200 protein-coding genes, 3 pseudogenes and 2 riboswitches (2 of these 205 only partly in view) are annotated in these 230,686 nt (G+C 35.9%); of the genes and pseudogenes, 154 read left to right on the top strand and 49 right to left on the bottom strand.

From position 1 onward, the window contains the following. The 3 genes from C1724_RS07800 to C1724_RS07790 form a co-directional block, all read right to left on the bottom strand. Positions 1-237, bottom strand: the 5' portion of a protein-coding gene (locus C1724_RS07800) for a DUF1398 family protein (RefSeq protein WP_180994170.1). The gene continues 147 nt to the left of window position 1, outside the view; 237 of the gene's 384 nt are visible here — the first part of the coding sequence; the start codon lies at positions 235-237; its stop codon lies beyond the left edge, outside the window. A gap of 289 nt (positions 238-526) precedes the next feature. Next, entirely contained in the window at positions 527-1,843 is a 1,317-nt protein-coding gene (locus tag C1724_RS07795; protein WP_102346123.1) for a hypothetical protein, read from the bottom strand. A 13-nt stretch (positions 1,844-1,856) separates the two neighbouring features. Continuing rightward, positions 1,857-2,360, bottom strand: a complete 504-nt coding sequence (locus tag C1724_RS07790) for a hypothetical protein (protein WP_102346122.1) — start codon at positions 2,358-2,360, stop codon at positions 1,857-1,859. A 390-nt stretch (positions 2,361-2,750) separates the two neighbouring features. Between C1724_RS07790 and C1724_RS07785 the strand changes: the two genes are divergently transcribed. From C1724_RS07785 to C1724_RS07740, 9 genes are all read left to right on the top strand, one after another. Continuing rightward, on the top strand, positions 2,751-3,308 hold the full coding sequence (locus C1724_RS07785; protein WP_102346770.1) for a YdcF family protein: 558 nt from the start codon (positions 2,751-2,753) through the stop codon (positions 3,306-3,308). Between the two features lie 262 nt (positions 3,309-3,570). Further along, the gene (locus C1724_RS07780; RefSeq protein ID WP_102346121.1) at positions 3,571-3,891 is read left to right on the top strand and encodes a hypothetical protein; all 321 of its coding nucleotides are present in this window, start codon (positions 3,571-3,573) and stop codon (positions 3,889-3,891) included. 612 nt (positions 3,892-4,503) lie between these two features. Next, the gene (locus tag C1724_RS07775) at positions 4,504-5,100 is read left to right on the top strand and encodes a class I SAM-dependent methyltransferase (RefSeq protein WP_102346120.1); all 597 of its coding nucleotides are present in this window, start codon (positions 4,504-4,506) and stop codon (positions 5,098-5,100) included. Between the two features lie 280 nt (positions 5,101-5,380). Further along, on the top strand, positions 5,381-5,953 hold the full coding sequence (locus C1724_RS07770; RefSeq protein ID WP_102346119.1) for a manganese efflux pump MntP: 573 nt from the start codon (positions 5,381-5,383) through the stop codon (positions 5,951-5,953). Between the two features lie 710 nt (positions 5,954-6,663). Continuing rightward, a complete protein-coding gene (locus C1724_RS07765) occupies positions 6,664-7,302 on the top strand; it encodes a GAF domain-containing protein (RefSeq protein WP_102346118.1) in 639 nt (212 codons plus the stop codon). 146 nt (positions 7,303-7,448) lie between these two features. After that, positions 7,449-7,811 carry a helix-turn-helix domain-containing protein gene (locus tag C1724_RS07760; RefSeq protein WP_102346117.1) on the top strand — a complete coding sequence of 121 codons (363 nt, stop codon included), beginning with the start codon at positions 7,449-7,451 and terminating at the stop codon, positions 7,809-7,811. Positions 7,812-8,109: 298 nt separating this feature from the next. Next, entirely contained in the window at positions 8,110-9,498 is a 1,389-nt protein-coding gene (locus C1724_RS07750; RefSeq protein ID WP_142386529.1) for an aminotransferase-like domain-containing protein, read from the top strand. Positions 9,499-9,609: 111 nt separating this feature from the next. Next, on the top strand, positions 9,610-10,917 hold the full coding sequence (locus tag C1724_RS07745) for an MFS transporter (RefSeq protein WP_258000303.1): 1,308 nt from the start codon (positions 9,610-9,612) through the stop codon (positions 10,915-10,917). Between the two features lie 518 nt (positions 10,918-11,435). After that, positions 11,436-11,882, top strand: a complete 447-nt coding sequence (locus C1724_RS07740) for a peroxiredoxin-like family protein (protein ID WP_102346114.1) — start codon at positions 11,436-11,438, stop codon at positions 11,880-11,882. Between the two features lie 84 nt (positions 11,883-11,966). Here the strand turns inward: C1724_RS07740 and C1724_RS07735 are convergent, their stop codons facing one another. Continuing rightward, the gene (locus C1724_RS07735; protein WP_102346113.1) at positions 11,967-12,914 is read right to left on the bottom strand and encodes an L-lactate dehydrogenase; all 948 of its coding nucleotides are present in this window, start codon (positions 12,912-12,914) and stop codon (positions 11,967-11,969) included. A gap of 683 nt (positions 12,915-13,597) precedes the next feature. Here C1724_RS07735 and C1724_RS07730 point away from each other — a divergent pair. Then, entirely contained in the window at positions 13,598-13,984 is a 387-nt protein-coding gene (locus C1724_RS07730) for a hypothetical protein (protein ID WP_102346112.1), read from the top strand. Positions 13,985-14,120: 136 nt separating this feature from the next. Then, complete coding sequence (locus C1724_RS07725) at positions 14,121-14,387, top strand: hypothetical protein (protein ID WP_102346111.1); 267 nt, start codon at positions 14,121-14,123, stop codon at positions 14,385-14,387. A 90-nt stretch (positions 14,388-14,477) separates the two neighbouring features. Here the strand turns inward: C1724_RS07725 and C1724_RS07720 are convergent, their stop codons facing one another. Next, positions 14,478-14,912 (bottom strand): Rrf2 family transcriptional regulator, encoded by a 435-nt coding sequence (locus tag C1724_RS07720; RefSeq protein ID WP_102346110.1) that lies wholly within the window; start codon positions 14,910-14,912, stop codon positions 14,478-14,480. Positions 14,913-15,111: 199 nt separating this feature from the next. On the opposite strand from C1724_RS07720, the gene C1724_RS07715 reads away from it, so the two are divergent. The 3 genes from C1724_RS07715 to C1724_RS07705 all read left to right on the top strand — a co-directional run bounded on the left by C1724_RS07715 (position 15,112) and on the right by C1724_RS07705 (position 17,603). Then, positions 15,112-15,984, top strand: coding sequence for an SDR family oxidoreductase (locus tag C1724_RS07715; protein ID WP_102346109.1), 873 nt, complete (start codon positions 15,112-15,114; stop codon positions 15,982-15,984). A 282-nt stretch (positions 15,985-16,266) separates the two neighbouring features. Beyond that, entirely contained in the window at positions 16,267-16,929 is a 663-nt protein-coding gene (locus tag C1724_RS07710; protein WP_102346108.1) for an HAD family hydrolase, read from the top strand. 311 nt (positions 16,930-17,240) lie between these two features. Beyond that, positions 17,241-17,603, top strand: a complete 363-nt coding sequence (locus tag C1724_RS07705) for a hypothetical protein (RefSeq protein WP_102346107.1) — start codon at positions 17,241-17,243, stop codon at positions 17,601-17,603. Positions 17,604-17,917: 314 nt separating this feature from the next. Here C1724_RS07705 and C1724_RS07700 read toward each other — a convergent pair whose 3' ends face one another. Further along, positions 17,918-19,327, bottom strand: coding sequence for an IS110 family transposase (locus C1724_RS07700; protein ID WP_102344753.1), 1,410 nt, complete (start codon positions 19,325-19,327; stop codon positions 17,918-17,920). Between the two features lie 761 nt (positions 19,328-20,088). After that, positions 20,089-20,577, bottom strand: coding sequence for a pyridoxamine 5'-phosphate oxidase family protein (locus C1724_RS07695; RefSeq protein WP_102346106.1), 489 nt, complete (start codon positions 20,575-20,577; stop codon positions 20,089-20,091). A gap of 435 nt (positions 20,578-21,012) precedes the next feature. Here C1724_RS07695 and C1724_RS26270 point away from each other — a divergent pair. Continuing rightward, positions 21,013-21,151 (top strand): annotated as a pseudogene (locus C1724_RS26270) (hypothetical protein). A gap of 34 nt (positions 21,152-21,185) precedes the next feature. Then, positions 21,186-22,427 (top strand): DUF4153 domain-containing protein, encoded by a 1,242-nt coding sequence (locus C1724_RS07690; RefSeq protein ID WP_102346105.1) that lies wholly within the window; start codon positions 21,186-21,188, stop codon positions 22,425-22,427. 74 nt (positions 22,428-22,501) lie between these two features. Here C1724_RS07690 and C1724_RS07685 read toward each other — a convergent pair whose 3' ends face one another. Then, positions 22,502-23,452 (bottom strand): hypothetical protein, encoded by a 951-nt coding sequence (locus C1724_RS07685; RefSeq protein ID WP_102346104.1) that lies wholly within the window; start codon positions 23,450-23,452, stop codon positions 22,502-22,504. A 623-nt stretch (positions 23,453-24,075) separates the two neighbouring features. Here C1724_RS07685 and C1724_RS07680 point away from each other — a divergent pair. After that, positions 24,076-25,407 (top strand): alpha/beta hydrolase, encoded by a 1,332-nt coding sequence (locus C1724_RS07680; RefSeq protein WP_102346103.1) that lies wholly within the window; start codon positions 24,076-24,078, stop codon positions 25,405-25,407. Positions 25,408-25,809: 402 nt separating this feature from the next. Here the strand turns inward: C1724_RS07680 and C1724_RS26040 are convergent, their stop codons facing one another. Together C1724_RS26040 and C1724_RS26035 are read right to left on the bottom strand one after the other, a co-directional pair. Next, positions 25,810-26,355, bottom strand: a complete 546-nt coding sequence (locus tag C1724_RS26040; protein WP_258000302.1) for a DUF3231 family protein — start codon at positions 26,353-26,355, stop codon at positions 25,810-25,812. Between the two features lie 91 nt (positions 26,356-26,446). Next, positions 26,447-26,818, bottom strand: coding sequence for a DUF3231 family protein (locus C1724_RS26035; protein ID WP_258000301.1), 372 nt, complete (start codon positions 26,816-26,818; stop codon positions 26,447-26,449). Between the two features lie 495 nt (positions 26,819-27,313). Here C1724_RS26035 and C1724_RS07670 point away from each other — a divergent pair, with 495 nt between their 5' ends. From C1724_RS07670 to C1724_RS07650, 5 genes are all read left to right on the top strand, one after another. After that, positions 27,314-27,796 carry a DUF2975 domain-containing protein gene (locus C1724_RS07670; RefSeq protein ID WP_102346102.1) on the top strand — a complete coding sequence of 161 codons (483 nt, stop codon included), beginning with the start codon at positions 27,314-27,316 and terminating at the stop codon, positions 27,794-27,796. Positions 27,797-27,806: 10 nt separating this feature from the next. Continuing rightward, positions 27,807-28,028, top strand: coding sequence for a helix-turn-helix domain-containing protein (locus C1724_RS07665; protein ID WP_102346101.1), 222 nt, complete (start codon positions 27,807-27,809; stop codon positions 28,026-28,028). Positions 28,029-28,152: 124 nt separating this feature from the next. Further along, the gene (locus tag C1724_RS07660) at positions 28,153-28,917 is read left to right on the top strand and encodes a DUF817 domain-containing protein (protein WP_102346768.1); all 765 of its coding nucleotides are present in this window, start codon (positions 28,153-28,155) and stop codon (positions 28,915-28,917) included. 226 nt (positions 28,918-29,143) lie between these two features. Continuing rightward, positions 29,144-29,905: an isoprenyl transferase gene (locus C1724_RS07655; protein WP_102346100.1), complete on the top strand. Its 762-nt coding sequence runs from the start codon at positions 29,144-29,146 to the stop codon at positions 29,903-29,905. A 488-nt stretch (positions 29,906-30,393) separates the two neighbouring features. Next, positions 30,394-31,443 (top strand): DUF3231 family protein, encoded by a 1,050-nt coding sequence (locus C1724_RS07650; RefSeq protein WP_258000300.1) that lies wholly within the window; start codon positions 30,394-30,396, stop codon positions 31,441-31,443. Between the two features lie 208 nt (positions 31,444-31,651). Here C1724_RS07650 and C1724_RS25525 read toward each other — a convergent pair whose 3' ends face one another. After that, a complete protein-coding gene (locus C1724_RS25525; protein WP_180994168.1) occupies positions 31,652-31,810 on the bottom strand; it encodes a hypothetical protein in 159 nt (52 codons plus the stop codon). Between the two features lie 617 nt (positions 31,811-32,427). On the opposite strand from C1724_RS25525, the gene C1724_RS07645 reads away from it, so the two are divergent. The 3 genes from C1724_RS07645 to C1724_RS07635 all read left to right on the top strand — a co-directional run bounded on the left by C1724_RS07645 (position 32,428) and on the right by C1724_RS07635 (position 35,242). Beyond that, a complete protein-coding gene (locus tag C1724_RS07645; protein WP_258000299.1) occupies positions 32,428-32,697 on the top strand; it encodes a spore coat protein in 270 nt (89 codons plus the stop codon). A 321-nt stretch (positions 32,698-33,018) separates the two neighbouring features. Next, the gene (locus C1724_RS07640) at positions 33,019-34,350 is read left to right on the top strand and encodes a DUF5050 domain-containing protein (protein ID WP_180994167.1); all 1,332 of its coding nucleotides are present in this window, start codon (positions 33,019-33,021) and stop codon (positions 34,348-34,350) included. Positions 34,351-34,642: 292 nt separating this feature from the next. Continuing rightward, positions 34,643-35,242: a short chain dehydrogenase gene (locus tag C1724_RS07635; RefSeq protein WP_102346098.1), complete on the top strand. Its 600-nt coding sequence runs from the start codon at positions 34,643-34,645 to the stop codon at positions 35,240-35,242. Positions 35,243-35,437: 195 nt separating this feature from the next. Here the strand turns inward: C1724_RS07635 and C1724_RS07630 are convergent, their stop codons facing one another. Both C1724_RS07630 and trmL read right to left on the bottom strand, forming a co-directional pair. Next, on the bottom strand, positions 35,438-35,986 hold the full coding sequence (locus C1724_RS07630) for a CBO0543 family protein (protein ID WP_102346097.1): 549 nt from the start codon (positions 35,984-35,986) through the stop codon (positions 35,438-35,440). Positions 35,987-36,445: 459 nt separating this feature from the next. Next, the gene (trmL, locus tag C1724_RS07625; protein ID WP_102346096.1) at positions 36,446-36,916 is read right to left on the bottom strand and encodes a tRNA (uridine(34)/cytosine(34)/5-carboxymethylaminomethyluridine(34)-2'-O)-methyltransferase TrmL; all 471 of its coding nucleotides are present in this window, start codon (positions 36,914-36,916) and stop codon (positions 36,446-36,448) included. 398 nt (positions 36,917-37,314) lie between these two features. Between trmL and proC the strand changes: the two genes are divergently transcribed. Then, positions 37,315-38,094, top strand: a complete 780-nt coding sequence (gene proC, locus C1724_RS07620; protein WP_102346095.1) for a pyrroline-5-carboxylate reductase — start codon at positions 37,315-37,317, stop codon at positions 38,092-38,094. Positions 38,095-38,507: 413 nt separating this feature from the next. Then, positions 38,508-39,089, top strand: a complete 582-nt coding sequence (locus C1724_RS07615) for a DUF4256 domain-containing protein (RefSeq protein ID WP_102346094.1) — start codon at positions 38,508-38,510, stop codon at positions 39,087-39,089. A 143-nt stretch (positions 39,090-39,232) separates the two neighbouring features. On the opposite strand, the gene C1724_RS07610 is transcribed toward C1724_RS07615, so the two are convergent. Beyond that, positions 39,233-39,994 (bottom strand): MBL fold metallo-hydrolase, encoded by a 762-nt coding sequence (locus C1724_RS07610; protein WP_102346093.1) that lies wholly within the window; start codon positions 39,992-39,994, stop codon positions 39,233-39,235. Between the two features lie 129 nt (positions 39,995-40,123). Here C1724_RS07610 and C1724_RS07605 point away from each other — a divergent pair, with 129 nt between their 5' ends. The 7 genes from C1724_RS07605 to C1724_RS07575 all read left to right on the top strand — a co-directional run bounded on the left by C1724_RS07605 (position 40,124) and on the right by C1724_RS07575 (position 46,364). Beyond that, positions 40,124-40,534, top strand: a complete 411-nt coding sequence (locus C1724_RS07605) for an Lrp/AsnC family transcriptional regulator (RefSeq protein WP_102346092.1) — start codon at positions 40,124-40,126, stop codon at positions 40,532-40,534. Between the two features lie 357 nt (positions 40,535-40,891). Further along, positions 40,892-41,080 carry a hypothetical protein gene (locus C1724_RS07600; RefSeq protein ID WP_102346091.1) on the top strand — a complete coding sequence of 63 codons (189 nt, stop codon included), beginning with the start codon at positions 40,892-40,894 and terminating at the stop codon, positions 41,078-41,080. Continuing rightward, positions 41,073-41,615: an endolytic transglycosylase MltG gene (locus C1724_RS07595; RefSeq protein WP_102346090.1), complete on the top strand. Its 543-nt coding sequence runs from the start codon at positions 41,073-41,075 to the stop codon at positions 41,613-41,615. The genes C1724_RS07600 and C1724_RS07595 overlap by 8 nt, the downstream gene beginning before the upstream one ends. A gap of 1,470 nt (positions 41,616-43,085) precedes the next feature. Next, the gene (locus C1724_RS07590) at positions 43,086-44,468 is read left to right on the top strand and encodes a CmpA/NrtA family ABC transporter substrate-binding protein (protein WP_102346089.1); all 1,383 of its coding nucleotides are present in this window, start codon (positions 43,086-43,088) and stop codon (positions 44,466-44,468) included. Between the two features lie 24 nt (positions 44,469-44,492). Beyond that, a complete protein-coding gene (gene ntrB / locus C1724_RS07585) occupies positions 44,493-45,353 on the top strand; it encodes a nitrate ABC transporter permease (RefSeq protein ID WP_102346088.1) in 861 nt (286 codons plus the stop codon). Then, positions 45,343-46,128 (top strand): ABC transporter ATP-binding protein, encoded by a 786-nt coding sequence (locus C1724_RS07580; RefSeq protein WP_102346087.1) that lies wholly within the window; start codon positions 45,343-45,345, stop codon positions 46,126-46,128. The genes ntrB and C1724_RS07580 overlap by 11 nt, the downstream gene beginning before the upstream one ends. A 29-nt stretch (positions 46,129-46,157) precedes the next feature. Next, positions 46,158-46,364 carry a twin-arginine translocase TatA/TatE family subunit gene (locus C1724_RS07575; RefSeq protein WP_102346086.1) on the top strand — a complete coding sequence of 69 codons (207 nt, stop codon included), beginning with the start codon at positions 46,158-46,160 and terminating at the stop codon, positions 46,362-46,364. An 820-nt stretch (positions 46,365-47,184) separates the two neighbouring features. Here the strand turns inward: C1724_RS07575 and cynS are convergent. Continuing rightward, positions 47,185-47,652, bottom strand: coding sequence for a cyanase (gene cynS, locus C1724_RS07570; RefSeq protein WP_258000298.1), 468 nt, complete (start codon positions 47,650-47,652; stop codon positions 47,185-47,187). A 340-nt stretch (positions 47,653-47,992) separates the two neighbouring features. On the opposite strand from cynS, the gene C1724_RS07565 reads away from it, so the two are divergent. Beyond that, positions 47,993-49,258: a PD40 domain-containing protein gene (locus C1724_RS07565; RefSeq protein ID WP_102346085.1), complete on the top strand. Its 1,266-nt coding sequence runs from the start codon at positions 47,993-47,995 to the stop codon at positions 49,256-49,258. Positions 49,259-49,329: 71 nt separating this feature from the next. Here the strand turns inward: C1724_RS07565 and C1724_RS07560 are convergent, their stop codons facing one another. Next, positions 49,330-49,974, bottom strand: coding sequence for a YczE/YyaS/YitT family protein (locus C1724_RS07560; RefSeq protein WP_102346084.1), 645 nt, complete (start codon positions 49,972-49,974; stop codon positions 49,330-49,332). 116 nt (positions 49,975-50,090) lie between these two features. On the opposite strand from C1724_RS07560, the gene C1724_RS07555 reads away from it, so the two are divergent. The 3 genes from C1724_RS07555 to C1724_RS07545 are packed head-to-tail and all read left to right on the top strand — an operon-like array spanning position 50,091 to position 51,731. Continuing rightward, positions 50,091-50,543 carry a MarR family winged helix-turn-helix transcriptional regulator gene (locus C1724_RS07555; protein ID WP_102346083.1) on the top strand — a complete coding sequence of 151 codons (453 nt, stop codon included), beginning with the start codon at positions 50,091-50,093 and terminating at the stop codon, positions 50,541-50,543. Positions 50,544-50,567: 24 nt separating this feature from the next. After that, positions 50,568-51,086 (top strand): GNAT family N-acetyltransferase, encoded by a 519-nt coding sequence (locus C1724_RS07550; RefSeq protein WP_102346082.1) that lies wholly within the window; start codon positions 50,568-50,570, stop codon positions 51,084-51,086. A 21-nt stretch (positions 51,087-51,107) separates the two neighbouring features. Then, positions 51,108-51,731, top strand: a complete 624-nt coding sequence (locus tag C1724_RS07545; RefSeq protein WP_102346081.1) for an FMN-binding negative transcriptional regulator — start codon at positions 51,108-51,110, stop codon at positions 51,729-51,731. Between the two features lie 22 nt (positions 51,732-51,753). Here the strand turns inward: C1724_RS07545 and C1724_RS07540 are convergent, their stop codons facing one another. Further along, entirely contained in the window at positions 51,754-52,680 is a 927-nt protein-coding gene (locus tag C1724_RS07540; protein WP_142386528.1) for an IS3 family transposase, read from the bottom strand. Continuing rightward, positions 52,581-53,126 carry a helix-turn-helix domain-containing protein gene (locus C1724_RS07535; RefSeq protein WP_102344757.1) on the bottom strand — a complete coding sequence of 182 codons (546 nt, stop codon included), beginning with the start codon at positions 53,124-53,126 and terminating at the stop codon, positions 52,581-52,583. The genes C1724_RS07540 and C1724_RS07535 overlap by 100 nt, the downstream gene beginning before the upstream one ends. Positions 53,127-53,294: 168 nt before the next feature. On the opposite strand from C1724_RS07535, the gene C1724_RS07530 reads away from it, so the two are divergent. After that, on the top strand, positions 53,295-54,419 hold the full coding sequence (locus C1724_RS07530) for a GerAB/ArcD/ProY family transporter (protein WP_102346079.1): 1,125 nt from the start codon (positions 53,295-53,297) through the stop codon (positions 54,417-54,419). Positions 54,420-54,620: 201 nt separating this feature from the next. Here the strand turns inward: C1724_RS07530 and C1724_RS07525 are convergent, their stop codons facing one another. Beyond that, the gene (locus C1724_RS07525; protein WP_180994166.1) at positions 54,621-55,112 is read right to left on the bottom strand and encodes a CBO0543 family protein; all 492 of its coding nucleotides are present in this window, start codon (positions 55,110-55,112) and stop codon (positions 54,621-54,623) included. Between the two features lie 282 nt (positions 55,113-55,394). Here C1724_RS07525 and C1724_RS07520 point away from each other — a divergent pair, with 282 nt between their 5' ends. The 10 genes from C1724_RS07520 to C1724_RS07485 all read left to right on the top strand — a co-directional run bounded on the left by C1724_RS07520 (position 55,395) and on the right by C1724_RS07485 (position 63,716). After that, the gene (locus tag C1724_RS07520) at positions 55,395-57,011 is read left to right on the top strand and encodes a PAS domain S-box protein (protein ID WP_102346078.1); all 1,617 of its coding nucleotides are present in this window, start codon (positions 55,395-55,397) and stop codon (positions 57,009-57,011) included. Between the two features lie 163 nt (positions 57,012-57,174). Next, complete coding sequence (locus C1724_RS07515) at positions 57,175-57,702, top strand: GNAT family N-acetyltransferase (protein WP_258000297.1); 528 nt, start codon at positions 57,175-57,177, stop codon at positions 57,700-57,702. Further along, positions 57,653-57,802: an HD domain-containing phosphohydrolase gene (locus C1724_RS26360; RefSeq protein ID WP_374703426.1), complete on the top strand. Its 150-nt coding sequence runs from the start codon at positions 57,653-57,655 to the stop codon at positions 57,800-57,802. The genes C1724_RS07515 and C1724_RS26360 overlap by 50 nt, the downstream gene beginning before the upstream one ends. Positions 57,803-58,106: 304 nt before the next feature. Then, positions 58,107-58,286, top strand: coding sequence for a hypothetical protein (locus C1724_RS07505; RefSeq protein ID WP_102346076.1), 180 nt, complete (start codon positions 58,107-58,109; stop codon positions 58,284-58,286). A 116-nt stretch (positions 58,287-58,402) separates the two neighbouring features. Continuing rightward, positions 58,403-58,573 carry an SF0329 family protein gene (locus C1724_RS26505; RefSeq protein WP_441296780.1) on the top strand — a complete coding sequence of 57 codons (171 nt, stop codon included), beginning with the start codon at positions 58,403-58,405 and terminating at the stop codon, positions 58,571-58,573. Beyond that, a complete protein-coding gene (locus tag C1724_RS07500) occupies positions 58,512-58,985 on the top strand; it encodes an SF0329 family protein (protein ID WP_441296779.1) in 474 nt (157 codons plus the stop codon). The genes C1724_RS26505 and C1724_RS07500 overlap by 62 nt, the downstream gene beginning before the upstream one ends. 192 nt (positions 58,986-59,177) lie before the next feature. Further along, a riboswitch (cyclic di-GMP riboswitch) is annotated at positions 59,178-59,263 on the top strand. Positions 59,264-59,348: 85 nt separating this feature from the next. Further along, complete coding sequence (locus C1724_RS25290; RefSeq protein ID WP_142386527.1) at positions 59,349-60,758, top strand: DUF5667 domain-containing protein; 1,410 nt, start codon at positions 59,349-59,351, stop codon at positions 60,756-60,758. A gap of 258 nt (positions 60,759-61,016) precedes the next feature. After that, complete coding sequence (locus tag C1724_RS07495) at positions 61,017-62,051, top strand: DUF3231 family protein (RefSeq protein ID WP_102346075.1); 1,035 nt, start codon at positions 61,017-61,019, stop codon at positions 62,049-62,051. Positions 62,052-62,303: 252 nt separating this feature from the next. Then, the gene (locus tag C1724_RS07490; protein ID WP_102346074.1) at positions 62,304-62,687 is read left to right on the top strand and encodes a VOC family protein; all 384 of its coding nucleotides are present in this window, start codon (positions 62,304-62,306) and stop codon (positions 62,685-62,687) included. Positions 62,688-62,861: 174 nt separating this feature from the next. Next, the gene (locus C1724_RS07485) at positions 62,862-63,716 is read left to right on the top strand and encodes an SPL family radical SAM protein (protein WP_102346073.1); all 855 of its coding nucleotides are present in this window, start codon (positions 62,862-62,864) and stop codon (positions 63,714-63,716) included. 367 nt (positions 63,717-64,083) lie between these two features. On the opposite strand, the gene helD is transcribed toward C1724_RS07485, so the two are convergent. Beyond that, positions 64,084-66,420: an RNA polymerase recycling motor HelD gene (gene helD, locus C1724_RS07480; RefSeq protein ID WP_102346072.1), complete on the bottom strand. Its 2,337-nt coding sequence runs from the start codon at positions 66,418-66,420 to the stop codon at positions 64,084-64,086. A 522-nt stretch (positions 66,421-66,942) separates the two neighbouring features. Between helD and rsgA the strand changes: the two genes are divergently transcribed. The 3 genes from rsgA (at position 66,943) to C1724_RS07465 (ending at position 70,780) form a co-directional block, all read left to right on the top strand. Next, positions 66,943-68,028 carry a ribosome small subunit-dependent GTPase A gene (rsgA, locus tag C1724_RS07475; protein ID WP_102346071.1) on the top strand — a complete coding sequence of 362 codons (1,086 nt, stop codon included), beginning with the start codon at positions 66,943-66,945 and terminating at the stop codon, positions 68,026-68,028. A gap of 299 nt (positions 68,029-68,327) precedes the next feature. Then, positions 68,328-68,711, top strand: a complete 384-nt coding sequence (locus C1724_RS07470) for a VOC family protein (RefSeq protein WP_102346070.1) — start codon at positions 68,328-68,330, stop codon at positions 68,709-68,711. 530 nt (positions 68,712-69,241) lie between these two features. Then, positions 69,242-70,780 (top strand): glycine betaine uptake BCCT transporter, encoded by a 1,539-nt coding sequence (locus tag C1724_RS07465; RefSeq protein ID WP_102346069.1) that lies wholly within the window; start codon positions 69,242-69,244, stop codon positions 70,778-70,780. A gap of 79 nt (positions 70,781-70,859) precedes the next feature. Here C1724_RS07465 and C1724_RS07460 read toward each other — a convergent pair whose 3' ends face one another. Beyond that, entirely contained in the window at positions 70,860-73,652 is a 2,793-nt protein-coding gene (locus C1724_RS07460; protein ID WP_180994165.1) for a bifunctional diguanylate cyclase/phosphodiesterase, read from the bottom strand. Between the two features lie 285 nt (positions 73,653-73,937). On the opposite strand from C1724_RS07460, the gene C1724_RS07455 reads away from it, so the two are divergent. The 4 genes from C1724_RS07455 (at position 73,938) to C1724_RS07440 (ending at position 79,461) form a co-directional block, all read left to right on the top strand. Further along, positions 73,938-74,933 (top strand): zinc-dependent alcohol dehydrogenase family protein, encoded by a 996-nt coding sequence (locus C1724_RS07455; protein ID WP_102346067.1) that lies wholly within the window; start codon positions 73,938-73,940, stop codon positions 74,931-74,933. A 107-nt stretch (positions 74,934-75,040) separates the two neighbouring features. Further along, positions 75,041-75,826 carry a carbon-nitrogen family hydrolase gene (locus tag C1724_RS07450; protein ID WP_102346066.1) on the top strand — a complete coding sequence of 262 codons (786 nt, stop codon included), beginning with the start codon at positions 75,041-75,043 and terminating at the stop codon, positions 75,824-75,826. 687 nt (positions 75,827-76,513) lie between these two features. After that, the gene (locus C1724_RS07445) at positions 76,514-77,971 is read left to right on the top strand and encodes an aldehyde dehydrogenase family protein (protein ID WP_258000367.1); all 1,458 of its coding nucleotides are present in this window, start codon (positions 76,514-76,516) and stop codon (positions 77,969-77,971) included. A 146-nt stretch (positions 77,972-78,117) separates the two neighbouring features. Then, positions 78,118-79,461, top strand: coding sequence for an aspartate aminotransferase family protein (locus tag C1724_RS07440; protein WP_102346064.1), 1,344 nt, complete (start codon positions 78,118-78,120; stop codon positions 79,459-79,461). Positions 79,462-79,668: 207 nt separating this feature from the next. Here the strand turns inward: C1724_RS07440 and C1724_RS07435 are convergent, their stop codons facing one another. After that, positions 79,669-80,460, bottom strand: coding sequence for a helix-turn-helix domain-containing protein (locus tag C1724_RS07435; protein WP_102346063.1), 792 nt, complete (start codon positions 80,458-80,460; stop codon positions 79,669-79,671). Between the two features lie 612 nt (positions 80,461-81,072). Here C1724_RS07435 and C1724_RS07430 point away from each other — a divergent pair. The 7 genes from C1724_RS07430 to C1724_RS07400 all read left to right on the top strand — a co-directional run bounded on the left by C1724_RS07430 (position 81,073) and on the right by C1724_RS07400 (position 89,858). Continuing rightward, positions 81,073-82,503: an amidase gene (locus C1724_RS07430; protein ID WP_102346062.1), complete on the top strand. Its 1,431-nt coding sequence runs from the start codon at positions 81,073-81,075 to the stop codon at positions 82,501-82,503. Between the two features lie 23 nt (positions 82,504-82,526). Continuing rightward, the gene (locus tag C1724_RS07425; protein WP_180994164.1) at positions 82,527-83,714 is read left to right on the top strand and encodes a substrate-binding protein; all 1,188 of its coding nucleotides are present in this window, start codon (positions 82,527-82,529) and stop codon (positions 83,712-83,714) included. 19 nt (positions 83,715-83,733) lie between these two features. Next, entirely contained in the window at positions 83,734-84,846 is a 1,113-nt protein-coding gene (locus tag C1724_RS07420; RefSeq protein WP_102346060.1) for a class II histone deacetylase, read from the top strand. Next, a complete protein-coding gene (locus C1724_RS07415) occupies positions 84,847-85,689 on the top strand; it encodes a branched-chain amino acid ABC transporter permease (protein ID WP_102346059.1) in 843 nt (280 codons plus the stop codon). Between the two features lie 19 nt (positions 85,690-85,708). Next, entirely contained in the window at positions 85,709-87,445 is a 1,737-nt protein-coding gene (locus C1724_RS07410; protein WP_180994163.1) for a branched-chain amino acid ABC transporter ATP-binding protein/permease, read from the top strand. Further along, positions 87,442-88,140 (top strand): branched-chain amino acid ABC transporter ATP-binding protein, encoded by a 699-nt coding sequence (locus C1724_RS07405; RefSeq protein WP_102346057.1) that lies wholly within the window; start codon positions 87,442-87,444, stop codon positions 88,138-88,140. Before C1724_RS07410 ends, C1724_RS07405 begins: the two co-directional genes overlap by 4 nt. Before the next feature lie 326 nt (positions 88,141-88,466). Continuing rightward, positions 88,467-89,858, top strand: coding sequence for an APC family permease (locus tag C1724_RS07400; protein ID WP_102346056.1), 1,392 nt, complete (start codon positions 88,467-88,469; stop codon positions 89,856-89,858). Between the two features lie 321 nt (positions 89,859-90,179). Here the strand turns inward: C1724_RS07400 and C1724_RS07395 are convergent, their stop codons facing one another. Next, on the bottom strand, positions 90,180-91,031 hold the full coding sequence (locus tag C1724_RS07395; protein WP_102346055.1) for a MurR/RpiR family transcriptional regulator: 852 nt from the start codon (positions 91,029-91,031) through the stop codon (positions 90,180-90,182). A gap of 1,228 nt (positions 91,032-92,259) precedes the next feature. Here C1724_RS07395 and C1724_RS07390 point away from each other — a divergent pair. From C1724_RS07390 to C1724_RS07355, 8 genes are all read left to right on the top strand, one after another. Then, complete coding sequence (locus C1724_RS07390; RefSeq protein WP_180994162.1) at positions 92,260-93,354, top strand: TAXI family TRAP transporter solute-binding subunit; 1,095 nt, start codon at positions 92,260-92,262, stop codon at positions 93,352-93,354. A 43-nt stretch (positions 93,355-93,397) separates the two neighbouring features. Further along, entirely contained in the window at positions 93,398-95,338 is a 1,941-nt protein-coding gene (locus tag C1724_RS07385; RefSeq protein ID WP_102346053.1) for a TRAP transporter permease, read from the top strand. 324 nt (positions 95,339-95,662) lie between these two features. Then, entirely contained in the window at positions 95,663-97,114 is a 1,452-nt protein-coding gene (locus tag C1724_RS07380; protein WP_180994161.1) for an aldehyde dehydrogenase family protein, read from the top strand. Positions 97,115-97,279: 165 nt separating this feature from the next. After that, on the top strand, positions 97,280-98,623 hold the full coding sequence (locus C1724_RS07375) for a TRAP transporter large permease subunit (RefSeq protein WP_142386526.1): 1,344 nt from the start codon (positions 97,280-97,282) through the stop codon (positions 98,621-98,623). 158 nt (positions 98,624-98,781) lie between these two features. Then, a complete protein-coding gene (locus tag C1724_RS07370) occupies positions 98,782-99,297 on the top strand; it encodes a helix-turn-helix domain-containing protein (RefSeq protein ID WP_102346050.1) in 516 nt (171 codons plus the stop codon). 58 nt (positions 99,298-99,355) lie between these two features. Then, complete coding sequence (locus tag C1724_RS07365; RefSeq protein WP_102346049.1) at positions 99,356-99,586, top strand: hypothetical protein; 231 nt, start codon at positions 99,356-99,358, stop codon at positions 99,584-99,586. 15 nt (positions 99,587-99,601) lie between these two features. Then, a complete protein-coding gene (locus tag C1724_RS07360) occupies positions 99,602-99,907 on the top strand; it encodes a hypothetical protein (RefSeq protein WP_102346048.1) in 306 nt (101 codons plus the stop codon). Positions 99,908-99,962: 55 nt separating this feature from the next. Then, positions 99,963-100,292 (top strand): hypothetical protein, encoded by a 330-nt coding sequence (locus tag C1724_RS07355; RefSeq protein ID WP_102346047.1) that lies wholly within the window; start codon positions 99,963-99,965, stop codon positions 100,290-100,292. A 95-nt stretch (positions 100,293-100,387) separates the two neighbouring features. Here C1724_RS07355 and C1724_RS07350 read toward each other — a convergent pair whose 3' ends face one another. Together C1724_RS07350 and C1724_RS07345 are read right to left on the bottom strand one after the other, a co-directional pair. Then, on the bottom strand, positions 100,388-101,179 hold the full coding sequence (locus tag C1724_RS07350) for a FixH family protein (RefSeq protein ID WP_102346046.1): 792 nt from the start codon (positions 101,177-101,179) through the stop codon (positions 100,388-100,390). Between the two features lie 68 nt (positions 101,180-101,247). Further along, positions 101,248-101,835, bottom strand: coding sequence for a DeoR family transcriptional regulator (locus tag C1724_RS07345; protein ID WP_102346045.1), 588 nt, complete (start codon positions 101,833-101,835; stop codon positions 101,248-101,250). A gap of 222 nt (positions 101,836-102,057) precedes the next feature. Between C1724_RS07345 and C1724_RS07340 the strand changes: the two genes are divergently transcribed. Next, positions 102,058-102,888, top strand: coding sequence for a cytochrome c oxidase assembly protein (locus C1724_RS07340; RefSeq protein WP_102346044.1), 831 nt, complete (start codon positions 102,058-102,060; stop codon positions 102,886-102,888). Between the two features lie 137 nt (positions 102,889-103,025). Continuing rightward, a complete protein-coding gene (locus C1724_RS07335) occupies positions 103,026-105,236 on the top strand; it encodes a heavy metal translocating P-type ATPase (RefSeq protein WP_102346043.1) in 2,211 nt (736 codons plus the stop codon). Between the two features lie 166 nt (positions 105,237-105,402). Here C1724_RS07335 and C1724_RS07330 read toward each other — a convergent pair whose 3' ends face one another. Next, on the bottom strand, positions 105,403-106,110 hold the full coding sequence (locus tag C1724_RS07330; protein WP_102346042.1) for an SDR family NAD(P)-dependent oxidoreductase: 708 nt from the start codon (positions 106,108-106,110) through the stop codon (positions 105,403-105,405). Positions 106,111-106,368: 258 nt separating this feature from the next. After that, positions 106,369-106,743 carry a MerR family transcriptional regulator gene (locus tag C1724_RS07325; RefSeq protein ID WP_102346041.1) on the bottom strand — a complete coding sequence of 125 codons (375 nt, stop codon included), beginning with the start codon at positions 106,741-106,743 and terminating at the stop codon, positions 106,369-106,371. Between the two features lie 327 nt (positions 106,744-107,070). Between C1724_RS07325 and C1724_RS07320 the strand changes: the two genes are divergently transcribed. Then, positions 107,071-108,111, top strand: coding sequence for an NAD(P)-dependent alcohol dehydrogenase (locus C1724_RS07320; protein ID WP_102346040.1), 1,041 nt, complete (start codon positions 107,071-107,073; stop codon positions 108,109-108,111). 253 nt (positions 108,112-108,364) lie between these two features. On the opposite strand, the gene C1724_RS07315 is transcribed toward C1724_RS07320, so the two are convergent. Then, a complete protein-coding gene (locus C1724_RS07315; RefSeq protein ID WP_102346039.1) occupies positions 108,365-109,525 on the bottom strand; it encodes an MFS transporter in 1,161 nt (386 codons plus the stop codon). Positions 109,526-110,311: 786 nt separating this feature from the next. On the opposite strand from C1724_RS07315, the gene C1724_RS07310 reads away from it, so the two are divergent. From C1724_RS07310 to C1724_RS07250, 11 genes are all read left to right on the top strand, one after another. Continuing rightward, positions 110,312-110,674: a Rieske (2Fe-2S) protein gene (locus C1724_RS07310; protein WP_102346038.1), complete on the top strand. Its 363-nt coding sequence runs from the start codon at positions 110,312-110,314 to the stop codon at positions 110,672-110,674. A 49-nt stretch (positions 110,675-110,723) separates the two neighbouring features. Then, positions 110,724-111,053 (top strand): hypothetical protein, encoded by a 330-nt coding sequence (locus C1724_RS07305; protein WP_102346037.1) that lies wholly within the window; start codon positions 110,724-110,726, stop codon positions 111,051-111,053. Between the two features lie 24 nt (positions 111,054-111,077). Continuing rightward, on the top strand, positions 111,078-112,262 hold the full coding sequence (locus C1724_RS07300) for an amidohydrolase family protein (RefSeq protein ID WP_102346036.1): 1,185 nt from the start codon (positions 111,078-111,080) through the stop codon (positions 112,260-112,262). 56 nt (positions 112,263-112,318) lie between these two features. Continuing rightward, positions 112,319-113,770: an aldehyde dehydrogenase family protein gene (locus C1724_RS07295; protein WP_102346035.1), complete on the top strand. Its 1,452-nt coding sequence runs from the start codon at positions 112,319-112,321 to the stop codon at positions 113,768-113,770. A 168-nt stretch (positions 113,771-113,938) separates the two neighbouring features. Further along, entirely contained in the window at positions 113,939-115,681 is a 1,743-nt protein-coding gene (locus C1724_RS07290) for a thiamine pyrophosphate-requiring protein (protein ID WP_102346034.1), read from the top strand. Between the two features lie 313 nt (positions 115,682-115,994). Then, entirely contained in the window at positions 115,995-117,134 is a 1,140-nt protein-coding gene (locus tag C1724_RS07280) for a TAXI family TRAP transporter solute-binding subunit (protein WP_102346032.1), read from the top strand. 35 nt (positions 117,135-117,169) lie between these two features. Then, on the top strand, positions 117,170-119,125 hold the full coding sequence (locus tag C1724_RS07275; protein WP_102346031.1) for a TRAP transporter permease: 1,956 nt from the start codon (positions 117,170-117,172) through the stop codon (positions 119,123-119,125). After that, complete coding sequence (locus C1724_RS07270; protein WP_180994160.1) at positions 119,109-120,521, top strand: UbiD family decarboxylase; 1,413 nt, start codon at positions 119,109-119,111, stop codon at positions 120,519-120,521. The genes C1724_RS07275 and C1724_RS07270 overlap by 17 nt, the downstream gene beginning before the upstream one ends. A gap of 496 nt (positions 120,522-121,017) precedes the next feature. Further along, positions 121,018-121,992, top strand: a complete 975-nt coding sequence (locus C1724_RS07265) for a malate dehydrogenase (RefSeq protein ID WP_102346029.1) — start codon at positions 121,018-121,020, stop codon at positions 121,990-121,992. 267 nt (positions 121,993-122,259) lie between these two features. Beyond that, positions 122,260-123,354, top strand: a complete 1,095-nt coding sequence (locus tag C1724_RS07260) for a DUF418 domain-containing protein (protein ID WP_102346763.1) — start codon at positions 122,260-122,262, stop codon at positions 123,352-123,354. 780 nt (positions 123,355-124,134) lie between these two features. Beyond that, positions 124,135-124,323, top strand: a complete 189-nt coding sequence (locus C1724_RS07250) for a hypothetical protein (protein ID WP_102346028.1) — start codon at positions 124,135-124,137, stop codon at positions 124,321-124,323. Between the two features lie 70 nt (positions 124,324-124,393). Here C1724_RS07250 and C1724_RS25520 read toward each other — a convergent pair whose 3' ends face one another. Next, positions 124,394-124,540 carry a hypothetical protein gene (locus tag C1724_RS25520; protein WP_180994159.1) on the bottom strand — a complete coding sequence of 49 codons (147 nt, stop codon included), beginning with the start codon at positions 124,538-124,540 and terminating at the stop codon, positions 124,394-124,396. Positions 124,541-125,059: 519 nt separating this feature from the next. On the opposite strand from C1724_RS25520, the gene C1724_RS07245 reads away from it, so the two are divergent. From C1724_RS07245 to fdhD, 14 genes are all read left to right on the top strand, one after another. Continuing rightward, a complete protein-coding gene (locus C1724_RS07245; protein WP_102346762.1) occupies positions 125,060-125,914 on the top strand; it encodes an oxidoreductase in 855 nt (284 codons plus the stop codon). Positions 125,915-126,144: 230 nt separating this feature from the next. Next, a complete protein-coding gene (locus C1724_RS07240) occupies positions 126,145-127,065 on the top strand; it encodes a LysR family transcriptional regulator (RefSeq protein WP_102346027.1) in 921 nt (306 codons plus the stop codon). A 324-nt stretch (positions 127,066-127,389) separates the two neighbouring features. Continuing rightward, positions 127,390-129,147 carry a CocE/NonD family hydrolase gene (locus C1724_RS07235; protein WP_219723255.1) on the top strand — a complete coding sequence of 586 codons (1,758 nt, stop codon included), beginning with the start codon at positions 127,390-127,392 and terminating at the stop codon, positions 129,145-129,147. A 131-nt stretch (positions 129,148-129,278) separates the two neighbouring features. Then, the gene (locus C1724_RS07230) at positions 129,279-130,307 is read left to right on the top strand and encodes a catechol 2,3-dioxygenase (protein WP_308410489.1); all 1,029 of its coding nucleotides are present in this window, start codon (positions 129,279-129,281) and stop codon (positions 130,305-130,307) included. 26 nt (positions 130,308-130,333) lie between these two features. Then, positions 130,334-131,680, top strand: coding sequence for a sulfatase family protein (locus C1724_RS07225; protein WP_102346026.1), 1,347 nt, complete (start codon positions 130,334-130,336; stop codon positions 131,678-131,680). 466 nt (positions 131,681-132,146) lie between these two features. Further along, positions 132,147-133,223, top strand: coding sequence for a TAXI family TRAP transporter solute-binding subunit (locus C1724_RS07220; RefSeq protein ID WP_102346025.1), 1,077 nt, complete (start codon positions 132,147-132,149; stop codon positions 133,221-133,223). Between the two features lie 121 nt (positions 133,224-133,344). Continuing rightward, positions 133,345-135,306: a TRAP transporter permease gene (locus C1724_RS07215; RefSeq protein WP_102346024.1), complete on the top strand. Its 1,962-nt coding sequence runs from the start codon at positions 133,345-133,347 to the stop codon at positions 135,304-135,306. Between the two features lie 219 nt (positions 135,307-135,525). After that, complete coding sequence (locus C1724_RS07210) at positions 135,526-139,281, top strand: AAA domain-containing protein (RefSeq protein WP_102346023.1); 3,756 nt, start codon at positions 135,526-135,528, stop codon at positions 139,279-139,281. Positions 139,282-139,424: 143 nt separating this feature from the next. After that, the gene (locus C1724_RS26030; RefSeq protein WP_258000295.1) at positions 139,425-139,574 is read left to right on the top strand and encodes a hypothetical protein; all 150 of its coding nucleotides are present in this window, start codon (positions 139,425-139,427) and stop codon (positions 139,572-139,574) included. A 660-nt stretch (positions 139,575-140,234) separates the two neighbouring features. Next, complete coding sequence (locus C1724_RS26025; RefSeq protein ID WP_258000294.1) at positions 140,235-140,360, top strand: hypothetical protein; 126 nt, start codon at positions 140,235-140,237, stop codon at positions 140,358-140,360. Positions 140,361-140,609: 249 nt separating this feature from the next. Then, entirely contained in the window at positions 140,610-143,582 is a 2,973-nt protein-coding gene (fdhF, locus tag C1724_RS07200) for a formate dehydrogenase subunit alpha (RefSeq protein ID WP_374703425.1), read from the top strand. Further along, the gene (locus C1724_RS07195; protein WP_102346021.1) at positions 143,582-144,061 is read left to right on the top strand and encodes a DUF1641 domain-containing protein; all 480 of its coding nucleotides are present in this window, start codon (positions 143,582-143,584) and stop codon (positions 144,059-144,061) included. Before fdhF ends, C1724_RS07195 begins: the two co-directional genes overlap by 1 nt. A gap of 189 nt (positions 144,062-144,250) precedes the next feature. Further along, positions 144,251-144,613, top strand: a complete 363-nt coding sequence (locus C1724_RS07190; RefSeq protein WP_102346020.1) for a DUF2294 domain-containing protein — start codon at positions 144,251-144,253, stop codon at positions 144,611-144,613. 13 nt (positions 144,614-144,626) lie between these two features. Continuing rightward, positions 144,627-145,436, top strand: a complete 810-nt coding sequence (gene fdhD, locus C1724_RS07185; RefSeq protein ID WP_102346019.1) for a formate dehydrogenase accessory sulfurtransferase FdhD — start codon at positions 144,627-144,629, stop codon at positions 145,434-145,436. A 161-nt stretch (positions 145,437-145,597) separates the two neighbouring features. Here the strand turns inward: fdhD and C1724_RS07180 are convergent, their stop codons facing one another. After that, entirely contained in the window at positions 145,598-146,362 is a 765-nt protein-coding gene (locus C1724_RS07180) for a divergent polysaccharide deacetylase family protein (protein ID WP_102346018.1), read from the bottom strand. 493 nt (positions 146,363-146,855) lie between these two features. Here C1724_RS07180 and C1724_RS07175 point away from each other — a divergent pair, with 493 nt between their 5' ends. Beyond that, positions 146,856-147,038: a hypothetical protein gene (locus C1724_RS07175; protein WP_102346017.1), complete on the top strand. Its 183-nt coding sequence runs from the start codon at positions 146,856-146,858 to the stop codon at positions 147,036-147,038. Between the two features lie 46 nt (positions 147,039-147,084). After that, positions 147,085-147,224: riboswitch (cyclic di-AMP (ydaO/yuaA leader) on the top strand. 72 nt (positions 147,225-147,296) lie between these two features. Here the strand turns inward: C1724_RS07175 and C1724_RS07170 are convergent. Beyond that, a complete protein-coding gene (locus C1724_RS07170) occupies positions 147,297-147,668 on the bottom strand; it encodes a hypothetical protein (protein ID WP_102346016.1) in 372 nt (123 codons plus the stop codon). A gap of 403 nt (positions 147,669-148,071) precedes the next feature. Between C1724_RS07170 and C1724_RS07165 the strand changes: the two genes are divergently transcribed. Both C1724_RS07165 and C1724_RS07160 read left to right on the top strand, forming a co-directional pair. After that, entirely contained in the window at positions 148,072-150,948 is a 2,877-nt protein-coding gene (locus C1724_RS07165; RefSeq protein WP_102346015.1) for a stalk domain-containing protein, read from the top strand. A gap of 181 nt (positions 150,949-151,129) precedes the next feature. Further along, positions 151,130-153,193, top strand: coding sequence for an S-layer homology domain-containing protein (locus tag C1724_RS07160; RefSeq protein ID WP_102346014.1), 2,064 nt, complete (start codon positions 151,130-151,132; stop codon positions 153,191-153,193). Positions 153,194-154,113: 920 nt separating this feature from the next. On the opposite strand, the gene C1724_RS26355 is transcribed toward C1724_RS07160, so the two are convergent. Next, positions 154,114-154,476, bottom strand: coding sequence for a CBO0543 family protein (locus tag C1724_RS26355; RefSeq protein WP_374703445.1), 363 nt, complete (start codon positions 154,474-154,476; stop codon positions 154,114-154,116). Between the two features lie 306 nt (positions 154,477-154,782). Beyond that, complete coding sequence (locus tag C1724_RS07150; RefSeq protein WP_102346012.1) at positions 154,783-155,241, bottom strand: CBO0543 family protein; 459 nt, start codon at positions 155,239-155,241, stop codon at positions 154,783-154,785. 644 nt (positions 155,242-155,885) lie between these two features. Here C1724_RS07150 and C1724_RS07145 point away from each other — a divergent pair. Both C1724_RS07145 and C1724_RS07140 read left to right on the top strand, forming a co-directional pair. Continuing rightward, a complete protein-coding gene (locus C1724_RS07145) occupies positions 155,886-156,401 on the top strand; it encodes a hypothetical protein (protein ID WP_102346011.1) in 516 nt (171 codons plus the stop codon). A 378-nt stretch (positions 156,402-156,779) separates the two neighbouring features. Then, on the top strand, positions 156,780-157,733 hold the full coding sequence (locus C1724_RS07140) for a YVTN family beta-propeller repeat-containing protein (RefSeq protein WP_102346010.1): 954 nt from the start codon (positions 156,780-156,782) through the stop codon (positions 157,731-157,733). Between the two features lie 217 nt (positions 157,734-157,950). Here the strand turns inward: C1724_RS07140 and C1724_RS07135 are convergent, their stop codons facing one another. From C1724_RS07135 to C1724_RS07110, 5 genes and pseudogenes are all read right to left on the bottom strand, one after another. After that, positions 157,951-158,490, bottom strand: coding sequence for a hypothetical protein (locus tag C1724_RS07135; protein ID WP_102346009.1), 540 nt, complete (start codon positions 158,488-158,490; stop codon positions 157,951-157,953). A gap of 387 nt (positions 158,491-158,877) precedes the next feature. Next, positions 158,878-159,342, bottom strand: a complete 465-nt coding sequence (locus tag C1724_RS07130) for a hypothetical protein (protein WP_102346008.1) — start codon at positions 159,340-159,342, stop codon at positions 158,878-158,880. A gap of 43 nt (positions 159,343-159,385) precedes the next feature. Continuing rightward, entirely contained in the window at positions 159,386-160,396 is a 1,011-nt protein-coding gene (locus C1724_RS07125) for a DUF3231 family protein (protein ID WP_102346007.1), read from the bottom strand. Positions 160,397-161,998: 1,602 nt separating this feature from the next. Then, a pseudogene (locus C1724_RS26350) lies at positions 161,999-162,244 on the bottom strand (OsmC family protein); the annotation flags it as partial. 21 nt (positions 162,245-162,265) lie between these two features. Further along, a complete protein-coding gene (locus C1724_RS07110) occupies positions 162,266-162,466 on the bottom strand; it encodes a hypothetical protein (RefSeq protein ID WP_102346004.1) in 201 nt (66 codons plus the stop codon). A gap of 193 nt (positions 162,467-162,659) precedes the next feature. Here C1724_RS07110 and C1724_RS07105 point away from each other — a divergent pair, with 193 nt between their 5' ends. From C1724_RS07105 to C1724_RS06945, 32 genes are all read left to right on the top strand, one after another. Next, on the top strand, positions 162,660-163,262 hold the full coding sequence (locus tag C1724_RS07105; protein ID WP_102346003.1) for a DsbA family oxidoreductase: 603 nt from the start codon (positions 162,660-162,662) through the stop codon (positions 163,260-163,262). A 254-nt stretch (positions 163,263-163,516) separates the two neighbouring features. Next, the gene (locus C1724_RS07100; RefSeq protein ID WP_102346002.1) at positions 163,517-163,933 is read left to right on the top strand and encodes a hypothetical protein; all 417 of its coding nucleotides are present in this window, start codon (positions 163,517-163,519) and stop codon (positions 163,931-163,933) included. A 194-nt stretch (positions 163,934-164,127) separates the two neighbouring features. After that, entirely contained in the window at positions 164,128-164,394 is a 267-nt protein-coding gene (locus C1724_RS07095; RefSeq protein ID WP_102346001.1) for a hypothetical protein, read from the top strand. Next, positions 164,394-164,624 carry a hypothetical protein gene (locus tag C1724_RS07090; RefSeq protein WP_102346000.1) on the top strand — a complete coding sequence of 77 codons (231 nt, stop codon included), beginning with the start codon at positions 164,394-164,396 and terminating at the stop codon, positions 164,622-164,624. Before C1724_RS07095 ends, C1724_RS07090 begins: the two co-directional genes overlap by 1 nt. 998 nt (positions 164,625-165,622) lie before the next feature. After that, entirely contained in the window at positions 165,623-165,889 is a 267-nt protein-coding gene (locus C1724_RS07085; protein WP_180994158.1) for an HIT family protein, read from the top strand. A 749-nt stretch (positions 165,890-166,638) separates the two neighbouring features. Then, complete coding sequence (locus C1724_RS07080; RefSeq protein ID WP_180994157.1) at positions 166,639-167,610, top strand: sugar-binding transcriptional regulator; 972 nt, start codon at positions 166,639-166,641, stop codon at positions 167,608-167,610. 608 nt (positions 167,611-168,218) lie between these two features. Next, entirely contained in the window at positions 168,219-168,998 is a 780-nt protein-coding gene (locus C1724_RS07070; protein WP_102345998.1) for an SDR family NAD(P)-dependent oxidoreductase, read from the top strand. 86 nt (positions 168,999-169,084) lie between these two features. Continuing rightward, complete coding sequence (locus C1724_RS07065; protein WP_102345997.1) at positions 169,085-169,762, top strand: nuclear transport factor 2 family protein; 678 nt, start codon at positions 169,085-169,087, stop codon at positions 169,760-169,762. Positions 169,763-169,795: 33 nt separating this feature from the next. Next, positions 169,796-170,464, top strand: a complete 669-nt coding sequence (locus C1724_RS07060; protein WP_102345996.1) for a nuclear transport factor 2 family protein — start codon at positions 169,796-169,798, stop codon at positions 170,462-170,464. A 544-nt stretch (positions 170,465-171,008) separates the two neighbouring features. After that, positions 171,009-171,788, top strand: a complete 780-nt coding sequence (locus C1724_RS07055) for an SDR family NAD(P)-dependent oxidoreductase (RefSeq protein ID WP_102345995.1) — start codon at positions 171,009-171,011, stop codon at positions 171,786-171,788. Between the two features lie 776 nt (positions 171,789-172,564). Continuing rightward, positions 172,565-173,509 (top strand): ABC transporter permease, encoded by a 945-nt coding sequence (locus C1724_RS07050; protein WP_102345994.1) that lies wholly within the window; start codon positions 172,565-172,567, stop codon positions 173,507-173,509. Between the two features lie 14 nt (positions 173,510-173,523). Further along, positions 173,524-174,429 carry an ABC transporter permease gene (locus tag C1724_RS07045; RefSeq protein ID WP_102345993.1) on the top strand — a complete coding sequence of 302 codons (906 nt, stop codon included), beginning with the start codon at positions 173,524-173,526 and terminating at the stop codon, positions 174,427-174,429. Between the two features lie 53 nt (positions 174,430-174,482). Then, the gene (locus C1724_RS26265; RefSeq protein WP_102345992.1) at positions 174,483-176,531 is read left to right on the top strand and encodes an ABC transporter ATP-binding protein; all 2,049 of its coding nucleotides are present in this window, start codon (positions 174,483-174,485) and stop codon (positions 176,529-176,531) included. A 65-nt stretch (positions 176,532-176,596) separates the two neighbouring features. Next, positions 176,597-177,832 carry a lactonase family protein gene (locus C1724_RS07035; protein ID WP_258000364.1) on the top strand — a complete coding sequence of 412 codons (1,236 nt, stop codon included), beginning with the start codon at positions 176,597-176,599 and terminating at the stop codon, positions 177,830-177,832. A 71-nt stretch (positions 177,833-177,903) separates the two neighbouring features. After that, complete coding sequence (locus C1724_RS07030; protein WP_180994155.1) at positions 177,904-179,517, top strand: ABC transporter substrate-binding protein; 1,614 nt, start codon at positions 177,904-177,906, stop codon at positions 179,515-179,517. Positions 179,518-179,665: 148 nt separating this feature from the next. Beyond that, complete coding sequence (locus C1724_RS07025) at positions 179,666-181,297, top strand: ABC transporter substrate-binding protein (protein ID WP_102345989.1); 1,632 nt, start codon at positions 179,666-179,668, stop codon at positions 181,295-181,297. Positions 181,298-181,619: 322 nt separating this feature from the next. Beyond that, entirely contained in the window at positions 181,620-182,717 is a 1,098-nt protein-coding gene (locus tag C1724_RS07020) for an ABC transporter ATP-binding protein (RefSeq protein ID WP_102345988.1), read from the top strand. A 773-nt stretch (positions 182,718-183,490) separates the two neighbouring features. After that, complete coding sequence (locus tag C1724_RS07015; protein ID WP_102345987.1) at positions 183,491-183,871, top strand: DUF1499 domain-containing protein; 381 nt, start codon at positions 183,491-183,493, stop codon at positions 183,869-183,871. 268 nt (positions 183,872-184,139) lie between these two features. Further along, on the top strand, positions 184,140-185,747 hold the full coding sequence (locus C1724_RS07010) for a response regulator (protein WP_102345986.1): 1,608 nt from the start codon (positions 184,140-184,142) through the stop codon (positions 185,745-185,747). Next, positions 185,725-187,518 carry a cache domain-containing sensor histidine kinase gene (locus C1724_RS07005; RefSeq protein WP_102345985.1) on the top strand — a complete coding sequence of 598 codons (1,794 nt, stop codon included), beginning with the start codon at positions 185,725-185,727 and terminating at the stop codon, positions 187,516-187,518. The genes C1724_RS07010 and C1724_RS07005 overlap by 23 nt, the downstream gene beginning before the upstream one ends. Positions 187,519-187,606: 88 nt before the next feature. Continuing rightward, positions 187,607-188,950 (top strand): ABC transporter substrate-binding protein, encoded by a 1,344-nt coding sequence (locus C1724_RS07000; protein ID WP_102345984.1) that lies wholly within the window; start codon positions 187,607-187,609, stop codon positions 188,948-188,950. 64 nt (positions 188,951-189,014) lie between these two features. Continuing rightward, positions 189,015-189,890: a carbohydrate ABC transporter permease gene (locus tag C1724_RS06995; RefSeq protein WP_102345983.1), complete on the top strand. Its 876-nt coding sequence runs from the start codon at positions 189,015-189,017 to the stop codon at positions 189,888-189,890. Beyond that, the gene (locus C1724_RS06990; protein WP_102345982.1) at positions 189,883-190,695 is read left to right on the top strand and encodes a carbohydrate ABC transporter permease; all 813 of its coding nucleotides are present in this window, start codon (positions 189,883-189,885) and stop codon (positions 190,693-190,695) included. The genes C1724_RS06995 and C1724_RS06990 overlap by 8 nt, the downstream gene beginning before the upstream one ends. 130 nt (positions 190,696-190,825) lie before the next feature. Further along, the gene (locus C1724_RS06985) at positions 190,826-191,524 is read left to right on the top strand and encodes an MBL fold metallo-hydrolase (RefSeq protein ID WP_102345981.1); all 699 of its coding nucleotides are present in this window, start codon (positions 190,826-190,828) and stop codon (positions 191,522-191,524) included. A gap of 253 nt (positions 191,525-191,777) precedes the next feature. Further along, complete coding sequence (locus tag C1724_RS06980; RefSeq protein WP_102345980.1) at positions 191,778-193,019, top strand: lactonase family protein; 1,242 nt, start codon at positions 191,778-191,780, stop codon at positions 193,017-193,019. Positions 193,020-193,365: 346 nt separating this feature from the next. Further along, positions 193,366-194,430: an L-ascorbate 6-phosphate lactonase gene (gene ulaG, locus C1724_RS06975; RefSeq protein WP_102345979.1), complete on the top strand. Its 1,065-nt coding sequence runs from the start codon at positions 193,366-193,368 to the stop codon at positions 194,428-194,430. Between the two features lie 211 nt (positions 194,431-194,641). Further along, positions 194,642-195,283 carry a 3-keto-L-gulonate-6-phosphate decarboxylase UlaD gene (locus C1724_RS06970; RefSeq protein WP_102345978.1) on the top strand — a complete coding sequence of 214 codons (642 nt, stop codon included), beginning with the start codon at positions 194,642-194,644 and terminating at the stop codon, positions 195,281-195,283. Between the two features lie 2 nt (positions 195,284-195,285). Continuing rightward, entirely contained in the window at positions 195,286-196,155 is an 870-nt protein-coding gene (locus C1724_RS06965) for an L-ribulose-5-phosphate 3-epimerase (protein ID WP_102345977.1), read from the top strand. Then, complete coding sequence (locus tag C1724_RS06960) at positions 196,136-196,861, top strand: L-ribulose-5-phosphate 4-epimerase (protein ID WP_102345976.1); 726 nt, start codon at positions 196,136-196,138, stop codon at positions 196,859-196,861. Before C1724_RS06965 ends, C1724_RS06960 begins: the two co-directional genes overlap by 20 nt. A 199-nt stretch (positions 196,862-197,060) precedes the next feature. Then, entirely contained in the window at positions 197,061-199,163 is a 2,103-nt protein-coding gene (locus C1724_RS06955; RefSeq protein ID WP_102345975.1) for a BglG family transcription antiterminator, read from the top strand. Between the two features lie 313 nt (positions 199,164-199,476). Continuing rightward, positions 199,477-200,988, top strand: coding sequence for an FGGY-family carbohydrate kinase (locus C1724_RS06950; RefSeq protein ID WP_102345974.1), 1,512 nt, complete (start codon positions 199,477-199,479; stop codon positions 200,986-200,988). Between the two features lie 14 nt (positions 200,989-201,002). Continuing rightward, positions 201,003-201,956 carry an aldolase catalytic domain-containing protein gene (locus C1724_RS06945; RefSeq protein WP_102345973.1) on the top strand — a complete coding sequence of 318 codons (954 nt, stop codon included), beginning with the start codon at positions 201,003-201,005 and terminating at the stop codon, positions 201,954-201,956. A gap of 581 nt (positions 201,957-202,537) precedes the next feature. On the opposite strand, the gene C1724_RS06940 is transcribed toward C1724_RS06945, so the two are convergent. The 3 genes from C1724_RS06940 to C1724_RS25515 all read right to left on the bottom strand — a co-directional run bounded on the left by C1724_RS06940 (position 202,538) and on the right by C1724_RS25515 (position 203,795). Continuing rightward, complete coding sequence (locus tag C1724_RS06940; RefSeq protein ID WP_102345972.1) at positions 202,538-203,005, bottom strand: CBO0543 family protein; 468 nt, start codon at positions 203,003-203,005, stop codon at positions 202,538-202,540. Beyond that, positions 203,005-203,499 (bottom strand): CBO0543 family protein, encoded by a 495-nt coding sequence (locus C1724_RS06935; RefSeq protein ID WP_102345971.1) that lies wholly within the window; start codon positions 203,497-203,499, stop codon positions 203,005-203,007. Before C1724_RS06935 ends, C1724_RS06940 begins: the two co-directional genes overlap by 1 nt. A gap of 158 nt (positions 203,500-203,657) precedes the next feature. Beyond that, positions 203,658-203,795, bottom strand: a complete 138-nt coding sequence (locus tag C1724_RS25515; protein ID WP_180994154.1) for a hypothetical protein — start codon at positions 203,793-203,795, stop codon at positions 203,658-203,660. A gap of 365 nt (positions 203,796-204,160) precedes the next feature. Here C1724_RS25515 and C1724_RS06930 point away from each other — a divergent pair, with 365 nt between their 5' ends. From C1724_RS06930 to C1724_RS06915, 4 genes and pseudogenes are all read left to right on the top strand, one after another. Further along, positions 204,161-205,777 carry a PAS domain S-box protein gene (locus C1724_RS06930; protein ID WP_102345970.1) on the top strand — a complete coding sequence of 539 codons (1,617 nt, stop codon included), beginning with the start codon at positions 204,161-204,163 and terminating at the stop codon, positions 205,775-205,777. A 98-nt stretch (positions 205,778-205,875) separates the two neighbouring features. After that, a complete protein-coding gene (locus C1724_RS06925; protein ID WP_102345969.1) occupies positions 205,876-206,466 on the top strand; it encodes a CBO0543 family protein in 591 nt (196 codons plus the stop codon). 68 nt (positions 206,467-206,534) lie between these two features. Continuing rightward, positions 206,535-206,753 (top strand): hypothetical protein, encoded by a 219-nt coding sequence (locus tag C1724_RS06920; RefSeq protein ID WP_102345968.1) that lies wholly within the window; start codon positions 206,535-206,537, stop codon positions 206,751-206,753. 223 nt (positions 206,754-206,976) lie between these two features. Beyond that, a pseudogene (locus C1724_RS06915) lies at positions 206,977-207,300 on the top strand (sensor histidine kinase); the annotation flags it as partial. A 127-nt stretch (positions 207,301-207,427) separates the two neighbouring features. Here C1724_RS06915 and C1724_RS06910 read toward each other — a convergent pair. Then, positions 207,428-207,958 (bottom strand): GNAT family N-acetyltransferase, encoded by a 531-nt coding sequence (locus C1724_RS06910; RefSeq protein ID WP_102345966.1) that lies wholly within the window; start codon positions 207,956-207,958, stop codon positions 207,428-207,430. Positions 207,959-208,781: 823 nt separating this feature from the next. Between C1724_RS06910 and C1724_RS06900 the strand changes: the two genes are divergently transcribed. The 3 genes from C1724_RS06900 (at position 208,782) to C1724_RS06890 (ending at position 211,266) form a co-directional block, all read left to right on the top strand. Beyond that, positions 208,782-209,414 carry a nitrite reductase gene (locus tag C1724_RS06900; RefSeq protein WP_102345965.1) on the top strand — a complete coding sequence of 211 codons (633 nt, stop codon included), beginning with the start codon at positions 208,782-208,784 and terminating at the stop codon, positions 209,412-209,414. Between the two features lie 91 nt (positions 209,415-209,505). Next, on the top strand, positions 209,506-210,942 hold the full coding sequence (locus C1724_RS06895) for an MFS transporter (protein WP_102345964.1): 1,437 nt from the start codon (positions 209,506-209,508) through the stop codon (positions 210,940-210,942). A 141-nt stretch (positions 210,943-211,083) separates the two neighbouring features. Continuing rightward, positions 211,084-211,266, top strand: coding sequence for a DoxX family protein (locus C1724_RS06890; protein ID WP_102345963.1), 183 nt, complete (start codon positions 211,084-211,086; stop codon positions 211,264-211,266). 968 nt (positions 211,267-212,234) lie between these two features. On the opposite strand, the gene C1724_RS06885 is transcribed toward C1724_RS06890, so the two are convergent. Then, on the bottom strand, positions 212,235-213,662 hold the full coding sequence (locus C1724_RS06885; RefSeq protein WP_102345947.1) for an IS110 family transposase: 1,428 nt from the start codon (positions 213,660-213,662) through the stop codon (positions 212,235-212,237). 1,896 nt (positions 213,663-215,558) lie between these two features. Here C1724_RS06885 and C1724_RS06880 point away from each other — a divergent pair. The 3 genes from C1724_RS06880 (at position 215,559) to C1724_RS06870 (ending at position 218,265) form a co-directional block, all read left to right on the top strand. After that, the gene (locus C1724_RS06880; protein ID WP_102345962.1) at positions 215,559-216,515 is read left to right on the top strand and encodes a DnaD domain-containing protein; all 957 of its coding nucleotides are present in this window, start codon (positions 215,559-215,561) and stop codon (positions 216,513-216,515) included. Continuing rightward, the gene (locus C1724_RS06875; RefSeq protein ID WP_102345961.1) at positions 216,512-217,774 is read left to right on the top strand and encodes a DnaB-like helicase C-terminal domain-containing protein; all 1,263 of its coding nucleotides are present in this window, start codon (positions 216,512-216,514) and stop codon (positions 217,772-217,774) included. The genes C1724_RS06880 and C1724_RS06875 overlap by 4 nt, the downstream gene beginning before the upstream one ends. Before the next feature lie 68 nt (positions 217,775-217,842). Beyond that, the gene (locus C1724_RS06870; protein ID WP_102345960.1) at positions 217,843-218,265 is read left to right on the top strand and encodes a hypothetical protein; all 423 of its coding nucleotides are present in this window, start codon (positions 217,843-217,845) and stop codon (positions 218,263-218,265) included. Between the two features lie 253 nt (positions 218,266-218,518). Here the strand turns inward: C1724_RS06870 and C1724_RS06865 are convergent, their stop codons facing one another. Beyond that, positions 218,519-219,010 carry a hypothetical protein gene (locus C1724_RS06865; RefSeq protein WP_102346758.1) on the bottom strand — a complete coding sequence of 164 codons (492 nt, stop codon included), beginning with the start codon at positions 219,008-219,010 and terminating at the stop codon, positions 218,519-218,521. Positions 219,011-219,373: 363 nt separating this feature from the next. Between C1724_RS06865 and C1724_RS06860 the strand changes: the two genes are divergently transcribed. Then, a complete protein-coding gene (locus tag C1724_RS06860) occupies positions 219,374-219,790 on the top strand; it encodes a hypothetical protein (protein WP_102345959.1) in 417 nt (138 codons plus the stop codon). Positions 219,791-220,241: 451 nt separating this feature from the next. Next, positions 220,242-221,666: a serine hydrolase domain-containing protein gene (locus C1724_RS06855; protein ID WP_102345958.1), complete on the top strand. Its 1,425-nt coding sequence runs from the start codon at positions 220,242-220,244 to the stop codon at positions 221,664-221,666. Positions 221,667-221,819: 153 nt separating this feature from the next. Here C1724_RS06855 and C1724_RS06850 read toward each other — a convergent pair whose 3' ends face one another. Continuing rightward, positions 221,820-222,824: a DUF3231 family protein gene (locus C1724_RS06850; protein ID WP_102345957.1), complete on the bottom strand. Its 1,005-nt coding sequence runs from the start codon at positions 222,822-222,824 to the stop codon at positions 221,820-221,822. 650 nt (positions 222,825-223,474) lie between these two features. Here C1724_RS06850 and C1724_RS25280 point away from each other — a divergent pair. Together C1724_RS25280 and C1724_RS06845 are read left to right on the top strand one after the other, a co-directional pair. Further along, positions 223,475-223,984, top strand: coding sequence for a CBO0543 family protein (locus tag C1724_RS25280; RefSeq protein WP_142386524.1), 510 nt, complete (start codon positions 223,475-223,477; stop codon positions 223,982-223,984). A 366-nt stretch (positions 223,985-224,350) separates the two neighbouring features. Further along, a complete protein-coding gene (locus C1724_RS06845; protein WP_102345956.1) occupies positions 224,351-225,325 on the top strand; it encodes an HD-GYP domain-containing protein in 975 nt (324 codons plus the stop codon). A gap of 108 nt (positions 225,326-225,433) precedes the next feature. On the opposite strand, the gene C1724_RS06840 is transcribed toward C1724_RS06845, so the two are convergent. After that, a complete protein-coding gene (locus C1724_RS06840; protein ID WP_102345955.1) occupies positions 225,434-225,598 on the bottom strand; it encodes an aspartyl-phosphate phosphatase Spo0E family protein in 165 nt (54 codons plus the stop codon). A 284-nt stretch (positions 225,599-225,882) separates the two neighbouring features. Here C1724_RS06840 and C1724_RS06835 point away from each other — a divergent pair, with 284 nt between their 5' ends. From C1724_RS06835 to C1724_RS26005, 3 genes are all read left to right on the top strand, one after another. Further along, positions 225,883-226,407, top strand: a complete 525-nt coding sequence (locus C1724_RS06835; RefSeq protein WP_102345954.1) for a GGDEF domain-containing protein — start codon at positions 225,883-225,885, stop codon at positions 226,405-226,407. Between the two features lie 362 nt (positions 226,408-226,769). After that, positions 226,770-226,892 (top strand): hypothetical protein, encoded by a 123-nt coding sequence (locus C1724_RS26010; RefSeq protein WP_258000293.1) that lies wholly within the window; start codon positions 226,770-226,772, stop codon positions 226,890-226,892. A 38-nt stretch (positions 226,893-226,930) separates the two neighbouring features. Further along, positions 226,931-227,227, top strand: a complete 297-nt coding sequence (locus C1724_RS26005; protein WP_258000292.1) for a GyrI-like domain-containing protein — start codon at positions 226,931-226,933, stop codon at positions 227,225-227,227. Positions 227,228-227,835: 608 nt separating this feature from the next. Here the strand turns inward: C1724_RS26005 and C1724_RS06825 are convergent. From C1724_RS06825 to C1724_RS06815, 3 genes are all read right to left on the bottom strand, one after another. After that, positions 227,836-228,234 (bottom strand): type II toxin-antitoxin system death-on-curing family toxin, encoded by a 399-nt coding sequence (locus C1724_RS06825; protein ID WP_102345953.1) that lies wholly within the window; start codon positions 228,232-228,234, stop codon positions 227,836-227,838. Beyond that, positions 228,234-228,485 carry an AbrB/MazE/SpoVT family DNA-binding domain-containing protein gene (locus C1724_RS06820; protein WP_102345952.1) on the bottom strand — a complete coding sequence of 84 codons (252 nt, stop codon included), beginning with the start codon at positions 228,483-228,485 and terminating at the stop codon, positions 228,234-228,236. Before C1724_RS06820 ends, C1724_RS06825 begins: the two co-directional genes overlap by 1 nt. Positions 228,486-229,286: 801 nt before the next feature. Beyond that, a complete protein-coding gene (locus C1724_RS06815; RefSeq protein ID WP_102345951.1) occupies positions 229,287-230,015 on the bottom strand; it encodes a MerR family transcriptional regulator in 729 nt (242 codons plus the stop codon). Between the two features lie 278 nt (positions 230,016-230,293). On the opposite strand from C1724_RS06815, the gene C1724_RS06810 reads away from it, so the two are divergent. Further along, on the top strand, positions 230,294-230,686 hold the 5' portion of the coding sequence (locus C1724_RS06810; protein ID WP_102345950.1) for an SRPBCC family protein. It continues 108 nt past the right edge of the window; 393 of the gene's 501 nt are visible here — the first part of the coding sequence; it begins with the start codon at positions 230,294-230,296; its stop codon lies off the right edge, out of view.

Here is a 230,686-nt window from a genome sequence, read left to right as displayed (position 1 = left end):
TGCCCTAAGAACCTTCTCTCTATTAAATTTATTTGAAATAACCAAACTTACTTGGGAATCTGTTTTAAATTCCGAATGAACTCCTTTATATGTGGCCTGACCGGTAGCGACTTCTATTTCGTATTCATTTATGCCACTTTGGGACAATTCTGTTAAGAATTGGGAAAAGCTTATCTCACCGCTACTCCTTCTACGGATAATCTCTTGAAACTCACTTTCTGTTAATTTGTCATTCAAATAAATACCTCCAATTGAAATCAATTCTTAAATATCCTTTCTACATAATTCTAACCTCGGAGGTAATTCTTATTCTTATAAAAGTGGGACATTAATCGTTTATACAACTAATTATCATTATTTACACAGTCCAGGGGGAGGGGCCATGGGCTTAAACAGAAAATTATCTAACATGGAGTCGTTGGAACTGTCCGTAAACGAAAAAAAACCAAGGACACCTTGGATTTTTTCGATTATTGAATTCTTACTTAGAACACTTCTTTATTCACGTTGGTTCCTAGTCATGAAACTACCAGCCAATTTTCTTCTTTAAGCTTTCAGCTGCTTTTCCCACATCGCCTCCTATTTTGATATCGCCAGTTGCTGATTTTAATTTTTCCCATTGCCTGCTCACCGTTCCGGCTGGATCTTTAAAGAAATTCGTAATACCTTGTTCATCTACACCAAGTTTTTTTCCTAGGTCAGCAAACGAGTCGACCCCTGGAAGGAAAATAAGACCTGTATAATAGAGATACATCAGTTCAAGCATTCTCAGTACTTCTTGCCCGTTTAAAGTTGACCAATCCTCATTGCTATGCTGTTCATGGAACACGTTGTATTTAATGTATTTCATGACGGTTTTTGCATTTGCTTTTGACTTGAGACACTTAATAAATGCTTCTTTTCCGGCAACAAGAGCTGATTCTAATAAATTTGGAAGTACAACTGGGCTAGAGTACGGAGCTGCTTCAATCACAGCAATTTCTGCAGCCACAACTGCAGCAGCTGCAGCAACGGCGACTTTGAAACAATCTTCAATTTCTTTTCTTATTGCTTCAGATGCATCCTTTGGAAAAATGACTCTAAATATAATACGCAAGGTTGAATTACGTGAAAGAATACAGTTATCCACATTCGTGCAAGCTCCTACTTTGAATTCTGGAAACTCATCCTCTTCCCAAAGTAATCGATCCATAACATCCTCATTTGGCCCAGGCTCTAGTTTTCCAGGTAGACCAGTCTCCTCAATCAGTTTGCACTGGTAGACCCATTGACATTGATAACGTCTGCCATTTTGAACAATCTCTGTTAACTCTTTATTCATTGGCGGTTGAGTTTTAGGGTATATGACATCATCAGTAGATGGTTGCCCTGGTACTTTTTTTGTCGGTACAGCAACACCTTCTGTTACTCCTTCAAACGGTGGCTCATAAATGGGTTGGGTTGGTAATTGTTGGATAGGAGGTTCATAACTAGGCTCAAATGGAGGAGTAATTTGAATTGGTGGTTCGTAGATTGGTTGATTTGATTGTATTGGTGGTTCATAGATTGGTTGATTTGTTTGTATTGGTGGTTCATAGATTGGTAGTGGTTGTGTAGTAATGGGAATAGGCTGTTGCGGCATAGTTGGTGGTTGTATTGGGATCGTTGATGGTGCATCAATTTGAATAGGTGGTTGTGTTGTAGTGGTTGGTGGCAAACTCGCAGCATCAGTAGCTCCTTCAAAGCATTGACCTGTTACCGGATCACACCATACTCCTGTATTCTGACGATAAGATACTAGATAGTGTGGACGATAGGCGTATGGGAACCATCTATAAGGTGGAACGAATTGATAATAAAACATGTAATTTTTCCTCCTAACAGGTGAAACATTTAAAATACTCTATTTGTTGCATTTGTAAGTTTAATTGAGTCCATTGGTAACCGTTCCAGTAATATCCTGATAAGGAACCTGGTTGAACTTGACTAATCCAGGTCCAGAATGCAGAGCCATTTTTAAGCCATACAAACGTGCATTTCCTTAAACAAGCGTTTAGAGTATTAACATCAACAATCGCTTCCGTTCCGGGAGCTAAGTATGGCTTGGTTGGTGTCGTAGCAGGAGGGCGTGCAGGCAATCCTCCCTGACCTATTCCTTGTAAAGGCGGACTGATGGGTTGGCTTGTAGGTTGAGTGTAAATGGGTTGGTACGGCAAAGGTTGCATACTTGGTGTCGGAGGCGTATAGGGTGGGTAGACTTGCCCTGGTAATTGGTTTAATGCTTGACCTAGAATCCCTTGAAGTAATGATTGGTTAATCGGATTAGGAATTGGTAGCTGTGAATAACGAGGTCCAATTCTTCCTATTTCTCTATAAAACAAATTCTTTCCCCTCTTTCTAAACTCAGTAATTACCTTATTAAAATATGTAGATATATACCTAGTTGTTATTTATTGATTGCCTATTTTGGAGGGGAATTTGATCTACAGAGACAGGTTCCCCGTGGCCTAATTAATATAATTAACAGCATTAAAATAAATTGATTTTGAAAAATTTTCCGGAATTGTTGAAATGGACGAGACTTATTTTTATACTCTGATATGGGGAATTGTAAAGTGGAGAATGAAAACCTCGTAAACGTGATGGAGCATCAAAAGACCGAGTTATTAGGAAGGAGCATGTCTGTTTGATGACGAGTTCACACCCGCGATATTGTAAAGGATTGATTTAAATTGAACAAACAATCAGGGTTAAGATTAGCTTTTGCCATAATGGTTATTTTCTTTATTTTTATTAGCTATTCAGCCATTAGTATTTGGTCTTTTAGTGACGAAGTTCATTTAGAAAAAACAGATGTCGCTGTTGTACTTGGTGCTGCAGCTTGGGATAATGAACCATCTCCTGTTTTACGCGAGAGGATAAATCATTCTATCTGGCTTTATAAGAATGATTATGTAGATAAAATTATTTTTACTGGCGGCAAGGGAAAATTAGATAAATATGCAGAGTCTGAGGTTGCAAGGGATTACGCGATTGAAAACAATGTGAATGCTGAAGATATTTTGATTGAAACTAAATCACAAATCACAGAAGAGAACCTAAAATACGCTTATGAAATTGCTGTTGAAAAAAACTTCAACACATTTACAATTGTTAGCGACCCATTGCATATGAAAAGAGCAATCTTAATGGCAAAAAACATAGGTATGGAAGCATATTCATCGCCTACGCAAAGTTCTGTATATAAGACATTAAAAAGTAAAGTTCCGTTTTTCTTACGTGAGTTGTTTTTCTATATCGGTTATATTTTCAGTTTACCATTTAGGTAATGGCAGTCCATGGTCCCCAGAGGTGGTCCAGAGGGACAGGTTCATTGATCGTCATTAAAGAGCAATACCGGTAATCCAGTTTGCTGCTGGATCATCGTTTATCTAAGTCAATGGACCTGTCCCCTTGTCCTGTCCCCTTGTCCCGTCAAGCTGGTTAAACATCGAAGGTAAAACCTGTCAACGTCTCCAAATTATTTTCTTATATAATAATTTTCACGTTTGTTGGGAAAATAATCACAGTATACAATGGAGGAGGGTGTACATGAAGACTTTCGAATTGAAATCGGGAACCAATGTGATCATTGATGAGAATAAGATTGTCATTGACCGAACTGGCGGGAAAAGTGCAGTCAAGGGATTATTTGCAGGAAGAACAATGGGTCTGATGACGCTCAAAACATCAGCAATTACAGGATTAATTTTTAATGCTGATTATTTGGTGATTTGTGCATCTGGACTACCTACTCCAAATGATTTTAAAATAACTAGTGTCAACGATGTTAAACAATATCCGAATTGTATTGTGGCAAAAGAGAAAGAATTAGAGGAATTATATCAATATCTCAGCGGATTTATTAAATAGTATGAATGGGCTGGCGCAGTGTTATGCACTTTCTTTCCACAGTGGGGAATAAAGAGGGTAGTAGGTTATATCTTTTGGTAAAAATAAAAATCCCCTCTGTTTAGTTTCACTTTATTAAGATTTTATAGTTTTAGGTTAACTCTGTCTTAGGGCAGGGTTAACTTTTTAATAATTAAATAACCTTCTACCCTCCACAAAATGAAATATTTGAGGAAAATTTAAAATGGAAGTATACCCCAATAGTCATTCAGCGATATATAGAAGGTTGTTCTGTTTAATAAGACAAAAATCAAGAACGTCTACACTATACCTTTTGAATAGGAAGATATTTTTATTGTATATGTATGTACTAAGCTTAATATATGACCTTGACAGACAAAATTTTAGAATGGAAAAAAGCTTAGTATCTTTTTATTGTTTAGCTTCTCCATTGCTAATAAGCAGAAGTGGGCCATCCAACATTAGTTTTGATAAGAAGGAATATACGAGATGGTAATATGTATCTTTCCACGCCCATCAGGGGCTATAATAAAGGGGGAGACTGAGGGAATCGTGCCTTTTTTGTTATAATGACCACTATAACTTTAATTTTAAATAAATAGGGGAGTGACTATGGAAAATAACGTATTTGAAGAGATGGCCCAAAGATATGATACAGAAGAAAGAATTGAATTAGCTAAAGTTATTGTTAAGGAAGTAAGATCAGAATTAAAAAATAGTAAATCAAAATCTTTGATCGACTATGGGAGTGGTACAGGTCTAGTTAGTCTCGAATTATCAGATTTAGTAGATTCTATTTTATTGGTAGATTCATCAAAACAAATGTTGGAGGTTGCGAAAGCTAAAATTTCTCACAAAGGAATTACGAACGCTAAAGTACTTTATTCAGATTTTACTCAAGAAACGCCTGAACTTGCGGCAGACATAGTTCTAATGTCACTAGTCCTTCTTCATATTCCAGATACTAAAAAAATTTTACAAGAATTGTTTAGCATTTTAAATAATGGCGGCAAGCTAATTATTATTGATTTTGACAAAAACGATCAAATAAATCATCCGAAAGTTCATAACGGTTTTTCGCATGACGAACTGAAAGAAAGATTATCCGAAGTTGGATTTAAATCAATTGAAATGAAGACATTCTATCATGGGCATAGAATTTTTATGAATCAGGATGCCTCCATGTTTATATCGAGTAGTGTAAAGTGAAACTCAATTACTAAATAGAACCATTCATATCAATGTTTTAGTCTTTCATATGGTAAATATCATAGCTCTAGTTAATTCATGTTGATCCTAACTGGTTCTTTGTACATTATGGGTTAGTTAAACTTTCTGTTATTGAACGTTTCTTGGTGTTATTTAAATCCTTTTTTGGAAGAATGATTTTGTGTTTTGCCCTAATGCAACAAGATTTCCGTAGACCCACTCCATCAGCAGATGTTAATCTAATTAAGAAATAAAATTTGACTATGTGGGGACGGAAATAATGAATTTAAGTGGAATTCTAATGATCTCTTTTGGAATTGCAATGGATGCATTTGCAGTTTCGATTACTAGTGGTACGGTTTTAAAGGAAAAATTTCGTGTAAATAATATCTTAAAGATTGGTCTTTTTCTGACTTTGTTTCAAGCATTAATGCCTTTAGTTGGATGGGGCTTTGGTAGTCAGTTTACTTTTTATATAAAAAACATTGATCATTGGATCGCATTCTTTCTGTTAGGAATAATTGGGGTAAAAATGGTTTATGATTCCATTAAAAATGAAGAAAATGATTCTTATATTAATCCACTAAATAATAAAGTATTACTTTACCTTTCTTTAGCAACAAGCATAGATGCTTTAGCGGTTGGTGTTAGTTTTGCGTTTTTAAATGTATCTATTTTGTTTTCAATAATTTGTATAGGCGTTACTACGTTCGTATTGTCAATAATAGGTATTTTTATTGGAAAGCTAAGTGGAGAAAGATTAAAAAAGAAAGCAGGCCTTTTTGGTGGTTTTGTTCTTATATTAATAGGGATTAAAATACTAGTTGAACACTTGGGAATAATCTTTAACTAACATATGCAAGAATTAAAGATTAACATGGATCGTCAGTTCTTTTCCTTAATTGTGTAAAGGTCAAGGTTAATATTATAAGATCAGAATAATAGGGTACAAGATTAGGATGGTTTTTGGATATAACCTGCTGAATAACTAGTCTTAGAAAGATAATTCCTTAAAGGGCCCCTAGTCACATATTATTTATCTTTAGAAATAAAGAGTTAAGTTGCCGAAGAATATCATTTCATCGCTGTCAGCTATTTGAAACAGCATCATAGTGAAAACCTAACGTTTTTTCCAGTTGCAGGGACATTTGGAAAATGGAATACCTGTATGTTTACCTACAAGTATAAAATAAACTGCTACTTGACCGCATAGTAACATTAAAAAGATCCACGCCATTAGGAATCAGCTCCTTCCTGAGCCATATCCTCACTAACTAATTTCAAGCCAAAGAACCAAAGAAGAACCAAAGAACCAAAGGGACAGGTACGGTGGTCCTCAACAAGTAAATAGTAAAAACGGGCCAGTGTACCTGTCCCTCTGGCTTGCCTCTGGTTGTATTAATAGGTAAATAGTATATCTTATCTTTACATTTACAGTATTATCTTGCCTGTTTTTATAATATTTGGTACGCTTAAAGCGTACAAAATATAATCGTAATATTCGTCCTTATTGTACAAATTTGGTAAAAGTACCTTGTTGAGATTATAAAATGGAGGAAATTAATGAAGGATAAGAATATAGTAGTCTTTATGAAAGATTTTGCCACTAACAAAAAAATAAAAGATTTGCTAACAAAAATTAATCCCTATCTTGCCAAAAAAGAGAGTAATCTTCGAATCCATCTAGAGTCTTTAATTAATAATGGAATTACCGATGAACAATTTATGGTAATAGATGCAAAAATGAAGTTAGGGAAACTATGTATTGATTTAGAAGAATTAATACCTAATAGTTTTGCTACTATTCTTTTTTATGTGAAAGAGGAAAATCGTATCTATCATGGAGCTGCGCCGAATATTCCTCTACACTTTTTTGATTTTTTTAATGAGATAAATGATAAGCAACTGTTTCATGAAATGGTCTGTGGAAGAGCTATTGCTTCGAAAGAAATTGTATACTCTGATATTTTATCAGATCCACAATGTATTCATGAGAGACATTTCTCTGAAGAAAGAGGTTTTCAATCAGTTTTGTCAATTCCTTTTTTTAAACATGATTCAATAATGGGCACATTTGCACTTTTTCAAACTATAAGAAAGAAGCCGAATAACATTCAAATTGAGCAAATAAAACAATTGGTTTTGGATTATGAAGATGAAATATATAGATTATCTAATAACTTAATCTCCACAGAGACATAGCTTATCTTCTGAATTTTTTACTATAATCGGGAAACCTTATCATAAACTTTGCTATTTGTGTTTTAAATTAGTATACATATACTCTTTTTGTAGAATTCTGTATATAAAATCAGTTTTAAAATGCAGATGAAAGTAGTGGGCGAAATATGTATGGTAAGCGATTAAAAGAACTTAGAATAGAGCATCGGTATACGTTAGAAGATGTTGGCAAAATTATTGGAATAAAAAAATCCAGCTATGCATCCTACGAAACAAAATACCGGCAACCACCATTAGATAAGTTAAAAAGTTTGGCCAAATTATATGGTGTATCGGTTGATTATATATTAGGACTTACAGATGAGAGAAATATTGAGGTGTCCATTCAAAATAGACTTAAAGAAGAGTGTAGTAAGAGAGGACTTCATTGGGATGGAATTGAAATGCCAGAAGAAGTTATTCACCTTATAGAAAAAGTGTTAGAAGAAGTCACAAAAGTTCATCAGAAAAACCAAAATGCTTGTAAGTAAGAGTAGCCGCTACGGTTTCTCTTTTTTTAATGGTAAAAAGCTTGAAAACTTTTGAACTAAGACTGTATCCGATCTTTGTGCACGCAAATCTGATACAGCATCAAAAATATATGAACTTTCCAATGGATAATAGAAGGGAAATTCCTCTAATGCTGTAAGGAGCACTGCTATCAATCCGCTGAAGGGCATTAGAGAAATAATGTCCTAATACTAACCTGCCCTAGTGCAATTAAGGGACAAGGGGTTATAATAAAGGATGCTGAATTATTAAAAAATTGTATAAAAAAGGATGCATATCATGCCGATTAATTCTTTTGAAAATTATCCGATGAGCTGGAAACCATCGATTGATAAAACTGAAAAGCCAATTTATCAAGCACTCGCAGGGCAATTGGAACAGGATATTTTAGACGGAGTTTTATTACCTGGTACAAAACTTCCTCCACAGCGAGAACTGGCAGATTATTTAGATTTAAATTTGAGTACCATTTCAAAAGCGGTTAAAATGTGTGAGTTAAAGGGCTTGTTAAGTGCCACTGTTGGAAGTGGCACATTTGTATCGTATGATGCGTTATCGAATTCGTATTTACTTGAAGATAAAAAGCCGAGACATTTAATTGAAATGGGAGCGACACTACCAGATAATGCTTCATACGAGCCACTACTACTCCAATTGAAAAACATGCTACAAGAAACCGATTATGAAAAATGGTTTAGTTATGGTCGTGCAGGCGAAAGCCTTTGGCAAAAGGATGCAGCTATAAAGTTAATCCGAAGAGGTGGGTTTGAAACAACAGTTGATCACATTTTATTTGCAAATGGGGGTCAAAATGCGATTGCTGCCACACTGGCTAGTCTTTGCAAGCCTGGAGATCGCATTGGAGTTGATTATCATACTTACCCTGGTTTAAAAACTGTTGCAGCGATGCTTAGTGTGCAATTAGTACCGATAAAATCAGTGAACTATGAAATGAGTCCCACTGCCTTGGAATATGCGTGCAAAAATGACAATATTAAAGGCGTTTATTTGATTCCAGATTATCATAATCCGACAGCTTGCTTTATGTCTGTCGAGAATCGAAAAGAGATTGCAGCAATTGCCAAAAAGCATAATCAGTTCATTATTGAAGATGCGTCGTATCATCTCCTCAACAAAGAACCACTTCCAGCAGTTGCATCTTTTGCACCAGAACAGGTCATCTACATTGCGAGCTTATCGAAATCAATAGCGCCGGGGTTACGACTCGCCTATGTAGCAGTTCCGAGTCAATTTAAGGAGCCAATTTCAAAGGCACTTTATAATTTAAATGTATCAGTTTCCCCGTTACTAGCAGAACTGGGTGCACGTACTATTGTATCGAACCAATTTGAAGTCTTAATTGAGGAGCATCAAAAACAAACTATTCGCAGAAACCAAGTCGTAAATCGATATTTGGCAGACTATACGTGTTTAGGTGTTGATACAGGCATCTTCCGTTGGTTGTTATTACCTGGAAAAATTACAGGTGCTGAATTTGAAAAGTTAGCTGCACAGCAGGGGGTACAAGTGTATGCAGCTGAACGTTTTGTAGTTGGAAATAGTTGTCCAGAGAGGGCTGTAAGGGTTGCTGTCTGTGCACCGGAAACGATTGGAGAGCTTGAGCGAGGATTAATTATCCTTAAACGTTTACTAAGCGGTCTTAGCTAATATATTGTTCGCCATACAATTATAGCATTGTATGGTTTTTTTGTGCGTGTTACGATGATTCATATCTATTTGGAGCTAAATAAGTAATAGATTAGAAAGGTGGGATAGGTTGTGTTACCTAAAGAATATGAAAAAGTGTTTGACGTTCATTCATCTAAGTTAAAAAGCTACATAAATTCTTCAGATAAACAACAACAATTATATAAAAGAACGTTAATTGTTGTTGTTATATCCCAAATTTTTGGTGGAGCAGGACTTGCAGCAGGAATAACAGTGGGGGCACTTCTAGCTCAAGATATGTTTGGTACAGAAAGTATAACAGGAATTCCAACGGCGTTATTTACTTTGGGGTCAGCAGGGGCTGCACTCCTTGTGGGACGATTTTCTCAGCGATTTGGTCGTCGTACTGGACTTACCGTAGGATTTTTGGCTGGAGGTATCGGGGCCATAGGAGTAGTTATTTCTGCATTAATGAATAGCATTCTACTTTTATTTATTTCATTGCTTATCTACGGGGCTGGAACGGCTACAAACTTACAAGCACGCTACGCAGGAACTGACTTGGCAAACTCAACACAAAGAGCAAAGGCTATTAGCATGGGCATGGTTTCCACCACATTCGGTGCTATTGCAGGGCCAAATCTTGCGGATATAATGGGTGAGTTTGCGTCATCCATAGGAATTCCTACCTTAGCTGGTCCGTTTATATTAGCTGCTGCAGCGTATATACTTGCTGGTTTAGTTTTATTCTTTTTACTTCGTCCTGATCCCTTTATTGTTGCAAAAGCAATATCAGATGCTCAAACAACAAGCGGTAATTTACCTTTAGGGGAACAGTCTAATTCGTCATCGATCAACAGGCGAGGGATTTTTACAGGGGCTGCAGTAATGGTTCTAACTCAATTGGTGATGATGGCAATTATGACAATGACACCCATTCATATGGGACACCATGGACATGGTTTGGATGAAGTAGGACTTGTTATTGGATTTCATATAGGTGCTATGTTTTTGCCGTCGTTAGTAACTGGTTTTCTTGTAGATAAAATTGGCCGTTCTGTTATGGCAATTGCTTCTGCCATTACGCTACTTGTTTCTGGCATTTTAGCTGCTATAGGACCTGCGGATTCAATGGGTGTACTCATAACAGCACTTGCTTTACTTGGGCTTGGCTGGAATTTTGGTTTAATTAGTGGGACAGCAATTCTTGTAGATTCAACTCCACCTTCTACAAGAGCTAAGACGCAGGGCTCTGTAGATGTTTGTATTGCTTTGTCGGGAACTTTAGGAGGAGGCTTATCAGGAATGGTTGTAGCACATTCTAGTTATGCAACTCTTTCAATTGTTTGTACTGTGCTTTCATTACTGCTTATTCCCATTGTTATTTGGGCAGCTAGCCAATCTACTAAATTTGAATAAATGTTAAGGGGGAAAGAATTCATAAATTCCACTTCTGAAAAACTATAGATCGAAATGATGGTTCATTCTAAAGTTTTAAGTAGGGAAGATAAAGTAGAAATATATAGGATAGTGAACAGAACATTGGAACCATTACTTCGCTAACATGTGTTTTTGCTAAATATTAATTAGCTGAAAATATGTAAGCTTTTTACACTACAGGAATGGTTTCCGTTTCTTAACTCTTAAAAAGAATTCTGTGAAATGCAATAACTACTGGGGGCGATGGTTTAATTAAACCGATCGCTTAATATACAATCGAGGTAATAAATAATAAAAAAGCAATACTAAATTCTGAACCTTTTGTAATAAAATATATAAGATTGTGATACTATTAATCAGGTTTATTCTCAAGTTTGAGGAGTGTTGAGATGAATTACAGGTTTGTTACTGAAGAACAAAATGTGCAAGTTCTATTGTCTGATTTGATTAAGGAAAAACCTATTCTTTTAGTATTATTAAGGCATATAGGTTGACCGATTTGTCGGAATTTCCTCGCGCAGTTGCGTGAGCAGGTAGATACTATTCAAAATAAAGGAGTATCGATTATCGCTGTTGTTCCAGCAGACTCAGATCAAATAAAACAGTTTTTAAAAGTCTATGGTCCTTATCCTTATAAAATCTTAGGTGATCCAAACCTCAATGCATATAAAGAACTTCCACTAAAGCGAGTTTCTATTGTAAAATCAGTAAAAATAATGAGCCAGTATCTTTTTGCTGGGAGAATACGAGAAATTTTCCCGAAAGATCCTGAACAAATGAAAATCGTGAAAAACGCCATGTTTCGACAGGATGTATATCAACTAGGAGGAACGTGGCTAATTGATACCTCAGGAGAGATTCTTTGGCAACATATTGACTTAGAACCTGCCGACCATGCCACAATCCCAACCATTTTACATGTAATAGATGAATTCATTCGATAATAACGAGGGAGAACCAGAGGGACAGGTACGGTGGTCCTAAGCAAGTAAAAACGGGCCAGTGGACCTGTCCCTCTGGTTCTGTAATTAATCGAGTATAGGTTCCATTGTTTTCTTTAATACTTGTACCGAATGGTCGAACTTCTTTTTCTCTTCCTCATCTAAATCAATTTCAACTACTTCTCGAATACCTGACCGATTTACGATTGCAGGAACACCAATAAATATATCCTTATGACCGTATTCTCCATCCAAATAAGTCGAAACAGTCAATACTGAATTTTGGTTTTCCAAAATGGCTTTTGTGAGTCTGACTAACCCCATTGCAATTCCGTAATACGTGGCTCCTTTGCGTTTGATAATGTGGTAAGCTGCATCTCTCACATTAATAAACAATTCCTCTAAATCGCTTTGGTTGAAGTTCTTTTTCATCCGATTCCAATCTGCAATCGTTTTTCCTGCGATAACTGCGTGACTCCAAACTGGCAATTCTGTATCGCCATGCTCGCCGATAATATAGGCATGAACATTTCGTGTATCCACATTAAAATAATCCCCCAACAAGAAACGAAAGCGAGCTGTATCTAAAATAGTTCCTGAACCAATTACTCGTTCTTTTGGAAAACCTGAATGTTTCCAAACCACATAAGTTAATATATCAACTGGGTTCGTTGCTACTAGAAAAATTCCATTAAAGTCATTTATCATAATTTCATCAACAATATTTTTGAATATTTTGGTGTTTTTTTCTACTAAATCGAGACGAGTTTCTCCAGGTTTTTGATTCAAACCTGCACACAGAACAACAAGATCTGCATCTCTACAATCTTTATAATCTCCAAACCATATCTTTGTTGGTGCGGGGGCAAAAGGTAGTCCGTGATTTAAATCCATGGCATCTCCTTCTGATTTTTCCTTGTTTAAATCGATTAATACTAGCTCTTCTGTTACGCCCTGATTCAACATAGCAAAGGCATAACTAGAACCCACAAATCCTGTTCCGACCAAGACAACTCTGTTTACGCTTCCTTTCATATGAACCTCCCTTGAACATTTTTTCTTTTTTATTCTCCCCTTGATCTTTACTATCATGAGAACCTTGGATATTTTTGTTATCTGAAATGACTTTTTACGCGATATTTAATTAATCAAGTTTAGTTTGAAGTTATTATTAACGGTTGGTCACTTTCAAAACAAATTATATCGCAAGAAGTGTACTAGCTAGCATGTTCATAGGTTTTGGCGTCATTATAAATAACCTCATTCCTGTTACGATTGGAAATTTGATTGGCGGAGAATTCATGATGGGTATCATGTATTACCTTCATCGAAGAAGAAGCATAACATACAATCTAAGAATCTAAACAACAGATTTCTCTATTAATTTTGTTGTTTTTCTATGTTGGTTTTTTTCTATAGCGATTTAACAAAGTAATAGATATTTTCCCCACGTATTCATAGGTGTGTATGGTTTTGATTGGCAGATTTTTAAGAGAAAGGATTATAGCAGTTGGTTTATTATTAATTTTATGATTGTACTTGGGATGTAACCAGAGGGACAGGTAGGGTGGCCTTCAACAAATAGAACGGGCCAGTGGACCTGTCCCTCTGGTTCTCGCGGGATAAGTAGCTGTTGTTGTGGTAAAGGGTAGAATAATGGATTGGTTGAATTGTAACTCTTTTAAAGTTAAGTCGTCTGTTATTCTAGGAGGTTCGTAATGAATTTTGCAAAAATCTTACCACTACTTTGTTTCTTGAATATCTTTTTTGCTGGTTGTAATAGTGACTACTCACGCTTAAGTGGCCCATCTACCGGCAACCCAAGACCAATAGATTATCTAAAGTACGAAAATGCTGATATTTTTGTACTTGATGGGTATGTTTTTTCAAATGCACAAGATGTGGAGTGGGTAACAGAATTGGAATATGAATTAGGTGAGGAAGTTGGTGTAATTACGAAACAAGCAGATAGGACATCCCAATTTAAAGATGGGGCAGCGAACAAATTACCAATGGGAACAAAGATATTCGAAACAGATACACCAGCATACATAGCAATAGTTAAAGGAGAAGAGATACCATATTTAAAAATGGTAGAAGGTTAATATGTTTATTGAATATTATCGACGTTGTTAATGCAGAACAAGCTAAAATTGCTGAGGCAGCGAGGGCGTTTAGTAAAGCAGGAACGGTAATTTTATTTTTGATTGTTTTAAAATGTAAAATTGTTGGGGGGTATATATGGGTAAAAAATACTTACTACTCTTGACTTTCGTTTTTTTATTAAGTAGTTGTGGAAATAAAATCGAATTAGAACAAGCTAAGGAGATTGCATTAAAGTATGTTCAAGAGGGAAATACGGATACTTGGTATATAAGTAAAACAGAACGCAAAAATGGAAATTGGATCATTCATACTAAAATCCTGGGTAATGATTGTATTGAGAAATTCATTTATATTAATAAAAGGGACGGCTCAACATCTAATCGAGGTGGGAGTGTTTGTTAAGCTAAGGGGGAGTATTCTTCAATAATGAGAATGGCTTTTTCTTATTGATGTTGAATATCAATGAAAAAAGACATTCGATCGGAATGCCTTTTAACAGAAATTTTCTTTAGTAGCAATATCCTTCACAACATCATCTAAAGTAACATTTCTTAGAACCTTCTCCATTGCCAATTGTGCTGCTGTGAATATTGGTTCAATTGTATTCTGGATGTTCCTACCTACGGGACATTCAGGATTTGGATTTTCATGTAAGCTAAACAATTCTTTCTCCTGTACAACATTCACTGCCTTATAAACGTCGAACAGTGTAATATCTGATAATTCCTTTGCGAGTTTGGCTCCTGCAATACCTGGATGTACCTCTATCAAGCCAGCTTTTTTTAACATCCCCATTAGTTTTCTGATCACGGCGGGGTTCGTGTTAACACTTGAAGCTAAAAATTCAGAAGATGCTACTCTTTCTTTATTTAATTCAATTAGAGTCAATATATGAACTCCAACAGCGAATCGGCTGCTGATGGACATGTTCAGTCACCATCCCTATTAACTATTCCTTTTTAAATTAATTTCATTATCATGTAATTAGTTTGATTACAAGTATAGTATACCAGTTTACAAAAAAATTATATACTATACTACCTGTTGACAAATTGAATACAGGTAACTAAAATAAATACATGTAATCAATGTTGTTACAGGTAAAATTGAATGGGAGGAATTTAAAATGAAAATATTAGTTACAGGAGCTACAGGTAAATTGGGTTCAAAGGTTGTAGAATCATTATTGAAATCTCTTCCTGCAAGTGAGCTGGCAGTAAGTGTTCGAAATCCAGAGAAAGCAGAAGGACTTCGTGCTCGTGGTGTGGAAGTTCGTCATGGAGATTTTGACCGTCCAGAAACTTTAGAACATGCTTTTTCAGGGATTGACCGCTTATTAATTATTTCTGCCGATGGCGACAATGAAACAAGAATTCATCAACATACTAATGCTGTTCGTGCAGCTGAGCGTGCAGAGGTAAAATTTATTGTTTACACAAGCTTAGCAAATGCAACAGAAAGCAAAAATTTAATGGCTCCTCCTCATAAAGCGACAGAAGCAGCAATTATAAAGACGGGTATCCCATATTCTTTCTTGCGTAACAATTGGTATTTGGAAAACGAAATCGGCAGCATTCAAGGTGTTATGGCAGGTGCTCCATGGGTAACGTCTGCTGGAGAGGGTAAAGTAGGCTGGGCACTACAACAAGATTACGCAGATGCAGCAGCAGCGGTTCTTGTTGGAAAGGGTCACGAAAATACAGTGTATGAACTATCTGGTCCTCTTTTAACTCAAGAAGAATTAGTTTCTTCTCTAGGAAATGTATTGGGTAAAGAAATACCTGTCCAACAAGTAAGCGACGAAAAGTATGAAGAGATCATGAAAGGCTTAGGTTTACCTGATTTTCTGATTCCAATTGTAGTAGGAATTCAAGAAAGCATTCGGAACGGTACACTAGAAGTTGAAAGCAATGATTTTGAGAAAGTTCTTGGTCGCCCAGTTACGCCAATCAGCGAAGCACTGATACAACTAGTTCATTCAATTTCACAAACAAAATAAAGGCTGCTGCGAGTTTTGAAGTTAACGGTAACAGATTTATAAAGTATTTATATCCTTTTATTGTAAATTCTAGATTTAATAACGAATAAAAGCTCAATTTCTCTATTTTTAGAAAGAGAAATTGAGCTTTTTTATTGAAATTACCTTAGTGTTGTATTTGAATTCTTGGCGCGACACACTATAAAATGTTTAGAAATATTTTAGTAGTTTAATATTGCAAGGATTAAACGAAAATATACTCTTTGTGGTAAAATTTAGTTAACTACTAGAAAGGAGTATTACATGGATAAGTATAAAGTAATTTTATTTGATTTAGATGGAACTCTTTCTGATCCAAAAGTAGGAATAACTAAATCAGTTCAATATGCGTTACAAAAAATGGACATTGTTGAATCTGATCTTGATAAACTAGAATGTTTTATTGGACCACCATTACATGTGTCATTTGCTGAATATTATAACTTTGATGAGGTTCAGATACCTAAAGCAATTGATTTTTATAGGGAGAGGTTTAAGGAAAAGGGAATGTATGAGAATGAGTTATATTCGAAGATACCTTTACTTTTAAAGTCATTAAAAGAACAAGGGTTTACCTTAGTTGTAGCAACTTCAAAGCCAACTGTTTTTGCTGAGAAGATTCTTGAGCATTTTAATATTGATCAATATTTTGAGATGATAGTAGGGAGTTATCTTGATGGAACAAGAGCTTCAAAAACTGAAATTATACAATACATACTAGGTAAATATAATGAACATAAACTTGGTGACTTCATTATGATAGGTGACAGGAAACACGATATTATTGGTGCTTCTAATACTGGAATTGATTCTATTGGAGTTACTTATGGATATGGATCATTTGAAGAGTTATGCCACTCAAAGCCTACACATATTGTGAATAGCGTTGCTGAGTTAAAAGGTGTTTTGCTGGAAACAAAAGTTTAATAAATTACATTTCTGTGAATGAGTTATTTATTTTAGATTAAGAGTATGAATATATATTAAGTTAAACGGGTTGTAAAATAGAAAAGAGCAACAATGGAGCCGAAAACGGGGTGTGCCTAGTTGATTGAATACCTATATTATTAGTAGTGTTGACTTTCGTTCTTCGAAGGAAACAAAAAACATGAAGTTAACGGATCTAATTCAGGTTAGCCAGTTTTAATAGTTGAAAAAAGAAAAAATGGCAGCGGTTACCCTAAATTCCTTCACTACACGTATTATTGAGACAGTTTATTGTAAAGGAGTGTATATTGATGCCAATGGAGCAAGAAGTATATCCAATGTTAGTTTGGGGATTTTCATTTTTTATGGTAGTTTCATTAATCACTGTAATTACATTGAGGATAAGAAATAAAAGTTATAAAAGTGCATATAACCTAATTATTGCACATTTTGTTATTTTTTCTTTTGCAGGAATTGCACTTTTAAATGCTATGAAAGTGAATTCAAATACGCATCAATCAATGGCTTCAGAGGTCGCTTCTATGCGTCTAGGTTCAGCAGGAATTTTGTGGGCAATTAGTATGATGTGTTTATTGGCTGGATTAACAAAGTTTAATTCCGGGTCGGAGGGACAGCGTATAATGGTAAATAAGTCAAGGGACATTTTTATTTAAAAAAGGCCGACCTTAAGTAAAACCTACAAATTCCATTTTTCGTAAAGTTCAACTATCACAGAAAAGTATATATAGAGCTCCTCTAGAACGTGAAAGGATCTTGCTTTTTTCATCCTACAGAGATACTGCCTAGCGATATAAACTTTGATTTTCACGTATTATTCGTACTTATAGGACAAGATCCATAACGCTGTCCCACGAGGTCATTAGCCTCAGGTTCGATGACAATGTGATCTAACGTCCTAGAGGAGCTCCATTTTTCTAGTAAAACAAGTGTTAGTAAAGTAATTTTTTTATGACAACTAATCTTTTAACTATGCTGATAGGCCACTTGATAACGAGACGTGCTTTTCATAAAACTTTTTTACATTTTTAGTTCGTAGCTTTTTGCTTAATTCTTTTAATAACACATAGTTTTCTTGTCTTGTTTGGTATAAAGTTTGATTACGAATCATTGAAAAGGCTAGACGAATCATTCGATTTCCAATGGCAATATAGGCTTGACCGGTTAATTTACCTCTATCTTTTAAAGCTAGATATTTCTCCTTCATTTCAGGATTGTTGGTAGACAAGGATTTTCCCACTTGATATACAATATTCCTAAAAGGTCTCCTCCCTTGTTTAGAAATACCATAATACGTCGGTTTTCTACCGCCGGATTGTTTGACAATCGGATTCGTCCCTGCCATCTTTATAAGTTGCCCCGCGTGAGTGAAATCGGAGATTTCCCCCATTTCTGCAAACAATTCAGCCCCGGTCACAACCCCAATACCTGGTACACTAAGAATCATTGCACCTTCTGTTTCTACGAACAAATCTTCAATCTTTTCCTCTAAGACCTTGATCTGTTCCTTTAATAAATCCAATCGATCAAGTTTTTGGGTCAGAAGAAATAGTTCCACTTCCACATGGTCTTTTGATTGAGAAATGGATTCTTTCGCAAACTCTACTAAGGTCTTTATACAATCGTCTCTTAATTTAAGGTTTTCACGAATAGATAGTTTGCGTAAGCCTGCCTCTCCAAGGGCTAGTATATCGCTTGGATGCGGGTAGTTTCTCATCATGAAGAGGGAGGCTTTACCAAATAGATCAGAAAAGGGTTTTATATGTTCACGCTTTCCCTTAATCCATATACTTTTTCCTTGGTACTCCCTAAAAATATGGTCCATGTGCATTCTTATAAGATTCTGCGTCATGGTTTGTTCGTTTACCAATTCACGACGAGCACGTGTTAACTTTTGTAAAGTGTAAACTTTACCAGAAGATAGTTCACTAGACGTCCCTCGACCATGAAGGATAGATTGTACAATAGCCATAAGATCTAAATTATCTGTTTTCGCCCAATTTAAGAGCGCTTGTCGTTCTTGTGCGGTTGTGGCTGCATTTATGATGCGTACATGATAACCTACAGTATGACATCTCCGTACCAGGTCCTCGTAATAGTGCCCCGTTGTTTCAATACCGACAATCACTTTTTCTTTCCCATGTTTCTCTTTTTCAATTTCAATGATTCTTTTAATAGCGTCAAATCCCGTCATGGATGCATCAAACTCAAAAGGTTTAACAAGTATATCCCCATAAAAGTTACAAACCATTGCCTTATGAGTAAATTTAGCTGCATCTATTGCCACGACTAATAAGTTCTCAGTTCCAATGTCTCGCAAAAATTGTGCCCATCGACTTCCTTTTTTTCCTTGAATATGATTCAATGATGTATATACCATCGTTTTCATCTCCTTTGGTCGGGATAGTAATTGGAAGTTCTGTGATAGGTACTTCTATTTTACAATGAAAACGGTGGTCTTTTTATTGTTTTTGAACTATTTACTATACTAGGTACCTTGACCCATTAGATTTAAGGGCAAGTGATTGTCTCGATGTGAAGTTAATTGGTCAACAATAGGGCTCTTATTCAGTGCGAGATAAACTGAATAAGAGCCTATTTTAATGTAAAAAATCCGCCTACTAAATGCGACCAAAGAAAACAGATTCCCAAACGGTTGTTTCATAATAAGATGTTTAAAAAGAACACAAGATATTGTCTATAGTCTATTTCTTACGCGAGCTTTGTATAGGAATGGACTTAACCATATAAAGATAGAAGACTAATACTAAATCAGGTGATGGTATGACTAAATCTTTGATTCATCAAATGAATCTAGAAGAGGAAAAACTGATGATGACATTGTTTCACCTCCCATGAAGAATTATGTGGCAATCAATTTATGCAATTTTAGTAAGATTAAAAATCACAATAGTGTGCAATTAAATATATTACGTTGTATAAGATGTAATATTTATAGGAATTTACTTTGAAATTCTTAATAAATAAGCGGGTCACGGCAGTGAAGGAACGAAACTGTGTATATGGTTATTTGTAACTAATAGTAACAACTCAATTCTTTTTAATAGAGCTACAAATGGATTAACATAACTCAATATTGCAAAAAGGATTGTCCTAAAATCAGACAACCCCTTTTTGTTGTTAATTATTCAATTCCAACGTTTCATTAATGTCTGTCGTGTTAGAACTTTGCCCTGTTAACCGTTTGTAGTAAAAGGCAATCTTTTTAATGAAATCTCCTTCTTCCCAATATTCGGCTGCCTCCACTTTTACCTTTATTAAGATAACGTTAGGATCATCATAAGAAGTTTGCATAATTTTCTCGTGTATCTTGCTCCATAATTCCTTTTTCTTGTCTAAATCTTCAACGATTTCCGCTCTTCCACGAACGGAAACATAGGATTTACCTACATATGCAACATTTACATCTTTATTATGTATTATTTCATCATATTTTTTCGTCTCTTTTTTAGTGAAAAACCATAAGTCACCGTCAAACTCTACTTCTTGTGTTCTCATGGGACGAGAAACAAGCCCTTCTTCAGTAGCCGTAGTTAACATGGCCGTGTCTATATCTTTAATTAAATCTCTTAATGTTTCCATTTCAGCTTGTTTCATCATGTTTGACATTACTATCACCTCTTTTATGGTATAAACTACCCCCTAAACCAACTTTTATTCAAGTATAGCGGATGACTAAACTTACTCTAATAAAATGAAAGATACAACCCGAACGAATAGAGTAGGTAAATTTAAAGGTCACAATAATTTACGAGTTGCTGTGGAGTCTCTTTTTACAATCTGAGGAGAAACTTAGCTGTACAAGTTATATAGTGATTTAAGATTATTTTTTGTGTGAAATAAAAACCTACAATAAAAATTCTGTTTAAATTAATAAAAAATTATTGTAAAACGATAAAGTATATATTAAAATCAAAATTAAGTGAGGTGCTTTTAATGGAAAAAGTAACAACGTGTTTCTAAAAATATAGCTGCTATTCTTTTGGTGTCCCAATCTTGCTCTGTGTATCTTTTTGGAGACTGAGAGGTCTTAATATTGTTGTAATGTTTGCCAGAAACAACAGGAAAATAAGCAAAACAGAACTTTCGGAGAAGGTTAGAATAACAATGGCGAACCTTTGGATCGATATTGAAAAATGGAAAGGCAAAAACAATTGGTACTATAGAGACGAAGTCAGTTTGAAAATAAACTTAAAATTATTAGGGGAGATAGAAGGATGGTCAATTTAATTATTGAAAATATAGCTAACCCTCATGAGCTGGAGAGAATATATAGAAATGACCCGAAAGCATTTAAAAAGTCATTCTCACAAGCATGGGAACAAAATCCTGATTCACAAGTACTTGGCGTTTGGTATGAAAGATTGCATTTCAAGGAGAATGCAAATACAGAAAAGTCTTTCTTGTTTCAAAAAGGTTTTTTATTCATGGGCATTTTAGCCATTCTAGCCGGGATCAGCAGCAGGGTCATTTTCCACTTTGTCGAACAGGGAGCAATTGCTCCAATTAACCTCGCTTTTGGTATAATCCCGTTTATTGCTGCCTATTTTGTTTACAAAAATACTCCGAACAGAAGTGTTATTTATTCCCTTGCAGCGCTGTTCCTAATTTCAGGGATTTATCTTAATATGCTGCCTTTAGATAATAGTGACAGTATTATCCTTGCTTATTTACACCTTCCTATAGTTTTATGGGTATTGGTAGGGCTTGCATTTACAGGAAATGACTATTCAAAAAGCAGTATAAGATTAGCCTATATTAAATTTAATTTGGAATATAGTATTCTCTACGCAGCCATGGCAGTTAGCGGAATGGTGCTAGCAGCAGTAACCATGCAGTTATTTAGCTTTGTTGGCTTAGATATAGAAGACTTCTATTTTAGTAATGTCGTTTTATTTGGTGCTGCCGCTCTTGCTATTGTGACTGCATACCTAGCATCACTGAATCTTAAACTTGCTAAAAATATTACACCGTATCTAGCTAAAATTTTTAGTCCTCTTGTTCTGGTCACATTGGTGGTCTATCTTATAACCGTTATATATGTCGGAAAAAATCCATTCTTCGACCGCAATTTCCTGTTAGCCTTCAACGGAATACTCCTTGGTGTATTGGCCGTTACCATATTTTCTATTACTGAGAGCGACTCAGACGAGAAAAAGAACCTTTCAGATTATATAAATGTTGCCTTAATTGTTCTTGCGCTGATCATTGACAGTGTGGCGTTGTCAGCCATTGTGTTCAGACTTTCCTCCTATGGGATTACGCCAAATAGACTTGCTGTTTTGGGAGTAAACATACTGATCTGGGCAAATCTAATTTGGATTATGATAGCCTATTTGCGTTTTCTACAAAACAAATCCGGACTTTCAACTATCCAAGATGCCGTTACTAAGTATTTGCCAGTCTACGGACTATGGGCAGCTTTCGTTACATTTGCTTTTCCTATAATTTTTAATTAAGAAGGGCCGGAGGGACAGGTACCTTGGACCATTAGATTTAGGTCAAGGGACCTGTCCCCATGTCTTTTGTAATCTTATCCTGGGAAATCGGTTAGATCTTTTCTATATACATCTACCTCGTCGGTTAATGTATCATTATTATTTGATAAAACTTTAAGAAAGCCATCCAGCATATCTATATAGTTACTGTTATTATTTTTTTCTTTTGTGACAGCATCTTCAAATACAGCCTTCGCCTCAGGATCAACTTTTTTAGTGTCGTAATCAAACAAAGGTGTATTATTTAGTCCAAAGAAAGTAAACATTTTATACGTATTATAAAGCTCAGTCATCTCAGCCACTCTTTCGGAATTTTGATAATGCACCAAAAATGCTTCTTGAGCTAGTGCTCTTTCAACAATATCGCCCCAGTTAATCATTAATGCACCGTCTTTGGCAGGTACCTGATTTGATTCAGTAGCCATAATTTCAATATAATCCTGTATTTCCATAGTGGCTTTTGAACTATATGTTTTATAAAATTGATAATCTATTATTGGAAAATATAAACCCTCTGCTGTTTCAATCTTATAACCGCTGTTTTTTGCTTCTTCAAGCAATGTTTTTAATTCTGTATCAGTAATGTTATCGATTTTTCTCGTATCAACAATTCCTTCAAAAAAGTCCCAAAATTTCATCTGTATATCTTCGTCAGTGGTAAACTTCTGTTCGAATTTTGGTAAATTATTGATTTGTAGATCTTCTAATGCCAAAATCATGGCAGAAACTTTTTGTGATGACACCTTAGATACGTTGTCATCCATAAATTGAGTAACCTCACTGATCTCAGGGTTTTGAGCCATGAAATTTCTAAAATCACTTATCACCTGTTCATCATTCGCTTGTAAATTCTCCTCTGGTTGAACAACCTTCACTGTTTCACCGCCGCTATTTTCACTTGTTGATTGATTTACCAAAGAACATCCAGCAGAAAAAAGTAACAACGAAACTAGCATAGAGACAGTCAATTTTTTTTGATTAAACATCTCATCACTCCTTCCCAATGAAAAAGACGTTACTATCACCAAAAAGGTTACAAAAATATCGAAGAACCAGAGGGACAGGTAAGGTGGCCCGACTAGTAAGTAGTAATAAACGAGCCAGTGTACCTGTCCCTCCGGCTTGTCCCTCCGGCTTGTTTTGCTCGTAGGTCAAGGGACCTGTCCCCATGGATTTGGAAATGGGGTTTTAGGGCCTATTTTTTTTATGTGTAGCTCATGGTAATATTTGTATATAGTATTTTTCGAAATAATATAAATATTAGGATAATTAACAATCATTAATGCTAGTAGTCTGACGTTATGGAGGATCAAGCCAAATAGTCAAAGGCAGCGTTGTCGAAACACAGTTGGGTGCTAGTACATAAGGAAATACCTGTATCTCAGAGGTGGATATTATATGTCTATATTAATATATAATGTCGGTTTATATCCAAAAAAATAATAGATTGGAGGGGGTAACAACTAGATACATAGGGTTTTAATAGAGACAAGAAAATGGGGTTTTAGAACTTAACTTTTTTGTTCATCACACTCGGATAGGGGAGCTAAGGCAAGAAAGACTTTATTAAAAACATTGAATTTAAAAATTTCCTAAGAGGAGAAAAGAAATGAAAACCAAAAATTCGAGAATTTTATATTTGATTTTGACTTTAATTTTGTTAATTACAGCAATGGCTTCCCCTGCAATGGCAGCTAATAAAAATGTATCGGGAGTAAAAGAAGGGGCAACTGTTAAAGTGGATAAAAAATCACCAACAGGCTATACCGCTACTTTTGTATACAAGGATTCTTTAGCTGATTATGTAGTATTCAGCGGGGATTTTAGATTTTATAAACCCGAGGAAAAAGATCTAAATAAATGGTATTCACCTTACGATTGGGAACCAGGTATGCTCCCAGCTAAGACAGCAAGATATGAAGAGAACATGACAAGGATTGAAGGTACGGATTTGTGGACAATTAGTATGCCAATTCCAAGTGGTTCTTTTGCCTACCAATATCAGGTGGCATATGCATTTAATGGAAATGACAAGGCAATCGATATAACAATTCCAGATCCGGCTAATATAGCACCTTTAAGCAATCTGGAGCGTTATCCTAAAGAACATAGTATTGTCTACGGGCAGTTTGATAAGCACAAGCAGGTAACAGATAATTCAATTTTACTTCCAAGAAAAGATGCAAAAGTTGGAAAAATTAACTATGTTCCAATCACGGATATCAATGGAGATAAAAAATACTTAGGCGTCTACCTCCCATATGGCTATGACAAAAATAGAGAAGAGCCTTATAAAGTGATTTATCTTTCCCATGGTACTGGTGGAGATGAAACAGAGTGGTTCGCACTAGCAAATGCAGGCAATATTATGGATAATCTAGTTGCAGAAGGTAAGGCCGAACCTGCATTAGTTGTTGCTATTGACAATAACGATTATCCTGAACTACCATCAGTGCTGCATACATCTGATACTCCGTGGAACACCAAAGAAGGAGATATATCGGATACTCTATGGAATTACTCAATGATTAACCGAAATTTCTTTAATAACGTTTTACCGTATGTAGAAGAAAATTATAATGTTTCAGAAGAAAGCAAGGATCGTGCCTTTGCTGGATTATCAAGAGGTGGCTACTTAACTTCTATCCTATATGCTGAGCATCCTACAGAAATCGGCTATTTTGGAATACTTAGTGGCGTTTGGCAGGGCTTTGTTGAACCTGGTGCTTTAGATAATTATGACAATCTGGATTCTCCAAAAGTGATGCTAGGATATGGGGAATATGATAATGTTATTAGTCAAGAAAACATTCATACTTTTAATGAAAAACTAGAGGAATTGGATGTTGATGTGGTTGAGCATCCTGTGTTTGGAGCACATGACTGGTTTGCATGGTCTAAGCTATTTGAAGATTTTGTGCAAGATTTCGTATGGAAATAAGATAGAGATGAATAGACTTTTAAAATTATAGCCAAAATATAAAATGCTGCCATTGATATGGAAAAAATATCGATGGCAGCATTATTTATTGATAGTTACATTGTATAAGGGTACATAAGGTCAATGAATCAAATCTTGCCATACAAGTTCAATGAAATATTTATAGTTCTAAAAAACGGTATGTGTAATTAAGTAAAAGTTATGTTATTGAAATTACAGACATCAGTAACGACCACACTCAAGGAAAATATAGCTGGCACTGTGCACAACAAGACGCAACATATCATTATAGAAGGAGCAATTAAAGCAACGAGAAGACATTCGGTCCCATTGCTTTTTAATAGTTAGTTCCTTATATGTAATATGTAATTAACTTTAATCTATGATTGTTTTATGATCTTATTAATTGTCCTTTATAATCTGGGGGCGGTCCTCCATTTGGGGAGGTTGCTCAAACCAGCCGTATTTGATTTTTATCTCAATTCCTTCTTGTGCATAGAAGTATATATCTTTTGCTAGTAGCATGGTTTTCATCGCGATATCATTTCTTAAACTAAAGAATGCACCCATTCCGCCGCCTACAAGCGAAAACCCATTTAGTATGTAGATACAATGCATCATTAACTTGTCCGAAAAAGGAGGAACTGTTGATGGGGTTACCGTAGCTCCAGAGGTCGCGGAAAGTTGTACATCATCTTCTCGAAGTATTTCTTCCATTATTTTAATTTGTTTCTTGGCAAGTTCTTTTCCTTTTAAAAAATATTGTTTTGCATCTTTGTTTTGAGCACATTGTGCAAAACCTGTAATAAGTTGCATGCCAATATTATTTGTCTCAAGGTTATGATGAATCATACCAACTTCAAGATCAGTAAGAGCTCTTCTTTCGCCAATTAATTTAAACCCTTCCATAAACTTTTTAGATTTAATGAATTCATTATTTATAGGCATTGATACTTTGGGTGGCAGTGAAAGAATCCCTTTTTCAAGTAAATATAAGGTTGAAAGTTTATAGATTTTTTGAGTGACTGTAGTTAGTCCTTCAAAAAATGGCCATCACTTTTTTATTATATGTCATATTCATACCTAAGGTGTAAAGCCCCATGCTTACTTCCTTTAAAATACGGACAAACATAATATCAAAACCATTGTCGTATAACTTAGGAGCACTCAAGTTAACATCTGCTGATGTAAATCCAATAGGTTTAACCATTCCTTGTTCGGAAAATAATTCTTCCATCTCTTTAACATAAAAGTTTAATTCCTGCCACAATCCTCCCAAAATATTTCTTGCTTGCGGGTCATTTGACTTTTTTATAAAGTATTCGAGAAATCTCATGATTAAAGTTTTTTCTTGGTATGTTTGCCAAAGAGAGCCTATTTCGGATACATTTATAGGATTTGTTAAGATCAAATTTATTACCTCCTATTAAACAAAAAATAGAACAATTGTAGAAAAAACTATTATTTAATTAGCCAATTAAACGAAGGGAAATGTTCCCTGTCATGCTATTATTACCATTTGGTTAAATATATATTTTAAATATTAGTAACAGACTTAAATGGGATAAAGACATAGGTCAAACCAAGGGCGGCTTTAGCGGAAGAAGGAGTTTTTGTGGCTACATTTTACGCTATTCAAGTTGTGGAAGTTTTTATATCTTTTGGGAATATAAATAAAGATAAGGAACACAATTCAAAGATTTGAGGCTTTACTGTATAAAATGTGTTAATTGAATAGTTTTAAGCCACAGAGAGCATTTCTTTTATAATAAGGAATGCTTTTTGTTTTGTCTAAAACCAACTTAAGATCGCAATAAAAATATTATAAAATTAAATAAAAGTTTATTGTAAAACGATAAAAAGTGTGTTAAATTCAAAATGACAATAAATGAGTGAGGTGCTTTTTATGAAACTAGTGTCAACTTTATTTTTAAAAATATCTGTTATTCTTTTAGGATTACCAGTTCTTGCTTTGTGCATCTTTTTGGTGCCTGAGATAGGGGATGTTACAGGGCAAATGCTGCCGGAGTATGCGTATATAAAATATCTTGTTTCCATCGTTTTTTATGCATCGGCGATCCCTTATTACTTTGCTTTATATCAGGCTTTCAATCTTTTACGCTACATTGACAAAAATAAAGCTTTCTCGCAAATTTCTGTAACAGCTTTAAAGAAGATCAAATACTGTGCTATCACAATCAGTAGTTTGCATGTCCTGGTCTTACCAATCTTCTATATCTTTGCGGAGATCGATGACGCTCCAGGTGTCATCTTCGTCGGATTGGTTGTTCCTTTCGCTTCAATGGTTATCGCAGTCTTTGCAGCTGTTCTTCAAAAACTTTTACAAGAAGCAATTGATATAAAATCTGAAAATGATTTAACGGTCTGAGGTGATTAACATGGCGATTATAATAAATATTGATGTGATGCTAGCGAAACGAAAAATGAGCGTAACTGAACTTTCGGAGAGGGTTGGAATCACAATGGCTAATCTTTCGATATTGAAAAATGGCAAGGCAAAAGCAATCAGGATTTCAACTTTAGAGGCAATATGTAAAGCGTTAGAATGCCAGCCTGGAGATATTTTAGAGTATAGAAGTGATGAAGACACTCAAGGGTAGTAAAAAAATGGGTATATTTGACACGAAAAGGAAAAGTAAGATGTCATTTTCCTCTATATCAATGAACCAAATTTTGAGAGGGGAGCTACTCATGAATATTACCATACTAGTATGGAAACAAATCATGAGAGCATTCAAACAACTCGTTCGTTTTGGTTGGGAGCAGGCCCTATCATGTGTGTTTCCTGTTGTTATTTTTGCCTCTTTGGCTTTGACACAAATCTTGCCACTTCCTTTCCTACCACGGTATGACTGGCTGCTGATCATCTGCCTTCTGATGCAGTGGTGGATGGTGCGTTCTGGACTTGAAACACAGGATGAACTAAAAGTTATCACATTGTTCCACCTTATTGGCCTAGCTCTTGAACTCTTCAAGGTGCATATGGGCTCCTGGTCTTATCCAGAGGCAGGATATACCAAAGTACTTGGAGTGCCTTTGTATAGCGGATTCATGTACGCAAGTGTGGCGAGTTATCTTTGTCAGGCATGGAGGAGATTAAAGGTTGAACTTATTAAGTGGCCGCCGTTTTTAGTTGTAGTACCTCTTGCTGCTGCAATTTACTTGAATTTCTTCACGCACCATTATTGGATTGACATCCGTTGGTGGTTATCTGGGCTTGTCTTAATCGTCTTTTGGCAATCAGGAGTCACATACGAGGTTAATGGAATTCGTTATCGTATGCCACTCACACTTTCATTTGTGCTCATCGGATTTTTTATATGGATTGCTGAAAATATTGCAACGTTTTTCGGAGCATGGGAATATCCAAACCAAACCGATGCATGGAGTCTTGTCCATCTAGGAAAGGTGAGCTCATGGCTTTTATTAGTGATTGTTAGCTTTCTTATAGTTGCGACGTTAAAGCAGTTTAAGGGAAAATTTTCATGAAGGTAGATGTAGTTCAATTTCAACTGTAGGATGATGTTTAGAAGACGACAAAGGATCATGTCAGCATGATTGAAGAACTTAAAAATGAAAGAAAAAGAGATTCTAAGAGTCATAAGGACGTCTGAATTATATTCTGACAATATGCTGTATATGATCCCTACCTGCAGTGCTGAATGGTGTGCGGAGGGGATTTGGATAGATTACAAATATTTCGGGAGGATAGAGAATGTCAATGAAAATTCCTTTTTTTAATAATAAACAATCGGAAACAACCTTCCATTATCCGGAAGGTAATATACCGGCTCATATAGCCATCATTATGGACGGAAACGGACGCTGGGCAGGGAAGCGGGGAATGCCCAGAATTGCTGGTCATAAAGAAGGGGTATCTACCATCGTTAGAATTGTTAAGGCAGCAGTTAAATGCAAGGTGAAGGTTCTGACTCTTTATGCGTTTTCCACGGAAAACTGGAAACGTCCACAGCCCGAGATAGATTTTATATTGAGACTTCCCAAGGACTTTTTACATATTTATCTGCCAGACCTATTATCCAACAATGTACGCATTAAGGTTATTGGTGATATGGGAAATCTTCCAGTCAATACACGTGAAACCTTACAGTATGCAATGGACCGTACAAGTGTCAATGACGGTCTTCAGGTTAATTTTGCGCTTAACTATGGAAGCAGACACGAGATTATGCATGCCATGAAAGGGATGCTCGCGGATATAAACGAAGGAAAGTTGTCATTGGATAAACTGGATGAACAACAGTTTTCAGACTATCTGTATACAGCTGGTAATCCAGACCCTGATCTGCTTATTCGCACCGGCGGGGAAAACCGTCTGAGCAATTTCCTACTCTGGCAGTTAGCGTATACGGAGTTCTGGTTTACCAATGTGCTTTGGCCGGATTTTTCAGAAAAGGACTTTCTGCATGCACTTGAGGAATACCAGCAACGAAAGAGAAGGTATGGTGGAATATAAGGTCTGAAGGATACATCGAGTCACAAACAATACATTTCTTGTGAAGAATCAGTTCAAAGGTTCAAAGAATTCCCTTGGAGTGAAGGGGTGATTATTGAGGAATGAGTATAATATGGGCTTGCAGGGCAGAGGAGTATTTCATCCTCTGCTTTCAGTTTTTAAAAGAACAGATTTCAAACAAAATCATTAGTAATACGATAATTACGATTGAAAAATTATAGGTTTAGGCAGGACGAATATGATGAAGTGGTAATACCGTATACATTAAAGTATAGAACGGAATTTTCTATCCAAGTTTTGTACTCATACTGCAATTCAATCCGATTAAAGTGAAGGAAAATTAATTCTACAAGGAATGAACCGATTACCCTTTTAGCTTTGAAAATTAGCCAGTGGACCTGTCCCTCTGGCTTTCCTAGAGTTGTGTTGAATTAAATTATTTTCCTTTGGTTACTCTAAACAAAAAGAGCAAAAAAAGGGGATTAGTTATGACTGCCGATAAAGAATTAAATCCAATGAATGTGATGAAATCACTAAGTATAAGTGCAAAAACAGGAGATGAGAATCAACCTTTAACGTCATTTGAAATGGGTAAGCTTTGGGCTGCTTTTATGGGAAATAGTATGTCCATTCAAATCTTAAGTTATTTTCTTCAGCATTGCGAAGATGAAGATATCCAGAGACTTTTGGAAAATGGGTTAGCTTTAGCAAAGGATTTCACGCAAAGGATAGAGGTTTTTTTTAACAAAGATTATTTCCCAATACCTAGTGGATTTTCTACAGATGATGTAAACCTTGGTGCCCCTCGTTTATACGAAGATGAATTTTATGTTCATTATTTAAAATATGCTGCTAAAGCAGGTCTTAGTATTTACGCAGTAGCAGTTCCCTTAATAATGAAAGAGGATGTAAGAGAGTTTTTTGTTTATTGTAATCAATGTACGACAGTCTTTTTAGGGCAAATTAATAATGTTTTAATGGGAAAAAAGTTAATTGCAAAGCCTCCTAGCCTCCCTATACCAGAAGGAATTGATAAAATTGATAAACAAAGTTACTTAAATGGTTTTTTGGGAGAAGTAAGACCTTTACAGGCATTAGAAATCATACATCTTTGGGATAATATCGAAAATAACACAACGAGTAAGGCGTTGTTATTTGGATTTTATCAGACCGTTAAAGATGAAAAGATAAAGGCTTTGTTTAAACGAGGTATAAGCATGACTGATAAAGCACTGAAACAGTATAAGGAAAAGCTACACATTGAACACATGCAATCACCATCCTACTTAGAACATTTAGTCACAACAACTACATACCCTCCTTTTTCTGACAAAATAATGCTTTTTCATAAAGTGGACATGTTCGCAATGAAGATAAGGTCATTCGGAAACTCACTGGCAGTAACTGCAAGAAGAGATATAAATATGTTATATATAAGAACTCTTGTTAACATCGGAGCATTTGTTGACGATGGTGTGAATATTTTAATCGATAAAGGTTGGTTGGAATCTCCACCAAAAGCCCATGACAGAGTTTAAGTATCCATTTGACTTTGAACAACTTACCAAATTGTCATTGCAACGGTTCCATCTTATTCATTTAATACTTATAAATTTTGTGTTAAATGGAATGTTAGTTGAAGAGAGAGCGTTAATAAGCCTGTATCAAAAATTAATTAGTAATCTACGATACAGGCTTTATCTTTCGATGAAAAACTCTACCTTGTATTTAACACAGAATGGTTTTTTAATCTCGCATTGCTCCAGCCTCACGGGATGTCATTGCACCTTGTCCTTCGCTAATATCTTTTTGAATTTCTTGTTTTACTTTCTGAGCATCAGTTCCTGCGAAACCTGGTTTCATAATAGAACCGAAATTATCTTTAGCTTGTTGAGCTTGTTGCATTTACATTTCCCCCTTTAATTTCTGTTTAACATTTTTATTATGTACAAAATAACTTTGGGCTTATCCATAAAGATGGTTTTTGCACCATCGGTGCGTTCAAGCGGTAGTTTACTTAGGATTACGTTAGGAATTATTTCGTAGTTCATAATAAAATAAAGGAAAGGTGCAGGGTCTGCACAAATTGTACTTTTTCGAAATATAGGACAATAGAGACATGAAAGGCTAATTCTTTCTAGTTAACTACATATTTTGTAATTCTAGTATTCTATTTCCGGGCAACAGTCAGTTTGTTCACTCTTATTATCCTGTAAGAATCACGAGAACCGTCCCCGTGAGACCATTTTATTTCTGTATAGGTAAACACACAATTTTTGAAGTACAAGTCTATAGACTAATAACTAATGAATAAGATGTATTGAAAAATTCGAGAAGTGATATTTTGTATAAGCAGACGAATAAGGATATTAGAAAAGTATATATGGACATGGCGTTATTTTATTCGGTACCATTTGAATCAATAACTTATTTAGACGAATGACAATGGATTAATACTTGAATAAGCTTATGCAAAATTCAATCGTTCACTTGCATTTAAAAATGAAACGAGGCTGATTAAAGTGCATTCTATTTATTATAAAAATCATAATCCATATCATTCAACTGACGAAAGATTTGGATTAGGCGGACTCGGGTCCGGTTTAGGTTTTTTTCCAGGTTTAGGTTTTGGTCGACCAGGCTTTGGAATAGGTAGACCTTTTGGGTTTGGATTTCCGTTTTTAACTGGTTTAGCCGCAGGAGCACTATTAACTCCAAGACCATATTATTATCCGTATCCTCCATACCCATATCCACCATACCCATATCCTTATCCTTATCCGTGGTGGTAAAAATATAAATTTGGTTCCTGTCTCCCGGTACGTTAAAGCGGTAGTGTACTGAGTAGCGGGAACCATTTTGTAGTATAAATTTCTACTTTATTCGCGAGAGGTTGTCGGTTTCTGCGCTTTCCGGGGAAATGAAGAAAAAGACAGGTAACGTCTCGTGAAGTAATAAGGCTTGTAGTCTAATTCTTCATGACTAACTTTATTATTCGTAATTCTCGTATTCTATTTCCGAGTTTGGTGTAAGTTTCTTCACTCTTATTATCGAGTAATAATCACGAGAACCGTCCCCGTGAAATATAATGTTCAAAAATGAAGGGGTGCATTATGAAAACAAGTCGTACTAATGTTTATATTGTTCAACCCGGTGATCATTTATATTTCATAGCAAAGAAGTTTAATACTACTATAGAAAGCATTGTTTCTCTAAATAAGCTTGTAAGTCCGATGTTATATGTTGGTCAAACGCTATTCATACCGAATCAAATAGCTGTACGAGAAGGAAGACAAATGCAGTACAAACCTGTTACAGCATATACAGCTACCCGCCCAATATACGTAAATGGTGTCGATATTAATACGGGCTTGTATCCTGTATTAAATTTTAAACCAGAAGGAGCAACCTATCCTTATATTTATGTTCCTATTGCTGAGTTTAGCAGGGTCGGTGCTCAGGTTTTATGGGACCCTGTAAATCAGGTCATTAACGTGACGTCTGATTATGACGAATTGAAAAGTAGAGTTGAAACGCTTACTGCGGAAAATCAGTATTTACAGTCCCTTATCAACGATATTCAGATGGTGGAACAAGGGAATACGGCAGGAAATATTATGAACACTGGTTTCCTGGGGAATGAAAATGATTGGATTTATTTTAATAAACGTCAAGGGCAGGAAGTATACGGAGCTTTAACTAAGAAGAAAACAGACCTTACAATGGATACATTACTAACAGCTAGTGTAGATCCAACCTATATCAATGTATTAGATGGATGGGTTTATTATCGAAGCGGATGGGATAATGGTAACATATTCAAAATAAGAATAGACGGAACAGAAAAAACTCAAATAAATAATGATAGTTCAACGAGTATCCTTGTTAGAGGTGAATGGATCTTTTATGCAAACCAATCGGATGGTGCAAAACTATATAAAATTAGAGCAGATGGTACGGAAAGAACAAAGCTAAATGAAGATCAATCCTCTTCCATAAACTTAATTGGCGAATGGATCTATTATCAAAATATCACAGACCAACAAAAGCCATATCGTGTAAGAATTGATGGAACAGAAAGAACAAAATTAAATGATACAAGTGTATATAGTATGCTTATACATGATAATTGGATTTACTTTAGAAATCCAGCAGATGAAACCCGAATTTATAGGATGTCCTTTGATGGATCTAATAAAATGAGGTTAAGCAATGATTCTGCTTCTAACTTGAATATATCTAATGGTTGGATATACTATACTACTGTTGATATACCTGGCGGAGATCTTTATAAAATGAGAGTTGATGGAACAGAAAAAACCTTCTTAAATGAAGAGTTTGTAACGAATATCATCATTTTTGACGACTGGATCTACTACACTAGAATTGAAAAAATGATTTACAGAATACGAACAGATGGCACACAAAAACAAACATTGTATTAGATTTTTACATTCGTTTCCTGACCTTGGCGCGTTAAAGCGGTAGTGTGCCAGAGAAACAGAAACATTTTTTGAAATCTGTATTTTTATCATTTTTTAAGCCATAACAAATAACCAGTAAACTTAACAAGAAAAAGTGGAACAGGGTGACAGGTACCTTGTTCCTTTTAATGTTTTATCAAATACCACTATGTTAATAAAACCTTTTTTACTATACAGGAAGGGGATTCTTCGAAAGCGAAGAATATATAAAGCAACATAGATTCATAATTTTTTAGCTAGGAGTAGTGGTAGTATGAAGATTCTTATAGTTGGTGGTACTGGTACAATAGGAAAAGCTGTGGCTGAGAAGTTAAAACTTAACCATGAAATTATTATCGCTAGCAAATCAAATGGGGATTATAAAGTAGACATCACGTCTGTAGAAAGCATAGAACAAATGTATAAAGATTTACATAACATTGATGCTGTTATAAGCACAACAGGAGCAGCGCATTTTGGGAATTTCAGTGAGCTCACTCCGGAACTAAATGAAATAGCAATAAATAGTAAACTGAAGGGTCAAGTGAATTTAGTATTAATTGGACAAAATTATATAAATGAAGGTGGAAGTTTTACATTAACTTCTGGAATTATGATGGATGATCCAATTTTAAAAGGTAGCTCAGCAGCTATGGCTAATGGTGCGATTGTGAGTTTTGTTAAATCTGCGGCGATTGAATTGAAACGTAATATCCGGATTAATACTGTAAGTCCAAACGTTCTGGAAGAATCCATGGATAAATATGGAGAATTTTTTAAAGGTTTTAATCCAGTACCAGCTAACAAAGTGGCAAATGCATATGTTAAGAGTGTTGAAGGTGCTCAGACAGGGCAAACTTATAAAGTTTATTAAAATGTTCTGTTTCTACATAGAATGAAAGCTCTTGTCCCCCAGTACGTTAAAGCGGTAGTGTACGGGGGAGCAGGGGCTTTTTTAGTTAGGAATTGGAATTTTAGAGTGTGCACTTCCATAAATAGGGAATGTTCGCTAGAAGTATAGGGGGACTCTCTATTAAACAAAGCCAGTGAACCTGTCCCTGTGGATCTATTAAATTTTAGCCCAGCTATTTCTTTTACTAATAAAGTCTGCAACTAAATAAATAAAGATATATATCGGGAATGAATATATATGTTCCCATTTTAAAGATTGATACAGTCCCAACCATATAAAAAATGGTTCTGCTAAAAAAGATAATATCACTGAAAATAGTACTGATTTTATAAAAGGATTAAAATTAGGTTTAATTTGAATAAAAAACATGGTGATTACTGGAATTAGTGTAAAGTCCCAAGGAAAATAATTTGGTATAAGGTAAGTAACATCATATACGTAATACCAAAGTCCAAAAGCAACTCCAAGAAAGTCTAACCATGAGGCGATAATAAGGACAAAAAAACCAACACAAAGCAATCGAATTGTACTATCCTTTTTTCTAAACTTAATCCATAAAAGCCAAGGTAAAATAGATAATATTATACTTAGCCCCCATTGCCATGTGAAAAGAATATTCTCTTTCCAAATGTAAAACATTTTATCATTCGCCTCATTAATAAGCATATAAGTACTTTCAACTTGTTCTTTTAGAGATTTATTCATTTTGTACTAACACACTCTCTATAAAGTATTATCACTTATTTATTATTTACGATTTTTAAGAAATGTATCAGTCTAGTGATGCTGCCCGTTAGTAGACGCAACTTCACATGATCATAAACTTCTTCCCAAATATACATATATGAATTGAGAGAAACATCCAAGCGTAGTTTACGTTAAAAACTTTAAATAACAAAAGAAGTTAATAAGTAATTAAAGATAGATATTAGGCTGTTTTGAAAGGGATATACAATATTGTTTATGTAGACTATCTGCACCTACTTGAATAAGGCAAAGGGGATGAGGGGGAAGTTCTGATTTTGTAGTCATGACTACAATGTGACTTCTTGTTTTTTGTTTCCTAGTCCAAATATTGGTCCCTGTCCCCAATACGGTTAGTGTTCAGGGAAGGAACCTTTTTTTTGCGTGTTAATGGAAGCCGCCAAGACGGAAGACTCTTTATTATTTTAAATTTGGATATCCTTGCTGGCGCAGAGCCTCATATACCAGTATCGCAGCTGTATTTGAAAGATTTAGTGAACGAACATGAGTATTCATTGGTATTCTCAGAAAGTGATCTTTATTTTTTTCTAGTAAATCTTTTGGTAAACCTGTTGTTTCTTTTCCAAACATAAAATAATGGTCTTTTGATACATCACTGAAATCGAAGCCCGAATGTGCTTTTTCACCGAAAGTCTCGATATAGTAAAACTCACCCTCATTTTTTGCAAAAAAGTCATCTAACGAGTCATAGTACGTTATGTTTACAGAATCCCAGAAATCTATGCCAGCTCGTTTTAGCATTTCTGGATCTGTTGAAAAGCCAAGTGGACGGATTAAATGCAAGGCTGTATCCGTTGCTGCACAAGTAAGTGCAATATTTCCAGTATTAGCCGGAATATCAGGTTGATATAGTACAACATGTATTGCCAAGAATGGTCACCTCTAAATCAATTTTACTCTCCAAATTATAGCATACAGATTGGGAGATAGGTACTTTGGCTATTTCTGTTTAATCTGGTCATAAGGTCAGGTGTGATGTCCCATTTGAATTTTTGTGTGTCAGAACTATCCCAATTGCCATTGATCTTAGTAAGTAGTTGGGGTAAACCTGCTTGTTGTTTATCTGGTCGGGACCCTGAAGGTATTTTTAAACTAAGACACTGGACCTGTCCCTCTGGTTCTTTTATTATAAAATAAGTTGAAGGGCGTTTCTGTTTTATTGTTAGTTATGACATTACCTTTAGCCTTATTAGGTTGTAACAACACACAAGAATCACGAGAATAATTACAAATAGACGATTATTTTAAAAGTTTGGGAGGATAAAAAAATGCGAATAGGATTTATAGGATTTGGAAACATGGCGCAAGCACTTGCCAATGGATTGGTTTATAAAAATGCAATTAGTCCTGAACAGATATACGCCAGTGCAAAGAATTGGGATAAATTATGTGAAAATACTATGTCTAAAGGATTTATACCTTGTAGAAATTCATTGGAATTAGTGGAACATGTAGATATGGTTGTGATAGCTGTGAAACCAAATCTTGTTAAAGAGGTTATTACACCTATAAAAGAATACCTAGTGGATAAGATCGTAATTTCGGTGGTCGTAAACTTTACGTTTGACGATTATGAAGAGATATTAGCTCCAAATACTCATCATTTAAGTACATTGCCAAATACCCCGGTATCAATTGGAGATGGAATCATTGTTTGTGAAACTAAAAGCTCATTAACAGCTGAAGAGTATGACTCCTTTGCCAATTTATTTTCGCAAATTGCACTTATTGAAAATGTTGATACCAAAAATTTAGGGATTGCAGGTACCATTAGTGGTTGCGGTCCAGCTTTTACAAGCATGTACATAGAAGCCCTATCCGATGCTGCAGTACTGCATGGTCTACCGAGGGACATCTCATATAAGTTAGCAAGTAAAATGGTAGTTGGAACAGGAAATTTACAATTGCAATCGAATACGCATCCAGGAGTCATGAAAGATGAAGTATGTTCTCCAGGCGGCACAACTATAGTGGGGGTGACCACTTTGGAAAGAAAGGGTTTCCGTAGTTCCGTAATAGATGCGATAGCTGAAATTCAAAAAAAGTAAACTTAGTGTTTATATAAATTATTGAGTTATCCTTTAAACATATTGTAACTTCAATTTTGATGACTGAATTTGTCTAAACCTATACATATTTCCTATGATAGTTACAGTCAAGATGATTTGTATAAGTTTCAGATGCCCTTTGATGGAAGCTTTTCTTATAGATGCTGCTTTAAAATACTATCTGTTGTAATCTTTGTAGTCGTTGCCTATTTGTTTGATCAAAAATCTAACAAATGAGGTAACTCTAAAAACAGTGTATTTGTATCAAAATAGTTTTTTTGATGTAGGATTAATGATAGTATTTGGGGTAGTATACCGTGGAACCGGGAATTAAACGCCATTATTGGATCTATTCGCCTTGGACTATTGGGACCTGTCCCTCTGGTTCGGAAAAACACGAAGGGGGAATTAGTATGACAAATGGAAATAAAATCAGCAATGATAAGGAATTGTCACTAGAACAACGTGAAGAACTTCTCGGAGCCTTGAAAGCCCGTTTTGAGAAAAACATGGGCCGCCATGAAGGTCTAGATTGGGATAAAGTCCAAGCAAAGCTGGATGCTAATACTGAAAAACTATGGTCGCTTAATGAAATGGAAAGAACTGGCGGTGAGCCGGATGTTGTTGGTTTTGATAAAAAGACGGACGAGTACATTTTTTATGATTGTTCAGCGGAAAGTCCTAAAGGTCGCAGAAGTGTTTGTTATGACCATGAAGCGTTAGAGTCAAGGAAAAAACACAAACCAGAAAACAGCGCGATTAATATGGCAACTGAGATGGGGATTGAACTTTTAACAGAAGAACAATACCGGGAGCTGCAGAACCTTGGTAATTTTGATATGAAGACGTCGAGCTGGGTGCAAACACCCTCAGATATTAGAGCGCTAGGTGGTGCCCTTTTTTGCGATTATCGGTTCGGGCATGTCTTCGTGTATCACAATGGAGCAGATTCCTACTATGCCGCCAGAGGTTTTCGTGGCTCGTTAAGGCTCTAACCAAAGGGAGAACCACAGGGACAGGTAAGGTGGCTCACAAGTAAATAGTATAAACCACAGGGACAGGTAAGGTGGCTCAACAAGTAAATAGTAAAGAAAGAACGGGCCAAGGGACCTGTCCCCCTGGCTTTTCCCCTGGCTTGTTAAAATGAGTAGGATTCTCCATCATCTGGTACTAAAACATTAGAAGAAATTCCTTTTTCGTTAGCAAAGCTTTTTAATTCTTCTCTCGATAATGTCCAATGATTGATTGCTTCCATATGGACTGAAATAATTTTTGCGTTAGGTGCAGCTTTATAAACTTCATAAATGTCATCTTTACCCATTACTAGAGATCCGCCTTGTAGGAATTGATTATCCCCGCCATTGACCACAATGATTTCTGGTTTGTGTATTTCAATTACTTCCTGTACAGCATCATACCAAACTGTATCTCCAGCAACATATAATGTTTTCTCCGTTGGGTGTTTAAAGACAACCCCGCATACTAAACCAGCAAGTTTTAAGATTTCGCCTCTGCCATGCTCGCCTTTTGTTTTAATTAATTGAATACCTTCAAAGACTGTATCCTCTTTTAATACTTCTACATTTGGAAAGCCAGCGTTACGTATTTGTACAGCATCTTCTTCGTTTTGACTAAATAGTTTTATATCTTTTGGCAATGCTTCGATAGCAGCATCATCCCAGTGGTCAGGATGCAGATGAGTGACGATGACTGCATCGATATTCTGGATAATAGTTTCAATGGATGTTGGTAAGCTTGCCAAAGGATTGTTTTGATCTTGTCTTGGTGCATTTGGGAGAGGAGGGTAAGCTCCTTTTTCGGCTAACATTGGATCGATTAAAAACTTTTTCCCTGCATATTCAACAACGATTGTTGCATTTCGAATTAGTTGTATATTCATCTGCTAAAACTCCTTTTCTTTAAAAATTCCTTCGAACAATGTATATTTTAAACTAGACCTATTGTTGGATACATAGATTAAATAAAATCTTTTGGCCTTTTGACTTTATTTATGAAAGGAGTTAAAGAAATGTTAGATAGTACAGATATTCTGATTTTAGATGAACTTTCCAAGAACAGTCGGATTACAATGAAGGAATTAGGCGAGAAAGTCCACTTGACTGGACCAGCTACATCCGCAAGGGTGGCAAAATTAGAAGATAGTGGAATTATTGAAGGCTATACGATTAAAGTGAATCAAGTAAAAATGGGGTTTTCTGTGCACGCAATTATTCATATTTTTACTAAAAGCACCAATCATCAACCTTATTTATCGTTTATAAAAAAACAAGATCCATATATCATAAACAACTACAAAGTTAGTGGAGAAAGTTGTTACCTTCTCGAATGCAAGTTTCCATCCAATGAAATATTAGATGAATTTTTGACTGACATAAGTAATTATGTAAGCTATAAATTATCGATTGTGATTAATAAATAGTAAAAGGTATATAGGTATAATATATGGTAAATATTGTTGTTATTCTACCAAAGCTTATATACAGTATGTCAAAGAGACGGACAGAAAAGTAGCATTTAACGAACTTTTGAGTCAGGCTCTTTTATTTTTTCTTCAAGAAAATATAACTATTTAAAGTATGAAAGTCTGGAAAATAAGAAACTGTAAGGTAAATTTTAAGAAATTAAGATGACCATAATAAAGACCTAGAGATAATTCGGGTCTAAAGATTGTTAATAAAATATTTAAAAGATGGTAAGATAGAATATGCGAAATATGTCGTATTATAGCGAAGGTATAACAAACTAATAATACTACAAAAATTGAAGGAGGATTCATATGACGCTATTTATTACACTATTGATACTATCGAGTGTTAGTTTATTTATTTACTCTTTTTTTGCGAAAGACTATCAATCTGAGATTACAAAACAAGTTTGTAATGTGAATATTAACCTTACGCGCGAAATTATAGAGCTAAAAGAAAAAATCAAGGACTTGGAGAAGGGAAGTAATATTCGTGGATAAACATACTGCACGTGGTCTAGCAATTGGCTTATTTTTTACAGCCATGATTTTAATAGTTTTTAAGCCTATTTTTGCACTGGAATCTTCTAACGTCTCTAATGAAACAATTCTAGATCAAGAAACCATCACCTCGTTCCTAGAAGATAATAATTTAGTCGTCATTTCTAAAGAAGAGCAAGTAAATATGGAACAAAGTGATCATAGCTCACAAAAGGAAAACGATGAGTCTGAGTCAGAACATTCTCCAAAGGTTGCAGACAATGACGAAGAACTGAAACAACAAGTTTCTAAGGATAATTCAGAAAAAGAAACAAGTAAACCCGAGGATCAACTTTTTAAGATTACTAAAGGGATGTTAAGTAGTGATGTAGCCTTTCAATTGAAGAAGAAAGGCCTTATTAAAAACCAAGGAGAGTTCATTAAAACGCTCGAATCAAAGAATGGTGCCAAATATATACAAATTGGCGAATATAAACTAAATTCATCCATGAGCAATGATGAAATCATAAGCGCTATAACGAGAAATCGAGTTTAATAGTATAAGATCTACCATAATCAATAAAAATTATAGTGGTAGGGGAAAAAGGTTTTTTGTTTTTTCAAAAGTGTTAGTAAGGTATTGGGAACAAATTGGTGACAAACGTTTCAAAGCATCTACTAATGCTACCTAACGGGTTCATAATTAACCCTAATAGATAGACATTTTTCATACGATACTTAATTAGACACTATAGTAGTGAACCAAATCCAAAACCGTGCTTTGCAAGTTCAGGTCCTCTCGGGGCTGTAGTAGAACCCTTGAATCATCAAGGGTTTTTCGTTTTTTTACGATAAGAAAAAATCCAATAAAGAAGGCAATTGGGAAACTATATTTGCAATTACCATTCAATTAGTACCTAATATTAAACAAGACTTTAGGAGTATTGTATCTTAAATAGAAACTGTTTTTTAATGAATCTACCTGAATTCTTTCAATTGAGTCCTTTAAAAGGGATTATGCAAGTTCATATGGCACTTTAATTAGTTGCCTTTATTTTATCTTCACTTAAAAACCACCGCTTAAACTGGTGCGGAGAACCGTACCATAAGTAGTAATGGCTCGATTTAAAATTTAATCCTTGCATTGCTTTAGTAAAATAAAGGTAGAGTTGTTTTTCCCATGCCTATTTGGTGTGGGACTACATAGAGGATTTTGACAAAGGTAAATTGGATCATTTTATATTTATGAACTATTTAATCAGTAAAGTGTGTTTATTTTCATAACGGGTGGCATTACTAAAAAAACATTCATTATAAATAAGCCTTTATTTACAAGGTTTTCAGTATTTCTTTGTGTAAAGGTAGTTACTGCGCAATTATGGGCTCTTGTTCAGTAGTTGTAGCAATACTGACTTGTTGATAAATACTATTTTATTTCAAATGTAAGGGGGCAAGCACTTTTTTTAAATGGAAAACGTTGATATGAAAAATTTTCAAAGGCTAGACCGTGCCAAGGGGTACGGTCTAAAAAGCATGATCTTTTATAAGTAAAATGAACTGCAATTGCAGTTCATTTGAAGTGGAAAGTACATGTACTATCCTCTCAAAAAACGATGTCTAGCTGTGTTTTATCATAAAAATACTATCAGGCGTTTTTTCTTACTCCTCTAATAAATAGTGTCCTTTTTCAGTTAGTTTTGGACCTTTCATTATGGCTAGGTTAGTTTATCTAACATATATATTTTATTTTTAGAAAAAAACATGTGAGAATTCCTGCCACAAATTAACAAAGAAACTACTACATTCAATATAATCAGGTTAAATATTGATATTGTTTAGGGGGAATCGCATATCAGTAAAGGGTTAAGTTTATATCGGGAGGTTGATAAATGTAATCATAGTTACTAGGTAATAGATTTAAGTTGGTGATGAAGTATATATGGGGCAATATTATATTTTTTCACGACTTTATCTATTTATGATTTTAATGATTAATCTATAAATATAACTATTTAGGGGGTACATTATGACTAGCGATAAACATAAACATGACTGTATCATACAGGGTTGTACACATGACCACGACCACCAATACAAAGATACTTCCTTTAGAGATGAAAAGGATTTACAGGAATACCGCTCTGAAATAAAGGATTTAGGTCTTATTAATGCGGTGAGCTCAAATGCATCTGTAACGAGAAGAAGTTTTGTAAAGTCAGCTGCATTGGGGTTAGGTTTTTTAGCTAGTGGTGGTTTGTTAGGAACTCTCTCTGGATGTTTTTCTCCACCATCAGACTCTACTAGTGCTCCTGTAGATCTAGCAGATGTAGAAAAGCCTGAACTAAAGATAGGATTTATCCCAATTACTTGTGCAACCCCAATTATTATGGCAGCACCGATGGGATTTTATGCGAAACATGGATTGAAGGTCACAGTTCAAAAATATGGTGGTTGGGCAGATATTCGTGATGCGTATATTGCAGGAGAAATTGACGCAGCCCATTTATTATCTCCAATGCCAATTGCGTTGTCTTTAGGTTTAGGTTCATCCCAAGTTCCGACAAGACTGGCGGCCATTGAAAATATTAATGGTCAAGCCATTACATTAGCGAACAAATATAAAGATTCTGTAAAAGAAATAAAAGATTTAAAAGGAATGGCTTTAGGGGTTCCCTTTGATTATTCGATGCACAATTTATTGTTACGCCATTATCTAGGAGAAGGTGGTTTAGACCCAGATGTTGATGTTGATATTCGGGTAACTCGTCCACCTGACATGGTCGCTAATCTAGCTTCAGGTAATCTGGATGGTTACTTAGGACCTGAGCCGTTTAATCAACGTGCAGTAAAAGAAGGCTTTGGTTATATTTTTAAATTAACGAAGGATATGTGGGAAAACCATCCATGCTGTGCGTTTGGAGTGAAACAGGAATTCATCGATAATAACCCGAAAACATATCGTGCTCTTCTAAGTTCGATAGTGGATGCTACAAGTTATAGTAGTCAATCAGAAAATCGTGCAGATATTGCGAAGGCGATATCACCTAGCCAATATTTGAATCAGCCAGAAGAAGTCGTTAAACAAGTATTAACGGGTAAGTTTCCAGATGGCTTAGGCAATACAATCAATGATCCGAAACGTGTTGATTTTGATCCGTATCCTTGGAAGAGTTTTGCAGTTTGGATTACGACTCAAATGATTCGATGGAATTATATTACCCCAGCACAAGCTGAAGGCCTAGATTTTAACAAAGTAGCAGATGAAATTTTTCTAACCAATGATGTGAGAGAAATTGCTAAAGAATTAGGCGTATCTGCTCCAACAGATGAATATAAAATTGAAAAAATTATGGGTAGAGATTTCAATGCCCAAGACATGAATAGTTTAAAAGAATGGATGATTCGTTAAAAATATAGCAGGAGGGATTAGTAGATGGAACAGCTAAGTCGTGCAAAAAAGATAAGTGATCTGGCTCGAAAAACTAGCGTGGATGGTCAGGAAGTGAGCAAACGTGAATGGTCTGTTAATACAAAAGCATTCGTTGTATTTTTGGGGTTATTTGGCTTAACCTTCGTTATTTGGGAATTGTTTGTAGGTATGGGAGTTGCCTCTACGCTAGTGCCTGCGCCATCGCAAGTAGTTGTACGTGCGATTGAGCTATTAAGTAATCCGTTTTATTATTTGGGAGTAAATGATGTGGGTATTGGAATTCAGTTGCTTTCTAGTTTGCAAAGGGTATTAATTGGCTTTGCATTAGCAGTTGTGGTTGCCGTTCCATTCGGGTTTTTAATTGGAACATCAGAGGTCGTTTCTAAGGCTATTGATCCGTTTGTTCAAATACTAAAACCCGTATCCCCATTAGCGTGGTTACCTATTGGATTAGCAGTTTTACAAGACTCACAAGCTACTGCAATATTTGTTATTTTTATTTGTTGTATTTGGCCAATTATTATTAACACAATTTTTGGTGTAAGAAATATTCCGTCTACCTATCTAAATGTGGCTAAAACATTAGAAACAAGGCGCGGAATGTTTATTAGAAAGGTATTATTACCAGCTTCGTTACCAAATATAGTGACGGGATTAAGAATTAGCTTTGGTGTAGCATGGTTAGTTATTATTGCAGCAGAAATGCTAATTGGTGGAAGAGGTATTGGCTACTTTGTTTGGAATGAATGGAATAATCTTGACATTTCCAGTATTATTGTTGCAATTATATTAATTGGCTTAATCGGAACGGCATTGGATCGTATGCTGGCTTATGTTGAAAGGAGAGTTGGTTATGAAAACTAATGGTCATCTTGAGATTGACAAAGTAACAAAAACGTTTAAGAGTAGAGGAGAAGTATTTGAAGCATTAGATGAAATTTCTCTTACCATTAACGAAGGTGAGTTTATTTCCTTGATTGGGCCCAGCGGCTGTGGGAAAAGTACATTATTAAACATGATTGCAGGCATTGAATCTTATGACAATGGAACGATGAAATTGGATGGCCAGATTATCAAGAAACCAGGTGTGGAACGTGGCATGGTCTTTCAGAATCATGCTTTGTTTCCTTGGATGACAGTCTATGAAAATATTATGTTTGCTTTAGATTGTGTAAAAGAGAATGCAAGTAAAGAAGAGAAAGATGAAATTGCTTTGAAGTACTTGAAACTTGTTAAACTATTAGAAGCAAAAGATAAAAAACCTAAGGAAATTTCTGGTGGTATGAAGCAACGAGTAGGTATAGCCCGGGCATTTGTTAACAATCCTAAGGTCCTTCTTTTAGATGAGCCCTTTGGAGCCTTAGACGCGTTAACGCGGGGGAGTCTTCAAGATGAATTAGAGCGTATTTGGGAGGAAGAAAAAAAGTCGGTTGTAATGGTCACGCATGATGTGGAGGAAGCCATCCTTCTATCTGACCGCATTGTCGTAATGAGTCATGGCCCCAAAGCGTATATACGTGATGTAATCAAGGTTGATCTTCCAAGACCAAGGCAAAAATCAGATATTATGGGTAATGACGAATTTATAAAATTAAGAAAACTACTAACTGGCATGCTTTCAGAAGAGGTAAGTGCTTAAGAATATATGGATAGAAAGGTGTGCTTTGGATGATTAGTAATATTGGAATTCCGGGTTTAATTCTTGTTCTAGTTATTGCGTTAGTTATTTTTGGTCCTAAGAAATTACCTGAAATCGGGAATGCCTTTGGTAAAACATTACTGGAGTTTAAAAGAGGTACGAAGGAATTAACTCAAAGTTTTGAAGAAGATAGGAACCATCATTCTAAACAATATCCGATGCGAAAAGAGGAATAGAATGGTGCGTGTCCATGGTAATTATTTACTAGATTCAACACAAAACCTTTGAATTTTTAGCTACAACAGAAAATGATAAAGGGGTTTCTAAGGACCGACAGAATGTAAAGGCAATTACTCAAATGATACGTATGTACGTGATTTAAATCCGGTAGTCAGTGATGAGCCATGTCACTTATTTGGTTCGAATTCAACAGCTAATCCATAGGAGCATGTGTTAGTATCATTAGGTAGCTGTCTTTCTGGAACGCTATATTGGTAAATGCATCTGCAATGGGAATCCCTTTTGACGAACTAAAATAGAAGGTGACATGGATATTTGCTCAGTATGGGGTATATCTGAAACACCTGAATTCCTAAGATAAGGATAAGGGGATTTATTAAAGGTGACCTTACACCAGAGCAAGCAGAAATAATGCAGGAAAAAGTATTGCGATGGTCACCGGTAGCACATACGATCCGAAACAATGTAATCGAGTGGTAAGATAAGTTAAATCAAGCAAAATAATAAAACAACCTCCTTTCGATATCATGGACATTGAGAGGAAGTTGTTTTAGGTATGCATAAATTTAAGGTATACAAAGGATTGTTATGCTACAGTATCTAGCGCTAAAGTAATTGGTTTGCGGTTAAAGATCGTAAGCTCTTCAAGGCTGGTCATAACGCTTGCACTTTCGGAATGTAAAGAAATAGTGGGTGCCTTGTAGTTAAAATTAGGTGTTTAAAGGAAGTAAAGGGAATGAAATTGAAAAGGGTGAGAAACTAGAAAATATAGATTCTCACCCTTTTGGTTGACCTGGAAGGATTTCTTTACTTTCATTACCACTTTTTGTATGGAAGAAACTTACCATCTAACGTTACAACTACTCGATCTCCTTTTGGATCCTCTTTCTTTTCGATATCTAAAGTGAAATCAATCGCACTCATAATTCCGTCTCCAAACTTCTCGTGAATCATCGATTTAATTGTCGTTCCATATACCTGCAAAACCTCATAAAAACGATAGATTAATGGATCAGTAGGAACCGTTTCTTTTAACGAGCCCTTCATTGGAAATTCCTGTAACGAAGATGAAATGGAAGGATCAAGTTCTAAAATTTCAACAAGTTTATCTGCTTCCTCCGTACTCATTTGAGATTGTCCCATAATTGCAGAGGCTGTCCATACAGGATGACGATTTATCGCTGCTGATAAATCTTCAAATGTTAATCCTTTGTCACGTTTAGCAAGTAAAATTGCTTCAGTGGCCATTTCCTTAGACATTGTTTTTGCTGTTAAAGTATTCATTAATCCCACTCCTTACTGGTTATATGTAGTTATTAAAATTGTAATTTCTTCTTACATTTAGTATATAACTGTTCAAGAAGTTTTGGGTCATAAATGTGAGGTTTCCTTACGCGTTTTTGTGGAATACAAAAATAATCGATTAATTGTTAAATTTTGATCAAGTTGAAACTCGTACTTTTTACATAAAATAAAAAAATTAGAGTATTAAATTAGCAGGCATTCTGGCCCCTCCCCTCGGAAAAAAATAAGTATCGCTTGGTTGACCATTCATAAATTCTTACCTTTAAAGGGAATAATAATAAACTCTGATAGAATCGCATTAAGAAAGGAAGTTCAAAAAATGTTAAAAATCTTTTTGTTCTTAGTTGTTTGTTTGTTATCATTTCCCGGTATCCCGCTAGCTGCAGAAGATCAGACAAAACAATTAAAAGCAGCTTTTATTAAAGAAGATAACTTATGGATAAAAGTTGAAGATAATGAGAAAAAAATCACTGATGGAGAATTCGTTAGGTTTCCAAAGTGGTCAAATGATGGAACTTGGATAGCCTATTTAAAAGGAGAAAAGAATGCTGATTTTCCAATAAATGAAGGAGAGCTTTGGCTTTATGACACTCAGAAAGACATACATACAAAAGTAGCTACCCATATAATGTCAAATTTTCAATGGGCACCTAACGAGAATAAGATTGGATTTCAATCTACACCATCTCCGAATGAATCGGGATTTGAATCAGCAGGCAGATTATTTATGGCGGACGTTCGAGACATTACTAATAATCAACATATAGCGTCCAAAATTTCTAATTTTTCATGGCTGCCGGATGGCAAAGGTTTTATCTTATCATCTAAAATCGATGACCAAGTCGATGCCAATATTGTGGTATCAAAAATTATCTTAGATCCATCAACAGAAAATTTTTTACCTATTCATGTTCATACCATTCCTGTTGAAAAAGATGAGTTTATTATTTCAACTAGTGGGTTTAAATGGTCTAATGATGGCCAATGGGTTGCTTTTTTACTAAATCCAACCGCTTCATTGTCAGCCGATTCGAATATACTAGGTGTTCTTTCACAGGATGGGAAAGTTTTTAAAAAGTTTAGTGGAATGTTAGATGATGAAGAATGGTTTCAATGGGCTCCTACACAAGCCCTTTTAGGGACTATTAATGGAGAAGGTAGAGAGGCGATTAGTAATAAACAATTAAAGATTTATAATTTGCTTCAAGATACAACTGAAATCTATACACCTTTAGGTTTTGTGGACCGTGATTTAACATGGGTCAACGATCATCAAATCATTACTTCTAGATCAGCTGAAACGATTTGGATGGATGTTGAGGAAAGGCCATTACCTTCGTTAGTTAAGACGGATTTAAACATGAAGAAACACACAAACTTAACATCACCTTCGCCAAAGGAGGGAGACTTTAGACCACAGTATATCGATGACCATTTAATCTGGATCCGGACAGACCGAGAAACTGCTGATGTCTGGGTTACCAATTTAGATAGCACTAAGCCCAAGAAATGGATAACAAATATCAATTTAGGGAGTTATTATTACGAAAAGTGGAATTGGGATGAAGTCTTAAGTTTGTGGTGATGCAGCAAGGGGAGGACAGGGGGACAGGTCCCATGGCCCAGTTGGGACAGAACCTGTCCCTCTGTCCCGTTCTAGATGGAATGGTTTTTTTCAGTAACATGACTTATTCTCGTGCCAGAGTGCGTTAGGATTTTGTCAAGCATCTTTTTTGTAAATGGCATAAAGTAATTAAGTAGTAGCCCTCCTAAACAAACGGTTAATAAAGTTCCAATGCCAATTGGTCCATTGAAAATCATTGCCATTATCAAAAATAAGAGGTAAATGACAGTTCTCGAAAAAAATATAGTGGTTCTCGTTAATTTTTGAATGATTAACGTTAATCGGTCAACTGGAATCGGGGCAATATTTGTTTGTAAATAAACGGCTGTTCCAAATCCAATAATAATTAAGCCGATTCCAAAACAAACAAGCTTGCTGTACCATAGTTCAGGTGTTAGCAAATTGTGCAATAAAAAAAGCCACATATCAATGCCAATACCTGTAATAAATGCTGTTAACAACCCCAAAACTTCTGGTCTTCGTCTTGTTAATAATGAATTACAACAAATCATTATTAAAGCTAGTATGATTTCCCAACTTCCCACAGTTAGCCCTACATTTATGGACAATCCTACCAGTAATGCATCAAAAGGTGAAGTGCCAAGGTCAGATAGTATAGTTAAAGAAATACCAAAGGTTAATAGTAAAATTCCTAGTACATAAAAAATATGTTTCACTTGATAAGACCTCTTTATATTTTTGTTATTGTTGTAAATGCAACAAAGTTAAGTTAAATTTAATATATGCCAAATTTAATGCATATGCAACAAAAATATGTACTAAGGAGTTCATTATGAAGGATATTCTTCGTGAAATAGGAATGATAGCAAGGGCATTAGATTCTATAAGTAATATTGAGTTTAAAGAATATGACCTTACAAAAGGTCAGTATTTGTACCTTGTGCGAATATGTGAAAACCCTGGCATCATTCAAGAAAAGTTAGCTGAGATGATTAAAGTAGACCGAACAACTGCTGCTCGTGCTATAAAAAAACTCCAAATGAATGGTTTTATTGAAAAGAAAGAAGATCAACATAACAAAAAAATAAAAAAACTTTTTCCAACAGAAAAAGGGGAAAATGTTTATCCTTATATAAAAAAAGAACATGATTATTCCAATAACGTTGCATTAGCGGGATTTTCAGAAACAGAAGTAGAAGCCGCTTTCAATCTTCTGCAAAGAGTAAGAAAAAATATAGAAAAAGATTGGGAGTTTGTAAAAAAGGGCAACAAAAGAAATTATTGATGATCAAAGGAGCTACATATCAAGATGACTATAAATATAGAAAAGTGCAGCGATGCAGATATTCATATACTCCAAGAAATATGTATTGAAACCTTCAACGATACATTTAAAGATCAGAATTCACCCGAAAATATGAAGGCCTATTTGGAACGTGCATTTAATTTAAATCAATTAGAAAAAGAGTTATCTAATCGTTTGTCGCAATTCTTTTTTGCTTATTTTAATAATGAAGTGGCTGGATATTTAAAGGTTAATACCCATGATGCTCAGTCCGAAGAAATGGGTGATGAATCACTTGAAATTGAAAGGATTTATATAAAGAGCAAATTTCAAAAACACGGGCTAGGCAAACATATGATAAATAAAGCAATGGAAATTGCTTTAAGGGAGAATAAAAAGAACATCTGGCTAGGTGTATGGGAAAAAAACGAAAATGCGATAGCTTTTTATAAGAAAATGGGATTTGTTCAAACCGGAGCCCACTCTTTTTATATGGGTGATGAAGAACAATTGGACTTTATAATGAGCAAAACACTTATATAACTTTTTTAAAGGTGGATTAGTATGTATATACCAAAACATTTTAAAATGGATGATGAAGAAGTAATTCATGATTTTATTGAGAAATATGGATTTGCAACCTTATTTTCTCAGCATAAAGGGGAGCCCTACGCCACACATCTTCCGCTGATGTTAAATAAATCTGAAAATGCCTTATATGGTCATTTTGCACGTCCGAACGAGCAATGGAAGGATGCTGCAAATCAACAAGTTCTTGTAATTTTCCAAGGGCCTCACTGTTATATTTCACCTACTTGGTACGAAACAACCAAGGCAGTACCTACTTGGAATTATGTGTCTATCCATTTATATGGAAAGCTAGAGATTATCGAAGATAGAAAAGAAATAGTTGAGTCTTTAGTTGACTTGGTCAATAAATACGAAGGTCCTGATAGTACATACCATTTAAATGATGTTGAACCTAGTTTTATAGAAGGAATGATTAAAGGAATTGTAGCGTTCCGAATCAAAATTACAAAAATTGAAGCAAAAGCTAAATTAAGCCAAAATCACTCTGTGGAACGACAAGAGTTAATTATTAAGAATCTAGAAAACACGTCTCAACCAGATCAGATACAAGTAGCATCACTTATGAAGAAACAGTCATGGGGACAGGTCCTGAGCTGACCCCCAAAAGTTAGAGTTTTTATTATGCAACTAGTTGGCTGGTATGAGTACAGTATTGAACTGGACTCATTCCCTCCAATTTTTTCTTAATACGTTTGTTATTATAGTAATCTATATATCTCTTAATTCTCTCGCTTAACTCTTCAACCGTACACAATGCCTCTCCATAATACATCTCTTGTTTTAGAATGCCAAAGAAGTTCTCCATAGGGGAGTTATCCAAACAGTTTCCCTTTCGAGACATGCTTTGAAAAACCTTACTTTCCTTAAGTGTCTTACCCCACTTTTTATGTTGATATTGCCATCCTTGATCAGAATGAATCGTTGTCCTAAACTTTGATTCTCTTACAATTTCAAGTGCCTCTTTAAGGGGTCTGATCGCAAGATCCAAAGTTGGACTAGTACCTATCCCATAAGAAAGAATTTCACCGTTATATAAGTCCATAATAGGGCTCAGATAAAGCTTTTTACCATTTAAACACTTAAATTCTGTGATATCAGTTGTTAACTTCTGATGGCATACACTGGTTTTAAAACGACGATTTATACGGTTTTTTGCAACTTTCCCTACATTCCCCTTATAAGAACTGTACTTTCGTGTTTTTCTACTAAATTTGCTACATTTAAGACCGAGCTTTCCCATAATACGCTGCACAGCTTTATGATTCACTTTAATTCCTCGGTTCTTCAGTTCTAATTGAACACGACGATACCCATAATTACTGTCATTCTCGTCAAATATAGATTGAATACAATCCTCTAGGTCTTGTTTTGGGTTTTCTTTTTGCATCGCTTTTATTTGATAGTGGTAAGTAGACTCTGGAATACCAACGATTAGTAATACGTCTTTTAGTTTGAACTTTTCTTTGAGTTCGAATGATATTGCTGCTTGTGCTTTTCGAGAGAGCCCGTGGGGTCCATCCGAAAAGCTCGCAACTTTTTTAAATATTCTACCTCCAAACGAAGGAGCTCGTTCTCTCTTTCCAGCTTTTGTTCATATGTCATTTCTTTGTCGTTTTTCTTGTTGTTAGACATGGAGGGCCTACCTTTATGTTTATTCAGGCCTTCATCTTTCCCCTCTAAAATAGCTTTCTTCCACCTACCTATTGTAGTAGGTTCTGTTATTCCAAAGTGAAGGGCAGTTTCCGTTTCTGAAGAACCTGTTCTCTTCATATAGCTTAATACATCTAGCTTGAATTGAACAGAATAAGGTTTGTTCTTCCTCTTCCTTTTTAATCCATCAGCACCCAATTTCTCATATATTTTTATCCACCTGTTAACTAGTGATTTAGACTTGATCCCGTGTTTTTTGGCTAGGGGTCTTATCCCTAGCTTTCCTTCTTGATATTCTCTAACCACCGTTAATTTCAAATCATCACTATATTTTTTAGCCAAAATAAACACCCCAAAAGATTAGTTTTTTTGACTCTAACTTTTGGGGTGCACCTCATCCCTTGACCCTGTTAGGACAATGAACCTGTCCCCCTGTCCCGATTAAGTGCAGTGATATATGGAAAAGATGATGTAATAGGTAAGTAAAGTAGTTCAGGAGTGTTTTCTACTATGAGAAAAGATCAGATTAACAAGAGTCAATTACTTGCCCTAATTATACTATTTGAAGTTGGCAGCACTACTTTATTTGCTATAGGGATTGAAGCTAAACAAGATGCTTGGATCGCAATTTTAATTGCTTTAGTAACGGGTATAGGCTTACTATGGGTATTTACTGAGATCCAAAGTGCCTTTCCTGATAAAAATTTGGCTGAAATTTTAAATTTTGTATTAGGGAAATGGATTGCACTCCCTTTGATTCTTTTGTACGCTTTAAGCTTTTTTTGGACATCATCATTCATTCTCTATGAGTTCTCAACGTCAATTGTAGAATATTTCCTAAGAGATACTCCTTTAGTCGTTATTATCTTTTGTATTTTGACAGTGGTTGTTTACAGTATGCTGTTAGGAGTAGAAGTTATCGGACGTACTGCTGAAATCTTTTTACCATGGTTTTCTATTTTCTTTGTCTCTATTATTATTCTGCTTTTATTTTCAGGAGATATCAAAAGCGAACAATTATTACCGATCTTGGAAGGTGGTATTTTACCTGTATTAAAAACCACTCCACAAGTTGTCAATTTTCCATTCGGTGAAATGATTATATTTCTGATGTACTGGTGTTATGTAAATAATAAACAAATTGTTCGGAAAATTTCTATCATAGCTGTCAGTATTTCAGGTTTTATTCTTATGCTTACAGTCATTACGATGATCAGCGTTTTAGGAGTGGATATCACTTCGCGTTCACCTTTTCCTTTATTACAGGTTATTAGAAAAATTAACGTAGGAAATTTTCTGCAAAGAGTGGATGCTATAGGAGGTATGATCCTTTTGTTAGGAGGTTATTTTAAAGGTCTTCTCTACTTTAATGGATCACGATTAGCCATTCAAACTGTATTTAACATTAAACAAAAACACCAACAATGGTTAATTATCGTACTATCAATCTGTTTATTATGGTACACTCATGTTTATTTTGACGATTTTATTTTTTATCGTTGGGCGGGACTCGAAATAAATACCAAAATGGTCTATCCTATATTTCAAATCTTTATTCCTGTGTTGCTTCTTATAATAATTAAGTTAAAAGTAAACATCATGAGAAAAAATGAAAGGGATAAAAAACTATGCTAGAACTCAATACTTTATATAAAGCTGGAATGGTTCCGACAACTCTTATTCTTGGTGGATTGCTCTATGTGGGCATACTGTTAATAGTAGTCATTTATTTTTTTATAAAGTTTTTAAAAAAGTTCTAGTATAGAATTTCAATATGAATTTTTGATGTTGGTTCCCGCCCCCGGTAAGTTAGTATACCCGGGAGCTGGAACCTTTTTAATTCACTGATGTTTTCCCTTTATTTATTATTCTAATCATTGCAATAATACTTCTGCATATTAATAGTTTTAACATTAGACTTATGAAAGAGTGATACCAAGTCCAGCCTTTTTTCCATGTAATGAGCTTGGTTTTTTTGGCGGCAATAGTCTCTAGGATTGTTTGCGGTATTACAAAAGGGAAAAGCTTTAAAAAAATCCCTGCAGGATTACTGTTTAGTGTCCATTGATTATAATAAAGTAACATTAAAGGATAATGTACAAAATCAAAAGGGAGGTGAATTTTAAATCTTGGAAAAGGTTTCTTTCGGTATTTTAAATAACCTTTTGAAACTAGATATGTATCTGAAAAGAAATTACCAAGAATACTAACAAGGTATACAATAATCCAATCTTTAAATGATCGTTTTACGATAGCAAAAGGCAATAAAACTATTCCGGTTATAGTAGCAAAAATTAATAAGTAATAGGAGAATCCTTTTTTTCTCAAATTTTACACCTCCAATTATAATATTGTTATAATGAAGTATTTCTATGTATGAAACATTCATGTGTGGGTCAGAGGGACAGGTTCATTGACCGTCGTATAACGTAGGGTGGGGAACCTACTACTGAGCACCAACCCTGATATCACTATGGGTATTTTTAATGTGGGACACTGGACCTGTCCCTCTGGTTCGTTCAAGTCAAAGGCAAGTATGCAAAATTAAATCAACGCAACTAACAATTGTTTTTACTAATCCTTGTGAAATATACAATTAGAGGGAGTATTATGTTAAATTTTTTAAATCGATTTGATCAAGTTTTTTACTATTCACCTATTGGTATGGCTTTAGTTTCATTAGAGGGACATTGGATTAAAGTGAACCCAACTTTATCTAAGATTACAGGCTATACGGAAGAAGAACTTCTATCCATTACGTTTCAAGACATTACATATCCAGATGATATAGAAGTAGATATCAATCAAGTTCAGGAACTGATTGAAGAAAAAAAAGAGTCGTATGAAATGGAAAAAAGATATATTCACAAAAATGGAAACATTGTATGGGTGTTGCTTTCAGTTTCGATTGTTCGAGAAGGAGATAAATCCTTATATCTTATAGCTCAAGTCCAAGATATAACGGAACGAAAGCGATTGGAACTTAATTTAATCGAAAGTGAAGAAAGGTTCCGCAACCTCTTAACCTATTCACCTGATCCTATCATGGTACATGATGGAGATAATATCATGTACGCTAATAAATCTGCTGCTGACCTTGTAGGTACAACAGAAGAAGAAATACAAGGGACATCTATTCGGGAATTTATTGAACCAACAAGGTTAGATGAGGCATCTGACCTAACACAAGAAATTTTGCTTCATAACAAACCACTTCTTGATTTTGATGTAAAGTTTAGGAGCAAAAATGGGAAAATTATAGATGTGGTTCTTTCTGCAATTCCTATTACTTATATGGGGAAAAGTGCGATTTTAGTTAGTTATCGAGATATCACAGAGCGAAAGAAAATGGAACGAGCCTTGAAAGAAAGTGAAGATCGTTATCGACGCTTAGTAGAGAATTCACCGTTAGGGATATTGGTACATCAGAAAGGTATTATCCAATATGTCAACTCAACAGCGTTACAATTATTAAGGATTGAAAAATCAAAAGAAATTATTGGTAAACACATCCATAATATCATCCATCCGGATTATAGAATGATTGTATCAAAACGAATTGAAAATATAGAAAATAATGGTCAGTTTACTCCATCAAAATACGAAAAGTTTGTTCGCTTTGATGGTCAGGAGATAGATGTTGATGTGAATAGAATACCAATTCAGTTGAATGGAGAATCGGCTATCCAAGTAGTGTTTTGGGATGTTACTGAAAAAAAGAAAGAAGAGGATCTAATTCGATATCGAGCCTATCATGATCCGTTGACTGATTTACCAAACCGGCTTAAATTCCAACTAGACCTAGAAGAAGAGATTAACAAAGATACAACTTTTACAATTATGTATTTAGATCTGCATGGACTAAAGACAGTGAATGATTCCTATGGTCATCAAGCTGGTGATGTTGCCCTAATAAAAGTTACAGCCCGATTAACTGGAGTTCTGGGTTCGAATGGTCTCGTATATCGTTTAGGTGGAGATGAATTTGTCATCGTTCTTTTTGGACAAAAAAGTGAAGAAGAAATAAGGGAAATAGCAAACAGTATTGCTGAAGTCATCAAACAGCCCATTTCTATAACAAATATCCTTGTACAAATTACTACCAGTATTGGAGTTGTCTATTATCCTGATCATGGAGTAGATATGGATTTGCTCCTTCGTCATGCAGACATCGCAATGTACCATGCTAAGAAAACCAATACACTTTTTAAGATCTATGATAAATGATCATGGGTCAGAGGTGGGTCATGGGTCAGAGGGACAGGTTCATTGACCTTCTTAAAATGTAGAGCGGGTAACCTATCCTTGTGCATCACCCCTACGGGTATTTTTAATGTGGGACACTGGACCTGTCCCTCTGGTTTCGCAATACTATGGTGCACTATTTGAGGTGATAAGTTTGAAGATAAGAAAAGCAAGTAAAGAAGATGTAAAAGCTGTAGCAAGAGTCTATGTTGATGGCTGGAAAACTACTTATCGTGGTTTAGTACCAGAAGATTATTTGAATGGATTATCGTATGAAGAATCAGAACAAAAATGGCTTTATTTTTTAAACACTGAAAATGACCCCTTTATATATATTGCAATTAGTGATGGAGGAAATGTTGTAGGTTTTGCAGCGGGGAAAAGTATTGACGATGAACTCTATGATGGAGAATTATACGCCCTTTATCTATTAAAGGAATGTAGAGGACTGGGTGTAGGAAGACAATTGTTTTCAGCTGTTGCAAAGCATTTTAAAGAAAATTGCATTAATTCTGTATTGGTGTGGGTAATGGAACAAAATAAATCTGGTCTGGGTTTTTATGAACGTATGGGTGGGAAGGAATATCTTCGCAGAAAAAGTGAGTTTGGTGGAGTGGCAGTTGATGATGTTGCTTATGGTTGGAAAGATGTTTCTGTTTTATTCAACGGGTAGAACGAACATACCGTTTTATGCCCGGATTATGGCAGTCGCGGATACTTTTGATGCTATGACATCACAAAGAATTTATAGAAATACCACTAATATGGAGTAGGCTGTGATTCAAATAAAAGATGGGAAAAAAAGTCAGTTTGATCCTGAGATAGCAGATGCTTTCTTAGTGTTAGTCAATAAGGATAAGCTAGCAGTTCAGCGATTGGTATGTGATTATAGGCAAGTTGAAGTTAGGTTTTAATGAATGATGGACGGTAATAATTAGAAAGGAACGTTTTAAGAATAGTATTTACCAGAAGTAGGGTCTTATTACTTTTACTAGTATTGGAAAGAATTTGTGTTACTTTTTTTTGAAGTGGGACACTGTATGAGTTGACCCCCTGGTTCCTGTAATAAAAAAATACATGTTTATATGGGAAAATGATAATCTGTCAATTAGAATAGATAAAATTGTTAAGACCACTACATTAGAAGCCAATAGTAGTGGGTTAATGGCATCATATGTAACGGTTCATTTAAATGAAGCTGAATTAGAACAACTGATAAATGCGTTGAATGAAGCAAAAGGAAATTTAAAGGCTTAACTAAGCCTGTTAAAAGAATGCTTATTTATGTACTAAACCGTCCCTCTGTTCTGCTAAAAGACAGGATTGGTCAAGAAAATATTTAATAAATGTAAAGAAAATTACTGGAAACAGAGATGGTGATTGGATTGCAATGGAGTAAGACGAAAACAATATTAGAAAATTTTTTATGTGATAAATTAAAAGGACGTATTAAGATCTATGCAACGGTATATCGGAATTTCCATGATGGTCCAAGTAGGGTATGGATTACATTCGAAAAAAAAAGAAATACTAAGTGTTTCTGATGTTACATATGCAATAGCGCATGTGAAACTATATCAAAAGATGAAAGAGAAAAAGAACCTTAAAGGAATTCCTTATGATGATGATGTGGAGGTAATGTTTGCTTCTGAAGAACGACAACAACTAATAAAGTCCTCATCTGACGCTGAAGAAATCATGATAAATCAAAACATTTTTGAAAGTTATTTTCTTTATGCAGCCTTTATGGAATATGCTACTTTGTCTATTGATGAAGCGATGAATTCAGAAAATATTATTATTAAAGCTTATTCAATGTTAGATAGAAGGTTAGGTAAAAGAAGATTAGAAAAATTAGAATTGACCCAAGAAACACATCCTTTGATTGCGGACTTTTACAAGATAAGATGCGATGTTGAAGGATTAATGAGTGGTTCAGAGGGACAGGTCCATTGACGTCTTAAGAAGTAGGGCGGGTAAACCAGTCACTATATACCTCTTTTTATACCATTATTGGTATTTTTAGAGTGGGACACTGTACCTGTCCCTCTGGTTTTTTGGTAAAAAATAATACTATTCAGTTCCCTGTTTTTCTTATATATTATATTCAAATAGTGATGAGCGAATATGTGAGTTAGTTCGTTCCTCATTTGAAAAAGGCAAATCTATCGAAAGGTAGAGACTGCAAAGTTACAGATCTACGGTGAAAACACTATGATGGCTGGGCTACCAAATGAAGAATGGCGAAAAGACTCAAGTTTAATAGAGTTAATTCGAGATTCTTCCTTTACAAAAAACTGTGCTGGAGGGATTTTTTTTATGTTAAAAAATTACTTTTTATTCAATAAAAACGTTCGCAATGTACTTGCTACTAGTATGGTTGCGACAGCTTTCGCGTTCTCTTTAGGAACTATACAGGCTTTTGCGGAAGAAAATGAGCAACCAACTGAAACACAAGTAGAAGAAAGTGTACAACAAGATCAAATAGATGCAACAACTCAAGAATCAACAACAGACGTAGTTGTAGATGAAGTAACAGAATCTGAACTAGCAGATGAGACAACAGTACCTGAGATTGAAGAAGAAGTGACAGAAGATGATACTTCAGAGGAGTCACAAACAATAGAACAATCTGAAGAAGATACTTCTTCACTTTTACCTGGTGACTTTTTCTATTTTGCTAAAAAACTAATGGAAAATGTGCAATTGGCTTTAACATTTGATGGAGTAAAAGAGGCAGAATTGCTAGCTGCATTTGCAGAAGAGCGAATTAAAGAAGCAGAATCCTTACTTGCTCAAGGTGAGGAAGAATTAGCTAATGAGATTCTTCAACAAGCCATTGAACAACAAGAATTGGCATTGGAAAAATACGAGCAATCTCAATCATCTGAAGAAGCAAAATCTGTTACTGAAGAACCAACAGAAACAGTAGAGGGCGATATTGCACAGGAACAAGCTCCTGTTGATTCAGTGCGTGCCGCACTTGAAGCTAAATTCGCTGCTAACTTAGTTGCCTTACAGACTGTATTAGATAAAGTAGAAAATCCGAAGGCAAAAGAGGCTTTAGCGAAAAATATTGTAAAAGCACAAGAAAAATTTGAAGAGAAGGTAAATAAAAAATTAGCCAAGTTAGAAGAAAAAGAATTAAAGGCAGATACGAAACGTGCAAAACTTGAGACTAAGTTAGCATCAGGTGAACTAAATGAAGAAGAATACAACGAAGAACTAGTTGAACTAAATGAAGAGTTAGCAGAAGAAAAGGCTGAAGTCATGGAAGAAATTAATGAAGAGACCGATGAAGTTGTGGAAGGTGCTCTTAAAAAAGCAAAAAATGTAGATAAAGCTAAAAAAGAAGTACGTAACGAGGACAAAGAAAACGTGTCTGACCGTGAAGACGATGCACGTAAAAAGGCAGAAGAAAAACGTGAGGCTGTAAAAAAGGAAGAAGAAGCAAAGAAAAAAGCAGAAGAAAAGCAACTTGAAGAAACTAAAAAAGCCGAAGATCGTAAGCGTGAAGAAGTGAAGAAACAAGAGGAAAAACAACGCGTGGAAGCCCAAAAACGGGCTGAAAAAGAACGTGAAGAGGCTAGAAAACAAGAAGAGAAAGCAAGAGAAGCGGCAAAAAAAGCAGAAGAAAAACAACGTGTGGTTGCGAAAAAACAAGAAGAAGCAGCGAACAAAGCAGACGAGCGTAAACGTGAAGAAGTAAAGAAACAAGAAGAGCGTTAATATGAAAATGTTAAAATTCAACGTGAAGAAATAAAGTGATGATGAATAATTTCGACAGAGAGTAGGTGGTTAGATGCCTACTCTTTTGTTATGTGAATGACGAATTAAATGTGTGCAAGAAATAAAGATACAGATCCCCTTATTGGCGACTTATTTTTGTTATTCAACTAAATGGCTGCTCAGTAAAATAAGGGCATATCGAATAGGACTTTATAAATGGGGGATATTAACTATTAATTTGAATTAGGGGTGGCCTAAATGGAAACAATTAAGCCAATTAAAATTGGGTCGAATAAGATTAGTATGAATGAAAAACTAACATCAGCTGAGGTTGGAAAACTTTGGGCAACATATATGGGAAATAGTATGTCAAATTGTATTTTAAGCTATTACCTACAACATGTTGAGGATAAAGAAATTAAAACCTTATTAGAAAATGCATATAAATTAACTAAGGAACTCATGCAAACCATTAAAGGAATTTTTGAAAAAGAAGATTTTCCTGTTCCAAGAGGTTTTAATGAAGAGGATGTCAATTTAGGTGCACCAAGATTATTTGAGGATGAATATTACGTACATTATTTAAAATATGCTGCAAAAGCAGGTATGAGTATCTATAGCGTAGGTTTGCCGCTTGTTTATAGAAAGGATGTCAAAGAGTTCCTTACTTATTGTATGAAGTCTGTTATGGATTTAATGGAACAGATTAAAGAGCTTCTAATGAATAAAGGACTAGTCATTAAGCCGCCTATTATCCCAATTCCAGAAAATGTTGAATTCGTTCATAAGGATTTTTTAAACGGTTATTTTGGACATGTTCGCCCTTTGCATGCACTAGAAATTGCTCATTTTTACGATAATATAGAAAATAATGTTACAAGTAAAGCACTAATTATGGCATTTACTCAAGTTGTGAAAGATGAACAGATTCGGCAATTGTTTGAAAAAGGTAGAGACATGACAAGCAAAAATATTGAACTGTATATGAAAATACTACATAACGAAAACTTGCCATCGCCATCTTTTGTTGATGATTTAGTTACTACATCAACATTTTCACCGTTTTCAGATAAGTTAATGTTATTTCATAAGATGGATATGTTTTCGATGAAAATACGAGCTTTCGGGAATTCAGTAGCTGTGAATGGAAGGCATGACATTGGACTACTTTACTCTAAATCGTTAGTGAAAATTTCCGCATTTGTCGAAAGTGCAGCAAAAATTATGATTGAGAAGGGTTGGATGGAACAACCCCCAAAAGCTGCTGACAGGGGGAAATTAGCATCATCTTAATATCGATTTCTTAAGTTCAAGCTATAAAAGCTAATTAAAAAAAGTATGTATTCTTATAATTGAGGCAGAGTTAAACCAGGAGTTGCAACATTGGCAGCTCCTTTTTCTTTGTTCAAGTATTAAAGAAGGATTTGATCGAAAACAGAAATACCTCTGTTGTGGAATGGTCCTGTCTTTGGTATTTTTAAAGTGGGACACTGTACCTGTCCCTCTGGCTCGCACATAGAAAATATCAAAGGAGACATAAAACAAATGAAAATCATAGTTACTAGTATATTCGTAGAAGACCAAGACAAGGCACTGAAGTTTTATTCAGACACGCTGGGATTTGTTAAAAAGCATGACGTTCCGGCCGGAGAATATAGGTGGATTACACTTGTTTCTCCAGATGAACAAAACGGTACCGAGCTTCTACTTGAACCGAACGCCCATCCAGCCGCCAAAGAATATCAAAAGAAGATATTTGCCGAGGGCATCCCAGCAACAATGTTTGGCGTTGAAGATATCCATAAAGAGTATAATCGATTAATGGAAAATGGCGTGAAGTTTACAATGGAGCCAACAAAAATGGGTGAAATCACAATAGCTGTTTTTGACGATACATGCGGCAACCTTATTCAGATAGCGCAGCAGTAACATTATTTGAGGTCACGAATACATACAGATGGACTAATTAGCAGAGGACATCGTGTTCTAAATTATGAGAGGTATTACTTTTGGATGGGGCGTGGCTTATGCCACGTTAACTATCCGACATATGCTCAATCTCCAATTACAACAAAGCACTAAATAAAGAGAGGTGCCTTCCAAATGGGAATTGAAGTAAAACAAATACTTGCAAAGAAAATCCTTACAGAAACAAAAGGTTATTTAGATGTTGGCTTCACACATTCATTGAATCCTTATAGTGGTTGTGTGTTTGCTTGCAGGTACTGCTATGTAAGAGAAATGCCAATTCAAAGATTCAATAAACTCCCTTGGGGGGAATGGTTGGACATCAAAACAAATGCATCAGTAAATTACCGTAAAGAAATTACCAAACTTCGAAAGAAAAATAATCCCGTAAACATTTTTATGTCTTCCGCAACAGATCCTTACCAACCCATTGAACGTAAAGCAGAAATTACAAGAGGGATTATAGAAGAAATGATCGAAAATCCGCCTGATTTTCTTCAGATCCAAACACGAAGCCCACTCGTTACAAGAGATATAGATGTGTTAGTAAAATTGAAAGAAAAATGTAAAGTCCTTGTATCGATGACGATTGAAACCGACAGGGAAGACATCAAGCAACTATTTGCTCCAGTGGCTCCTGGACTTAAATTACGGATAAAAGCCTTAAAAGAGGTTCATGATGCTGGAATTTCCACTCAAGCTTCGATTTCTCCCGTTTTACCATTTACCCCCGACTTTCCAAAGGTATTGGATGGGATTGTGGACCATATTTGGATTGACACTTTAAGTATTGGGGATGGCTTGATGGGTAAACGTTCAGAGAGATTAGGAATGCCACAATTATTTCAAGAACATGAACTTTCGCAGTGGTACCAAAAAGATTTACATGTAAGAGTGGAAAAATATTTTAATAAGTATTTTCCTAGTGAGATAATTCGTGTTTCAAAAAATGAAGCTTTTCCAAGGAAAGACTTAGCATTAAATATATGAGGAGAAAAATACATTCTTAAGAATTAATTTATATAAAACAGCATTATGGTACAACTAGTTCAACAGTAGTGAAGAATTGTTAGTGGGGGAGCTGGTTCAAGGGCCTATAAATTACCTTTATAAAAAGAGTTAGGTTTTAATAACCAGTGGGGATGAAGATCCCCCCACTGGTTGAGTTTCACTTTTTCACTCTTTAACAGGCTGTAAATGATTAACAACAATTTCTTCAGCCATCCTATTTCATGATACTTTCGTTTGGTTGTTCATTACGGTAATCAACACACGAGTAACCAAAAGCACCCAATACTTGATGCAATGTATTGTACAGCTGTTAGTGTGGATTATTTTTGCTTAATCATCAATTAAGTCAAGTTTGGATATAACCCTCTCGCAATACGTCTCGTAAAAATGGGCTCGGTTCACCTACGCTGTATAGCTGCAAATCATGCATGGCTCTGGTGCAGGCAGTGTAGAAAATTCTGCGCAAGCTGTCATCACCGTATACATGCTCTGATGCATTATAAATGATGACGGCATCGAATTCGATACCTTTGGATAAATACGACGGTATGACAACGACTCCTTGTTCATAATCAATCGAGCTGCTTTTTAAAAGTTTAATTTCATCGATGTTGGACAGGGCTTCATATGCAATTATACTTTCCTCAGCAGATTTGCATATGATTGCAATACTATGAAGCCCTTGACTTCGCAAATCTGCGACTTTGGATTCAATGTTTCTGTGCAGCTCTTCGTGATGCACTAATTGTTTTAGGACGGGGCGCTCACCATTGCGTTCAAAAGGAATAATATTTTCTCCATTAGGAACAAGTCTTCGTGTGAATTCAATGATTGGTTTGGTAGATCGGTAACTCCGTGTTATATTGATCAGTTCTGTTTTATCCGGTCCGTAAAGGCTGGTAAGTGTATTGAAATCAACCTGTTCGCTTGCATGGGCGAATATCGCCTGATTAAAGTCACCGAGCACGGTCATCCTTGCGGCAGGAAACAAACGTTTTAAGAACTCAAATTGAAATGGGGAATAATCCTGAGCCTCATCAACAACAATGTGTTTGATCGAGCTATTCGTCTGAAAGCCTTGAATCAGTTCCTTTAAAAGTAAAAATGGAGTAGCATCTTCATAAAATAGTTTATCTTCATCTAGCATTTTCAGCGTCGCTTGACAAACAGCGGATGACAAGGCGGGTGTTTCTCCTTCAATCCAATGTTTACTCTGCAGGGGATCAGCAAAAAGCTGTTTGTACATTCCCTTAAAGTCTAAGAATCGAAACGCTCGGACTCGTTTTCGTAGCGGCTTTAATTTTTGGTGAACAATCAAACGTGCAAGTGCTTCGGGCTCGACCTCATAGTCCGCAATCGATTCTCTTGCAAAGCCACGTTTTTCCGCTAAGTAGATTCGTGCCTTATGGTAATCTTCGTTGCTTAGCAGCTCGATTTCCTCTTGTACCCAAGGCTTTGCCCTTTCGATCTTTTGAACTTCATTCATTTTTTTTAATAACCAATCCTTCAAATTATTAAGTCTATTATGGAAGCGGAGGGCGGTATCATGACTGTAAAACCTTTCTGTTATTTGTTGTGCACTAACGATTGGTTTTCCTCTGAAAGTAATGTCTTTAAATAGCATTCCTGATAATTCTAGTGACTGTGTGTATGATTGAATTGTCTCAAAGAAACAGGTAGTGGCTTTAAAACGGATACTCGCAAGCCTTGACCTGTATGAAGAAGTATTCGCTGCAGTTAAAACATATTCCAATTGCTCGTAGGGATTTTCAACATTAAACTCTTGACTCAGACGATGATTCAAGTATTCCTGAAATGTGACCTGTTGCATATTCTCTTCACCAAGTTCTGGAAGTACATTGGACACGTAACTGCTAAACATGGAATTAGGCGAAAACAGAATGATTTGATCAGCATTCAGGCGATCTCTATATTTGTAGAGCAAGTAAGCAATTCGTTGCAGGGCGGCCGATGTCTTGCCACTGCCTGCTGCACCGTGAACAATGAGCAGTCTCCCGTGGTCATGACGGATGATCCGGTTTTGCTCTTGTTGAATGGTTGCTACTATATTGTGCATATGTTTGTCAGTACCTTTGCCCAGAACCTGCTGTAAAATCTCGTCTCCAATAGTAAGACTCGTATCAAACGTGGATTGAAGAATGCCGCCGCGGATTAGATATTGCCATTTTTTCTCTAATATGCCTTGGATTTCGCCGCCAGGGGTTGCATACTTAGCGGGACCGGGCTGGTAATCGTAGTAGACACTCGAGATCGGCGCTCTCCAGTCGTAGATCAGGAAATGGTCGCCACTTTTATCAGTAAGCGTGGAGATTCCAATATAAACTTGTTCAGAAGTTGAAAGACCTTCTTCAATGAAATCAATTCGGCCAAAGTAAGGGACCTCCTGCATACGGCGCAGGGTTGACAATCTTTTGGATGCATGTTTATGTGTGCTTTGGCTGACGGATAAAGCTTGGGCCTCTTGTCTCAAGCCGATGATAGTCTCAAGAAAATCGTCGAAGGTATCAATATTCATCTTGTTTTCATCCCAAAAGTGTTTGCGGATATGAACGACTTCGTTCTTACGTCTGGCAGTTTCTTCTTCCAATTTGTTGATTTCCTCTGTAATTGTCTCCATTACACTGTCTACTCGTTGTTGCTCCTGCAGAAGTTCCAAATTCATAGGCAAACACTCCTTCAAAAAAGTTTATAAAAGGGTTGACTAACGTATTGTGGACGTTGTATAATTAAAGTAGGGAAAATATACTTAAATTCAACATACACAATGCATATCTATATAAACTTACCACAGAATCATGTATTTTTCAATGTATGGGACATGAATACTATAATAAAAAAGAGCAGTATTTAACGTTTTCAACGTAAATACTGCTCTTTTTTTATTTTTACAAAGGACCTACCAACAATTGCGAATTATCAACGATAAGTTTTAATAGCACTTTACAATCGGGCCTGAATTTGATTTCAACTTTTATCGAATGTCAGCGGGCTCCATGCCTAAATTCATAATTTTAAGCGGCTAAACATTGTGATAGAGTAAAACTAATACGTGACGGAAAGGAGATTCTTTTTATGAATAACAAGCAAAACGTTGAGATTGTAACAAATGGGGAGGTATGTGCAAAATAAAATCATGCATAGAACCTCCCAAAGGTTATGATCTAAACTTTAGGAGGAAATGAAGTTGAATACTATTAATATGAAAAATCTAGGACTTACTGAAGAATTGATACTGGAGTCTAAACAATATAAAGCTCTTTTTATTGGCCGAGTTTCGTCGCAATATAAAAATTCATTTAAGGTGATTACCGAAAATGGTGATATTGCAGCTGAGATATCAGGGAAATTCCACTATGGTGCAAAAGGACTTTCTGAATATCCAGCTGTTGGAGATTTTGTTATGGTCGACAGAACTGATAATTCACAGGGAAACGGGATAATTCACCATATACTTACACGGAAAAGTGTTTTTGCGCGTAAAGTGGCCGGTTCCAAGGAAGAGTTACAGATTGTCGCAACAAATATTGATACAGTTTTTATTTGTATGTCACTGAACAATGATTTTAATCTTCGTAGACTAGAACGTTACCTTTCTATCGCTTGGGACAGTGGTGCAATACCAGTTATTGTACTAACAAAATCAGATTTATGTAAGGAAATAGAGGTTAGGCTTAACGAAATATCTTCTATTGCACTAGGTGTAGATGTGGTTGTTACAACAAATACGGCTGATGAAGGATATCAATCATTAAAAAGGTATCTTTCTAGTGGTAAGACAGTAGCGTTTATAGGATCTTCTGGAGTTGGTAAATCTACCTTAATAAATTGTCTGCTCGGTCAAAATATATTAGATACAAATGGGCTAAGAAACGATGATAAGGGCAGACACACAACTACAAGACGCGAACTGATTATGGTGCCGAATTTGGGTATTGTTGTAGACACTCCGGGTATGAGGGAACTTGGGATTATTAGTGCAGATTTAACGAAAGCCTTTGCTGATATAGAAAAACTGGCTTCAAATTGTAGATTTAACGACTGCACTCACAAGAATGAGCCTAACTGTGCAGTGCAAAGAGCAATTAAAGATGGCACTTTATCAGTTGAAAGACTAGAAAGCTATTGGAAACTTAAAAGGGAAACTAAGTATGAAGGCTTGAATTCTAAAATGATTGAAAAAGAAAAAATAAATGAAATGTTTAGTAGTATGGGCGGCATGAAAAACGCTAGGAAATTCATCAAAGAACAATATAGAAAAAAAAGAAGATGAAACCCTGAAAATCTTTGAAATAAAGTAATGTATAACAGCTCAATACTTAGCCAGCAAAATTCCCGAAATCAGCGCATTTCCAGAGTATGGATCTGCGCTTTTTTTCATGAAATTGACAGATAGAACTTATTGTTGAAGCATGAGAAAGTGATGAGGATTTATCAAGAGAAACTAAATACTAATACTAGTCATTCTTTGTAAATTTCAGAGGAACAGCTTGCCGTGGTATAATTAGTAAATAATACCAATGAGCCAATGGACCTGTCCCTCTGGCCTAATTTAACTTGTGGAGGTTATTTATGAAAGAGAATCAAAATAGTATCCCCCCTGGTACAATCCTTTCAGCTGATGTAACTGTAGATGACTCAGAGGAAGTGCGTGATTTTTATAAGAAAGTTATTGGATGGGAACATAGTGATTACAAAAGAGGGGATTATACGGACTATTTTATGACAACTCCGGATGGGCAACCCGTAGCGGGTATATGTCAAAAAGCAGGAAGTCTTACTAATCTTCCACCGGTGTGGCTCGTATATTTTGGAGTTAAGGATTTAAAAGCAAGCCTGGAAGAATGCCGTAAGCTTGGCGGCAAAGTTCTTACTGAGCCTCTTGGTGAGGGTTCTGGCAGTTATGCTGTCATCGAATATCCGGTAGGTGCAATCTGTGCACTAAGCCAAATATAAAATTCTTGTTATAGTATTATTTAGCGGTAAGTAAGCTATTAAATTTTTAGGCATTTATCAGGTGCATGAGTTTAACAATGGAAAATACAACTGAGTATAAAAACAAAAGTATTTTTTCAATCACTATGGGTACCAAGTCTTTTGATTTTGGAACCTTTTCGTATCTTTTTTTTAAAGTGTGAAGATATGTTATAATAGGAGAGTTGTGTTATCTTTGTCATATTTTGTAAAAAAATATCGACATATAAAGTTTATATCCTTATTATCGTAACCATTCTAAAGAAAAACGACATTTTACTTTTGTAATTAAGAGTGAATTAGATCAGTGTTTTTCTTAAAAAAAGTAAATTGTCATGATCCAACAATCTTATAATTTTTATATAAATAATTTCCTAAATAAATACAGATGATAACTAAAAGTTACATAAGTGAGTTGAGAATCGATAAAGGTGTAAGTACCAATATAGGGGATATTATAAGAAAGAAACTAAAAGATATAAGCAACAATTTAAGAAAGAAAGGAACATTAGATGAAAAGAATTTCGAACGTTTTTTGGATCGCAGTTGCATTAGTGCTTGCGGCTCTTGTGTTCGGTGTGACAGCACCAGAAAGTTTTGAAGAGGCAACAGGTAATTTACAAGCATTTCTTACCACAACCTTCGGATGGTATTATTTAATTTTAGTTACGATAATTGTTATATTTTGTGTATTTCTTATTTTCAGCCCTGTTGGAATCATAAAATTGGGAAAACCAGATGAGAAACCAGAGTTTTCGACAGCTACTTGGTTTGCGATGTTATTTAGTGCAGGTATGGGTATTGGACTTGTATTCTGGGGGGCTGCAGAGCCGTTATCCCATTTCTTGTCTCCTCCGTTAGCAGAAGGGGGAACGAATGCAGCTCATAAAGAAGCGATGAGATATACCTTTTTCCATTGGGGCATTCATGCGTGGGGGATCTATGCAATCGTCGCCTTGGCATTAGCATACTTTCAATTTCGCAAAGATGAGCCTGGGTTAATTTCAGCTACATTAAAACCTGTGTTAGGAAAAAGTATGGAAGGACCATGGGGCACGGTAGTTGATGTGTTTGCGGTATTTGCTACTGTGATTGGGGTTGCAACCACGCTTGGATTTGGAGCAGCACAAATTAATGGAGGATTGTCCTATTTACTAGGTATCCCTAATAATTTTACAGTTCAATTTATCATTATTGCTGTAGTAACCGTTTTGTTTATGGTCTCTGCATGGTCTGGATTAGGGAAAGGGATTAAGTATTTAAGTAATGCCAATATGTTTTTAGCAGTTGCGCTATTAGCGTTAATGTTTATTACTGGTCCAACGATTTTAATCTTAAATATGTTTACAGATTCAATTGGTGGTTATATACAAAACATTATTCAAATGAGTTTCCGAATTGCGCCTCTTAATGAAGAGCATCGCTCTTGGATTAATGGATGGACAATCTTCTATTGGGCTTGGTGGATTTCATGGTCACCGTTTGTTGGTATTTTTATTGCGCGTGTATCGAGAGGCAGAACGATTCGTGAATTTTTAATTGGTGTTTTATTACTACCTTCACTTGTGAGCTTTTTTTGGTTTTCGGTTTTTGGAACGTCAGCAATCCAAGTTCAAGGTTTAGGTAATTTAGATTTATCTCAATTTGCTACAGAACAGGTATTATTCGCCGTCTTTAATGAATTCCCATGGTCGGTTGTTCTGTCGATTGTAGCGATTACACTCGTAAGTACATTTTTTATTACCTCAGCAGATTCTGCGACATTTGTACTTGGTATGCAAACAACTTATGGGTCACTGACACCAGCAAATTCAGTAAAACTGACTTGGGGGATTGCTCAGTCTGCAGTTGCGTTAATTCTGTTATATAGTGGCGGATTACAAGCACTTCAAAATGCGCTTATTGCTGCAGCGTTTCCATTTTCATTTATAATGTTACTTATGCTGATTTCACTATATCGCTCATTAACGAAAGAGAAAAAGGAACTCGGGCTGTATCATAAACCGAAACGCCGAAAAGATAAAGACAAAGAAAAAGAACACCATCAATAATGAGAGTATAAAGGTTCCTGACCCCCGATTGTACTGGGGGTCAGGAACCTTTTTTCATGAGAAGAAACAAATAGGCCGTCTATCCATCTATTTGCATCACTTTTTGTTCTAATTGTTCTGGTGGTAGTGGAGGGCTGTAGAAGTATCCTTGTCCAATTACGCTGAAACTTTTTAAGGCATTTACTTGTTGTATCGTTTCAATGCCTTCTATGACGATCCTTACGTGATTATTTGTTGCTCCAATAATAGCTTTTAAAATAACCATCTTGCGTTCATTAGTTATACTATCATCAATAAGCGATTTATCTATTTTCAATGAGTCAAAATCAAGGTTAGCAATTAAGTGTAGTGAGGAATAACCTGTTCCAAAGTCATCAACTGCAACTTTAATACCAAACCTTCTCAAATCTTGTAATAATACCGACGATTCATCTACGTTAAACATGACGCTTTCTGTAATTTCTATTTCAAGGAAGTGAGGTTCTATTTTCGCTTCCCTTACTATTTGTTTTACTTTCCATATGAAATATGGATCTTTAAATTGCCTCGCAGATACATTTACGGAAATGGGCACCCTGAGTAATTCGTGTTTCTCCCACTCTTTGATTTGGCGACAGGCCTCTTTAATGACCCATTCTCCAAGTGGAACAATAAGTCCTGTTTCTTCTGCAATCGGAATAAACTCACTTGGCGACACAAAACCATATGAAGGATTCCATCGAAGGAGAGTTTCTAATCCTACAAGTTTTCTAGTCTGAATATCAACTTGCGGCTGATAGAAGAGTTTCAGTTCTTTTTGCTCAATAGCCTTTCTCAAGGAGCTTTCTAATTTTAATTTACGAGTAACTCTCTCATTTAATGCCTCAGTGAAAAATTGATAATTATTCTTTCCTTTTGCTTTGGCTAAATACAACGCCAAATCAGCTTGCTTAATAACGGTCTCTACATCCGTCGGGAAATTGGAGTGCATGCTAATACCTATGCTAAGGGTCACAACAATTTCATGTCCAAATAGGTTGAGGGTACGATTCGTTTCTTTAAGAATTCTTTTAGCCAACTGACTGACCTCGTCCTTTGTTACATCTTCCACAGTGATGATAAACTCATCACCACCAACCCTCGCAATACTGTCATTTTCACGGAGACAATTTTTTAATCTCTCAGAGACTTGACGTAGGAATTGATCACCCACATGGTGGCCCAAAGTATCGTTAACATTCTTGAAATTATCAAAGTCTATTGCAAGAATCGCAACCGTTTCCTTTAGTTCTTTTGATTTGTTTAATACTTTCGCAAGGTTTTTGTAAAACCACGTGCGATTGGGAAGACCTGTAAGTTGATCGGTATAGGCAAGTTCTTTTATTTTTTGAATAGCTTCCTTTTCTTTAGACAAATCTTTAGCGATACCATAAACCCCAACAACCTTTCCATCAATAATGATGGGTATATTCTTTATGGAGGCGGGGATTATGATGCCATTTTTATTAACTATATTGATTTCGTAATTTTGAGGGATACCCTCTAATGCACTTTTAAATTTTGAAATTGTCATATCTAAATAATGTGGGTCTACCACTTTATGAAAGGACATGCATAAAAGCTCTTCTTTAGAATACCCCAACAAGTCCCAGACAGAGGAATTTAGTTCTGTATAAAAGCCTTTCTGATCCATTGAAAAAACTAGATCAGGATTATACTCGAACAGTGATTGGTATTGTTGTTTTTTTTCCTCTAGTTCTCTTCTTATCCGTTTTTGCTCCGTAATATCTCTTAAGACTAATTGGAAGGCATGCTTATTTTCATATAGTATTCCAATTCCTGCAACTTCAACATCGATAATAGAACCGTCAAGGGCGATAATCTGTTGCTCATTAGATTTTATCTGTCCACCATCGCTTAAGGTCTGCATTTGTTCCTTTACGGTTCTACTAAAATTGGCAGGGACAAAATCCATTATTGGTTTTCCGATTAGATTATTTTTATCTGATGCATTTAATATCCTTAAACAAACTTGATTAACAAACATAATTACTTTTCCGTCATGGACAATAATGGGCTCAGGGGAAAGTTCAACTAAGCGACGGTATCGTACTTCACTTTCCTTTATTTGTTTTAATAAAACTTTTTCAGTTTGTAAGGAACGGTAGTCAATTAATCCAAAGTATAATGCAACTATCATGATAAAAAGGGTACTGAATGAGATAATACCAACTAAAATAAATGCATCAATTCCAGTAGTTATGTCATCATAGTGGTGAAGACCGACATAATGAGTCGCCCTCATTCCTGTATAGTGCATGGCAGATACGGCTATCCCTAAGACCACTGCACTAAGAATGGTTCGAAGAATTGAACTGTGAAAGTCATCTTTATTTTTAACAAACATTTTAATAGAAAGTGATGAGAGCCCAAGCGAAATTACGATGGAAAGGGTAACATAAATCGAATTAAGTTGAATTTCTACCGGTTCGTTTACCGCAAATATTGCGATATAGTGCAAGATAACAATACCTATACCCAGAGTTAGGCCACTTATTAATATTTTGGTTTTTGTTAGGGGCGGAACATAAAGTATATAAAAAGCAGTAAATGAGAACAAAATGGCAGATGCGAAAGACAGAAGTAGTAGGAATATATCATATGTCACTGGATAATCCGTATAATATGAAATCATGGCAATAAAATGCATGGAATAGATTCCTGTAGCCATCACAAATGCCCCTGAAAGAAGCCAAATCATTTTCTTTGATCGATTGGCGTCAAAGATTCTTCCTACCAAAACTAAAGTAGTATAAGAAGAAATAATAGCAATGAAAACAGAAAAGATAATCAAAGTAGGACTAAATGATGAATGAAACACCCAATAACTCACTCCCTCCGAACAACATAGATTCAAGCTGATACGATCCAATCCTTATACATGGTTTAGTATTTCACATTGGGGTGGTACTTAATCTTTATTCTGGTGCCTGACCCCCAGTAGAGTAATGCGTTAGTGTGTTGAGGTACAGTTGCACAATTAGTAAATCACATACCGATGGGCCAATGGACCTGTCCCCCCGGCTCCCCTGGGCTCTTTTAGTATCAATTTGGTAGAAATAAATGTAAAATTAAAGGTAAGTATACTTATTATTCAAAATTTTGAGGAGTGATGGGTTTGAAGGCACAAGTGATCCGTTCTTTTGGGGCTGCATCTGTTTTTCAATTAGAAGATATCCCTCTTCCAGAAGTGAAAACAATGCATGTTTTGATTCAAGTCAAAGCTACAAGTTTGAATCCCATTGATACAAAAATACGCAGTGGCGTTTTTGCCAAATTTGCTCCTGAATTTCCGGCTGTTTTACATGGAGATGTAGCGGGTATTATTACCGAAGTGGGAGAAGGGGTTACTGAATTTAAACCAGGTGATGAGGTATATGGTTTTGCAGGTGGTGTTAGAGGTTCGGGAGGTGCTTTAGCAGAATACATGCTGGCAGATGCTAGATTGCTAGCTCATAAACCGAAAAATTTGTCATTCGCAGAAGCAGCTGCCTTACCCGTTGTTACGATCACGGCTTGGGATGCTCTCGTTAAACGCGCCAACATTCAAGCTGGAGATGAGATTCTGATTCATGGTGCCACAGGCGGGGTGGGACATGCTGCTGTCCAGTTGGCAAAATGGATCGGTGCAAAGGTGTATACAACCGTCTCCACACCAGAAAAAGCTCTAATTGCGAAAGAACTTGGAGCCGATGTAGTCATTAATTATAAAGAAACGTCTGTACGAGACTATGTAGAGACGTATACGAGAGGAAAAGGGTTTAAATATATTTTCGATACCGTGGATCGTGAAAATTTAGAGCGGTCAATTGAGGCGGCTTCTTTATACGGAACCATTGTGGCTATTGCTGTAAGTCAAAACTATAACTTAAGTCCATTTCTTTTAAAAGCACTGAATTTTCATGTCGTTTTCATAGAGTTACCCATTCTACATGAAGAATTCCGTTACATAAATGGAGAGATATTGAAGAAGGTTACACCCGTTATTGAGGAAGGAAAGCTTCGACCACTTATTGATTCTAGACGCTTTACCTTTGACGAAATAGCTGAGGCACATGAATATTATGAAACCAAAAAGGCAGTTGGAAAGATTGTTTTAGTAAACAATTGGTGAAAATCTCAGAGGTACCGTGGTGGTACAATTAGTTAATCGTATACCGATGGGCCAGTGGACCTGTCCCTCTGGTTTTCCCTCTGGTTTTTGTAAAGGGGATCTGAAAAATGAGAGAAATAAAGATTTCGATTTTACAATTTGATATTTTGTTTGGCAATCCAGAAGGGAACTACAATAAAGTAGAAAAACTAATTAACGAAGCTGTAAAATCAAAGCCTGATATTATTTTGCTGCCTGAACTATGGACGACTGCCTATGATCTTGAGAGATTAGAAGAGATTGCTGATGATAAAGGAGCAAAAACGATTTCATTTATATCTTCATTATCGAAAAAGCATCACGTCAATATCATTGCGGGTTCCGTCGCAAATATTGTTCAAAACGGTGTGAAAAACACGATGTTTATTGTTAATTCGAATGGGGAACTTGTTCATGACTATAGTAAAGTCCATTTGTTTCGATTAATGAATGAAGAGAAATATTTAATACCCGGAAATAAAAAAGGAGCATTTGAGCTATTAGGAATTCCTTGTGCAGGTTTTATTTGCTATGATATACGATTCCCGGAATGGATTCGGACACATGCTATAGAGGGTTCAAAACTTATCTTTGTTAGTGCCGAGTGGCCGCTAGCAAGAATTGAACATTGGAAAAACCTTCTAGTTAGTCGTGCTATTGAAAATCAATGTTATGTTGTTGCTTGTAATCGAGTAGGAGAAGATCCTAACAATGTGTTTGGAGGTCACTCAATCGTTATCGATCCTTGGGGTAAAGTAATTGCTGAGGGTGGATTGGATGAAACAATCCTTACCACGACAATTGATATTTCACTCGTTGACGAAGTTCGAACAAGAATACCGATATTTGAAGATAGAAGGACAGATTTGTATTAGTGATATTAAAATAGTAATTTATTTGTTAGCGCATAGTTTCAAACTATAAAAAAAAGACGACTCAAGAAATTTATAAATACAATTTCTTGAGTCGTCTTTTTTTCTGTAACCTTGAAAAAATGTCATGGTTACAGTGTTCTCCACATATGGTTCGAATTTTTTATTCAAAGCTATTTACCGTAATCTGAAACGGTTACATTTGTTTCTTTTTTTACAATAAATCTATATTTAGAAATGTTATATTTTATTCATGGAATTCTAAATTTTCAGATAAGGGTGGCTGATAGAATCGATTGAGTAGAAAACTGGGATAAACCGTATTCTTTGTCCTTTATCAAGACAATAGAAATGCGCTGTCCCTACGGTGTTAACGTAAGGGAAGCATAAGTGAAACAAATGGAACACGGGCTATCGGAATCTCTTTAGATGTGATGTAGGAATGCATCAACTATGTGATGGGTGTTTTTTGAATATGGGTAACTTATTTAATAAATGAAAAATGGCTAGAAGTGAAGGGAAGAAGCAACAAGTCTGGCGAAGTGTATCTAATCAAGTCATTCGGTTTGCCTACCGTAATTAAGCAGGCAGAAAAAGCTGCTGAACTTCAGAAACATTAGCTGTTTATTTTATGGTTAAAAATAATGAAAGGATGTGCCACGCATGTCAATAAATATTGAATCTACTAAAATATCTCTAGAATCTTTGAATACCAGTTATATCAATGGTAAGTGGGTAGAGGGGAAGAGTCAAAATACGTATAATATTGTCAATCCTTATGATGGCTCAGTATTATCAAAGGTACGTCTAGCTACAGTTGAACAATTAAGAGAAGCCTTTGAAATCGCGAAAGAAGCACAAAAAAGTTGGGCCCAATCAACAGCTGAGGAGAGAAGGATAGTAATTGAAAAGGCCATTCAATATTTAAATGAGAACCGAGAAGAAATTGTTTCCATTGTGAGTCAGGAAACAGGGGGATCAGTTTTAAAAGCAAATGTTGAGCTCCATCTTGCTTTGGAGGTAATGGAGGAAGCTCTTAAATTCACAGATGAAATATATCAGATTAAGGAAATTCCCTCTACGACTGATGGAAAAGTAAATCATGTATATAAACTGCCGCTTGGTGTAATTGCCTCCATTTCACCGTTTAATTTTCCAGTGAACCTTTCAATGAGAACGATTGCTCCCGCAATTGCACTGGGGAATAGTGTTGTGCATAAGCCGGATATTCAAGTAGGGATGTCTGGAGGTACAATTCTAGCTAAAGCGTTTGAGGCAGCTGGGCTGCCTAAGGGAGTATTTAATGTAGTTTTGACAGATATCGATGAAATCGGTGACGAAATGTTAGAAAATCGTCATTCCAGCTTAATCAGTTTCACTGGTTCTACAGCTGTCGGAAGACATATTGGTGAAATTGCTGGCCGCAATTTAAAAAAGGTCGCACTTGAATTAGGAGGAAACAGTCCATTTGTCGTTCTATCTGATGCAGATGTCGATCAGGCTGTTAATGCTGCTATTTTTGGAAAGTTCATTCACCAAGGACAAATTTGTATGATTATCAATCGTATGATTGTTCATCAAGATGTTTATGACCAATTTGTTGAAAAATTTGTGGAAAGAGCAAAGCAGGTTCCTTATGGTAACCCAAGAGATCCAAAGACGATCATTGGACCAATAATAAATGAACGCCAGATGCAAAAAGCGCTTAGCTTGATTGAGGAAGCAAAAAAAGAAGGGATTAAAGTAGCACTAGAAGGTAAACGTGAGGGAAATGTTTTGACTCCTTATGTATTTGTCGATGTAGATAATTCTAGTAAACTAGCACAAACAGAGGTCTTTGCACCTATTGCGACGATTATTAAAGCAAGTACAGATAAGGAAGCGATAGAGTTAGCAAACGACACCGAATATGGATTAAGTTCTGCTATCTTTACAAGCAACTTAGAAAAAGGGGAAGATCTTGCATTACAACTTGATAGTGGTATGACCCATATCAACGATCAAACAGTAAATGACAGTCCAAACATTCCATTCGGAGGTAATAAAGCAAGCGGTTTGGGGCGATTTGGAAACCCATGGATTGTAGAAGAGTTTACTGTAACGAAATGGGTGTCGATCCAGGAAAGGAATAGACAATATCCCTTTTAAATTAAGCATTTACCTTTGATAAGAACATGTTTTTTGTGGAATTGTTTTTCTCTAGTAAAGGAATTAAGTAAAAAATTAAAGTATCAGTTTCATTATGCGTGGAGTCCGCCATCCATTATTATTTATGAAAAGGAGAAAAGTATTTTATGAAAATAACGTTAGAAAGTAGTATGGAAGGTTTTTTGAAAAAATTTGAAAAGTCCAAGGAATTAACAGAAAAATGCAAAGATAGTATTCCTGGTGGTTTTAGTAGGAAAACTTTCAATTACGGTCCTCATGGAATTTTTGTTGAACGTGGGGAAGGGCAGTATATTTACACGGTTGATGGACATAAGTTGCTGGATATGAATAATAATTTTACAGTAAATATCCTTGGACACAACCATCCGAATATTTCAAATGCTATTATGGAGACACTTCCAAAAGGGTTTTCCTTTGGTAATCCTACTGAATATGAAAGCAAATTGGCGGAGATTCTTATCGAGCGAATTGAATCAGTGGAAAAAGTGAAATTTTCATGTTCAGCAAGTGAATCTTGTCTTAGCGCCATTAGAATGGCGAGGGGGTATACAGGAAAGACCAAAGTAGCCAAATTTGAAGGTGGTTATCACGGGTTTATAGATGATCTTGCTGTATCTGCGCACCCTAGCCCTGATATGTCTTCCGGTCCTGATCATAAGCCAAACCCTCTCCCTGACTCTGGCGGAATTCCTGCGTTTGTTACAGAAAACACTGTATTATTAAAGCAAAACGACCTTGCTGTCTGTGAACAGATTCTGAGGGAAAATGCTCATGACACCGCATGCGTTATTATGGAATTGCAGTCCGGTGCAGGTGGAGTAGTGGTGCTGGAACAGGATTTTGTTGAAGGCATTCGTGCACTTACAGAAGAACTTGGTATTGTCCTGATTTTCGATGAAACAATCACATTGCGTGCTGGCTATCATGGATTGCAGGGCATATATGGAGTAAAGCCGGATTTAACTGTAATGGGAAAGATGATTGGTGGTGGCATTCCTATTGGTGCAGTAGGGGGTTCATCTAAGATCTTTGAAGTACTTGAAGGTGACAAAGTGGCGATTTCAGGAACTCACCACGGTCATCCACTAGCAGCAGCTGCAGGGATAGCTTGTATGCAAACAATGGATGAGGCTGCTTTAGGTAAATTGAATAATCAGTCTGATCGAATAAAAAAAGAAATCAATGAATGGTCTACTAGTAAAAATTATCCATTTTCCGTTTATGGTAAGGGATTCTCTTTTCTTGCTTATACATTTACAGACAAAGTTGGTAGGGAAATTAAAACGCATAGAGACTACTGGCATTATGCAGACAATGATAAAACCTCTATCTACTCGTTAGAAATAGCTACACGTGGCTTTTTTCCGGTATACAGAGGGCAGTTCTCTCTTTCATTACCAATGACGGATGAAGACATTACTGCCTTCATTGAAACCACTAAAGATATTGTTACGGGGATAATGGAATAGAGCTGGGGAGATCTTGTTTACGTAATGTCTTATTAAAAAAATGGTTGACTCTTTACTTGTTTTTCCTAAGAGATTTAGGTTTAAAAAGACCTTGATATAATATATAGCCCTCATTTATGAAAAAAATGTGGGCTTGTACTCTCTCTATGAAATTAATTATTCAACTTTTATATATCTACAATGTCCTGCTATGTCGAGGGGTGAGTTCTATCTATTTATCGACCTTTTAACCTGTAAGGGGGTTAAATAATTAAATTTCCTAAATTCACGGGTTAAATGTGCTTGGTCATAGAAACCAAACTCTTCGACAATATCTAGCAGGTCCCCATTTTTGTCTAAAATTCTGTTCAGAGAATTCTGAAAACGGATAATACGGTTGAATAATTTTGGGGTCATACCGGTATATTGTTCAAATTTTTTACGGAAATATTGAACTGTATATCCTGTTTTCTCAGCCAAGTGGTTTATCTCGATATTTCCTCTAGTAAGATACGATTGTTGTATGGAATATTGTATGAATTCTGGAACATCTCGGACAGCGAAATAATCAGACTGAATAAAGCGGTTAAACAAATTGATACAATTATGAAAACTATTGTCCGTTAACATCTGTTCCATTAGATGTTCTTGTTTCAAAAATGACGAGAATGGAATGTGGTCATCTATTACTGGCTCATCCGGCAATTTGATGCCATATTCCGGCAAAAGTCTAATTCCGAAGTGCTTAACCCCAGAGCGAAAACGTATTTCCTTGTTTTCCAATACACTTCCACCGATTAATGCAGTTGGCTTGCTTGGATTCAGCTCGAAGACAATTTCAACGCAAGCATCAGGTAGGACGGATATATATTCATAAGCTGGGTCGTTGATCTTAAATTCATAAAACAGTATAACCGGCAACTTTGAACGAAAATGATTCAAGGGCGGTTTACAATAATGGAAGGTTACTTGTTCCAATCCAGGTTGCATAGGTATATAATTGCTGGACTTTTGAATCATTCATTATCCCTCTTTCTTCGATTAATTAGCTTGATAATAGTGTTAATATTTTGAATTTAATAACATTTTATCATAATTGGATTTCATATAATAGTCACTTCCCCTCAATTTTTGAGTCGTATTTCGGTAGAACATGTACATTAATAGTTTTAAATGTCATGAGTGGTACTTAATGTTTTATATTATTTCTAATAAATAGTTTCTTTTTTTACAAGAAAATTGGATATAAGGGTGCTATATTTAAATTGTGAATATTCTAAATTTTTAGGTGACAGGGGATAAACTAGATGGGGGTAAAAGCTAATCAAACAGTAAGATAGTAAGTATTTTAATGATGAGAAAAGACATTAAAAGAAAAAACATTGATATGTAAAAACGGATAGGTGAAAAGTCTTAACTGTTTATTGAAGTACGAACAAATTGGCACTCACCCTGAATGGATATCGATGATCTTTCTATCTTGAACGGGATGTTCACTAGTGATTATCTAAAGGAGGAAAAGAAAAGTGAATTTAGAAACGTTTGTTCAACAATTATTGAATTCCAACAAGGAGCTGTTGATGGATACAGAACCTGCTTTCTCATACAGATTATCGGCTGGAGGTGCAGAGAATGAATAATGAACTATACTTTAAGCGCATTACTGATATTTCCAAAATGGTAAGATCAAAAGCGATTTCACCGACTGAACTAACACAACTTATGCTAGACCGGATTGATACATTGAATCCAAAACTGAATGCTTATATAAGTGTGATGAAGGATGAGGCACTTGCTCAAGCCCGTGAATTGGAAGAAGAGGCTGCGAGAGGGCACTTCCGGAGTCCGTTGCATGGTGTACCTATTTCTATTAAAGATGTGTTTGATACAAAGGGGCATCCTACTACCGGGGGTTCAAGAGTGTTTAAAGATTGGAAATCCGATAAAGATGCAACTATTATTCGCAAATTGAAGGAAGCGGGGGCCGTCATTATTGGAAAAAACAACCTACATGAATTTTGTTGGGGTGGCACTAATGAAAATCTACATTATGGTCCTGCTCGAAATCCATGGAATCCGGATAAAATTCCGGGTGGTTCAAGTGGGGGCTCGGCAGTAGCAGTTGCTGCCGGTATGGCTTTCGGTGCAATAGGAACAGATACGCTAGGTTCGGTTCGGCTACCGTCTGCACTGTGCGGCAGTACTGCTATCAAACCGACATACGGAAGGGTTAGTCGATACGGAAACATGCCAATGAGTTGGACATTTGATCATATCGGACCTATGGGAAGATATGTAAAGGACTTAGCGTTAATGCTACAGCTAATCTCAGGACATGACCGTCAAGATCCAACCTCCTCCAAGGAAATTGTCGATGTTGCATTTGAGGACTCTCTAGAAAACTTAAATGGTGTAGTGATCGGAATTTGTCGCGAATACTTCTTTGATGAAAGTGCTGATCCAGAGGTAATTAAGCTTGTTGAGGATGCCATCAGTGTTATGGAGAACCTTGGAGCGACAGTGAAGGAAATTAAAATTGAAGGTATTGATAGAGCAATCCAATCCATTTTTTCAATAGCGGTTTCAGAAGGATATGCTTTTCATAAAAACATTATTGACTCACATCCAGAGTTATATGGCAATGGGGTACGGGAGCATATTTTGGATGGAAAAGGAGTAAGTGCACAAGAATATATTGATGCCCAACGGTACCGGAATCTATTTACTCAAAGACTTTTAGAAACAATGGAGGGTGTTGATATTCTTTTAACTCCGACAAACATCCATCCTGCATTCTCAATTTGGTCTGTTCCTCCAGAAAACATGGCAGAAGCAATTTGGAGCCTATTCCGGACCCCAATTGGAAACTTTACTGGTTTCCCTGCGTTATCAGTTCCGTGTGGTTTTGTGACGGAAGGTTTGCCGGTAGGATTGCAGTTGATTGGAAAGCCGTTTACTGAAAAAAGGATTTTACAAATTGGTGATTGTTTTGAGCGGGTTAAACCTTATGCCGATCAACTGGCAGAAAATAAAGCTTATGAGAATTATTCAATACCTAGATGATGACAATTACTGGAGGTCAAACGATGAAAAAAGTATTTTCGCTATTCGTACTTATACTATCAATAATCGTGTTTAGCGCTTGTGCACAATCTAACGAAAAAGTAGATCAGAGCGCGGGTGAAACAAACAGCGATGAATCCGGGAACACGATCAAAGTTAGTCTACTTACCGCTTTAAGCGGACCAGCATCTCCTTATGGCGGAACCTCGGTGAATGTCGCGGAAATGGCAATAAAGGAGATCAATGATGCGGGAGGACTGTTAGGAAAAAAGCTCGAGTTAATGGTAGGAGACACTGGAACTGATCCTAAAGTTGCGAATGAACAAGCCAAGATTGCTATTGACAAAAATAAAGCGGATGTAGTTTTTATCCAAGCAAGTGGTGCAGAAAGGGATTCGATTAGCCCTATAGCTGAAGAGGCTGGGAAGATGTACTTTTTTACACCAATTACTGAATATGTGGAAGCACCGAATCTTTATATAAACGGTGAAACTCCTTCCCAAATTATAGAACCGGTAGTGCCATATGTAATCGAAGAGTATGATACAAAAAAGTGGTATATCGTAGGAAATGACTATAAATTTCCGAGGGATGTTAGTAATGTGTTAAAGGAAACGTTATCGGCTGAAAATGCTGAAGTAGTGGGTGAGGAATACGTTCCTATGGGTACTTCAAATTTTTCGACCATCCTAACAAAAATACAAGCTGCTAAACCTGATATGATCTCTATGGAGCTTATTGGTTCTGATGCAATTGCATTTATTAAGCAACTTCGCAGTATGGGTTTAGATAAGCAAGTAAAAATAATAAGCTTTGTAGTTGATGAGGATTCCGTGAAAGCGATGGGCGAAGGAGCAGTGGGTATGATTGAGCCTGCGTCTTATTTCTACAATTTAGAAACTGAAGAAAATAAGAAATTTCTTGAGAGATATAATGAAATGTTCGGAGAAAACGCACCAAGACCAAATTTCATATCAAACGGTCCTTATGATGCAATTCATATGTGGGCCTTGGCGGTGAAGGAAGCGAATTCTTTAGAGACAGAGGCGGTTAAAGAACAAATATCTAAGGTTTCATTTGTAGGTCCTAGAGGAGAGATTACATTTGATGAGAAATCAAAATATGCTAATCTATCAATCTATCTTGGGGAAGTACAGTCTGACCTAGAGTTCAAAGTGGTAAAAGACTTTGGCGTTATCAAACCGCAATAGAATTTGGAGGTGCAAGAATATGGCTAAGACAGGATTTATATGTGATGAAAGTTACTTTTGGCATAATGTTGGTACCGGAGCACTTATGCTCAGAGCGGAAGGATATTTAGAGCCAGATATTTACGCTGAAAATCCAAGTACTAAAAGACGTATAAAAAATCTATTAGAGCGTAGCGGGTTTATCAATGAATTAGAAGTTTTGAAACCAAGGTATGCTACTAGAAATGAGATTGAATATTTTCATACGCCGGAATATATCGATAGAGTCAAAGAACTTAGTGATACTACTGGCGGTGACGCAGGTGTTCATGCCATTGTAGGGAAAGGTACCTATGAAATTGCTAAGTTGTCCGTAGGAGGTGCTTTAACCGGTATTGACGCAGTTATGGAAGGTAAAGTAAAAAATGCTTACGCTCTTATTCGACCGTGTGGGCACCACGCTGAAAAAGATCAAGGTCTAGGGTTTTGTATATTCAATAACGCTGTCATCGCGGCGCATTACGCCAGGGAAAAGTATGGTTTAAAACGTATTATGATTATAGATTGGGATGTACATCATGGAAATGGTATTGAACATGCATTTTATGATGATCCTAATATATTATTTTTTTCACTGCACCAACATGGGACTATTCCTCCTGGAGGGGGAAATGCAGAAGATATAGGAGAAGGTCCAGGAAAAGGGTACAACGTTAATATTCCATTACCAGCTGGAACAGGAAATGCAGGGTACCTCTATGCGCTAGAGAATATCGTCGTTCCGATTGCTGATGAGTTTATGCCTGAACTAGTGATAGTATCGGCTGGGCAAGACCCAAGTATTTATGATCCGCTTGGTCGGATGCAAGTAACAGCAGAAGGATTTTATAAAATGGCTTCAATTGTGAAGGGAATAGCTGACCGTCACTGTAACGGACGTCTTGTGGCTTGTCATGAAGGAGGATATAGTTCAACATATGTACCGTTTTGTACATTGAAGGTTATTGAATGTCTAAGTGGTCTAGAGAGTGGAGTGGAAGATCCGTTTCAAAGTATTTTCAACGAACTCCCTGAAAACAAAGTATCATTTGACCAATCCGAAGCCGTCGATAAGGTTAGAAAGATTCAATCCGAATTTTGGAGAGTGGTTTAATTGGTAACCGCAACGATTGTAGGTTTAGATGTTATTAGTTCGATAGCGATATTATTCCTTGTCGCTATCGGACTCGCAATTATATTTGGATTAATGGGTGTAGTGAATTTGGCGCATGGAGAGCTTTTGATGTTAGGAGCTTATTCGGCCTACCTAACTACTAGCCTTGGATTGAGTCCATGGTTAGCGCTGCTTATTGCACCTATTGTTGTAGCATTATTTGGACTGGTTTTGGAGAGGCTATTGATTCGTCGTCTTTATGGCAAGATCATGGAGTCTATTCTTGCAACGTGGGGAGTAGGAATTGTAATACGGCAATGCATTGAGATGATCTTTGGAAAAAACTACAAACCAGTACCAATGCCTATAGATCAATCTGTGTCGATGTTCGATGTAAGTTATCCGCTTTACCGTATACTTATCGTCTTCATTGCAATAGCCGTTGTAATCATGCTTGTTTTAATAGAACGTAAAACAAACGTAGGGGTAACGGTTCGAGCTGTAATTAAAGATCCGGTATTATCTTCCTCGCTAGGTATTAATGTAAATAGGGCTTATACTACTACCTTTGTGGTAGGTAGTGCATTGGCGGGGTTTGCAGGAGCTCTACTTGCTCCTTTTGTTAGTGTATACCCTGGGATGGGGGTTTGCTACGTAATGAATGCCTTTTTTTTAGTGTTGGTTGGTGGGATGGGGTCTATACTAGGGGTTGCAGGAAGCGCTACTATCTTAGGAGGATCCCAAACATTGATTTCTTTCTGGTACGATTCAATCTGGGGAAGCATTTCGATCGTGGTTCTGGCAATGGTAATTATGAGATTCCGAAAAACCAATTTATCTTAGGAACGATAGGGTGATGTTTTTGTTAAACAATTATTTCTTGAAAAATACTACTATTAAGCACCTTACTATCATTTGTCTTCTGTTATTGTTATTGCCTTTCGTATCAACTGATTACTTTTTATCATTGATTGGGAAGGTCTTGATATTTGCTATTTTTGCTATAAGTCTTGATTTGGCATGGGGATATGGTGGTATCCTATCTTTGGGGCACAGTGTGTTTTTTGGTTTGGGTTCGTACGCCTTTGCTATCACTGCATTGCAGTGGGATTCAAGTGTTTCTATTGCTTTGGGAGTCGTTTTGGGCATTGCTCTTCCGGCACTGCTGGCTCTTGTCGTTAGTATGTTTCTTTTTTTTACTAAGTCGAGTCTATTTTATATCGGGGTCATTACCCTGTCATTATCTCTACTGGCGGAACAAGTGGCACTCCGTTTCCCTCAATTGACGGGGGGGCAAAATGGATTAAATGGCTTGCCTGGATATCCCTTATCTGGAATTCCGCTTTACTTTGTTATTTTTTTCTTTTTTGTATCCGTTCTTTACCTTTCGTACAAATTTTTGAACAGTAATATGGGAAAAGTGGTTGTTGCTGTTAGGGATAATGAAGAGCGAACTCGCTTTATGGGTTACAAAACAGCGTGGGTTCGGACGTTAATGTTTGTTCTCTCAGGGACCATTGCAGGTTTAGCCGGCGTTCTATATGCTCCTTACTCAGGATTCGTTTCACCTAGTCTATTGAATTTTGTTTTAGCTACGCAGGTTATCGTGTGGGTTGCAATCGGTGGACGCGGCAAGCTAGTGGGTGCAGTTATTGGAGCATTATTAATTAATATTTTAGAACCGTATTTTATTGAAAGTTTTCCTTATGTGTGGCAAGTGCTACTTGGACTGCTCTTCGTGTTTGTCGTAGTGTTTATGCCAAATGGATTGTATTCACTGCTTAACAAAAAAACATCGGATAAGGAAAACCAATATCAAGTTGTGGTGAAGCCCCCTTCTCAAAGTAAACAACACGGAAATGGTATTCTAAATATTCAAAATCTTAAGGTTTCATTTGGATCTCTTAATATACTAAAAGGTATAGATTTGAAGTTAAACAGTGGAGAATTGTTATGTATTATCGGACCAAATGGAGCAGGAAAATCAACATTGATAAACAGTCTTACAGGACGGAATATTCCAACAGGAGCTGTGGAGTTAGAGGGACAAAGAATCGAGAATAAGAAACCAGAGGACATCGTTCGCTTGGGAATAGCTCGGACATTTCAATCCACAAATATAATTGGTTCATTAACGGTAGCTGAAAACTTACAATTAGCAGCAGGAAAAGGTAAGTTCCCTTCTTTCTTTAAAAGAACAAATACGTTAACTTTAACGCCTTCCGCTGAACAGTTGCTGCGCCAAAGCGGGTTATCGGAAAAGTTATCAGTTGAGGCAGATAACCTAGTCCATGGAGACCAGCAATTGCTGGAACTATGTATGTCAATCGCGCTTGAACCGAAAGTATTATTTTTAGATGAACCTACTGCAGGTTTAACTTTACATGAGCGGAGAAACATAGGGAAAATGCTGACACAACTTGCGCGTAAGGATAATATTTCCCTACTAGTCATCGAACATGATGTGGATTTTGTAAAGGAAATCTCTGATAGGGTAACCGTTTTACATGATGGGACAATTATGGCAGATGGGACTGTACAAGACGTTACTGGGAATGAGCTTGTTAAGAGAGTGTATTTAGGGGGAAGGGCAACATGAGTCTAATGGAAATAAACAGGATGTCTTCGGGATATGGGCGAACGGTCATTGACAGAGAAATACAATTAAAGGTTGAATACGGTAAGATCTTATGTGTATTGGGAAGAAATGGTGTAGGGAAATCCACTCTATTAAAGACTATCATGGGAATTGTTGAAACATTTGAGGGAGAAATCTCATTTGACGGAGCTAGGATTACAGGACTAAAACCGTTCCAGATTGCAAATATGGGGATTGCTTATGCACCCCAGGAATCAGCATTATTTGATAATTTAAGCGTGGAGCAAAATCTGAAGGTGGGCCTTCCACGTCAAAGTACAAGTTTTAGCACCATTTGCGAGGAAGCTTTTCGAATTTTCCCAATCCTTAAGGAAAGATTGAAACAAGAGGCGGGTACGTTAAGTGGTGGAGAAAAGAAGATGTTGCTTATGGCAAGGGCCATGATTCGATCACCAAAACTAATTATATTGGATGAGATTACAGAGGGTGTCCAGCCTTCTGTCATTGATAATATTTCAAATGCATTACGAAAAATGAATGAACAAGGGGTATCGGTTTTACTTGTAGAGCAAAACGTTGATTTTGCCCTAAGTGTAGCCCATTCTTACGCAGTAATGAACCAAGGGCAAATCGTAATTAACGATTTGGTAGATCAAAACTCTAGATTAAGAATCGAACAATATATGGCAGTCTAATAAAAAAGTAAACTAAGAGGTTGTTGGCATTATTTTAATCCACAGAATCGTTATTGTTAATATAAAAGGATGGTCTAACGACTAAGTTTGGTATTTATAACATGAATAAGACTATTAAAATATATTTAGAACCTTATAAATTGAGTCCTAGAAGGACAGTAGGAACGGGTTAATGAAACCGGTTCCTATAATCTAGCTTATTTTAATAGAAGAGATAAGAAAATTAGCTAACACCAGGCCATAATTTGATGGATATAGTATAACAGTTTCTTAAAGATATTATCTGGTCCATGCTTGGTTAACAACATAAGGATTGGGGGAGAATCATGTCTTATTCTAGTTTAGAGTCCTCAAAAACACAGGGGATCGAACAATTTGGATATAAACAGGAATTTAAGAAAGTATTAAAAACTCGGGATTTAGTTATTTTTGGAATGGTATTTATGGCACCGGTTTCAGCTCAAACACTATTTGGTGCTCTTGCTCAAGTATCTCAAGGTCATGCCGTTTTAGCCTACTTAATTGGTTTAATTGCTATGCTATTTACAGCTTACTGTTACGGTAAAATGGCTCAAGCATACCCAATTGCTGGCTCAACGTATAGTTACACATCACAAGCTGTTCATTCAAATGTGGGTTTTATTGCGGGCTGGTCTATTATGTTAGATTATCTAATTTTCCCAATGTTAATCTATAAAGTAAGTGCTTTATTTTTATCGGAACTCTTACCATTTATTCCGCTTTGGGTGCTGTTACTAGTATTTTTAGTCCCAGTTACAATATGTAATTATTTTGGTGCTAAAACAACATCACGGGTAAATATTATTATGACAATCTTTATGATTTTAAGCATTGTGGCATTTGTAATAGTTGCTATAAAAGCAGTAGCAAATGGTGTTGGCTATGGAGAGGTCTTTACATTTAAGGGTATTTATAATCCTGAAACATTTTCTTGGGACAGTTTAATGGCGGCAGCATCGATTGCTGTTCTATCGTATATCGGATTTGACGCTGTAACCACGATGGCAGAAGATTCAAATGTTACAGGGAAAATGGTAGGTAGAGCTGCTGTGTTGGCTTGTGTGGTTAGTACTGTTTTTTATATCGCTCAAGCTTATTTTGCAACAGTAGCACAACCGGATTTTAATTCTTTTGAAACGGCAGATACTGCATTTTTTGAAATTGCATTTTCAGTTGGTGGGGGAACTCTTGCTACGTTTTGTACACTGATTATCGCCATTTCGGGAATTTCAACTGCGCTTGCTGGCCAGGCTGCAGCATCAAGAGTGTTATTCAGTATGGGGCGTGACAAGGTTTTACCAAACTTCTTTTCGCGACTTCATCCTAAGCATAAGACTCCAGTGAATAGTATTATTTTTATGGCTGTGGTTGGTTATATTGGGGCAGTTTTCATTCCATTAAGTGTGTTCTTCTCGATCGTTGTATTTGGTGCATTAATAGGTTTTATATGTGTAAACTTATCTGTTTTTGTAGAATATTTTATACGACGAAAAGAGCGATCTGGCCTATTTTTAATTACAAACGTTTTGTTTCCTATTCTAGGGTTTCTAGTTTGTTGTTATATTTTAGTAGGTATGGATGTAATAGGAAAGACAGTTGGATTTTGTTGGTTAGCTGCAGGAATCATCTTCCTTGCTATTACGACAAAAGGGTTTAAGAACTCTCCATCAGTTTTTAAAGAAAATACATTTGAATAACCTAAGGAAGGACCAGAGGGCCAGGGGTGAGGGCCAGGGGGACAGGTACCGTGGCGCAAGTTAGTATGTATATGCTAATGAGTCAGTGCCGGTGGACCTGTCCCTCTGGTTTCTGTCCCTCTGGTTTCCGCTGGTTCTCTGAATTAAATAGCAATTGAGTTGAAGCGTATCTCTTAGATAAGGGACACGCTTATTTTTGTTTAGAGCCAGAGGGATAGGATCAGTGGCATGATTCGTGAATATATACGATAGGCCAGTGGACCTGTCCCTCTGGCTCTTCCCCTGGGCCAGTGGATGAGCTGACCCCCTGGCTCTGTTTTTTTAGAGGATAGGATCTCTTTTTTCATTTAGTACTTCTTTTACTTCCTTTAAGCGTTGAAGAGATTTTCCGTCCATGTTTGCTGCTATTCCAAGGAATAAAATATCGACAAGGTGCATCATGCTCATTCTGGATGTTAAAGGCTCGCCTTGAAATACTATTTCCTTCTCTGCAACACAAAGTGATATATCCGCAATTTTAGTAATTGGCGAATTGACCCTTGTCGTTAAAGCAATTGTTTTTGCATGATGTTGACGTGCAATGGTTAAGGATTCAATCACCTCTTTATTTGAACCTCTATGAGAAATCGCCAAGGCAACGTCATCAGGGCTTGAAATAGCTCCAGCAACTGCATGCATATAAGAATCATTATAAACATTGCATAATATGCCAAGTTTCATAAGATTATAGGATAAATCAATTCCTGTTGAGTAATTGATGCCTTGTGCAAAAATATGAACAATTCGAGCCTTTTTAATTATATTGATTACTTTTTCCACGGAGGTATAATTCAAAAATTCCCGCGACTCGGTTACGGCGTGTATATTTGCATTAGAAGAAACGTTAACAATGGTTTCGATACTTGCGTGTAACCCTATTTCTTGATCCATTTGTGTGTGACTATCCCCAAGTTCATAAGCAAGGCTGATTTGAAGATCTCTGAAACCTTTGTATCCAACTCGCTTGGCAAACCGAACGACGGCAGCATCACTAGTTTTTGATTTTATCGCAAGTCCATTTAGGTTATCTTTAACTACAAATTCTGGATCATCTATAACAACATTAGCTATTCTTTTGAGGGTAGCTGGTAATGTAGGTAATAGTTTTTTTACTCGGTCTATAACGTTAGACATAAAATCCTCTCCTTCTTTTTTAGCATTTTTAAACTAGGGGTGCGAAATCGAGCTGTATGTCTATTCCTCTAGTAATTAAGATTTACAAACATATATTGTTTAAGTTCTAGTTTTAGAAAGTCAAATTTCTTATGTGGTCCTGTCACTCATTTAAAAAAATGAAAAAAACTTTTAGATTCCCATAGATTATTATACGGATTATTAAATTAAGCAAAAATCAAACAGCAAGTATTGAAAAAAACTTTTATTTATTATATAATTAAGAAAATTCAAAAATTAACAATATTTTACTGCGAAAAGTTAAGTTATAGAGTTATGTGAGCAATGAAAAGATTGCTAAATCATTATGTTATATTTTACTTATATATTTTTCATTCGATGTAAAATAATCCAATCATAATAATATATTATAAATCTCCGCTTTATTAATGCAAATACTACTATACTACAAGTTTATTTATCACCCATTTTCCAATAATAATATAATCCACCCGTTCTTTATTTAAATATACTTTTTCAAAGGTTTAGTACTAGTTGTTTTATTTATAAGTAATTTGCTAATTCAACGTAAAAGGATTAAGTGTTGTAATGTCAGCTTTTAAATCAGTGGATTAGTAGGCTGTAGAAAAAATCAACAGTTTGCAGTTATATCTTTTAAGTGTAAAACGTTGATATAGTCTTTTGCCTATTAAATCATAGATCATATGAACTCGTTATGTGTTCATGTAAATATCCTCAGTTAAGGAGGTGATTTATTACATAGATTAATAGAATTTCGCAACACAAATTATTTATACAAAATTTGAATAAGGAGGTTACAGATGTGCGGCGCGTATATGCCATTATACAAGCTGTTGGAAGAAAAAGGGATGACATTTTAGCTATTAAATAGATTTATTTCTGCACATGCATTAGGTTTTCCTTTCTATAGTATGGTTAAAATGACAAATCTCGTTAAAAATGGTATTCCTGAGCGCTTTTCGGATTGAAGTTTGTGTTTATTGAAACAGGTTTAATATGGATCCCATTTGTAATGAGCCGCTTGCCTAGAAATTCCTTCTCCCAGTACGTGAGATTTTCAGACTGTATGAACCAAAAAATGGTGCTCATTCAGAACATTCAAGCAAATTAGCAAAATCCAACGCCAACCATAACCTCGCGGGGGCAAACCTTGCGCCTTTTGAGCTGCGCTGGGAGATTAAATGAGATGAGAAGGATGTGTTTTAAAATGAACCGAAATATGTTTATCATTTCTATTTTGTTCATGTCGCTAATCATGTTAGTGGCTTGTAGCGGTCAGCAGGAAACGAACACCGATAATAATAAGGGTGAATCTGAAAATAGTGGAAGCGGCGGCGGAAATGGTGTGAATGTGTCAATAGCTTCTCATCCACAAGGGTCCGTTTATAACAGTGTAGCAACAGGCGTAGCAAGTATTCTTAGTAAAAATGGTCAAAATAAGGCAGCCGTAACTCCTTATGAAGGCCCAAATGCATGGATACCTTTACTGAATCAAGGGGATGTGGAATTAGGTGTAGCTTCAGTACCTGATGTAGCCTGGGCTTTCAGAGGAGAATCGACGTATGATCAAAATAAAAATGTCCGTATGCTTGTTAGAGGTAATCCGATGTTCACGGCTGGATATACAGTACGCGAAGACTCAGAAATTCAAAGTACATCGGATTTAAAGGGACGTAAAGCAACCTCCGATTATGCGGGAAATCAAATTGTAGTTAATATTCTTGAAGCACAGTTGAGGGGTGTGGGGTTAGGATGGGATGATATTGTCAAAGTTCCAGTTCCTTCTTCTGTAGCTGGCATGGAAGCGTTACAAACAGGAAATGCGGATGCAGTCTTTGCCGGTTCAATTACATCTCCAACAATTATGGAAGTAAATAATGCAATAGGGGTAAGGGTGCTAAATTTTGCGGATGTAACTGTCGAACAGGTTAAAAATAATGATATACCAGAGAAAGTAATGAAACCGCTTACTGAATTGGTTCCAGGTACTACACTGGCTGTTAGAACAGAAGGCATATTAGATGGTGAAGAGACAGTTGTTACCCAATATCCAACTATGCTTGCAAGCTATTCTGACATATCAGATGATGTGGCCTATGATATTGTAAAAACACTATTTGAAAATTATGAAGAATTGCATCCAATACACGCTGCACTAAAGCTTTGGGTTCCAGAGCAAATGTTTGATCCTAATCCTGCTGTTCCTTATCATCCAGGAGCGATCAAATATTTTAAAGAAATAGGTGTTTGGACGGATGAGGTTCAAGCGTTACAAGACGAACTACTTAAATTAGCCGAATAGGCTGTAAGGGTATTCCTAACTTAATAGGTAGAGGGGGGAAAAGATGGAGCAAACCAATCTTTCGCGATACAGAAATTTGAAGGGTCCTATGGCTGTTGTTTTGAAGGTAGCTCTGGCAGCAATACCGGTGGTTGGAGTTCTTTATTTATTGGGTTTCCAATATAAATTCGGTATCTCTATTTATGAAGAACAATACATTGGCTTGTTCATAGGTTTGATCCTTTTCTGTATTTTTTTAAGTGTACCAATTTCAAAGCGTTCTACGAAGTCAAAAGTTCCTTGGTATGACTTCGTTTTAGCGATGCTTGGACTAATAGTAGGATTAAATGTTGCTATTAATTACCCGGAGCTTTCATTAACTTTTACACATTTAACTCCAACGCGAATTGCCCTAAGTGTGATTGCGGTATTGCTATTTATGGAAGCGCTTCGAAGATTGGTAGGCAATATACTAGTAGTGATCGTGACCATTTTTATTTTTTACGCGTGGAGTGCACCGTTTTTTCCAGGACCACTTAGTGGTAAACAAATTAAACCTGAAAATCTATTTAATTATCTTTACCTAGATGCAAGTAGTACCTTAAATATGTTTGGGCTTGCTGCTACTATCGCGCTTACATTTGTCCTTTTTGGCCAAGTCTTGCTTGCATTTAATGGTGGCGATAAAATAAATAATATTGCCTTAAGCTTATTTGGACGGTTTCGTGGAGGACCAGCGAAAGCATCGATTGTTGGATCAAGTGCAGTGGGAAGTGTAACAGGCGGTCCAGTTACAAACGTTATGATAACAGGTACCATTACAATTCCGATGATGAAAAAAAATGGATATACTTCAGAACAAGCTGGAGCGATTGAGGCAGTTGCTTCAACAGGTGGTCAAATTATGCCTCCTGTTATGGGAATTGCAGCCTTTGTTATTGCCGATTATATGGGGGTTCCATATAGTGAAGTGGCTTTAGCTGCATTAATTCCTGCCTTACTTTTTTATATTTGCCTTTTCGCACAAGTTGATTTTATTGCTGCGCGGGATGGATTTAAACGCCTGTCTAAGGATAATCTTCCTGCTATAAAAGATTCATTAATCAAAGGTTGGCTTATTGTACCTCCATTTTCTTTTTTAATTTATAGCTTATTTTTCTTAGGATATCCACCAACACTTGCGGGTATTTATGCTACGGGTATAGGTCTTCTGTTTTTAACTGTATTTCAAAGACATTTATGGAAACAATTCTTCAAGTTAATTACTGATGCATTTGTTGGTACCGGCAGATTATTACTTGAAATAAGTATTGTGTTAGCTGCAGCAGGGATTATTATCGGAGTAACCGGCGTTACTGGTTTAGGGTTTAATTTGGCTTTAAGTCTTAGCTACGTCGGAGAATATGGACTATTACCACTGTTAATAACAAGTGCGATTGTTGCCGTGATATTAGGTATGGGAATGCCCTCAGTGGCAGCTTATACACTAGTTGCTGTATTGGTAGCACCGGCACTAGTTGAATTAGGGGTTCAACCTATGGCTGCTCATTTATTTGTTTTTTACTTTGCAATTTTGTCAAATTTTACACCTCCGATTGCATTAGCATGTTTTGCTGCTTCAAGCATTGCAAATGCGAGTCCTAACAAAATTGGACTTCAAGCTATGCGGCTGGGGTTGGTAGGGTATATTGTTCCGTTTATATTTGTATTTTCTCCTTCCTTACTGCTGAAGGGAGATATAGTTTATTCAACTATGATTTTGTCTGTTGCAACAGCAGTTGTTGGCTGTATTATTCTTGCATCTGCAGTTGAAGGCTTTTTTTTACAGCAAGTCGACTCTGGAAAAAGGATTGTCTTAGGTATCTGCGGTTTTCTTCTACTTTTACCTATAAATTTTTCCAATTCAACTTGGATTTTCAATGCTGTGGCCGTTGTAACAATTTTGTATATTTTATTTAGTCAAATAAGAAAGAGTAAGTCTGAAAAGACAGTAACGATGACTTAGTTATTTGGCTAAATGATTTGATGAGTAAAGCATTTTTGGCAAGAAGGCAAGAACATTTTTATGCCTTCTTGCAAAATTGAATAAGGAAAAAAGCGCTTAAACCAATTGCTAATGCCAAACAACCTGTGGCCGTTGCAGGTAGGTGTACACCGCTTAGAGTTGGGTTATTTGTGTCGTAACTTCAAATGTAAAACGAGAAAAATCAATCACAATAAAAGAGAATTTTGTAGGTCTTGAAATGGAAGCTAAGTTGGCTGTACAAGTCGCTGTTATTTGTGCAGCTGGTCATTAATGTTTTTTATAAATCTACTGGAGGTAAATAACGTGAAAAACTTTTCTGTGGATATGTATATTAATGGTGAATCTGTTTCAAATAGTGAAAAATTAACACTTCATGACCCAGCGAATCTCAAAGTTGTTATTGGAGAGATACCGATGGGGAATGAAGCACATGTGAACAAAGCAGTAGAGTGTGCACATATTGCGTGGCCGCAGTGGTCAGCACTAGGAGCAGACGCTAGAGCTGAGTATTTGCAATCAACTGCGAAGTATATAGAAGAAAATATTGGGTCTTTAACAGAACTCCTTGCATTGGAAAATGGGAAGTTACTATCTGAAGCGAAAGCAGAATTAGTAGCTTCTGTAAATGTTTTGAAGTATTACAGTACTTTAACAAACGAATTAAATGAAGATAAAGTGATTGAAAATGAACAGGGGAAGATGGTTTTAACACGAGATTCAATGGGGGTTGTTTCTGTCATTGTTCCTTGGAACTTTCCAGTATTATTGGGATTTATGATGGCTGCCCCGGCATTGCTTGCAGGGAATTCCGTTGTATTAAAACCTTCGACCTTTTCACCGCTGACACTTACAAAGATTCTTCGACATATGGCAGGTATGTTGCCGAACGGTGTACTTAACGTTGTTTTAGGCTCCGGTTCTACAGTTGGCCATGAAATGACAGTGCATCCAAGGGTGCGTAAAATTACGTTTACAGGAAGTACCGAAATAGGAAGTAAGATAATAAGTGAAGGTTCTAAGACGATCAAAAATTTCAGCATGGAATTAGGCGGGAATGATGCTGCCATTGTGCTTAGTGATGCAAATATAGATGAAGAAATGATAAATAAAATGATTAAAGGTGTATTTACGTTTTGCGGTCAAATATGTTATGCCATCAAGAGAATTTATGTTAGTAAAGACAGATATAGTGAGTTCGTCGAGAAATTTACTGCTGCAGCAGATAACTTAAAGGTCGGGCACGGCTTTAATCCAAAAGCGACATTAGGTCCAATTAATAATAAACCGCAGTTTGAAAGTGTGCAAAAGTTAATTAAGGATCTTGAGACCAGTAATGCGACAGTGACTCAAGTTGGAGCCTTTGTTGAAGGTGTAAAGGAAGAGGATGGCTATTATGTTTTACCAAGAATCGTGACAGGCGTAAGCCATGAAGATGATATTGTTCAAAAGGAACAATTTGGTCCGGTTATCCCAATCGTTCCATTTGAAACGGAGGAGGAAGCCATATCATTTGCGAATGATACTGAATTCGGATTAGGAAATTCGATCTGGACGTCAAATGAGGAGCGTGGATTTCAATTAGCTAAACGCCTTCAGTCAGGAAGTGTCTTCATAAATATTCATCAAGTAGGGGCATCAGCTGTTAACATGCCTTTTGGCGGCTATAAACAAAGCGGAATTGGGAGAGGCCATGCCGTTGAAGGTTTGCACGAACATACCGAATTAAAAGCAATTATCCGACGAACTGATATGTAGAAAGGTCTATAGTAAATTAGCAGTATAGTAGATAGAAAGAAGTCAACATAACCTGTTTAATTCCATCTGCTGTAAGGAGGTCACTCAATCATTGGGGAAGTAGAATATAAAAAAAATTTGGTAAGGCTGATTCGGGAAAAGGTTTGGAGCAACTTAGGAAATAAAGTGAAGGTGTTGACCAATTATTCCTTACTTGCAGTAGTTTTATATTACTTGAGTGGTTTTTCATTTCATGCTATTTATGAAAAACTGCTCTTGTTTTTCTTATTAATGGCCATCATACTAGGTCTTGTTTTATTTTCGAAACGAGTACCTAAAATACTAGGCATCACTTTATTTTTAATAGGACACATCCTTTTCTTTTATTTTAATTTAAGTTTAGATGATTGGTTACATGCTCTTGAGGTAAATATAGGCATTGTCAGTATCTTCATTGCGGTCAGTATATTGCAAATCCCAGTCCAATTTAGAAATTATATGGACGAGGTAACGAATCTTTCTAATAAATATTTAACGACCGCCAATAAAAAATATTTGTTTCTAAGTACACTTACTTTCTGCTTTACTCCTTTGTTTAACATATCTGTACTGCGATTTTTAGAACCTTATTTTGTTCGTATTAATACGAGTTCCCAATTAATAGGTGCTTCCATTCTCAGAAGCTTTGGTGCATCGTTTCTCTGGGCACCAACAACTGGTGCAATGGTCATTGTTACAACCGGTTTGCAAGATTTATCGTATACTCGTATGTTTGCTTATGCTTTAACAGCCGCTATCCTAATGGTTGGGATAGGTGGTATCCTGAACTTTTTTTTACATAAGAACTTGCAATGGGACAAAAATAGTCTGGAAGCTCCCTCGCCTGTAAAATGGTCTATCATCATAGAGTTAATGAGTATTTTTTTTGCCATGATTATTTTTACGCTCACTTTAGATGCAATGTTCCATTTTGAAATTCCAGTAATAGTGGTAACGGCTGTTTTGATAACGACTGTATTATGGGTAGTATATTTAAAACGATGGACTTCTTTTACAAAGGAAATTAAACAGCTCCCCCAAAATTTATCGATGGTATATAACGAAGCTCTTTTATTTTTATCAGCTGGTTTTTTCAGTTATGTGCTTTCAAGAACACCGATGGGAAAAGCTATTCAAGAATGGTTATTTACTTTAATAGATATTAATGTGTATATTTTAATTCTTACATTAATTTTATCAGTGCTAATTCTTTCTATGGTAGGGATCCATCAGAGTGTCTTGGTGACAGTTGTTGCAATCAACGTAGACCCAGCGTTTTTAGGTATAGACCCGCTTATTCTTGCTTTAATATTATTATATTCCTGGTCTTTAGGGACCGTTCTTTCACCACTTTCACCGACGAACATAGTACTTGCAGATTTACTTCATAAAAACCCATTTAGAACTGGATTACAATGGAACTTTAAATATGGATTATTAACGCTACTCTTTTTTTTGATATACGTAGCAATTTTAGATAAGATTCTTTAAAAGGGCCAGAGGAAGGGCCAGAGGGACAGGTACCGTGGCACAAATTAGTAGTATGATCAGAAGTGCCAGTGGACCTGTCCCTCTGGTTTTTTATTTTGACACAAACGCACACACGTAGTATTATATGTGTATATAGTTGTAAGGTTGGTGATAATTTATTGTTAACAACAAAAGATATTAGTATGAAATTAAATGTTTCTGAGGAAACAGTAAGACGATGGATACGTTCTGGTGAATTAAAGGCTCAGCAAGACGGAAAGAGTTATATAGTTGAAGAGTTAGATTTAGAGGATTTTGTTGAGAAAAAGTCAAAGGAAAAAGGAACTTCTTTATCCCAAAAGGCTAACTTACTACATATTGATCCTTTAATGGGAAGTTCAGGCTTCCTATTGGAAGCTATGAAGAATCTGCCGGATGCTGTTTTTGAGGATCCACCACTAACTGAGCCTAAGTCAAAAGAGATAACATCTTTAAACAAAATTTTGTCTATGTACAATAGTAGTATTTCTCTATTAAATATTGAAGATATTGATTTTGAATTACAAAGATTAGAAATAAAAAAACAAAGATTAGAGTTGGATTATAAAATGAAAATATTGGAATTAGAAAAAATGGAATCCAACTATCGAAAACTTAAAGAAAAATTAATCAATCAACACGATAATAAGTCTTAGTTATTGTGTCTGTCTGTATTGTCGAGAAATGTTTGTTAAAAAAAGGGGAGGCGTTATTTTGAGTAATCAAAAAAAGATCAATCCAATTGAGATCTATACACAAGGTTTTAATGATGGTTTAAGAGTAGGCTATGATAAAGGGTTTAAACATGGAGCTATTGAAGGAGTTGAAGCAACTTTAAATCAACTAGGGAAAGAAGCTGCTAAATCTCTAAGAAATGGTAATGGTAATGATATGGCTTTTTATAGAAAATTTAAAACAGAGTGTAACTCTTATTTACCGAAATAAGTGAGGAAACCATAAATGGATATTAATAGAATGTGTCACAATGAAATTATTATTAATGCTTATTACCAATGTTTGGAACAAGGCGTTCAAATACCTACTGCATTTGAAATGGTAAATTTCTTAGGGAATCATGTTACTAAAGAGAATGAGCTATTTGAGATTCACAAATCAAGAATTGATATTGTAACGGATCCCTTTGGAGTTTCGATACTGCAACATAGATCTAAGGATGAATGGCTTAAATTATTTAAAGAGAGCAATTTGTTTTATATGGATGATGAATCTCATTTCGTCAATATACCGACATTGCAAGTATGGTAATACGTTTGTTTATCTATTTTTATCAACTGGAGAAAGTGAGAATTACAAATTCATTATGAAAATGACTAAGCAAGAACGCCAAGAAATGAAATGGAAACTGATGAAAACCATAATGGAAAGCGATAATTATAGTGATGTTCCATTGGAAATACTCGCACTTGGAACAGAACGAATATATCGATACAGAGAACAGAAAATTGAACAATATATTGATGGGATAGAAGTAAGAAGGATTAATCAAAGAAAAGCAACTATGACGGATGAAAAATTCGAGTTGGACATTCCTGCTTTTTTGAGAAACAGAAATAGAGATAGAAATAAAGGAAGACGAAAGAAGACTACTTCATTTAGTTTTTTAAAATACTTATTTAAAATTAAAAACTAAGAGGTGGGCCGGAGTGGGCCATGGGCCAGAGGGTACCGTGGCGCAAATTAGTAGTATAAGCAGAGTGCCAGTGGACCTGTCCCTCTGGCTCTTCGTTATTTACCTATCTCAACCTGATACTCCTCATGCTCGTGAAGACCCTTGTCATTTTTAACATGGATGATAATCGTGTAATTTCCTTCTTCTGCAAATGTATAAGAGCTAGTGTATTCACCAGAAGTAGTTTCTTCTGTTTCAACCCAGTCATGCTTATCTGAATTGCTTTCATTAATGATTTCATAACGAACATCAGCATTCATAAGAGGTTCATTTCCAAGTTGTAAGTGTACAGTCAACTGAGTTTTTTGATTGGACTTAATTTCCTTCGGTTCCATAAAATGTAAAGCGAATCCTTCATCGTGCCCAGAATGCGCATGACCCTCATTATGTTCCTGTTGTCCTTCTTCATGACCTTCCGAATGCTCCTGTTGTTCTTCTGTATGATCAGAACTAGCACCCTCACCGATTGTAATCGATTTTTTCGGCATTGTGTGCATATCTCTTGCAGTAGTATGGGCATACATTTCATAAACCCCATCATGGCCAAATGTTACTTCGGCTGTGTAAGTTCCATCACCGTTATTATTAGATTGAATCTTTGTACTTTCTTCATTATTTCCCTTTTCCCAGTATTCAAATTCAACTTCATCAGCATCTTTAACTTTCTCTTCACCATGTGTAACAACTGCTTTTAGAATGATTTTTTCACCTGCATTGGCTTGATCAGGGACGATAAACTCAACCTCAATCGGCATTGGTTCTTCAGATACTTGTTCTTTCGCATTAGTACAAGCAGATAAAATACCTATTACTAGAACAAACATTACGATCCAAATTCTTCTACCCATTTACATTTCCTCCGTATTTATTAATCTATTTTTATTTATACAAGCAACTTCAAACGCAATAACCTTTCTTAATGATGTTTACTGCAACACCCTGAAGGCCCTTGCATTTTCTGATAAACCACTTCCATGGCACCCTGTAATCCATAGATTTCTCCACCAAAACCTTTAACGAATTTTTCGGCATGCTCTCGGTTTTCAAATGTTAGTACCTGTGGTTGGCAACAAGCGACGTTAAGGGTGGTGTCCATGACAAACCAAGTTAGCGGAGCACTTATCGTTGTATTCATAAAAAAATCATGACATATAGCCTGTAACACTTCTTCACCCAGTTGACGGTGTCGAAGGAGTCCACAGTGAGCACAACAAGCGGTTTCAATCTTGTCATCTTCTAAGATTAATCGATACGCCATTTTAGAATTGTTTGGTTTGTGACAGTAAACACATTGGCTTTGATTTGGTAACACATGTTTATCTTTTTCAACAAGTGAAATTCCACCAAAGGTTTTAGAGATAAGACCTTCTTTTACTAAAGGCTTAATATCTCGATAAATCGTCATTTCAGAGACATTAAACTGTTCACTAAGTTCACTAATTTTCAATGTCCTTTTTGTTTGGATCAATTTTCTAATTCTACTTTGTCTCTCAATAGGAAACATTTTCTTCACCTTTTCTGTTAGATTGTGAAACTATTTGTTTGAAATAACAATCTACAACCCATATTCTATCACCTTTATCTCTGATATAAATAAGGAGAAACTACAATAGTGTGAAAGTTTTGTGACATATTGTTATAAATCACAAATTCAAACATAATATATAAGGTTGATAAAGAACGATACTTCATAGTCAAGGGATACACTCCGAAGAGGGGGATTAACATGGTTATGAATGTTTTACTCAATGGGCAATTAATGTGGAATACTCCATTGTTAGTGGGCATGATAGGAATTGCTGTTATCTATTCCTTGTTCGTACATCGTTTTACAGAAATAAAATTGTATCAGAAACAACCACTATTCTTTTACTTGAGTTTAGGATTGTTATGCGTATCTATTGGTAGTCCTCTAACAACTATAAGTCATCTCTCCTTCAGTTTACACATGATCCAAATGAGTATTTTATACTTTATTATCCCACCCATTCTATTAATAGGGACACCTAGCAATTTGTTTCAAAGAATAAGGGAAACCCCGATTGCTAATGTAGTTAGCAAGTGGTTTTTATCCCCAAGAATCGCGTTATTTGTTTTTGCGATATTATTCTTTATGTACCATTTGCCGGTTGTTTTAAATGTCTTTTCGCAAAATTCCTTTCTTCACAATGGATATATTTTTGTGCTATTGATTTTGTCATTTAGTATGTGGTGGCCGATTGTGTCACCTGATCCAAGGCAACGATTCAAAAAAGAGGAAAAAAACCGATTTGCATTTCTAAGTGGGGTTCTTTTAATGCCAGCTTGTTTATTATTCGTTTTTAGTGCTTTAATTGACGGATCAAACAACCCCTTCTTGACACAATTAACAGCTCATTTATGCATTCCCTCGCAATCGCAATCCTTTTCCTTAAATATACTTCCCACTCCCTTTAATACAAAGTATGATCAAGCAATCGCAGGATTTATTATACTGGGAATCCACAAAATTTCTTTAATGGCAACAGCTCGGCTTGATAGTAAATCAGACACACAGGTGGAAAAAGTATGTTTATGAATACATCTAAAAGTCGAACTTCAACTCATTACTGAAGTTCGGCTTTTTTATAATCTATCAATGCTATTGTTCTAAAGAGCATCTATTTCTAATAGAATATATTAATTTGACGGTATTGAAAGAGGTGAACATATAAAATGAAAGAAACAAACCATTTAGAGATAAGTGGAATGCATTGTGCTGCGTGTGCAACAAGAATAGAAAAAGTAGTCTCAAAGATAGAGGGAGTAGAGGAAGTACATGTAAATTTAACAACTGAAAAGGGTCGTGTGATATTTAATAACACACTGACAAACATTAATGAAATTATAAATAAAATAAATAAAATTGGATTTGATGCGAAAATTGATCGAAAGAATAATATTCAGACAGAAATGAAGAAACGTAGTGAGATTACGATTCTCAAGTGGAAGTTTTTTATTTCAGCACTGCTTACATTCCCTTTAGCGTGGGCGATGTTTTCCCACTTTAAGTGGGCTTCGTTTATTAAAGTTCCGGAAGTTTTTATTAACCCTTTATTCCAATTTGCGCTTACCCTTCCAATTCAGTTTATTATAGGGCTCCAATTTTATGAGAGGGCTTGGAAATCGCTGAAAAGTGGAAGTGCAAATATGGATGTTTTAGTTGTATTAAGTACTTCAGCAGCCTTCTTTTATAGTCATTATTTAACTTTTTCTCATTTAGGTATTTCTGGACATCCACAATCGATTGTATTGTTTTATGAAACAAGCGCATTCATTATTACTTTCATTTTGTTGGGGAATATACTTGAGACAAGAACAAAAATGAGAACAACGGAGGCAATAAAGAAGCTTTACCAATTGCAAACGAGAACAGCCACATTGTTTTTGGACGGAAAGGAATACCCAACAGCTGTCGATATAATCACACCCGGGAATGTGGTTATTGTTAAATCTGGTGAGAAGGTACCAATTGATGGACAAGTTATGGAAGGAAACTCGATGATTGATGAGTCTTTGTTAACTGGGGAGAGTATACCAGTTGAAAAAGGCATTGGGAGTCATGTGTTTGCAGGTACCATTAATCATAATGGAACATTAAAAATAAGGGTAATGAAAAAGGAATCTGAGTCTACTTTGTCACAAATCATTCGTATTGTAGAGGAAGCACAAAGCTCTAAAGCACCGATTCAACATATAGCAGATAAAGTGACAGGGGTTTTTGTTCCGATTATTATTTGCGTCTCAATCGTTACATTTTTACTGTGGTACATGTGGATTCAACCGGGGGAATTAAGTGAGGCCTTAGAAAAGATGATTGCTGTTTTAATTATTGCATGTCCATGTGCCCTTGGATTGGCTACTCCTACTTCTATAATGGTAGGGAGTGGACGAGCCGCACAGTCAGGAATTCTATTTAAAGAGGGAAAACACCTGGAAGTGCTAGGGAAAATCAATGTCATCGTATTAGATAAAACAGGAACGATTACAAAAGGAGAGCCTGAAGTAACCGACGTGTTTGTTGAATATTTTAGTGAACGTGAGTTTTTTGAACTAATAGCTGCAGTTGAAGGTGATTCGGGGCACCCTGTTGCAAAAGCAATTTTTAATGAAGTAAATAAAAGAGGCATAAATCTTCCAAATGCAAGCCAAGTACAATCCATTCCGGGTTATGGGGTCATGGGAAATGTAGATGGTAGAAAGGTGTTGATTGCTAGTCCTAGTTACTTTAGTATGAATCATCTTTACATTCCACCAAGAGTTGAAAAAGAGATTAGAAGATTGGAACGAGAAGGAAAGACGGTGATCGTAGTATCAAGCAATTCTCGATTTGTAGGGATTATTGCAGTTGCCGATGAAGTAAAACGATCGTCAAGAGCAGCGGTTAGTAGCTTGAAACAGATGGGATTGGAAGTCATCATGCTAACAGGTGACAACAAGGAGACTGCCATGACTATTGCTAAAAAAACTGGAATTGAAAATGTTCAAGCAAATATATCGCCACAGAAAAAGGCAGAAATGATCCAAAGTTTAAAGAACGATGGAAAACGTGTTGTAATGGTTGGAGACGGGATCAATGACGCACCAGCCTTAACTGTTGCTGATATTGGAATCGCAATGGGTACAGGGTCCGATATTGCCATTGAATCAGGTGACATTACTGTGATAAAAGGTGATTTAAGAAAGGTCGTGGATGCAATTAAGATTAGTAAAGCTACAATGACCAACATTAGGCAAAACTTTATATGGGCCTTTCTCTATAATATCATCAGCATACCATTCGCAATGTTCGGTCTCTTAGCCCCGTGGTTAGCTGGGGCCATTATGGCATTTAGCTCTGTATCAGTAGTCCTTAATTCTATTAGATTACAAAAAACTAGAATCTAAAATCTATTCTTATTTTGATTTTGGTTCCTTGGGCCAGGTGGGCTGGGCCAGAGGGACAGGTACCGTGGCGCAAATTAGTAGTGGGCCAGAGGGACAGGTACCGTGGCGCAAATTAGTAAGTATAAGCCGAAGAGCCAGTGGACCTGTCCCTCTGGCTCGTCTGATTTTACCAATCAATTCTTTTTCCTACTCTGAAAAATTCCCCGTTAGGTCCGTCAGGCCCAACTGTTGCTAACCAAAGGATAGACTCTGCAGCTTGCTTAGGAGTTTTTGGGGCAGCTTGTCCACCCATATCTGTGCTTACCCATCCTGGGTCAACTGCATTAATTTTGATATCACCTTTGATTTCTGCAGCAACTAATTGAGTCAATCCATTCAGTGCGAGTTTAGACAACTTATAAGCGCCGACACCTGGATATGACATTTCGCTCATCGCTCCATATTCTGAGGAAATAGTAATAATTCTTCCATAGCCTTGTTTTTCCATGAGTGGAATAAAGGAACAGAGACTATAGTATGCACCGAAGAAATTTGTTGCCATTGTTTTCTCCAAAATGGAAGGGCCCACAGTTACTAATTTTTTATTTTCATCCAAATATACACCAGCATTATTGATTAATACGTCTAATCTTCCATACTCCTTACTAACTGTAATGGCTGCAAGATGGATGCTTTCTTGGTCGTTTACATCCATCACCAAAAAGTGAACGTCAAGATTTGATTCCTTAAGTTTTTGCGTTGCTGATTCGCCCATCTCTGGATTCCGACTTGTCAAAATGACCTTAAAGCCTTTCAAAGCCAATTGTTTGACCAACTCATATCCAATTCCTCGATTCCCGCCCGTAACAAGTGCAACTTTTGTATTATCTGACATTTTAAAGCCTCCATTTTCGACTACTAAACTTGGTCTAGGGTAAAAAGTTTTACAGGACTATACATATAGGTACTTAAGAAAATCGTTTCTTAACTTAACTTAAATCAATGATAGGAGTCCTACCGATACGATGTAATTAAAACCTCCTGTAATAAAAAATTACCCTTACACACAATTAATTAGTATAAAAGTTATAGTCGACTCTAGCGCAAGGGAAAAGGGTCACGGGACCTGTCCCTCTGGACTCCCTCTGGACTCTTATTCCGTTCCGGCATCTAATGCAGTCTTGTAGTAGGAACATTTATGCTCGATAAGTTTCATCGTTTTTTTTAGTTCTTCCATCTGTGCTTCTACTGTAGATTTTCGTTCGATAAACATGTCATATCTCTGCTGCAATGTGGAATCTCCTTCAGAACACCAGTCAATGAAAGTTTTAATTTCCTTTATGGGCATTCCAGTTGATTTTAGACATTCAATTATTCTTAATGCATCGATATCCGATTCTTTAAACAATCGGATTCCGCTAGCTGTTCGTTCTACAAAAGGCAAAAGTCCCTCTTTGTCGTAGTAACGTAAGGTATATACTGTAAGATTCAATTCTTTTGCAACTTCGCTGATTGAATATGTACTCATCTTTTATCTCCTTTTTTTATAATATAGACCTAGAGTTAACTCTAGTGTTATGAGGGTGATTTTGTGATTTTATCACGGTACGTACTGACTGTCAAAGACAAGGAAAGCATAAGTCGACTCGATATACTACCGCTATAAAAAATGTAATGAACTAGATTGATAGTTAATAAGTAGGGTGACCTTCTAAAAGGAAAATAAATTAAACTCTTGACCTAGAGTTAACTATAGGGATTAACATTGGTTTGCAAGAGAAAAAAATATGCAGGGAATTTCCACCTGTTATTAGGACATTCTCTTGAAAAGTATAAATTATTGGAGGTTTTATTCATGATAACTGCTAAAGCACGAGCTGTTGACGGTCCAGATAAACCCTTTAGAGCAGCTGAAATTAAACGACGCGATCTTGATTTGCATGATGTCCTCATTGAAATTAAATATGCAGGTATATGCCATTCTGACATTCATACTGCTCACGGCGAATGGGGTCCAGTGAACTATCCACTCGTACCCGGACACGAGATTGCGGGAATTGTTACAGATGTAGGAGCTGAGGTTACAAAGTACAAGGTTGGTGATCGAGTAGGAGTCGGATGTATGGTTGACTCCTGCGGTGAATGTGAGAACTGCCGTAAAGGAGAAGAACAGTACTGTTTAAAAGGAAATGTCCCTACATACGCTGGTGTTGATAAGTACGGCGAGCCAACACAAGGTGGCTATTCTACCCACATTGTCGTAACGGAGGACTTCGTTGTCAGAATACCTGAAAACATTGAACTCGATGCTGCAGCACCATTACTTTGTGCAGGTATTACGACATATTCTCCATTAAACCATTGGGGTGCTGGCCCAGGTAAGAAAGTTGCGGTTGTTGGTATGGGCGGTCTTGGGCATATGGCCGTAAAGATTGCACACGCGATGGGTGCAGAAGTTACTGTACTGTCTCAAACATTGAATAAAAAAGAAGATGGCTTGGAATTCGGCGCTAGCCACTACTATGCCACAAGTGATCCTGAAACATTTACTAAGCTTTCAGGTACTTTTGACCTGATCATTAACACGGTAAGTGCACAAATTGACATAAATGCTTACCTTTCACTCTTAGCGCTAGATGGTACGCTAGTAAATGTTGGTGCGCCTGCAGAGCCATTGGCATTACATGTGTTTTCTCTAATTCCCCATCGCCGTTCATTTGCAGGGTCAATGATTGGAGGCATCCGTGAAACTCAGGAAATGTTAAATTTCTGTGCTGAACATAACATTGTTCCTAAAATAGAAGTGATATCGGCCGACCAAATTGACGAAGCATACAAACGAGTGCTAGCTTCAGATGTGAAGTATCGATTTGTAATCGACATTAGCACAATGTAAGGCCGATCAATGATATTTTTTAATCTTCATTATAAGGTGTCCCTAGAAGCCTAGCTTGCTTTTGGGACATCTTTTTTTATGCTTTTCTTGAAATGTAAAACTAGAATAATCCAAGAAGTTAATCCTTTCTTGTCCTTTAGATTGTCATGTGAAAAGCTTGATGGAAAAATGATCGGGACCATTACGGGACAGGTGCCGTGGCACAATTAGTAAATAATATACCGATAGGCCAGTGGACCTGTCCCTCTGGCTCTTATCCCTCTTTATTTTCATTCCCTGTCTCTATTTTAATTCCACTTGCCATCATTGCTCCTAATCCTAGAATAATAGCTTCAATTGTAAAGATGGCTCCTAAACCTGTAAAATTACTTACCCCGGCAAATAGTAAGGGAATTATAACCTGGGAGAGCCTGTTTCCGGCCATTCGAATTCCGAGAATTTCACCTCTGCGTTCTTGCGGAGCTAAGTGTACAGTTAGGGATAAAGTTAACGGTGAAACAATTCCAGTTCCAGTACCAAGGATCAATGATAATAAAACGATGTAAAAAAATATATCGAAAAATGGGATAAAACCATATGCAAGGGCACCACAAAACATAAAGGTAGATAGTGTTTTAACTTTTCCATATTTTTCAATAATTGCAGGCATAAATAGTCTAACTATTATACTTGCCAATGATTGAACCATTAAGACCCATCCTATTTCGGTAGGACTCATTCCTATTGAACTACCATATAAAGGATAATAAACAAAAAATAGATCAAGTGAAGCTAAAATTAGCATACTTACAAAAATAGTACGCATTAATCCTGGAATAGCTAGCAAATCCTTCATTCGGTGTACTTGTTTATTTTGTGACGTGTTCTTTTTGTGATTGGATTGAGTAATAAATAACCCTACTATACAAGGGATAATAGATATTAACGCATATAATAAATATGAGTTTTTGAATCCTAAGTGAACCGTAGCGTAACCTCCAATTATTGGACCAAGCATTAGTCCGATAGACATACATAAACTAAGTGTGAATAATGCTTTATCACGCTTTTCTATAGAAACGGAACCAGATACTCCGTTTTGAAGCGCGATAAGGGCTAGCAACTGTGAACCACCTAATATAAATTGTGAGATGTATAGAACGAATAATACAGGGTGAAAAAAAGGTAGTGAAAGGGCAAAAGTCATTCCGGCTGCTCCTATCATTAACGGAACTTTTTCCCCGAACCGATCCACAAGTTGGCCAATTAAAATAGCAAATAAAAAGGGAGTCAGAGAATAGCAGGCTGTTAAAATACCAATTTCTAACATAGATGCACCTAGATCTTTTGCGAATAAGGAAGTCATAGGTCGGACGGCAGAGATAGGAGTTAAAACAGAAATAATACATGTAAAATACAATAGATTGTGATTCATTTTTACTTCACCCTATATTGGTGCCTAATTACGCGATAAGGAGTAAAGAGACCCATATTCATATTTAATTAAAGTTACAGCTAAAAGCTATGATCGTAATTTCAAAAGTATTAGAATTACTGAAATAATACATCTACCTTAATAGAGCGGAAAATCATCCGCCTTAAAGCGGTGGCTGGGGTAATGTATTTACCGTGTTTCGTACTTTATTCTTATAAGGATAGTATGTTGTATGTGATTTTGTTTTTGTGCCCGTAAAGATAGGTTAAAATAACTCAGGGATTACTTTCCTTCATTCTCTTACGAATCTCTTGGGGAAAAATCTGTTAATTTACTAACTATATTGAATTAAAATTTCTTTAAAAGTAAACGAAGTTTTATTTAATATAAAACACTGGTATTTGAATGTTTCAAGAGAAGTTTCTCATTCTATACCCGAAGTGTCTAGTTATTCCAAGTTCTATCGATCATTACCATAAACAAATATAAGCTAGGTCTTGCGTTAATATACTATGATTGTTACATGAAATTCATTCCATTCCCTATTTCAGATAAGTGGAGTGGGTATATTTGGAATTTTATTTCACAAAAATGTTGAAATATATTTTCAGATGGCTTATACTTTTTTTAAGCAAATATTCAAAATAATTAAAAAACTCCGAATTCTTTCATTTCGAATATTCGAATTCGGTACATACTTTTTAAGTGATATTTAACAGCAGTTATTTAGATATTTGCTAGTTAGTTGAAGTATTTTACCAAACAAAAAGATGGGAGGTATATTTTGTGGAATATTTTGCTTGTCGGTTATCAGATCTTGAAGAGAACAAATCTCATGTTTTTATTGTAAATGGTAAAGAGGTGGCTGTCGTTTTACTAGACGACAAAGTATACGCTTATAGAAATCATTGTCCCCATGCTGGTGGACCTGTAGGGTTAGGTGAGCTTTTTCCAAGAGTTAAGGTGGAACTTGGGGAAAATCAGGAAGTAATCAGAGAATATGTAGATGAAAATGAAATGTGTTTAGTTTGTCCATGGCACGGTTTTGAATTCGAAGCGAAAACCGGACAATGTATTCCGGAAAAAGCAATGAAATTAAGAAAATATGAAACTGAAATAAAAGATGATAGTGTTTATATCTATTTGTAATTTCATGACTGTTAATAAAAACGTTATATCATAAAGGATGGTGTATTAGGTGAGTGAACAAGTGATAAATAGTAAAAGTCAACTTGAGCAAAAATGTTCAGAATTAACCGAGTTATTAAGAAAGAATAGCAATGTAAGCGATGAAATAAAAGATATTTATATGCAGGAACTAATAGAACAATTGATTAAATTGTATGCCCAAAAGGTCTCTAATGCGGACTACGATTTAAAAGAGGGACCAAAAACAATCCGACCAATTCCTGGCAGGGGGCAGTTGACCGTAACTGAGGTTGCAACATTTGCTGACAAACTATTACAGGCTGGAGACATTGATATTTTCGAACTTCAGATTTGGAGAAGTATGGGATCAGGTTACTAATTGAAATTGTGAGGAGGATTAAGAATGGCTATTGATATAAAAAAAGCTTATTTGGATCATGCGGAAAAGGAAGCTATTAAAAAAGGATTTTTTGATTTCCCTATAGTGGATGCGGATTGCCATTACTTCGAAACCCCATTCAGAGAGATTGGTAAAATGCTAGATGAGCCATGGAAGTCAAGATTAATGAGTGTACCTAAAGGAGCTCAACCTAATATTCTTCCTAGAGATTTAGGTGATCGTGTTCTTGAAGGCCGAACTAAAAGTAAGGAACTGTTTCAATATTATGACATGCCAAAGAACGAAAAGTTAAATCGTGAGTTTTATCCATTACTTGAAGCCATGTATAAAATGGCGATTGATTACACGATTGTTTTTCCTACCGATTTATTAACGTTGGGTTTACATCCCCAATCCGAGCTAGAAGTACAGATTGCAAAAGGATATGCCCGTTGGATGACTGAAGAGGTTTGCCCTCACTCAGAAACATTAAAGGTTGTACTATACCTTCCATTATCTGATCCAGAAGCTTGTCTGGAAATTGTCAATGAATTCGCGGATAAAGAAGGTGTCGTAGGATTTATGGTAACAAGTACTCGTTACAATCCTATACATCATAATTGTTACATGCCTTTATTCAAGATTTTAGAAGAAAAGAGGATGCCTCTTGCATTCCACACGGTATCGTTTTGGATGGAGAGACCGTTCCAGCAGTTAAATAAGTTTATGTCTGCTCATGCGTTGGGCTTCCCATTCTACAACATGATTCAGATGACGAACTTAGTTGTGAATGGAATTCCAGAAAGGTTCCCGAATTTAAAGTTTGTGTTTATTGAGGCAGGATTAACGTGGATTCCATTTGTTATGAGCCGTTTAGATCATGATTATTTACAACGTTCTTCAGAGGCTCCTCTGTTAACGAAGAAACCAAGTGAATACATTAGAGACTTCTATTTTACCACGCAGCCATTAGACCACTACGACAATCCAGCACATTTAGCAGCGATATTCGATATGATTGACGGTGAAAACAAATTGTTATTTGCGACCGATTATCCGCATCAGGATTTTAATACACCCGGACAAATTTATGATTTACCTTTCCTTAGTGAAGAAGGAAAACGAAAAATTTTAGGGGAAAACGCATTAAAGTTATGGAATCTTGAACCTAAATTATTGGCTAAAGATGGGATCAAAAAATTTAAATAGCGGTAGAGTTAATTTTCAAACTTCTTATAATTAAAGAACAAACAGGAGGGCGACAAATGATTAAAACAGCCAGTGGAAAGATGTACATTAATGGAGCTGTGGTGGATTCCAAGCAAACTGTGAATGTTTACAATCCTGCTGCCACAAAAGAAGTGGTGGGAGAAATTGCTCTAGGATCATCAGCAGATGTCGATCGTGCTGTAGAAGCGGCGGAATGCGCATGGAGTCACTGGCGGAGCACGCCTCCTGAAGAACGGGCGAAAAAGCTTGAACAAATGGCCGCTCATATAGAAGAACATCAGGATGAGCTGATTAAGCTGTTGGTTCGGGAAAACGGCAAGCTGTTTTCACAGGCTAAACGCGATGTTTTAGGAGGGGCTAATGTCCTACGTTACTACAGTACTCTCGCTCATGAATTAAATGACCGGGTCATTGATAATGAACAGGGTAGAATGATATTGGCTCGGCAACCTATGGGGGTAGTCTCAATCATTGTCCCCTGGAATTCCCCTGTGCTTCTTGGCAGTCTGATGCTTGCGCCAGCCTTATTAGCAGGAAACACGGTTCTGATAAAGCCATCTAATTATTGTCCTTTAACAGTGGGTAAAGTGTTGAATGATTTGGCGGAAATGTTACCTGCCGGTGTCCTCAATGTACTTCTGGGTTCAGGTTCTACCGTTGGTGAAGCTATGGTTAAACATCCAAAAGTTAGAAAAATCTCGTTTACAGGCAGTACCGAAGTGGGAGCCAGTGTGCTTCGTAATGCTGCGGATACCATCAAGAATGTAACGATGGAATTAGGCGGAAATGATGCAGCATTAGTTTTGAAAGATGCCGATGTGAACCAGAAGTTAGTCGATGAATTAATTAAAGGAGTATTTACGAACAGCGGACAAATTTGTTACAACGTTAAAAGAATTTATGTGCATCGCGATAACTATGATGCCTTTGTTAAAGCGTTTATTCAGTCAGCGGACCGGATTCGAGTCGGTTTTGGTCTGGATGAGCGTGCAACGATGGGGCCTGTTAACAATAAAGCGCAGTATGAATCGATCATGAACTTAATCAAGCAGCTGGAAGAAACGGATGCTGTAGTTCATCAAGTGGGAGATTTTGTAGAAGGAACTAATCCTTCAGATGGGTACTTTATCTTACCAAGGATTGTCACGAATGTAACGCAAGAGGATCCGATCGTTCAACAGGAACAATTTGGTCCGATTGTTCCGATTATTCCTTATGATACGGAGGAAGAAGGGATTGCATTGGTAAATGATACCGAATTCGGGTTAGGAAATTCGGTTTGGACAACTGATGTTGAACGTGGCTTTGAAGTAGCTCGAAACCTTCAGTCTGGAAGTGTTTTTGTAAATATTCATAGGGGCGGCGCTTCTGCTGTTAACATGCCTTTTGGAGGTTTTAAACAGAGCGGTATCGGAAGAGGTCATGGTGTAGAAGCATTACTTGCTCTTACGGAATTACAAGCCTTAATTCATCGTGTAGATTTGTAAAAAATATCGCCGTTAAAAATATCCCAGCAAAAAATAAACGATATATCTCTTTCGCAAAAATTAACACTCTTAGACTAATATAGAACAGATGAAAAAGGGTACACATAGTTAAACGCTGTAACCTCTCATTGCGATGTATTTGTAATTACTATATAGGAGGATAAGGTGATGGCTGAAAACAGCGAGATAAATGATTCAGAACGATATACAACTGCTGATGCGCTGCTTGAAGTATTACAGGAGATGGGTGTTTCCTATCTCTTTTCCAATCTGGGAAGCGATCATTCGTCTATTATTGAAGGCTTGGCCAAAGCCAGATCTAAAAATATTCCTTTACCAGAGGTCATTATCTGTCCTCATGAACAGGTGGCACTTGCAGCTGCACATGGTTATGCGCTGATAAGCCAAAAGGCCCAGGCAGTTTTGGTTCATTGTGATGTGGGCACACAGAGTATGGGAGGGGCTGTGCATAATATATCGCGAGCGCGTGTTCCTGCCTTTATTTTTGCTGGAGAAACCCCTTATACATTGGAAAAAGAACTGCGAGGTACCCGTAATCGCCATGTAAACTTTCTACAGGATGTTCATGACCAGAGGGGGATTGTACGGCCTTATGTGAAATGGGAGTATGATATTCGGACGGGCAGAAATGTCAAACAATTGGTCAGCCGTGCTTTACAGTTAGCACATAGTGAGCCCTGTGGTCCCGTATATTTAACGGGTGCCAGAGAGGTACTGGAAGAAGAAGTCGAACCCGTTTCGATTCCAACCAACAAATGGTCTCCGACAGAGCCGTCAACGATCACTGCACATGCAGTAGAAGAAATTGTCTCAGCTCTAGCTGGAGCCAAGAACCCTTTAATTCTGACATCATATCTGGGCAGAAAAAAAGAAACGGTTTATGAATTAATTCAATTTAGTGAAAGCCTAGGTATTCCAGTGATTGAACAGCATGCATCCTATACGAACTTTCCTGGAGATCATCCGCTGCATCTCGGGTTCCAGGAGGGTAAGTTTTTATCGCAGGCAGACGTCATCCTTGTTTTAGACAACGATGTTCCATGGCTGGCTTCTTTGAATCAACCTAGTGAAGACGCCCAAATCTACTACGTGGATATGGATCCGTTGAAAGAGGATTTGCCACTTTGGTATATGCCATCACATAAATTCTTCAAGGCAGATTCTTATGAAGTGTTAAAACAGTTTAACGAGTGTGTGCAGAATAAACATGTCGATCAGACTCTGGTCAGAGAGCGATATCAATATTTTAAAAACATACACGATGAACAACGAGCTCAGTGGGAGCAAGAAAGGATGTCCGATGATGGGGTGATTACTCCAGCGATGCTAACGACATGCATCCAGGAACTCATCGATGAGGATACGATCGTTATCGATGAGTCCGGCACGAATATTGGTAATGTTAATAAATATTTGCCAAGAACAAAGCCGGGGACGCTTTTCCGAAAAGGTGGAACATCTCTGGGATGGAATGGAGGGGCAGCTCTGGGAGTCAAGCTAGCGGCCCCGGAAAAAACGGTGGTGAATCTGACCGCAGACGGATCGTACTTGCTCAGCGTCCCTTCTACTGTACATTGGATGTCCCGAAAGTACAACGCACCTTTTTTAACTGTGATTTATAATAATCAGGGTTGGAATGCGACAAAAGAGAACGTGCTGAGGTTGTATCCCGATGGAATGGCCGGCCAGCACGACCGTTTCTGGGTAAATTTTGATCAACCCGCTGACCTTGCTAAAATTGCTGAAGCGGCAGGTGGAGCTTATGCCCAGACGGTTCAAGATCCCCGTGAGTTAAAAGAAGTATTAACCGCTGCTTTACATGAAGTGAAAAACAATCGCAGTGCTGTTATTGATGTGAGGTTGCCACCCATTTCGAAACAAACAGATTAAAAGTGTTTAACCGCGAAGTGGTAAGCCCGATTTTGCTACTGATATGAAACAGGATGATTGGAATCATGCGGAATAGGAATCTATCAATAAATGATTTTTTGATTTTCCCGATAGAGGATGCGGATTGCCATTATTTCGAAACCCCAATAGATCATGATTATTTGCAACATTCTTCAGAGGCTCCGCTGTTATCAAAGAAACCAAGTAATACCTTAAAACTTTTATTTTACAACGTAGCCATTAGTAAAAAGGTTAATAAGGATATTAAAACTGGTGTAAATATTGGAAACGTATACAACGAGGGCTTTTGCAAGTGTTTTGTAAAAAAAAGGGGGTTTTTATTATTATTAATTTAAAACAAAAATCGGTTAGTAAAAGGTTGAATGTTGTCATTATTCTTGTAATAGCTCTGTTCCTATCTATGGTTGCTGTGGGATGCAGTAGTAAATCGAGTACCGAAGAAACACAAGGAAATACTTCTCAAGAGGCTCAAGAAACTCAAGAGACTCAAAAGGAATCGTCACCAACATCCCTTTCCTGGGGAGCCTCTTCACTTGGATCTGTTTTTTATATTCTCTCCGTAGGTATGGGTGAGATTATTCATGAGAACGCCGGGATTAATGTCGCAGTAGAACCGGTAGGCGGGTCGGGTGCAAATATGCATGCTTTGATTGCTGATAAAATAGATATCGGTATGATCGGTAATGCAGGTTCAACGGATGCTTTTCGCGGTCGAGGTGACTTTGCCAAAGTAGGCAAACAACCTACCCGAATATTGGCACAAGGGCAAGTGAGTACTCGTATTTTAGTAACGAGAAGTGATTCGGGCATTAAATCGGTAGAAGATTTAAAGGGCAAAGCAGTTATTGCCAAACGCAGAGCGTTATCTGATGTGGAACTGTCGTTTTTAGCGATGTTGAAAGCTTACGGTTTAACTGAGAATGATGTGAAAATATTAGAAACGGCTGAAACGAATGAAGCGATTGAAGCTGTAGAACTCGGTACGGCAGATGCAGCCCTTATTCCAGCGGCCATTGCTGCTAGTAATTTGACCGAAATGGCACAAAACACTGATGTGACGTTCCTTTCGATACCAGATGATAAAATGTCGATAGTATTAGAAGAAATGGGACCAGCTTGGAAGAAAGTAACGATACCTGCTGGTACGTATAAAGGTCAAGATGAAGAAGTTCATATACCTGCAGTACCTACAGGACTTGTAGTAATGGAGGACTTTTCAGAGGATGTAGCCTATCAAATTACCAAAGCCCTTTTGGAGAACGAGGAGCGAGTAGCCGCACTTCATAACGAAGGGAAGGAGTGGACTTTAGAAGCTGCGTTAACGAATCCTCCTATCCCGTACCATCCTGGAGCAATTAAGTATTTCAAAGAAATTAATGCTTGGACTCCAGAATTAGAGAAAATCCAACAAGACCTTGTGAATTCATTTTAGGAGTGGTATAGGAAAGGATGATAGGAGGGATGTAGGTGACGAAAGATGAGTTTCGTTCAGATCCACAGGAAGTATCGACTGAATCTGGAAGTTCGGGCGTAGGTAAGTCGCGCTATATCGTATTTGTAGAATTGCTAGCTTCATTGCTAGTATTATACAACATTATTGCTGCAAGTAGGGTGATAACTTTACTAGGTATCTATGTTCCTAGTGCTGTACACAGAGCTATAAACCTAACTGTGATTGTGATTCTAGTTTTTACTTTTTATTCGATAAAAGGCAATAAAAGAGAAAGAGGCGTCGCTTGGTATGATCTGCTGCTCATGCTGATGGGAGTGGTTGGAGCTGGTTATGCCATTCTATTTCAAGACGCTATTCTGGAATACTCGATGTATGGTTTTCTGGATACAAAAGGGATCATACTATTCCTTTTGATTGGGATACCGTTATTTGAAATGATTCGCCGAGTGAGCGGTTGGGTATTGCCTTCTTTAATCGGCTTAATTATTTTAGCGACGTTATTTCAGGGGTATTTGCCGGGAATTCTCTATGGTAACGGGTTTGGACTCGACCGGCTAGGTTTCGCTGCTTATGTTGGACCTTCGGGCATCTTCGGATTGCCCTTAGGTATTGCCACCACAATCTTAATTGTTTTCATAGTATTTGCACGCCTATTACAGGTGTGTGGGGCTGGACAATGGTTTATTGATATTGCTTTGGCAATGACCGGCCGATTAAGGGGGGGACCTGCAAAAGCAGCAGTTTTAGCGAGCGCGTTATTTGGTTCGATTTCGGGCTCGCCTTCCTCTAATGTAGCGACAACCGGTAGTATCACAATCCCGTTAATGAAAAGTGTTGGATACCGGGCATCCTTTGCTGGCGGAGTAGAAGCAGTAGCATCCACAGGTGGTCAGGTTTTACCGCCGGTAATGGGGGCCATTGCTTTCGTAATGGCTGAATGGATCGGTGTTCCTTATGCTCAAATTGCCATGGCTGCCTTAATACCAGCTCTGCTTTATTACATGGTGCTATTTATGTCTATTCAATTTGAATCTCAGCGTTTAAACTTGAAACCTGTTCCAGTGGATCAAGTACCTCCCCTTTGGAAAACTTTTACTAAAGGTTGGTTCTATCTTCCGCCACTAATAGTCTTAGTTTATCTAATGTTTGTTAAAAAATTTTCACCAGATATGGCCGCCATATTCTCAATATTGACGCTAATTCTTTGTAGTTTCGCTTCTAAAGACAAATCACATCATTTAGTACCAATAAAAATATGGAGATCGTTTGTGCCAAGTGTAAAAACATGGTTGCTTATCGGGGTGATTACGGCCGGCGTAGGCTTAATGATCAGTGCCTTGGAGTTAAGCGGTTTGAGTGTCAGGTTAGCTCAATTTATTATTGATTTAAGCGGTGGTGAGCTTTTAGTTACGCTCATATTAATCGGACTTTGTTGCTTTGTTTTAGGGATGGGGATGGACTCGATTCCAGCTTATATTACGTTAGCAACGGTAGCAGCACCAGCTCTTACCACCCTAGGTGTAGAACCCATGGTCGCCCACTTATACGTTATTTATTGGGGAATGGCCTCCTTCATCACCCCACCACTTTGCCTAGCGGTTTTCGTTGCGTGTGGTATTAGTGGCGGCAAAATATGGGAAACAGGCTGGGAAGCAGTTCGCTTGGGGATAGCGATATTCGTGATACCATTTGCTTTCGTTTATAATGAAGCATTGTTGTTACAGGGCAGTCTGTTGAATATTATTTTGAGTACCGTTACGGCCTTTGTAGGAGTAACTCTTATTGCTGGTGCTCTTCGCAGGTTTTTATTTCGAAACCTCGCTTTCTATCAAAGTATATTATTGTTCATTGCTGGCTTAATCTTAATTGCGCCGGGATGGTTGACGGCCCTAATTGGGTTAACCATCGCAGCTGTTGCTTTAATACCAACTAGTCAAACAAAGAATCATGCCTATGAGGAGATTGGATGAAATGAATAAAGATTTGCATGATTTTATTAATCACTTAGAAAAAAACAGACCGGGGAGTCTAGTAAAAATCAAGAAGAAAGTGGTCCCAGAGTTCGAAATACCAGCGGTATTAGATGCTATGGAGCGTAAGAAGAATAGTGCGGCGCTAGTATTCGAACAAGTATACAATTTAAAAGGTGAAATTTCCAAAATGCCGGTTTTAATTAATCTATTTGGGAGTCGAGAAAGGTTAGCTGATGCAATTGAAACGACAGTTGCAAAGCTTCCGCTTGACTATATTTCCAGAGAGAAACCAATACCTCCGGTTGTTATTGATAAAAAAGAGGCTCCGGTTAAGGAAATCATTCAAACAGGAGATGAGGTTGATCTTTATGAATTCCCTGTCATCACTCACCATGAGATGGATTTAGGTCCATACTTTACTTCAGGAAGCGCATGGGTAACAGACCCGGAAAATGGAAGGGTTAATTGTTCGATCATCCGTATTGCTGTGACAGGACCGGATCGTATGGTGGTCAACTTTAACGTTGCCCGTCACATGCATCATGTTTTTCAAAAGTACAAAAAGCTTGGCAAGTCTATGCCTATGGCCTTGGTCATTGGCCATCATCCGGCCTTTTATATGGGTGCTCAAACTAAGATATTAGCAGACGAACCCGAAATTATCGGTGGAGTCATGGGAGAGCCACTAGAAGTAACTCCATCGGAAACTTGGGGAACGGATGTGATGGTTCCAGCACATGCCGAAATAGTGATTGAGGCTGAAATCTCAATTGAAGAAACCGACATTGAGGGTCCTTTTGGTGAATATACCCAGTATTATGGAGGACAAAGAATAAACCCAGTCACAAAGGTGACAGCCGTTACTCGTAAAAGAAACGCTTATTATTTGGATATTATGCCAGGGCATGCTGATCATCTTTTACTTGATGCACCGATGATTGAGGCTTATTTGTATAGTAGAATCAAAGAGGTGGTACCTAGTGTTACGGCGGTTCACATGCCAGTTTCTGGAACAGCTAGGTTGCATGCCTATGTTCAAGTCAAGAAGACTAAGGAATCTGAGCCTAACACAATCATCACAACGGCTTTGAGTTCTGATTACAGGGTAAAACATGTGATAGTAGTTGATGAGGATATCGATATTTGGGATGATGAGCAGGTTTTATTCGCGGTTGCTACAAGGTCACAATGGGATAAAGACCTTGTAGTGATTTCCAATATGTTGGGAACTAGATTAGACCCATCTGCGAATGATACTTCTACAGCCAAGGGTGGAATAGACGCCACAAAGCCGCTCGAAGAATTGACCTTTCCTAAAAAAATCGAAATACCAGAGTACATGACTAAACAAATTTGTTTGGAGGACTACTTCGATCCTTCAACTATAAAGTGAATGGTCTAATGGTAGCTTAAAAGGGAGGGTATAGCTTGTCAAAGGTACACTATGTGACTTGTCCAAAATGTAGCGGAAATTATCATTTGGATACGATTTTATACAAAATTGTAGTCAAAAACCCGAAACAAAAATTAAAGTGCCCTTATTGCAAATTTGAATTTGAATCAGAAGGTACTTTGGCGAAGTAATAGAAAATCAGATTTTATCGCGATAAATCCATACTATCCACGATTTTGGGAATGGATTTTATTCGATGTTGTAAGTGGGAGTAGGAGGACAATACGTTTTCCTACTCCTCCTTTATTCGTGGAATTTTATCATGATAAAAGCCCTGAAAAGATTGATTGGATAGCGAGGGGAATAGTGTACTAGGTGGTTATCTTGAAGATGACCTTTGAAATCGATTTGCTTAAAAAAGCCTCTATGATTGGATGTATTCACTTATTCCTATATTAAGTTTTGGCAAAACGACAAAAATACTAGGAGGTTCTGTATGAAAGTTAGCATACTTGGAGGAGCTGGGACTTTAGGGTCGACATCAGCGTTTGTATTAGCCCAACAGAATGTAGTGGATGAAATTTGTTTGATTGATGTAAATGAAAACCTTGCTAAAAATCATGAGTTCGATATGGGGATGGCGGCTCTAGACTTCTCTAGAACCAAAATAACAAGTGGCGGATTTGATAAATTGGAAGGGTCTGAAATTGTGATTAATATGGTTGGAGGTGGAACGAAAAATGTGAACTCCCGTATGGCTCATTTAGAGAATAATTTGGAAATTCTTTCTCAGGTTAGTGAGCATATTATGAATTATACGTCCAATCCAATTATTATTACTGTTACAAATCCCATGGATATAATTAATACCATGACTTATGACTTTACAGCAATCTCCCCCGAACGTCTAATTGGTTTTTCACTTAATGATTCCTTTCGTTTTCGCTTGGCCATTTCTCAAACATTACAAGTAGATTTTTCAACGGTCTCAGCTCACGTCGTTGGTGAGCATGGAGAAGAACAATGTCCAATTTTCAGCCGTATTGAAGTAGACAAAAATATAGTCGAGTTAAACAATGAACAGAGAGCACAAGTTTTATCGTTTATTAGAAACCATTTTTCAAAAGTGAAGTCTTTAAATTCTGGACGTACTTCAGGTTGGCTTTCTAGTATTAATATAGCAAAATTAGTTAACGCCATCATTCAAGACAGTAACGAAGTAGTGGCTTGTTCGGTTATGAGACCAGATGAAGTTTCCGTTGGTCGGTTGGTTCGATTAGGTAGACAAGGCGTTTCGGAAATCTTAGATATGCAATTAACAGAAGAAGAGGAACAAAAGTGGATGAACGCTAAAAATAAGATTACAAGAATCGTAAATGAACTTAGCCAGAGAGACGACCAGAGGGCCGGCGATGGCCAGGGTGGCCATGGCCAGGCCGGCCAGAGGGACAGGTACCGTGGCACAAATTAATAATATAAACGGTGTGAGCCAGTGGGCCTGTCCCTCTGGTTCTTTCTGTTAGGAGAGTTTATTATCTAGTAAGGTTAAGAAGAAATGGATGATTAAAGTAACGTGTGTTTTTTAAAAGAATACATGAACATTAAATTGATAAGAATACGATGTAAATAAGATGCTAAGGATTCTTTTTTTGATCAAGGAGAAGAGCGATTGAATACACAAAGAAAAAATCACCCGCCTTATAAGCGAGCAATTTCATTAGATTTAGCTAGAGGTTTTATGCTTTTATTAATCGTACTGGCGCATGCACCTTTATATTTATACGCTTCTGAACCAGGGGTCATGAGTCGACCGGAAAATGTTACTCTTTTAGATACAATTGTAAACTCTTTCGGTGAACTAATGATAGATAATCGCGCACGACCAATGTTTGCCGTTTTATTTGGCTACGGATTAGTCATGATATATGAAAAACAACTGTCAAGAGGATATTCTATAAAAGAAGCCCTAAAAACAATTAGAATACGATGTTTATATTTAATTTTGTTCGGAATAGTATTAGCCGTATTGATCGGTGGTCAAGACATATTGATGGCTTATGGTATTGCTGGTCTTTTGATAGGGAGCTGGTTGTTGCCGCGTGATAACAAGATATTAATCAAAATTACAATCCTAAGCACTTTCATGATTATGTTATATCTTCCCTTGATATGGGGTTCATTTATAAACGAAATGGGTAGCTATGGATTTGGAACTAACCTTTCAGCGAATGACAGTTATATACAATTGTTTACGAAAGCGATTGTTACTTTCCCAATAATTCCTGTCTTCATTCACTTTCTTTTTCCTGTTATACCTTCTATACTTATAGGGATTTGGGCTGGAAGAAAACGTCTCCTGCTGGATTCACATCTGCATCATAAAAAATTAAAAAAAATTGCTATAATTGGCATTACCATATCCATTATTGGTGCTCTACCTGTGGTCATGATTCATAAAGTTTGGGAACCTAGCTTTTTTGTAGCTGGAATCATTTTGGGAGTTCACATTATAACAGGAATGGCTGGGGGAATCGGATATGCAGCCTTATTTGGAGTAATAGGTAACTTAATTAAAAATCCCGGTTGGGTAACCAATTCACTGACTGCTTTAGGAAAACGTTCGCTCACGTTTTATGTACTAAATGAAACCTTGTTAGTGATTCTATTGTCGCCCGTAGCTTTAGATTGGGGAGGAACGTTAAATAACATAGGAGTTACATTTGTTGCTATTTCTGTATGGATAGTAGCTGTAATCATCGCAGCTATCTTCGAAAAATTCTATATTAATGGACCACTTGAAACCTTAATGCGTCGATTAGTTTATAGGAAATGATGGTCCAGAGGTGGTCCAGGGGGACAGGTTCATTGACCGTGATATAATAGTAGAACGTTTATACTTGGCTTGTTTTTTTTGGGGACCCTGGCAGGTATATTTAAAAGTGGGGCACTGGACCTAGTATAGTAAATAGTTAAAAACAATAAAAAGACCACCGTTTTCATTGTAAAATAGAAGTACCTATCACAGAACTTCCAATTACTATCCCGACCAAAGGAGATGAAAACGATGGTATATACATCATTGAATCATATTCAAGGAAAAAAAGGAAGTCGATGGGCACAATTTTTGTGAGACATTGGAACTGAGAACTTATTAGTCGTGGCAATAGATGCAGCTAAATTAACCATAAGGCAATGATTTGTAACATTTATGGGGATATACTTGTTAAACCTTTTGAGTTTTATGCATCCATGACAGGATTTGACGCTTTTAAAAGAATCATTGAAATTGAAAAAGAGAAACATGGGAAAGAAAAAGTGATTGTCGGTATTGAAACAACGGGGCACTATTACGAGGACCTGGTACGGAGGTGTCATACTGCAGGTTATCATGTACGCATCATAAATGCAGCCACAACCGCAGAGACGATCCAGAGGGACAGGTTCATTGACCGTGATATAATAGTAGAACGTTTATACTTGGCTTGTTTTTTTCGGACCCTGGCAAGTATATCTAAAAGTGGGACACTGGACCTGTCCCTCTGGTTCTCACCGACCACCGACAGAGTAAAATATTAATTGGAAGGGTACAGGCACCTTATTAAGGAGTTATTCAATGAAGGTTTATAAACTAAAAAAACAATTTAATGGATATCAAAAAGACACAGAGTTTTACTTAATTAGTGAATCAGAGTTTATAGGAGTTAAAGAGTTCGTATTGAGAACAAAAGATTTGATAAATACTTTAGAAATCAATGAAAAAGATCTGCTTAAGAATTTTACTTATATAAGAGAAGTTTTTTAGTCCACAGGGACAGGTACTGTGGAACAAATTAATAAATATACCGATGAGCCAGTGGACCTGTCCCTCTGGCTCATCCCTTTCTACTTTCAACTTTTGACACAGGTGAATCGTGTATCGTATCTAGATGATCAACGATAAAATCAATAATGTGATAGCCGATTTTTTTCATTTCTTCTTTTGATAATTGGAGATATCCACCAAAATGCTCCTTCTCCATAACAATTTCTCCTTCCAATTCAAGCGGAACAGTTCTGCATTAGCTATTATATTGCGATCGAAAATGTGGAGTTTTAGTTATTATATATGAAAAAACATAAGTGCGGTACTGGGACTCAATTACATAGGCGGTTGTTGTAAGTGTGGCTAAAGTGGATTGTTAGTCCTCAAATTAATCGGGTAGAACAAGCACGGGGACGGTTCTCCTGCTCCCAATGACATTAGATTTCAAGCAGGCAAACCGTCCCCGTAAATAGTGCGTCTCATGTTTCGGGGTTTGTCCCTTTTGCGGTGCTCTAACGTAGCGGGGATTGGCCGTAACCCTTAATAATTAAAAAACGTCAGGGAGTACATAGTTGGTCTCAAATTTCAACATTTGTATTTTAGTTTATGAGTTACCATAGGTTTCAAGGGAAAACTGGGGACAGTTCTCCTGCTCGAAAACGACCTGGAGAACAGTCCCGTGAATTTTTATATATTTGAAGAAGAGCTAAAAATAAATAAGAGAGAAGGAGTATATATGCGTCAAACTATTAAGCAACTACCGGTTGCGATTGTTACGGGTGCTTCAAGTGGGTTCGGTTTACTCACAAGCGTAGCATTAGCGAGAGAAGGCTATAAGGTAATTGCCACAATGAGAAACTTGGATAAGAGCGAGAAATTGTTAACTTTTGCAGATCAAGCACATGTAAGCAGTCAGATTGAAATGATTGAATTAGACGTTACCGATGTATCTCGGATAGAGGTAGTGATAAAGGATCTAATCCATCGTTTCGGTCGAATTAATTTGCTTGTTAATAATGCTGGGTATGCAGCAGGTGGATTCACAGAGGAACTTCAGATTGATGAATGGCGGCGTCAATTTGATGTTAATTTCTTTGGTATGGTGGCAGTGACAAAAGAGGTTTTACCATATATGAGGGAACAACGCAGTGGGAAGGTTATCAACATCAGTAGTATAAGTGGCCGGGTCGGCTTTCCGGCTATGGGACCTTATGCAGCCTCTAAATTTGCAGTAGAAGGATTCAGCGAATCTTTACGTTTGGAGTTGCTACGGTATGGTATTTATGTTGTTTTAATTGAACCAGGATCCTATAAAACAGATATTTGGTCTAAAGGATTAAAATCTATTAGTCTACCTTCGGACTCAGCGTATAGTAAGGAAATGAAAGAGATTATAAAGCACGTTGAACTCAATGCCAATACGGCACCTGCACCTGATGAAGTTATAGAGCAAATTGTAAAAGTGGCAAGTATGTCTGCTCCAAAACTCCGGTATCCAATAGGTAAAGGTGTTAAGGCAGTATTAATGTTCAAACAGATCATCCCCTGGAAATGGTGGGAACGCTTAGTTACAAATCGATTAAATCTGTAACAAATTTAACATAAGGAAAGTTCTCTGCAGCCAGTAATGATGAAGATCGGAGCGACGACACTAGTGTGCCGGAACTCCAGTTCTGTAAAGTGTTAATGTATCGGGGGCAGGCACCTTTTCCAGTGATTAATTTCGAAATATTGAAATAAATCTATTATTAAGTTAAGCTTGTAACAGATGCGAACACTAGCCAAATAAATATTAGATGACTATTTTTTGGAGGAAACGTCTTGGAAATTCGACACTTACGGTATTTTATATCTGTTGCGGAACATATGAATTTTACGAAGGCTGCTAACGAATTATTTGTAGCTCAATCAGCTGTAAGTCAGCAAATTGCTAGTCTTGAAAAGGATTTAGGAATAAGATTGTTTGTTAGAAATAAACGATCTGTAAAGCTGACTGAAGCCGGTACTGTATTTCTAAGCGAAGCTGTTGATATATTGGAACGGGCTGAATCAGCGATAAATAAAGCCCGAAAAGCAGAGGAAGGCGTAATCGGAACTTTAAAAATCGGATTTTTAGCCTCTCCTGTGAGAAATTTTTTACCAAAACTAATTCAAAAGTTTTCCCAAAAATATCCGACTGTGGAAGTAGTACTAAATCACCTTACAATGAAAGAGCTAAATGAAGGTATAGAATCAAATGACTTGGATGTGGCCTTTACAGTATCACTTGGTGGTATACACCATCAAAATACACTTGAAATTGAGACTTTGTATTGCGGTTCTCCATGTGTCTACTTAAAACATGATCATCCACTCGCTAATAAGCAAGCAATTAATATTAATGATTTAGCGAATGAGCCTTTTATTATGAGAGATCGCGAAGAAGCTCCGCAATGGAATGATTATATTATAGACTTATGTATTAAAAATAATTTTTATCCGAATATTGTTACGCAAGCACGAAGAATTGAAGCTGTTCTGATGTTAGTTGATGCAGGCTTAGGTCTATCAATCTTCCCAAATTATCTTCAAATGTATAAAAGCTCGAATATCCTTGTGAGAAACATAGAGGGCGAAGAAAATATGCTTGATGTAATAGTATATCGAAAAAAAACAAATTCAAATCCAACCATTCCTTTATTTCTTACAGAATTAAAAGCAGAATTAAATAATTTTAACAATCCGGAATCGATGTATATATAGTTTGATAGTGAGAATTAACAAAAGCCTGTAATTAGCCAGGCTTTTTTTTGTTAATTCCAACTTCGTTGCAATGAATTAAACAGTTAAATAGTCTTATAGAAATCTATTTATTCATAAGTAAGTTAGTTAAATGTCTTTAACTAATCAGTAAAACTGATTACTGATATAATTTCCGTATATTTCAAATATTCTTACTAATGGTTTATATTAAATTATAAGTTCTCTTACTATACCAGGAGGATAATTAAACTATATAAGAGTAGAGAAAACTTTTAGTTTTTTAGAAGTAAAGAGAAAAGAACTATAAAGAAGGACGGGTGAGCAATGTTTACAGAAAACAAAGATCGAGTTATGCGAGAAGAGATCAGTGACAATATGAGAATATTGTGGCAAGTACCTATTCAAATGACAGATGGTATTATTCTTCGAGCGGATGTATTTATGCCGATAGAGGAAGGAATGTATCCGACAATCATGACATATGGTCCATACGCGAAGGGGCAGGCTTTTCAAGAAGCATACGAAAATCAATGGAATGTAATGGTTGGAGACTTTCCAGGAATTATGGAGGGATCTACGAATAAATACCAGAACTGGGAAACGGCTGATCCTGAAAAGTGGGTGCCGTATGGGTATAGCCTAATCAGAATCGATTCGCGTGGAGCGGGTTGGTCTGAAGGAATTCAACAACTATGGTCCAAAAAGGAAATTGAGGACTTTTATGAGTGTATCGAATGGGCTGCCGAACAACCGTGGAGTGATGGTAATATCGGGTTATTAGGGATTTCCTACTATGCAGCCAATCAATGGCAGGTAGCTGCTATGCAGCCTCCACATTTGAAAGCAATCATTCCTTGGGAAGGGACATCAGATTGGTATCGAGAATATTACTACCACGGGGGAATCAGAAGTACATTTGTTGATAGTTGGCTACCTAAACAATTACCGATGCAATACGGTTATGGCAGCAGGGGAAGAAAAAATCCGAACACAGGTGAATGGGCATCAGGACCTGTCACTTTATCTGATGAAGAATTGAAAGATAACAGAGTTGATTTATTGGCAGATGTTAAAGCCCATCCACTTTTTGATGAATATCACCAAGAGCTGGCAGTTGATTGGTCTAAAGTAACAATTCCAATTCTATCTGCTGCTAATTGGGGCGGTGCAGGTTTACATTTACGTGGAAATGTGGAGGGATACCTTCAAGCAGCCTCTGAAAACAAATGGCTTGAAATACATGGATTGGAGCATTGGACACACTTCTACACGCCGTATGGTGTTGATTTACAAAGACGCTTTTTCGACTATTTCTTAAAAGGTGAAGAAAACGGCTGGGATCAGGAACCAAGAGTTCGCTTGCAGGTCAGATATCCAGGAGATAAATTTGTAGAGCGAACAGAAGAGGAATGGCCAATCCCTAGAACAAAATGGACTAAAATGTACTTAGCGGCCAATAATAAAGAAAACACTTTGAATTCTCAACCTCCTGAAAAAACAACTACAGCAACATATGAGCCTTTAAATGAAAGCGTTACCTTTTATATGCCTGCGATGGAGGAAGATACGGAGATCACAGGGCCATTAGCTGCGAAACTTTTTATTAGTTCCGAAACGACTGATGCTGATCTATTTTTAACCATACGCTTGTTTTCACCAACTGGCGAGGAGGAAGTTTTCCGCGGGGCGATGGATGCGCATGCACCAGTTGCACAGGGGTGGCTTCGAGCGTCACACCGTAAGCTCGATGAGATAAAAAGTCTTCCATACCGACCTTACCATGCACATAATAAAATTGAACCATTAACTCCAGGTAATATTTATGAGGTGGATGTAGAAATTTGGCCAACATCGATCGTTGTTCCTAAAGGGTATCGATTAGCTCTATCGATCGGTGGGAATGACTATGAATTTGATGGTGAAATGAAAGAAGAGAATAAAAAAATCCATCGTTATCCGTCTAAAGGATGTGGACCATTCTTGCATAAGGATCGACCAGCAAATGTATATGGCGGAAAAGTAACTGTTTATACGGGAGGAAGTACAGAGTCTTACCTTTATTTACCGGTTATTCCGAATTAGTAGTTTAATAGTTTTATTTTTTTGCTTACTTTCAACCAATATGGTAGAATGTATTATATTTTCAGAATAGTAACAAAAATCCAATAATAGAAAGTTTGTGCAAAATAATTATTTAATTGGAGGAATGTTTTATGAAAAATCCAGTGTTTAAGTTTATGTCTAAAGATGAAGTAGAAATGACTCGTATTGTTGAAGAGCCAATGTTTGATGTTTCGCAGCTTGCTCATGTTGAGCTACTATCTCCAAAACCACAAGAGTCAGTTGACTTTTTTACTCAATTATTAGGAATGGAAGTAACTGGTCAGACTGGGCAATCCGTCTATCTTCGTGCGTATGAAGATCACTATCAAAATACATTGAAGATTACTGAGTCCAAAGACGCAGGTCTTGGTCATGCAAGCTGGCGCACGTCCTCGCCAAACGCATTATTAAGAAGAGTGGAAGCGCTTAAAGCAAGTGGCTTAGGTCAAGGTTGGATTGAAGGGGATTTGGGTCATGGTGCAGCCTATCAATTCAGAACACCAGACGGTCATTTAATGGAATTACTTTGGGATGTTGACTATTATCAAGCACCTGAAGACAAAAAGAGTAAACTTCGAAACCGTCCATCCAAGCGCCCGAATATTGGGGTACCGGTAAGACGACTTGACCATATCAATTGTATGGCATCAAATCCAGCACAAAATACAGAATTCCTAATGGATAACTTAGGGTTCCGTTTAACGGAAAAGATTGTAGATCCGACAGGTTATACGCTAGGAACTTGGTTAAGTGTTTCTAATATCGTTCACGAAATTGCATTTATGAATGATCCATCAGGTTCACTGGGAAGATTCCACCATGTTTGCTATTGGTATGGCTCTCCTCAACATCTATATGATATCGCGGATCTATGTAAGGACAATAACATTGAAGTAGAATTAGGACCTAGAAAACATTCTATCAGCCAAGCCCATTGCTTGTATGTATATGAGCCAGGTGGTAACCGTGTTGAGCTATTTGGTGATGCAGGCTACCTAATCTTTGACCCTGCTTGGGAGGCAGTATTATGGGATAATCTCCAAGAAGTATCTGATCGTGGAATTGGAGCTGGCTTTACAGATACGTATTGGAATTACGGAACGCCTGATTTAGTTAAAGAGCCTACAAAGGTTAAATAGTAGCGAAGGAAATGAGAGTTGATGATATGAGCACTCCAAATATATTGATAATTTATTGTGATGATTTAGGTTATGGAGATCTTGGGTGTTTTGGATCCGCAGAGGTGAAAACTCCAAATATCGATAGTCTGGCTGAAGATGGTATTCGATTTACAGATTGGTACTCAAACGCACCAGTTTGTACCCCTTCAAGGGCTTCATTACTTACGGGTGCATACCCTGCAAAAACTGGTTTAAAAGGTATTTTAGGTGGTAAGCGTGGGGCAGGGAAGGGATTGTCATTGGAAATCCCAACCTTAGCGGAGAGACTAAAAGAATGTGATTATAAAACGGCTTTATTCGGAAAATGGCACCTAGGAAATCATAAAGATTATCACCCTAATGCCCGTGGTTTTGACGAGTTCTTTGGATTCTTATCTGGAGTAGTAGATTACTATTCGCATATATTTTATATTGGTGAATCAATAGGAGTTTTTCCATATCATGATTTATGGCATAACGATAAAGAAGTATGGGAAAATGGTCGCTATTTGACAGAGTTAATTACTGAAAAGACAGTAGATTTTATTGAACAACAAGATAACCAACCTTTCTTTACTTATGTTGCTTATAATGCACCGCATTTCCCAATGCACGCCCCACAGAAGTACTTAGATCGGTACCCGGACCTTCCTAAGGAAAAAGCAATTATGGCGGCAATGATTAGTGCAATGGATGATGGTGTCGGCGAAATTGTAAATGCATTAAAACGAAAAGGTAAATACGACAACACGTTAATTGTCTTTTCTAGTGATCATGGACCATCTACAGAAACAAGAAACTGGTTGGATGGAACAGATGACCTATATTATGGTGGAAACAAAGCTAATTTTAAGGGCTATAAAGGAAGTTTATTTGACGGTGGTATCCGTGTCCCGACTATTATGTGTTACCCTGATAAGTTGCCAAAAGGCAAAGTAAATAAAGATAGTGTTATGACGATGGACATTGTTCCTACAGTGCTTGAGTTCGTAACTCAGGATCAATTTACTGATAATAATGTTGATGGAGAAAGTCTAGTCCCAATGCTTACTAACCATGAGTCTAACCCACATAAGCAGTTATTTTGGGAATATAATGGACAACTGGCTGTTAGGGAAGGGAAATGGAAGTTAGTTTTGAATGGTAAACTCGATTTTAGCGGGGAGATTTCTAACCCTATCCATTTATCAGACGTAGAAAATGACCCTGAGGAAAAGGTAAATCTTGCGGGGCAATTCCCAGAACTAACACAAAGGCTAAAAAAAGACCTCTTATCATGGAACGAATCTATTAATAATACATTATCTAAGGAAAATATGACAGAAAAATTCTTCGACCCTAGTACGCAGTAAACTTGATTAAATTAAATATACACTACTTAGTTTCTGTATGAAAGGTTATGTTTTAATAATACCTAGGGTTGGGATTGTCATTGTTAATAAAAGAGCTTACTAAAGTTCAAGTTTAAACTTTGGTAAGCTCTTCTCAACTAAAATGTTAAATATATAGGTCTCTCTCATCTTAGTCTAAGAAGGGAGAGGATGTAAGAGAGGAGTCTCTCCTCTCTGTACGCAGTTATAGAATTTGTAGATAGATACTTATTATGACTATGTAAACGAAACTAACAGTTGGGTTGGTCATTGTATTTCACCTTGTAGTTCGGAGAATGTAGCAAAACAGATTTAATAAGTTGTGGCAAAAGTCCAATTTATTTTTAGTGATATGTATAGGGCCTAACTTAATACCTAAAAAGAGTTCGAAATTACTTTATGTCTATTAAATGAAAACTTACCGTTAAGAGGAGATGGAGGGAATAGTATGAGGATAGGGAGTTTGAAAAAATTGGTAATCATTATTAGTGCATGCATCCTGTTTTTAGCTGCTTGCGGCACTAGTAATGAAACTGGTGGGCAAGCTGATGAAAACGGGCAGTCTAAGAGTACTAATAATTTAAGTATCGGGACACAACCTGCAGGTGTTACATTTCATACTTTAGGATCGGCGTTTGCAGCGATGATTAGTGATCATTCTGATAATAATATTACTGTTAGACCGTTTTCCGGTCCGGATGCCTGGATGCCGTTAGTTAATTCAGGAGATGTTGACTTTGGAACAGATACTTATTTCTCCGTTGCTTATGGATTTGAAGGAAGACATCATTTTGATCCAAATACCAATATTAGAACCCTTGTAGTAGGGAGTCAATCACCTATGGCTGGAATAGCCGTTAGAGAAGATGCGGGGATTACAAAAATTAGTGATCTGAAAGGTAAAAAGGTAGCTTCTCAATATTCAGGTAATTTAGGTGCGAGAGTGATTATGGAAGCGCATTTATTATCAGGTGGATTAACTTGGGATGATGTTAAAGGCGTTCCTGTTACAGACAATACATCTGGTCTGCAAGCCTTACGAGAAGGTAGAGTAGATGCTGCTTTTACTGGCAAACCAGATAATAGTATCTTTTTAGAAGTTGATAATGCAATTGGTATCGACGGTTTGAATTGGGGCGATATTACACCTGAAAAATTTAGTGAATTCCCAGAAAATCTAAAGGAAGAGTTAAATAATCTCGTACCGGGTTTATCACCATCGGTTTATGATGGCGGTGGGTTTATTAATGCTGATAGTATGACAATTTCCCAGTTTCCTTTAGTAGTAGTTGTTGGTGCCCACGTTCCGGATGAAGTAGTTTACAACGTGATGGAGACAATCTGGGAAAATCACGCAGAGTGGGAAGGTACTATGATTCAAAGTTGGTCACCTGAATTATTAGGAAGTAACTTAAATCCTCCAGCACCATTCCATGAGGGTGTCGTACAGTTTTTTAAAGACAAAGGCGTATGGACAGAAGAAGCAGAGCAAAAACATCAAGAATTATTATCTAAAGTTCAATAAAAGTTTTACGTAGCTATTACAGAATTGTTGGGCACTTATACTAGCACTAGGAAAACACTTTGTGTTTTCCTAATGCCTTCTTTAAAACATTACTGAAATACTAAATGATAGGAGGAGCAAAATGGAAAATAGTGAGTATTCACGTTACCGGAAACTAGAGGGACCGGCCATGTTGATTTGGAAGACTATTCTTATCCTTATCCCGATTATCGGAATTGCTTATGTCACTTCCATATATCAATATTTCGGTTTATCGTTTTTTACCGAACAATATACAGGATTGTTTTTTGGCTTAATACTAGCTGCTGTTTTTATGGGTGTACCTGCAGTCAAAAAAATTACAGAAACTAAAATTCCCTGGTATGATTGGCTATTGTCTTTGTTAGGTTTAGTAGTTGGGATCTATATCACCGTATTCTATCCCCAAATTGCTCTGCACTTTTCATCTATTACAGCGGAAAGATTAGTTATGAGTATACTGGCGGTTGTATTAATACTAGAGGCTTTAAGACGTGTAATGGGCTGGTTACTCGTAATAGTCGTAGCAGTTTTTTTAACCTACGCTTTTATTTCACCGTATATGCCAGGCATGTTAAAAGGACAATCTATTTCGTTTGATATTCTATTCAACTATCTTTATTTAGATACTAACAGTATTTTGAGTTTAGTAGGTCTAGCTGCAACTATTGTTTTAGCTTTTATTTTATTCGGACAGATTTTGTTGAATTTTGAGGGGGCAGACCATTTTAATAACATGGCAATTAAGGCGTTTGGTAAATATCGCGGGGGCCCTGCAAAGGCTGCAATCATTGGTTCAAGTATGGTAGGAAGTGTCACAGGTGACCCAGTATCGAATGTTAATTTAACGGGTAATATGACTATTCCGTTAATGATTAAAAGTGGTTATAGTCGTGTTCAAGCTGGTGCTATTGAAGCGCTTGCCTCCACAGGAGGATCCATTACGCCACCAGTTATGGGGATTGTAGCATTTATGATGGCTGAAAATTTGGGTGTTCCTTATGCAGAGGTAGCACTAGCTGCTATTATTCCAGCTTTCTTATTCTATATGAGTTTATTTATTCAAGTAGACCTAAGGGCAGCAAAGGAAGGGATTAAAGGGACACCAAAAGAGTCATTGCCAAAATTGAATGATGTTCTAAAAACAGGCTGGGTACTTATACCAATTTTTGCTTTTCTCGTTTATTTTCTTTTTGTAAAGGGATATCCCCCTGCAACTGTTGGGATATATACATCTGGTTTTGCTATAGTATGTTTATTGATTCAAAAAGAGGTGCGAAAGAATATCCTAGGTCGTTTAGTAAATTCATTTTTCACTACAGGAAGAATATTGCTGGAAATTGGGATAATATTGGCAGCAGCAGGTATTATTGCTGGAATTATTGGTGTTACAGGATTAGGTTTTAATCTCGTATTAGCCTTAACACAATTAGGAGAGCAAGGATTATTGATCCTGTTATTGGCTAGTGCAGCTGTTTGTATTATTCTCGGGATGGGCATGCCTGCGTTGGTTGCCTATGCTATTGTTGCAACGTTAATTGCTCCTGCCCTTGTAGAATTAGGTGTTCAGCCAATGGCGGCCCATTTATTTGTTTTTTATTTTTCGTTAGTTTCCAACTTTACTTTACCAGTTGCCTTAGCGTGTTTTGCTGCGGCTCCAATAGCCCAAGCCAATCCACACAAAATAAGTCTAATGGCTATGAAACTAGGAGTGATGGTTTATGTAATTCCATTTATCTTTGTTTACAATCCTATCGTATTAATAAGTTTCCATACTGAATATGATTCATTAATGCTAATGTCAATTATCACATCTATTCTTGGTGTGGTAATGATAGCAATAAGTACGGTAGGTTACTTCTCAGGTAAAATCAGTATCATTAACAGAACATTACTAGTATTATTTAGCATATTGTTAATCCTGCCTATTCAAAACGGTATTGTACAAATACTTAACGTAATAGCAGTTCTTGCAAGTATTGGTATATTATCTATGAATTGGTACTATTATAGACGACGTTTAAGCCTTAGAAATAGTTCGGAAATTACAACCCCAATACAGTAGGATATAAGATTATGTTAGAACTAAAAAACGAATCATATTTGGATTCGTTTTTTAGTTTTTATAGCAGATCCACAGGGACAGGTACCGCGGCCCAAATTTATAAATATACCGAAGAGCCAGTGGACCTGTCCCTCTGGCTCTTCGTTTGTGGAATGAATAAGGCTGTTTTCTATATAATAGTACTAACATACATTTATTTTAGAAAGATGAGGTTTAGTAATGAAGGAACAGTTAGTTCATATGCGGGATAAGTTGAATGATATTAGTCGTCGGAATCGCTCGATCCGGTTATTAAAGCTTTATAATAAATGGAGTTTTGACTTAACAGAGTTAGACCAATTATCCGAAGAAAAGGTAAGTGTTTCGATTGTCGAAAACATTATTAAACAAACTAAAAGTGACATTACACTGTTAAAGCCTTCAATTAATAATGAAGCCTCGTTGGCTATTTCCAGAAAGTTAACGGATTTATCAAGAAACATAAAGGCCATCGAGGAGGAAACCGGTATTCATGATTTTTATTTAGGTTTCCCTTTTCTAACTGGAACGCTTTCCGATGGCACTTTTTTTCAGGCACCTTTATTTTTATACCCAATTCGATTAGAAAAAAATAATGTTCATACACAAAAGTGGATACTAAAACTTGATGAAGGTGAACCACAAATTAATCGTACCTTATTTCTAGCTTTTAAAAAGTTAAATAATTTAACGTTTACGGAAGATTTTTTTGAACAAGCTGGTGAAATTGCAACCCAATTTGATTATGATTCATGGCTTAACTTGTTGAAAAGTATTGAAATGAATGTGTACTTTTCCCAACAGAGCATAACGAAACTTAAAGAATATAAAAAAGAAGAGATCCCAGGAGTAGCGAATTTAACCTTAATAGAGAATGCGGTTATCGGAAATTTTCCTCAGGGTGGCTCATCGTTGGTGAAAGATTATGAAGCTCTAATAGAACTTTCAGAAGGCAGCAACTTGTCATTAGCAGGTGAATTGATTGAACCTAGTGATCAGGATTTTAATATGGAGCATAATCCTGAAAATTTACATATGAAGTTAACTGATCAAGAAGATGGAGAGATTTTAAATCTTTTGCAAACGGATGGCTCTCAAGAGGAGATTTTGAAAGAAGCCCGGTATAAAAGAGGCTTAGTCGTGCATGGTCCCCCAGGAACCGGAAAGTCGCAAGTGATTGTGAACCTAATCACCGATGCGTTAAAGCAAGACAAAAATGTTTTAGTAGTTTGTCAAAAAAGGGCCGCATTAGATGTTATTTATCAAAGAGTAGATAGCATCGGTCTGAGTAATCATATTGCGCTGGTCCATGATGAAAAACATGATCGAAAGAATTTATACGCTAAAGTGGCGTCTGTACTAGATCAAAATCAAATTGTCTATCCGCAAGCGGAACAACATTTGGCATCTACTTCTAAGAAGTTATCGGCACAGGAAGAGTTGTTAAATAGTATCGCAAATGCTTTATATGAATATCAAGAATTCGGCTTTAGATTATACGATTTATATGGAAAAGCCATTCCGGTAGAAGAAACCACGCAAATTATTGATTTGAATGATGTATTGTCAGATTTAAATAAAGACACACTTGACGAAGTATCGGAGAAGGTCTATACCTACGCAGAATGGTATGAAAGATTTGGTGATGATGATTATCCATTGAAAGAACGGAAGTCTTTTGAAAATCTAAATATGAAAAATAAGCTGGAGGCAATCGAACTAATAGAAAACTTGCTTGAGAAGGCGAGAAATGCGGCAGATTATATGAATTCGTTAAATCATGAGAACATTACCCCAGCGTACACTTGGCTAATTGAGAACAAATTAGACAAAGTATATCCTGATTTAGACGATACAAATAAAAGGACATTACAAGGTTTGCGTTTATGGTGGTGGAGTTCTTTTTCTGGAAAATCCATTATTGAGGAATTAATTGATGGAGAAAAATTTAGAGGGACAAATTCGCCTGAATGGCTCAAAATAAAAAAATCGTTAGTGCTCATGTATGATTTAGGTAAAGAAACAAAGCAAATGGCTACTGAAATTGAAAAGTTAAAAACATATATCGATGATACCAAAGTTGAAACGTTAAAAAGCCGTATTTCAGAAGGGGATATACCTATTACCGATTTGGATAAAATTCTGGAATATATGCATAGGGATTTTGAAGAATTAAACCAAATGGACCGATACTGGCACGATTGTTCAGAACTAGTTAAAAAAGTGATACGTAAACTTCAAGGAAAGGATAATCAATCCAATCTTGCATTGCCTGACTATTGGGTAGATCTTTTTAGAAATTCGGCATATGTTCATTGGATTGACCAAACCGAAAAGAAATACCCGCAGGTGCAAAAAGTTTCATCTAATGAATTTTCACGGATACGGGAGTCTTTTGCAAACTTGATTGAAGAAAAAAGACAAGTCGCGACACAGTATCTTCTTCATTCACTGACGAAGAAAGTGGCGGCCACCCAAACGACGAATCCTAAAAGTATTCGTGAGCTTAAGCATCAAGTAGGTAAAAAAAGAAGGATATGGTCGCTGCGTAAATTAGTCAATGAATTTGCAAATGAAGGGCTAGTCGATATTATGCCAGTATGGCTTGTTTCTCCTGAAATTGTATCGTCGATTTTTCCACTAAAAGACGGATTATTTGATTTAGTCATTTTTGATGAGGCATCACAATGTACGGTAGAAAGTGGGATTCCAGCCGTTTATCGTGCCAAGCAACTAATCGTTGCAGGTGATGAGAAACAGCTGCCACCGTTTAGCATGTTTCAGTCTTCGTATGTGAATGATGACGACGATGAAGAACAATATGACATCGATGAATCTGTTAGTTTGCTAAATTTGGCTAAAAGAAGATTTCCTGAAAAGCTTCTTCAATGGCATTATCGTTCTAAATATGAGGAATTGATTAATTTTTCCAACCATGCCTTTTATAATGGCCATGTGCAAATTGCTCCAAACGTCGTTCCATTTAAAAGTCCACCAGCAGTAAAGTGGAAAAAGGTCGAAGGTCTATGGATCAATCAATCAAATGAAATTGAGGCGATTAAGGTTGTAAATACATTGAAGGATATTCTCATCAACCAACCTAATAAAACGATAGGGATCATTACCTTCAATGCAAAGCAGCAAACTAAAATTTTAGATTTAATTGAAAAGACAACAAGTGAAGATGAGGAATTTAATGCTGTATACAACCAGATGATGTCTAAAGATCTAGATGAAAGAATTTTTGTGAAAAATATCGAAAATGTACAAGGTGACGAAAGAGATATTATTCTTTTTTCAATAGGTTATGCAAAAAATGAAGAAGGAAAGGTTTATAACCGGTTTGGGATGCTGAATCAAAAAGGCGGGGAAAACCGGCTTAATGTTGCCGTTACAAGAGCAAAAGAAGGCATTATTGTCGTATCAAGTCTAGAACCTGAGGAATTAAATGTTGCGAACACATCTCAATTAGGACCAAAACTTTTAAAATCTTATTTGAAGTATGTAAGAGCTGTATCAAACGCACAAATTGAACAAATAAATGCTGTAATTCAAGAAATTAATGAAAATGTTAATACGCATGTACGGGAACAAGGTTTACATTTTGATTCTCCGTTTGAAGAACAGGTTTACAAACAATTAAGAAACCTAGACTATGATGTCACTACACAGGTAGGTTTGTCTGGCTATCGCATCGATTTAGCGATCGTCCATCCGACTGATTCCTCGAGATATATTTTAGGAATTGAATGTGATGGTGCGATGTATCATAGTTCTGCAAATGCAAAAGAAAGGGATGTATATCGTCAACGTTTCCTTGAAAGCAGAGGATGGGTAATTGAAAGAATATGGAGTCGAAATTGGTGGAGAAATCCTGCTGCAGAAATTGAACGAATTGATAGGAAAATTAAAGAGTTGCTCCAAAGTGAAAAAGCTCGTGAGCAGGTTATACATTAGATTGATTCAAGTGCCTGCCCCCCAGTCCAGTTAAGTGTTAATATACTGGGGGCAGGCATTTTCTTTCTGAAAAATTTGATTGGTGGGATAATATATAGGAGGTATAATTAGAAAGAAAGTTTCTTGGGGCGGAGGAAAGTGCTGTGAAAGATATATTAAAACAAATGTTAAGCGAACTGAAAGAAATAAAGACTGATATAGGTGATTTAAAAACAGGACAAGCAAGACTTGAAGACGGACAACAGAAATTACAGCAAAACTTAATCGAAAGTCTTGGGACTTTATTCAGATAAAATTAGTGAACATTTTGATGACAAAACCGAAGTATTAAATAAAAGAGTTTACAAAGTTGAAACTGAAATAGAGAGATTAAGCAGACAGTAGAGAAGTTCAACTTCAACACTGTCTTTTCTTTGCATTTTTGTATCTTGCAAATTTCATCAATTAAATAGTGGCTAGCATAGAGGAACCGATTGATGGTGCGTATTCTCCAGATGGTTACTATATTGGCGTCAAGGTCGATTAAAATGCATGCCCCCCCAGTTCTGTAAAACGTTAATGTTCGGGAGTCAGGCATTTTTATTAGGACTTGTGGGTCAGTGAACCTGTCCCTCTGTCCCTTCCTCTGGCCCTTTCCAAAAAATAATATGTCACAAAACGTTCACAAAATCTATTAAAATATGATATATTTATAATTGTTAAAAAATAATAGTAATAGCAATTAGTAAATTCATTGATGAAATGTAACAAAGTGTTGTATCTTCATCCTGATTTTCTAGTTTTGTTGAAGTGGCGGGAAGGATTTCTAGTATTTTACAATGCTCAGATATTAACCCATCATAAATCGGTCTATGCGATTTTGCGTATAATCCGCTTTATGGTGGGTTTTTTACTTCCATTTGGAAAATATTGTATTCCAATCCGACCAGATAAAGATTTAATGGGTGACAATTATGGCATTTCATTGTCGGCAGCAAATTGCGAAACAAGTGATAGCGGCTGGTGTGAAAAAAGCAGTTATGCTTAGTCCTACTGCGTTAGGTGCAGAGGACATCGATGGAAAAATTCTATATTTCTAAATTTGTATTTTAAGTGTAACGAAAGACTGTAAGTGAAAATCGTTATGCTCGTGATTTGATAAATTAATAGTGTGCTAAATAGAGAAGGATGTATTGATGTCGAGTAATAGAGATTGCTTGGATATCCTGCTTTCTTCATAAATTATTGTGGGTTCGTTCTTCTAGTATAATAATATGCTAAAAATTCTTCCCCATTAAACTGTTCGTACCCATTAGGTACAGCAACTGTGTTAGTAGGAGGGACTTATATTGTCAGATACATTGAAAGTGATTATTAATGGAGTAACGCATGAAATAAAAGAAGGAACACGTATTTTAGATTACCTTCTTTCTCAAGATATACAGCATCCACATATTTGTTATTCAGAAATTCTAGGTCCGGTGCAAAGCTGTGATACATGTATGTGTGAGGTAGATGGCACGATTATGCGTGCGTGTTCTACAGTAGTAGAGGATGGCATGAATATTCTTACAGCCTCAGAACTTGCCAAACAGGCACAAGACGAAGCGATGGACCGGATTTTAGAAAATCACTTATTATATTGTACGGTTTGCGATAATAACAACGGTAATTGCCGTGTCCATAATACAGCTGAAATGATGGGCGTCGAACATCAAACACGTCCGCATCGTTCCAAAGGCTATGAAGTGGATATGTCGCATCCATTTTACCGCTACGATGCTGACCAATGTATTTTATGTGGTCGCTGTGTGGAAACATGTCAAGACTTACAAGTGAATGAAACATTAACGATTAATTGGGAAAGCGACCAGCCGCGTGTTTTATGGGATGGAGGAAAAAGTATTAATGAATCCTCCTGTGTTTCGTGTGGACAATGTGTAACTGTTTGTCCTTGTAATGCATTAATGGAAAAATCAATGCTTGGAAATGCCGGATTTATGACATCCATGGAGGACGACTTGCTGACTCCTATGATTGATCTAGTAAAAGCAGTAGAACCGGATTACAAAACGATCTTCGCGGTTTCAGAAGTCGAAGCAGCCATGCGTGATACACGTACGAAAAAGACAAAAACGGTTTGTACATTCTGCGGTGTGGGCTGCACATTTGAGGTTTGGACAAAAGACCATGAAATTTTAAAAATTGAACCATCTGAAAACGCGCCGGTAAACAGCGTATCTACCTGTGTAAAAGGAAAATTTGGCTGGGATTTTGTAAATTCACAAGAACGTATTACAACACCGCTAATTCGTAAAGGCGATGTATTTGTTGAAGCCAGCTGGGAAGAGGCATTAAATCTGGTTGCAGAAAAATTAGGTGGTATTAAAGATACGTATGGTAGTGATGCACTAGGATTTATAGCATCTTCTAAGATCACAAATGAAGAAAATTATCTAATTCAAAAGATGGCCCGTCAAGTATTTGGCACAAATAATGTGGACAATTGTTCGCGTTATTGCCAGTCTCCGGCATCCTGGGGCTTACAGCAGACCGGCGGTATTGGTGGTGACTCAGGGTCTATTCAAGATATCATGGGCGCAGGACTTGTAATCCTTGTAGGCTGTGCTCCAGCAGAGGGACACCCTGTACTTGCATCACGCATTAAGCGTGCTCATAAGCTACATGGCCAAAAGTTAATTACCGTAGACGTCCGAAGACATGAAATGGCGGACCGTGCGGATTTATTTGTTCGTCCAAAGCAAGGAACGGATTATGTATGGCTGTCTGCGATTACAAAGTACATGATTGACCAAGGTTGGCATAATGAAGAGTTCATCCAAAAGCATGTGAACCATTATGATGATTTCTTAAACATGATCTCTCCATATACGCTTGAGGAAGCAGAGAAGTTGACTGGCATTTCTAAAGAGGTACTCATTCAAATGGCTGAAATGATTCGTGATGCAGATGGAACTGCTATTTGCTGGGGTATGGGAGTCACACAAAACATTGCCGGTTCACATACATCTGTTGCGATTGCGAACCTGCTGCTTGCTACAGGTAATATGATGCGCAGCAATGCAGGTGCCTTCCCACTGCGCGGACATAATAATGTCCAAGGTGCAGCAGACATGGGAACAATGCCTAATATTTTCTCGGGATATCAGCCAGTAGCGAACGATGAAATTAGAACGAAGTTTGAGAATGCGTATGGTGTAACACTTCCTGCACAGCCAGGATTAGATAATATTGAAATGCTTGAAGCAATTGATAAAGGAAATATGAAAGCCATGTATGTTGTAGGCGAGGACATGGCCTGGGTCGATGCTGATTCTAATCATACACAGGACATGCTTGCTAAATTGGATTTTCTTGTTGTTCAAGAAATCTTTTTAACAACAACTGCTCAATTTGCAGACGTTATTTTACCGGGTGCACCTTCACTTGAAAAAGAAGGAACATTTACAAACACCGAACGTCGTGTACAACGCTTATACCAAGCGTTAGAGCTGACAGGAAATAGCAAGCCTGACTGGTGGATTCTTCAAGAATTGGCAAACAGAATGGGCTTTAATTGGAACTATCAGCATCCAAGTGAAATTTTTGCTGAAATGGCAAGTTTAACGCCATTCTTTGCAAATTGTAGCTACGATGTACTTGAAGGATGGAACAGCTTTACATGGGGTTCACCAAACGGAACAGACACACCGGTTCTATACATGGACGGCTTTAATTTTCCAGACAAGAAGGCTCGTTTCGGCTTGTTTGACTATGTAGCGCCAGTCGAATTCCCGGAAGAGTTCGACCTATCGCTTGATAACGGGCGTTTGCTTGAGCATTTCCATGAAGGAAACCTAACACAGAAATCAGAAGGGCTCAAATATAAATTCCCGAAAGTATTTGTCGAGGTTTCTCCAGAACTTGCAAAAGAGCGTGGAGTAAAGGACGGCACACTTGTACGACTCATGTCACCATACGGTGCGATTCGTCTTCCGGTTCTTGTAACAGACAGAGTAGAAGGCAAAACAGTATATGTACCCATGCATTCATCAAGTCACGAGAGCGCTGTTAATTTGCTGACAGGTGGTGCGGTAGACGTCGTTACACATACACCTGCGTATAAACAAACAAAGGTGCGGATGGAAGTACTTGAGTTAGAAGGAGAAAATCCACTTCCGAAATTTAACCCGCGCAATGCAACGCGCACACCGCAAATGGGTCTTGAAATTTACCGCAAATGGGAACGCGGTGACTATGTTCCAATCGCAGGTGTTAATGAACATATTAAGCCGGGGTTGTATGACAGGAGGAATGCGTAATGGCTAAACCCATTCAAATGATAAAAAAAGTCGAGCTTAGTGAAAAGCAAAAACAGTCACAATCCTTAGAGAGTCTTCTCTCTGAGGTTGCTCAAAATAAAGAGTCCTTGCTTGAGACGCTTCATCTACTGCAGGAGCTTCACAACAGTGGTATTTTAGAGGCGCTAAATAGCCTTGTACAAGCAAAAGAAGATGTAGCGAAAATCGCGGTGGGCCAAATGACGCGCGAGCCGGTTACAAATCTCATTAACAACGCGATGGCAGCAGGCGGAGCATTGACCAACCTAGATCCTGAGATGACTAAGAAGCTAATGGGCAGCGTTTCCAAAGGATTAGAAAAAGCAGAACAAGGACTACAATCAGATTCAAAGATTGGAGTACTGGATTTAATGAAGGCATTAAAGGATCCGGATCTGAACCGTGCCATCGGATTTGGTTTAAATCTTCTAAAGGGTGTCGGTGAAGGGTTAAAGGAATAGTATTAGAGGAAATCCGATCCGTCCATTCTAGAAGCGAGGAAAATACAGGGTTCTCATTTTACCAGACAAACGCTTTTGTTTAATTATAGGAACCATGTAAGGTGCTTGCGCTTTCGTTCTTTGGCGGATGAATGGATTTCCTTTTCTTAATAGAAACTAATCTGAAACGACGGATAAGGGGAAGTTGAAATGGGAAGAAATTTGGAACATCAATTCAGTATGCTTGTTAGGGAAATTAGAAAAGAATATGTGGGAAACGGACCGAAGGAAATTAGTACACGCTTTGTTGGAAACTGGGCCATCAGTGAAATGAAAGGAAACCTAACCAACGTTGAGAAATTTATGATTAACTCTGCACAAGGTAAACAGATGATACATGAGACGCGGACAAAAATGGTGAAGGAAATCTATAAGAAACCAGAGGTCATTGAAAAATTTGAAACATTAATCGGTGCAAAAGTGCTACGGCTTTTTTCAGATATTAATATTGAAGATGATATTGCAATGACTGTTTTTGTTTTCGATGAATCCGTAGATCTAAAAGCTAATTAGGGAGACGATGGCTATGAATCAGCAAATGATAGTAAACAATCAAGTGCTGCGTTTTGAAAATGGTGAAATTCAACTTGTAGAGGATGAAATCGTAACAGAGTTTCCAGTGACGATTATGTTAAATGGTCAAGAATTTGCGACCTTAGTTTGCAGTCCAGAATATATTGAGGATTTAGTAGTCGGCTTTTTAGCGTCAGAGGGCATTATTAGCCGCTATGAGGATATAAAGGAACTTCAGGTGATTGAAAAAACAGGCAAGGCTATTGTTACAACACATCGGGTAAATAAATTTAATGAAATGATCCACTCCAAGCGGTATGTAACATCGTGCTGTGGAAAGAGCCGTCAAAGCTTTTACTTTTATACGGATGCAAGAACGGTCAAGCCAATTGAAACAAAAGATAGCGTGTTGTCCATACAGGAATGCTTTCATCTTATGGAGAAAATGCAGAAATCATCGACAGTTTTTCAAAATACGGGTGGTGTTCATAATGCAGCACTATGTGATAAAAATGGCATAGTTATCGCCAGAACAGACATTGGTAGACATAATGCATTGGATAAAATATATGGATACTGTCTTAAACATTCCATTTCAATGGAAAATAAAGTAATTGTATTTAGTGGTCGAATTTCCTCAGAAGTATTATTAAAGGTAGCCAAAATTAAATGTGGAGTTGTACTCTCTAAATCTGCACCAACTGAATTGGCATTGCGTTTAGCAAATGAACTTGGTATTACCACTGTTGGCTTTATCCGCAACAAAGCATTGAATATCTACACAAATCCTGAACGGATTATTACAACTGAATTAACGAATTAGAAAATACCGCCTGTCCTAAAAAAGCGGTATTTTTTTTGTGTAGGCAAAGTTCCAAGGGGACAGGTCCACTGTCCTTGGACTTGTGGGTCAGTGCAGTTCCAAGGGGACAGGATCCACTGTCCTTGGACTTGTGGGTCAGTGAACCTGTCCCCCTGTCCCTTTTATTCAAAAAGTGGGGGTTTAATTAATTCTGAAAGTGTAACAATTTCTGCTTCTTTTTCGTATTCCGGAATATATGTTTTTAATGCGCCGACGACTCGTTCTCCCGTGATTCCAACATGTCCAATCGCTATTATTTGTTCATATTGTAGTAAATATTTTACGATGTTAGAAGCTTGACGGTATATATGTTTTTCAGAATAAACATGATCAAAGAATAAATCATTTTCTAAATAAGGGACCTCTAATTCTTCAGCTAATTTTGGAATCACACTTTTTTCTGCTGTTTTACTATCAAGGTAATAGAGATTACGTTCTTTACAAATCTCTAAGATAATTCTCATTATTCGTTCATCTTCCGTTACCTTTGAGCCCAAGTGATGATTCATCCCCACTGCATAAGGAACATTATCAATTGCACTTTCGATTCTTTTTCTGACTTCTTCATCACTTAAGTCAGTAGTGATGGCACCTGGTCCAAGCCAACTTTTTTTACCATGCTTGGGTTGCATAGGCATATGAACAATCACTTCATGTCCTTTTGCATGGGCTAGCTTAGCATCTTGTTCCGTAGTAGGTAAGAAAGGCATAACGGCTACAGTAAGTGGGATGGGAAGTTCAAGCATTTCTGCTGTACCCTTCATATTATTACCAAAATCATCAATTACGATTGCAAGTTCTTTTTTCGGGGTATTTCCTATTAAAGCATGGCTTTCAGTAGTGAAACTAAAGAAGAGAAGAATAAGCGCAAGAAGTTTTATTTTCATGTTGATCTCCTTTGTTCTTTAAGTGTAAGGTATATCAATATGTTATCTCTTCATCTTAATTTATATCCAAATAAAGTAGCGCTGTTTCCAAATGGTCATCACTTTACTGCGAACGGTGTAGGTTGATTCAATTTGATCGAATTTTGGCGCCTATTCCTCAGCATAATAAAGCAATATATAGTGGGGGACATGCGCTATTTTTTACCCTTGGACTTGTGGGACAGAACCTGTCCCCCTGTCCCTCACCCCATGTCCATTTGTAATAAATTTGTCATATTTTTTTTACAAACAAAACAGCAAAAATGAGTTACAATATCATATGTAATAAGTAAGCTTATTACATAAATTGGAAAGTTTAAAAATGATCAGGCGAAAGAGTAGGGGAGATGGTAGAAGCCAGCGTTTTTAGAAAAAATATAAATTCAGAGAGAGTTAGAACGTACAGTATTGGAATCGATTTGTGAAATAAAAACGAATAAGTGAGGGAACTTTAATGTGGGTAATTACTGTGTATGAAAAAAATGATGTTCAAATGTATGAATTTGATAATCAGCAAGAGGCAAAAGAATCTTTTAAGAAAATTAAAGGAAGCAAAGTTCTTAGTGAAGTTGTTTACTATAACGACTTTGATTCAAAACTTATCGAAGAAGCGTATTCGAACTCAAAAGTTTCTTAAAAGTGACAAACCTTATTACTTACCTAATACCAACTAAAAAAGTTTCCTTTCTAAATCGCCGAAACCATAGTGTGCGGGGGAACCATCTAGATTCAATAGAATCCAAGGGGTGAATCCTATAAATAGGTAGGGCTACTCATGGCCCGAATCCGACAGCTAACCTCGTAAGCGTTATAGAGAGATTGTGGAGCTTATAGCATCCAAGAGAATGTGTCTACAGGTCATGATTCATGGCTTGTAGACACTTTTTATGTTCTACTATATTTCAATGTTTTCTCTTTTTAAGACAGGCAAATAAACTCCATGTGATTGGCCATTTCTATACTTAAAAATAGCTACAGGTGATCTGTTACTAGAAATATATCCTTCTATTATTTCGTTAAAACAAATTTCATGTTCAGAAATGAAGTAATCTCTTGTAAAAGGCATTTCGGGTGTTAAAGTAAATACATCATATCCACCTATATCTTTATAATCTCGACTAGGCAAATCAAATTCATCTCTTCTTCTTGCTGCCTCGCCATACATTCCTTTAATATAAAGGACGACTTCATCAGAAATAACATGTTTTAATGGATCAAAATCATCGTATTTCACCCATCCATTTACTCTCGCTATATGTTTCTCCACCTGTATTCTCCCCTTTGTATAGATTGACTCTTTATCATAATAATATTAATTATTTTTATTTTATCAGAATATTTAGAACTATAATAGCATCTAAAAATGAATGGTTTGATGAGCCAGAGGGATGAGCCAGAGGGATGAGCCAGAGGGATGAGCCAGAGGGACAGGTACCGTGGCACAAATTAGTAAATAATCGAGCCAGAGGGACAGGTACCGTGGCACAAATTAGTAAATAATCAACCAATGAGCCAATGGACCTGTCCCTCTGGCTCTCCCTCTGGCTCTAGCGTGGTTTGATGTATTGATAAAATTGGAAATCAAATAGTAATGCAATCCGTGTTAATATAGTCTCTGTAATGTATATTTGTATAGGTATTTATACCCAGTTAATGAAAGGGGGATTTAGATGAAAAAAATTATTTCTATTTTAATATTTAATCTCCTTATACTTAATGCAGTTGTTGTTTCAGCAAATGAAACTGACACAAATGGTGAGATTGCATTGCTAGTAGGTAATAACCAATCAATTGTAGCGGGTAAAAAAGTAGCTATAGACCCTTTAGATAAAAATATTAAGCCTATTATAAAAAATAACAGAACGCTAATACCCATTCGCTTTGTGTCTGAAAGATTTGGGGCTAGCGTGGATTGGGACAATGAAACGAGAATCATATCTATTCAGGTCGATCACAATCAATTAAAGATGACTGTAGGAATCTCAGAGATTGATAAAAACGGTAAGATCACGAATTTAGATGTAGCACCTGAAATTTTAAACGATAGAACGTATTTGCCGATACGAGCCGTAACAGAAGCGATGGGTAAAGAAATTCTTTATAAAAATGGTCTGATTATCATTTCAGATCAAGAAAAAACCTATAATGAAGATGATCTTGTTAACCTAATCAATCAGTTAAATAATGGGATTGTATTAATGGTAGATAGTAATCAATCAATCGTAGATGGTAAAATCACGCCATTAGACAGTGGAAATACTCCGGTTATAAAGGAATATCGGACGCTCGTACCTATTCGCTTTGTTGCTCAACAATTTGGAGCGAATGTAGATTGGAATCCTCAAAAACAAGCTATTTCAATTGAACTAGGCAACAATGAGTTAGAACTAGTAGTTGGATCATCACTCCTAAAGAAAAATGGTTCAAGTACTAAAATTGATGTAGCACCTCAAATTATCAATGGATCGACATACTTACCGATTCGAGCCATTTCAGAATCATTAGGAAAAGAAATTTTTTATAAAGATGGTCTAATATTTATTTCAGAAGTTGAAGTTAATTATACAGACCCTACTATTGCTATTTTTGCGAAACAATTAAAACCCAAGGGTATTCAAAAGACAACAGCTGAAATCGTTCGGGAATCGAAGGAAAGTGTAGTCATTATTAAAGGCTTAAATAATGGAACAGTGGGAGGATTTGGAACTGGATTTTTTGTCGGTGAAGGATTAGTAATGACTAATGCACATGTGATTAATGGTTTTGATGATCTAGTAATTGAGGATTATACAGGGAAAACTTATACGGTTGAAGGTATATATAAATATGATATAAAGCTTGATTTAGCCGTATTAAAGCTTGATAAAATCCAAGCTGCGAAATCGTTAAAACTTGGTGAAGTAACTAAAAATGAAACTGGTGAAAATGTTATTGCAATTGGACACTCTGCTGGTTTGTATTGGTCAGCTACACAAGGGATTATTAGTGATTTCAGAGAAGAAGAATTTTTTGGAGTAACATACATTCAAACAGACGCTGCTGTTACACACGGTGGCTCTGGTGGTCCACTTTTCAACAAATATGGTGAAGTCATTGGTGTGATCTCACAAGGTGTGGAAAATGAAAAATTTAATTTTGCAGTCATCCCTAAAGGTGAATTGTACATGAATTATCAAGAGGTTGACTACAATACCATGCCGTTAATCTCTGCTGAATATTTTGAAGCTTCTTATCAGGAAAGTAGTTCTGTTCTGGATGCAATAACCAGTTATTTAAGAGCATTCCTCTCAAATAATAAAGATTATTATATTTCAACACTCCATCCAAACAGTCCCTATTTCCAATTAGAGGTAGAATATTTTGACGAAACAGCAGCTCTTTACAATGGATATGAATCCGAAATTAACGGCTTTGTAGTAGATAAATATGGAGATACTTTTTTAGCAAACGCAGGTATAGTGTTAACAAAAGATAATGAAAATAAGTACTTAGTAAATATGTTTGCGCGCTTAGAATACAATGAAAACGCAGAAAAATATCAATTTATAGTAACGTATTTGGATATTGAAGAGATTGGAGGAGGACAAACACCATCACATGAAGACCCTCCATTAGAAGTTGTAGACAAATCAATAGATTTCTATCAGAATCTAGACTTTAAACCATACGATGTAAAGTTTGATGAAGAAAATGGAATCATCTATATGATTGATAAAGGTAGTAAAAGCTTAGTGAAATATTCGATTGAAGATAAAAGAATGGACAAACAAACCTTTGAATATATGCCTGAACGATTGGACTTAGATCATGGTAAGGTGTATGTAACTCTTATTTCACAAGAACATAGTTCCTATGTTTTTGAAGAAGATCAAACAGGTTATATTGGCGTTGTCGATGCGGATACACTAGATGTTATCAAAATAATAGACATTGGGTTTGATCCTTACGATGTCGCGGCGGTAAATGGATTTATTTACGTCCCTGGAGGTTCAGGGCAATGGACAGATATACGGAGCTACTCAGAGGAAACTGGGATTGAAGTAGATCGCGCAAGAATTAGTGAAGCAAGTCCAGTTGAAAAACATCCATCAGGTGACAAATTATACACGATCACAACGAACTCTTCACCAAGAGATATGAGTGTATATATGATTAACAATGGTCAAATTGTAACAAGCTATGATTCTATTTATCATGGTGATTATCCAATGTTGGTAGGATTTACGTTTTCGCCTGATGGGAAATTTATTTATAACCATTCAGGAGTGATCTTTAAAACAGGCTACGGAAGAGAAAGTGATATACAGTACTTTAATAAATTTAATCAATCTATCAATAGTGTCGCTTTTGATACAGAAAGCAACAAAATGTTCGTCAATGTGGGTTCGGCAGGTATGATCAATGTTTATGATGCGACAACATTAAAAGGGATCGGAACATTACAAACATCAACTACTGTTAATTTTATGAGTGTTATTAATCAAAAAATCATAACGATCGAGCATAAGGGTGGAGATAATGGAATTAATGTAATAGAAACAAAATAGGGTCATACTTCGTTAAGAAAACTAGAAAATACTAATAATATATCTGTAAAATCTCATAGAAAGTCCTCATCAAATTTATTGGTGAGGACACTCTTATGCACTTTTAAAATACTTGTTTCCCATATATTACATCACTATTCAAGTATGAAATTATATTAAAATATTTATCGGAGGTGTACATGTGATAAATAAAATTACGTTACTAATACTCATGTTAATATTAATAAATCCAGCAAATTTTACTTATGCTGATTCTAGTAGCCAGCCTGAAATGCTTGTTTTAAATAAGAATTTCATGCAGTTAACGGTCGGTGAAGAAGAGCAAAACGTTACAAAAGCAGAAATCGCAAAATTGCTAGTAGACGCTTTTGGCTATAATCCATTATTATCTGACACTGATTTTATCGATGTCCCGAAAGATCATCCTTATTATCGGGAGATTTCTGCTGCATTTGAACATGGCTTAATAAGTATAGATGCTCCAAATCAATTTCAACCTGATCGTGAATTAACGAGAAGTGATGTTGCACTATATTTTACTAAAAACTTAAAGCTTGTTACTAATGATCAATCTATACCAACAATCAAAGATGTAAGAGAAAGTATGTATAATTGGGAAGGTATTGTTAGTGTTGTCCAAAGAGGGATTATGGAAACAGATTTACAAGGGTATTTTCATCCAAACGAAAAGATGAAAATGAACATAAATAGTAAGCTCATACCATTGGGGACATCAAAACGAGTTGTGTGGAGTAGTAGTAATAAGAAAGTTGCAGCTGTAGATCAAACCGGACAAGTAACACCTGTTTCTCCTGGAATTGCAGTCATATCAGCAATGACTACAGACGAATCATTATTAGCAACATGCGTAGTTTCTGTCGTTGAATCAAATCGTGGTGTACAGGCACCAGAAACTGTATTTCAAGATTTAAAAAATCATTGGGCAATGGTTGATATCCTTGATCTAAAGATGCGTGGACTTGTTAGTGGTATTACGGATCATACATTTTTACCGAATAGTGAGATTACAAGAGCGCAATTTTCGGCTTTAATATTAAGAGCATTAGGTTTGGAAGGAACAGCAGTTAGTCAAAACCACTTTTCGGATGTTGAAATGGATAAATGGTACGCGGGTGTTGTTTCACGGGCATACGAGGAAGGCTTAGTGGGAGGATTTCCTGATGGAACTTTTAAACCAGAAGCTCAAATAACACGCCAAGAAATGGCAGCGTTATTAGTAAGAGCTATTAAAAAGATTGAATCGAATGTTGAAGCTTCCATTCAGGACCTTGATAAATTTTCAGATTATCAAAACATTGATAATTGGGCTAGAAAAGACGTTGCTGTCATTGTAAAAAAAGGAATTATGAGTGGCGTTCCTACAGGAGAATTTATTCCAAAGGAAGGGGCAACAAGAGCAGAGAGTGCAGTAACGATAAAAAGATTCATTGACCTTTTACTTGACTATCAATCTGAAAAAGAAACAACATCTGATATCTTAATTCACTTTGATCCAGAATTGAGAGATGTCGTAGATGGGGAAACATTAAAAGGTGAAGATGTTAGACCAATCCAATTAGGATTTACAATGGATGAGGTCTTGCAAGTGATGGGATATCCTGATGGAGGAGTTGGAACAACAGTTGAGGAAGGAAATGAAAGTGCAGATATGGTCATTCCAGAAACCGTAGGGTTTTGTTACGGAGGATCTTGCGTTCAATTCGATCGTGAAGGTGGAGTAGTGGTTAGTATTGATAACAGTGGTGGGAATTTAAAGCTAAGCGATGTTACGGAGCCAACATATGAACCTATATATTTAGGGGCAACAAAAGAACAGGTTCATAAGGCATTTGGAGATCCTACCCTTATTAATTCTTCTGCAGACCCTAGTTATGCTTATAGCTATCTTTATCCGGGGATGAGTCTAGCTTTTAACAATGACGATAAACTGATTTACTTTAAAGATTTGGACTACCGCGATGAAGTTACTCCACAAGTGGATGATATTGATTATCGGGTACTTGTTCAAGCAGAAATTGATTCGAATATTAAAAGCATTTCAGTTGGATCTACGAAAGACGAAGTCATTTCTGTATTGGGTCAGCCTGTAGAGGTTTGGGGCAGCACAACCTATTTGAACTGGCTTATGGCTGATACTTCTATCATTAGCTTTGACGATACAGGTCGTGTATCATATTTTGAATTGTATCCAAATTTTTCAGGTCCATGGAGTAACCTGCAATAATAAGCATTCAGTTTTTTGAAACTTGAAACCTGAAAGTGATGAAAATAAGTATTAATAAAATCAGCGATCACTTTTTTAGTGATCGTTTTTCGTATTTGACTGAAAATGCACAACAACTTGAAAGTAAAAAAACAACCCTCTCAGATAGTAACAGGTTTACTTCAGAGGTGCAAACATTGTAAAACACATAGGAAAGCGCACTTGAATTCACTTTATAATTCACAGTGCGTTTTTTATTGATTTATAAACATGTTGGCGAATTTTAATAACTTATCGTCTCCTAATNTAACAGGTTTACTTCAGAGGTGCAAACATTGTAAAACACATAGGAAAGCGCACTTGAATTCACTTTATAATTCACAGTGCGTTTTTTATTGATTTATAAACATGTTGGCGAATTTTAATAACTTATCGTCTCCTAATTCACATAGTCAATCACAGGGTATGAAATAATTATTGGAGGGCCTTGATTTTGCGATTTAGTATGTAGATTATAATTGAGTAACCAGAGTTATTAATAATAAGCGGAGATTTTTCGGTTAAACAGCAGGATAGAGCTTGGTTTGGGGTATATAAGCGGAGATTTTCCGATTAAGCAAAGCAAAGGTACCCATTTTTACGTTTTTCGAGTAAATAGGCGGAATCTTTCCGTCTATTTAAGCTATTTTCAGTGCTATTTCCTAATTAAGCGAAATTTCTCCGCTTATATATCAAACTCGCTTTGGCATCTAATGAAATTGGACAACTTACGGGTTGTTTCGGGAAAAAATGAAAATTAAAAATGGCTTAGAGATATTGCATCTCTAAGCCTTTTTACTGTGAAGTTTATGTGATTAGCTATTTGATTCGGTCTGCGATTTACCGTTTTGCACCTCACAAGTAAACCCGTTACTCAGATAGTTAGTTTTTAACATATTGTTTTAATTTTTAATGATTGACCAATTAATGAAAAGAAGTAGAAAAAGTAAAGGATATATGGGGATGGAATACACTAATTTCCAGCCATTATATTGGAATATCCCTACCTGTACTGCTACCCATTCATAAACAATTGCAAATCCAGACCATCCAATAGTATAAAATAATTTCTTTTTTAGAGTTCCTTTTCTTGTTGGATAGAAGTTTAAAAATATAATATTTACTGCTGGATAAATCCAGAAGACAAACCAAAGTGTTTCAGAGTCAACCCCAGGACTAAAGTACCAATAAAGACGGTACTTAAATTCTAAATATATATCAGTTATTAATTGTAAAACGGTTGAGAACAAGGAAGTTGTGTACATTTCAAAAAGAGTAATTTTCTTGGGCATAAAATAAATAATAAACCCAGAAATCAATATAGAAAAAAATAATAAGTATATTTTTTCCGCCTCCCTCAATTAATGATTACCCACTTTTATAAACTATATAAACAAGCAGAGGAGTCGAATGTAGAAAAATGTCAATTTTTAAATAACTTATGTAGAAATCCTGATTTTCTAATTCGGTTTTAGAACAAAGACTGGGGTTATTAATTATTCAATAAGCGTATGAGAAATAGGGAATTGTTATAAGTGCTTACTGTTTTAATATGAGACATAAAGTGGTAGTTAGTTATTCCTTTTCTTTTCTATCCATTTATAATGAAAATAAAAAATAATGTATAATACCCAATCCGCCCAATAAGAGTGAAATAAGTTCCACCATTTCAAATGTATAAACCATTCCATTCTTACAAAGAGCCATTCAGCTATTATACTAAAGGTTGTCCAATAAAAAAGATATTTGAACATCGATGAAATAGATTGTTTTTTGGGTAGCCATTGCAGGAATAAATACATAATGACAAAATAGACACCCCAAGAAGTTAACCAACGTGCAATAAAAATATGTAGTCTGTTTTCTATATTAAACTTCCATAACTCCACAACATGCATAAATAAATCACTCATTAATGCGACGATCATACCAAAGTAAACAGTTGATAAAAAGAACGGAAGTTTGCTTTTATCTGCAAACAAAATATAAAAAATCCAAGACACTACAAATAATGTGATAGCGAATGTCATTCCAACACCCCGTTCATTCCATTAATTAATATGCATACTATTCGCTAATTTTGAAAAAGAAATACATATGAGGAATAGGTACTTTAGATTAGGATTTTATTCAAGCGTGATCCTTTAGTATTATCAATTGAGTAACGATGGACTCTTTAGGCTAATTTTATATAGTGATGTTAAATTTGTATTTTTTTTCCTGCTCTCCTACCTCCTTGCAAAAGGTGTAGGGATTATAGGGGATCTCCTCATTGGTGCGTAGTGAACATAATAATTAAACATGTATATGGGACTCTCTGTTGCGCAGTACAAGGATACTTTGAAGAATTCAAGCTAAATAAATTGAAGGAATACCGAAGGAAAAAGCGCTCTGAATGATAGGCGCTTTTCTTACTGAAAACAGATAAAATGACATAAGTTCTTTATTATCATTGATTGGTTTTATACATACTTTTACAGACATATACACTTATCACAAATTAGTTATAAATTAAGAACTGTACAAGGATTAAGCAAACGATACTGATTAGTTCTAAAGAAATCATTTGTCAAGTCATTGAATTTATCTAAGACAACTTTAATAGGTAGTTTTTTATAATATTTGGATACATTAAAAAATAATGGAACAATTCGAGGAGAGGTGACATTCACATATGGCTTCAAAGCGGCACAAATTATTAAATTTATTTTTAATATTTATACCCTGGTTATCGTTGTTATTTATAGGTAAGCGTGGTATTAAACGTTATTCTTTAGCAAGTTTTTTTATAGCTATCTTTGAAATAATGAATCATTTGTATGGGCGTAAAAGGAATTGGTGGGAATTTTATGATATGCCAAATTCTTTTATAAGGGATGAACTTCCTTTCGATATTGGTGCTTATTTCCCTATGTCTTTGTGGTTCCTTAAATTTTCATATGGAAACTTTAAAAAATTTGTTTTGATTAATGCGATAGCAAATGGACTCTTTGCTTTTCTCTTCATGCCTTTCTTAAAAAAAATTAAAATTATTCGTCTTAATAGGCTAAACTATTTTCAATTCTTTATATATATACATTACAAAGCATATATATTGTATGCGGTACAATATTTGATTGATAAAATGAAAGGATATAACGGTGTACTTGATAATAAAGTTAGAGTTACTCAACTATACGAGTTTATTTAGAAGAAGATCAACTAATAAAACAAACTATTTTAATGCGCAGTTCAAATAAGTTGAAAATTACCTAGAGACGATTACGTTTATTTTGTAATCGTCTCTTCGTATTTGACTTTATACTGCGCAGCAATGCTCTTCACTTTAGAGGATAAAAGGAATCTGCTGCAGATTATCATATAAGTCCACATGGTCTGCTTCAGGAATAATTAATAATTCTTTAGGCTCTCTAGCTAACTTGGAGACATCTTCTGAGTAGATACCAGCAATTGATAAAATAGGACGCGGAAGATAAGCCCCCTATAATTCAATAAGTAGTTCATAGCACAAGCAGTAAACATGTTACTTTCATAACCTGTTATAAATTATAAAAAGGCAGGTAATATCATGGGCATTCGACCATGTCGTTGTTGTAAAAAATGTAAATGTATTTGTCCCCCAGGACCTCCAGTATCGGTTAACCGTATTTATATAACAAACGAGAACAGCAATGAAGTCTCGGTCATCGATGGAACTACCAATACTCTAGTGTCGACTATTCCTTTGGGGATAAACAGAAACCCACGTGGGGTAGGAGTAAACCCATTAACCAATCGAATATATGTATCAAATGCTTCCAGTAGGGATGTTTCAGTGATTGACGGTGTAACCAATTCAGTGATTGCTACTACAAGTGTCGGGGCAAGTCCATTTGGAGTGGGAGTGAATCCCTCAACAAATACTGTTTATATAGCAAATCAAGGAGATAATACTGTTTCAGTGATTAGTGGAGTAACGAATTCAGTGATTACTACCATTTTAGTTGGGAATAATCCGATAGGAGTAGGGGTGAATCCCTCAACGAATACTGTTTATGTTTCTTATGATTTAAACAATGTGGCGGTAATCGATAGCTTAACGAATACAGTAATTGGAAACATTATAGTTGGTGGTTCTCCTCTAGGTGTGGGAGTCAACCCATTGACCAATCGTATATATGTAGCAAATCAAACAAGTGATGATGTTTCTGTCATCGATGGAACCAGCAATACTGTGATTTCTACGATTTCCGTTGGAGAGGAACCATTCGGTGTGGGAGTCAATACGTCTACCAATACCATTTATGTATCAAATAGAATTGATAATATTGTATCTGTGATTGATGGGACTACCAATACTGTCATAACTACTATTCCAGTCGGTAATTCTCCAAATGGTGTCGGAGTCAACCCGTTGACCAATCGTATTTATGTAGTAAATGAGGATAGTGATAATGTGACGGTCATCGATGGGATTAGCAATTCTGTGATTACCACTCTATCTGTCGGAGATCGACCACGTTCTGCTGGAGTTAATCCATAAAGTAAAAGAATTGAAAATTATTATTGGAGAATAGACTAGCCGATTAGTTTGGAATTGAAAGGATAGTAGGAAAGATTTACGTTATAAAAATAAGACACTGATTTCAACTATATAGTAAGATTTTTACTCTAATGGAAATTAGAATTTGGGTTATGAAAAAGAAAAGAATAAAGATGAACTTTTCTTAACGTTCATCCTTTAATATAATGATCACTTTCTAAAAATTGTTCAATGAAAGTCCAATAAAAAGATCTTTATATGGACATATTGGAGTGATTGTATTGAGATCGATTGTACTTTCATCAAACACCAATGCGTGATTTTCCCAAAAAAGCAAGGACTCGATGAGTTCTTTTTTTGTTATGATGTTAGGATCTTCAGGTTCTTTATATGCCCCTTTGCCGGGAAACATCGTGACTAAAAAGTATTGATTGTTGTTCCTTCTGGTTCTGTTAAGGATCACAACAAAGGAACTGGTTATACTGCACTTTCTATTTTTAACAAACCTAGTATATATTTTTCTCTCTTTCCGCTGAGCGTAAACGATTTCTGAATTCTCATCCGTGTTTACCAATGATGTAATTCCAATGGGTTCGGGTGAATGAATAATGATTTTCTCAGATTGATTGGAAAGGTGATCGAAATAGCCTTCTTGCTCATAACTCCTTAGCATTTCTTTCCAATCGAAAAAGAATTCATCTTTATGAATTTCCATATGGATTTTACATTTATCAGAAATAATTATTTTCTTTTTCATGATTTATTGATCTCCTCTTAAATGTGAAAGGATTTTACGTTTTTGATTAGTTGGCTATAGTTTCTTACGGCTCATTATATTTATACAAATTCAACAAGCTCATTTTAATTATTAGATTCCATAAGAATTATTATGTAAACTTCAGAGATCCATAGGGACAGGTACCGTGGCATAAAAAATTATATGACACATTTAATTGGAAATTTGATTAAAAACCTTATGTGATCCATATGATTTTTAAAATTAATCACGGTAGTATTTTAATAAAATATAAAATGAGCCTATATAACAAGTAATGTATAAAAACTTGCATAATTTAGGCTCTTTAAGCTGTTTCTTTGTTTAAGTAAAGCACTCGTTAGCTGAACAAATTTATATTAAAAAATTTTAGTTATTAGAAATATCCAGTTTTGTTAGACTCTTCTTTATTATAATTCCTACAACTAATCCGGGAATTACACACAACATAGGGAGCCAAACAGGTCCCAGTAAAGTCCCAAATAATAGAAAACTTGAGGAATAAATACATCCCACTGTAACAAAATAGGCAGCAAACACAAAGGGAAGAAAAGAATACTTTTCTTTCCCACCTCCAGCATCCTTATAGGCATCCCACATTGCATAAAAATATAAACATGGATAAAACATTAACCACTGATAATCAGCCTGTGCAATCGCATTTTGAATATCGCCTTGAAAACTTGCAATAATTATAACGTTGAAATTCGCTTGAACATTTACCAGAAACTCTAATATCACAAAAACAATGCCTTTAATTACTTTTCCGTTTAGAAACTGACCAAACCCAGGAAGGGCGATGCTCCATAATAATTTTTCAATTGCATTATTCACATGATCACAATCCCCTTATGATTATCATCTCCTCATAGAAGTGTTATGATTTATAAAATTCGTTTCTATCAATGGGTTGTGGAGGCTGCTCTATCCAGCCTCGTTCAATCAAAAGTTTAAGCCCTTCGTCACCGTACTTCATTACCTCTGCTATAATAAGGATATACTGGGTTGCTAAATCTTTTCTCATTGAGACAGACAATGCATCTCCAAGTGCAGAAATAGCAATTTGGTTTGAAGTAGCTATAATAAACAGTATTAATCTTTCAGAAAATGGGGAAATTGTTGAATTTGTCACCTCCATAGTTATTGGGAATCCAATAAAATGATCATTTTCTTTTAATAACTTATCAAATGTATCCACTTGCTTTTCAGCAAGTTTTTTTCCCTTTAATAAATAGTTCTTTATTTCCTTATCTTTAGTTACCTGTATTAATCCCATCAAAAGGATTAGACCAATTGCATTTCTTTCGATTTCGATAAAAAGTTCTGTTATTTCTAAAGTATTTAGAGGTCTTTTATCACCTAACCAAGTATTTATTAATGATGGGTGATCTTTAATAAACTCAACATTTTTTGGATACTCCATCTTTGGAGGTCGATCATTTAATCCTTTTGAAAGCATAAGGTTTAATGCTTCCTTATGTAATTCCGTTTCACTGTTTAGACACTCCGCAAAAAAATTATAAATATCGATTCGTGTCACTCTAGAAAGAGTATTAGAATAATGAGGAATAATTACTTGCCCTCCACGATATAGAAAACTTAATGCAAATAAGTCTGTATAAAGGGCAGGGGCTGTTAAGTCAATATCTTTATCCGAAAATCCCTTTGGTATTGGGAAGTTTTCTTTTTCGAAAATTGTTTCGATTTTCCTAATAATTGTTTCAACCAAAACCACAGCTTCTTTAATAATTGACTTTATCTCCTCATCTTGAAGATATTGAAGAAAATATTTGTAAAAACATCTTACAGCTGTGTTTTGAATATATGTTCTCCACAGAGTTGCAATTTCAGGAGTAGTTAATTTAATATGAACATGATTATTTTCCATTTCCCATAAAAACCTCCTCAATATAATCCATTAAGGATAATATACCCCAAAATGGAAAAATATCCTTGGAACAACCTAAATTGTCCATCACCGAAAAAAGGCTCGATTTAAAAGCCCTTTTTTTAATCCTCTAATTCGTAATATTATTGATGAACTAACTCATCTACTTCTTTCTCTGATTTCATATCAAATTGAAAAAAAAATACATTACACTATATTTTTACATACTTATTTCCCTATCCTGCTTCGTTAGTTCAACAAGCACAACTTCGTTAATATGCATAATTATTAGTATATATACATTTTACTTGAGCATTGATACTTCAAAAAAAACAGTGATTGTATGATTGTTAGGACCATCAACACACTCTTTCCTCAAAAAAGGAAGTCCTTAACTGGAAAAAAGTGTTGCATTTAACTAAGCAAAAACTGTGTCAACTCTTTCAAGCGGTCACACGTGGGCAGGTTAGCAGGATATTCAGTCATAAAATAATGTGTATTATTAAACATTTGAGAAAGATAATAAATGTAGAAATTAACACACAGGAGAAAGGAAATATAAATATGAAGAAAAATCATAACTCTAAATATTATATATTGCTCAGTTTTGTTCATATCCTTCTTCTCCTTTATGTTTTTTATAAAAGGAAAGACAGAAAAACGATTTTCTTTACACTTTTGTCTATAGTAGGTTTAGCCTTTTATTTTGAATATCCCCTATATATATTAAAAGCATATAAATATAAAACGAAACTACTTAGAAATAGAGAACAAGATAACTCATTTGGATCTGTTTTGTCCCAAGGATTGTTTGTTCCGACGGTTGCAATCTTCATTTCATCATTTCAATTAGGGTGGAAAATAAAATTCTTATTTACAATGTATTTTACTTTTATTGAAAGGTTATTTATAAAATTAAATATCTTTAATAATAGATGGTGGCATTCAATTTATACTATGATCTCCATTTTTACTTATTTTTTTATAAGTGATACTTGGTATAAAGGATTGAAGAATAGAAACAATTTCATTTTAAAAATGACTCAATACAATACCTTCCATGTAATTTATATGAATTTGTTATTTTTACTTTCCTTATTAAAGAAGTTTAGATTCAAGCCTGTAAGATTTACAACAAATCCTTGGTATCATCACTACTCTTTTGTCAAAGTTTATCTAACTTTTGAAACATTTTTAACAATGTATATTTCAGAACAAAAGAACAACAGATTAATGATACTCCCCTTCCTAATTATTTTATATATGGACTCTTTTTTTAAAAAATTAAATTATTTAAAAGTGAAGGGTAGCTATTGGGTATATGTTTTTCCTGTAAGGTTTCTTTCTCATTTGGCATTATATATATTACAAAAAGGGAAGAAGTCAATAGAAAATGATTCCTACTCATAAATTAATAGTTTGTTCAATAATCCACTTAAATTAACTGGCATTTGAAAGATCTATCAATTATGGGATCTACTGTAAGTAGTACAAAGATACTGGTAATCGAAAAAAAACTAAGAGACGTTTACTTTCAAAGTAATCGTCTCATCAAAATTGGACAAGAATGATCTTCAGAATTGAGTGAATTATTGAGTTCGATTAATATTCCTCAATTACCCATGTATGTTCAAATTCTACAGCCCCTTTAAGGGTCTGAGCAACTGGGCAATTTCGTTCAAAAACTGACAAAGCTCTTTCGGCAGCTTCCTTTTTGCCACTTGGAACTTTAACTTCGTAATGACAGCTAATTTTTGTGATTTTTAATACGCCTTCAGGAGCTTCTATAGTTCCTTGAACCTTTGCTTTCACATTATTTGTGGTTGGAATTTTACGCGCTTCCAGCGCGCCGGATAGTGTTCCAACTAGTCAGCCTCCTGCAGCAGATACAATATGATCAAGCGTTGAAGGATATTCAATTTCAGGTTCTACCCCATAAAACTTTTTAACTCCACCATGCACACCATATAATACTGGTTCCTCGAATCCGCTTATATTTGCTTGTCGGATTTTATTAGCAGTATCTTTTTGTAGTATTGTTATTTCGGTTAATTCGATTGGTCCACTCATTTAATAATCACCACCTAATATTAGAATATAAAATAATGCGATTTTAATGCAATTAATTGTATGAAAAAACCATGTATTAAGATTAATGGTGGGAAGTTTTGAGTTAGTAGGAAAAACTAAATCCCAAGTGTTAAGTACCTAGAAACATTTAAATGAATCAAGAATTTAAATACAAATGTAGGGAGGAAATAAAATGTCAATTAAAGTTAAAATATACTCGGATTACGTTTGACCATTTTGTTTTATAGCGGAGGCTCCGCTAGAAGAAGCACTGAAAGGAAAGGATGTTGAAGTTGAATGGATGCCATTTGAATTACGTCCTTATCCATCAGAAACGTTAAAACCAGAGGGGGATTATCTTCAAACGACATGGAAAAATTCTGTTTATCCGATGGCTGAACATTTTGGTGTGAAAATCGTTTTACCAAGAGTTTCTCCTCAGCCATATACACATTTAGCATTTGAAGGATATCAATATGCAAAGGAAAAAGGAAAAGGAAATGAGTATAACCATCGTATACTCATAGCATTTTTTCAGGAAGAACAGGATATTGGAAGTATAAAGGTACTAACTAAGTTAGCGGGAGAATTAGGGCTTAATGAGCAGGAATATCGTGAAGTGTTAGAAACAAGGAAATATAAAGAAGTACATCAGAAGGCATTACAACATGCTTATTCCGAAGCAAACATACAGGCTGTTCCTACGTTTATCATTGGAGATACAAAGGTTCAGGGTATGCGTTCAAAGCAGGAGCTAGAACAAATAATTGAAGATGAACTGGCCAAAATGAATTAGTTTGTTGAACTAATGGAAAATTTTAGATAACAAAAACTCTTTGCACAAGACTTAATATAAATTAAAAAGAAGTAGCTACCATAGGGGTGGCTACTTTTTAAACGTCAGCACTGTAATAATAAAAAGGGTGAGTTTGTTGAATTGATTCACTTAAACTATAGGGGTCCAAGAGTGTGCTAACGTAGCAGCGTAGAACAAGAAAGAAAAAATGGTATTATTATCTAGGAAACTTATTACTAAAAAGGGGTTTTATAATGAAGTTGAGAGTGTTGTTCGGTATTATTCTTATAATAATTTTAACTGCTTGTTCATCAACCACACAAACTGTTGTTTCTGATGAAGTAATCTTTTATGGCGAAGGAAAATATTGGAATGTTAGCTACATATACAATCCAGAATTGTATGATGAAAAAAAAGTAAACTGGGTTGAAATCGAATTGAAAGACTTAAAACTATCACAGGAAGATATAAATCATATTGACATTGAATTTGAAAGTAGCGAGGGTTTGATTACAGGGAATGTAGGGGATATGGAAACAAAAATTAAAGGTAACGTTATTTCTTTATTAGTTGGTACTGTTAATTTTGATACATATGAGGAAGATGAATATAAAATAACTATAAAATTCAAAGATAAACAAGATATTATCAAGTTGCAGATAAAACGTTGATATTAAACAAATGGGGGAGAATATTAAATAAGTAAAGATGCTCTTTTAAAAGGAAATTGTTAAATATGTACAGACGCTTTTTTAGACATGAAATAATTAGTAGGAACTTCAATACAATTATTATTTGGAATAGGATATTACGTGAGATCGATATGGTATTATTAGAGAAAGAATCATAATGGTGGTGATTTACTATGGGAAGAATTCATTCTTCCGAAGAACTGATGAATCATATTGCAAATATGAATAGTGAGAATTCTGTATTTCAGTTTTCTATTCCAGGTAAAGGGAAATTTACACTTGTTCTTCAAGAAGAAGATGAAAAATCCATAAAAGTTGAAGCAGAAGAAAATCCTGAACTCGAACGTATGTTGAAGGAGAGTATGGAGCAGTATGAAAATGGTCATGGTATGACTACCACAGAGTTATTAAAATCACTTTCCAAAAAGAATTTTATGTAATGTATGATCGACATGTTATTTGGTCCCCAGCTGTCCAAGCAAAACTAACTCAGTTTAGAAGCGAGAGGTTTACCTCAGAAGAAACCCTTGACTTTATTTCTCAGTTTATCTTAGAAACCGAAGAAGTGCTACAAAATTATATTATTGGGAAATCGTATACTGAAGAATTTGGTAAATATAAAGGTATTGCAAGAGTAGTGGACAAGAAATTTAGGATTTATTACAATTAATTGATAAGGATGTTGTGATTTAGCCATCCTTTTCCCAGGTGAAAACTAAATATATTCGATACATGCGACCATATAATTATAGTTTAATATGGTCTTTTATATTGCGTTAAAATTAACTAAATTTGAAGATTTGTGAAGTTATACACTTGAAATAAGGGGGGCTAATATTAAATATAAATGTCAATGTTATTATATACCTTTTTGATTGCTTAAGAATGTTGGGTTCAAGTGCCTACCCCCTTGTCAAGTACAGCGTTAATCAACTGGGGGCAGGTACTTTCTTTATACTCATTTTATTTATTAGGTTACCATAATTAATATTATGGTAACTACCTCTACGCAAAATACAGCTTTATTATGGAAATTTTTCAAGCAATTAAAAATGGACCCACTTTTAGTCAGAAACCTTCTAGTTATTTATTGGGAAAGGTGTATTGCCGCCCTTAAAATAACTTTTTGGAGTTTACTCAAATGAGTGAGACGATAATGGTTCAGAGGGACAGGTTCATTGAGCGTCTTAAAATTGCCTCCCAATGGAACAAGTATTAGCGTGGAAGGATAGGAAGTGTTCTAGAGGTATACAGATTTAATAATGGACCTGGGACAATAAATAAAATGCCCTCCCAATTGTTAGACACACATAACTATCAATTAGATGTACCTAATTTTCTATGAAACTTATAGTTGGAAGGGAGAAAGGAAAGATTGGTAACACCCTTTCCTTTTATGTAGGTATGTATGGCAATAGGGGGATACTGTGGTTGTTGAAGTAGAACAAATCGGCAAACTTTGTAACTATGTAAAATAGAAAATAATATCCGATTATGAAGTAATCAAAGCCAAATATCTTAGGTAGTGGAATTTAGAATCTTTTAAAACAAAAAAAGAAGAATTAGGACGGTTTTCAAGAAAAACAAAAGAAATAGCCTTACCAAGACAAAATCCTTGTTAAAAAACGGGTTATGTCTTTTTTTGTACTTAAAAATGGTCTTAAGATAATGGTAAATTATCCAAGAAAGATGAGGATCATTAGTCGTCGATGCTGCAATTTAACAAAGGACCAAATTGTAATGTATCAAGAGTATGCACCAGATGGTAATATCGGCGTCAACGTCGGTTTTTATGGTGGACAAACTGTTCCACAATTACATATTTATTTAATCCCTCGTTATAAAGGAGACATTGAGGACACAAGAGGCGGAATAAGAAAAGCGATTCGAATTTGGTGGAGTATCCGTAGGGGGGAATCATGCAAAGCTATTTAATTCCTTATAATGATCCTAGAAAAAATGATGGTGAAGAAGGCCCATGCTGCATGAGTTTACGTATGGGGACGTGAAAAACATAGGCGGTTATTTAAGAACGAAAAGGTGAAAATGGGGGTTATCTATATATCACAAATAATAGAGTGAAAAGTCACTACACAACTTCACTTATTATATAGAACCGGTTTGTTTTGAAAATAAGGCAAACAAAATCTTATAATTATTAGAAAAATATAAAAATCCATGGTGCGTACTGCTTGGAATCGATGCCGACATCAAATAATAAGTAATCGGTATGATATTGGTGAGTTGGAAAAAAACGTCCTTTTTGATGAAATGAAGATATGCGGACGTTCCTACAGGTACAGATTTGTTAAATAATTCGATACTTTTCAGATGATAAATGTACCATAACACAACTTATTTGTGATGTATCATATTCTTAAATAAAATGATGTTTGTCTAAAAAACAAGCACAATTGTGCGATTTTTTGGTGAACAAATGTGTTATTTCTTTTGTTTATAGACAAAAAAGTGAAATTAAATTATATTTTTTAGAAGGAACTATTTTTATGAAAACACTTACAAAAACTAAATAGAGAGGACCATACTTTTTAGAAGAGTTGAAATAATACTGAAATGATATATCTTACTTAAGGTCTTACAAAACATCATTACTTTGTTAAATAAAATCTTATTTTTGGATAAGCATTTAAATGATTTTTATAAATTGTATTGGAGGGATAATTTTGAATCCTAAAGAATTAAAGCCAAGAGAATTAAAACAATTAAGCCTTCTGGCGGATGTTGCAAACTTATATTACGAACATGATCTAACTCAGGCGGAGATTGCGGAAAAGCTATTTATCTCACGAACTCGGATTTCAAGACTTCTCAAACAGGCAAAAGAAAAAGGGATTGTCGAGATTAAAGTTAATTATCTTTTTGAGCGTAATTATGATTTGGAAGCAAATTTTAAAGAGCGGTTTAAACTCAAAGATGTAATACTTCTTAATAGTAACAATAAAAGTGAAAAAGATATCAGACGTGGAATAGGGTCACTTGCAGCTGCCTATCTAAAAAAGAGAGTTCGTAAAAATATGACATTAGGCGTATCCTGGGGCAGTACAATAAGTGAAACAGTAAATGCACTAGAAGTTGAAAAAAAGTTACCAATCAATATTGTACAGACAATGGGTGTATCCTCAATAGAAAATCCAAAGGTAGATTCTAGAGAAATTATTAGGAGATTAACCGAAATATATTCTGGTAGAGCTCATTATCTGAGTGCACCCCTTTATATCCAAGAACAATATGTTAAAGAGGCTATAATGAGTGATCCACTAATTTCAAAATCACTAGAGATGTTACGTAATGCTGACATTATCTTAACAGGGATAGGAACGCTTAATGAGGCAAAGTCTGCAAATCCTTGGCATGGTTATATGAATAAAAAAATGTATAAAGAGATCCAAAAGCAAGGTGGAGTAGGCTGTATTTGTGCACAATTCTTTGATCAGGACGGCAATGAGATTGATAGTGATTGGAACAGACAGTGTATTGGAATACGTTTAAACCAATTGAAAAGAGTGGAAGAAGTCGTTGCTGTGGCAGGTGGGCTAGAAAAAGCTTTGCCGATAATAGGTGCTATCAAAGGGAATTACATAAATGTACTCATTTCAGATACCGAAACAGCAAGGGCAATTATGAGCAAGTTCTAATTTAACTCTAATAATTCAATTTATTAGTATTTGATGTCTTAATAAGAGTTTTTAGATACTACTTTTAAATCCTAAATCAAGTAGTCAAACTTCCAATCTAACAAAAATGTATTTTAGTTTTTTACCAGTAAAGTAGAATTCAATATCAATTTTACAAAATATGGTTTGTATTCGGTAATTTCGATTGGTAGAAAAGTAGTTCCAATATAATTAAAACCACAATAGATCAATGCTAAATAATAACAAATAAAATGCACAATTGTGCTAATAACGATGCAATTAACTAAATATTTTGAATATATGTTACAGTATATTTAAAGCCGATTTACCAAGATATAGAAATCTAGTAAAACCGGTAAACAATTATTGGAGGTAATAATATGCAAAATGAAAGAAAACAACCGGTACCTGAGCAACCGATAATCTGGAATGGATGGGAACACCCAGAAGGTACTGGGGTGATAATAACAGGTGCAGCAAGTGGTATTGGACAGGCAGCAACAATACTTGCCGCTCGTATGGGAATGAAAGTAGCAGCGTGGGATATGAATCTCGAAGGTGTAAATAGAACAATTNAAAACCGGTAAACAATTATTGGAGGTAATAATATGCAAAATGAAAGAAAACAACCGGTACCTGAGCAACCGATAATCTGGAATGGATGGGAACACCCAGAAGGTACTGGGGTGATAATAACAGGTGCAGCAAGTGGTATTGGACAGGCAGCAACAATACTTGCCGCTCGTATGGGAATGAAAGTAGCAGCGTGGGATATGAATCTCGAAGGTGTAAATAGAACAATTGAAAGAGCTGAAGAGTATCGTGAAAACATTCTTCCTGTAAGAGTTCAAATTGGAGATGACGAAGAAGTAGCTAATGCAATGAAGGAAACAGTTGCTTTCGCTAAACCCCATGCACTGGTTAATGTTGCAGGGCCACAGATGATTGGGCATAAGTGGGATTTTGATGAAGTAACAGCTCTCGCTATAGGAAGTATACACCGTATTAGTCAGGCTTTCTTAGCAACAGATCCTGAAGAGGGTTCATCTATTGTAAATATATCAGCGCTTGCAGGAGTTTTTGAAGGCGGTGGTGGAGACTCTTGGTACGCCGCAGCAAAATCGGGAATAGCGGGCTATACACGTCATCAGGCAATTGAATTGAAAGGTAGACCACGAGTGAATTCAATAGCACCTGGAGGGCCGATTGTTACACCACGTAATTATAACGTTCTTCAACATATGCAAGGCTTTATTGATAAAAATCCGACAGGTCGTGCAGGACGGCCAGAAGAAATTGCAGCAGGAATCTTGTTCCTAATATCACCAGCAGCTAGTTATATTAACGGAGTAATCTTACCGATTGATGGCGGATTACATCTAGCTTAAGAGAATTTTCTTATAATAGTAAACTCCTAGAAACAAGATACAGTAAAACCTAAGAGGTAAAAGAATTATTGAAGGGAGAATTAACAATGGCAGGAAAAATTAGTGAAGAACGGAAAATAAATTTATTGAAATCAATTAAACGACTTCAAGCATATGAAGAAATTCAAAACAATATGGGAAGATGCGTTGTCGCATATAACTTTCGTGATGCTGACAAGGTATTGAGCCACTTTGCGCTAGGAAAACCTGATGTATCCCTAGAATACGCTGACGAAGGTGTTTTTGAAGGTCCGGAGGCAGTTAGGCAAATCGTTCATGAGGTTGTTGGAAAAACTGTGAAAGTTGGAGAAATGATGGACATACAATTAAACACTCCAATGATTGAAGTAGCGGAAGATTTAGAGACGGCTAAGGCGGTTTGGTGGGCCCCAGGCGCGGGAGCAATACCACAAGAAGAGGGACTACCAAAAGCGATTTGGAACTGGGGTATGATAGCTGCCGATTTCATATTCGAAGATGGTTCATGGAAGATTTGGCATATGCATTGGTTTAGGTTATTTAAATGTTCCTATGAAAAGGGATGGGTTGAAGATACTAGCATGATCAATAGATTAAATACCCCAGTACATCCATTAGCTAAACCGAGTACGTACCATAATCCGTATTCACCACTCAGTATACGTGAGGGTATCCCAGCTTGTCCTCGCCCATATGCCACATGGACTGACAGTAATTGGATGTTAGAACGAGACAAAAGTAAATAGTAATTAATCTTTTTTTAGGAAGGAGCGATCGAAGTGGAGTTGGATTTATCAGAGATAAATGAGATGAGTGAGCAAGAATTTACCGAGGCAGAACTTGCTGTGGAGAAATTGCTTGCCGTATGGGAAATAAAAAATTTACGCGGTTGCGCCGCTATCTTTCATGATGATCAACATATTGGTCAAAAAAGAAGAGAGTTACAAGCGACAAAACATCCAAGTGTAGATATGGATGCAATAAAAGCATTCCGAATGAAAGCTGTGGTAGACAGCTTAGAAGGCAATATGCTTATCCACCCACTAAGTACACCGATTATTGAAGTAAATGATGATTGTACAAAAGCAAGAGCTGTATGGTGGTCAATGGGAGTAGAGGCACTATCGAAATTTCGTGAAAAACCAATGGCTATAATTAGTCTTGGGATGGTTCCTGGAACACATATTAAAGAAGATGGAGAATGGCGTATCTTAAGTGGCGCATGGCAAAGAACAACCAAAAATGAATATAAAAAAGGCTGGGTGCATGATATGCAGCCTACGAATACTAGGCCACCATTGACACCTGAGCAGGATCGGAATTTCTTAGGTAAATATGCGTATCAGGCTGACGAAATTCGAAAAGCTTCTCCAGAACCTCCAACAAAAGATACTTGGGAGAAGTTCCCCAATGAGACTGATGATTCCTGGTTATATGTGAATTTGTAATAATAATAATCAAGTAGATTATGTGACCTTTAGCCAATTATAAAGATTCAACATCAGCTAAGATTCAATTTACATTCCATTTTGAGAAAATACCTTAATAAAAATAATCCCTATCCTTCTTAGAAGAATAGGGATTATTTTTATTGATTTATTTTAAGAGTTTTCTGAAATATCACCTATGTAGGGGTTGTTGCTATTACTATACTTTTTTCTGAATACTTACAATGCTATAGAATCTGAGAGAAGAAATAGCCAACAGATATTAAAATTCTAATTGAGGTTGATCTGTTTTTTAGTCTAAGCTATGTGTGGTTTTAATCGGAAAATTTGAATGATCTTACAAAAAGAAAAATTAATATAATTTCATTTTTTTCTACTATTTCAATGGTTGTTGCACAAAAGGCTATGTTTAAAAAGCACAAATGTGCTAATAACAGCATAGTTAACTAAATATTTTGAAAATATGTTACATTAAGTTTAACACCGATTTATCTAGAATAAGAAATCTAGTAAAAACCGGTAAACAATTATTGGAGGTAATAATATGCAAAATGAAAGAAAACAACCGGTACCTGAGCAACCGATAATCTGGAATGGATGGGAACACCCAGAAGGTACTGGGGTGATAATAACAGGTGCAGCAAGTGGTATTGGACAGGCAGCAACAATACTTGCCGCTCGTATGGGAATGAAAGTAGCAGCGTGGGATATGAATCTCGAAGGTGTAAATAGAACAATTGAAAGAGCTGAAGAGTATCGTGAAAACATTCTTCCTGTAAGAGTTCAAATTGGAGATGACGAAGAAGTAGCTAATGCAATGAAGGAAACAGTTGCTTTCGCTAAACCCCATGCACTGGTTAATGTTGCAGGGCCACAGATGATTGGGCATAAGTGGGATTTTGATGAAGTAACAGCTCTCGCTATAGGAAGTATACACCGTATTAGTCAGGCTTTCTTAGCAACAGATCCTGAAGAGGGTTCATCTATTGTAAATATATCAGCGCTTGCAGGAGTTTTTGAAGGTGGTGGTGGAGACTCTTGGTACGCCGCAGCAAAATCGGGAATAGCGGGCTATACACGTCATCAGGCAGTTGAATTGAAAGGTAGACCACGAGTGAATTCAATAGCACCTGGAGGGCCGATTGTTACACCACGTAATTATAACGTTCTTCAACATATGCAAGGCTTTATTGATAAAAATCCGACAGGTCGTGCAGGACGGCCAGAAGAAATTGCAGCAGGAATCTTGTTCCTAATATCACCAGCAGCTAGCTATATAAATGGAGTAATCTTACCGATTGATGGTGGGTTACACTTAGCATAGGGAATTGCCCTATGGACAGTGAATGATGGCTGTTTTTACCAATGAGTTGGATCGTGGAAGAGTTATCATTGCCTTGGTTCATAGGAGACCATATGCAAATCCTATTAAAAAAACTAGAAAAGGTGTTTTCCAGCATGATAGCTGTGGTAGACAGCTTGAGATGTAATTCGAAATTGCGTGAATATAACAATTGCGATAATTAGTCTTGGTATGGTCCCTGGTACCTGTTTAAGAAGATGGAGAATGTATGGTGTGTGTATGGTACAACCAAAAATCATTATAAAAAAGGTTGGGTATATTTCAACATACGAATACAAGGCCTCCATTGATACCTAGACAGATCGGATCTTTTTATGAAACTAGCATATCGGGTCGATGAAATTCAAGAGCTGTACCAGTACCGCCAACCAAGGATACGTAGTAAAGTGCCAGATGAAATCTTATAATTACTGGTTATAAGTTAATTTAAAATATTATTAGCACGAGTCATTATGTCCCATGTACAAGTTTAATTGATGATTTTGTATCTATGAATTCTAAATATCTAAAGTAGATTTTTATGGCTCTTTTTGCATGAAGATTTAATTAGGAACTCCTACCAAGAAGATTTGCTACCTCGCATGAATTAACCTTATTAATAGCCGAAAAATCACTTATGACTTTACATCCCGAGCTAAAAGTATATATGAACAGGTTAAATAAACAGTACTTTTGAAAACTATTTACAAAACTAAGACTATCTAGTTCAGATTAATATTAATGAAAGGGGACTATTCATGATAGCATTTTTGGTGCGAAGGATACTTCAAACAATAGTAATCCTATTTATGGTAAGTGTTTTTGTTTTTACGATTATGCACCTACTTCCAGGTGATCCAGTGAGTATAATGCTTGGTGAGGATGCAACGCCGGAAAAAGTAATGCAGGTGAAACAAGAGCTTGGGCTCGATAAGTCATTGCCAGCTCAGTATGTTGACTGGATCACCAAAGTTTTGCAAGGCGATTTAGGGAATTCCATTTCTTATCAATACACCGTTAATGAGCTTATCAGTAAAAGGTTGCCGATTACGCTACATATTGGTGTAAGCGCTTTTCTACTTTCTGTAATTATTGGCATACCTGCAGGGATTATCGCGGCAGTTAAAAGAGGGAGCCCAATTGACTCATTAATTACAGTAATTGCAAACTTTGGCATGGCAGTACCAATATTTTGGCTTGGTATATTAGGGATTTATATGTTCAGCCTTAAGCTCGGTTGGCTGCCAGTACAAGGTTATACATCACCATTCGAAGATTTCTGGAAGAGCTTTACTCAAGTTATAATGCCTGTAATTCTTCTTTCTTTAGTATCAGTAGCATACGTCACACGTCAAACTAGATCTGCAATGTTGGAGGTGGTTCGACAAGATTACATCCGGACGGCTCGTTCTAAAGGATTAAAAGAAAGCCATGTAATACTCAAACATTCACTTCGAAATGCATTAATACCTGTTATTACGATTCTCGGAATCGGACTTGCCCATACTGTAGGAGGCTCTATCTTTATCGAGCAAGTATTCAATATTCCGGGTATGGGAAATTTAATGATTCAAGCGATCTTTGCGAAAGATTATATCCTAGTTCAAGGTATTGTTCTAATCATAGCAAGCGTTGTATCCTTTTGCAACCTTCTTGTGGATATAACTTACGGATATATTGATCCGAGAATTAGATATAAATGAGAGGAGTGAATAAAATGACCGCAGAGAAAATAGTGGTATCTTCCCAGCAAAGCTTCCCAGAATTACCACCTCAAACTAACAGTCTACTTCGTTTCTTACGAGTTTTCTTAGCTAGAAAGGTTGTTGTAGCTGCTGTATTTGTTATTTTTAGCTTAGTACTTGTTTCGATTTTTGCACCATTTTTAGCACCATATGATCCATATGCTCAAAATCTAACAAAAACTCTTCAACCCCCATCACCTGAGCATTGGTTGGGTACTGATATTTTGGGTAGAGATGTATTAAGCCGTATCATTTATGGTTCAAGAGTATCCTTATTAATTGGTGTTGTAGTTGTAATATTTGCTGGTATTTTCGGTATTGGTATTGGCCTTATAGCTGGATATTTTGGTGGCTTTGTCGATTCATTTTTAATGCGCATCATGGATGCAATGATGGCAATTCCTTTAATTATTTTTGCGATGGCATTGGGGGCAATTCTAGGTGGGGGTATTGAAAATGTAATCATAGCACTTGGAGTGGCAATTTTACCAACTTATGCAAGGTTAATGCGGGGGCAAGTGCTTACGATTAAGCAGTCTGATTATGTTTTAGCAGGAATGATATCTGGTATGAGCAATATTCGTAACATGCTTGTACACGTTCTGCCTAATAGTTTGTCACCTTTAATAGTATTAATTACCATGAATTTAGGTACTGCAATTCTTGCTGAATCTGGTCTTAGCTTTTTGGGTTTAGGTATTGCGCCGCCAGGTGCGTCTTGGGGATCGATGGTGAGTGACGGTTATCGTTATTTGCTCGAGCACCCCCAACTTTCTCTTGCACCAGGCATAGCAATTATTATTGTAGTTCTCTCATTTAACGTTGTAGGGGATGCATTAAGAGATGCGCTTGACCCTAGGCTAAGGGGAATGAATTAAAATGAAGTGCAACTATATATTTGATGTTTCTGGAATAGAGAGGGGTTTTGGACATGAGACATCTTCTTGAGGTTAATAATTTAAAGACATATTTTACTGTAGATAAGACTGTTGCTAAAGCAGTGGATGGAGTTTCCTATTATATTGATGAAGGAGAGATCGTTGCCTTTGTAGGGGAGAGTGGATGTGGTAAATCGGTTACCCAGTATTCCGGGCTTCAATTAATCCCAACACCACCTGGAAAGATTGTAGATGGAGAAGTTCTGTTCGAAGGTGTAAATCTGCTTAAGTATGAACCGAACAGTGAGGAAATGAGAGAGGTGCGTGGAGGGAAAATAGGAGTTGTATTTCAAGAACCAATGACATCGCTTAATCCTGTGATGAAAGTAGGCAAACAAATTGCTGAATCAGTTATGTTACATTTGAATTACAACAAGGAACAAGCCAAGCAAAAAGCAATAGAGCTAATTAAATGGGTAGGTATTCCTGATGCTGAACAAAGGATAAATTATTATCCACATCAATTCAGCGGAGGTATGAGACAAAGACTTATGATTGCAATGGCATTATCATGTGATCCAAAACTACTCATCGCAGATGAAGCAACCACGGCACTTGACGTAACAACACAAGCTCAACTTCTTGAAATGATGCGTAACGTTGTTAAGAAAACAAATACATCCATAGTGCTTGTAACACACAATTTGGGAATCGTAGCTCGCTACGCAGATCGGATTTATGTCATGTATGCTGGAGAGATTGTTGAATCGGGAACTACAAAGGAGATATTCGGTAATCCGAGGCACCCATATACAATCGGTCTAATGAAGGCAGTACCACGACTTAACGATCCAAAAAACCGCGATCTCATTCCTATCGAGGGTCTGCCGCCCAATCTAGCAAACAAGTCTGAAAAGTGTGCATTCCTTCCTAGGTGTACCTTTAAGACGAAGGGATGCGAAAGCAAATCGGCCCCTCCTCTAATAGAGGCCGATAAAGGACATAAGTATGCTTGCTATGAAGATATTACAAATCCAACTGTGAAGTTAGCCCAGGAGGAGGTAAACACTGCAAAGAGTGAGGTATCACCTACAATTGCAACGGAGCGTCATACTAATAAGAAGAAGGATTCCGGAAAGATACTTGAAGTTAAAAATTTGAAGATGTATTTCCCTGTGACAAATGGGTTGCTACAAAGGAAAGTTGCCGATATTAAGGCGGTAGACGATGTTAGTTTCTATATTCGCGAAGGAGAAACACTTGGTTTGGTTGGAGAGAGTGGTTGTGGTAAGACTACAGTAGCTCGTACCATTCTTCGGATTTACGAGCCGACGGAAGGAAATATGATATTTAAGGGCAAAGACATCACCCGAATGACAAGTAGACAGCTCCAGCCACTTCGTCGAGACATGCCAATGATTTTCCAAGATCCGTTTAGTTCACTTGACCCAAGGCAGTCTGTCGGTGAAATCGTGGGTGAGCCGCTTAAAATTCACAAGTTAATTAATGGAAAAGGTGAATATGAAGATAGACTCGAAGAACTATTTCGACTTGTTGGTTTAAATCCCGCTGTTCGAAATCGAATGCCACATGAATTCAGTGGGGGACAACGACAAAGGGTGGGGATTGCACGCGCTTTGGCAAGTGACCCTTCATTCATTGTTTGTGATGAAGCAATTTCAGCATTAGATGTTTCAATTCAGGCACAAATTATCAACTTATTAGAAGATCTTCAGGCAAAGCTGGGTCTGACATATCTTTTTATAGCCCATGATCTATCGGTAGTACGTCATATTAGTGATCGTGTCGCAGTAATGTATTTAGGCAGAATTGTAGAAATTTCCGATTGGAAAACGTTATATGAAAATCCTTTGCACCCATATACAAAAATTTTACTTTCAGCTGTGCCTATACCAGATCCATTCGTTGAGGAAAAACGTGAACATATCTCGATTAAAGGCGAAGTACCAAGTTTAGTAAATAAACCAAAAGGCTGTGCATTTGCTAATCGTTGTCCTATATCTACAAATGAATGTAAAGAAATAGATCCTAAACTTAATATGGTTACAGAAGGTCATGGAGTAGCATGTATTAAGGTCTAACTAGCTTATAGTGAAGTCTGTTTTTACTTAAAAGAAAACTTATGTTAAGGATGGTGAATTTGGAAGTGCTTACTGAGAGTTTAGGCTCACAATTCTGTACTGACAATAAGGTCTATATGTATGTAGGCTCCTGGCAAAATACCCATGGAGGGAATGATGGTGGGGGCGGGATTAAAGTTTTTGAAGTTAATCAAAAAGATGGCTCATTCAATCTTATAGCTACGTATGCCGATAATATGGCTGTTGGGAGTATGGCAATTGCATCCAATAAACAGGTTTTATACGCTGTGAATGAGACTAAAGTATATGGTGGTTTAGAAAGTTTTGGTGGCAGTGTTAGTGCTTTTTCCATTGATCCAGAAACAGGTTTACTTTCACATATTAACACAAAACCTACTATCGGAGCTTTCCCATGTTCAATCGATATAGATCCTTCAGAATCTCATGTCGTCATTGCTAATTATGGATCTGAAGATAGCATAGTTAGTTCAATTAAAAACAAAAACGATAAATACGAACTGCTTAAAATTCCTGATGAAGCAAGTATTGTCCTCATACCTTTAGATACGGATGGACAACTAGGGGATGTAATTGATCTAGTTAAACATACTAAAATAAGTGGTGTAGATTCTATTAGGCAGTCTGCCCCACATCCTCATTCTGTAAATATTGATCCTTCAGGTAGTTTTGTTGCAGTGTGTGATCGGGGAGGTGACACGATAACAATATACAGTTTGGATAAAACAGTTGGAAAGTTATCTCATATAAGTGAGTTAAAAACCTCAGCTGGATTAGGTCCTAGAAACGTTTGTTTTAGTTCAACTTTTCCGTACTTTTATGTTTCGTGTGAATTAGTACCAAAAGCTATAGCATTAAATTTCAATAGAGAAAGTGGAGAAATAGCTGAAATTAATGTTGAAACTACAATTCCATCAAATTATAAACCTAAAAGTCCAGAAGATTTTTATTCTTGCACGCATCCATCTGATATTAAAGTGCATCCTAATGATAAATTTGTGTATGTTTTAAATCGTGCTCACAATAGTATTGCTAGTTTTACTGTGAATCTCTCAACAGGGAAGATTTCATTTAATGGCACTACCCCTTCACAAGGAAATGGTCCAAGGACTATGAGTTTTGATCCAACGGGGAATTTCATGTATGTGGGAAATCAGGCTTCAGGAAACTTAATAGTATATAAGGTTGATCCTAATAATGGAAATCTAGTACCTACTGGATTTGTTGGATATGCAAACAATGTAGGGGCTATTAATTTCTTTTCTAGTAGCAATCTTAAATAAAATAGTAAAGGCATTAAATTAGATTTTTCAACTATAGCCGAATAACAAGAAGTAATGAAAGAGGTGGAATGATGTCAATAAATTTTTTTAAAAATTTTAAATTATCAAACTACATGATAGTGGCATTAATTTTGACAATATTATTGTTTGCAGGATGTAGCAATAAGCCAGCTGAGAATTCGGTGTCAAATGAAAGTTCAAATGAAAATTCTTCAAAAGTAGTAACAACAGGGGGGATTCTAAAAATTGGTTTAGGACCGTTGTCAGGTGATATTAAGAATTTAGGGTACGTAGGATCATTTCGTGGAGCAAATGAGTATTTGGCCGCAGGAACATCTCTTGAAACCTTGGTTCGTTTAAATAAAAATGGGGAAATTGTTCCATGGTTGGCTGAAAGTTGGACGGTTGACGCTGATAGTAACACAATTACATTCAAACTTAAAGAAGGGGTCAAATTCCATGATGGAACTGACTTTAATGCGGAAGCAGTAAAGTGGAATATTGATCAAGCGATTGTGGCGAAGTCAGTTGAATTTTCTGATGTAGAATCTGTTGACATAGTCGATGACTTTAATGTTCAAGTTAACTTGAAAAAATGGAACAATAGCATGTTAGGAACTTTTGCAACTTATATGACCATGTTCTCTCCAACAGCTGCAGAGGAGAATGGTGGTAAGGAATGGATGATGAAAAATCTGGTTGGTACAGGACCATTTAAATTTGTAAGCTTGGAAAATGATGTATCAATCAAGTTTGAAAAATTTAATGAATATTGGCAACCGGGCAAACCAAATCTTGACGCTGTTGAATTCTACATGTATCAAGATGAAATGTCATTAGCGGCATCTTTTCAGGCTGAAGAAATTGATGTTATTTTTGCTCCTACACTGAAAACAGCCAGCTCTATGGAGTCCGTTGGTAAGGTTGTAGAGTTAAAGTCAGGGATGGGCTCATCAATGACAGGGGTTATAACAAATAGTAAAGATCCGGATTCACCGTTCCATGATGTTCGAGTTCGTAAGGCATTAGGTCATGCTATAGATCCAAAATCCATATTAAACGCAGTGACTTTTGGTTTTGCGGTTCAGACAAATCAATACGGTACATCGGACTTTTGGTCTTATAACCCAGAAGTGGAAGGAACATCCTATAATCCTGAGCTAGCAAAGAAACTTCTTGCTGAAGCAGGGTATCCAGATGGTTTTAAAACAACCTTGTATACTGATGCATCTTATATGGATGTAATGACTGCAGTTCAAGGTTTTCTATCTCAAATAGGTATTGAAGCAAACATTGATCTTGCAGAACCAAGCAGAATGCAACAAATGGTAAGTCCAAATGGAACCTGGGATGGAATCATGGTCTTTAATCCAAGGGTAGAGCCTGATGTCGCTTTATACATGCCAAGATATTTCTCAGAAGATGCTGTAAGATTCGGTAAGAATATTTTACATCCAGAAAAAATAACAACTTTATTCTCAGAGGCAAAATCGGCTAAAGACCAAGATGAAAAAGCGAAGATTGCAAAAGAGCTGCAGAAAGCTATTTTCGATGAATATGCTCTGGTGACACCGTTTTGGTTGATTACAATGCCTTCGGTGTTAAGCAACAAAGTGGTAGACTCTGGAATTAATGAAACTCACGCTACTGGATGGACACCTGAGGAAGTTCGGATCCAACAGTAGATATTGAGAAATACATTGTTTTTTTAGGAGGTGAGGACCCTTTCATTACAAATCACTTTCGAATTTGAACTTGTCATTTGTATTGCTTGTAATCAAGTAATGTTACGGACACCGAAATAACTAAAAATGTAAAAAAGGAGAATAACTATTGAAACATAATTATCTATCTTCTAAATTAGTAGTCTATTTCTTGATATTTATTGCTTTGTTCATGTTAATGTTAGGAGGTTGTAGTAATGAAGAGCCAGCGAATGTAAATACGGATGAAGGAAATTCTGAAACTGCTCCTCAAAGTACAGAAGAAACTTCAGAAGACTCAAAAAATGGAGGTACAATAAAAATTGGTTTATCTCCTGGTACAGGAGATATAAAGAATTTAGGTTATGCAGGATCATATCGTGGTGCTGCTGAAATGTTTGTTGCAGTTACTTCTCTTGAAACATTAGTCAGTTTAAATGAGAGTGGAGAAGTCGATCCATTGTTAGCCAAAAGCTGGGAGACGGATGCTGAAAATCTGACAGTTACTTTTAATCTAAGAGAAGGCGTCAAATTCCATGATGGAACTGACTTTAATGCTGAAGCAGTGAAATGGAATATTGATGAAACAATTAAATCGAACTCTGTTGAATTTGCGGATGTGGAATCCGTCGAAGTCGTTGACAACTATACAGTTCGTATAAACTTAAAAAAATGGAACAACAGTTTATTAGGAGCTTTCGCTACCTATATGACTATTTTCTCTCCAACAGCTGCACAGGAGAATGGTGGGAAGGACTGGATGATGAAGAATCCAGTTGGAACAGGCCCATTTAAATTTGTAAGTTTAGAAAATGATGTGTCTGTTAAATTTGAGAAGTTCGAAGATTACTGGCAAGAAGGTAAACCTTATTTAGATACTGTGGAGTTTTACAATTATCAGGATGAAATGTCTCTTGAAGCTTCTTTCCAAGCCAACGAAATAGATGTAGTATATTCTCCGTCCTTAAAAGCAGCAGGTAATTTGGAAAGTAGTGGGAGGATTGCCGAACTTACGTCAGGTATAGGTTCACGCCTAACTGGGATAATGACGAGTAGTAGTAACCCGGAGTCGCCGTTCAATGATGTAAGAGTTCGCCGGGCATTAGGATATGCAATTGATGTTAAACCTCTAATGAATGCGGTTACATTTGGTTATGCGGTTGATACCAATCAATATGGGTCATCTAACTACTGGTCGTATAACCCAAATGTTGAGGGTACTCCATATGATCCTGAAAAGGCAAAGAAGCTACTAGCTGAAGCAGGGTATCCAAATGGTTTTAAAACAACATTGTATACAGTTTCTTCTTATGCAGATGCTGTTACGGCAATTCAAAGCTATCTGGCTGAAATCGGTATTGAGGCTAATATTGATGTTACGGACCCTGCTAGATATGATCAATTAGTTAGTCCAGATGGAGGATGGGACGGAATCATCCTATTTATGCTGAGAGCAGAGCCTGATGTTGCATTGTTTATGCCAAGATACTTTTCGGAAGCAGCAACGCGATATGGTAAACACATTTTACATCCAGACAATGTAAAAAGCTTGTTTAATGAGGTAATGTTAGCGCCGGATCAAGCAGCTAAAAAGGAAATAGCACATAAGTTGCAAAAGGCTGTTTTCGATGAGCATGTACTCGCAACACCTTTCTGGTTAGAGTTAAAGGCTTCAGTACTTAAGGAAAGCGTACAAGATTCTGGAATTAATGAAACTCATGCAACAGGATGGACACCGGCTGAGGTTTGGTTACAAAAATAATTTGAAAATTTAAAAATAATAGTTTAGTATTCATGTTAAGAGTTTGGTAGTAATTTTGTAGTTACTAGGAAGGGACATATAGCGGGCTATATAATTTTGTATAGCCTGCTATGTTTATCAGCATCCCTATTATAAAGTACAGGTTTTTATATCTTTTTACCTAAGTTTTATAAACGATCGGAAGTAGCCTTATTTGGTTTGTATTTATATAAAAGTATTAAATGTTATCTTCGCATGCTTCCTCTTTTTTCTAATAAAATACTTTCACCATTTGAATTATGCAGGATTGCTTAAATAAGATATTGATATGGAGGTCATATAAATGGCAGTAATAGAATTAAACAATGTTAAAAAGGTTTATGATGGAGGTGTTACAGCTGTTAAGGATTTTAACTTACATATTAAAGATAAAGAGTTTATTGTGTTTGTTGGTCCTTCTGGTTGCGGGAAATCTACAACCTTACGTATGATTGCTGGGCTCGAAGAAATTTCAGACGGTGATTTTTTCATAGATGATAAACGTATGAATGATGTTGCGCCAAAGGATCGAGATATAGCAATGGTATTTCAGAACTATGCTCTATATCCCCATATGAATGTATATGATAACATGGCTTTTGGCTTAAAGCTTCGAAAGTTTAAGAAAGACGAGATTGATCAGCGAGTTAGAAATGCTGCTAAAATTTTAGGTCTTGAACAATATTTAGATAGAAAGCCGAAGGCCCTATCTGGAGGACAAAGGCAGCGTGTAGCATTGGGAAGAGCAATTGTTCGGGATGCAAAAGTTTTCTTGATGGATGAGCCATTATCAAACCTAGATGCAAAGTTACGTGTTCAAATGCGTGCAGAGATCTCAAAATTACACCAGCGTTTACAAACTACAACGATATATGTTACTCATGACCAAACTGAAGCAATGACAATGGCAACTCGGATTGTTGTGTTAAAGGACGGTGATATTCAACAAGTAGGCTCTCCAAAGGAAGTTTATGAAAATCCAGAAAACGTGTTTGTTGGTGGTTTCATTGGTTCCCCAGCAATGAACTTTTTTAGAGGGGTCATTAAAGATGATAGAATTTCGATTGGTAATCAATCAATTAGGATTCCTGAAGGGAAACTTAAAATCCTGAGAGACCAAGGTTATATGAATAAAAAAGTTATCTTAGGAGTAAGACCAGAAGATATTCATGATGAATTAATATTTATCCAATCATCACCTGATACATCCTTTAAGTCAACAATTGAAGTTGCAGAATTAATGGGTGCAGAAACATATTTATATTCAAACATAGGCGACCATTCTTTTATTGCTAGAGTAGATGCTCGAATGGATTACCAAAGCAATCAAAATGTCGAGCTAGCATTTGATATGAATAAAGCACATTTCTTTGACGCTGATACAGAAAAAAGAATTAGATAATATATAGATTATTTCAGGATTTTTTACCTGTTTATACAATGATAGATACCTATATTAATAATTGTCACTTATTCCTTTAGTTTATTCTGACATTACACAGAAGAATTTCTATTGGTTGGATAGATTCCTCCAAAATTTAGACTAATAGATTAAATATAGTTAACTTAAGTAATATCATGTAAAATGATATTACTTAAGTTATAGAAAATGAATATCGTGTAGCAAAATGTACTAGTCAATGTTTCCTAGAATATTAAAAAGTGTAATTATCTATAGAGAGGTTAAGTATTTGTACTCAAATACGTGTATTAGTTAAGCGCGTTCACCTCTTTCTATCGAAACAATACCTGAAGTTAGGAATTATACCCGTAACAAAACATTGAGAAGACATAAATAATTATTATAACAAATCTCTTGCAACACTAATTGATGAGATAGTCGTTGGGGGGACTTTAATAATGGCTGTTGGAAACTGTAATCGATGTAATTGCACCATAAAATTTGATGATGTACAGATAGTTATAGATTCAGAGCTTCTTTGTGGAAAATGTGTAGAACTGTTAGATTATGAAGACTTGAAAAATAAAAGAGATTTAGGTTAACGTAGTTCTAGCTAGTAGTTGTTACTTATAAGTGACGGTTAGGGTAGAGGGGTTAAGATACAATTATACTCTGCTTAGATGAGAATACGCCATCTTTGACAGTGAGTTGAAAATTGGGTGAAAGGATAATACAGATTAATATTATTACAAATCCCCAGGAGGAATACTGGTATGTCAATAAAACGAAGTATTATTGGGTTAATAAGAAATTATGAAAAAACGGATGAATCATCAAAAGATAAATGTTTAAAAACCCCTTATTACAATAAACCGATTAAAGATGTGCTTGATAAATTATTAAATACAATTAATAGTTTACCCTCTTGGGAAATTGTCCATATTGATGAGGATCGTGGTGAAATCCTTGTGGAAATAAGTAAGCCTTTTTGGAAGGAAGATATGGTAATTACTGTTGTTGCGATATCATTTAATCGTACAGCAGTAGATGTGATATCCTCTAAGAGAGGTATAGGTGGGGACTTGGGATCAAATTACCAAAATATATTGAAGTTATTTAAGCAATTGGATCTTGAGATTCCCTCTAATCAATAATCAATAATTAATACCTAATTAATGAAGTATAATGGCATTTAGAAAGTGGTCCTCAAAATTATAGATATTATTTAATTAGTACCTAACTAATAGATTACTAGTTTAAGAAGTTATTATAATGTTACATTTTATCGTGAACCTGTAAAAGTCAGAAAAATACATAGCTACAATATATACAGCAAAAACTTTACTAATACCTTTAAACAGGTGATTAAGATAGTGGGTATGGTGCTAAAAATGTATATGGTAAGGCGAGGGGGTATTTTCTATGTATAAATTATTAATTTTGGATGATGAGCCCATCATTTTGGATGGCTTAAAGCATATTCTTGATTGGAAAGAATATGGCTTTGAACTTGCAGGCACCGCAACTGATGGAGTTCAAGGATTATTAAAAATTAAAGAACTCAAACCGAACTTAATCATTACTGATATTAAAATGAAGTTTATGGATGGATTGACTTTTATAAATGAAGCAAAAAAACTTGATCCGAACCTTTTTTTTGTTGTGATAAGTGCATATAGTAATTTTGACTATGCAAAACAGTCTATAAGTTTAGGAGTCAATAATTATTTATTAAAACCAATTAACCGATCCGAATTGCAAGATGTACTTTATGCTGTTTCCGAAGAATTAGATAATTATTACTCTATCAAGCGTAGAGAAAAACATCTACAAGATACCATATTGGCAAATCAACAAGCTCAAATAGAACGTTTTATTAGAAATATTTTTCACGGATTGAGCAATGATAATGAAATTGAAAAAATAAAAATTCAGAAAGACTTTCCATTAAAAAACAGCTATAGATATGCTGTAGTTTTATTTAAAGTGAATCAACCTTCAATAAAAAACGTTATTGAGCAAAATAATCATAGTGTTGATTTTATTAATACGTATGCATTACGAAGAATATTAGAAGAAAGTATGTGTCCAGCATTAAACAATTTTGTTGTAGATATCGGGAGGTCACTTTTAGGTGTACTTGTTTGGGATTATACGTTTAATACATCTGAATCTATGCAATTGGAAAATGCACTCAAAGAAATTCAAGGAAACATAAAGACTTATCTAAATCAAACGGTTTCTATTGCGCGTGGCAGGGTCTATACCGGCTTAAAAGGTATTGAATATTCATACTTAGATGCAACCCATGCTCTTGAATATAGCCTTTTATTTGGAAATAATATTTATGTAGATTCACAGGAACTAGAGACTTTAGACCAAGAGCCACCAACATATCCAAAGAAAATTGAGGATAAAATCATTGAAGCCATTCACTTTCTGGATTTAATTGAACTAAATAAGAATTTACATGAATTTATAAATCAGTTAAGAAAAACGAAATCATATATTTTCTCTGTCACGAGTTTATATCAGTTATTTAATGCAATTATTAGAGAAGTTGGAGATCTTCATATATTGGAGAGGTATGGAGATGTACAAGGGTTTATCAAAGAAATGCACCAAAAAACAACAGATGAAGTTATGGATACTATATATTTTTTATGTAATGAATATATCAATGATAAATTAAAAAAAGATATCCCAAGTTTAAAAAAAATGGTTCGGGAGACTGTGGAATTTATTAAGAATAATTTATCCAATCCAAACCTTTCTGTGAGGTTAGTTGCTGACCATTTTAATATGAATACCACTTATTTCGGACAAATATTTAAAAAAGATTTAGGAAAATCATTTAATGAATACGTAGCCTCACTTCGAGTTGAAGAAGCTAAAAGAATCTTAAGCTCACAAGAATGCAAAGTGTATGCCGTCGCAGATCAGGTTGGGTTTAAGAATACTCATTATTTCAATGTAGTCTTTAAAAAAATGACAGGAATGACGCCAAATGAATATAGAAACCGTATGTAGTATAGCAAAAAGAATCCGCCAATTGTTCGTAAATTTACCGATACGTTTTAAATTTGTTATATTAATTGTTCCGATTGTTATTTTACCACTTTTAAGTGTTAGCATAGCGATACATGTTATTTTAGGAAATTATTTGACAAAACAGAGTATAGCACATCTACATACTGACATAGAGAAAATAGATATTCAGTTTCAGAAGTTTATCGAAAAAACTGAAAAAATGAGTATTAATATTATTACTAGTGGTGCAATCCAAGCATTAGGAGACTATCCAAATACTGATTGGAATCAAAATCATTCAATTGTTTCAGTTATGAGAAACATGAAAAACGATGATATTGATTCTATTTTTTTTATTGATAGTAGAGATAAGATTTACACCCTTCCCTATGAAAATCATCATGATATTAGTATTGATGAGGTTGCGCTAAATAAACAATTAGCTGGTACTTCTGGAAAAATGGTTTGGTGGTATGACAAGGATATATTAACAAATCAAAAGGATAAATCATTTGTATATGCTGCTCGTGTTGTAAATCATCTCGATTACAACAGAAAACTTGGAATATTAATTTTTAGGATAAAACTAGAAGATATTAATGAAGTATTTTCAGATGTAATTAAGGAAAGGAAAAAGTATTATTTTCTAGCAGATAAAAGTAACCACCCCATCCTTACTTCTGAAACTCCGAGATTTATCCATAAGATTTTTGATAGTGATCATTCACATATGTTAACCATAGATCAGAGAGGTGTTTATAGCCAAGATGTAGGAGGGGTTGAATCTTTGGTTTTGGTTGAAGTTATTAATGGGTTAGAATGGAAAATCTCCGGCATAATACCTGATGAGTATGTTTCAGCTCCAGCTCGACAAATTCAGCGATTTATCATACTAGTCTCATTATTTTCAATGCTAGTTGCTACAGTTTTGGCATTGATATTTGCCTTTAGCTTTACCAATCCGATAGAGAAATTAATCATACATATAAGAAAAATTAAGAATAAAGGTTTTAATTTAGAAATTGATTTAAAAAGAAAAGACGAGATCGGAGAGCTAGCGGATAATTATAATCAAATGTCTAGAGAAATTAAAACATTAATTGAGAATATTAAAATTGAACAGGAAAATGCAAGAGAGGCCGAGTTAAGAATGCTAATTGAGCAGATTAATCCCCATTTTCTTTATAATACGCTTGATAATATTAATATGCTTGCATTACGTTCTGGTGATGAGCGTATTAGTTTGTTGATAACATCATTATCAAAATTACTGCGTCACAGTTTAAATAAGGGAGATTCTCTAGTTAGTCTTTATGATGAACTAGATTATGCTCGACGATACTTGTTGATACAAAAAATGCGACACGGTCAATTATTTAATTTTCAAGTAGATTTTCCAGATGAATCACTTAGAAACATAAAGGTCATGAAGTTAATTCTTCAACCTTTAATTGAAAATTCAATAATACATGGATTCAAAGATTTCAATGAAGGTGGCATTATTAGAGTCCATGCATACTTAGAAAAGGAAGAGCTTGTTTTAGAAGTAGAGGACAATGGCAGAGGAGTGTCTGAAAAATATTTGGAATTGATGAATGTAGGGAAGTTTGAAAAAAATACAAGTACAGGCGGTGGATACGGATTAAATAATGTAAATCTCCGTATTAAAAAGAAATATGGGGATGCATATAATTTGAAATTTAGGAACCTTAAACCTCAAGGATTTTTATGTAGAATACGAATTCCTCTAAAATTTTTGAATGAAATCTAATATATTTGAATTGTTTGATAATTTAGAAGATTTTATAATTATAATATCCCGGCCGGATAGTTATTAATTAATAGAGAGGGTGAATCCAATGAAAATTCACAAGAATATATTTGCTTTTGTTTTACTTATTTTTGTTGTTATTTTATCAGGATGTACTTCCAGTGAGAGTTCTAATGAGAGTCAAAATAATAAGGATGACGAAGCTGTTAAGATATTATTCCCAACACATTATGTAGGTACTCACCCAGTTGCACCATATATAGCAGGTGTAGTAAATCAATTTAATGAAAAATATAAAGGTCAATATGAAGTAGTGATTGAAGAAGTTCCAGGTGATGATGGATATGTTCAGAAATTAAAATTATGGAATGCAACTGATAATTTCCCACCCATTATCCTGTTGGGAAGGGATGCTTCTACAGCTAAAGTTATAATAGAAAATGATAAAATTCTTGATTTGAAACCTTTTATAGAAGCTTCTCCTGAATGGAAGTCTACGGTGACGGACGATTCACTTAAGTACAATACAGTGAACGGTAAGGTTGTGGGAGCACCAGCTATTAGTGATAGATATATCGCAATGTTTTATAACAAAGAGTATTTTGAAAAAGCAGGTATTGATCAGTTTCCAACCACATGGGAAGAGTTTTGGGATGCATGTCAAAAATTGCAAGCAGCAGGAATTACACCAGTATCTCTAAATACACAAGGTGATGGGTGGACTACAGGATTGATCCATGAGGCTATGATTGCATCGAAACCTGGCGGACTTGAATTTTTGAGTCAAAAATTCCCTACAAATTTTGAAAACGATTTCTTTATTGAAACATCTAAGGATATTGCAAAACTTTTCAGTTATTCAACGACAGATGCTATAGGAGCTGATGTCAACATGTCTTTAAATAACTTTATTAGTGGCAAAACAGCTATGGTAGCAAACGGACCTTGGTTTATTGCGCAGATGAGTGATCCGAAGTCTGCTCCTGAGGGCTTTGTTGATAAGGTCGGTGTAGCACTATTCCCTGGAGATACGGTAGTTTCATTAGACGGCTCTCTCTATGGTTATGCGATCACTAAAGGTCATCCGGAAGAAGTGGTAGAAGGAGCGGCTGAATTTTTAAAATTTGAATCTTCTCCAGAAATTCAAAAACAAAAAATGATTATGCTTGGAGGAATAGCCCCTAATGTAGAATTAAGCGATGAAGAAATAGCTAAACTTAGTAGGTTAGATACTGAGCTACGTGAATTGGTTAATAGCCAAATGAAACAAGCTCTTCCGCTATACCAAACAAACTGGGCTACTTCTGTTATACATGAAGCAATTCCAAAGCAACTTCCGCAACTTGTACTTGGAGAGATAACAGCAGAAGAATATGCAAAAATCTTAGAAGAAGCAGCGAAAAAATTCGAACAAAGTACTAGTGGAGAATGATTCTAAACCATGCGGATAAAATATAATTTTTTCCGCATGATTTCTTTCGAGAGGTGCACTTATTATGAAGGTCAAAAAGAAATGGATTTTAATCTTTTTATTACCAACTGTGTTATTTTATTGTGCTATTTACTTAATTCCAATGGGGATTACAATTATATCCAGTTTCTCATCGTGGAATGGTTATGAATCTATGAAATTTATAGGTCTAGAAAATTATTTGGAATTGTTTTTAAAAGACTCTACATTTAAAACAGCCTTACTTAATACCATTTTGTGGGCTGCAATGGCTGCCTTTATTCAAGTTCCTTTAGGAGTTTTAGTTGCATTTATTATTCATAAAAAACCATTTGGATGGAAATTCGTACGAACAGTCTTTTTGATTCCCAATATTATCGCGATAGCTGCATGGGCGGTTATTTATGCTTTTATATTTAATCCAGGAGTCGGACTACTAAACGGCCTAATTCAATTTTTGGGATTCACAGATTTCTCGCATAATTGGTTATATGACTCTAAAACCGCATTTTTATCTATAGGCGCTACTTGGGTGTTTTTTGCCGGTATTATTACATTGATAACTTTAGCTGAATTATCTTCTATTTCACCTTCAATACATGAAGCAGCAAAAATTGATGGAGCCAGTGACTGGCAAATCGATTGGTATATTAATTTACCCATGTTAAAAAACATAATAGGAACTGGAGTAATATTAGCAGTGACCTCAGTGTTGAAAAAATTTGAAGTAATCTATTTGACTACTAGAGGTGGACCAGGAGATAGTACAACAAATTTGACACTTATGATATATAACGAAGTTTCTTCTTTATATAGGTACGGTTATGGGAATGCAATAGGCGTTATTCAGCTAATTTTAGGAATAATCTTAATCATAATAATATCAAAAGCGTTCAGAATGAACAGGGGTGCTTATGAATAAATTATTTAATTATTTTATCATGTTGTTTGTAGTTTTAATATCTGTTGTTCCATTGTTGTGGGTTTTGCTCTCTTCGTTTAAAACAAATTATGAAGTATTAGAATCTGCGTTTTCTTGGCCATCTAATTTTTCATTTGAATCTTATGTAGATGCAATTAGGCTTACAAATCTTCATAACTTTTTTCTGAATTCTTTATTGGTTGCAGTAATAACAACTATAGTTTCTTTGATTATCTTTTCTATGGCTGGATATATCCTGGCAAGATTTGAATTTAAATTCAGGAATCTAATTTATATTGTTTTATCGTTTTCGATATTAATACCTACCAATTCTATGCTCCAACCCATCTATATTTTAATAAATGAAATGAATTTATATGATACCAAAACGGGTCTTATTTTTGTATATACGGGATTAGCTTTACCAATAGCCTTGTTTTTATTGAGAAGTTATTTTAAGAGTATTCCCAAGGAGATGGAGGAAAGTGCTTATATCGAAGGGGCGGGTTTTGTAAAAACATTCTTATTAATAATACTACCAATGGCAAGACCTGCTCTAGCTAGTGCTGGTGTCCTTATCTTTTTATCCTGTTGGAATGAGTTTTTATTTGCACTTTTATTAACTAGTTCTCCAGAAAGCAGAACATTGTCTTTGGCTTTGAATTATCTTGTTCAAGCATTTGGTTCTGATTACCCTGCTTTATTTGCTACCATCATTATGATTATTCTTCCAAGTATAGTTGTTTATATCATATTACAGGAACAAATATCGAGTAGTCTGGCAAGTGGAGCTGTAAAAGATTAATTGCAGTCCTAGTAGATAGCAATGAAAGAAATATAGTTCGAATATTCGCAAATACAAAAAAACAAAAGAGTACTATTGTTTACTAAATAAAACTAATGAGGATTAATTATCAAAGTCTGGAGGTAATAATATGCAGATAATAAGAAATGTCTTTCAAGTATGTGGTTCACCCTTTGGGACGAATACAAATTCCTATGCTGTTAAGGGTGAAGATTCGATTGTATTGATTGATGGTGGTTTAGATGAAGCTCAACTTGAAATAGTGGATGAGAATCTGAAGTATTGGGGCTTGTCTGATTATCCTATTTCTCATATGCTCATCACTCATGCGCACTTTGACCATAGTGGGAATGCTCATATTTTTAAAAAGCGAGGAGCCCAAATTGTAGCTGGTCCTGGAGATGCAGAAGCTATTGAAACGGGAGATGAAAGAACGCTCAGTTATGCATTCCGGGGAAAGAAATTTAATCCTTGCAAAGTAGATGTTACAGTGAAAGATGGAGATATTATCAACGCTGCAGGTTTAAATTTTGAGGTTATCCATACCCCAGGTCATTCTGGTGGGAGCGTTGTATATAAATTAGAAGTAGACGGTAAAATGGTTTTATTTATGGGTGATTTTTTAGTAATTGGACCTGATTGCCAATCAGTTGAATTCGGTTGGAATGGTAGTCCTGATTATGATCAAAAGGCATATTATGAATCAGTCGTTAAGATTAAGGATTATCCTGCAGATATTTTATTGACTGGTCATCTACAACCATGCTTAAGAGATGGTTATGCTGTATTGCAAGATTCTTATAAAGAAGCAATTTTAAAACTAAAATAATGGACAGATGTAAAAAATGTCATATTAGGAAAGAACCCTTGATGAAAGTAGAGAAAGAGATTGCTAAAAGCACACCTAAGTCGTAAATAAACTCAGTACGACATTTGGGAGGTGCTTTTCTTTTAGGGGGAAAAAACTGAGTTTAATTAATGGAAGTAATTAGAAAACTTTGGATCATCGCAGAGTAACTAAAATGGTTATTAATCATTTAATAGTAAGTAAAATTTTGTAATAGCTAGGAGGTTTTATCATAATGACATTAAGCGTGGATAATATAGTGCCATTAAATTCATCAGAAAAAGTATTTATGTATGTTGGATCTTGGCAAAATACATATGGCGGTAATGATGGTGGAGGTGGTATAACAGTTTTTGAAGTTGATCAAACTGATGGTTCATTCAAATATTTAGCTAGTTATGAAGATAAGATGGCAGTAGGAAGCATTGCGATAGCTCGAAGTAAAAATGTTCTGTATGCAGTGAATGAAACAAAGGAATACAGTGATATAAGTAGTAGCTACGGTGGTAGTGTAAGTGCATATTCTATTGATCCTGAAAAAGGTCTACTAACACTAATAAACAAAAAGTCAACATTCGGTGTTTTCCCATGCTCGATTGCAATCGATCCGTCGGAATCATATGTGTTAGTGGCTAATTATGGATCTGAAGATAGTATTATTAAAACCTATCAAAATAACGAAGGTAACTATGAACTGGTTAAAATTCCTGATGAAGGTAGTATTGTAGTGTTACCTTTAGATAGTGATGGAAAATTAGGAGATGTATCGGATCTTCTAAAGCATAAGCAAATTAGTGGATGCGATCCAATATGGCAAACTGCGCCACACCCACATTCTGTTAGTATCGACCCGACGGGTAAATATGTTATTGTTGCTGATCGTGGAGGTGATACGGTAACGGCATATGAACTTGATCATTCAGTTGGTAGGCTTTCACTCATTGATCAGTTATTTACCGAACCTGGAACAGGCCCTAGGACTGTTTCTCACAGTCCAACCCATCCTTATATCTTTATTTCAAGTGAGCTAGTAGCTGAGGTTACAGCTTACAAATATGATAGAGATAATGGGAAAATAGACAAAATAAATACAGGAGTAACAATTCCGCCCAATTATACTCCTAAGAACCCAGATGATTTTTTCTCTCGTACACACCCTTCTGATATTAAAGCGCATCCTAACGGAGAGTTTGTTTACGTATTAAATAGGGGACATGACAGCATTGCAAGATTTGCTGTCGAAGAATCAACAGGTGTAATTACTTATATTGATACAACACCGTCTCAAGGCGTGGGTCCAAGGGAAATGAACTTTGATCCATCCGGTAAATATCTATATGTAGCAAATCAAGGAACCGGAAATTTAATAGTATATGGTGTGGACTGTAGTACCGGTGAATTAAAACCAACTGGATTTGTTGGATATGAAAACATGCCAGCTTCTATTAACTTCTTTACTAGTTCAATTGAAAAATAAGTAACTAGTTAAGTAGGGGTAAAGTCTAATATACTCTGAAAAGTATGTTATTCCTTACGATCTGAATATCCATCATAACAATAAATAATTAATATTTTTTAAGCTTAAAGTTTGCCTAGTACGGTATTAACTTTAAGTTTTTTTATATGACCTATTTTCTTGATATAAGTGGGTATTCCATTCTCTAACTTTATATATTGGGTAGGTATAATACAAAATCAGAAACTTCACATACGGTCCCTTTATGTACAGGAAAAGTGTGAAAACACTGGTCTGTTATGAGAATTATACATTACCTATAATAATAATTAGGATATAGAATTTATTAATTTTGGGAGGAAGAAAGATGGCGAATGTAAATGATATAACACGTGAATCATGGATTTTAAACACATTTCCTGAGTGGGGAACCTGGTTAAACGAGGAAATAGAAGAGACTGTCGTTGAAAAAAACACTTTTGCTATGTGGTGGCTAGGTTGTACAGGGATTTGGGTTAAGTCTGAAAATAATACAAATATTTTAATAGATTTATGGTGTGGTACTGGGAAACGTACTCGTAAAAATACAAAAATGAAAAAGCAACACCAGATGCAACGAATGAGTGGTGTAGAAAATCTTCAACCAAATTTACGCGCAGTACCTTTTGTTATAGACCCTTTTGCAATCAAGAATTTAGATGCTTATCTAGTAACGCATTTTCATTCAGACCATATTGATGTAAATGCAGCAGCAGCAGTATTACAAAATTGCGATGAATCAGTACCATTTATTGGACCTCAGGCTTGTGTAGATTTATGGGTAAGTTGGGGAGTCCCAGAAGAACGCTGCAAAACTGTTAGACCGGGAGATGTGGTAAAGGTAAAGGATACTGAAATTGTTATACTGGAAGCTTTTGATCGTACAGCTTTAATTACTGCTCCAGAAGGTGAAATATTGAAAGGGAAAATGCCTATGGATATGGATGATGTAGCTGTAAACTATTTGATAAAGACTCCCGGTGGTAGTCTTTATCACGCTGGGGATTCTCACTATTCAAACTCTTTTGCTAAACATGGTAATGAACATACAATTGATGTTGCATTAGGTGCTTACGGAGAAAATCCACGTGGCATTACTGATAAAGTTACATCTGTGGATATGCTTCGTATGGCAGAATCTTTGAAAACAAAGGTTGTTATACCTGTTCATCATGATATCTGGACTAACTTCCAAGCAGATCCAAAGGAAATTCAAATGATTTGGGAGTCTAAAAAAGACCGGTTAAACTATCATTTTAAACCTTTCACTTGGCAAGTTGGTGGGAAATTTGTGTTTCCTGATGACAAAGATAAGTTGGAATATCATTATCCAAGAGGATTCGATGATGCATTTGCTATTGACCCGGATTTACCTTATCCGTCTTTCCTATAAAGTTATGCTTGCTTGATAATGTAATAAAAATAAGAAATCCTATTGTTTAATAAGGATATCTTAACTATATCAAAATAGATTTTTCTATTTTAGACCAGTCATTTTACTAAACATAGAAGGACTGGTTTTTTTTAAATATGAATGTTTCTTGTTATCAAAGATTAATAGTAACTGAGAGTGTATGTTTGGACTTAAAAGGAGGAATTATGAAATGACATTACCCAAATTACAAGTTGCATTAGACAATAATACATTAAGTGAAGCTTTAAAATCAGCATCCGAGGTTGCTGATGCGGTGGATATAATTGAAGCAGGAACCATTTTATGTCTAAATGAAGGAATGGAAGCAGTAAGGTGCTTACGGGCACTTTATCCGGATAAAATTATATTGGCGGACACGAAGTGTGCGGATGCCGGTGCAACAGTAGCAAGAAATTGTAAAGAGGCAGGAGCAAATTGGATGACTGTCATATGTTGTGCCACTGTACCAACTATGAAAGCCGCATTAAATGAACTAGAAGATCTTCAAGTTGAATTATACGGTGATTGGACGTTTGAACAAGCTGAAAAATGGAAAGAGGCGGGACTGAATCAAGTGGTTTATCATCAAAGTCGCGATGCCTTGCTTTCAGGCAAAACTTGGGGAGACGAGGATTTGAAAAAAATAAAAAAAATGTCAGAAATGGGATTTAAAGTATCTGTAACAGGTGGACTTGAACTGGAAACATTGGAGTTATTCCGAGGTATTGATGTATTTACATTTATAGCTGGGAGAAGTATCAGAGATGCAGACTCTCCATACGATGAAGCCATGAAGTTTAAAAGGGAAATTGAAAGAATTTGGGGTGAATAAATATGAATCCCATCGGTATATATGAGAAGGCTTTGCCAGATTCAATGGATTGGCTAGAAAAATTAGACCAAGCTAAAAAATTGGGGTTTGACTTTGTAGAGATGTCAATTGATGAAACAGATCACCGACTGGCTCGGTTGGACTGGACAATGAAAGAGAGAGAAAATTTTGTTACCGCTTTAAATAAATCCAATATGAGGATTCCATCTATTTGCTTAAGTGGACATCGTCGATTTCCACTAGGTTCCAATGATCCAGCAGTGCGAGAAAAGGCACTGGATATTATGAAAAAAGCTATTGATTTAGCAGATGATATTGGAGTGCGTGTTATCCAGCTTGCTGGTTACGATGTATATTATGAAGAAAGAAGTGAAAAAACAAGGGATTATTTTATTGAAAACCTCCGCAAGTCTTGTGATTGGGCTGCTGAAAAACAAATTGTACTTGCAATTGAAATTATGGATGATCCATTTATCAACTCCATTAGTAAATACTTAAAAATTAGAGAAAAAATTAGTTCTCCTTGGCTATTTGTATATCCGGACTTAGGGAATTTATCTGCCTGGGCTAACGATGTTCCAGAAGAGTTATATAAAGGAAGAGATCAAATTGTTGCTATTCATTTAAAAGATACTCTTGCGGTTACAGGGGATCGAAAAGGAAAGTTTAAGGAAGTGCCGTTTGGCGAGGGATGTGTAAATTTTGCCGAATCCATCAAAGTTCTACGAGAAATAAATTACTCTGGGCCATTTCTAATTGAAATGTGGTCAGGAAAAAGTAATGACTATATAAAAGAAATCCATAATGCCGTAGAGTTTTTAAAGCCGATATTAAAAGAGGGAGGGTACGATTATGATCAAAAGTTTGGATAATTTAAGACAACAAGTTTATATGGCAAATATGGATTTACCCAAAGTTGGACTAGTAAAATTAACTTGGGGTAATGTCAGTATTATTGACAGGGAACAGAAAGTTGTCATTATAAAACCAAGTGGATTACCTTATGAGAGAATGACAGAGGGTGATATGGTTATTACAGATTTACAAGGTAATGTAGTAGATGGAACCTTACGTCCTTCGTCGGATTTAACAACACACCTTACATTATATAAAAGCTTTCCTGATATAGGTGCTGTTGTCCACACCCATTCTAAATGGGCGGTAAAGTGGGCACAGAGTGGGAGAGATATTCCAGCATACGGCACAACACATGCGGATACTTTTTACGGAGATATTCCTTGCACTCGACCACTAAAAAGTGAAGAGATTAACGGGAATTATGAAGTTGAAACAGGAAATGTGATCGTGGAAACTTTTAATGAGCGTCAAATTGATCCTCTTGCAATACCAGGAGTTCTTGTGAATGGACATGGACCATTTACATGGGGAAAAACCGCATCTGAAGCAGTGAACAATAGTATTATTTTAGATGAGGTAGCGGAAATGGCTATTCATACCGAGTTACTTTATAATAATTATGATTCTGTCCAAGCAAGAATTTCTCAAGAATTATTAGATAAACATTATTTTAGAAAACATGGACCAAATGCATATTACGGGCAAAGAAGTAGTAGCTAACTAAGTCAGTAATGATTCTGTGGCTAATATGTAATTTAATTAAAAATAAGACTAATCTACAGCTTGTAGATCTAGTCTTATTTTTTTATCTTGAATTTTTTAAGCTAGTTCACGCAATTTGCAAAATATTCTGATTCATTATATCATTTTATATAAATAACATTATATTATTCAAAAGGATATGAATTGAGGATGAATTATGCAAAATCTAGACAATCAGTTTAGTTTATTTTTAAAAGTATTATTAAAGCAAAAGAAAACAAGTAAGATTTCCGTTATGGCCAAATCTTTAGAAATATCCCGGCGAATGATTTATTACTATATGGATCGAATTGATCAAATATTAAAAAAAGCGGACCTACAGTCAATTCACCGTGAAGAAACGGGGGGAATTTCACTTTCTACTAAGCAAGTTAAATTTTTGAGTAGTTGGTTAGAAAAACAAGATTTAAAATCATATGTTTTTTCTACAGCGGAAAGAAGATACATACTAATCATTTTAATTTTGATGGAGACAAGAAAATGGAATTTACAAACTTTTATTGATCTTATGGGGGTTTCAAGAAATACAATAATAAGAGATATACAATTTATTAAAGAAAAATACTATCCACTAGAACTACTGAGCAGCAAAAATAAAGGATATTTTTTTCATATAGATGAGCTTTCTCGAAGAAATGAAATATATCAGGTTATTCAAGAAATGAATTATAATCATTTAGATGAGGCTTATAAATTCCTTATGATTGAAATGCTTAAAAAGCAATTAGACTTAAATAATGTTAACTTGGAAGATAAACATATTGAGATCGAGAAAGCTTTTAAAGAAATTGAGCATGATCTAAAAAAAGAGATCTCCGAAGAAAATATAAAAGTTTTGGCAAGAACTACTTTTCTTTTTTGGTTGAGAAGTATTACAGGAAATAAAATATGTTGGAATAAAGTACAAGAAGACATGATTCGGTCACGAATTGAGTATAAAATTTCACATGACTTAATTCAGTTATTTAATGATATATTCTCTGGAGATTTCCCTGAAGATGAGGTGTTATTTTTTGGACTTCTTTTACTATGTTCTCAAAAAAACTCAGATGCCTATTTTCGTGGTAAATCATTTGAGGAACTATACTTTATATCAAACCAAATGGTCGAACAATTTGAGGAAATTTCAGGAATTCACTTCGAAAACAAAGAACAATTAATTGAGAATATACAGACGGATATAAAAGTAATTTTCTATAGAAAACAGTTTTCTTTTTCCATGGCTTTTTATCAACCTGAACCGGTAATAAATAAATATGAGAAAGTCTATTTTCTAACTAAAAAAGTAGTTTCTCAGATGAAACAAAATAATAAGTTATTCAAAAATTACTTCCCAAATGGGTTTGAAGAGAATGAAATAGCAAATTTAGCTCTCTATTTTGAAGATATTATTCTTAAGGAACAGTCTAATAGTGTTGTATATAAAATTATTATAGTGTCTGATCTTTCAAAGGTGTATATGGACTTATTGAAAACTCAAATCCTACAATTATTACCACACGCTAAGATACAGGGCCTTTTTACAATGAAGGAAGCAAGTAACAATAAAGAAAAAGTACATTTCTGTTTAACAACACAACGTAATTATGTTCATAATAATGGTGAAACTATCTATGTAAATCCTCTTTTAACGAATGAAGATAAAAATAGGATTTATTATTCCATAACAGCAAATTCAGGGAAATCCCGAAAAGAACAACTTTTAGAAATCTTAACAGGTTATGTAAATAAAAATGAACTTGATCTATTAGTATCTAGAATCGATTCATTGTATTCGAATAATTTTGTGGATTTACAAGTAAAAAAAACTGTTAATTTACCTTCAATCTTAGAACATGAGCATATATTTAATGTTGAGCAATTAGATAACCTAGAAAAAAGCATTGATTTACTCGCATTTCCATTGCTAAGGAAAAACATTATTGACGATACTTATGTTAACCAAATTAAACATGAGGTATTGAAAGAAAGAAAATTTTATTTAATTTGTCCGAATGTACTCATACTTCAGACTGATAATCGTTATGGTTCTTCTCAGGCTGCCATAAGCCTCGTATATTCAAAAAAAAGTCTAGTAATTCAGGAAAATCCAATTACAAATGTAAATCTAATAATTTTGATAGGAACAGAGGAAAAGATGTCTCATGTACCAATACTTTTTGAACTTGAAGATTTATTACAACCTACATTTTTAAAGAAATTAGATGAAGGTGCTAATTTGGAAAACCTCCTGTTAAGAACATTACCGATCAAGACGTAGCTATATTAATATTGATGTTCGAGAGTTATTTTGTCTTATTCAGAAAATTTGAAAATACTTTTTTTTAATCTCCTAAGGTTAGAAACTTTCCTAGATTCCTACTTTAGGAGTTTTTTGTGTTCTGAAAGTCTTATGGGTGACATTTTGTACACTTTAATTGTGTACAGATTGGTCTTTTATTATTGTTCTCGAACCTTTATATTAGATTATATATAAATTCCTAGAAAAAACGGGAAGTCAAAATTTCATTTGATAAAGTTTTTATGGTAAGGCTAGTTAAATAAATAACATCTAGAAGGGAGGGGTTTATAACATGAAGTTGATACTTGTTATTGATGTAGGTACCTCAAGTATGCGAGGTATTCTTTATAATTTTGATGGTGAAATTAAAAATATAAAACAGGTACTATATAAACCTACCTTTCTTAAAAACAATTATGTAGAACAAGATCCCTCATCTTGGGAAGAAGCACTGATAAAAATTACCTCTGAATCTGTTGATTGGGGTAAGAAATATGGGGCAACGATTGAAGCTCTCTCTATTACTGCACAACGCTCCTCCATTATTCCAGTTAATAAAGTTGGTGAACCCTTACAAAACGCTATAATGTGGCAGGATAAACGGACTTTTAACATCTGTGAAGAACTCGAAAAATATGCAAACTTGATTTATTCTTGTACCGGTTCAAAAGTTAATACTGTGTTTGGTGCACCTAAAATGAAATGGATTAAGCAGAATCAACCTGATTTATATAATCATACATACAAAATGCTTACAATAGCGGACTATCTAATTTTTATTATGACGGGGAATTTTGTTACGGACTATACTTATGGAAGTAGATCATTAATCATGAATGTCCTAACATTAAAATGGGATAATGAAATGTTGGAGTTATTTGATGTAGATAAAGATAAGCTTTGCGATTTGGTACCTCAAGGGACAGTAGTTGGAATCACAACAAGTGAATTTCAATGCCGTACAGGTTTAACCAATGGGACTCCTGTAATCTCAGCTGGCGGGGATCAACAATGTGCTGCACTTGGAGCAGGTATCATCGAAAATGGTTCAATGAATATTACCACAGGAACTGGCTCTTTTATACAAACGGCTTCGGATAATCTCAATTTAGATATACAACATAGAACAACTTGTAATGTGTCAGCGATACCGGGTAAATATATAATCGAGTCTAGTGTATTAACAACTTCTAGTATATGCAATTGGTTTTCGAAAAATTTTTATGACTGTGAAGAGAAAGATGAAACGTTACTATACGTGAGAATGATAGAAGAGGCACAGAGTTCACCTGTTGGTTCAAACAATGTCATAGCCCTTCCTTATTTTCAAGGTAGAGGATCGCCAGATTGGAACACGCTAGCCACTGGAATGTTTTTTAACGTATCTCTTCAAACAACAAGAGGAGATTTTGCTCGATCCATACTAGAGGGGATTGCCATGGAAATTTCAGAGAATATTGATGTTATAACCGAAACAGTTGGAGAAATTGATTCAATTAGCGTATCAGGTGGTCTTACTAAATCTCATCTTTTTAATCAGATACAAGCTGATGTATACAATAAAAAAATTATGTTACCAGGAAATAAAGAAACTACTTCACTTGGAGCTTGGATCTCTGCTGCAGTGACATTAGGAATTTATGGGACCTATAATGCAGCATATAATAAAGCTGAAATAGAAAGCGATAAGATTATATATTCACCTGTTAGTGATAATACAAAAATTTATAATGGTTTAATACTTCACAAAAAAAAAATGTACAATGTTTTGAAACAAGGTGGAATTTATCAAACTTTACAATAGGTGGTATACAATTAATGAAAAACAATGTAAAAATATTGGATTGTACTATTCGGGATGGGGGCTTAGTTAATAATTGGGAGTTTAGCATTGATTTTGTAAGAGATGTTTATAAGGCCCTTAGTGAAGCCGGTGTTGATTACATGGAAATAGGTTACAAGAATTCCCCTAAACTTGTATCGACCGATGGGGTAGGTCCATGGCGTTTTTGTGAAGATGAATTTATTAAAGAAGTGATACCCGGGAAAACAAATACGAAGTTATCTGCAATAGTTGATGTAGGAAGAGTAGAGGATAATGATATACTGCCATGTCATGATAGCCCGTTAGATTTGATAAGAGTTGCTTGTTATTTAAAGGATATTGAAAAAGGAATAAACCTTGTGAATACTTTTCATGAACAAGGATATGAAACTAGTATTAATATCATGGCTGTCTCCAACTCAATGGAATACGATTTAATTGAAGCACTGGAAGAAATTAATAAAAGCCCTGTAGATATTGCATATATTGTGGATTCATATGGTAGTCTATATAATCGCGATATACAATATTTAATTGAAAAGTTTAAAAATTTCGTTCCCAATAAACTTTTGGGAATTCATACTCATAATAATCTTCAAATGGCCTTTTCAAATACAATTTTGGCCTCCCAACAAGGAGTTAAATTTTTAGATACTTCTATTTTTGGTATGGGTAGAGGAGCAGGAAATTGTTCAACAGAGCTACTAATAGGTTATTTATCTAACGCCAAGTATGATGTTAGGCCAATATTGGAAATTATAGAACAGTTATTTATACCATTAAGAAACAAAGTAGAATGGGGATTTGCAATACCGTATGCAATAACGGGATTGCTAAATGAGCATCCAAGATCTGCAATATCTCATAGAAATAGTGAGGAAAAAAATAAATTTTTACAATTCTATGATAAATTAACAAATGTCGAAACGCAATTAGCTAGTAAATAGTGATTGAACTAACATGATAGTTTCATTTAATAAAACCGATAGGTAGATCGGGAACGTTTCTTGAGGATTGAAAAAAATAAAAGTGATAAAGTAGCATGCCCCCACCGAAGCAGAGAATGCCGGTGGGGGCATGCTACTATTCAGATTATGATTTTATTTATCAATGCTTCAAGCATGTTTTCTTATAATCATAGTTTCTTGACAAGCAACCGTAGAGTTCATACTCGAAATATGAATTGGACAGACACGCTTTTAAAGCACTAATAGCGGGTTTTGTCTTTTTTGTTCTTTTATATGCATTATTATAATGAAAAAATTTTCATAAGGAAGTTACCGTACCAACGCAAATCATCGGTGGTGAAAAGCGACGAGCGAGAAATGTCCCAAGTGACTAATCTACACTTGGGACGTGAACAAGGTCGGATTAGCGATTTTGTTCTTAAAGTTATTTCACTAACAGTGCAAGAGAGCCTATTAAGGCAATAAAAAAACATTTGGCGGTAAAGCCCTTTGGATAAATAATAATATCTTAGTATTGCTTTACCATAAGCCAATTTCAAACTAAATCCGATTGCCCAATATTAGGCTCTGACCTTTGCGAAAAACCAAACACAAAATAAACGAGTCATAAAAAACGATAGACATATTGTAATCAAAGTAATATACCATTCCCAATGTATGTAAGTGATGAGTTCGGTATATTTTTCGATAAAGACTTCAATAATAGTCAACACAGAACTAAATGCAACATAATAACCCAATTGAATAAAAGTACTTCGACTATTGGGATACCATACATTAAAGACGGCACATGTGACTGGAAAAACGTAATACTCATAAGTGAAGCTCGTCCGATTTATAGAAGAGAAGAATCGAACAGGATATTCAAGTAGCCCCAATTCTACTACTACTAAACCTATAAGAAAAGTAATTACCTGTTTAAACAAAAATGCTACTACAGCCAGTCGAAGTTTATTTTTCGGTATGAAGAAAAGAATTCCTGTTGCCACTGCGTAAACCGTTAACAAGAGCCACCATTCAAGTCTCATCAAGTCATCCACCGCTCCGTTTGAAACAAGTATTTGTCCTTAAAGAACCAATTACAGCAGACTTCACTCAAGTAAAAGAGAAACGCAATGTAAATCCACATTCCATACCATGTTAAGAATCCATATTGTAATAAATCTGTATATCTCTCGATAACAATATCATACAAAGTAATCATAGAGGTCCAAACAAAAAAGTATATAAATCTAGACCATAGACTGCCCTTTACTTTCTTATGGACGTAAAATATGGAAAACAATACTGGATAAAAAAAATAATCGATTGTAAGGGGGAGATCTGTTGCTTTAGGGAGCTCCCGTACAGGTGCACTTAATAATCCGTAATAAAAAGAAGGCATATCGAAAAGCCAGATGATTGCTTGAAACATCAAGAATGCCAAGAATCCCTTGCGCCTATCTATACGTGGAATAAACAGAATAAAGCCCAAAAATCCTAACAACCACATTGCTACAAGGACCAACCGCTCCATAAACATGATGTCAGCCCCCGTTCCCGATAAGATACTAATAAGTATTAATGACTATTTTTTGATGTTCATCCTGAGCTAATAGTGAAGGTGAAAATAGGGCAAAAAAGTCGATAGCATAACAGTGGGGACATTCCGACTTTTCTTTAAAAGGTTTGGAAAGATTGTTATTCCCTGTTATACTCCTTAATCAATTGTCTTATTGTAAAATGATGATAAGCTGTCATTGAAATCATAACAAGGCTAAATATTGTTGATAAAATCGTACTACCTAAAAGCAGTCGTAATACTTTTTGATTGAACATTCTCTACCCCCTAGCTTATTTTATCTGACTTTATTATTTTTGATTTTTTTCTAGATATTATAAGTGGAGATATTTTCATAACAAGGGTGTTAATCCAAAAAGGTGTTAACGTTTCTTTGGGATGAAGTTATAACGTGGCAGTTTAACTGAAACTGATTAAATTCCTCAACGACAAAAAACATAACAAAATTGTATTCTTGACAATAGACAAGACATATTAATAAATGCATAATATTGAAACATGAGAATTAATACACAGAAGGTAATCAAAGCAGAAGGCAAAAATGCAAATTCAAGGAAATGTAACAACAATTATGACTGAGTAATGTTAAAAATAATCAAATACTTAGATTTGAGGGAGTATTATGTTAAATTTTATAAATCGATTTGATCAAGTTTTTTACTATTCGCCTATTGGTATGGCTTTAGTTTCATTAGACGGAAATTGGCTTAAAGTTAACCCAGCACTAACCGAAATTACAGGCTATTCGGAAAAAGAACTTCTATCCATTACTTTTCAAGATATAACCTTTCCCGATGATTTAGAGGCAGATATCAAGCAGGTTCAGGAATTAATTGAGGGGAAAAAAGAGTTTTTTGAAATGGAAAAAAGATATTTTCACAAAAACGGTAACATTGTATGGGTTTTGCTTTCGGTTTCCATTGTTCGAGAAGGAGATAAATCCTTGTATCTAATCGCCCAAGTTCAAGAAATAACGGAAAGAAAGCGATTGGAACTCAATTTGATCGAGAGTGAAGAAAGGTTTCGGAACCTCTTAACCTATACCCCAGATCCAATCTTAGTACATGATGGAGATATTATATTATACGCTAATAAATCAGTTTCTGACCTTGTAGGTAGTACAGTGCAAGATATAATAGGGGAGTCTATTCAGGAATTTATTGATCCGACAATGCTAGATATTTCGCATAGGCTTATACAAGAAATTTTGGTAAATAATCAACCACTTATTGATTTTGATCTTAAGATTCGGAGTAAAAATGGACAAATTTTAGATGCGGTACTTTCGGCAATACCTATTTCTTTTATGGGAACACAAGCTATCCTGGTAAGTTTTCGTGATATCACAGAACGAAAAAAAATGGAACTGGCTTTAAAAGAAAGTGAAGACCGATATCGACGATTAGTTGAATACTCACCATTAGGAATAGTGGTGCATCAGAAAGGAACTATTAAATATGCCAACTCAATGGCGCTACGTTTATTAGGGACAGAAAATTCAAAAGATATTATTGGATTACGCATATATAATATTATCCATCCAGATTATAGAATAAGTGTTTCAAAAAGAATTGATAATATAGAAAAGTATGGACAGATTCTTCCGCCACTATATCAAAAGTTTATTCGGTTTGATGGTCAAGAGATAGATGTTGAAGTCAAAGGAATACCTATTCAATTAAATGGAGAATCTGCCGTCCAAATAGTATTTTGGGATGTTACTGAAAAAAAGAAAGAAGAGGATCTGACTCGATATCGTGCCTATCATGATACATTGACAGATTTACCAAACCGTCTGAAATTCCAAATCGACTTAGAAGAAGAGATAAACAAAGATACTTCGTTTACCATTATATATTTAGATTTGAATGGTCTTAAGCCGATTAATGATTCTTTTGGTCATCAAGCTGGTGATGTTGCACTCATAAAAGTTACAGCCCGATTTACTGGAGTCCTTGGTTCTATTGGTCTAGTATACCGATTAGGTGGAGATGAATTTGCCATTGTTCTCTTTGGACATAAAAGTGAAGAAGTAATTAGGGAATTAGCAAATAATATAGCTGAAGTCATTAAACAGCCAATTTATATAGCTAATACCATTGTAGAAGTTTCTACAAGTATAGGAGTTGTCTTTTATCCTGATCACGGAATGGATATGGATATACTTCTTCGTCATGCAGATATGGCAATGTATCATTCGAAGAAAACCAATACACTTTTTAAGATATATGATAAATGATCCATTTATTCAGTGTTAATCTTGAATAATATATTTGTGAACAAATGTACTTACACACCGGGTGCGTTTCAATAATAAGTTGAGACGCTTTTTCATTTATGGTTGAATTAAAGAAAGTAATAATTGGGGTAATTGAGAGAAATATTAATGAAAAGATTATAATGGATGCGAGGGATATAATGCATATCATTGGTCAGTTTATATGGATACTTGCGGCCTGGCGTTGGGGGGATTGGAGGAATTGGAAGAATTATCATTCAACAATACTCTATATAATAGTTTTTTCTTTATTATATGATGTTCTTACATATAATCATTCTCTCTGGATATTTAGTGACTTTTTCTTACCAACTCACACATTAAACAGTCTCGCAGTAACTTTTGTAGGTTTTTCTTGTTCTGTGGTCATATTTCTTTCTCGTTTCCCTGAAAACTCTAGAATAAAGCAGATTAAATATATTTCTCTTTGGATAGCTTTATATATAGGAATTGAGTATTTCTTTGTTGTGATTGGCTTGTTCCATTATTATAATGGTTGGAATATTTGGTGGTCAGCCTTACTTGATGTCACTTTATTTCCAATGTTATTGCTGCACTATAAGAAACCTTTAGTGGCCTATTTGGTTTCTATTCCAATATTGATTTTTTATTTTTTAGTTTTTGATATACCAATTAGTAAAATGAAATAAAATCTTTCTTAACTAAAGGGGGTAATATTAAATAAACAAAAATGCTCTTTTAAAGGAAATTGTTAAATATGTACAGCCGCTTTTCTAGACATGAAATAATATGTTTTAAGAGTAATGAAGAATGCGGGGGATTTATTGTATTATATGATGTACTTCAAGAAAAGCGTGATCTAATTTTGAAGGTATCAAATGAACATGGAATTCATAATGTACGAGTTTTTGTTTCTATTGCAAGGTTTAAAGATAGCCTTATAAGTGACCTTGATTTACTGTGGAATTTGAAGTAGGAAGAAGTTTATTTGATTTAATTCACTTTAAACAGGAAGTTGAGGATTTACTCGATGTTAAAGTGGAGGGGTAACAGAGAATTCAAATCATTGGAGTATGAAGGATGATGTGTTGAACGGAGCAATTCGACTATGAAAAATGATGGCTCAGGGTAATTTTAAAATCGAGCTCCCTTCATAACGGAAGGACAGATTGGTGTATTAAGTACTAGCTTTAAAACAGGTATGGACAAATATTATCAGTAACAGTATCAAATTTACCCCGGTGCAAGGGAGAATTGTAGTTGAAGCTTCAGAAGAAAATAATATCTTAACTGTCTCAATTACTGATAGTGGTATAGGTGTACCTGAAGAAGAACGAAAGGATATTTTTAAACCCTTCCATAAAGTTGATAGATCCCGAGACACTTCAATAAAAGGAAACGGGCTCGGTTTATCCATCGTGAAACAAATCATTGATTTGCATTACGGGAATATTGAAGTAGCTGAGGGCCCTGACGGAGGGGCAAAGTTTACCATTACAATACCAAAACAAGTTATTAAGTAAGATGATAGATTAATAAAATACAGACTAGCAGCCGAAATCACATATTGGCGATTTCGGCTTTTTAACGTTTAAGGATAGGATAGTATTGGATAGTAAGTAACATCAGTAGGTGAATATCATGAAGAATTTAATCTGATTTTAGCTTTGAGTAGATATGAAGATCTATAAATTTTCCCTTTGATTTCTCCGCTTGTCTAAGTGTACCTTCAAAAGTAAACTTTAATTTTTGTAAGACTTTAATCGAGTTTATGTTTGCCGGCTCAACTTTTGCTTCCACTCTATTTAGGTTTAGGGTATAAAACGCTATCTTAATTAATGCAGAAATAGCCTCTGGAGCGTAACCGTTACCCCAATAAGGTTTACCTATGTCGTAACCTATTTCAGTTTTACTATTTTCATAGTCTAGTACATTAAATCCGCAAGAACCGATTAATTCATTCGTTTCTAGCTGAATGATGGAGTAACGTATAGCTTTTTTATCACGGGCTAGCTTATCTAGTAGGTTGATCATTTCTATAGCTTGGTTTTCGTTTGTGAAACTAGTAATGTTCATGAATTCTGTTACTTGAGGGTCAGACCATATTTGAAATAATTTAGGTGCATCTGTCATTATCATTTTTCTTAAATGCAATCGCTTTGTGTATAACTCTCTAATCAATACCACTGCCTCCTGTATGATATATATTTCTGATGAGTATGGAATATAGTTATTTGGCCATGATCAGCCCTTACTAATCTCCTATAATAGTATAACTCATTGGTAAACATTAACAAATAACTAAATGACTAAATCTTATCGGCGTTCAGAGTAATGAATTATCTGAGCGTTTTTCCCTTGCTTTAAAATAAATTTTTCATTTTTTTCCCTTACCAATTCATACTGAGTTCATAAAGGAAACTTATATTATGTTCATAAGCAACTCATCTAAAACGTTTGTGGCAGGTTAGAAGGCATTAAGGACATGAAGGGGAGCTACGTTGGAAAGTCCGTAAAATCATTTTTTTGCCATTATTTCTTTCCATTATTTTATTTATAATTGCAGTTCTATCTGTTCTGATCGTTACTGTAACACTGTTAAAAACAGGCGCCTTTTGTTGTGGAAATTATTATGCTAAAGGGCAGCTAGATGAAAAGTAACTACCTACAACCTACCATAAACAAAATAATTTAGCTGAAAAAAACCCCTTTACATACTTGGGTATAGTATATTAGGTGCAAGGGCCGATAAAAATGGATGAAAATAAAGCGGTGAATTGCAAAGAATTAATGAAGGTGATACAGAAGTATTGGATGAAGTTCTTCTGACAATTGAAAGATTGATGAAAAAAACACGTTTATCTTTCAAATATAAATATACCCATGGTTGGTATAATGGTTCTAAGAATTTATAAGTATAAAATACAGCCTGCAACTAAGCAGGTATTAGTTTTATATTTAAATATACTATACCACTGTATAGTTTTATGAAAGAAAGGCGAATATGTTGAACAACGTTAAGATGATTAAAGTAGCTGTAAATGGAGGGATAGGATTTGGTGCAAAACTAACTTCCAAACAGCTTTTAACAATCGCAAAATATATAGAAGACGATGAGGAACTTGAATTAACTACTTTCCAACAGCTTTATATAGAAGTTCCAGAAGATAGGAAGGAAGAAATAATTGATGAATTCCAAAGAGTTGGTTTAGTTTGTTATCCAGTTGGAAACTTCGTTAAGAGTCTAAGAACCTGTAATTTTTGTAAAGGTGAAGAAGAGGAAGGAATGCCAGTAGCAAAAGAGTTAAATCGTCGTATAGCAGGAAAGCCCGTACCCTTTACCTTAAAGGTTGCTTACACTGGTTGCCCTGTCGGGTGTGGTGAACCCCTGTTAAGCGATATAGGAATTATGAAAATGAGGGATCATTACAACTTATACGTTGGGGGGAAGGCTAAAGGAAACGACGCTGAGGTGGGTTCCTTGCTGATGGAGAATCTAACACCAGAGGAACTGTACGATGCAGTAGAAAAGATAATCGCTGTTTATTCAACATTAGGTAAAACGCGTGAGACATTTTATAAATTTTTAAAACGATTTGGTAGAGATCAATTAATAAGTTATCAATACATTCAATGACGTCCTTGATCAACATATAGTAAAAAAGCCAAAACAGTTATGCAAGCAGTATGCGAACGAAAAAATTTAAAAAAATGAAGGAGTTTGTTTTATGTCAACACATTCTAAGACGATGACGGAACCTAATCCGAAACGCTGGAAAGCACTTGCTTTGTTAGCCTTTGCGAATTTCCTTGTCATGATGGATACAGCAATAATTCAGGTTGCATTACCAGCAATCAAAGATGCACTTGGCTATACGGAGGGAAACTTGCAATGGGTAATGAACGCCTTTCTTATTTTGTTCGGAGGGCTCTTGCTATTGGGAGGAAGGCTTGCCGATTTGTTCGGTCACAGACGCATTTTTATGTGGGGGGTTTCAATATTAACCATAGCCTCTTTATTTGCGGGATTGGGATGGAGTGAGATGTCACTTAACGTATCCAGGGCGGTCCAAGGTGCTGGATCAGCCTTGATTGCACCAGCAGCCCTTTCCATTATAATGCTTTTGTTTAGTGGAAATAAGATGGAACTAGGAAAGGCACTTGCATTCTGGGGTCTTTCAGGTGCAGCTGGGGGATCCATAGGTATTGTCCTTGGAGGTGTCCTAACACAGTTGTTTAGTTGGCGATGGACATTATTATTCTATGTTCCTGTGGGTATTCTCGTTTTGATGTTGTCCCCAAAAATCCTTGAGAAAGGTAAGCGGAAAATTGGCCGTATCGATTATGCAGGTGCAATTTCTGTAACAGCAGCATTAATTTTGATTGTTTACGGCATCGTAACTGCAGAACATAATGGATGGCAGGCAATCTCCACTATATTACCTTTGGCGATTGGAGCAACTTTGTTCATCATATTTATTCTTATTCAAGTATTTAAAAAAGAACCACTGGTGCCACTTGGTATCTTTAGGACACCAAACTTGGCAGCAGGGAATGTCTCGCTCATCTTGTTATCAGCATCTTGGTTTCCACTAATTTATTTCTTAATCTTATATTTACAACAGGTATTAGAATTTGAACCGTTTATGGCAGCAATGGGCATGTTACCTGCTCCTATATTGATGGCGATATTCATGGTTGTATTAGCTGAAAGAGTAATGGCCAAGTTCGGTATGAAGGTTACGATGTTTATAGGATTTATTATACTCGGCATATCCGGACTCTTATTTTCTGGAAACACAGTTAGTGGGAACTATTGGAGTGATGTGTTCATCCCTTTACTACTGGCTGCACTCGGAAATGCACTTGCCTACCTACCAGCGACCACTGCAGCAGTATCGGAGGCTAAGTCAGAGGAGTCTGGTCTAGCATCTGGTTTATATAACACGACTTATCAAGTGGGATCTGCAGTAGGCTTAGCTATTCTGGTTTCAATTGCAGCAGCAACAGCCAGCTCAACTTCAGCAGAACATCCATTAGTTGCTCTAAACCAGGGCTATCAAAATGCGTTTTTCTGGGGTGGTATAGTTGCATTTGTGGGTGCAGTATTGGCGCTTCTGTCTATACGCTCACCAAAGCAAGGACAAGCAAATGCTTCAAAGTGACGAAATAATAATTTTTAATCTATTAGTTGTGCTAATTAAAACGTATCAAAATTAGTTATTAAGATTAACTGATTGCAAAACGTGAAACTACGTTTAGGTTAAAGCTGAGTTAAATAGATAGTTAGATTTTGGGATGTTTATATGAAATTGGTTGTGCTTATTATTCAAGGATTACTTGCCATTGCTTTTTTTCTTGCTGGTAGTAAGAAATTAATTGGACATGAACAACAAGTTCAGACATTTACAGAAGTCTTTGAATATTCTTTAGGATTTATGTACCTAATTGGAGCATTTGAAATTTTAGTAGCCATAAGTTTTTATTAGGGTTTTGGAAGTCACAACTTACTTTCTTTGCTGCTGCATCGTCAGTGTTGCTAATGGCAGGTGCCGGATTTTCCCATTTTAATGCTAATGAGGGAATCGAGGAAGCGATGCCATCAATAATTATATTATTTTTAGGAATAGTTGCTTTTATCAGTAAGCGAATAATAATATCAAAAGAACATAGTAATTAGGCATAATAGCGAGACAACTGTATAGTTGTTTTACGATACCCAATTAAATCAATGAAAATTAAGGTAAATGGGAGGAATTATAATGGTAACAGTTACTAAACCAGCTTTAGCTAAAATTTGTAGTGATGTTAAAGAGATAATTGAAGAAGGTAAAAAACCAATGATCCGTTTATCAATGGGGATTGGTTGAGGGGGGCCAAGACTTCGTCTGACTCTGGAAGAGTCAGCTTTAAATGATGATTATATCTTTGAAGAAGATGGACTCCAATTTTTGGTAAATAAAGGAGCTCGTCCTTATTTTAGTAATGTCAAATCGATTTTACAAAAGATATTTTAGGAAGAGGAGAATTTGTGGTTCTTCATATGTAAATAGGTTCTAACTCACTATGGTAATTAATGTATAGGGTAGCCATAAAAATGTAGGCATAACTTGATTATTTAAATTATTTAAGATGGGGCTGTCAGGAGACGATCCCTTTTTTTATAAGAATTGATCCGATTGTGAAAATTTTGACTTAAATGTAGTGTAGTGCTTTGACGAATAAAAAGTATTTATAAAGATGAAAAATCACCTAAAATTTAATAATTAATAGGTGATTTTTGCTCATTTAAAGCACTTAGGGTTTTGTGTATTTAACTCNGAATGTTTTGACTTAAATGTAGTGTAGTGCTTTGACGAATAAAAAGTATTTATAAAGATGAAAAATCACCTAAAATTTAATAATTAATAGGTGATTTTTGCTCATTTAAAGCACTTAGGGTTTTGTGTATTTAACTCTATTTTTCAATTTGTAGCTTAGTTTTTCCCTCGTTATTTTTGATATAAAGATTGTTAAACTCTACTCCACAAGCTTTAGCGTGAGTGATTGGATCATATTTTACTTTGTTTTTTAAGACAGTGTAGATAAGTGCTGCAATTTTACCGGATAAATGTCCAATTGCCTTTTTCTTATTCATTCCTTCGTTTACCTTGCGGTCATAGTAGGCTTTGAAGACGGTAGGTTGTTTTTGCCCGTTTGCCAATATGATTAAAGCGATTTGATAAAGGACTCTCCTGGCATCTCTAACACCACTGTATGTCTGTCTTGTACCAGTCACTGATGTTCCTGATTGTTTATTTTCTGCGGATACACCGAGGTATTTTTTGAACTCTTTATATGTACTAAATCGTTCAATATCTCCTACAACTCCAATCAGTGTACATGCAATATTTTCGCTCACAAAAGGAAGGGACATTAAGATTTCTGTATATGGGTGTGGGTCTAACCCTTTGTCAGGATCTCCCCACAAAAGTTTATGTATCTCTTGGTCAATAAGCTTGAGACTTTCTTCTAGACGTAGGGCTTCTTCTATAATCCAATTTTGTCTCTCTACAAGATGTTCAGCTGGAACTGCGATAGTATTAGGCATCACTTTAGCTAATATATTAGCTGCTCGTTTAGCTACACTTTTTGCACCAGCTTTTAATAAAAAATTATATATTTCTTCTGCTGTGGCTTCTTTCATATGAAGTCCCGTAGGGTACTCTAAGACTAACTTAAGAACAGATGTGCTAGATAGGCTCTTAAAAGCTTTATTTAAATCAGGATGGGTGACTTTTAAAAGCTGTTGAACCTGGTTCTTTCGCCGTGTTAGTTGTACGTTTAAATACCATCTGTCCCTCATTACTGTTCTAAACAAGGATTGAAGGACTGATTGAGGTCTAATAAGTGTTACACCTTGCATATGTGGATGTAGTTGCTTATGCCACCCCATATATGCCATTACTTTGGCATCCATTGAATCAGTCTTTTCAGTGATTCCTAAGTTTTTCTTTCGAAATTCCCCAACAGCACTGTTCTCAACTTGAAATAAATCATAGCCCTCGTTTAATAGGACTTGTTGTACTAGGTAAGAATAATGTCCGCCTGTGGGTTCTAATAGAATTAAAAATTCTCTTTTGGTAAGTGAAAATTGATTTTCGATTTTCTTAAGAGCTGCTAAAAACTCAGCGATTCCAGAACTAACAGCGTTGAATTTCATTGTCTTCGTCCGTTTCCAAGCATTACCTTTAGGATCTAAGAATGCATCAAACGGTATGCAGGATGCAACGTGAAAGCTCGCCCCAATATCAATACCGACATAAAACTGATAAAAATTACGCTGTCCTTTATGGCTGTTATGCGTGTCATTTCCATAACTAAATGGAGTAATGGTAGTGTTCATCATTTCTCCTCCCAGTCGCAGTATGACATATCTGACTATCCAAGTTTCCGTGAGAGCTTTGTGCCCAATGTAGTATGTCAGGATTATATCGCCAGATATTAAATCTCATATTTAACACAAGAGTCTAGTTTCCTAGCTCCAACCAACGGTAGAGTTTCTACTGCTTAATATTATATTGTTTTTGGATTTCTTCAATATAGTCTCTTAAACAAAATAAAAATTACGACATAAAACCTCAAAATTCCTCCTAAAAAATAAAAAAATCCTGTAAAAAATACAGGAATGGAGCTTAATTATTAAACTTGGGTGCAGTGCCTTTTAATTGTATAAGTGGAGTGCCTCACTTCAATATTAGAGGTCTAATTATAGCCCCATCCCAGTATGTCGGAATCACTTTAAGGGTCACTGCACAACACAATTTTACATTACTTTTAACCATAAAAAAACCCAATGTCCTCAAACTAACGGTAGGGTTCCACTAAATTAGTGATCCCACGTTTAAGTCAAAGGTACATCGGTATTTTCATTATACAATTAATTAAAAGAATATTGAATATATGATCTGTTACAATGAAATTAATATACTTGGCATACAGTAGTATGTAGTGCTTCAAATCATATTTAAATTGGTGTAAAGCATTACGGAAATTAACGGGGGCTTATCTACAGTATGCTTTTCCACCGTATTCATCGTATTTTTTAAGATACTAAAATGCCTGAATTGTATCTTCGTGGAAAAAATATCTACAGTTATTATTTATAGTTTTCAACGTACACAAAGATAGGACTTACGTGGAGGGGTGGGTATGATAGGCTTGGATGCCTGATGAAACAACTGCTTCAGCCTTTAAAACAAAATCATACCCACAAAGGCTCCACGTCAAGTCCTTAACCACTTATCTATGCATACATGTACGCATAGATAAAAGGTGCATTCTATCAATCTTTTGCGGATGATACTGTAGATAAAACGCAGTTTAGTTTTACGACCACAATAATTGATGGAGCACAAATATGCATAATTTTATTCAATACAAATGCATATTTTAGAATTATTTAAATACATCCCAAGTTTGAAAGTATCTTGTAGGTAGAGGCACAATTACAATGCATAGGGAACGGCTTACTTCCTATATATTGTTTCATTTATATGAGCAATAAACATTCATTTTAATTGACGGTCACAACTGCTTGTTGAAAAATAGAAATAACTTTTCATGAGGATGTCAATATAGAGAGCCAGAGGGACAGGTAACGTGGCACAAACTAGTAAATATAAACCGATGAGCCAGTGGACCTGTCCCTCTGGCTCGCTTGACGATACGTTATTGTGTTCGGATACGATACGTGGACAAAAAGAAAAAGAAAAATAATAAGAAAAAGAAAAACAACAACAACAAGAAGCCTTCTACCAAAGTATAGAGAACCTCTTGATCTATTTATCCTTCATATTCATCTATGGGACCAACTAAACCATTTTTTTCTAGCAGACGGATTACCTCTGTTACTTATTTACGAGAGTTACCAGTTCTTGTAGCGTTTCCTTTATGATTAATTCCTTCATCATGCAACTCCAGTTTCTTTTGATCATACATCATAAAAAATACCTAATTAATTATCCAAATGTACGAAGTGGTATACGTATTGCATTAACTAGTACATAGCTTTTCATTCGGCGGGCAGAGATGTAAACCGATGGGCCAGTGGACCTGTCCCTCTGGCCGTTCCATTAAACCGATGAGCCAGTGGACCTGTCCCTCTGGCTGCTTTTTTTGTTCAAAAAAAAGTCAAAATTTTAGTAGAGAACTTCCCCCCTTTTCCTGCATTGGTAGCTATTTATATTATGAAGAAACTTTAAATGAAGAAAGGGCAGTGATGAGGGTGGCAAAGTTTAGAATGGTGCGTACAGATTTTTGGAGTAATCCGATTGTGTTAGAAGAAATGACGCCGGAGGATAAATACTTTTACCTTTATTTGCTTACGAATCCGAATACGACTCAGTGTGGAATCTATCTAATTACAAAAAAACAAATGGCGTTTGATTTGGGCTATTCGATTGAAAGTGTTCAGTCGTTAATGGAGCGATTTGAGCAACACCATAAGTTGATCCGTTACAATCTTGAAACACGAGAACTCGCGATTAAGAACTGGGGGAAAGAGAATCTCCTAAAAGGCGGAAAACCGCTTATGGATTGTGTTTCTTCAGAATTGAAGGAAATTGAGGATATCACGCTTATCCAATATGTTTCGGAATCTATACATAAAGAAGAGATTCGGAGTTTATATGAATCTTTTTGTAAGCATGAAGAGGTGGTCTTTAACACCGATTTTCAAGCTCGGGATAATAAAGGTCCCAGTGTAATTCAGTGTGAACAATCTGACGATACGTTTTTGTGTCCTGATACGATACTTGAGCAAAAAGAAATACAACAAGAAACGTTCTATCAAAATATAGAGAACCATCCAGGTAATCCATTACAAAACAATCAAAAAACAGAAGATGCGAAAGACATTATTGAGTTTTGGGATAGTAATGGATTTGGTTATAGTAACGTCAATGCGAAGCAGCAGCTGTTATCTTGGTTGGATGATTCTAGTTTTTTACAACCGAAAGAAATGATTTTAAAAGCTATGAATATAGCATGTGCCAATAACAAGCGAAGGCTGAATTATATTGTGGGGATTCTGAAAAACTGGGAAAATGAATCACTATTAACTGTAGATGAAGTGGATTCGTATGAGGAGAAACAAAAGCCTGTCCTTAAAAACCAGCAATCAAACGAATCGGTTCCTGGAGGCAGAGCGATTCCAAGCGGCTTTGAACTGGACTTAACGGCTGGTGAAAAAGAATGAGTATGGTGGAAAAAGTGTTCTTGGGAAGCTTGATCAAGGCCGATTATTTACTAAAGGATACGGTGATTCAAGCTGAACAGTTGGAAAATACAAGGCATAAAGAATTAATGCGGAGAATGGTGGAGCTAAAACGAGCTGGTAAGACGATTGATTTGATTTCCTTAACCACCTTACCTGACCTCGAATCATTCGGTGGTATGTCTTATCTAACGGAGCTCTTATCGTATGGTGATGTTGAGAAATTTGATAGAACGGAGAATCTCCTTCTTGAACAGTGGAAGGAACGGGAAAAGAGAAATATTTTAACGCGTGCGACTATGAATGATTGGGAAATTGAGAAGGTCATGGCTGAATTGGATAAAATTAACCAATCAAAATTAGAGGATCACACCTCAATTCAGTATGCGTTGGAGAGAATTTACGAGGCCCCGTGGACCGATCAACCACATTCAAAAGGTATACCAACGGGGATCCAAAAGCTCGATTCAATGACGGGTGGCTTTCAGGGTGGGGAAGTGACGATTCTAGCAGCAAGGCCTTCGATGGGGAAAACCGATGTAATGCTTCATTTTGCAAAAGTATCGGGTTGGGCAGGGTTTCTGCCACTCATCTTTTCATTAGAAATGCCTGAAAAGCTGATAACTTCTCGACTGATCGCTTCGACTGGTGGGTTTAACCGAGCAAAAATGCGGGATCCGAAAAGAATGCTGACTGATAGGCAAAAGAATATATGGTCAGATGTCATTGGTAATCTTAATGAAACACATTTGCAAATCTTTGATGGAGCGGGGCAAACGGTTGCCGAAATGAGAGCCAAAACAAGAAAGCTCATCCATCAATTTCCATCCCGAAAACCGATCATTTTTATTGATTACTTAACACTGATTCAAACGACTCAAATTTTTGGAGGAAATTCTCACTTACAGGTAACAGAAATATCTAAGTCTCTCAAAACGTTGGCGAAGGATTTTGATTGTCCGGTTGTTTGTTTAGCACAGCTAAATCGCTCGGTGGAATCTAGAGCCAATAAACATCCGATGATGTCTGATATTCGGGAATCAGGCAGTGTGGAACAGGATGCCGATGTCATTTTGTTTTTGTACCGCGAGGCATATTATGACAAGGCGTCTGAGGACCATTCCCTTGAAATCATTGTCTCGAAAAACCGAAATGGCCCGGTTGGTACGATTGAAGTGAAATACAATGAGCACACTGGAGCGATTGAAGATGAAAGCGAACAGGCTCATCATAAAGAATAACCTAAATAGTACCTTTTCATAAGAGATTCATGGTTGTAAAAATAAATCTAATAATGAGGTGTAATCACATGTTAGTGAGAGAATTGTTCAAGGATAGTTTACTTTATGAGGAATCCTTTTTGGCTCATTGCCTTTTTCATTTATTAAATGAAAAGAAATATTCATTAGATGACGATATCTCCCAAATCGACCTACATCAAGTTGATTATTATAAAGTGGCCGAAATGGTGCAAAAGGATGTATTAGGTATCCAAAGGGTAAACATCTATTCCCTGAAGATGGACGAGAAAACTTTTGTTTTCATTTATGCCAGAAGTCAGGAAGAGGCCACCCAACTCTATATCCAATACTTTCAGCGCCTTCCAATGAACTGTCACGATTATCCGCTAGAATTTGAGATTGTCAGAGGAAAAGGTAAGACCTCATTTCGTGAAATGAGAAAGGAATTCGACAGTTTTCCTGCAATAGCAGGTATTTTATCCCGTGATTAACTGGATGTAAGCCCCCCACTTTAAGAATTCGAGAGTAGCCTGAATGGTAAGTGGGGGATCAACAAATAGAAGCAGAGTTAGAGGAGAAGAAATAAAAACATAGAGAGCACACAATAGAGATATTGGTTCAGCGGTCTCCACTTCTTCCTATTCCGGTTCCTGACTCCTAGTAAAGTAAAGCGTTAATGCACCGGGGGTCAGGGTAGACGAAAATAGTTAATATAAAGGATGCTGACTTTTTGAGGATTACCATTTAACAAAAGACAATTATTTTATATGGGGTTGTTTGTGCAGGAATGCTTTTTGTAACAGGACCATAGATAACAATTAGGTTTCGATTTGCAGGATTTTTGGAAAATGCTTGACCGTTTGTCAATAATACTTGAGTATATGGAGATAGATTTAATTTTAACTGTCCGTCACTACTCACCAAATTCCGATTAAAGTAGTCAACTTTTATATTTTGGTAAGGACTTTCTTTTACCATAACAAGCGCACGATATTGTGGTGGATATATCAATGGAACTGGTGCATTGCCATCATAATATCCAGTGATCCAATCACCTACTGCTACCATAGAATGGTCTACGAAGTAAGTAGTGGGTGATACTACAAAATTGACCGTAGATGCAGAGCCATTAGCTACAGATATTAATTTATAACAACCTGCATCTTCATCATTTGGGGTAATCATAAAATCATCAATCTGGGTGACATAACCGCTAAAAGATAGAAAATTTACCATTGGCACATCATATTACTCCAATCTTCTTATTGTTCATATAACCAGAATCCTTGAAAATTGTTGGAATAACAAAAAAGCTATTTCTGTTCCTTCTTCAAATGTGGGAATGATTGTAATAAAGAATTCAGACCATCTTTTTAAATATTTTTGTTTTAGCTTATGGGAAATGACCAACAATGGTGAATATTATCTATAGATTTTGATTCCTGCACCCACAGTAGAGTAAAGCGTTAACGCACCGAATGGACAAGTGTCTGGCACTTGTCGACTAGCGAGTTATGTCGCACACATCTTTCTAAATCAGACTTGTAGCCAATGAAAAAAGAATTTTCTAGAAGTTGTAAAGGGGTCTTTGGGATTCCTATGAGGACGGACGCTTTCATACGTGATAAAAAAGCAGATTGTACTGAATCCAAGAAAATGGACGCTCTAAATTATAGTGGAAACTATTTTTCTGTGGATGGTCCGATAAATATTAGCCGATCTAGACAAGGAAGACCGCTTATCTTTTCAAGCTGCACCTCTCCGGATTTTATGAATACTGTCTCAAAACATACAGACTGTGTAAGCATTACTATAACTATAGAAGAATTATCAATTATCGATTTAACAGTAGGTGGTCAACCATTATGCCCTATGATAGTTTGGGTGATGACAGATGGAAATCCTACTCTTGCCTTTGTTGTTCCAAACGTTGTTCCACCAAATGTTGTAACACCAATTCCAACTGCTGCGGAATTCTGTCGTGGTAACATCATTTGTGCGGGTGCGATTGAGTAAAAAAGAAAGAGTACCCTTCTCTAGTGTTTTAACCTAAACTACATATTTTCGTAACTCGAGAATTGAGATTTATAAAATAAAACTAAGATGGTACATAAAACAGTGGTTGACGGGCAATGTTAATTTCTATTAATAGAAAAAGCACCTCGAGGTGGAGGATTGCATGAGGTGCTTATTTATTTGAACGGGAAATTGCGATAATTCTCGGTGTATTCGATATCTTGATGATTGGCGACTCCCCGTTGGGATTATTTATGATGTTCATTTTCATCTTATTTATGCGAAATTTTAATATGTTATTTTTGACACGTCATTTCGCCGTGTTATTTTTTGAGGTAGGACGCTTGATGATAGTAAAATGAATAAACTATTACGGGACAGCTGCATGATGGGCAACTGTCTATTATTTGTGAATGGGAAAACGTGAATAAGTAAGAATGGAGTATATGTTATGAAAAAAACAAGTTTTATATTTCTAATAATCACAATTCTTTTCGTAACATTACCAACCAAGGCTGCTGAATCATTTGATACATCAGCTGTTGATGAATATGTTACGAATTATCTCGAGAAAAATGGATTGCCTGGTGCCGCAATCGTCATCGTTAAGGATGGAAAAGTACTATATGAAAAAGGGTATGGTCTAGATTCTGATGGAGAACCACTAACAGCAAAGTCTAAAATCGGGCTTGCTTCCGGTACGAAGCCTTTTACAGCATTTGCTGTTTTACAATTGGTTGATGAAGGGTTAATAAAACTGGACGAACCTGTTGAAAGTTACCTTTCGAACCTAACGCTTGATGATTCAAGGTGGGAACAGGTGACTGTACGTCAACTGTTGAGTCACACATCAGGACTTCCGAATCCTACCATTGTAGCCCCAGCGAATACGTTAAAAGAAGGTGTAGAACGATTTCATGATTGGCAACTGCAATCAGATCCCGGAGAAAAATATTTTTATAGTAATGCAAATTACTGGACTCTAGCTTATTTGGTAGAACAAATGAGTGGGATGTCGTTTAATGACTACCTAACACAAAAAGTATTTTTACCTCTAGGAATGAATAATTCAATCTCTGTGGTAAACTCTGGAGAGATTGTGGAATTAGGAATACCTAGAGGGTATGTTTCATTATATGGTACTGCAATTCCTTGGACAGAGCTTGAAAAAATGTTCAGTGGTTCAGGAAGTATCTTTACGACAGCTAGTGATATGGGGAAATGGCTATCTATGCATACCAATGAGGGGAAAAATGAAAAAGGGGAACCATTGCTGGATCAAAAACTACTTAAAGAGTCATATTCACCACAACCTGGGAGTGATAAATATGGGCTTGGCTGGTCATTAAGCTCTCCAACTGTTAAACCTGCTCGTATTTCTCATAGCGGATCGATATCTACTTTCCAATCTCAACAAGATATCGTTCCAAGTAGTGGCTATGCAGTTGCGGTTCTACTCAATAGCTTCACTACTACATTGGAACATTCGTATGAAATTAGTTCAGGAATCATCCAATTGTCTGAGGGACAATATCCTGAATTGAAAGCTCCAACACCTAAAATCATAGATCTATCACTGGGTGTTATTACATTGATTTACCTATTGTTAGGAATCAGAGGAATACGAAGAAGTAAAAAATGGAGTGATAAGCGTACACAACATCCAACATGGAGATTCTATCTACGTTTAATTCCACAATTAATACCTATCATTGGAATTGGTTGGTTATTATTTATTGTTCCGAATCTACAGAATAACAGTTCAACGATAATGGATGCGTTCGGACTTTTCCCAGCTGCGATGATTCTTTTGGTAATCATTTTCATAATTGGGTTGGTTATTACTATTATAAGAGTTTACCATCGAATAAGGTGATCGAGAAATTGATCGTATTTCAGTGCCTGCCCCCAGTAGAGTAAAGCTTTAACGCACCGGGGGTCAGGCGCTTTTTTCCAGAGGAGAAGATGAAATAAAAACATCGAGAGCGCAAAACAGAATATTTGTTCGGCGCTCTCCGCTTTTTCATGTCTATTTGTCTTTTGCAAGGTTTTTTCTGTTTGGAGCAAGTGGTGGTTGTTCTAACCATTTATTTTTGGTCATTATATTGAACCATTCTTTTGTAATCATTAGATTCTTTAATATGATTTTTTCATAAGTGATTACAAGGTCTGTTCGCATTGCTGATGCAAGCCCTGCACCATGATACGATTGTGAAGCCTGTAATAGAAATCCGATGTGATATAACATTAATTTATCTGAGAAAGGAGCATCTTGAGAGGTTGTAACCTCCGATTCCCAAGACATTGGGACAGGCAAATTATCTCCTTTTAGTATTTTACTTAGTGATTGAATTTGCTGGTCTGATGCGTTCTGCGCACTTTCTAGAAATTTTCTAACCTCTTTTGACTGTGTTACTTGGCTAAATCCAATTGAAAGTGATTTTTCTAGTATCTTCTTTTTTAAATTAAGAGATAAAGCAATAATTTCTGTTGCAGCTAAAGGCCGTTTATCTCCAAAGAAACCATCTATAAACTCTTGTCCTGTAACAAATTCAGGATTATTCTCAGGGTAAAAATGAGGGTCTCTTTGGAAATGTCCCTTTTCAAGGAGTAGTTTAGTCGTTCGATGATTCATTGTCATTCCCTCTTTGTTACAAGATTCATAAAAGTGTCTTAAATCACTTCTTACAGAAGAACTAAGTGAGGTAGAATGACCTAATAAACCATGCAATGTTATAATATGTAAATAATGCAAACAGAAGATGTCAGAGAATAATCTTTTTGTACCTTTATTAAGGTCTGATTCAGTAAAGCCAATTGGTACCGGGAATCCTTCCTTTTCAATAAATCGTTTTATTTGAGTTTTTTGTGTATTAAAGATTTTTATTGCGTCTTCGAATAGTTCTTTTATCTTTTCATCCTCTATAATCGAAACCATGTATCTATTTATTATATCAACGGCAGTTCCATTTACATATTCTCCCCACAATGTGCCTATTTCAGAAGATGTAAGTTTTAATTCTTCTTTCTCCATTTCATCCACCCTCCTCGAAATGATAAGTATTTTTTTATTATGTGTAGAAGGAGAGTAGTTTATAGAAGATAAATATTATAATTCTTCTATAGAACGTTCACATCATGTTCAAGCTAGATCCTCTATAAGTAGAAAACCCTAAAATTCCTGATTAGTATAATATAAATCCACTAGCCCTTTTAAGATAATCCTCCAATACTTGGAAACCATAAAAAAATCAAAACGGTGAGGCCAAACGCTAATTTTATTAAAGAACGAAAAAGCAAATTATTGAAGAATGTACTCAGATGCTAGAGGATTTTCAAAACCAAGAAATTGATCCAGTGGGCTTTGGCCACTTTGTATAAACTAAAACTCGAAGTTTTGATTTTAAAAAATGGCTGTAGAGCTACAAAAGCGCTCAATTCAAGGTAACTGCAGAGATAGACATTGTGCAGATCGGAGTTGTTGAGTAGCTAGCAGAATAACCAATCGAATAGGGGGCAGTTATACTAACTGGTACCATTGAAACCGTCCTCCGTGACTTATTGAAACAAGCTTGTTTTAACACAAAACAGAATAGGAATAGGGATAAGTTGGGGAAGCTACTATTTATAAAATCGAAACCGTACTAAAAGGACTAGATACAATATGAAGTTAGGTTTTCAGCTATGCATATATCGTTAGCAGTCTTATTATCACTTGTTTCTTATTTCTTAGGGGATTGGAAAAACATACGGACATACGGTTTAACGATTATGTATGTAATCATTTGCGATCTGCTTTATAACTTTTTGTGTCAGCATAAATTACTTTGGGTGTATAAACCTGATATACTTCCTAATTACCATATATTTGTAGACTTGACACATTCCTTTATAAATTTACCATTGCTTACGTTACTTTACCTCAGTCGATATCCATATGCAGATCGCATTTCAAAGCAATCTATTTACATAGCCAAATGGGTAGTCGGTTCATTCCTTGTAGAATTAATTTTCCTTCACTTTCATCGGATAGAATTGCAGTATGAGTATAAAACTTGGATGGAGATTCCTTTCTATTCTGTTATGTATGTGATGTTACGTCTGCATCATACTCGTCCTGCACTAACCTATCTACTTTCGATCGTGATCATCGTATTCCTAATGATAATGTTTGAGATCCCTATTAAAAACTAAAGAGGAGATCAGCTCCTCTTCTATACTAGTTTATTTATCAGATTCAGTTAACCACGTTTAAGAGTAACGGAGCTAATTGGGAAATAGGTGGTGAACTTTATACATTAAAAGCTAAATAAAATTAATAGTTTGAATATGAACACAACAAAACAGTAGGTCCGATCCTATGTTCTTCTTTTTGAATGGTAAATGGTAGGGATTGAATTATCGTATTGTCATACCGTATAAACAGGAAATGATTCCTATTAGAAACAAACGAATATAGGAACCATTAGTCATACAAATTTTAATACATATTTGGCATAATAACTAATGGAAGAACACTTGAATTGAAAAAGCCATTAAGCAATAGGGGGGATACTCTGGTTGACTATTAAGTATGAAATAATAAACGCTGATAAACAAAGAAGGAACCCTATATTAAAAATTTTATGTATAATTTCGTTAGTATTTGGTATATGGCTAGACTTTATTATTTACTACAATCAAGAGACAATAAGTGCAGCTTATGTACCATTTTTAATTATGAGTGGATTGCTGTCTCGCTATCTTATAACAAACATAATTGTATCGGGCTTAGTAGCAAGCTTAGTCTATATTGCATCTGTTGATCACTTCGGGCTAGAGATATTTATTCTTAGATGGGCAGGCTATTTTTTAATATCATTTGTAATCTGGATACTGCTGAAAAATAATCAAAAAGATAAAGAAAACATTATTAATATGACCATAGCAATGGCTACTTCATTAGATGCTAGAGATAATTACACCGCCTTTCATTCGGAGAATGTTGCATATTACTCCCATGAAATAGGCAAAGCAATGAGCTTATCCAAAAAACAATGCGATCATTTATATTTGGGTGGACTTTTGCATGATATTGGAAAGATAGGGATATCCGAAAATATCTTAAATAAAACCACAAAGCTAACAAGTGAAGAATATGAACAAATAAAGAAGCATCCCCAAATGGGCTATGATATGCTTAAGCATGTTGCCTATTTTAAGAAAAATTCAATTCTGGAAATGGTATTACATCATCATGAAAGATTTGATGGAACAGGCTATCCTCATGGTTTGATAGGAGAAAATATACCATTGGTAGCTCGAATAATGGCAGTTGCAGATGCTTTTGATGCAATGACTTCAAAAAGGATATACAGAGATCCGAAAGATATAGAGAATGCATTAAATCAATTATCATTGGGAAAACGGAGTCAATTTGATCCGGAAATAGCTGATGTTTTCTTAGAGTTAGTAAAGAATAAGAAAATAGCGATTCCTGGAATAAATGGAGATTCTAAAACTATCAACGTTCTTAAAAAGATTGGTACCTCATAAATAAGCGACGACCATTAGGTGTCGCTGCTAAGTATATATTCAGTTCTTAATCAACAAGTGCCAGGCATAGATCGTGGATTAATATTTAGGACTCTTGTTATATTTTTCCTAAGAGTTCTGGCTATATTTATTGACTTGATACTGGTTAATGACCTTGTCTAATTTTTGGCTTAAAGCTATAGTGTTAGGATGATTTAAGCCTTTACTCAAACTGCTCTCAATCATCAATTTTCTATATAACTCAATTTGTTTGTGTGGCTGTTTTGAATACATTTACCTATACTCCCTTATTATCATAAGTACAAATATACCACAAAATTACAAATATAGCTATGAGGAAATACATATTTTTACATTTTTTTACAACAAAATTCGTTTACAAATTATGACTAAGTCCAATGAAATACCTAGTAACAGAAAGGGGAAATGGTTCCTATATAAATAAGAACTAATACAGGAATCATTAGTCATACAAATTTTAATACCTATTTGGCATAATAAGTAATGGAAGAAAAAACCAATTAAAAAAGGCAATTAAAATAATAGGGGGACTTTAGTTGACAGTAGGTCGAGGGTTTATTGAAAAAAAGAAACGAGTAGGCCTACTTTTATTGGACTTAGATAACTTTAAGCAAGTCAATGACAAACTTGGTCATGATACGGGGGACCTTCTTTTAAAATATGTTGCAAGAGTGTTAAATTACAGTTTGCCTAAAAACTGTTCCACGTACCGTTTGGGCGGTGATGAGTTTGTAGTTCTAGTTGAAAATGCAAAAGATGATAAAGAGTTAGAGGAGGTAGCTCATATTATTTTAAAAGGGATCGCTAATCCCCATAAAATTGTAAATACAAAAGATAAGATTGAATTCAACCAAGATAAGTTAGCTCATATTTTAAATGTCATTCAAATGATGAATGTAACCTCATCAAGTATCGGAGGGGCTATTTTTCCTGATAATGCAAAAGATAAACAAGAATTATACAAGAAAGCAGACAAAGCACTTTACTATACAAAAGGCAAAGGAAATAACGGGTATACAGCTTACAGTAGTATGAAGGATCATTATTATTCAGAGATATAAAAACAGGATCATAGAACTATCACTTTAAATGAAGTGGTAGTTTTAATAATTTGGGCTTATGTTTATCAAAAATCAAACCTATCCAAAAGTTGTAAATGTGGAATTTGATAATATTTTAGGAATTGCAAAAGGATGACCATTCAGTTATGTTCAGATACTTATATAGCTTCTTCAGATTAATTAAACCTTATGATATTGTAAGGCTTAGATGTTGTGGAAGGGAGATGTTGTTTCAAGCATAACTTTGAAATTGTAGCAAATGGAGAGGTATGTGCAAAATAGATTAATGCATGGAATTACACAGAGTGTAGTGCTCGTATAACCGGCTGACAATATAGATGAATTTGAAAGGGGTACAACCGATGAAATATCAAATAATAGAAAGAAATGCTTTCCAAGTAATTGGTGTAAAACGTGAATGTCCATGTGGTGCAGATTCACAAGGTCAGGGGATGCCAATGCAAATGGAACAATCAACAAGCTGATCCAATATATCAACGGAGAAATAAAGGGTTTATTGGGGATGACTGACAATTATAATGCTAAGAATAATACAATTGATTACTGGATTGCCGCGGAGCATGTAGGAGATATACCGGAAGGATTTTCTAGCTATCAAGTCCCCGCATCCAAATGGGTCGTTTTTGAAGTGCATGGACATGCTCCAACGGCAATGGTCAATGTTTGGAAGCAAATTTATTCAGAATGGATTCCATCCAACGAATATGAGATAGCTAAGCTTCCAGCCATAGAAGCTTACATAGATTCTGATATCCATAGTCCAAATTCATTGAATGAAATATGGTTGGCTGTAAAATAAATAGTTGGACTTTAAGAATAATTAGCACGCTGTTTCATGTATGATAAGTGTGCTAATAGCGAGATCTTCAAGAAAAGGGCGCTTTTTTTTAGAAAAAAAGCGCCCGTTTGTGTATAAGTGATAGATAATAATATAGAAAAGATAATTCATAAAAATATGGAATGTCCTTTATAAATTGAGAATTTATTAAAAGCATGACCTAATTAATTTTGCAGTTGTGCTTGTTGAACTAACGAGCAGGAATGTTTAACATGAAACTATTAAGAAATCAGTGTGATTTAAATAAGCGAAGGTTTTTCCGTTAATCTCCAGAATAGAGCTAAGTTTAGGTTGAATAAGAGGAATTTTTCCGGTTAAGCAAAGTAAAATACCGATTTTCACGTGTTTTGAGTCAATAGTCGGAATTTTTCCGTCTATTTCAGCTATTTTCTGTGGTATTTCTTAATTAAGAGAAATTTTTCCGCTTATTTATTAAACTCGTTTTAAGAGTATAAAATATCTGAGGTGCACAAGTTAAAACAAGGGTATTATCTTATTATAGTATTGGGGGCTTATCTTTAACAAATACAAAATAAAAATCCATTCTCTAGTTATATAGAGAATGGATTTTACAATTTTTCTGTATGTTTTATTATTGTTGAAACAATTTCCTCAAACGTGTATTTATGATTCACAACATCAACTGTAAAGTCTTGTTCTTCTTCAATTCCCATCGTCCAACGAAAATGGTTTATTTTCAAAAAGACAATTAAGGAAGCAAGGGCTGTTCGTTTATTCGCATTGTGGAAGGCATGGTTCTTAGCTATTGACTCAAAAAGTGCCGCTGCTTTTTTGTAAATAGTTGGATAAGCATCACTACCAAACACGGATTGTTTTGGACGGTTAATAGCTGAATCAAGTAGGTTTGGATCTTTTACACCTAATGGTTCATCTGGGGAATATAGACGAATTTGTACCGTATTAATAGCAATCACTTGGTTTGTTGTAAGATAGATGACTTCATCCATTATCTGTTCACTAATCCTTTAAACGCTTTGTCATGCTCATTAATGACATCATTTAAAATATCCATGAATTCTGCATCAACGCCTTTAGGAAGTGTTACTAGCTCTTTTTTTCTCAAAACAATTTTCCCATCCTTCACTTCAACGTGGACATCGTCTCCTTGTGCTAAGCCCACTTGTTTGAGTAATTCAGTGGGAAGGGTAATTCCAAAACTATTTCCAATCTTAGTAACTTTTCTTTCGAATTGTTCCAAAAAATCACATCCTTGTTATAATTGTTATAACGATTATAACACATTAAAGTTAGTTAGAAAAAAGTCTCTTAGTATGTGAATTGCTACACTAAAAGTAAAGGGGGCTCTACTTAAACGAAGAAACAGCTTAAAGAGCCTAAAACAAGTTTTTATACATTACTTGTTATAAAGGCTTTTATAATATTTAATATAATACATCCGTGAATAATTTTTAAAATCATCTGGATCACATAAGGTATTTAATATAATTTTCAATTAAATGTGTCATTTAGTTGAGCAATAACTGTGTCATTTTACTTGATGGTCACACCAGTATTGAAGTAAGTAAAAGCATAATTAAAAAAAGTGAAAAATTGTTCTTTTTTATTAGCCTTATTATTTCTTTAAAATTAGGCTTTAGTTTATTTGAGTTTTTACTCCGCTATAATCATAATTTACATACTGCAAATATTGTGAGATACGTCACCCTACTCATTTAATAATTGATTTATTTGGTTAGTTAAGTTCTTAAAAATTATTAATTGATTAATCAATCAAAAAGCATACTAATGACCTCAGTGTATCATCTATATTTGCTACATCTTCAAAAAGATATATTATTACCTTTTTGGATATAACCAATAATGAACAAAGGGAACCACAATTGTAGGTTCCCTTAAATAAATATAATTATTAACATTAATGCTTAACAAAGCCTTCATTTTACGTTAGCTGGTTGGGTTGATATAAGTACCGATTAAAGAACTTGAAAAAATGTTAAAAAGGCTATGGACAAAAGCCATAACCTCTACTGAATAAACATTATTTTTTATTTTTGTCTGCATACACCGCCATAGCATCACGCATAAATATAGCTAAGCCTTCACCGAATTGGTCAATGTTTTTGGTGAAACGCTCGTCGTCTACGTACATTTGACCTAATCCTTTGAATGCCTCAAGAGAGTAGTTCCCCAGTTTGTTTAAGAAATGATACCACTCCTTAATTCCTTCTTGAGCCACTATGGATTCAGGTGAGAGATGGCGAATGGCGGCAAGGTTACGATAAATTTCGTTGAATTTTTCTTGATCGAAAGCAGTCATGTTTTTCGCTTTTTCATTTGCTTCATCGACTGCCTTGTCACCCCACTTTTCTCTTGCTTCTTGTTCATATGGGTTATGGCTAAAATCAAAGCCTTCGAATTTTTCTTGATTTGACATTTGTATTTCTCCTTTCGAATGTTGTATTGTCTTTTCAATCGTCTTGATCATCTTCTCGAGCCGTCTCTTTTTTTCTAAAAGCATTTTATATTGCATTTCCAATGCTTCTTGCCGGTCATATGATGGACGATCAATGATTTCTTTGATTTTCTTTAAAGGGAAGCCAAGCTCTTTAAAAAATAAGATTTGCTGCAAGGTTTCGAGATTCTCGTCAGAATATACACGATAACCAGTCTCAGTGATTTCATCTGGGATTAATAATCCAATTTCGTCATAATGGTGTAGTGTTCGCACACTAATTCCCACAATATCAGCAACTTCCTTCACTTTCATCTTGTTTCGCTCCCTTCACTAGTTACTATAAAGTATCCCGTAACGTGAGAGTCAATATGAATATAAAATAAGACAAGAACAATTAGAGGAATCATGTTGGTAAAAATTAATGCAAAAACTGAAAGTAGTATTTATTGCGAAGGATTTTATTTTGTAAAAATATCCAATATTAGCTATACTAATTTTTGAACGTCCACTTTCGTTTTTATAAGGAACAACGTACCAAGAAGTGAAAATGGAATGAATCAACAGAATAATAAATTAAAGAGGATGGTTGCATGACAAATACATCAATAACAACCCTTAATATGAAACGCATATTTGATGTTCCAGCAGAAAAAGTGTTTGACGCGTGGACTAACGTAGAAATGCTTAAAAAATGGATGTTCACCATGGAACATACGAATAAAGTGGCAGAGAGTGATCCTCGTGTCGGCGGTACATGGGAAATTGTGGATCACCGAGATGGGAAAGATTACCGAGCTATTGGAGAATACAAAGTGGTTGAACCACCAACGAAACTCGTTTTCACATTCAAAATGCCTCAATTTAGTGAATTAGAAGACGACATTACAGTGAAGATCCAACCGCTTGAATCAGGCTGTGAAATGATCTTCACACAAGAAATTACCGTGACCCATGAAGAAGGTTGGACCAACGAAGATATTGAA

It is taken from the genome of Bacillus sp. Marseille-P3661, from assembly GCF_900240995.1.
Lineage (GTDB): Bacteria > Bacillota > Bacilli > Bacillales > Bacillaceae_J > OESV01.
The sequence above is the reverse complement of the archived record's forward strand: the minus strand, read 5'-3'. Positions and strand labels throughout refer to the sequence as shown.

Excerpts from the sequence above, each read along its gene's own strand:
- C1724_RS25515 (WP_180994154.1), bottom strand. The coding sequence starts at position 203,795 with ATGTTCAATCAAAAAGTATTACGACTGCTTTTAGGTAGTACGATTTTA.
- C1724_RS06855 (WP_102345958.1), top strand. The coding sequence starts at position 220,242 with ATGAAAAAAACAAGTTTTATATTTCTAATAATCACAATTCTTTTCGTA.
- C1724_RS06990 (WP_102345982.1), top strand. The coding sequence starts at position 189,883 with ATGAATAAATTATTTAATTATTTTATCATGTTGTTTGTAGTTTTAATA.
- C1724_RS07685 (WP_102346104.1), bottom strand. The coding sequence starts at position 23,452 with ATGTTTAATCAAAAAAAATTGACTGTCTCTATGCTAGTTTCGTTGTTA.
- C1724_RS06930 (WP_102345970.1), top strand. The coding sequence starts at position 204,161 with ATGTTAAATTTTATAAATCGATTTGATCAAGTTTTTTACTATTCGCCT.
- ntrB (WP_102346088.1), top strand. The coding sequence starts at position 44,493 with ATGGAACAGCTAAGTCGTGCAAAAAAGATAAGTGATCTGGCTCGAAAA.
- C1724_RS07330 (WP_102346042.1), bottom strand. The coding sequence starts at position 106,110 with ATGTCAGATAATACAAAAGTTGCACTTGTTACGGGCGGGAATCGAGGA.
- C1724_RS07705 (WP_102346107.1), top strand. The coding sequence starts at position 17,241 with ATGCCAATGGAGCAAGAAGTATATCCAATGTTAGTTTGGGGATTTTCA.
- C1724_RS07405 (WP_102346057.1), top strand. The coding sequence starts at position 87,442 with ATGAGTCTAATGGAAATAAACAGGATGTCTTCGGGATATGGGCGAACG.
- C1724_RS07395 (WP_102346055.1), bottom strand. The coding sequence starts at position 91,031 with ATGTCTAACGTTATAGACCGAGTAAAAAAACTATTACCTACATTACCA.
- C1724_RS06950 (WP_102345974.1), top strand. The coding sequence starts at position 199,477 with ATGAAGTTGATACTTGTTATTGATGTAGGTACCTCAAGTATGCGAGGT.
- C1724_RS06885 (WP_102345947.1), bottom strand. The coding sequence starts at position 213,662 with ATGAACACTACCATTACTCCATTTAGTTATGGAAATGACACGCATAAC.
- C1724_RS07085 (WP_180994158.1), top strand. The coding sequence starts at position 165,623 with ATGGTAAATTATCCAAGAAAGATGAGGATCATTAGTCGTCGATGCTGC.
- C1724_RS07190 (WP_102346020.1), top strand. The coding sequence starts at position 144,251 with ATGGGAAGAAATTTGGAACATCAATTCAGTATGCTTGTTAGGGAAATT.
- C1724_RS06970 (WP_102345978.1), top strand. The coding sequence starts at position 194,642 with ATGACATTACCCAAATTACAAGTTGCATTAGACAATAATACATTAAGT.
- C1724_RS07210 (WP_102346023.1), top strand. The coding sequence starts at position 135,526 with ATGAAGGAACAGTTAGTTCATATGCGGGATAAGTTGAATGATATTAGT.
- C1724_RS07095 (WP_102346001.1), top strand. The coding sequence starts at position 164,128 with ATGGGAAGAATTCATTCTTCCGAAGAACTGATGAATCATATTGCAAAT.
- C1724_RS07345 (WP_102346045.1), bottom strand. The coding sequence starts at position 101,835 with ATGTTTCCTATTGAGAGACAAAGTAGAATTAGAAAATTGATCCAAACA.
- C1724_RS07355 (WP_102346047.1), top strand. The coding sequence starts at position 99,963 with ATGAAAATGACTAAGCAAGAACGCCAAGAAATGAAATGGAAACTGATG.
- C1724_RS06880 (WP_102345962.1), top strand. The coding sequence starts at position 215,559 with ATGGTGCGTACAGATTTTTGGAGTAATCCGATTGTGTTAGAAGAAATG.
- C1724_RS07720 (WP_102346110.1), bottom strand. The coding sequence starts at position 14,912 with ATGTCCATCAGCAGCCGATTCGCTGTTGGAGTTCATATATTGACTCTA.
- C1724_RS06960 (WP_102345976.1), top strand. The coding sequence starts at position 196,136 with ATGATCAAAAGTTTGGATAATTTAAGACAACAAGTTTATATGGCAAAT.
- C1724_RS07610 (WP_102346093.1), bottom strand. The coding sequence starts at position 39,994 with ATGAATATACAACTAATTCGAAATGCAACAATCGTTGTTGAATATGCA.
- cynS (WP_258000298.1), bottom strand. The coding sequence starts at position 47,652 with ATGAATACTTTAACAGCAAAAACAATGTCTAAGGAAATGGCCACTGAA.
- C1724_RS07655 (WP_102346100.1), top strand. The coding sequence starts at position 29,144 with ATGTCAATGAAAATTCCTTTTTTTAATAATAAACAATCGGAAACAACC.
- C1724_RS07760 (WP_102346117.1), top strand. The coding sequence starts at position 7,449 with ATGTATGGTAAGCGATTAAAAGAACTTAGAATAGAGCATCGGTATACG.
- C1724_RS07750 (WP_142386529.1), top strand. The coding sequence starts at position 8,110 with ATGCCGATTAATTCTTTTGAAAATTATCCGATGAGCTGGAAACCATCG.
- C1724_RS07530 (WP_102346079.1), top strand. The coding sequence starts at position 53,295 with ATGAGAAAAGATCAGATTAACAAGAGTCAATTACTTGCCCTAATTATA.
- C1724_RS07470 (WP_102346070.1), top strand. The coding sequence starts at position 68,328 with ATGAAAGAGAATCAAAATAGTATCCCCCCTGGTACAATCCTTTCAGCT.
- C1724_RS26040 (WP_258000302.1), bottom strand. The coding sequence starts at position 26,355 with ATGCCTATAAATAATGAATTCATTAAATCTAAAAAGTTTATGGAAGGG.
- C1724_RS07315 (WP_102346039.1), bottom strand. The coding sequence starts at position 109,525 with ATGAATCACAATCTATTGTATTTTACATGTATTATTTCTGTTTTAACT.
- C1724_RS07580 (WP_102346087.1), top strand. The coding sequence starts at position 45,343 with ATGAAAACTAATGGTCATCTTGAGATTGACAAAGTAACAAAAACGTTT.
- C1724_RS07245 (WP_102346762.1), top strand. The coding sequence starts at position 125,060 with ATGCGTCAAACTATTAAGCAACTACCGGTTGCGATTGTTACGGGTGCT.
- C1724_RS07520 (WP_102346078.1), top strand. The coding sequence starts at position 55,395 with ATGTTAAATTTTTTAAATCGATTTGATCAAGTTTTTTACTATTCACCT.
- C1724_RS07055 (WP_102345995.1), top strand. The coding sequence starts at position 171,009 with ATGCAAAATGAAAGAAAACAACCGGTACCTGAGCAACCGATAATCTGG.
- C1724_RS07125 (WP_102346007.1), bottom strand. The coding sequence starts at position 160,396 with ATGGAAAATAATCATGTTCATATTAAATTAACTACTCCTGAAATTGCA.
- C1724_RS07235 (WP_219723255.1), top strand. The coding sequence starts at position 127,390 with ATGTTTACAGAAAACAAAGATCGAGTTATGCGAGAAGAGATCAGTGAC.
- C1724_RS26025 (WP_258000294.1), top strand. The coding sequence starts at position 140,235 with ATGGCATTTCATTGTCGGCAGCAAATTGCGAAACAAGTGATAGCGGCT.
- C1724_RS07600 (WP_102346091.1), top strand. The coding sequence starts at position 40,892 with ATGACGCTATTTATTACACTATTGATACTATCGAGTGTTAGTTTATTT.
- C1724_RS07635 (WP_102346098.1), top strand. The coding sequence starts at position 34,643 with ATGAAGATTCTTATAGTTGGTGGTACTGGTACAATAGGAAAAGCTGTG.
- C1724_RS26005 (WP_258000292.1), top strand. The coding sequence starts at position 226,931 with ATGACTGACAATTATAATGCTAAGAATAATACAATTGATTACTGGATT.
- C1724_RS07340 (WP_102346044.1), top strand. The coding sequence starts at position 102,058 with ATGGTTATGAATGTTTTACTCAATGGGCAATTAATGTGGAATACTCCA.
- C1724_RS07385 (WP_102346053.1), top strand. The coding sequence starts at position 93,398 with ATGGAGCAAACCAATCTTTCGCGATACAGAAATTTGAAGGGTCCTATG.
- C1724_RS07725 (WP_102346111.1), top strand. The coding sequence starts at position 14,121 with ATGGGTAAAAAATACTTACTACTCTTGACTTTCGTTTTTTTATTAAGT.
- C1724_RS25520 (WP_180994159.1), bottom strand. The coding sequence starts at position 124,540 with ATGGAGAAGGAGCATTTTGGTGGATATCTCCAATTATCAAAAGAAGAA.
- C1724_RS07700 (WP_102344753.1), bottom strand. The coding sequence starts at position 19,327 with ATGGTATATACATCATTGAATCATATTCAAGGAAAAAAAGGAAGTCGA.
- C1724_RS07000 (WP_102345984.1), top strand. The coding sequence starts at position 187,607 with ATGAAAATTCACAAGAATATATTTGCTTTTGTTTTACTTATTTTTGTT.
- C1724_RS07005 (WP_102345985.1), top strand. The coding sequence starts at position 185,725 with ATGAATATAGAAACCGTATGTAGTATAGCAAAAAGAATCCGCCAATTG.
- C1724_RS07575 (WP_102346086.1), top strand. The coding sequence starts at position 46,158 with ATGATTAGTAATATTGGAATTCCGGGTTTAATTCTTGTTCTAGTTATT.
- C1724_RS07555 (WP_102346083.1), top strand. The coding sequence starts at position 50,091 with ATGAAGGATATTCTTCGTGAAATAGGAATGATAGCAAGGGCATTAGAT.
- C1724_RS06935 (WP_102345971.1), bottom strand. The coding sequence starts at position 203,499 with ATGTTTATGGAGCGGTTGGTCCTTGTAGCAATGTGGTTGTTAGGATTT.
- C1724_RS07030 (WP_180994155.1), top strand. The coding sequence starts at position 177,904 with ATGTCAATAAATTTTTTTAAAAATTTTAAATTATCAAACTACATGATA.
- C1724_RS07360 (WP_102346048.1), top strand. The coding sequence starts at position 99,602 with ATGGATATTAATAGAATGTGTCACAATGAAATTATTATTAATGCTTAT.
- C1724_RS07220 (WP_102346025.1), top strand. The coding sequence starts at position 132,147 with ATGAGGATAGGGAGTTTGAAAAAATTGGTAATCATTATTAGTGCATGC.
- C1724_RS07135 (WP_102346009.1), bottom strand. The coding sequence starts at position 158,490 with ATGAAAAAGAAAATAATTATTTCTGATAAATGTAAAATCCATATGGAA.
- C1724_RS06895 (WP_102345964.1), top strand. The coding sequence starts at position 209,506 with ATGTCAACACATTCTAAGACGATGACGGAACCTAATCCGAAACGCTGG.
- C1724_RS07660 (WP_102346768.1), top strand. The coding sequence starts at position 28,153 with ATGAGAGCATTCAAACAACTCGTTCGTTTTGGTTGGGAGCAGGCCCTA.
- C1724_RS07300 (WP_102346036.1), top strand. The coding sequence starts at position 111,078 with ATGGCTATTGATATAAAAAAAGCTTATTTGGATCATGCGGAAAAGGAA.
- C1724_RS07265 (WP_102346029.1), top strand. The coding sequence starts at position 121,018 with ATGAAAGTTAGCATACTTGGAGGAGCTGGGACTTTAGGGTCGACATCA.
- C1724_RS07565 (WP_102346085.1), top strand. The coding sequence starts at position 47,993 with ATGTTAAAAATCTTTTTGTTCTTAGTTGTTTGTTTGTTATCATTTCCC.
- C1724_RS07695 (WP_102346106.1), bottom strand. The coding sequence starts at position 20,577 with ATGTCAAACATGATGAAACAAGCTGAAATGGAAACATTAAGAGATTTA.
- helD (WP_102346072.1), bottom strand. The coding sequence starts at position 66,420 with ATGAATTTGGAACTTCTGCAGGAGCAACAACGAGTAGACAGTGTAATG.
- C1724_RS07465 (WP_102346069.1), top strand. The coding sequence starts at position 69,242 with ATGAAAAGAATTTCGAACGTTTTTTGGATCGCAGTTGCATTAGTGCTT.
- C1724_RS07690 (WP_102346105.1), top strand. The coding sequence starts at position 21,186 with ATGGTCAATTTAATTATTGAAAATATAGCTAACCCTCATGAGCTGGAG.
- C1724_RS26265 (WP_102345992.1), top strand. The coding sequence starts at position 174,483 with ATGAGACATCTTCTTGAGGTTAATAATTTAAAGACATATTTTACTGTA.
- C1724_RS07650 (WP_258000300.1), top strand. The coding sequence starts at position 30,394 with ATGACTGCCGATAAAGAATTAAATCCAATGAATGTGATGAAATCACTA.
- C1724_RS06890 (WP_102345963.1), top strand. The coding sequence starts at position 211,084 with ATGAAATTGGTTGTGCTTATTATTCAAGGATTACTTGCCATTGCTTTT.
- C1724_RS07775 (WP_102346120.1), top strand. The coding sequence starts at position 4,504 with ATGGAAAATAACGTATTTGAAGAGATGGCCCAAAGATATGATACAGAA.
- C1724_RS07795 (WP_102346123.1), bottom strand. The coding sequence starts at position 1,843 with ATGTTTTATTATCAATTCGTTCCACCTTATAGATGGTTCCCATACGCC.
- C1724_RS07140 (WP_102346010.1), top strand. The coding sequence starts at position 156,780 with ATGGGCATTCGACCATGTCGTTGTTGTAAAAAATGTAAATGTATTTGT.
- C1724_RS07320 (WP_102346040.1), top strand. The coding sequence starts at position 107,071 with ATGATAACTGCTAAAGCACGAGCTGTTGACGGTCCAGATAAACCCTTT.
- C1724_RS07680 (WP_102346103.1), top strand. The coding sequence starts at position 24,076 with ATGAAAACCAAAAATTCGAGAATTTTATATTTGATTTTGACTTTAATT.
- C1724_RS07195 (WP_102346021.1), top strand. The coding sequence starts at position 143,582 with ATGGCTAAACCCATTCAAATGATAAAAAAAGTCGAGCTTAGTGAAAAG.
- C1724_RS07505 (WP_102346076.1), top strand. The coding sequence starts at position 58,107 with ATGTTTATATGGGAAAATGATAATCTGTCAATTAGAATAGATAAAATT.
- C1724_RS07050 (WP_102345994.1), top strand. The coding sequence starts at position 172,565 with ATGATAGCATTTTTGGTGCGAAGGATACTTCAAACAATAGTAATCCTA.
- C1724_RS07550 (WP_102346082.1), top strand. The coding sequence starts at position 50,568 with ATGACTATAAATATAGAAAAGTGCAGCGATGCAGATATTCATATACTC.
- C1724_RS06900 (WP_102345965.1), top strand. The coding sequence starts at position 208,782 with ATGTTGAACAACGTTAAGATGATTAAAGTAGCTGTAAATGGAGGGATA.
- C1724_RS06980 (WP_102345980.1), top strand. The coding sequence starts at position 191,778 with ATGACATTAAGCGTGGATAATATAGTGCCATTAAATTCATCAGAAAAA.
- C1724_RS07490 (WP_102346074.1), top strand. The coding sequence starts at position 62,304 with ATGAAAATCATAGTTACTAGTATATTCGTAGAAGACCAAGACAAGGCA.
- C1724_RS07640 (WP_180994167.1), top strand. The coding sequence starts at position 33,019 with ATGAAAACAAGTCGTACTAATGTTTATATTGTTCAACCCGGTGATCAT.
- C1724_RS07325 (WP_102346041.1), bottom strand. The coding sequence starts at position 106,743 with ATGAGTACATATTCAATCAGCGAAGTTGCAAAAGAATTGAATCTTACA.
- fdhD (WP_102346019.1), top strand. The coding sequence starts at position 144,627 with ATGAATCAGCAAATGATAGTAAACAATCAAGTGCTGCGTTTTGAAAAT.
- C1724_RS06920 (WP_102345968.1), top strand. The coding sequence starts at position 206,535 with ATGTACAGCCGCTTTTCTAGACATGAAATAATATGTTTTAAGAGTAAT.
- C1724_RS26360 (WP_374703426.1), top strand. The coding sequence starts at position 57,653 with ATGATGTTGCTTATGGTTGGAAAGATGTTTCTGTTTTATTCAACGGGT.
- C1724_RS06945 (WP_102345973.1), top strand. The coding sequence starts at position 201,003 with ATGAAAAACAATGTAAAAATATTGGATTGTACTATTCGGGATGGGGGC.
- C1724_RS07100 (WP_102346002.1), top strand. The coding sequence starts at position 163,517 with ATGAAGTTGAGAGTGTTGTTCGGTATTATTCTTATAATAATTTTAACT.
- C1724_RS07180 (WP_102346018.1), bottom strand. The coding sequence starts at position 146,362 with ATGAAAATAAAACTTCTTGCGCTTATTCTTCTCTTCTTTAGTTTCACT.
- ulaG (WP_102345979.1), top strand. The coding sequence starts at position 193,366 with ATGGCGAATGTAAATGATATAACACGTGAATCATGGATTTTAAACACA.
- C1724_RS06865 (WP_102346758.1), bottom strand. The coding sequence starts at position 219,010 with ATGGTAAATTTTCTATCTTTTAGCGGTTATGTCACCCAGATTGATGAT.
- C1724_RS07630 (WP_102346097.1), bottom strand. The coding sequence starts at position 35,986 with ATGAATAAATCTCTAAAAGAACAAGTTGAAAGTACTTATATGCTTATT.
- C1724_RS07260 (WP_102346763.1), top strand. The coding sequence starts at position 122,260 with ATGCTTTTATTAATCGTACTGGCGCATGCACCTTTATATTTATACGCT.
- proC (WP_102346095.1), top strand. The coding sequence starts at position 37,315 with ATGCGAATAGGATTTATAGGATTTGGAAACATGGCGCAAGCACTTGCC.
- C1724_RS06840 (WP_102345955.1), bottom strand. The coding sequence starts at position 225,598 with ATGTATTCAAAACAGCCACACAAACAAATTGAGTTATATAGAAAATTG.
- C1724_RS07225 (WP_102346026.1), top strand. The coding sequence starts at position 130,334 with ATGAGCACTCCAAATATATTGATAATTTATTGTGATGATTTAGGTTAT.
- C1724_RS07350 (WP_102346046.1), bottom strand. The coding sequence starts at position 101,179 with ATGGGTAGAAGAATTTGGATCGTAATGTTTGTTCTAGTAATAGGTATT.
- C1724_RS07045 (WP_102345993.1), top strand. The coding sequence starts at position 173,524 with ATGACCGCAGAGAAAATAGTGGTATCTTCCCAGCAAAGCTTCCCAGAA.
- C1724_RS07590 (WP_102346089.1), top strand. The coding sequence starts at position 43,086 with ATGACTAGCGATAAACATAAACATGACTGTATCATACAGGGTTGTACA.
- C1724_RS07605 (WP_102346092.1), top strand. The coding sequence starts at position 40,124 with ATGTTAGATAGTACAGATATTCTGATTTTAGATGAACTTTCCAAGAAC.
- C1724_RS06860 (WP_102345959.1), top strand. The coding sequence starts at position 219,374 with ATGAGGACGGACGCTTTCATACGTGATAAAAAAGCAGATTGTACTGAA.
- C1724_RS06985 (WP_102345981.1), top strand. The coding sequence starts at position 190,826 with ATGCAGATAATAAGAAATGTCTTTCAAGTATGTGGTTCACCCTTTGGG.
- C1724_RS25525 (WP_180994168.1), bottom strand. The coding sequence starts at position 31,810 with ATGCAACAAGCTCAACAAGCTAAAGATAATTTCGGTTCTATTATGAAA.
- C1724_RS07715 (WP_102346109.1), top strand. The coding sequence starts at position 15,112 with ATGAAAATATTAGTTACAGGAGCTACAGGTAAATTGGGTTCAAAGGTT.
- C1724_RS07250 (WP_102346028.1), top strand. The coding sequence starts at position 124,135 with ATGAAGGTTTATAAACTAAAAAAACAATTTAATGGATATCAAAAAGAC.
- C1724_RS07710 (WP_102346108.1), top strand. The coding sequence starts at position 16,267 with ATGGATAAGTATAAAGTAATTTTATTTGATTTAGATGGAACTCTTTCT.
- C1724_RS07665 (WP_102346101.1), top strand. The coding sequence starts at position 27,807 with ATGGCGATTATAATAAATATTGATGTGATGCTAGCGAAACGAAAAATG.
- C1724_RS07295 (WP_102346035.1), top strand. The coding sequence starts at position 112,319 with ATGATTAAAACAGCCAGTGGAAAGATGTACATTAATGGAGCTGTGGTG.
- C1724_RS07545 (WP_102346081.1), top strand. The coding sequence starts at position 51,108 with ATGTATATACCAAAACATTTTAAAATGGATGATGAAGAAGTAATTCAT.
- C1724_RS06925 (WP_102345969.1), top strand. The coding sequence starts at position 205,876 with ATGGTTGAATTAAAGAAAGTAATAATTGGGGTAATTGAGAGAAATATT.
- C1724_RS07425 (WP_180994164.1), top strand. The coding sequence starts at position 82,527 with ATGAAAAAAGTATTTTCGCTATTCGTACTTATACTATCAATAATCGTG.
- C1724_RS07430 (WP_102346062.1), top strand. The coding sequence starts at position 81,073 with ATGAATAATGAACTATACTTTAAGCGCATTACTGATATTTCCAAAATG.
- C1724_RS26355 (WP_374703445.1), bottom strand. The coding sequence starts at position 154,476 with ATGTACACAACTTCCTTGTTCTCAACCGTTTTACAATTAATAACTGAT.
- C1724_RS07065 (WP_102345997.1), top strand. The coding sequence starts at position 169,085 with ATGGCAGGAAAAATTAGTGAAGAACGGAAAATAAATTTATTGAAATCA.
- C1724_RS07785 (WP_102346770.1), top strand. The coding sequence starts at position 2,751 with ATGGTTATTTTCTTTATTTTTATTAGCTATTCAGCCATTAGTATTTGG.
- C1724_RS06965 (WP_102345977.1), top strand. The coding sequence starts at position 195,286 with ATGAATCCCATCGGTATATATGAGAAGGCTTTGCCAGATTCAATGGAT.
- C1724_RS07020 (WP_102345988.1), top strand. The coding sequence starts at position 181,620 with ATGGCAGTAATAGAATTAAACAATGTTAAAAAGGTTTATGATGGAGGT.
- C1724_RS07145 (WP_102346011.1), top strand. The coding sequence starts at position 155,886 with ATGGCTTCAAAGCGGCACAAATTATTAAATTTATTTTTAATATTTATA.
- C1724_RS06995 (WP_102345983.1), top strand. The coding sequence starts at position 189,015 with ATGAAGGTCAAAAAGAAATGGATTTTAATCTTTTTATTACCAACTGTG.
- C1724_RS07270 (WP_180994160.1), top strand. The coding sequence starts at position 119,109 with ATGAGGAGATTGGATGAAATGAATAAAGATTTGCATGATTTTATTAAT.
- C1724_RS06850 (WP_102345957.1), bottom strand. The coding sequence starts at position 222,824 with ATGGAGAAAGAAGAATTAAAACTTACATCTTCTGAAATAGGCACATTG.
- C1724_RS06815 (WP_102345951.1), bottom strand. The coding sequence starts at position 230,015 with ATGAAAGTGAAGGAAGTTGCTGATATTGTGGGAATTAGTGTGCGAACA.
- C1724_RS07440 (WP_102346064.1), top strand. The coding sequence starts at position 78,118 with ATGAAAATAACGTTAGAAAGTAGTATGGAAGGTTTTTTGAAAAAATTT.
- C1724_RS07175 (WP_102346017.1), top strand. The coding sequence starts at position 146,856 with ATGTGGGTAATTACTGTGTATGAAAAAAATGATGTTCAAATGTATGAA.
- C1724_RS07165 (WP_102346015.1), top strand. The coding sequence starts at position 148,072 with ATGAAAAAAATTATTTCTATTTTAATATTTAATCTCCTTATACTTAAT.
- C1724_RS26505 (WP_441296780.1), top strand. The coding sequence starts at position 58,403 with ATGGTGATTGGATTGCAATGGAGTAAGACGAAAACAATATTAGAAAAT.
- C1724_RS06875 (WP_102345961.1), top strand. The coding sequence starts at position 216,512 with ATGAGTATGGTGGAAAAAGTGTTCTTGGGAAGCTTGATCAAGGCCGAT.
- C1724_RS25290 (WP_142386527.1), top strand. The coding sequence starts at position 59,349 with ATGTTAAAAAATTACTTTTTATTCAATAAAAACGTTCGCAATGTACTT.
- C1724_RS07615 (WP_102346094.1), top strand. The coding sequence starts at position 38,508 with ATGACAAATGGAAATAAAATCAGCAATGATAAGGAATTGTCACTAGAA.
- C1724_RS25280 (WP_142386524.1), top strand. The coding sequence starts at position 223,475 with ATGCATATATCGTTAGCAGTCTTATTATCACTTGTTTCTTATTTCTTA.
- C1724_RS07290 (WP_102346034.1), top strand. The coding sequence starts at position 113,939 with ATGGCTGAAAACAGCGAGATAAATGATTCAGAACGATATACAACTGCT.
- C1724_RS07495 (WP_102346075.1), top strand. The coding sequence starts at position 61,017 with ATGGAAACAATTAAGCCAATTAAAATTGGGTCGAATAAGATTAGTATG.
- C1724_RS06870 (WP_102345960.1), top strand. The coding sequence starts at position 217,843 with ATGTTAGTGAGAGAATTGTTCAAGGATAGTTTACTTTATGAGGAATCC.
- C1724_RS06955 (WP_102345975.1), top strand. The coding sequence starts at position 197,061 with ATGCAAAATCTAGACAATCAGTTTAGTTTATTTTTAAAAGTATTATTA.
- C1724_RS07230 (WP_308410489.1), top strand. The coding sequence starts at position 129,279 with ATGAAAAATCCAGTGTTTAAGTTTATGTCTAAAGATGAAGTAGAAATG.
- C1724_RS07390 (WP_180994162.1), top strand. The coding sequence starts at position 92,260 with ATGAACCGAAATATGTTTATCATTTCTATTTTGTTCATGTCGCTAATC.
- C1724_RS26010 (WP_258000293.1), top strand. The coding sequence starts at position 226,770 with ATGAAATATCAAATAATAGAAAGAAATGCTTTCCAAGTAATTGGTGTA.
- C1724_RS07730 (WP_102346112.1), top strand. The coding sequence starts at position 13,598 with ATGAATTTTGCAAAAATCTTACCACTACTTTGTTTCTTGAATATCTTT.
- C1724_RS06940 (WP_102345972.1), bottom strand. The coding sequence starts at position 203,005 with ATGAGACTTGAATGGTGGCTCTTGTTAACGGTTTACGCAGTGGCAACA.
- C1724_RS07015 (WP_102345987.1), top strand. The coding sequence starts at position 183,491 with ATGTCAATAAAACGAAGTATTATTGGGTTAATAAGAAATTATGAAAAA.
- C1724_RS07735 (WP_102346113.1), bottom strand. The coding sequence starts at position 12,914 with ATGAAAGGAAGCGTAAACAGAGTTGTCTTGGTCGGAACAGGATTTGTG.
- C1724_RS07420 (WP_102346060.1), top strand. The coding sequence starts at position 83,734 with ATGGCTAAGACAGGATTTATATGTGATGAAAGTTACTTTTGGCATAAT.
- C1724_RS07110 (WP_102346004.1), bottom strand. The coding sequence starts at position 162,466 with ATGAGTGGACCAATCGAATTAACCGAAATAACAATACTACAAAAAGAT.
- C1724_RS07485 (WP_102346073.1), top strand. The coding sequence starts at position 62,862 with ATGGGAATTGAAGTAAAACAAATACTTGCAAAGAAAATCCTTACAGAA.
- C1724_RS07090 (WP_102346000.1), top strand. The coding sequence starts at position 164,394 with ATGTATGATCGACATGTTATTTGGTCCCCAGCTGTCCAAGCAAAACTA.
- C1724_RS07435 (WP_102346063.1), bottom strand. The coding sequence starts at position 80,460 with ATGATTCAAAAGTCCAGCAATTATATACCTATGCAACCTGGATTGGAA.
- C1724_RS07500 (WP_441296779.1), top strand. The coding sequence starts at position 58,512 with ATGATGGTCCAAGTAGGGTATGGATTACATTCGAAAAAAAAAGAAATA.
- C1724_RS07335 (WP_102346043.1), top strand. The coding sequence starts at position 103,026 with ATGAAAGAAACAAACCATTTAGAGATAAGTGGAATGCATTGTGCTGCG.
- C1724_RS07150 (WP_102346012.1), bottom strand. The coding sequence starts at position 155,241 with ATGACATTCGCTATCACATTATTTGTAGTGTCTTGGATTTTTTATATT.
- C1724_RS06825 (WP_102345953.1), bottom strand. The coding sequence starts at position 228,234 with ATGGATGAAGTCATCTATCTTACAACAAACCAAGTGATTGCTATTAAT.
- C1724_RS07770 (WP_102346119.1), top strand. The coding sequence starts at position 5,381 with ATGAATTTAAGTGGAATTCTAATGATCTCTTTTGGAATTGCAATGGAT.
- C1724_RS07765 (WP_102346118.1), top strand. The coding sequence starts at position 6,664 with ATGAAGGATAAGAATATAGTAGTCTTTATGAAAGATTTTGCCACTAAC.
- C1724_RS07400 (WP_102346056.1), top strand. The coding sequence starts at position 88,467 with ATGTCTTATTCTAGTTTAGAGTCCTCAAAAACACAGGGGATCGAACAA.
- C1724_RS07670 (WP_102346102.1), top strand. The coding sequence starts at position 27,314 with ATGAAACTAGTGTCAACTTTATTTTTAAAAATATCTGTTATTCTTTTA.
- C1724_RS07215 (WP_102346024.1), top strand. The coding sequence starts at position 133,345 with ATGGAAAATAGTGAGTATTCACGTTACCGGAAACTAGAGGGACCGGCC.
- C1724_RS07010 (WP_102345986.1), top strand. The coding sequence starts at position 184,140 with ATGTATAAATTATTAATTTTGGATGATGAGCCCATCATTTTGGATGGC.
- C1724_RS07780 (WP_102346121.1), top strand. The coding sequence starts at position 3,571 with ATGAAGACTTTCGAATTGAAATCGGGAACCAATGTGATCATTGATGAG.
- C1724_RS07070 (WP_102345998.1), top strand. The coding sequence starts at position 168,219 with ATGCAAAATGAAAGAAAACAACCGGTACCTGAGCAACCGATAATCTGG.
- C1724_RS07450 (WP_102346066.1), top strand. The coding sequence starts at position 75,041 with ATGAGAGAAATAAAGATTTCGATTTTACAATTTGATATTTTGTTTGGC.